At 69.2% G+C, this 219,507-nt stretch carries 220 protein-coding genes, 4 tRNA genes and 1 pseudogene (2 of these 225 only partly in view); 135 read left to right on the top strand and 90 right to left on the bottom strand.

Annotation, left to right across the window (positions count from 1 at the left end):
• The 5 genes from mce to ACSQ2B_RS05110 form a co-directional block, all read left to right on the top strand.
• Positions 1–82, top strand: the end of a protein-coding gene (gene mce, locus ACSQ2B_RS05130; protein ID WP_436047928.1) for a methylmalonyl-CoA epimerase. The gene continues 341 nt to the left of window position 1, outside the view; the window shows 82 of its 423 coding nt (coding positions 342–423); its start codon lies beyond the left edge, outside the window; the stop codon is at positions 80–82.
• Positions 82–339, top strand: a complete 258-nt coding sequence (locus ACSQ2B_RS05125) for a DUF1467 family protein (RefSeq protein ID WP_436047927.1) — start codon at positions 82–84, stop codon at positions 337–339. Before mce ends, ACSQ2B_RS05125 begins: the two co-directional genes overlap by 1 nt.
• 77 nt (positions 340–416) lie before the next feature.
• Positions 417–1,736 carry a proline--tRNA ligase gene (gene proS / locus ACSQ2B_RS05120; RefSeq protein WP_436047926.1) on the top strand — a complete coding sequence of 440 codons (1,320 nt, stop codon included), beginning with the start codon at positions 417–419 and terminating at the stop codon, positions 1,734–1,736.
• A gap of 71 nt (positions 1,737–1,807) precedes the next feature.
• Positions 1,808–3,043, top strand: a complete 1,236-nt coding sequence (locus ACSQ2B_RS05115; protein ID WP_436049588.1) for a lipoprotein-releasing ABC transporter permease subunit — start codon at positions 1,808–1,810, stop codon at positions 3,041–3,043.
• Positions 3,036–3,725, top strand: a complete 690-nt coding sequence (locus ACSQ2B_RS05110) for an ABC transporter ATP-binding protein (RefSeq protein ID WP_436047924.1) — start codon at positions 3,036–3,038, stop codon at positions 3,723–3,725. The genes ACSQ2B_RS05115 and ACSQ2B_RS05110 overlap by 8 nt, the downstream gene beginning before the upstream one ends.
• Positions 3,726–3,739: 14 nt before the next feature.
• On the opposite strand, the gene ACSQ2B_RS05105 is transcribed toward ACSQ2B_RS05110, so the two are convergent.
• Positions 3,740–4,759, bottom strand: a complete 1,020-nt coding sequence (locus ACSQ2B_RS05105) for a lysylphosphatidylglycerol synthase domain-containing protein (protein WP_436047922.1) — start codon at positions 4,757–4,759, stop codon at positions 3,740–3,742.
• Between the two features lie 213 nt (positions 4,760–4,972).
• Here ACSQ2B_RS05105 and ACSQ2B_RS05100 point away from each other — a divergent pair, with 213 nt between their 5' ends.
• The gene (locus tag ACSQ2B_RS05100) at positions 4,973–5,590 is read left to right on the top strand and encodes a BON domain-containing protein (RefSeq protein ID WP_436047920.1); all 618 of its coding nucleotides are present in this window, start codon (positions 4,973–4,975) and stop codon (positions 5,588–5,590) included.
• On the opposite strand, the gene ACSQ2B_RS05095 is transcribed toward ACSQ2B_RS05100, so the two are convergent.
• Positions 5,587–6,000 carry a hypothetical protein gene (locus ACSQ2B_RS05095; RefSeq protein ID WP_436047918.1) on the bottom strand — a complete coding sequence of 138 codons (414 nt, stop codon included), beginning with the start codon at positions 5,998–6,000 and terminating at the stop codon, positions 5,587–5,589. The genes ACSQ2B_RS05100 and ACSQ2B_RS05095 overlap by 4 nt on opposite strands.
• 53 nt (positions 6,001–6,053) lie before the next feature.
• Between ACSQ2B_RS05095 and ACSQ2B_RS05090 the strand changes: the two genes are divergently transcribed.
• Positions 6,054–6,371, top strand: coding sequence for a polyhydroxyalkanoic acid system family protein (locus ACSQ2B_RS05090; protein WP_436047917.1), 318 nt, complete (start codon positions 6,054–6,056; stop codon positions 6,369–6,371).
• A gap of 138 nt (positions 6,372–6,509) precedes the next feature.
• Complete coding sequence (locus ACSQ2B_RS05085; RefSeq protein WP_436047916.1) at positions 6,510–6,824, top strand: hypothetical protein; 315 nt, start codon at positions 6,510–6,512, stop codon at positions 6,822–6,824.
• Between the two features lie 8 nt (positions 6,825–6,832).
• Here ACSQ2B_RS05085 and rsmA read toward each other — a convergent pair whose 3' ends face one another.
• The 6 genes from rsmA to lptF form a co-directional block, all read right to left on the bottom strand.
• The gene (rsmA, locus tag ACSQ2B_RS05080; RefSeq protein ID WP_436047914.1) at positions 6,833–7,666 is read right to left on the bottom strand and encodes a 16S rRNA (adenine(1518)-N(6)/adenine(1519)-N(6))-dimethyltransferase RsmA; all 834 of its coding nucleotides are present in this window, start codon (positions 7,664–7,666) and stop codon (positions 6,833–6,835) included.
• Entirely contained in the window at positions 7,663–8,673 is a 1,011-nt protein-coding gene (gene pdxA / locus ACSQ2B_RS05075; RefSeq protein WP_436047913.1) for a 4-hydroxythreonine-4-phosphate dehydrogenase PdxA, read from the bottom strand. Before pdxA ends, rsmA begins: the two co-directional genes overlap by 4 nt.
• On the bottom strand, positions 8,670–10,052 hold the full coding sequence (locus tag ACSQ2B_RS05070; protein ID WP_436047911.1) for a peptidylprolyl isomerase: 1,383 nt from the start codon (positions 10,050–10,052) through the stop codon (positions 8,670–8,672). Before ACSQ2B_RS05070 ends, pdxA begins: the two co-directional genes overlap by 4 nt.
• Before the next feature lie 53 nt (positions 10,053–10,105).
• Positions 10,106–12,466, bottom strand: coding sequence for an LPS-assembly protein LptD (locus tag ACSQ2B_RS05065; protein ID WP_436047909.1), 2,361 nt, complete (start codon positions 12,464–12,466; stop codon positions 10,106–10,108).
• A 119-nt stretch (positions 12,467–12,585) separates the two neighbouring features.
• Positions 12,586–13,686, bottom strand: coding sequence for an LPS export ABC transporter permease LptG (gene lptG, locus ACSQ2B_RS05060; RefSeq protein WP_436047907.1), 1,101 nt, complete (start codon positions 13,684–13,686; stop codon positions 12,586–12,588).
• Positions 13,683–14,819 carry an LPS export ABC transporter permease LptF gene (gene lptF, locus ACSQ2B_RS05055; protein WP_436047905.1) on the bottom strand — a complete coding sequence of 379 codons (1,137 nt, stop codon included), beginning with the start codon at positions 14,817–14,819 and terminating at the stop codon, positions 13,683–13,685. The genes lptG and lptF overlap by 4 nt, the downstream gene beginning before the upstream one ends.
• A 155-nt stretch (positions 14,820–14,974) precedes the next feature.
• Here lptF and ACSQ2B_RS05050 point away from each other — a divergent pair, with 155 nt between their 5' ends.
• The 3 genes from ACSQ2B_RS05050 to ACSQ2B_RS05040 are packed head-to-tail and all read left to right on the top strand — an operon-like array spanning position 14,975 to position 17,584.
• Positions 14,975–16,426 (top strand): leucyl aminopeptidase, encoded by a 1,452-nt coding sequence (locus tag ACSQ2B_RS05050; RefSeq protein WP_436047903.1) that lies wholly within the window; start codon positions 14,975–14,977, stop codon positions 16,424–16,426.
• The gene (locus ACSQ2B_RS05045) at positions 16,426–17,136 is read left to right on the top strand and encodes an alpha/beta fold hydrolase (protein ID WP_436047902.1); all 711 of its coding nucleotides are present in this window, start codon (positions 16,426–16,428) and stop codon (positions 17,134–17,136) included. Before ACSQ2B_RS05050 ends, ACSQ2B_RS05045 begins: the two co-directional genes overlap by 1 nt.
• Entirely contained in the window at positions 17,129–17,584 is a 456-nt protein-coding gene (locus tag ACSQ2B_RS05040; RefSeq protein ID WP_436047900.1) for a DNA polymerase III subunit chi, read from the top strand. The genes ACSQ2B_RS05045 and ACSQ2B_RS05040 overlap by 8 nt, the downstream gene beginning before the upstream one ends.
• 113 nt (positions 17,585–17,697) lie before the next feature.
• Here the strand turns inward: ACSQ2B_RS05040 and ACSQ2B_RS05035 are convergent, their stop codons facing one another.
• Positions 17,698–18,936 carry a glycosyltransferase gene (locus ACSQ2B_RS05035; protein WP_436047899.1) on the bottom strand — a complete coding sequence of 413 codons (1,239 nt, stop codon included), beginning with the start codon at positions 18,934–18,936 and terminating at the stop codon, positions 17,698–17,700.
• A 31-nt stretch (positions 18,937–18,967) separates the two neighbouring features.
• Entirely contained in the window at positions 18,968–19,420 is a 453-nt protein-coding gene (locus ACSQ2B_RS05030) for a helix-turn-helix domain-containing protein (protein ID WP_436047898.1), read from the bottom strand.
• Positions 19,421–19,574: 154 nt separating this feature from the next.
• Between ACSQ2B_RS05030 and sidA the strand changes: the two genes are divergently transcribed.
• The 18 genes from sidA (at position 19,575) to lpxB (ending at position 39,299) form a co-directional block, all read left to right on the top strand.
• Positions 19,575–19,673: a cell division inhibitor SidA gene (gene sidA / locus ACSQ2B_RS05025; RefSeq protein WP_436047897.1), complete on the top strand. Its 99-nt coding sequence runs from the start codon at positions 19,575–19,577 to the stop codon at positions 19,671–19,673.
• 29 nt (positions 19,674–19,702) lie between these two features.
• A complete protein-coding gene (gene dnaE, locus ACSQ2B_RS05020) occupies positions 19,703–23,182 on the top strand; it encodes a DNA polymerase III subunit alpha (RefSeq protein WP_436047895.1) in 3,480 nt (1,159 codons plus the stop codon).
• Between the two features lie 106 nt (positions 23,183–23,288).
• Positions 23,289–24,005: a GNAT family N-acetyltransferase gene (locus ACSQ2B_RS05015; protein ID WP_436047893.1), complete on the top strand. Its 717-nt coding sequence runs from the start codon at positions 23,289–23,291 to the stop codon at positions 24,003–24,005.
• A gap of 211 nt (positions 24,006–24,216) precedes the next feature.
• Complete coding sequence (gene rpsB, locus ACSQ2B_RS05010) at positions 24,217–25,092, top strand: 30S ribosomal protein S2 (protein WP_436047892.1); 876 nt, start codon at positions 24,217–24,219, stop codon at positions 25,090–25,092.
• 93 nt (positions 25,093–25,185) lie between these two features.
• The gene (tsf, locus tag ACSQ2B_RS05005) at positions 25,186–26,130 is read left to right on the top strand and encodes a translation elongation factor Ts (RefSeq protein WP_436047889.1); all 945 of its coding nucleotides are present in this window, start codon (positions 25,186–25,188) and stop codon (positions 26,128–26,130) included.
• 243 nt (positions 26,131–26,373) lie between these two features.
• On the top strand, positions 26,374–27,093 hold the full coding sequence (gene pyrH, locus ACSQ2B_RS05000) for a UMP kinase (protein WP_436047887.1): 720 nt from the start codon (positions 26,374–26,376) through the stop codon (positions 27,091–27,093).
• Positions 27,094–27,131: 38 nt separating this feature from the next.
• Entirely contained in the window at positions 27,132–27,698 is a 567-nt protein-coding gene (frr, locus tag ACSQ2B_RS04995) for a ribosome recycling factor (protein ID WP_436047885.1), read from the top strand.
• Between the two features lie 41 nt (positions 27,699–27,739).
• Complete coding sequence (uppS, locus tag ACSQ2B_RS04990; RefSeq protein WP_436047883.1) at positions 27,740–28,555, top strand: polyprenyl diphosphate synthase; 816 nt, start codon at positions 27,740–27,742, stop codon at positions 28,553–28,555.
• Positions 28,533–29,399 (top strand): phosphatidate cytidylyltransferase, encoded by an 867-nt coding sequence (locus ACSQ2B_RS04985; RefSeq protein ID WP_436047882.1) that lies wholly within the window; start codon positions 28,533–28,535, stop codon positions 29,397–29,399. Before uppS ends, ACSQ2B_RS04985 begins: the two co-directional genes overlap by 23 nt.
• Positions 29,387–30,586 carry a 1-deoxy-D-xylulose-5-phosphate reductoisomerase gene (locus tag ACSQ2B_RS04980; protein ID WP_436047880.1) on the top strand — a complete coding sequence of 400 codons (1,200 nt, stop codon included), beginning with the start codon at positions 29,387–29,389 and terminating at the stop codon, positions 30,584–30,586. Before ACSQ2B_RS04985 ends, ACSQ2B_RS04980 begins: the two co-directional genes overlap by 13 nt.
• Positions 30,587–30,606: 20 nt before the next feature.
• Positions 30,607–31,821 (top strand): M50 family metallopeptidase, encoded by a 1,215-nt coding sequence (locus ACSQ2B_RS04975; RefSeq protein ID WP_436047878.1) that lies wholly within the window; start codon positions 30,607–30,609, stop codon positions 31,819–31,821.
• A 29-nt stretch (positions 31,822–31,850) separates the two neighbouring features.
• On the top strand, positions 31,851–34,301 hold the full coding sequence (bamA, locus tag ACSQ2B_RS04970; protein WP_436047876.1) for an outer membrane protein assembly factor BamA: 2,451 nt from the start codon (positions 31,851–31,853) through the stop codon (positions 34,299–34,301).
• 5 nt (positions 34,302–34,306) lie between these two features.
• The gene (locus tag ACSQ2B_RS04965) at positions 34,307–34,969 is read left to right on the top strand and encodes an OmpH family outer membrane protein (RefSeq protein WP_436047875.1); all 663 of its coding nucleotides are present in this window, start codon (positions 34,307–34,309) and stop codon (positions 34,967–34,969) included.
• Between the two features lie 35 nt (positions 34,970–35,004).
• Positions 35,005–36,021 carry a UDP-3-O-(3-hydroxymyristoyl)glucosamine N-acyltransferase gene (gene lpxD, locus ACSQ2B_RS04960; protein ID WP_436047874.1) on the top strand — a complete coding sequence of 339 codons (1,017 nt, stop codon included), beginning with the start codon at positions 35,005–35,007 and terminating at the stop codon, positions 36,019–36,021.
• Positions 36,018–36,497: a 3-hydroxyacyl-ACP dehydratase FabZ gene (gene fabZ / locus ACSQ2B_RS04955; RefSeq protein ID WP_436047872.1), complete on the top strand. Its 480-nt coding sequence runs from the start codon at positions 36,018–36,020 to the stop codon at positions 36,495–36,497. Before lpxD ends, fabZ begins: the two co-directional genes overlap by 4 nt.
• Positions 36,494–37,291, top strand: coding sequence for an acyl-ACP--UDP-N-acetylglucosamine O-acyltransferase (lpxA, locus tag ACSQ2B_RS04950; RefSeq protein WP_436047870.1), 798 nt, complete (start codon positions 36,494–36,496; stop codon positions 37,289–37,291). Before fabZ ends, lpxA begins: the two co-directional genes overlap by 4 nt.
• A complete protein-coding gene (lpxI, locus tag ACSQ2B_RS04945) occupies positions 37,291–38,130 on the top strand; it encodes a UDP-2,3-diacylglucosamine diphosphatase (protein ID WP_436047868.1) in 840 nt (279 codons plus the stop codon). The genes lpxA and lpxI overlap by 1 nt, the downstream gene beginning before the upstream one ends.
• Positions 38,127–39,299: a lipid-A-disaccharide synthase gene (lpxB, locus tag ACSQ2B_RS04940; protein ID WP_436047866.1), complete on the top strand. Its 1,173-nt coding sequence runs from the start codon at positions 38,127–38,129 to the stop codon at positions 39,297–39,299. Before lpxI ends, lpxB begins: the two co-directional genes overlap by 4 nt.
• 70 nt (positions 39,300–39,369) lie before the next feature.
• On the opposite strand, the gene ACSQ2B_RS04935 is transcribed toward lpxB, so the two are convergent.
• The 3 genes from ACSQ2B_RS04935 to gltX all read right to left on the bottom strand — a co-directional run bounded on the left by ACSQ2B_RS04935 (position 39,370) and on the right by gltX (position 43,766).
• Positions 39,370–40,824, bottom strand: coding sequence for a PAS domain S-box protein (locus ACSQ2B_RS04935; RefSeq protein WP_436047864.1), 1,455 nt, complete (start codon positions 40,822–40,824; stop codon positions 39,370–39,372).
• A 185-nt stretch (positions 40,825–41,009) separates the two neighbouring features.
• Positions 41,010–42,290: a citrate synthase gene (gltA, locus tag ACSQ2B_RS04930; RefSeq protein WP_436047862.1), complete on the bottom strand. Its 1,281-nt coding sequence runs from the start codon at positions 42,288–42,290 to the stop codon at positions 41,010–41,012.
• 54 nt (positions 42,291–42,344) lie between these two features.
• Positions 42,345–43,766, bottom strand: coding sequence for a glutamate--tRNA ligase (gltX, locus tag ACSQ2B_RS04925; protein WP_436047860.1), 1,422 nt, complete (start codon positions 43,764–43,766; stop codon positions 42,345–42,347).
• A 157-nt stretch (positions 43,767–43,923) separates the two neighbouring features.
• On the opposite strand from gltX, the gene ACSQ2B_RS04920 reads away from it, so the two are divergent.
• Positions 43,924–45,960: a ComEC/Rec2 family competence protein gene (locus ACSQ2B_RS04920; protein WP_436047858.1), complete on the top strand. Its 2,037-nt coding sequence runs from the start codon at positions 43,924–43,926 to the stop codon at positions 45,958–45,960.
• A 14-nt stretch (positions 45,961–45,974) separates the two neighbouring features.
• Here ACSQ2B_RS04920 and ACSQ2B_RS04915 read toward each other — a convergent pair whose 3' ends face one another.
• The 5 genes from ACSQ2B_RS04915 to ACSQ2B_RS04895 all read right to left on the bottom strand — a co-directional run bounded on the left by ACSQ2B_RS04915 (position 45,975) and on the right by ACSQ2B_RS04895 (position 49,635).
• A complete protein-coding gene (locus ACSQ2B_RS04915; protein ID WP_436047856.1) occupies positions 45,975–46,256 on the bottom strand; it encodes a hypothetical protein in 282 nt (93 codons plus the stop codon).
• Positions 46,257–46,337: 81 nt separating this feature from the next.
• Positions 46,338–47,027, bottom strand: coding sequence for a transcriptional repressor LexA (gene lexA / locus ACSQ2B_RS04910; RefSeq protein WP_436047854.1), 690 nt, complete (start codon positions 47,025–47,027; stop codon positions 46,338–46,340).
• A 175-nt stretch (positions 47,028–47,202) separates the two neighbouring features.
• A complete protein-coding gene (gene trpC, locus ACSQ2B_RS04905) occupies positions 47,203–48,012 on the bottom strand; it encodes an indole-3-glycerol phosphate synthase TrpC (RefSeq protein ID WP_436047852.1) in 810 nt (269 codons plus the stop codon).
• Positions 48,009–49,034, bottom strand: coding sequence for an anthranilate phosphoribosyltransferase (trpD, locus tag ACSQ2B_RS04900; protein WP_436047850.1), 1,026 nt, complete (start codon positions 49,032–49,034; stop codon positions 48,009–48,011). The genes trpC and trpD overlap by 4 nt, the downstream gene beginning before the upstream one ends.
• Before the next feature lie 10 nt (positions 49,035–49,044).
• Complete coding sequence (locus ACSQ2B_RS04895) at positions 49,045–49,635, bottom strand: anthranilate synthase component II (RefSeq protein WP_436047848.1); 591 nt, start codon at positions 49,633–49,635, stop codon at positions 49,045–49,047.
• A gap of 78 nt (positions 49,636–49,713) precedes the next feature.
• Here ACSQ2B_RS04895 and ACSQ2B_RS04890 point away from each other — a divergent pair, with 78 nt between their 5' ends.
• The 3 genes from ACSQ2B_RS04890 (at position 49,714) to ACSQ2B_RS04880 (ending at position 51,381) form a co-directional block, all read left to right on the top strand.
• On the top strand, positions 49,714–49,914 hold the full coding sequence (locus ACSQ2B_RS04890; protein ID WP_436047846.1) for a hypothetical protein: 201 nt from the start codon (positions 49,714–49,716) through the stop codon (positions 49,912–49,914).
• Positions 49,915–50,010: 96 nt separating this feature from the next.
• Positions 50,011–50,541 carry a nuclear transport factor 2 family protein gene (locus tag ACSQ2B_RS04885; protein ID WP_436047845.1) on the top strand — a complete coding sequence of 177 codons (531 nt, stop codon included), beginning with the start codon at positions 50,011–50,013 and terminating at the stop codon, positions 50,539–50,541.
• Between the two features lie 27 nt (positions 50,542–50,568).
• Positions 50,569–51,381 (top strand): SDR family oxidoreductase, encoded by an 813-nt coding sequence (locus ACSQ2B_RS04880; RefSeq protein ID WP_436047844.1) that lies wholly within the window; start codon positions 50,569–50,571, stop codon positions 51,379–51,381.
• A gap of 210 nt (positions 51,382–51,591) precedes the next feature.
• On the opposite strand, the gene ACSQ2B_RS04875 is transcribed toward ACSQ2B_RS04880, so the two are convergent.
• The 8 genes from ACSQ2B_RS04875 to ACSQ2B_RS04840 form a co-directional block, all read right to left on the bottom strand.
• Positions 51,592–52,257: a hypothetical protein gene (locus ACSQ2B_RS04875; protein WP_436047843.1), complete on the bottom strand. Its 666-nt coding sequence runs from the start codon at positions 52,255–52,257 to the stop codon at positions 51,592–51,594.
• Between the two features lie 575 nt (positions 52,258–52,832).
• A complete protein-coding gene (locus ACSQ2B_RS04870; RefSeq protein ID WP_436047841.1) occupies positions 52,833–53,162 on the bottom strand; it encodes a hypothetical protein in 330 nt (109 codons plus the stop codon).
• 417 nt (positions 53,163–53,579) lie between these two features.
• On the bottom strand, positions 53,580–54,362 hold the full coding sequence (locus ACSQ2B_RS04865; RefSeq protein WP_436047839.1) for a c-type cytochrome: 783 nt from the start codon (positions 54,360–54,362) through the stop codon (positions 53,580–53,582).
• Positions 54,363–54,456: 94 nt separating this feature from the next.
• Entirely contained in the window at positions 54,457–54,885 is a 429-nt protein-coding gene (locus ACSQ2B_RS04860; RefSeq protein WP_436047837.1) for a cytochrome C oxidase subunit IV family protein, read from the bottom strand.
• An 11-nt stretch (positions 54,886–54,896) separates the two neighbouring features.
• Positions 54,897–55,595: a heme-copper oxidase subunit III family protein gene (locus ACSQ2B_RS04855; protein ID WP_436047835.1), complete on the bottom strand. Its 699-nt coding sequence runs from the start codon at positions 55,593–55,595 to the stop codon at positions 54,897–54,899.
• On the bottom strand, positions 55,592–56,194 hold the full coding sequence (locus ACSQ2B_RS04850; RefSeq protein WP_436047833.1) for a cytochrome c oxidase subunit 3: 603 nt from the start codon (positions 56,192–56,194) through the stop codon (positions 55,592–55,594). Before ACSQ2B_RS04850 ends, ACSQ2B_RS04855 begins: the two co-directional genes overlap by 4 nt.
• Positions 56,195–56,245: 51 nt before the next feature.
• On the bottom strand, positions 56,246–58,006 hold the full coding sequence (locus ACSQ2B_RS04845; protein WP_436047831.1) for a cytochrome c oxidase subunit I: 1,761 nt from the start codon (positions 58,004–58,006) through the stop codon (positions 56,246–56,248).
• A gap of 13 nt (positions 58,007–58,019) precedes the next feature.
• On the bottom strand, positions 58,020–58,832 hold the full coding sequence (locus ACSQ2B_RS04840) for a cytochrome c oxidase subunit II (RefSeq protein WP_436047829.1): 813 nt from the start codon (positions 58,830–58,832) through the stop codon (positions 58,020–58,022).
• 353 nt (positions 58,833–59,185) lie between these two features.
• On the opposite strand from ACSQ2B_RS04840, the gene ACSQ2B_RS04835 reads away from it, so the two are divergent.
• A complete protein-coding gene (locus ACSQ2B_RS04835) occupies positions 59,186–59,419 on the top strand; it encodes a hypothetical protein (RefSeq protein WP_436047827.1) in 234 nt (77 codons plus the stop codon).
• Positions 59,420–59,478: 59 nt separating this feature from the next.
• Here ACSQ2B_RS04835 and ACSQ2B_RS04830 read toward each other — a convergent pair whose 3' ends face one another.
• Genes ACSQ2B_RS04830 through ACSQ2B_RS04820 form a run of 3 tightly spaced genes read right to left on the bottom strand, consistent with a single transcriptional unit; the run spans position 59,479 to position 63,339 of the window.
• Positions 59,479–59,808, bottom strand: coding sequence for a hypothetical protein (locus tag ACSQ2B_RS04830; RefSeq protein WP_436047826.1), 330 nt, complete (start codon positions 59,806–59,808; stop codon positions 59,479–59,481).
• Positions 59,809–59,866: 58 nt separating this feature from the next.
• The gene (trpE, locus tag ACSQ2B_RS04825) at positions 59,867–61,411 is read right to left on the bottom strand and encodes an anthranilate synthase component I (RefSeq protein WP_436047825.1); all 1,545 of its coding nucleotides are present in this window, start codon (positions 61,409–61,411) and stop codon (positions 59,867–59,869) included.
• The gene (locus ACSQ2B_RS04820) at positions 61,408–63,339 is read right to left on the bottom strand and encodes a SurA N-terminal domain-containing protein (RefSeq protein ID WP_436047824.1); all 1,932 of its coding nucleotides are present in this window, start codon (positions 63,337–63,339) and stop codon (positions 61,408–61,410) included. The genes trpE and ACSQ2B_RS04820 overlap by 4 nt, the downstream gene beginning before the upstream one ends.
• A 127-nt stretch (positions 63,340–63,466) precedes the next feature.
• On the opposite strand from ACSQ2B_RS04820, the gene tpiA reads away from it, so the two are divergent.
• Positions 63,467–64,210: a triose-phosphate isomerase gene (gene tpiA, locus ACSQ2B_RS04815; protein WP_436047823.1), complete on the top strand. Its 744-nt coding sequence runs from the start codon at positions 63,467–63,469 to the stop codon at positions 64,208–64,210.
• A gap of 71 nt (positions 64,211–64,281) precedes the next feature.
• Here tpiA and ACSQ2B_RS04810 read toward each other — a convergent pair whose 3' ends face one another.
• Positions 64,282–64,902 (bottom strand): TetR/AcrR family transcriptional regulator, encoded by a 621-nt coding sequence (locus ACSQ2B_RS04810; protein WP_436047821.1) that lies wholly within the window; start codon positions 64,900–64,902, stop codon positions 64,282–64,284.
• Between the two features lie 110 nt (positions 64,903–65,012).
• Between ACSQ2B_RS04810 and ACSQ2B_RS04805 the strand changes: the two genes are divergently transcribed.
• Genes ACSQ2B_RS04805 through ACSQ2B_RS04795 form a run of 3 tightly spaced genes read left to right on the top strand, consistent with a single transcriptional unit; the run spans position 65,013 to position 69,144 of the window.
• Positions 65,013–66,422 (top strand): efflux transporter outer membrane subunit, encoded by a 1,410-nt coding sequence (locus tag ACSQ2B_RS04805; RefSeq protein ID WP_436047819.1) that lies wholly within the window; start codon positions 65,013–65,015, stop codon positions 66,420–66,422.
• A gap of 26 nt (positions 66,423–66,448) precedes the next feature.
• Positions 66,449–67,612, top strand: a complete 1,164-nt coding sequence (locus ACSQ2B_RS04800) for an HlyD family efflux transporter periplasmic adaptor subunit (RefSeq protein WP_436047817.1) — start codon at positions 66,449–66,451, stop codon at positions 67,610–67,612.
• Positions 67,609–69,144 carry a DHA2 family efflux MFS transporter permease subunit gene (locus tag ACSQ2B_RS04795; protein WP_436047815.1) on the top strand — a complete coding sequence of 512 codons (1,536 nt, stop codon included), beginning with the start codon at positions 67,609–67,611 and terminating at the stop codon, positions 69,142–69,144. Before ACSQ2B_RS04800 ends, ACSQ2B_RS04795 begins: the two co-directional genes overlap by 4 nt.
• Here ACSQ2B_RS04795 and ACSQ2B_RS04790 read toward each other — a convergent pair.
• Positions 69,141–69,611, bottom strand: a complete 471-nt coding sequence (locus tag ACSQ2B_RS04790) for a VOC family protein (RefSeq protein ID WP_436047813.1) — start codon at positions 69,609–69,611, stop codon at positions 69,141–69,143. The two genes, ACSQ2B_RS04795 and ACSQ2B_RS04790, sit on opposite strands and share 4 nt — an antisense overlap.
• A 165-nt stretch (positions 69,612–69,776) precedes the next feature.
• Complete coding sequence (locus ACSQ2B_RS04785) at positions 69,777–70,316, bottom strand: GNAT family N-acetyltransferase (RefSeq protein ID WP_436047811.1); 540 nt, start codon at positions 70,314–70,316, stop codon at positions 69,777–69,779.
• Between the two features lie 117 nt (positions 70,317–70,433).
• Here ACSQ2B_RS04785 and secG point away from each other — a divergent pair, with 117 nt between their 5' ends.
• From secG to lpdA, 11 genes and pseudogenes are all read left to right on the top strand, one after another.
• Positions 70,434–70,874 (top strand): preprotein translocase subunit SecG, encoded by a 441-nt coding sequence (gene secG, locus ACSQ2B_RS04780; RefSeq protein WP_436047809.1) that lies wholly within the window; start codon positions 70,434–70,436, stop codon positions 70,872–70,874.
• A gap of 64 nt (positions 70,875–70,938) precedes the next feature.
• Positions 70,939–72,576 carry a CTP synthase gene (locus tag ACSQ2B_RS04775; RefSeq protein WP_436047807.1) on the top strand — a complete coding sequence of 546 codons (1,638 nt, stop codon included), beginning with the start codon at positions 70,939–70,941 and terminating at the stop codon, positions 72,574–72,576.
• 120 nt (positions 72,577–72,696) lie between these two features.
• A complete protein-coding gene (rpmF, locus tag ACSQ2B_RS04770) occupies positions 72,697–72,879 on the top strand; it encodes a 50S ribosomal protein L32 (RefSeq protein ID WP_257818058.1) in 183 nt (60 codons plus the stop codon).
• Between the two features lie 374 nt (positions 72,880–73,253).
• Entirely contained in the window at positions 73,254–74,537 is a 1,284-nt protein-coding gene (gene eno / locus ACSQ2B_RS04765) for a phosphopyruvate hydratase (RefSeq protein WP_436047805.1), read from the top strand.
• 126 nt (positions 74,538–74,663) lie between these two features.
• Positions 74,664–74,960, top strand: a complete 297-nt coding sequence (locus ACSQ2B_RS04760; protein WP_436047804.1) for an FtsB family cell division protein — start codon at positions 74,664–74,666, stop codon at positions 74,958–74,960.
• Positions 74,961–75,022: 62 nt separating this feature from the next.
• Positions 75,023–76,081: a pyruvate dehydrogenase (acetyl-transferring) E1 component subunit alpha gene (pdhA, locus tag ACSQ2B_RS04755; protein WP_436047802.1), complete on the top strand. Its 1,059-nt coding sequence runs from the start codon at positions 75,023–75,025 to the stop codon at positions 76,079–76,081.
• On the top strand, positions 76,078–77,487 hold the full coding sequence (locus ACSQ2B_RS04750) for a pyruvate dehydrogenase complex E1 component subunit beta (protein WP_436047800.1): 1,410 nt from the start codon (positions 76,078–76,080) through the stop codon (positions 77,485–77,487). Before pdhA ends, ACSQ2B_RS04750 begins: the two co-directional genes overlap by 4 nt.
• The gene (locus ACSQ2B_RS04745; RefSeq protein ID WP_436047798.1) at positions 77,484–77,891 is read left to right on the top strand and encodes a GFA family protein; all 408 of its coding nucleotides are present in this window, start codon (positions 77,484–77,486) and stop codon (positions 77,889–77,891) included. The genes ACSQ2B_RS04750 and ACSQ2B_RS04745 overlap by 4 nt, the downstream gene beginning before the upstream one ends.
• Positions 77,892–78,008: 117 nt before the next feature.
• A pseudogene (locus ACSQ2B_RS04740) lies at positions 78,009–78,227 on the top strand (biotin/lipoyl-containing protein); the annotation flags it as partial.
• A 234-nt stretch (positions 78,228–78,461) separates the two neighbouring features.
• Complete coding sequence (locus ACSQ2B_RS04735) at positions 78,462–79,316, top strand: 2-oxo acid dehydrogenase subunit E2 (RefSeq protein WP_436049586.1); 855 nt, start codon at positions 78,462–78,464, stop codon at positions 79,314–79,316.
• Between the two features lie 81 nt (positions 79,317–79,397).
• Positions 79,398–80,804, top strand: a complete 1,407-nt coding sequence (lpdA, locus tag ACSQ2B_RS04730; protein ID WP_436047796.1) for a dihydrolipoyl dehydrogenase — start codon at positions 79,398–79,400, stop codon at positions 80,802–80,804.
• Positions 80,805–80,947: 143 nt separating this feature from the next.
• Here lpdA and ACSQ2B_RS04725 read toward each other — a convergent pair whose 3' ends face one another.
• Both ACSQ2B_RS04725 and ACSQ2B_RS04720 read right to left on the bottom strand, forming a co-directional pair.
• On the bottom strand, positions 80,948–81,343 hold the full coding sequence (locus tag ACSQ2B_RS04725; protein ID WP_436047794.1) for a DoxX family protein: 396 nt from the start codon (positions 81,341–81,343) through the stop codon (positions 80,948–80,950).
• Positions 81,344–81,408: 65 nt separating this feature from the next.
• Positions 81,409–82,965: an AMP-binding protein gene (locus ACSQ2B_RS04720; RefSeq protein ID WP_436047792.1), complete on the bottom strand. Its 1,557-nt coding sequence runs from the start codon at positions 82,963–82,965 to the stop codon at positions 81,409–81,411.
• Between the two features lie 166 nt (positions 82,966–83,131).
• Between ACSQ2B_RS04720 and lipA the strand changes: the two genes are divergently transcribed.
• Together lipA and ACSQ2B_RS04710 are read left to right on the top strand one after the other, a co-directional pair.
• Complete coding sequence (gene lipA, locus ACSQ2B_RS04715) at positions 83,132–84,091, top strand: lipoyl synthase (protein ID WP_436049584.1); 960 nt, start codon at positions 83,132–83,134, stop codon at positions 84,089–84,091.
• A 10-nt stretch (positions 84,092–84,101) separates the two neighbouring features.
• Positions 84,102–84,596: a type II toxin-antitoxin system RatA family toxin gene (locus tag ACSQ2B_RS04710; protein WP_436047790.1), complete on the top strand. Its 495-nt coding sequence runs from the start codon at positions 84,102–84,104 to the stop codon at positions 84,594–84,596.
• Positions 84,597–84,744: 148 nt separating this feature from the next.
• On the opposite strand, the gene ACSQ2B_RS04705 is transcribed toward ACSQ2B_RS04710, so the two are convergent.
• Positions 84,745–85,236, bottom strand: coding sequence for a CinA family protein (locus tag ACSQ2B_RS04705; RefSeq protein ID WP_436047789.1), 492 nt, complete (start codon positions 85,234–85,236; stop codon positions 84,745–84,747).
• A 120-nt stretch (positions 85,237–85,356) separates the two neighbouring features.
• Positions 85,357–86,502, bottom strand: coding sequence for a bifunctional 2-C-methyl-D-erythritol 4-phosphate cytidylyltransferase/2-C-methyl-D-erythritol 2,4-cyclodiphosphate synthase (locus tag ACSQ2B_RS04700; RefSeq protein ID WP_436047787.1), 1,146 nt, complete (start codon positions 86,500–86,502; stop codon positions 85,357–85,359).
• Positions 86,503–86,591: 89 nt separating this feature from the next.
• Here ACSQ2B_RS04700 and dusB point away from each other — a divergent pair, with 89 nt between their 5' ends.
• From dusB to hflX, 8 genes are all read left to right on the top strand, one after another.
• Positions 86,592–87,599: a tRNA dihydrouridine synthase DusB gene (gene dusB, locus ACSQ2B_RS04695; RefSeq protein WP_436047785.1), complete on the top strand. Its 1,008-nt coding sequence runs from the start codon at positions 86,592–86,594 to the stop codon at positions 87,597–87,599.
• A complete protein-coding gene (locus ACSQ2B_RS04690; protein ID WP_436047783.1) occupies positions 87,596–88,714 on the top strand; it encodes a two-component system sensor histidine kinase NtrB in 1,119 nt (372 codons plus the stop codon). The genes dusB and ACSQ2B_RS04690 overlap by 4 nt, the downstream gene beginning before the upstream one ends.
• Complete coding sequence (ntrC, locus tag ACSQ2B_RS04685; protein ID WP_436047781.1) at positions 88,711–90,132, top strand: nitrogen regulation protein NR(I); 1,422 nt, start codon at positions 88,711–88,713, stop codon at positions 90,130–90,132. Before ACSQ2B_RS04690 ends, ntrC begins: the two co-directional genes overlap by 4 nt.
• 284 nt (positions 90,133–90,416) lie before the next feature.
• Positions 90,417–92,630, top strand: coding sequence for an ATP-binding protein (locus ACSQ2B_RS04680; protein ID WP_436049582.1), 2,214 nt, complete (start codon positions 90,417–90,419; stop codon positions 92,628–92,630).
• Between the two features lie 12 nt (positions 92,631–92,642).
• Entirely contained in the window at positions 92,643–94,034 is a 1,392-nt protein-coding gene (gene ntrX / locus ACSQ2B_RS04675; protein ID WP_436047779.1) for a nitrogen assimilation response regulator NtrX, read from the top strand.
• On the top strand, positions 94,034–94,894 hold the full coding sequence (locus ACSQ2B_RS04670; protein WP_436047778.1) for a D-amino-acid transaminase: 861 nt from the start codon (positions 94,034–94,036) through the stop codon (positions 94,892–94,894). Before ntrX ends, ACSQ2B_RS04670 begins: the two co-directional genes overlap by 1 nt.
• Before the next feature lie 102 nt (positions 94,895–94,996).
• Positions 94,997–95,242 carry an RNA chaperone Hfq gene (gene hfq, locus ACSQ2B_RS04665; RefSeq protein ID WP_436047777.1) on the top strand — a complete coding sequence of 82 codons (246 nt, stop codon included), beginning with the start codon at positions 94,997–94,999 and terminating at the stop codon, positions 95,240–95,242.
• The gene (gene hflX, locus ACSQ2B_RS04660) at positions 95,239–96,558 is read left to right on the top strand and encodes a GTPase HflX (protein ID WP_436047776.1); all 1,320 of its coding nucleotides are present in this window, start codon (positions 95,239–95,241) and stop codon (positions 96,556–96,558) included. Before hfq ends, hflX begins: the two co-directional genes overlap by 4 nt.
• Positions 96,559–97,097: 539 nt before the next feature.
• Here the strand turns inward: hflX and ACSQ2B_RS04655 are convergent.
• From ACSQ2B_RS04655 to ACSQ2B_RS04620, 8 genes are all read right to left on the bottom strand, one after another.
• Complete coding sequence (locus ACSQ2B_RS04655) at positions 97,098–98,129, bottom strand: bile acid:sodium symporter family protein (RefSeq protein ID WP_436047774.1); 1,032 nt, start codon at positions 98,127–98,129, stop codon at positions 97,098–97,100.
• Positions 98,126–99,616 (bottom strand): amidophosphoribosyltransferase, encoded by a 1,491-nt coding sequence (gene purF / locus ACSQ2B_RS04650; RefSeq protein WP_436047772.1) that lies wholly within the window; start codon positions 99,614–99,616, stop codon positions 98,126–98,128. The genes ACSQ2B_RS04655 and purF overlap by 4 nt, the downstream gene beginning before the upstream one ends.
• A complete protein-coding gene (locus tag ACSQ2B_RS04645; RefSeq protein ID WP_436047770.1) occupies positions 99,613–100,221 on the bottom strand; it encodes a CvpA family protein in 609 nt (202 codons plus the stop codon). Before ACSQ2B_RS04645 ends, purF begins: the two co-directional genes overlap by 4 nt.
• 6 nt (positions 100,222–100,227) lie before the next feature.
• Positions 100,228–101,598: a DNA repair protein RadA gene (gene radA / locus ACSQ2B_RS04640; RefSeq protein WP_436047768.1), complete on the bottom strand. Its 1,371-nt coding sequence runs from the start codon at positions 101,596–101,598 to the stop codon at positions 100,228–100,230.
• A gap of 217 nt (positions 101,599–101,815) precedes the next feature.
• Positions 101,816–102,910: an alanine racemase gene (gene alr, locus ACSQ2B_RS04635; RefSeq protein WP_436047766.1), complete on the bottom strand. Its 1,095-nt coding sequence runs from the start codon at positions 102,908–102,910 to the stop codon at positions 101,816–101,818.
• A gap of 7 nt (positions 102,911–102,917) precedes the next feature.
• Positions 102,918–104,417, bottom strand: a complete 1,500-nt coding sequence (locus tag ACSQ2B_RS04630) for a replicative DNA helicase (RefSeq protein ID WP_436047764.1) — start codon at positions 104,415–104,417, stop codon at positions 102,918–102,920.
• A gap of 139 nt (positions 104,418–104,556) precedes the next feature.
• Entirely contained in the window at positions 104,557–105,258 is a 702-nt protein-coding gene (locus ACSQ2B_RS04625) for a hypothetical protein (RefSeq protein ID WP_436047762.1), read from the bottom strand.
• A 79-nt stretch (positions 105,259–105,337) separates the two neighbouring features.
• Positions 105,338–105,577 carry a hypothetical protein gene (locus ACSQ2B_RS04620; RefSeq protein ID WP_436047760.1) on the bottom strand — a complete coding sequence of 80 codons (240 nt, stop codon included), beginning with the start codon at positions 105,575–105,577 and terminating at the stop codon, positions 105,338–105,340.
• 286 nt (positions 105,578–105,863) lie between these two features.
• Between ACSQ2B_RS04620 and ACSQ2B_RS04615 the strand changes: the two genes are divergently transcribed.
• From ACSQ2B_RS04615 to hemA, 3 genes are all read left to right on the top strand, one after another.
• Positions 105,864–106,217, top strand: coding sequence for a c-type cytochrome (locus ACSQ2B_RS04615; protein WP_436047758.1), 354 nt, complete (start codon positions 105,864–105,866; stop codon positions 106,215–106,217).
• A gap of 38 nt (positions 106,218–106,255) precedes the next feature.
• On the top strand, positions 106,256–106,726 hold the full coding sequence (locus tag ACSQ2B_RS04610; protein ID WP_436047756.1) for a group III truncated hemoglobin: 471 nt from the start codon (positions 106,256–106,258) through the stop codon (positions 106,724–106,726).
• Positions 106,727–106,808: 82 nt separating this feature from the next.
• On the top strand, positions 106,809–108,038 hold the full coding sequence (gene hemA, locus ACSQ2B_RS04605) for a 5-aminolevulinate synthase (protein ID WP_436047754.1): 1,230 nt from the start codon (positions 106,809–106,811) through the stop codon (positions 108,036–108,038).
• 30 nt (positions 108,039–108,068) lie between these two features.
• Here hemA and ACSQ2B_RS04600 read toward each other — a convergent pair whose 3' ends face one another.
• The gene (locus ACSQ2B_RS04600) at positions 108,069–108,314 is read right to left on the bottom strand and encodes a hypothetical protein (RefSeq protein WP_436047752.1); all 246 of its coding nucleotides are present in this window, start codon (positions 108,312–108,314) and stop codon (positions 108,069–108,071) included.
• Complete coding sequence (locus ACSQ2B_RS04595; RefSeq protein ID WP_436047750.1) at positions 108,314–108,745, bottom strand: MucR family transcriptional regulator; 432 nt, start codon at positions 108,743–108,745, stop codon at positions 108,314–108,316. Before ACSQ2B_RS04595 ends, ACSQ2B_RS04600 begins: the two co-directional genes overlap by 1 nt.
• A 212-nt stretch (positions 108,746–108,957) precedes the next feature.
• Here ACSQ2B_RS04595 and glyA point away from each other — a divergent pair, with 212 nt between their 5' ends.
• The 9 genes from glyA to ACSQ2B_RS04550 all read left to right on the top strand — a co-directional run bounded on the left by glyA (position 108,958) and on the right by ACSQ2B_RS04550 (position 115,497).
• Positions 108,958–110,247, top strand: a complete 1,290-nt coding sequence (gene glyA / locus ACSQ2B_RS04590) for a serine hydroxymethyltransferase (RefSeq protein WP_436049581.1) — start codon at positions 108,958–108,960, stop codon at positions 110,245–110,247.
• Positions 110,248–110,279: 32 nt separating this feature from the next.
• Positions 110,280–110,753: a transcriptional regulator NrdR gene (gene nrdR / locus ACSQ2B_RS04585; protein WP_436047748.1), complete on the top strand. Its 474-nt coding sequence runs from the start codon at positions 110,280–110,282 to the stop codon at positions 110,751–110,753.
• A 1-nt stretch (position 110,754) separates the two neighbouring features.
• Complete coding sequence (locus ACSQ2B_RS04580) at positions 110,755–111,408, top strand: RibD family protein (RefSeq protein WP_436047746.1); 654 nt, start codon at positions 110,755–110,757, stop codon at positions 111,406–111,408.
• Entirely contained in the window at positions 111,409–111,999 is a 591-nt protein-coding gene (locus ACSQ2B_RS04575; RefSeq protein WP_436047744.1) for a riboflavin synthase, read from the top strand. It abuts the gene before it with no gap.
• Positions 112,000–112,037: 38 nt separating this feature from the next.
• On the top strand, positions 112,038–112,505 hold the full coding sequence (gene ribH, locus ACSQ2B_RS04570) for a 6,7-dimethyl-8-ribityllumazine synthase (protein WP_436047742.1): 468 nt from the start codon (positions 112,038–112,040) through the stop codon (positions 112,503–112,505).
• Positions 112,502–112,951 (top strand): transcription antitermination factor NusB, encoded by a 450-nt coding sequence (nusB, locus tag ACSQ2B_RS04565; protein WP_436047740.1) that lies wholly within the window; start codon positions 112,502–112,504, stop codon positions 112,949–112,951. The genes ribH and nusB overlap by 4 nt, the downstream gene beginning before the upstream one ends.
• Positions 112,938–113,885: a thiamine-phosphate kinase gene (gene thiL, locus ACSQ2B_RS04560; protein ID WP_436047738.1), complete on the top strand. Its 948-nt coding sequence runs from the start codon at positions 112,938–112,940 to the stop codon at positions 113,883–113,885. Before nusB ends, thiL begins: the two co-directional genes overlap by 14 nt.
• Positions 113,886–113,947: 62 nt before the next feature.
• Positions 113,948–114,997: a type III polyketide synthase gene (locus tag ACSQ2B_RS04555; protein WP_436047737.1), complete on the top strand. Its 1,050-nt coding sequence runs from the start codon at positions 113,948–113,950 to the stop codon at positions 114,995–114,997.
• On the top strand, positions 114,994–115,497 hold the full coding sequence (locus ACSQ2B_RS04550; protein ID WP_436047736.1) for an isoprenylcysteine carboxyl methyltransferase family protein: 504 nt from the start codon (positions 114,994–114,996) through the stop codon (positions 115,495–115,497). The genes ACSQ2B_RS04555 and ACSQ2B_RS04550 overlap by 4 nt, the downstream gene beginning before the upstream one ends.
• 4 nt (positions 115,498–115,501) lie before the next feature.
• Here ACSQ2B_RS04550 and ACSQ2B_RS04545 read toward each other — a convergent pair whose 3' ends face one another.
• The gene (locus ACSQ2B_RS04545) at positions 115,502–116,353 is read right to left on the bottom strand and encodes a retroviral-like aspartic protease family protein (RefSeq protein ID WP_436047735.1); all 852 of its coding nucleotides are present in this window, start codon (positions 116,351–116,353) and stop codon (positions 115,502–115,504) included.
• A 229-nt stretch (positions 116,354–116,582) separates the two neighbouring features.
• Between ACSQ2B_RS04545 and ACSQ2B_RS04540 the strand changes: the two genes are divergently transcribed.
• Complete coding sequence (locus tag ACSQ2B_RS04540) at positions 116,583–117,008, top strand: hypothetical protein (RefSeq protein ID WP_436047733.1); 426 nt, start codon at positions 116,583–116,585, stop codon at positions 117,006–117,008.
• A gap of 216 nt (positions 117,009–117,224) precedes the next feature.
• A complete protein-coding gene (locus ACSQ2B_RS04535) occupies positions 117,225–119,351 on the top strand; it encodes a sodium-translocating pyrophosphatase (protein ID WP_436047731.1) in 2,127 nt (708 codons plus the stop codon).
• Positions 119,352–119,446: 95 nt separating this feature from the next.
• On the opposite strand, the gene ACSQ2B_RS04530 is transcribed toward ACSQ2B_RS04535, so the two are convergent.
• Positions 119,447–119,935: an outer membrane protein assembly factor BamE gene (locus tag ACSQ2B_RS04530; protein ID WP_436047729.1), complete on the bottom strand. Its 489-nt coding sequence runs from the start codon at positions 119,933–119,935 to the stop codon at positions 119,447–119,449.
• A gap of 103 nt (positions 119,936–120,038) precedes the next feature.
• Here ACSQ2B_RS04530 and ACSQ2B_RS04525 point away from each other — a divergent pair, with 103 nt between their 5' ends.
• The 8 genes from ACSQ2B_RS04525 to ACSQ2B_RS04490 all read left to right on the top strand — a co-directional run bounded on the left by ACSQ2B_RS04525 (position 120,039) and on the right by ACSQ2B_RS04490 (position 125,420).
• Positions 120,039–120,566, top strand: a complete 528-nt coding sequence (locus ACSQ2B_RS04525; RefSeq protein ID WP_436047727.1) for a ubiquinol-cytochrome C chaperone family protein — start codon at positions 120,039–120,041, stop codon at positions 120,564–120,566.
• Positions 120,563–121,096 (top strand): YceD family protein, encoded by a 534-nt coding sequence (locus ACSQ2B_RS04520; protein ID WP_436047725.1) that lies wholly within the window; start codon positions 120,563–120,565, stop codon positions 121,094–121,096. Before ACSQ2B_RS04525 ends, ACSQ2B_RS04520 begins: the two co-directional genes overlap by 4 nt.
• A 145-nt stretch (positions 121,097–121,241) precedes the next feature.
• Positions 121,242–122,297 (top strand): phosphate acyltransferase PlsX, encoded by a 1,056-nt coding sequence (gene plsX / locus ACSQ2B_RS04515; protein ID WP_436047723.1) that lies wholly within the window; start codon positions 121,242–121,244, stop codon positions 122,295–122,297.
• 6 nt (positions 122,298–122,303) lie between these two features.
• Complete coding sequence (locus ACSQ2B_RS04510; protein WP_436049580.1) at positions 122,304–123,278, top strand: beta-ketoacyl-ACP synthase III; 975 nt, start codon at positions 122,304–122,306, stop codon at positions 123,276–123,278.
• 101 nt (positions 123,279–123,379) lie between these two features.
• Positions 123,380–123,682: an integration host factor subunit alpha gene (locus ACSQ2B_RS04505; RefSeq protein ID WP_436047721.1), complete on the top strand. Its 303-nt coding sequence runs from the start codon at positions 123,380–123,382 to the stop codon at positions 123,680–123,682.
• Between the two features lie 31 nt (positions 123,683–123,713).
• Entirely contained in the window at positions 123,714–124,121 is a 408-nt protein-coding gene (locus ACSQ2B_RS04500) for a MerR family transcriptional regulator (RefSeq protein ID WP_436047719.1), read from the top strand.
• A gap of 19 nt (positions 124,122–124,140) precedes the next feature.
• Positions 124,141–124,737 (top strand): NAD(P)H-dependent oxidoreductase, encoded by a 597-nt coding sequence (locus ACSQ2B_RS04495; RefSeq protein ID WP_436047717.1) that lies wholly within the window; start codon positions 124,141–124,143, stop codon positions 124,735–124,737.
• 149 nt (positions 124,738–124,886) lie between these two features.
• Positions 124,887–125,420 carry a nuclear transport factor 2 family protein gene (locus ACSQ2B_RS04490; protein ID WP_436047715.1) on the top strand — a complete coding sequence of 178 codons (534 nt, stop codon included), beginning with the start codon at positions 124,887–124,889 and terminating at the stop codon, positions 125,418–125,420.
• Positions 125,421–125,454: 34 nt separating this feature from the next.
• On the opposite strand, the gene ACSQ2B_RS04485 is transcribed toward ACSQ2B_RS04490, so the two are convergent.
• The 3 genes from ACSQ2B_RS04485 to ACSQ2B_RS04475 all read right to left on the bottom strand — a co-directional run bounded on the left by ACSQ2B_RS04485 (position 125,455) and on the right by ACSQ2B_RS04475 (position 126,465).
• Positions 125,455–125,697, bottom strand: coding sequence for a hypothetical protein (locus tag ACSQ2B_RS04485; protein ID WP_436047713.1), 243 nt, complete (start codon positions 125,695–125,697; stop codon positions 125,455–125,457).
• Positions 125,698–125,964: 267 nt separating this feature from the next.
• Positions 125,965–126,041 (bottom strand) — tRNA-Pro (locus tag ACSQ2B_RS04480).
• A gap of 226 nt (positions 126,042–126,267) precedes the next feature.
• Positions 126,268–126,465 carry a DUF2842 domain-containing protein gene (locus ACSQ2B_RS04475; protein ID WP_436047711.1) on the bottom strand — a complete coding sequence of 66 codons (198 nt, stop codon included), beginning with the start codon at positions 126,463–126,465 and terminating at the stop codon, positions 126,268–126,270.
• Between the two features lie 124 nt (positions 126,466–126,589).
• Between ACSQ2B_RS04475 and ACSQ2B_RS04470 the strand changes: the two genes are divergently transcribed.
• The 6 genes from ACSQ2B_RS04470 (at position 126,590) to msrB (ending at position 131,523) form a co-directional block, all read left to right on the top strand.
• On the top strand, positions 126,590–127,621 hold the full coding sequence (locus ACSQ2B_RS04470) for a COX15/CtaA family protein (protein WP_436047709.1): 1,032 nt from the start codon (positions 126,590–126,592) through the stop codon (positions 127,619–127,621).
• 169 nt (positions 127,622–127,790) lie between these two features.
• Positions 127,791–128,264: a 50S ribosomal protein L13 gene (gene rplM, locus ACSQ2B_RS04465; RefSeq protein WP_436047707.1), complete on the top strand. Its 474-nt coding sequence runs from the start codon at positions 127,791–127,793 to the stop codon at positions 128,262–128,264.
• 2 nt (positions 128,265–128,266) lie between these two features.
• Positions 128,267–128,755: a 30S ribosomal protein S9 gene (rpsI, locus tag ACSQ2B_RS04460; protein ID WP_436047706.1), complete on the top strand. Its 489-nt coding sequence runs from the start codon at positions 128,267–128,269 to the stop codon at positions 128,753–128,755.
• Between the two features lie 92 nt (positions 128,756–128,847).
• A complete protein-coding gene (gene argC / locus ACSQ2B_RS04455) occupies positions 128,848–129,828 on the top strand; it encodes an N-acetyl-gamma-glutamyl-phosphate reductase (RefSeq protein WP_436047705.1) in 981 nt (326 codons plus the stop codon).
• Positions 129,829–129,937: 109 nt separating this feature from the next.
• Positions 129,938–130,912 (top strand): surface-adhesin E family protein, encoded by a 975-nt coding sequence (locus tag ACSQ2B_RS04450; RefSeq protein WP_436047703.1) that lies wholly within the window; start codon positions 129,938–129,940, stop codon positions 130,910–130,912.
• A 113-nt stretch (positions 130,913–131,025) separates the two neighbouring features.
• Positions 131,026–131,523, top strand: coding sequence for a peptide-methionine (R)-S-oxide reductase MsrB (gene msrB, locus ACSQ2B_RS04445; RefSeq protein ID WP_436047702.1), 498 nt, complete (start codon positions 131,026–131,028; stop codon positions 131,521–131,523).
• A 10-nt stretch (positions 131,524–131,533) separates the two neighbouring features.
• Here msrB and ACSQ2B_RS04440 read toward each other — a convergent pair whose 3' ends face one another.
• From ACSQ2B_RS04440 to phaC, 4 genes are all read right to left on the bottom strand, one after another.
• Entirely contained in the window at positions 131,534–132,322 is a 789-nt protein-coding gene (locus tag ACSQ2B_RS04440; protein WP_436047700.1) for a GIN domain-containing protein, read from the bottom strand.
• Positions 132,319–132,900, bottom strand: coding sequence for a DUF1700 domain-containing protein (locus ACSQ2B_RS04435; RefSeq protein ID WP_436047698.1), 582 nt, complete (start codon positions 132,898–132,900; stop codon positions 132,319–132,321). Before ACSQ2B_RS04435 ends, ACSQ2B_RS04440 begins: the two co-directional genes overlap by 4 nt.
• On the bottom strand, positions 132,897–133,223 hold the full coding sequence (locus ACSQ2B_RS04430) for a PadR family transcriptional regulator (protein WP_436047697.1): 327 nt from the start codon (positions 133,221–133,223) through the stop codon (positions 132,897–132,899). The genes ACSQ2B_RS04435 and ACSQ2B_RS04430 overlap by 4 nt, the downstream gene beginning before the upstream one ends.
• A gap of 237 nt (positions 133,224–133,460) precedes the next feature.
• Positions 133,461–135,542, bottom strand: a complete 2,082-nt coding sequence (gene phaC / locus ACSQ2B_RS04425) for a class I poly(R)-hydroxyalkanoic acid synthase (protein WP_436047696.1) — start codon at positions 135,540–135,542, stop codon at positions 133,461–133,463.
• 74 nt (positions 135,543–135,616) lie between these two features.
• On the opposite strand from phaC, the gene ACSQ2B_RS04420 reads away from it, so the two are divergent.
• The 11 genes from ACSQ2B_RS04420 (at position 135,617) to ACSQ2B_RS04370 (ending at position 143,682) form a co-directional block, all read left to right on the top strand.
• On the top strand, positions 135,617–136,072 hold the full coding sequence (locus tag ACSQ2B_RS04420; protein WP_436047694.1) for a hypothetical protein: 456 nt from the start codon (positions 135,617–135,619) through the stop codon (positions 136,070–136,072).
• 123 nt (positions 136,073–136,195) lie between these two features.
• The gene (locus tag ACSQ2B_RS04415) at positions 136,196–137,416 is read left to right on the top strand and encodes an LL-diaminopimelate aminotransferase (protein WP_436047693.1); all 1,221 of its coding nucleotides are present in this window, start codon (positions 136,196–136,198) and stop codon (positions 137,414–137,416) included.
• Positions 137,413–138,702: a homoserine dehydrogenase gene (locus ACSQ2B_RS04410; protein ID WP_436047692.1), complete on the top strand. Its 1,290-nt coding sequence runs from the start codon at positions 137,413–137,415 to the stop codon at positions 138,700–138,702. The genes ACSQ2B_RS04415 and ACSQ2B_RS04410 overlap by 4 nt, the downstream gene beginning before the upstream one ends.
• A 57-nt stretch (positions 138,703–138,759) precedes the next feature.
• Complete coding sequence (glpX, locus tag ACSQ2B_RS04405; RefSeq protein ID WP_436047690.1) at positions 138,760–139,713, top strand: class II fructose-bisphosphatase; 954 nt, start codon at positions 138,760–138,762, stop codon at positions 139,711–139,713.
• A 1-nt stretch (position 139,714) separates the two neighbouring features.
• Positions 139,715–141,514 carry a single-stranded-DNA-specific exonuclease RecJ gene (recJ, locus tag ACSQ2B_RS04400; RefSeq protein ID WP_436047689.1) on the top strand — a complete coding sequence of 600 codons (1,800 nt, stop codon included), beginning with the start codon at positions 139,715–139,717 and terminating at the stop codon, positions 141,512–141,514.
• A 62-nt stretch (positions 141,515–141,576) separates the two neighbouring features.
• A tRNA-Glu gene (locus tag ACSQ2B_RS04395) sits at positions 141,577–141,651 on the top strand.
• Between the two features lie 144 nt (positions 141,652–141,795).
• Complete coding sequence (locus ACSQ2B_RS04390; protein WP_436047687.1) at positions 141,796–142,395, top strand: cold-shock protein; 600 nt, start codon at positions 141,796–141,798, stop codon at positions 142,393–142,395.
• 101 nt (positions 142,396–142,496) lie between these two features.
• Complete coding sequence (locus tag ACSQ2B_RS04385; RefSeq protein ID WP_436047686.1) at positions 142,497–143,012, top strand: DUF192 domain-containing protein; 516 nt, start codon at positions 142,497–142,499, stop codon at positions 143,010–143,012.
• Between the two features lie 133 nt (positions 143,013–143,145).
• Positions 143,146–143,222, top strand: a tRNA-Pro gene (locus ACSQ2B_RS04380).
• Positions 143,223–143,284: 62 nt separating this feature from the next.
• A complete protein-coding gene (locus ACSQ2B_RS04375) occupies positions 143,285–143,593 on the top strand; it encodes an ETC complex I subunit (protein ID WP_436047684.1) in 309 nt (102 codons plus the stop codon).
• 12 nt (positions 143,594–143,605) lie between these two features.
• Positions 143,606–143,682, top strand: a tRNA-Arg gene (locus ACSQ2B_RS04370).
• A gap of 10 nt (positions 143,683–143,692) precedes the next feature.
• On the opposite strand, the gene ACSQ2B_RS04365 is transcribed toward ACSQ2B_RS04370, so the two are convergent.
• From ACSQ2B_RS04365 to ACSQ2B_RS04340, 6 genes are all read right to left on the bottom strand, one after another.
• The gene (locus ACSQ2B_RS04365) at positions 143,693–143,911 is read right to left on the bottom strand and encodes a hypothetical protein (protein ID WP_436047682.1); all 219 of its coding nucleotides are present in this window, start codon (positions 143,909–143,911) and stop codon (positions 143,693–143,695) included.
• 96 nt (positions 143,912–144,007) lie between these two features.
• A complete protein-coding gene (locus ACSQ2B_RS04360) occupies positions 144,008–144,871 on the bottom strand; it encodes a kinase (RefSeq protein ID WP_436047681.1) in 864 nt (287 codons plus the stop codon).
• Positions 144,872–144,989: 118 nt separating this feature from the next.
• The gene (gene metC, locus ACSQ2B_RS04355) at positions 144,990–146,150 is read right to left on the bottom strand and encodes a cystathionine beta-lyase (RefSeq protein ID WP_436047679.1); all 1,161 of its coding nucleotides are present in this window, start codon (positions 146,148–146,150) and stop codon (positions 144,990–144,992) included.
• A gap of 33 nt (positions 146,151–146,183) precedes the next feature.
• Positions 146,184–147,131, bottom strand: a complete 948-nt coding sequence (locus ACSQ2B_RS04350) for a hypothetical protein (protein ID WP_436047677.1) — start codon at positions 147,129–147,131, stop codon at positions 146,184–146,186.
• Positions 147,132–147,136: 5 nt separating this feature from the next.
• Positions 147,137–147,979, bottom strand: a complete 843-nt coding sequence (sseA, locus tag ACSQ2B_RS04345) for a 3-mercaptopyruvate sulfurtransferase (RefSeq protein WP_436047675.1) — start codon at positions 147,977–147,979, stop codon at positions 147,137–147,139.
• 11 nt (positions 147,980–147,990) lie between these two features.
• On the bottom strand, positions 147,991–148,995 hold the full coding sequence (locus ACSQ2B_RS04340; RefSeq protein ID WP_436047673.1) for a cysteine synthase A: 1,005 nt from the start codon (positions 148,993–148,995) through the stop codon (positions 147,991–147,993).
• Positions 148,996–149,229: 234 nt separating this feature from the next.
• On the opposite strand from ACSQ2B_RS04340, the gene kdsA reads away from it, so the two are divergent.
• The 4 genes from kdsA to ACSQ2B_RS04320 are packed head-to-tail and all read left to right on the top strand — an operon-like array spanning position 149,230 to position 153,762.
• Positions 149,230–150,087 carry a 3-deoxy-8-phosphooctulonate synthase gene (kdsA, locus tag ACSQ2B_RS04335; RefSeq protein ID WP_436047671.1) on the top strand — a complete coding sequence of 286 codons (858 nt, stop codon included), beginning with the start codon at positions 149,230–149,232 and terminating at the stop codon, positions 150,085–150,087.
• Positions 150,088–150,121: 34 nt separating this feature from the next.
• Positions 150,122–151,618, top strand: coding sequence for a D-glycero-beta-D-manno-heptose 1-phosphate adenylyltransferase (rfaE2, locus tag ACSQ2B_RS04330; RefSeq protein WP_436047669.1), 1,497 nt, complete (start codon positions 150,122–150,124; stop codon positions 151,616–151,618).
• Complete coding sequence (gene rfaD / locus ACSQ2B_RS04325; protein WP_436047667.1) at positions 151,615–152,616, top strand: ADP-glyceromanno-heptose 6-epimerase; 1,002 nt, start codon at positions 151,615–151,617, stop codon at positions 152,614–152,616. The genes rfaE2 and rfaD overlap by 4 nt, the downstream gene beginning before the upstream one ends.
• Before the next feature lie 3 nt (positions 152,617–152,619).
• Positions 152,620–153,762: a DUF3089 domain-containing protein gene (locus ACSQ2B_RS04320; RefSeq protein ID WP_436047665.1), complete on the top strand. Its 1,143-nt coding sequence runs from the start codon at positions 152,620–152,622 to the stop codon at positions 153,760–153,762.
• Positions 153,763–153,818: 56 nt separating this feature from the next.
• Here ACSQ2B_RS04320 and recG read toward each other — a convergent pair whose 3' ends face one another.
• Positions 153,819–155,894, bottom strand: a complete 2,076-nt coding sequence (recG, locus tag ACSQ2B_RS04315; protein ID WP_436047664.1) for an ATP-dependent DNA helicase RecG — start codon at positions 155,892–155,894, stop codon at positions 153,819–153,821.
• An 84-nt stretch (positions 155,895–155,978) separates the two neighbouring features.
• On the opposite strand from recG, the gene ACSQ2B_RS04310 reads away from it, so the two are divergent.
• Together ACSQ2B_RS04310 and mfd are read left to right on the top strand one after the other, a co-directional pair.
• The gene (locus tag ACSQ2B_RS04310; RefSeq protein ID WP_436047662.1) at positions 155,979–156,269 is read left to right on the top strand and encodes a succinate dehydrogenase assembly factor 2; all 291 of its coding nucleotides are present in this window, start codon (positions 155,979–155,981) and stop codon (positions 156,267–156,269) included.
• Entirely contained in the window at positions 156,259–159,750 is a 3,492-nt protein-coding gene (gene mfd / locus ACSQ2B_RS04305) for a transcription-repair coupling factor (RefSeq protein WP_436047660.1), read from the top strand. Before ACSQ2B_RS04310 ends, mfd begins: the two co-directional genes overlap by 11 nt.
• A 4-nt stretch (positions 159,751–159,754) precedes the next feature.
• On the opposite strand, the gene ACSQ2B_RS04300 is transcribed toward mfd, so the two are convergent.
• The 5 genes from ACSQ2B_RS04300 to ACSQ2B_RS04280 form a co-directional block, all read right to left on the bottom strand.
• Positions 159,755–162,283, bottom strand: coding sequence for an Ig-like domain-containing protein (locus ACSQ2B_RS04300; protein WP_436047658.1), 2,529 nt, complete (start codon positions 162,281–162,283; stop codon positions 159,755–159,757).
• A 405-nt stretch (positions 162,284–162,688) separates the two neighbouring features.
• On the bottom strand, positions 162,689–164,017 hold the full coding sequence (locus tag ACSQ2B_RS04295; RefSeq protein WP_436047656.1) for a diguanylate cyclase domain-containing protein: 1,329 nt from the start codon (positions 164,015–164,017) through the stop codon (positions 162,689–162,691).
• A 160-nt stretch (positions 164,018–164,177) separates the two neighbouring features.
• A complete protein-coding gene (locus ACSQ2B_RS04290) occupies positions 164,178–164,663 on the bottom strand; it encodes a helix-turn-helix domain-containing protein (RefSeq protein ID WP_436047654.1) in 486 nt (161 codons plus the stop codon).
• A gap of 325 nt (positions 164,664–164,988) precedes the next feature.
• Positions 164,989–165,954: a hypothetical protein gene (locus ACSQ2B_RS04285; RefSeq protein ID WP_436047652.1), complete on the bottom strand. Its 966-nt coding sequence runs from the start codon at positions 165,952–165,954 to the stop codon at positions 164,989–164,991.
• A gap of 14 nt (positions 165,955–165,968) precedes the next feature.
• On the bottom strand, positions 165,969–166,274 hold the full coding sequence (locus tag ACSQ2B_RS04280; protein WP_436047650.1) for a UBP-type zinc finger domain-containing protein: 306 nt from the start codon (positions 166,272–166,274) through the stop codon (positions 165,969–165,971).
• Between the two features lie 308 nt (positions 166,275–166,582).
• On the opposite strand from ACSQ2B_RS04280, the gene ACSQ2B_RS04275 reads away from it, so the two are divergent.
• Positions 166,583–167,539, top strand: a complete 957-nt coding sequence (locus ACSQ2B_RS04275; protein ID WP_436047648.1) for a YihY/virulence factor BrkB family protein — start codon at positions 166,583–166,585, stop codon at positions 167,537–167,539.
• Here ACSQ2B_RS04275 and ACSQ2B_RS04270 read toward each other — a convergent pair.
• On the bottom strand, positions 167,508–167,756 hold the full coding sequence (locus ACSQ2B_RS04270) for a sulfurtransferase TusA family protein (RefSeq protein ID WP_436047646.1): 249 nt from the start codon (positions 167,754–167,756) through the stop codon (positions 167,508–167,510). The two genes, ACSQ2B_RS04275 and ACSQ2B_RS04270, sit on opposite strands and share 32 nt — an antisense overlap.
• An 89-nt stretch (positions 167,757–167,845) precedes the next feature.
• Here ACSQ2B_RS04270 and ACSQ2B_RS04265 point away from each other — a divergent pair, with 89 nt between their 5' ends.
• The 8 genes from ACSQ2B_RS04265 (at position 167,846) to ACSQ2B_RS04230 (ending at position 179,563) form a co-directional block, all read left to right on the top strand.
• Positions 167,846–169,300 (top strand): MFS transporter, encoded by a 1,455-nt coding sequence (locus tag ACSQ2B_RS04265; RefSeq protein WP_436047645.1) that lies wholly within the window; start codon positions 167,846–167,848, stop codon positions 169,298–169,300.
• Positions 169,301–169,645: 345 nt separating this feature from the next.
• The gene (locus ACSQ2B_RS04260; protein ID WP_436047643.1) at positions 169,646–170,743 is read left to right on the top strand and encodes a glycosyltransferase family 2 protein; all 1,098 of its coding nucleotides are present in this window, start codon (positions 169,646–169,648) and stop codon (positions 170,741–170,743) included.
• Positions 170,744–170,745: 2 nt separating this feature from the next.
• On the top strand, positions 170,746–173,157 hold the full coding sequence (locus tag ACSQ2B_RS04255) for a glycosyltransferase family 2 protein (protein WP_436047641.1): 2,412 nt from the start codon (positions 170,746–170,748) through the stop codon (positions 173,155–173,157).
• Positions 173,147–173,914 carry an ABC transporter permease gene (locus ACSQ2B_RS04250; protein ID WP_436047639.1) on the top strand — a complete coding sequence of 256 codons (768 nt, stop codon included), beginning with the start codon at positions 173,147–173,149 and terminating at the stop codon, positions 173,912–173,914. Before ACSQ2B_RS04255 ends, ACSQ2B_RS04250 begins: the two co-directional genes overlap by 11 nt.
• Positions 173,915–173,928: 14 nt before the next feature.
• Entirely contained in the window at positions 173,929–175,155 is a 1,227-nt protein-coding gene (locus ACSQ2B_RS04245) for an ABC transporter ATP-binding protein (protein WP_436047637.1), read from the top strand.
• The gene (locus ACSQ2B_RS04240) at positions 175,152–177,314 is read left to right on the top strand and encodes a glycosyltransferase (RefSeq protein WP_436047635.1); all 2,163 of its coding nucleotides are present in this window, start codon (positions 175,152–175,154) and stop codon (positions 177,312–177,314) included. Before ACSQ2B_RS04245 ends, ACSQ2B_RS04240 begins: the two co-directional genes overlap by 4 nt.
• Positions 177,311–178,396, top strand: coding sequence for a glycosyltransferase family 2 protein (locus ACSQ2B_RS04235; protein WP_436047634.1), 1,086 nt, complete (start codon positions 177,311–177,313; stop codon positions 178,394–178,396). The genes ACSQ2B_RS04240 and ACSQ2B_RS04235 overlap by 4 nt, the downstream gene beginning before the upstream one ends.
• Before the next feature lie 105 nt (positions 178,397–178,501).
• Positions 178,502–179,563 carry an NAD-dependent epimerase/dehydratase family protein gene (locus ACSQ2B_RS04230; protein ID WP_436047632.1) on the top strand — a complete coding sequence of 354 codons (1,062 nt, stop codon included), beginning with the start codon at positions 178,502–178,504 and terminating at the stop codon, positions 179,561–179,563.
• Positions 179,564–179,577: 14 nt separating this feature from the next.
• Here the strand turns inward: ACSQ2B_RS04230 and ACSQ2B_RS04225 are convergent, their stop codons facing one another.
• A complete protein-coding gene (locus ACSQ2B_RS04225) occupies positions 179,578–179,835 on the bottom strand; it encodes a hypothetical protein (RefSeq protein WP_436047630.1) in 258 nt (85 codons plus the stop codon).
• A 121-nt stretch (positions 179,836–179,956) separates the two neighbouring features.
• Here ACSQ2B_RS04225 and ACSQ2B_RS04220 point away from each other — a divergent pair, with 121 nt between their 5' ends.
• Both ACSQ2B_RS04220 and fghA read left to right on the top strand, forming a co-directional pair.
• Positions 179,957–181,066: an S-(hydroxymethyl)glutathione dehydrogenase/class III alcohol dehydrogenase gene (locus tag ACSQ2B_RS04220; RefSeq protein ID WP_436047628.1), complete on the top strand. Its 1,110-nt coding sequence runs from the start codon at positions 179,957–179,959 to the stop codon at positions 181,064–181,066.
• 1 nt (position 181,067) lies between these two features.
• A complete protein-coding gene (fghA, locus tag ACSQ2B_RS04215) occupies positions 181,068–181,913 on the top strand; it encodes an S-formylglutathione hydrolase (RefSeq protein ID WP_436047626.1) in 846 nt (281 codons plus the stop codon).
• A 15-nt stretch (positions 181,914–181,928) separates the two neighbouring features.
• Here the strand turns inward: fghA and ACSQ2B_RS04210 are convergent, their stop codons facing one another.
• Both ACSQ2B_RS04210 and ACSQ2B_RS04205 read right to left on the bottom strand, forming a co-directional pair.
• Positions 181,929–182,642: an MgtC/SapB family protein gene (locus tag ACSQ2B_RS04210; RefSeq protein ID WP_436047624.1), complete on the bottom strand. Its 714-nt coding sequence runs from the start codon at positions 182,640–182,642 to the stop codon at positions 181,929–181,931.
• A gap of 23 nt (positions 182,643–182,665) precedes the next feature.
• Positions 182,666–183,121 carry a host attachment protein gene (locus ACSQ2B_RS04205; protein WP_436047622.1) on the bottom strand — a complete coding sequence of 152 codons (456 nt, stop codon included), beginning with the start codon at positions 183,119–183,121 and terminating at the stop codon, positions 182,666–182,668.
• A 288-nt stretch (positions 183,122–183,409) separates the two neighbouring features.
• Here ACSQ2B_RS04205 and ACSQ2B_RS04200 point away from each other — a divergent pair, with 288 nt between their 5' ends.
• Entirely contained in the window at positions 183,410–183,661 is a 252-nt protein-coding gene (locus ACSQ2B_RS04200; protein WP_436047620.1) for a helix-turn-helix domain-containing protein, read from the top strand.
• On the opposite strand, the gene ACSQ2B_RS04195 is transcribed toward ACSQ2B_RS04200, so the two are convergent.
• The 5 genes from ACSQ2B_RS04195 to ACSQ2B_RS04175 all read right to left on the bottom strand — a co-directional run bounded on the left by ACSQ2B_RS04195 (position 183,652) and on the right by ACSQ2B_RS04175 (position 188,738).
• Positions 183,652–184,386, bottom strand: a complete 735-nt coding sequence (locus tag ACSQ2B_RS04195; RefSeq protein WP_436047618.1) for a peptidase — start codon at positions 184,384–184,386, stop codon at positions 183,652–183,654. The genes ACSQ2B_RS04200 and ACSQ2B_RS04195 overlap by 10 nt on opposite strands.
• Positions 184,387–184,398: 12 nt before the next feature.
• Positions 184,399–185,214: a transglutaminase family protein gene (locus tag ACSQ2B_RS04190; RefSeq protein ID WP_436047616.1), complete on the bottom strand. Its 816-nt coding sequence runs from the start codon at positions 185,212–185,214 to the stop codon at positions 184,399–184,401.
• Positions 185,215–185,216: 2 nt separating this feature from the next.
• On the bottom strand, positions 185,217–186,158 hold the full coding sequence (locus ACSQ2B_RS04185) for an alpha-E domain-containing protein (protein WP_436047614.1): 942 nt from the start codon (positions 186,156–186,158) through the stop codon (positions 185,217–185,219).
• A gap of 3 nt (positions 186,159–186,161) precedes the next feature.
• Positions 186,162–187,583, bottom strand: a complete 1,422-nt coding sequence (locus tag ACSQ2B_RS04180) for a circularly permuted type 2 ATP-grasp protein (RefSeq protein WP_436047612.1) — start codon at positions 187,581–187,583, stop codon at positions 186,162–186,164.
• 135 nt (positions 187,584–187,718) lie between these two features.
• A complete protein-coding gene (locus ACSQ2B_RS04175) occupies positions 187,719–188,738 on the bottom strand; it encodes a fatty acid desaturase (RefSeq protein WP_436047610.1) in 1,020 nt (339 codons plus the stop codon).
• A 187-nt stretch (positions 188,739–188,925) separates the two neighbouring features.
• Here ACSQ2B_RS04175 and ACSQ2B_RS04170 point away from each other — a divergent pair, with 187 nt between their 5' ends.
• From ACSQ2B_RS04170 to ACSQ2B_RS04150, 5 genes are all read left to right on the top strand, one after another.
• The gene (locus ACSQ2B_RS04170; protein WP_436047608.1) at positions 188,926–189,480 is read left to right on the top strand and encodes a glutathione peroxidase; all 555 of its coding nucleotides are present in this window, start codon (positions 188,926–188,928) and stop codon (positions 189,478–189,480) included.
• 100 nt (positions 189,481–189,580) lie between these two features.
• Positions 189,581–189,925, top strand: coding sequence for a hypothetical protein (locus ACSQ2B_RS04165; protein ID WP_436047606.1), 345 nt, complete (start codon positions 189,581–189,583; stop codon positions 189,923–189,925).
• A 100-nt stretch (positions 189,926–190,025) separates the two neighbouring features.
• Positions 190,026–190,331: a hypothetical protein gene (locus ACSQ2B_RS04160; protein ID WP_436047605.1), complete on the top strand. Its 306-nt coding sequence runs from the start codon at positions 190,026–190,028 to the stop codon at positions 190,329–190,331.
• A 69-nt stretch (positions 190,332–190,400) separates the two neighbouring features.
• Positions 190,401–191,207 carry an FkbM family methyltransferase gene (locus ACSQ2B_RS04155; protein ID WP_436047603.1) on the top strand — a complete coding sequence of 269 codons (807 nt, stop codon included), beginning with the start codon at positions 190,401–190,403 and terminating at the stop codon, positions 191,205–191,207.
• Between the two features lie 57 nt (positions 191,208–191,264).
• A complete protein-coding gene (locus ACSQ2B_RS04150; protein WP_436047601.1) occupies positions 191,265–192,101 on the top strand; it encodes an acid phosphatase in 837 nt (278 codons plus the stop codon).
• 205 nt (positions 192,102–192,306) lie between these two features.
• Here ACSQ2B_RS04150 and ACSQ2B_RS04145 read toward each other — a convergent pair whose 3' ends face one another.
• From ACSQ2B_RS04145 to ACSQ2B_RS04100, 10 genes are all read right to left on the bottom strand, one after another.
• Positions 192,307–194,361, bottom strand: a complete 2,055-nt coding sequence (locus ACSQ2B_RS04145) for an ATP-binding protein (protein WP_436047599.1) — start codon at positions 194,359–194,361, stop codon at positions 192,307–192,309.
• Positions 194,358–195,083, bottom strand: a complete 726-nt coding sequence (locus ACSQ2B_RS04140) for a response regulator (protein ID WP_436047597.1) — start codon at positions 195,081–195,083, stop codon at positions 194,358–194,360. Before ACSQ2B_RS04140 ends, ACSQ2B_RS04145 begins: the two co-directional genes overlap by 4 nt.
• Positions 195,084–195,199: 116 nt before the next feature.
• The gene (gene virB11, locus ACSQ2B_RS04135) at positions 195,200–196,180 is read right to left on the bottom strand and encodes a P-type DNA transfer ATPase VirB11 (RefSeq protein WP_436047595.1); all 981 of its coding nucleotides are present in this window, start codon (positions 196,178–196,180) and stop codon (positions 195,200–195,202) included.
• 1 nt (position 196,181) lies between these two features.
• Positions 196,182–197,234: a TrbI/VirB10 family protein gene (locus tag ACSQ2B_RS04130; RefSeq protein WP_436047593.1), complete on the bottom strand. Its 1,053-nt coding sequence runs from the start codon at positions 197,232–197,234 to the stop codon at positions 196,182–196,184.
• Positions 197,231–198,064: a TrbG/VirB9 family P-type conjugative transfer protein gene (locus ACSQ2B_RS04125; RefSeq protein WP_436047591.1), complete on the bottom strand. Its 834-nt coding sequence runs from the start codon at positions 198,062–198,064 to the stop codon at positions 197,231–197,233. The genes ACSQ2B_RS04130 and ACSQ2B_RS04125 overlap by 4 nt, the downstream gene beginning before the upstream one ends.
• Positions 198,061–199,209: a type IV secretion system protein gene (locus ACSQ2B_RS04120; protein WP_436047589.1), complete on the bottom strand. Its 1,149-nt coding sequence runs from the start codon at positions 199,207–199,209 to the stop codon at positions 198,061–198,063. The genes ACSQ2B_RS04125 and ACSQ2B_RS04120 overlap by 4 nt, the downstream gene beginning before the upstream one ends.
• Positions 199,206–201,617 carry a VirB4 family type IV secretion/conjugal transfer ATPase gene (locus tag ACSQ2B_RS04115; protein WP_436047587.1) on the bottom strand — a complete coding sequence of 804 codons (2,412 nt, stop codon included), beginning with the start codon at positions 201,615–201,617 and terminating at the stop codon, positions 199,206–199,208. The genes ACSQ2B_RS04120 and ACSQ2B_RS04115 overlap by 4 nt, the downstream gene beginning before the upstream one ends.
• Before the next feature lie 7 nt (positions 201,618–201,624).
• Positions 201,625–201,909: a type IV secretion system protein VirB3 gene (locus ACSQ2B_RS04110; RefSeq protein ID WP_436047585.1), complete on the bottom strand. Its 285-nt coding sequence runs from the start codon at positions 201,907–201,909 to the stop codon at positions 201,625–201,627.
• Between the two features lies 1 nt (position 201,910).
• Positions 201,911–202,141, bottom strand: a complete 231-nt coding sequence (locus tag ACSQ2B_RS04105) for a TrbC/VirB2 family protein (protein WP_436047584.1) — start codon at positions 202,139–202,141, stop codon at positions 201,911–201,913.
• The gene (locus tag ACSQ2B_RS04100) at positions 202,138–202,740 is read right to left on the bottom strand and encodes a lytic transglycosylase domain-containing protein (protein ID WP_436047582.1); all 603 of its coding nucleotides are present in this window, start codon (positions 202,738–202,740) and stop codon (positions 202,138–202,140) included. The genes ACSQ2B_RS04105 and ACSQ2B_RS04100 overlap by 4 nt, the downstream gene beginning before the upstream one ends.
• 230 nt (positions 202,741–202,970) lie before the next feature.
• On the opposite strand from ACSQ2B_RS04100, the gene ACSQ2B_RS04095 reads away from it, so the two are divergent.
• The 3 genes from ACSQ2B_RS04095 to ACSQ2B_RS04085 are packed head-to-tail and all read left to right on the top strand — an operon-like array spanning position 202,971 to position 204,557.
• Positions 202,971–203,888, top strand: a complete 918-nt coding sequence (locus ACSQ2B_RS04095; RefSeq protein WP_436047580.1) for an intradiol ring-cleavage dioxygenase — start codon at positions 202,971–202,973, stop codon at positions 203,886–203,888.
• Positions 203,889–203,921: 33 nt separating this feature from the next.
• The gene (locus ACSQ2B_RS04090; protein WP_436047578.1) at positions 203,922–204,365 is read left to right on the top strand and encodes a response regulator; all 444 of its coding nucleotides are present in this window, start codon (positions 203,922–203,924) and stop codon (positions 204,363–204,365) included.
• Between the two features lie 18 nt (positions 204,366–204,383).
• Entirely contained in the window at positions 204,384–204,557 is a 174-nt protein-coding gene (locus tag ACSQ2B_RS04085) for a twin-arginine translocase TatA/TatE family subunit (protein WP_436047576.1), read from the top strand.
• 41 nt (positions 204,558–204,598) lie between these two features.
• Here ACSQ2B_RS04085 and ACSQ2B_RS04080 read toward each other — a convergent pair whose 3' ends face one another.
• Positions 204,599–205,336 (bottom strand): EF-hand domain-containing protein, encoded by a 738-nt coding sequence (locus ACSQ2B_RS04080; protein WP_436047574.1) that lies wholly within the window; start codon positions 205,334–205,336, stop codon positions 204,599–204,601.
• Positions 205,337–205,549: 213 nt separating this feature from the next.
• On the opposite strand from ACSQ2B_RS04080, the gene ACSQ2B_RS04075 reads away from it, so the two are divergent.
• The 6 genes from ACSQ2B_RS04075 to spt all read left to right on the top strand — a co-directional run bounded on the left by ACSQ2B_RS04075 (position 205,550) and on the right by spt (position 212,179).
• Positions 205,550–206,614, top strand: coding sequence for a fatty acid desaturase family protein (locus ACSQ2B_RS04075; RefSeq protein ID WP_436047573.1), 1,065 nt, complete (start codon positions 205,550–205,552; stop codon positions 206,612–206,614).
• Entirely contained in the window at positions 206,611–207,939 is a 1,329-nt protein-coding gene (locus tag ACSQ2B_RS04070; RefSeq protein ID WP_436047571.1) for a lipopolysaccharide biosynthesis protein, read from the top strand. Before ACSQ2B_RS04075 ends, ACSQ2B_RS04070 begins: the two co-directional genes overlap by 4 nt.
• Before the next feature lie 30 nt (positions 207,940–207,969).
• The gene (locus ACSQ2B_RS04065) at positions 207,970–209,673 is read left to right on the top strand and encodes a fatty acyl-AMP ligase (RefSeq protein ID WP_436047569.1); all 1,704 of its coding nucleotides are present in this window, start codon (positions 207,970–207,972) and stop codon (positions 209,671–209,673) included.
• Between the two features lie 6 nt (positions 209,674–209,679).
• On the top strand, positions 209,680–210,612 hold the full coding sequence (locus tag ACSQ2B_RS04060; protein WP_436047567.1) for an NAD-dependent epimerase/dehydratase family protein: 933 nt from the start codon (positions 209,680–209,682) through the stop codon (positions 210,610–210,612).
• A gap of 91 nt (positions 210,613–210,703) precedes the next feature.
• Positions 210,704–210,958 (top strand): acyl carrier protein, encoded by a 255-nt coding sequence (locus ACSQ2B_RS04055; RefSeq protein ID WP_436047565.1) that lies wholly within the window; start codon positions 210,704–210,706, stop codon positions 210,956–210,958.
• Positions 210,959–210,961: 3 nt separating this feature from the next.
• Positions 210,962–212,179, top strand: a complete 1,218-nt coding sequence (spt, locus tag ACSQ2B_RS04050; RefSeq protein WP_436047563.1) for a serine palmitoyltransferase — start codon at positions 210,962–210,964, stop codon at positions 212,177–212,179.
• 10 nt (positions 212,180–212,189) lie between these two features.
• Here spt and ACSQ2B_RS04045 read toward each other — a convergent pair whose 3' ends face one another.
• The 3 genes from ACSQ2B_RS04045 to ACSQ2B_RS04035 are packed head-to-tail and all read right to left on the bottom strand — an operon-like array spanning position 212,190 to position 215,136.
• The gene (locus ACSQ2B_RS04045; protein ID WP_436047561.1) at positions 212,190–213,104 is read right to left on the bottom strand and encodes a hypothetical protein; all 915 of its coding nucleotides are present in this window, start codon (positions 213,102–213,104) and stop codon (positions 212,190–212,192) included.
• Positions 213,101–214,015, bottom strand: a complete 915-nt coding sequence (locus ACSQ2B_RS04040; RefSeq protein WP_436047559.1) for a diacylglycerol/lipid kinase family protein — start codon at positions 214,013–214,015, stop codon at positions 213,101–213,103. Before ACSQ2B_RS04040 ends, ACSQ2B_RS04045 begins: the two co-directional genes overlap by 4 nt.
• On the bottom strand, positions 214,012–215,136 hold the full coding sequence (locus ACSQ2B_RS04035) for a CDP-alcohol phosphatidyltransferase family protein (RefSeq protein WP_436047558.1): 1,125 nt from the start codon (positions 215,134–215,136) through the stop codon (positions 214,012–214,014). Before ACSQ2B_RS04035 ends, ACSQ2B_RS04040 begins: the two co-directional genes overlap by 4 nt.
• 74 nt (positions 215,137–215,210) lie before the next feature.
• Between ACSQ2B_RS04035 and ACSQ2B_RS04030 the strand changes: the two genes are divergently transcribed.
• The 5 genes from ACSQ2B_RS04030 to ACSQ2B_RS04010 form a co-directional block, all read left to right on the top strand.
• The gene (locus ACSQ2B_RS04030) at positions 215,211–216,101 is read left to right on the top strand and encodes a metallophosphoesterase family protein (RefSeq protein WP_436047556.1); all 891 of its coding nucleotides are present in this window, start codon (positions 215,211–215,213) and stop codon (positions 216,099–216,101) included.
• Positions 216,102–216,207: 106 nt separating this feature from the next.
• Entirely contained in the window at positions 216,208–216,645 is a 438-nt protein-coding gene (locus tag ACSQ2B_RS04025; protein ID WP_436047554.1) for an HIT family protein, read from the top strand.
• Between the two features lie 16 nt (positions 216,646–216,661).
• On the top strand, positions 216,662–217,849 hold the full coding sequence (locus tag ACSQ2B_RS04020) for an LptF/LptG family permease (RefSeq protein WP_436047552.1): 1,188 nt from the start codon (positions 216,662–216,664) through the stop codon (positions 217,847–217,849).
• Positions 217,846–218,904, top strand: coding sequence for an LptF/LptG family permease (locus ACSQ2B_RS04015; protein WP_436047550.1), 1,059 nt, complete (start codon positions 217,846–217,848; stop codon positions 218,902–218,904). The genes ACSQ2B_RS04020 and ACSQ2B_RS04015 overlap by 4 nt, the downstream gene beginning before the upstream one ends.
• A protein-coding gene (locus ACSQ2B_RS04010; protein ID WP_436047548.1) for a dATP pyrophosphohydrolase crosses the window boundary here: on the top strand, positions 218,904–219,507 show its 5' portion. The gene runs 554 nt beyond the window's last position; the window shows 604 of its 1,158 coding nt (coding positions 1–604); it begins with the start codon at positions 218,904–218,906; its stop codon lies off the right edge, out of view. The genes ACSQ2B_RS04015 and ACSQ2B_RS04010 overlap by 1 nt, the downstream gene beginning before the upstream one ends.

Genomic DNA, 219,507 nt, shown 5'->3' with positions numbered 1-219,507 from the left:
CGTTCCCGTGATCTTCGTCCACCCGAAGAACATGGGCGGCGTCCTGGTCGAGCTGATGGAGACCACGAAGGGCGCGCACTGATGGGCATCGCCACAGGCATCGCCATCTACCTGACCATCTGGTGGACGATCCTGTTCGCCGTCCTGCCGCTCGGCGTGAAGAGCTACGCCGAATCCGGGATCGATCCGCAGGGCGGGGACCCCGGCGCGCCGGTCAACCCGAACCTGAAGCGCAAGTTCATCACCACCACCTGGGTCTCGGCGCTCATCATGCTCGTGCTGGTGGCCGTGATCCACTTCCACCTGGTCGACCTCAGCCGCATTCCCTGGCGCACCTGACGCTCGCGCGTTGCCAAGGCGGGCACGCCGAGGCTATCTGACCGGCTCTTCGCTGCAGCCAGGGACGCCCGACCACCATGCGCCTTTCGCGTTACTTCATGCCGACCCTGCGCGAGGCGCCGTCCGACGCCCAGATCGTCTCGCACCAGCTGATGCTCCGCGCCGGGATGATCCGGCAAGAAGCCGCCGGCATCTACGCCTGGCTGCCGCTGGGCCTGAAGGTGCTGCGCAAGATCGAGCAGATCGTCCGCGAGGAGATGGACCGCGCCGGCGCCGTCGAGGTGCTGATGCCCACCCTGCAGCTCGCCGACCTGTGGCGCGAGAGCGGCCGCTACGACGACTACGGCGAGGAGATGCTGCGCATCAAGGATCGCCACGATCGCGATCTGCTGTACGGGCCGACCGCCGAAGAGGTGATCACCGACATCTTCCGCAGCTACGTGAAGTCGTACCGCGACCTGCCGAAGAACCTCTACAACATCCAGTGGAAGTTCCGCGACGAGCGGCGTCCCCGCTTCGGCGTGATGCGCGGCCGCGAGTTCCTGATGAAGGACGCCTATTCCTTCGACGTCGACGAGGCGGCGGCCCGGCGGTCCTACAACCGCATGTTCCTGGCCTATCTCAACGTCTATGCGCGGCTGGGCCTGCAGGCGATTCCGGTGCGGGCCGACACCGGCCCGATCGGCGGCGACCTGAGCCACGAATTCATCATCCTGGCCGAGACCGGCGAGAGCGAGGTCTTCGCCCACCGCGACCTCGTCGAGATGGGCGCGCCGGGACCGGACATCGACTGGGACGGCGACCTGCAGCCGCTGGTCGAGCAGCGCACCCGCCTCTATGCGGCGAGCGACGAGATGCACGACCAGGCCCGCTTCGAGGCCGAGGCGCCCGAGGACAAGCGGATGTCGGCGCGCGGCATCGAGGTCGGCCACATCTTCTATTTCGGCGAGAAGTATTCCAAGCCGATGAAGGCCGTGGTCGCCGGTCCGGACGGGGTCGAGCGGCCGGTGCAGATGGGCTCCTACGGCGTCGGCGTCTCGCGCCTGGTCGCCGCCATCATCGAGGCCAGCCATGACGGCGCCGGCATCATCTGGCCCGACAGCGTGGCCCCGTTCGGCGCGGCCGTGGTCAACCTGCGGGTCGGCGACGCGGCGGTCGACGCCGTGGCCGAGCAGGCCTACCAGGCGCTGCTCGCCGCCGGCAAGGAGCCGCTGCTGGACGATCGCGACGACCGGCCGGGCGCGAAGTTCGCCTCGCTCGACCTGGTCGGCGTGCCCTGGCAGCTGATCGTCGGGCCGAAGGGCGTCGCTGACGGCGTGGTCGAGATCAAGCGCCGGGCGACGGGCGAGCGCCAGAGCCTGCCGCTGGACGCCGCGCTGAAGGTGATCTGCGGGTGAGCGAGCCCACGGCGGCGCCAGCCTCGGGTTCGTTCGGCGGCCGCGCGCCGCCCTTTGGCTACTGGGAGCGGATGCTGGCCGGCCGGTATCTGCGCGCCAAGCGCAGTCAGGGCGGGGTGGCCCTGATCTCGGCCATCTCCTTCATCGGCATCATGCTAGCCGTGGCGGTGCTGATCATCGTCATGTCGGTGATGAACGGCTTCCGGACCGAGCTGCTCAGCCGCATCCTCGGTTTCAACGGCCACCTGTTCGTCAGCGGCGCGGTGCTGGACCGGCCCGACCGCGACCAGATCACGGCCAAGATCGCCAAGGTTCCGGGCGTGATCCAGGCCGCGCCGATCATCGAGGCCCAGGCGATCGCCATGGGCCCGGCCCAGATCTCCGGTGCGATCGTGCGGGGGATCCGGCCCCAGGACCTGGCCGCCACGCGGCTGGTCTCCGGCAACCTGACCAAGGGGACGCTGAAGGACTTCGGCGCCGGCGACTACGGCGGCGAGACGATCGTCGTCGGCGAGCGGCTGGCCCAGTCGCTGGGCGTGCAGCCGGGCGATCCCCTGACCCTGATCTCGCCGGCGGGCGGGGCCACCGCCTTCGGCGGCACGCCGCTGCAGAAGACCTATACGGTGGGGGCGACCTTCACCGTCGGCATGAGCCAGTACGATCAGGCCTACATCTACATGCCGCTGGCCCAGGCCCAGCTGTTCTTCGGCCGCGACAGCAGCGTCGACGCCATCGAGATCAAGATCAAGGATCCGGACAAGGTCGGCGCGATGAAGGCGGGCGTCGCACGGGCGGCGGGGCCCGGCGCCATGGTCACCGACTGGACCCAGCGCGACAGCTCCTTCTGGGGCGCGCTGAAGGTCGAGCGCAACGTCATGCGCCTGATCCTGATGCTGCTGGTCGCGATCGCGGCGATGAACATCATCTCCGGCCTGGTCATGCTGGTGAAGAACAAGGGCCGCGACATCGCCATCCTGCGCACCATGGGCGCGAGCGGGGGCTCGATCCTGCGGATCTTCTTCATGTCGGGCGCCATGGTGGGGGTGCTGGGCACCGCCGCGGGCCTCGCGCTCGGCGTGCTGGTGTCGGTCTACATCGACCCGATCCAGTCCTTCGTGGAATGGGCGACCGGGCAGGCGGTCTTCTCCTCCGACGTCTATTTCCTCTCGCGCCTGCCGGCCCGGGTCGACTGGGCGGAGGTCGGACTGATCACCTTCTGGGCCCTGGCCATGTCCTTCGTCGCCACCCTGCCGCCGGCGTGGCGGGCCTCGCGCCTCGATCCGGTGGAGGCGCTTCGCTATGAGTGAGCCGGTTCTCTCCATTCGTGGCCTGGAGCGCCGCTACAACACCGGCGCCGGTCCCCTGACCGTGCTGCGCGGCGTGGACCTGGACGTCCGCCCGGGCGAGATCGTCGGCCTGATAGGGCCTTCGGGCTCGGGCAAGTCGTCGCTGCTGCACGCCGCAGGCCTGCTGGAACATCCTGAGGCCGGCCGGATTTCCGTGCTCGGCCGCGACTGTTCGGATCTTGGCGAGCGGGCGCGAACGCGGGTCCGGCTGGCCAATGTCGGCTTCGTCTACCAGTTCCACCACCTGCTGCCGGAGTTCTCGGCACTCGACAACGTGGCCCTGCCGCAGATGATCGCCGGCCTGTCCCGCCGCGCCGCGCGGGAGCGGGCGAAGGGGCTTCTGGACGAGCTGGGCCTAGCCGCCCGCACCGAACACCAGCCGGCCCAGATGTCCGGCGGCGAGCAGCAGCGGGTGGCCATCGCCCGGGCCATGGCCAATGCGCCCAAGCTGCTGCTGGCGGACGAACCCACCGGCAACCTGGACCCGGCGACCTCGGGGACGGTGTTCGACGCCCTCTACAAGCTGGTGCGGAGCCAGGGCGTGGCGGGGCTGATCGCCACCCACAACCTCGAGCTCGCCCGCCACATGGACCGGGTGTTCGCGCTGAAGGACGGGCGTCTTGAGGAACAGCCCAAGGGCTGAGGGGGCTCGAAGGCTCAGCGTCCGCGACGACGAATGGTGTCGCCCGCCAGCGCCAGGCAGGCGACGAGCAGCGGCAGCAGATAATAGACCAGCCGGTAGCCCAGGAAGGCGGCGGCCAGCGGCGCCGGGCTGGCGTTCGGCAGCAGGGCGGAGATCGAGCCCTCGAAGACCCCTGCGCCGCCGGGCACGGTCGAGACCAGCCCCGCCACCGCCGACACCGCATAGGCGCCGACGAAGGTCTGGTAGTGGACAGCCTCGGACGTCATCAGCAGCCAGATGATCGCCGCGGCCACGCCATTGTCGACGATCCCGATGACGAGCTGGGCCATGGCGTCGCCGGCGGAGGGCAGGGTGAGGCTGCGGCCGTAGGCGCGCAACGGCGCCTTGCGGACCCCGCACAGGATCACATAGGCCGCGACCGCGACCATCAGCGCCCAGCCCAGGGAGCGGGCGACCTCCAGCGGGATGGCGGTCGCGGCGATCTGGCGCGCCGGCGAAAGCGCCAGGCCGGCGCCGCCCAGGGCGGCGACGCCTACCGCGAACGACATGCCGCTGAACAGGGTGGTGGCCGCGACCTGGGCCAGGGTCACCCCGTAGCGGTCATAGAGCCTGGCGCGCAGGGCGCCGGACACCAGCAGGTTGGCGCCGACCGAATGGGCGATGGCGTTGGCCACGAAGGATCCCGCCAACACCGGCCCCCAGGGCATGCTGGCGCCGGACCAGCGCACGCCCAGCCACTCGACCACGCCCATCAGGAAGAAGCTGAAGGCTGACAGCGCGATCGCCAGCAGGATGCGGCCGTGGCCCCAGGCGTTCATCGACTGGACGACAGCCGCCAGGCTGAGCTGGTGGAACTCCCGCCAAAGGACGACGGCCGCCATGGTAAGCAGGACGACCGACGCCAGCCGCAGCGCCCAGCGGCGGGCGAGCGCGGCGAGGCCTGCCCCGCCTTCCGGAATCGCTTCGGCAAGTTCGTCGGTCAGCGGCTCCGGCGGACCGGAGCCATGGCGTGAGGGGTCGTGGGAATTGAGCACAACGAGGGTCTCTCCCGAGTCGCAGCCTCGGTCACGGTCTGCCCGTTGTTTGCGGCAGGTTCCTGACGGCGCGCCGACTGGCCTCTAGCAGAATTGTCTCCGCCGGAGCCCGGTCAAACGCCGCAGACATGCGCCGCCCGCGGGCAGACGATTCGGAACCGAAAGTCACGGCGCAGGTTTTTCGCCCTGAGCCGTTACGCAAGGAGAAGCACCATGCCTCGGGATTGGATGCGCGATGAGCGCGGACGCAGGGATTTCGGCCAGGCCGACTACTCGCGCGACTACGCCTATGACCCGGAACGGCGGACCGGGTATCGCACCGCCGACGAGACCGTTCGCGACGACGACTACGGCCAGGCCGACTACTCCACCGACTACGCCTTCGACGCGGAGCGCGGCCGCGCCTATCGGCGGTTCTCCGACAAAGATCCTGGTCGCCCCGCGCCGACGGAGCCGGATCGGGCCTACGGCCGGCGGATGGACGAGGGCGACTACCGCCGCGGCCCGGACGTTGGCGAGCGCGGCCGATCCTGGACCGAGCGCGCCGGCGCCTTCTTCAGCGGCCACGACGCCAGCCCGGCGGTGCGCCGTCGGCGCGGCCCGTCGGACCGGGTGCTCTGGGCGATCATTGTCGAGCGCCTGGAGGACGCGCACAACCTCGACCTGCGCGACGTCGAGGTGCTGGTCGATGACGCCGAAGTGACCCTCAACGGCACCGTTCGGCGCAAGGAGGACAAGCGCCGGATCGAGGATATCGCCGACCTGGACGATGTCCGCCACGTGCAGAACAACCTGCGGGTTCGCGACTCCGGTCGGCGCTGGTTCGGCTAGGACGCTGCGGGCCTGGGAAAGCGGCGGCGGAAGCGTTCGATGACGATCGGGACGACCGCCGCGCTCACGCCGCCCAGGTCTGCGACCCAGTTGCGCATCAGGGGTACGAAGGGCGCGCCTGCCGGAAGATGGCTGGCTTCCAGCAGGGTGGCGAAGATCACCAGGCCGGTCGCCACGCGGCGCAGTCGGGCGCGCTGCATGGCGGCCAGGGCCGAGAGCATCAAGACGTAAAAGGCCGCGAAATGCTCCAGGTAGTTGGAGCGGGTGAACTGCGGCACCATCTCCGGCGGCAGGAAGACGGCGACCACGACCGCGATGACAGCGATCACGCAGCACAGACGGGCCAGGACGGCGAGCGGCCCGGCGTCGGGATAGCGGCCGGATCCGAAGAGAGTGGGGTCCTCGTGCATCGCGCCGTGTTACCTTGCCGGTTCGGAACCCCCAAGCCCGGTTGAGCCGTTCTATGTCCATGACGAAGGCCATCACCCTGACCATCCCGCACGAACTCGGCCGCGCCGAGGCGCGCAAGCGGATCGACGAGGGCTTCGCCAGCTTTTCGCAGCACATGGGCGCGGTGGCTGGGGCTCTGTCGAAGACCTGGACCGGCGACCGGCTGGACTTCGGCTTCGCCGCCCTCGGCCAGAAGATCAGCGGCACGATCGACGTGGACGATGCGGCCATCCGGCTGGAGGTGCTGCTGCCGAACCTGCTGGCGATGATGGCCAATAAGATGAAGCGGCGCCTGAAGACCGAAGGCCAGGTCCTGCTCGAGAAGAAGTAGCCCGCGGCTGCCTCGATTCGAGACAATACACGACCCATCCCCAGCGCAGCGCGATATTTCCACAGGCTTGGGCGGCGCGCAGTTGCATGACCGGCGAACTAGGCGGTTAGCTGGCTAGGCAACCTGGAGTGCGTCGCCGTGGACCTCGACCGCCTTTCGCCTCCCAACAGGGAACTGTTGATGCAGGCGCTGCCCGACGGCCGCCTGGTCAATGTGCTCTATGACGGCGGCGCCCGGATCGAGGGCGGTTACGCCCGCGAGCGTCGTTGCTTTGCTCTGGGCGAGCGCGGCTGGCTTGATTTCATCGGCTGGGAAGGTCGCCCGAAGGCGGGGGCCCGCTGTCTCAGCCGCTGGGCGCTGACAGATGAAGCCCAGGCGCTGCTGAAGCCGGCCCGGGCGCGGCAGCGTCGCGGGGAGGCCGACGATCGCGTCGTCGTCGCCCCAGGTCTCTGACCGGAGGGTTAGGCCGCAGGCCGTCGCAGGACCTCAGCCAGCCGCAGGAAGCCGGCGAGATCGACCGTCTCGGCCCGCACCTGTGGGTCCAGGCCGGCGGCGACGACGAAGGCTTCGCCGCCCAGCACCTTGAGACTGGAGCGCAGCATCTTGCGACGCTGGCCGAAGGCGGCGGCTGTGACCCGTTCGAGCGCCTTCAGCAGGTCAGGCTCGGGCCGGTCCGGCCGTGGGACCAGCCGTACGACGGCGGATTCCACCTTCGGCGGCGGGGTGAAGGCGCGGGCGGGGACGTCCATCACCCGCTGGGCCTGGCAGGTCGCCTGAACGACGACCGCCAGCCGGCCGTAGGCCTCGTCGCCGACGGTGGCGACGATCCGGTCGGCCACCTCCCTCTGGAACATCAGGGTCAACGAGGCCGGGGTCCAGGGACCGGTCAGCCAGTTGATCAACAGCGGCGTGCCGACGTTGTAGGGCAGGTTGGACACGACGTGCGCCGGCGCGCCCTGGGCCAGGGCGGCTTCGTCGACCTGCAGGGCGTCGCCGAACACCAGGCTAAGCGCCGGACAGAGCGTGGCCAGCTCCTCGAGCAGCGGCCGAAAGCGCTCGTCCTTCTCGATGGTGGTCACCCGGGCGCCGGTCTCGAGCAGGGCGCGCGTGAGGCCGCCCGGACCGGGGCCGACCTCGATCACGTGGTCGTCGGCGCCGACCGCGGCGAGCCGGGCGATCTTACGGGTGATGTTGAGGTCCAGCAGGAAGTGCTGGCCGAAGGACTTCTTGGCCAGCAGGCCGTGGGCGGCGAGGCTGTCGCGCAGCGGCGGCAGGCCGGCGAGGGCTTCGCTCATGCCGCGCGCCTGTGCTTGACGATCTGCTCGGCGAGGCGGATGGCCGCCAGCAGGCTGTCGGCGCGCGCCAGGCCGCGGCCGGCGATGTCGAAGGCGGTGCCGTGATCGGGGGAGGTGCGCACGATCGGCAGGCCGAGGGTCACGTTCACCCCACCCCAGAAGTCCAGCATCTTCACCGGGATCAGGGCCTGGTCGTGATAGAGGCAGACCGCAGCGTCGTAGCGGCTGCGCATCTCCGCCGGGAACAGGCTGTCGGCCGGATAAGGGCCCGTGGCGTCGACGCCCAGGTCGCGCAGTGCGCGCACGGCAGGCTCCACCAGCTCGATCTCCTCACGGCCGATGCCGCCCGATTCGCCCGCATGGGGATTGAGACCCGCCACGGCCACCCGGGGCGCGGCGACGCCGAAGTCCCGGCGCAGCGCCTGGTCAGTCACCAGGCCGGCGTTGACGATGGCCTCGATGCTGAGCAGCGACGGCACGCGCGCCAGCGGCGTATGGACGGTCACCAGGGTGACGCGCAAGTCCTGGGCCGTGAGCATCATGATCGGCCCGCGGGCGCCGTCGTAGCTGGCGGCGGAGGTGAGGTCGCCGAGGAACTCCGTATGGCCCGGGAACTTGAAACCGGCCTCGTAGAGCGGCGCCTTGGCGATCGGCGCGGTCACTACGCCGGAGACGTCGCCGCGCAGCGCCAGCCCGACCGCGGTCTCGATCCACTGGATCACCGAGGGCGCGGCGGAGGCCGACGGCTGGCCGGCGATCACCGGCGTGCGCAGCGGAATGTCGAGCACCGGCAACGCGTCGCGGAAGATCCGCGGGGCCTCCTGAGGCGAGGTGATCCGCCGGAGGATCGAGGCGCCTGCGGCCGAGGCCGAGGCGAGCGCCTGGAAGTCGCCGACCACCAGGAAGCTCAGCGGCTCGTTGCGCAGCGCCTGCCAGGCCTTGATCGTGATCTCCGGACCGACGCCGGCCGGATCCCCCAGCGTCAGCGCGAGCGGCCGGGATTTCACCGCGTCTCGATGGTGGCGGAATTGCGCAGGTCGCGCATGTAGCGCCGCGCGACCATCGAGAGTTGCTGGCCGAACAGCCGGTTCTCGATCTGGTCATGGGAGAGCTGGGCGGCGCCGGAGGCGTGCTTGCCGCAGACCGCCACCAGGTGGAGGCCCACCTTGGTGCGGATCGGCTCGGAGACCTGACCCGGCGCGAGAGACTGGGCCGCGTCGCGGAATTCCGGCGCGAGGTCGGCGATCTCCGCCTCGCCCAGGTCGCCGGCGACAACGCCCGGCGACTTGGCCGCGACGCTTTCGAGGTCGTCGCAGCCCTTGGTCGCCGCGCGGACGCCCATCAGGGTGGCGCGCGCCGCCGCGACGTCGGCGCTCGAGGCGGTCTCCGGCAGCGACACGGCCGCCTGCTTCAGGTTCACCAGGGTCGCGCCGGCGCCGGCGCGCTTGTTGCGCAGGTAGACGATGTAGACTCCGTCCTTCACCGGGATCGGGGCCGACAGCTGGCCGGGGCGCAGCTGATCGAGGGCGGCGTCGACTTCCGGCGGCATTTCGCCGGGGCTGACCCAGCCGGCGTCTCCGCCCGAGGCCGCGGTGGGGGCGGCCGAAAACTGCCGGGCGACGGCGGGGAAGGGCGCGCCCTGCTGGATCTGGCTGACCAGCTGCTGGGCGCCCTGCAGCGCCTGCGGCATGCCGCCTGCGCGGTTGGCGTCGATCAGCACTTCGCTGACCTGGTACTGCGGCTTGGAGGCGACGGACTCGAGATGGGCTTGGGTCGCCTTGATCTGGTCCTCGCCGACCCGCAGGCGGCTGCCGTAACGGCCCTGGATCCACCGCTGCCAGCTCATCGAGGCGCGGACCTGCTGATAGAGGGTTTCGGAGCCGATGCCCTGGGCCTTCAGCACGCCCAGGAACTGGTCGACCGACATGTTGTTCTCGCTCGCCATGCTGGAGATCTCTTCGCGGACCTCGTCATCGGTGGCGATAATGGACATCTTCTGCTGCTTCTCGACGCGCTTCAGCTCGTGCAGCTGCAGGTGCTCGTCGACCAGCGAGACCAGCGCCTGGCGCTGGAATTGCGGCAGGGTTTCCTGGGACGGCTGGATGCCGGAGGTGGCGATCAGCAGGCGCATCCGCTGCGCCAGGTCATAGGTCGAGATGATCTCGTCATTGACGATCGCGGCGACGGATTCCGAAAGCGGGCGCGGCGCGGTCGACGCGGACGGCGCGGCGGAAGCCGGAGCCGCGGGCGCGGCTGCGGCCGGACCGGCCTTGGCGGCGCGGGCTGGGGCGGCTTGCACGTCGAGGGGCAGGGCTGCAGACACAAGAAGCGCGAGCAGAGTCGCGCCGCGCGCCAACTGGCCCGGGACGTCACCGGCGTGCATCATGGATAGGATCATTCCTTCGAGCGGCCGCACCGGCCCGCATTGTCTATCTGTCATCAATGTGTCCCGCCCAATGTGGCGAGCGTTAGGCGCACGACGATCTGCTCGTTGCGGCCCAGCTGCCGCAGCTGCGTGTTGTCGAGCAGATAGAAGACGGCGTCTTCCTTGCGATAGATGACATCCACCCGGATACAGTCGTCGCGATAGAAGACGCCGACGTCGCGCACGGCCCAGGCGTTGGAGACCATGTCGCGGCTGCCGTAGAGCGAGGCGCCCCAGTTCTTGCCGAAATAGGTCTCGCCGCCGACGTCGAGGTTTTCCTGCTTGCCGCCAGACAGGCTGTTGGACGACGCGCCGGTGATCTCGGCGTCGTTGCTCAGATAGCGGACGAAGCCCGAGGCCCACTTCGTCTGGGCGTTGGCCCCCGCCTCGATGCGATGGACCTTCAGGGTGTCGGCGTCGAGCCGCGTGCGCGCGAACAGCGACAGGCCCTTCATCGGCTGGGCGTCGCCGGCGACGATCCAGTCCGAGGCCGTTTCACGCAGCCCCGAGCCGTTGCGGAAGATGGTGTTGCGCTGCGAACGGAAGCTGCGGCCGACGAGGAGGCTCGCGCGCCGTCCATCGTCCCAGAGCACCGAGCCGCGGGCGGCGACGTTCAGCCGCGCGCCGTCCTCATAGAGGTCGTAGCCGGGGAATTTGTCGGTCTTGAAGAGGTTGGTCTCATCGAACTCAAAGGTGGCGCTGTCCTCGTTGAGGTAGATCGGATTGCCCGACGCGTCGTGGCCGACGACGATCTGTTTGGCGTTGGGCGACACGGCGAGCTGGGCCAGCGGCTCCAGGACCACGGTGGCGTCGCGCCAGCGGCGATAGACCGGATAGGAGATGTCCGCCCCGGCGGTCGCCAGCCCGCGCCCGACGGCCGTCGAGTGGACGCCGACGCCGGACGCGCGCGGCACGTCGCCCAGGCTGTAGGCGTCGCCCCGGATGCTGACGAAGGGGTCGACCCGTAGGCCGGCCGCGGAGGTGAAGCTGCGGCGCCAGTCCGCCTGGGCTGTGACGCGGCGGCTGTCGATGCCGGGCAGGGTGGGATCGGCCGGGGACTGGTCGCGGGTCAGGGCCACGGCGCTGCCGGTCAGACGCAGCCGGCCGCCGAGCACGGTCGTGTTCGGCGAATAGCGCTGCTCGATCAGCGGCGCGATCACCGGGATGGCGCCATTGTCCTCGATCGTGCCGGCGACGGAGCCGGCGCGCAGGCTCTGGATGCTGATCGCCGCGGCCGAGAAGTAGGACTGGCTGTCCTCGCGGATCGCATAGAGCTGGGAGATCAGCCGCCGGTCGTCGGCGACATAGGGGCCACGGCTCTCGTAGACCTTGCCGACGTCGTACTTGTCGAAGATCAGCGGATCCGAGGCGCGTTCGGCGGTGAAGCCGAGCAGCCAGTTGTCGTCGATGTGGAAGGCGCCGCGGGCGAGGACGTAGCTGCGGTTGGTGCTCTCGCCGAAGCGGTCGCCGCTGCCGTCGACGTTCTTCTCGTGGGTGTAGCCGAACCGCAGATCGACATCGCCGGAATAGAAGCGCTTGCGAACCTGTGCGTTGAGGAAGGGGTTGACCTTCGTGTTGAGCTGCGGGCTCACGATGACGTCGGTCGAAGGCGAAGCCGCCCACAGATAGGGCTGCTCGTAGGAGAAGCCGCGCCGGTCCGATTCGCCCAGGCTGGGCGTAAGGAAGCCCGAGGCCCGGTTCGCCGTCGGATCGGCGTGCCAGAACACCGGCAGATAGAGCACCGAGACGCCCAGCACGCGCACGCGGGCGTTCCTGTAGAAGATGAGGCGCTTCTTCTTGTCCTGCACGACGCGCGTGGCGCGGATCGACCAGGTCGGTTGCTTGGCTTTTCCGTTGGCGGCGCAGATGGCGCAGGGGGTGTAGATCGCCCGGTTGAGCTCCTGGATGACCTCGGAGCGGCGCACCACGGAGGTCGCGGCGAGCTTGCCGTTGTCCGGCAGCCGGGCGGCGAAGCCGCGGCCGACGCCGGCGCTCATCTTGTCGTCGAGCGTCAGCTCGTCGGCGAACTCGACGGAGCCGTCGGAGCCGATCATCTGCACGTGGCCGAAGGCGCGAATCACGCCGGTCTGACCGTCTGCGCCCTGGTCGTAGACGAGGCGGTCCGCGCGCAGGGTGCGGCCCTGGTAGCGGATCTCGACCGAACCTTCGGCGGTCGTGCGGTTGGCCTTGTCGTCCCGCGTGAGGACGTCGGCCTCCATGTAGAGTTCGTCCGGCGCGAGACCGTCGGGCGTGGCGGCGGGCGCGGCCTTGGCCGCCTTGGCCGGCTTCTCCTCGGCGGGCAGCTGGTCGCGCCGCGTCTGGGCGTGAGCAGGCGACTGCGCGAGAATGGCGGCGAGCGCGACACCCATAAGCATGGCGCGCTTAGCTGCGGAAGGCGTCAGCCGACCCGGACTCATCGTTGCTATGATCCCCTCTGGCGTCCGCGCCGCGCTTTTGCGCCGTTCGCGGATGCATAGACCCGCCGGCGAACGATTCAACCGTCTTCGGTGTAGCAGAGCAGAGTCAAACCCGACAGCAGGGCCACGATGGGCGGCGCCCAGGCCGCGGCGTAGAGCGGGATGATGTCGCCCTTGGCGAGGGCGCCAGCGAACTGGTTGAAGAAGAAAACCACGAATCCGAGCGCCACGCCGGCGCCTGCGAGGCCCGCCAGTCCGCCCAGCCGGGCCAGACGCAGCGAAAAGGCCGCCGCCAGCACCGCCATGGCCGAAAACAGGATCGGCGTGGCCAGCAGCTGATGGAAGCGCAGCTTGTAGCCCGAGGCGGAGAATCCCGCCGCTTCGGTCAGCCGGATCGCGGCCGGCAACCGCCAGAAGGCGATCGCGTCGGGCGCGGCGAACCGCTCCATCGCCGACTCCGCGTCCAGCGTCGAGCGAATCGACAGGCTGTCGGAATGCACCGAATTCTCGCCGGCGGTGGCCTCGCGGACGTCCCGCAGCTGCCAGAAGCCCGGCATCAGCCGCGCGTCGGCGGCTTCCAGCCGGCGCTTGAACTGCGGCCGTCCCGCCTGGTCCTTCTGGTAGACGAAGAGCGAAACGCCGTGCAGGTGGACCACGCCTTCGGCCATGTCGCGCGACCGGGCGTGGATGACGATCTGGTTGGTCTCGTCGCCCTGGCGCAGCCAGACGTCCTTGGGTGCGCCCGGCAGGTAGTTCTCCATCATCCGCGCGCGATCGAGCTCGAAGCGCGAGTTGAGCGTCGCGGCCAGGGGATTGATCACGGCGACCGTCAGCACCCCGGCGATGAAGGCCGCCAGGGCGGAGGGCAGGATAAAGCGCCAGGCCGAGACGCCCGCGGCGCGCATCGCCACCAGCTCGCTCTTGCGATTGAGGCCGACGTAGGCGGCGATCACGCCGAACAGGAAGACGAACGGCAGCAGGATCTGGATCACGGAAGGCGCGCGCAGCAGTGTCAGGCCAAACAGCTCTCCAGGCCCGACGTCGGCCCGCACGCCGACCTGCCGCGACAGGTCGACGAATTGGACGAGCACGATCACCGCGGTGATCACCGCCAGCGCCGAGCCCACGCCGCCCAGGGTGCGCGCGAGCATGTAGCGTTCGAGGCGTCCCACTCTCATGCCGCCGCCCTCGAGAGGCCGGCGGGGCGACGCTCGCGGGCGCCGGACCGGCTGGTCCGTTGCCGGAAGATGCTGCGCAGGGCGAATCCGAGCGCGATCAGCGGCACCGCGTACTGCAGCAGGTTGAGCCAGACGTCGTCGTCGCAGGCGGCCTGGACGACGAAGCCGATGATCCGGGTCAGGGTGGCGAGCCCCGCCATGACGGCGATACGCCGGCCATAGCCCAGGCGCGAGAAGCCGCCGCCGATGATGGCGGCCAGGGCCATGGCCATGAAGGCGATGTTGTAGAGCGGGGTGGCGAGGCGCGCGTGTCCCTCGGCGAGCAGGCTCTTGCGATTCCGCCGCTCCCAGTCCTGTTCCAGGTCGGGAAAGAACAGCTCGTGCATGTAGCGGTCCGAGGGCTTGTAGTGGACCAGGCCCGAGCTGTCGGTGAGCGGCGACAGGTCGAATATGTACTCGTCGAAGGTCAGGAAGTTCAGCACGCCGGTACGTGAAAATTCCTGCGTCGAGCCTTCGTGCATGATCAGCACGGGCCGCCCCAGGCGCTTGGCGAGCCGGCCCTGGTCGGCCGTATAGGTGGTGGCCGCGTCGTCGCCCTTCGTCTGATGAATGAAGAGGTTGCGAAGATTGCCTTGTCCATCAATGCTTTGTGTATAGACGGTGAGTCCGGGCGTCGGCTCGGTGAACTCACCCTCGCGCACGAGGGTGGAGGCGAGGTCGGTGCGCACCGCGAAGAGCTCCTCGCGCAGCGCTCGGAAGGCCGCCGGCTGCACGAAGAGGTTCATGACCAGGGCGAAGAAGGCGATGGCGCCCGCCAGCCGCATGGCCGGCGAGATCACCCGCCAGCGACTCATCCCGCCGGCGAAGCAGACGACGATCTCCTGCTCGGTGTGCAGCCGGTTGAAGGACACCAGCGCGGCGACGAACACCGCGATCGGCAGGATCATGTTGATGAGCTGCGGCATGTAGAGCAGCGTGACCTTCAGGAAGACCACGGCGCTCTGCCGCTGGTTCACGATCAGGTCGAGGCCGGCTAGGCTCTGACTGAGCAAGGCGACGCCGGTCAGGGCGCCGGTCGCAAGCAGCGTCGGGCCTAGCATTTGGCGCAGCAGGTAGCGGTCGATCAGGCGCATCGGTTAAGAAAACGGCTTGCCCGGAGATTTCGCCGCGCCGCGGCTGCGGAGCTGTTCTAAACCATGCGTTGCCCCGTCGCACAACAGCGTCGGGGCGGGCCCACAGCAGCGCGGCGTGCGTTGCAGGGCATTGAGGCGGAGCTGAGAGAGTTCGTATGGAGATCGAGTTCGTCGCGGCCGCAGCCGCGCTGCAGCCGAAAACGGCGGTAGCCCAGATCGTGTTCGAGGGCGAGGCGCCGAAAGGCAAGCTCGACCAGGCGGTGGCCGCCAGCCGGTTCACCGGGGCCAAGGGCCAGACGCTCGATCTGGTCACGCCGGCCGGGCTCGACGTCGCGCGCCTGGTCCTGATCGGGACCGGCAAGCGCGAGGGCTTCGACGCCCTGGCGGCGGAGCATGCGGCGGCCAACGCCTACGCGGCGCTGAAGGCCACGGGCTTCGAGATCCTGCGTCTGGAGATTCCCGAAGCTGACGCCGAGACCGCGGCGCACGCCGCGCTCGGCCTGCGCCTCGCCGCCTACCGCTTCGACAAGTACCGGACCAAGGAGCCGGCGGATAAGAAGCCGTCGCTGCTGAGCGCGCAGATCGTCACGGCCGACCCGGACGCCGCGCGCACCGCCTTCCCGCCGCTGGCCGCGGTGGCCGACGCGGTGAGCTTCACCCGCGACCTGGTCTCCGAGCCCGCCAACATCCTCTATCCGGTCGAATTCGCCCGGCGGGTGAAGGAGCTGGGGAGCCTGGGCCTCGAGGTCGAGATCCTCGGCGAGCCGGAGATGACCAAGCTCGGCATGGGCAGCCTGCTGGGCGTCGGCCAGGGCAGCGTGCGCGAGAGCCAGCTGGTGGTGATCCGCTGGAACGGAGCGGCGGACAAGGCCGCCCAGCCGATCGCCTTCGTCGGCAAGGGCGTCTGCTTCGACTCGGGCGGCATCTCCATCAAGCCCGCCGAGGGCATGGAGGACATGAAGTGGGACATGGGCGGCGCCGGCGCCGTCGCCGGCCTGATGCACGTGCTCGCCGCGCGCAAGGCGAAGGTCAACGTGGTGGGCATCCTCGGCCTCGTCGAGAACATGCCCGACGCCAACGCCCAGCGTCCGGGCGACGTGGTGACCTCGATGTCCGGCCAGACCATCGAGGTGATCAACACCGACGCCGAAGGCCGCCTCGTGCTCGCCGACGCCATCTGGTACTGCCAGGACCGTTTCAAGCCGAAGCTGATCGTCGATCTGGCGACGCTGACCGGCGCAATCATCACGGCCCTGGGCAACGAGTACGCCGGCCTGTTCTCGAACAACGACGAACTGGCCGCCAACCTGCTGGACGCCTCCCAGAAGGAGGGCGAGCTGCTCTGGCGCATGCCGCTGCCGGACGCCTACAATAAGCAGATCGACTCGGTGATCGCCGATGTGAAGAACACCGGTGGCCGGGCCGGCGGTTCGATCACCGCGGCCCTGTTCATCCAGAAATTCATCAACGGCGTGCCCTGGGCCCATCTCGACATCGCCTCGACCGCCTGGAAGAAGCCGTCGAGCACCCCCACCATTCCCGACGGCGCCACCGGCTACGGCGTGCGCCTGCTGAACCGGATGGTGCAGGAGAAGTACGAAGGTTGATGAACGGTCAGAGGCTAATCCTGCTGCACAGCCCGCTGCTGGGGCCCTACAGCCTCAGGAGCACGGCGGCGGAGCTCACGGCGATGGAGTTCCGGGCCGACGCCCCGGTCTGGCCGAAGCTATCAAGCATCAGCGGGAGCTATTACGAGACGCTCGCCCAGGCGATGGCCGCGACCATCGACGGCGCCGGGGAGGATCCGGTCGTGCTGGTCCCGCACAGCGGGGCGGGCGCACTCATGCCGGCGCTTGCGACGCATCTGCGGGCCCCAGTGAGCGGCGTGATCTTCGTCGATTCCATCCTGCCGCATCCCGGCCGCAGCTGGCTCGACACGGCGCCGGCCGATACCCGCGAGGCGCTGCGGGCCGGCGCGCCGATGGGCCAGCTGCCGCCCTGGGACGACTGGTGGCCGCCGGGCGCTCTGGCCAAGCTGTTGCCGGAGGCCGACGTTCTGGACGCCCTCGTGGCGGAACTCGAGCCGCTGCCGCTGGCCTATTTCGAAGAGGCGGCGCCTCAGGTCGAGCTGACGACGCCGGGGGCCTATCTGCAGCTCAGCGGCAGTTACGGCGACGAGATCCGGTTGGCCGGGCGTTTCGGCTGGTCGTCGATCAGCCTGCCGCTCAATCACCTCGGGCCGCTGTCCCATCCCAAGGCGGTGGCCGCCGTGATCCGGTCCCTGGCGGCGAATTTTGCGGCGAAGCCGCATGGCTGAGGGCTGCGAGGTCTGGTTCTACCACCTGGAGCGGACCGGCCTCGATCAGGCCCTGCCTGAGCTGCTCGAAAAGACCCTGGGGCGTGGCTGGAAGGCGATCGTCCGCGCCCGCCAGGCCGAACGCATCGAGCATCTGGACGGCTGGCTGTGGACCTATCGCGACGAGAGCTTCCTGCCGCACGCACCGGCCGCCGAGCCGGGCGCGGCGCGCCAGCCGATCCTGCTGACCACGGACTTCGAGAATCCAAATCAGGCCGACGCCCTCTTCCTGATCGACGGGGCGGAGCCGGGCGAGCTCGGCGGCTACAGCCGCTGCCTGGTCCTGTTCGACGGCGCCGACGACGCGCAGGTGGCCACGGCCCGGGGCCAATGGAAGACCATCAAGGCAAGCGGCTTCGCCGTCTCCTACTGGAAGCAGCAGGGCCGCGGCTGGGCGAAGGTCGGCTAGACCCTTCCCGGTTCAGGTGGAATCACCTGAACCGGGAAGGGTCTATCTTCAAGAGTTTAGAGCGTGACGGCCGCCGCAACCGGCATCCATTTGCGGCTGTCACGCTCTAGACTCTAGATGGCTGGAATCTGCAGGCCGAGCTGAGCCATGAGGTCGAACCAGGCCGCGCGTCCGCCGGCGCGGCTGAATTTCGCCACCGCCGTCTCCCGCGCGGCGGCGCGCAGCGGGGCGGACGCCTCAGGCGCGCGACAGGCGGCGATCAGCGCGTCGGAGAGCGCGTCGACATCGAAGAAGGGCAGCAGCCGTCCGTTCACCCCGTCCACGATCGCGTCGCGCACCGGCGCGGTGTCTGAGCCGATGACGTAACAGCCGCTGGCCATGGCCTCGACGATCGACCAGGAGAGGACGAAGGGGTAGCTGTAGTAGACGTGGGCCGTGGAGAGGCGGAGCGCCGCCAGCATCCGCGCGTGCGGCACCTTGCCCAGGAAGTGGACGCGGGCGAGGTCGAGCTGCGGCTCGAGCGGGGCGAAGATGGCCTGTTTCCAGGTTTGGCCGCCGGGCGCGTCGGCCCCGTAGCCGCGGGTCTTCTCCTCGCCGATGATCACCACCTGCGCGTCGGGGACTTTGGCCAGCAGCCGGGGCAGGGCGCGGGCGAAAGAGTGGAGCCCGCGCATCGGCTCCATGTTGTTGTTGATATGGGTGATCACCGGCGCGCCTGGCGTCAGCACCCGGCCGTCGGCGAGCTGGAAGGGTTCGGCCGGCCCTGGCCGGATGGCCTCCACGTCGATGCCCTCGTGGATCACCCGGGTGCGGGCGTGGAAGGCCGGCGGCAGGCGCGAAGCCTGGAACGCGGTCGGGGCGACGATCACCTCGGCCTCGGCGAGCGCCATGGCCATGACCGCGTTCTTGGCCTTGCCGCGGATCAGCGCCTCGTCGTCGCCGTTCCAGAACTCCGGGTCGAAGTCGATGTCCGAGTCGCGTCCGTGGTAATAGAATTCCGAGAAAAGCACTTGTTTTGCTTGCGGAAACACGTGCGACAGCAGCGAGGTCTCCCCCCACCCCGGGTGGCCGACGATGAGCTGGGGATCGTGGCCCTGCTCCTTCAGCCAGCGCGCGCCGTCGAGGGCGGAGCGCCCGCGCAGCAGGTCGGCCTCGGCGCGAATCGCCAGCGGGAAGACGTCCTTGCCGGTGCCGCGCGGCAGGCGGTAGCGCACCAGGCTGACGCCGGGGACGCCCGGCGAATGTTCGAAGCCGATGGCGAAGCAGGGAACGCCCCGGGCGACCAGGCCCTCGGAGAGGTCCCGGAACTGGGCGGGGAAGTTATTGTGGACGAAGAGGACGCCGGCGGCCATGGCGCACTTCTGCCCGTGCGGCTCCGGGCTGTCACCTCCCTTGGTCCAGTTCCTGCTCCAGAGCAGCGACGGTCTGGTGGTGACGCAGCGCCAGGTGGAAAACCTGTTCGCGGAAGTCGGTGAGCATGCGCGAGGCGTGCGGCGCAAGCGACAGACTATGGTCCACTCGACGGATCCAGCCTTCCTCGACCAGGGCCGTCACCTTGCGCCGGACGCTTTCCTTCGGGATGCCGGTGGATTCGGCGATCGAGCGGACATTGGTCGACAGGCTCGGATGGACCTTGAGCACGCCCTCGGGATCGATGTCGAGCGCACGCCTGTCCTCGGCGGTGCGCAGGGCGACCACCAGGATGATCAACAGCTTGTCGAGGTCCCCCCCACAGATCGCGCGCCCGATGTTGAGGGTGTCGAGCATCGGCGAAAGCAGGTCTTTGGCGATGTCGGGATAGTGCTGCCGTAGCAGCGGCATGAGCGGGGAGGGCATGTCTCCTCCATTGCGAAAGAACGGCGAAGCGGCGCCGTTGTTCCGCTGCGGATGTGTCCCGCCAGCCGGGGCGGCTTGACGAGGAGAACAAAAGGGGAATAAGAACGAACTGAGAACAACGCGGCGGTTGTCCACAGACCGCCCACAGCAAGGTATGCGACAGATGGTTCGTCTCGCGCGAGAATCGCTGGCCTTTGTCTCCGTGGCCAGCTTTGTCTGGATGATGTGTACGGTGGCCGGCTACGTGGGCTGACCGCCATGCGGATGGGGGAGGCGGCGGAGGTGAGCGCGGAAGGCGAAAACCCAGGCGCCGCTCCAGGCTCCCAAGGTCCGGCGCCTCAGGGCTTCGTGCACCTGCGGACGCGTTCGGCCTATTCCCTGCTCGAAGGGGCCATCAAGGCCGACAAGATCGGCGTGCTGGCCAAGGGCTGCGACATGCCGGCGGTGGCGATCGCCGATCGGGCCAACCTGTTCGGCGCCCTGGAATTCTCTGTCGCCACCAAGGACGCCGGCGTCCAGCCGATCATCGCTTGCGCCCTGCCGGTCAGCGGCCTCGGTGAGCGCCCGCCCGAACGCTGGGCGCGCACCCCGACCGTCGTGCTGCTGGCCCAGAGTGAGCAGGGCTATCTGAACCTCGCCGAGCTGTCCTCGATCGCCTACGTCGAGTGCGAGGCGACGGACGAGCCGCATGTGCCCTGGGCCCGGGTGACGGCGCTCGCCGAGGGCCTGATCCTGCTGTCCGGCGGACCCGACGGGCCGGTCGACTCCCTGTTCGCCGCCGGGAAGGTCAAGGAGGGCCGCGCGGCGCTGGCCGAGATGCACCGGGTCTTCGGCGACCGCTTCTACGTCGAGCTGCAGCGGCACGGGCTGCCGGGCGAGGCGGCGGCCGAGGGCGAGCTGGTGGCCTTCGCCTACGAGGCCGACGTGCCCCTGGTGGCGACCAACGACGTCTATTTCGCCAAGTCGGCCATGTATCCGGCGCACGACGCGTTGATGTGCATCGCCGACGGCGCCTTCGTCGGCCAGGACGAGCGCCGGCGGGTGACGCCGGAGCACTGGTTCAAGCCGGCCGCAGAGATGCGAACCCTGTTCGCCGACCTGCCGGAGGCCTGCGACAACACCCTGGACATCGCCCGACGCTGCGCCTTCACGGTCGCCAAGCGCGGGCCGCTGCTGCCGAGCTTCCCGACCGAGGGCGGCCGCTCCGAGGCTGAGGAACTGGCGCACCAGGCTCGCGAGGGCCTGAAGATGCGCATGGGCCTCGGCCAGGCGAACACCGCGCCGGCGGAGGAGTACGAGGCGCGACTGGAGCGGGAGATCGGGATCATCACCCAGATGGGGTTCCCGGGCTACTTCCTGATCGTTTCGGACTTCATCAAGTGGGCGAAGGCGCATGACATCCCGGTGGGGCCGGGGCGGGGCTCGGGCGCGGGCTCGCTGGTGGCCTACGCCCTGACCATCACCAACCTCGACCCGCTGCGTTACGGCCTGCTGTTCGAGCGCTTCCTGAATCCTGAGCGGGTCTCCATGCCCGACTTCGACATCGACTTCTGCCAGGAGCGGCGGCAGGAGGTGATCGACTATGTCCAGCAGCGCTACGGCCGTGACCGCGTGGCGCAGATCATCACCTTCGGCACCCTGCAGGCGCGCGCCGTGCTGCGCGACGTCGGCCGGGTGATGCAGATGCCGCTGGGCCAGGTCGACCGCCTGGCCAAGATGGTGCCGGCCAACCCCGCCAATCCGGTGACGCTGAGCCAGGCGATCGACGTCGAGCCGCGGCTGCGCCAGGCCCGGGACGAGGACGAGGCGGTGGCCCGGCTGCTGGACGTCTCCCTGCAGCTGGAGGGGCTCTACCGCAACGCCTCGACCCACGCCGCCGGCGTGGTGATCGGCGACCGGCCGCTGACCCAGCTCACCCCGCTCTACCGCGATCCGCGCTCGGACCTGCCCGCCACCCAGTTCAACATGAAATGGGTCGAGAGCGCCGGCCTGGTGAAGTTCGACTTCCTCGGCCTGAAGACCCTGACGGTGATTGACCGGGCGCTGAAGCACCTGGAGAAGCGCGGCGCCGGGGTCGACATGGACACCCTGCCGCTCGACGATGTGAAGACCTACGAGCTGATGGGCGCGGCCCAGACGGTGGGGGTCTTCCAGTTTGAAGGCCAGGGGATGCGCGACACCCTGCGCCAGCTGCGGCCCAACTGCATCGAGGACGTCACCGCTATCGGCGCCCTCTACCGGCCGGGCCCGATGGACAACATCCCGGCCTTCATCGACTGCAAGTTCGGCCGCAAGCCGATCGACACCCTGCACCCGACGCTGGCCCCGGTGCTGAACGAGACCTACGGCATCATCGTCTACCAGGAGCAGGTGATGCAGATCGCCCAGATCCTGGCGGGCTACAGCCTGGGCGAAGCCGACCTTCTGCGTCGCGCCATGGGCAAGAAGAAGAAGGAGGAGATGGACCAGCAGCGCGCCCGGTTCATCTCCGGCGCCGAGGCGAACGGCATCCCGGCCGAGCAGTCGGGCGGCATCTTCGACCTGGTCGACAAGTTCGCCGGCTACGGCTTCAACAAGTCCCACGCCGCCGCCTACGCGGTGGTCAGCTACCAGACCGCCTGGCTGAAGGCGAACGCGCCCGTCGAGTTCTTCGCCGCCTCGATGAGCCTCGACATCGCCAACACCGACAAGCTTTCGGTCTTCTACCAGGACGCCAAGCGCCTGGGGGTGAAGATCCTGGCGCCGGACGTGAACCGTTCGGCGGCCGACTTCGAGGTGGCGGACGGCGAGGTGCTCTATGCGCTGGGCGCCATCCGCAACGTCGGCCTGCAGGCGATGGAGCACGTGGTCCAGGTCCGCCGCGAAGGCGGACCGTTCCGCGACATCTTCGACTTCGTCGAGCGGGTCGATCCGCGGCAGGTCAACAAGCGCACCTTCGAGACCCTGGCCCGCGCCGGCGCCTTCGATTCCATCCACCCCAACCGCGCCCAGCTGATGGACGCCGCCGACCTCTTGCTGAGCTTCAGCCAGAGCGTGGCCGCCCAGCGGGCCTCCGAGCAGGCCGGCCTGTTTGGCGACGGCAACAGCGAGTTCGTCGAGGCCCAGAAGCGCAAGATGCCCCGGGTCGAGCCGTGGACGCCGACGGACCGGCTGGACCACGAGCTGGCGGCGGTCGGCTTCTACCTCTCCGGCCACCCGCTGGACGACATGGTCGAGCCGCTGCGCCGCAAGCGCACCGACCTCTACGCCGACGCGCTGGCCAAGGCGGTGGGCGGGGCCGAGGCCTTGCGCATGGCCGGCGTCGTGCGACGCAAGCTGGAGAAGCCCGGGCGCACCGGCGAGAAGTTCGCCTTCGTGACCCTTTCCGACCCCACCGGCGAATACGAGGTGCTGTTCCCGCCGGAGACCCTGCGCCGCTGTCGCGACTTCCTGGAGCCCGGCAAGGCGGTGTCGATCAAGGTCCGCGCCAAGGCCACCGAGGGCGAGGTCCGCTTCTTCGGCGACGACGCCCAGCCGGTCGAGAAGCTGCTGGAGAACTCCGTGGCGGGGCTGCGCGTGCATGTCGCCCCGCGCAGCGCCGAGATCGAGGCGCTGAAGACGCGGCTGCAGGTTTCCGAGCGCGGCGGCGAGATCCTGCTGGTCGCCGGCCTGGGCGACGGCAAGGAGGTCGAGCTGAAGCTGCCCGGCCGATTCAAGCTCGACATGGCCGTGCGCGGCGCACTGAAGACCTCGCCTGGCGTGGTGTTCGTCGAAGACATGTAGGCGCGGGTCAGGCGACGGCCGCGGCCTGGGCGGACGATCGTCGGCGGGCTATGTTCGGGCCGAAACCGCGAGACATTCGTATGCCCGGGCGAGCATCGTTTCGGCCATGACCCCTCCTTCCCGCACCCCTCCTTCCCGGCCTGGGGCGGATCACCCGCTGGACCGCGCCGTCTGGGCTGCGCTGACCACCCGTCAGGCCGATCTGACACTGGGGGAGGGGAGGGCGCGCCGGCTGGCTCCGGATTACGGCCTTTTCACCGCCGCCGCCGACGGCTCGGACGAAAGCCTCGGGGCCCTGGCTTCACTTATCCGCGCGCATGGCGAAGCAGCCCTGTTCGAGGCCGATCCGCCGCGCGAGCTGGCCGGCGTGGCCATCACGCCGGGCGACCCGGTCTCGCAGATGATCGCCGAGGCGCCGGTCCTGCAAAGCCCGGACTTCGAGGTCCTTGCGCTGGGCGACGCCGACGCCGCCGAGATGTTGGCTCTGGCGACCCTGACCAAGCCCGGCCCCTTCTTCCGACGCACCCACCGGCTCGGCGATTTCGTGGGGGTGCGGGTCGACGGGCGGCTGGCGGCGATGGCCGGCGAGCGTCTGCGCCTGCCCGGATACACCGAGGTCAGCGCGGTCTGCACCCACCCGGACTTTCGCGGGCGTGGCTACGCCGCCGGCCTGATGGCCGTGGTCACCGAGGCGATCGTCGCGCGGGGGGAAACCGCCTTCCTGCACGTCTACGACCACAATGAGAGCGCGATCCGGCTCTATGAGACCCTGGGGTGGCGTCGCCGCGGCGCGATGACGGTGAGCTTCGTCCAGGCGGCCTGAGGTGGTAAGACCTCGTCGCAGGGCCGCGGCGCAGGGGACTGATCTTGCGCTAAAGCTTGCATTTTGGCGGCCATGCCCCTATGTGCCCGCCTCATTCCACACGCAGGTGTTTGGGACGTGGCGGGGAGACATCCCGTCCGCTCCATTCCGGTCCTCGGGTCTCCGGGGGTTTGCCTGCGGAGGTTAACCGGAAAAAGGACCAAAGACGCCCATGGCTCTTCCTGACTTCTCTATGCGCCAGCTCCTGGAAGCCGGCGCCCACTTCGGCCACCAGACGCACCGCTGGAATCCGAAGATGGAGCGCTTCATCTTCGGCAGCCGCTCCAACATCCACATCATCGATCTGTCGCAGTCGATTCCGCTGCTTCACCAGGCCCTGGTGAAGGTGCGTGAAGTCGCCGCCGGCGGCGGCCGCATCCTGTTCGTCGGCACCAAGCGCCAGGCGTCCGAGCCGATCGCCACCGCCGCCAAGCGCTGCGCCCAGTATTATGTGAACCACCGCTGGCTGGGCGGCACGCTCACCAACTGGCGCACCGTGTCCGGCTCGATCGCGCGTCTGCGCGAGCTGGAAGGCGTGCTCGACGGCGACAGCGGCCGCACCAAGAAGGAGCTGCTGCAGCTCACCCGCGAGCGCGACAAGCTCGAGCTGTCCCTGGGCGGGATCAAGGACATGGGCGGCATCCCCGACCTGATGTTCGTGATCGACACCAACAAGGAAGCGATCGCCATCCAGGAAGCGCGCAAGCTCAACATCCCGGTGATCGCCATCCTCGACACCAACTGCAACCCGGACGGCATCACCTATCCGATCCCGGGCAACGATGACGCCGCGCGCGCCATCCAGCTCTACTGCGACCTGATGGCCGACTCGATCCTGGACGGCCTGGCGGCTGGCCAGGCGGCCTCGGGCGTCGACCTGGGCGCCTCGGAAGCGCCGATGGAGCCGGCCCTGGCCCGCGCCGACGCGCAGGCCCCGGCCGAAGCTCCGGTCGAAGCCGCTCCGATCGCCAGCGGTTCGGTTGAAGCTGCTCTGGTCGAAGCCGCCGAGACCCCGGCTGAAGCTCCCAGCGAGCCCGCGGCCGGCTAAGTCCCTCTCGGGGGACCGCTACAATCAACTGACTGTCACGGCGGGCCCGTAAATCCGGGCCCGCCGGTTACATAAACCTGAAGGAGCTGACCCATGGCGGAAATCACCGCTGCGCTGGTCAAGGACCTGCGCGAGAAGTCTGGCGCAGGCATGATGGACTGCAAGAAGGCGCTGCAAGAGAACAATGGCGACGTCAGCGCGTCGATGGACTGGCTGCGCACCAAAGGCCTGGCCAAGGCCGCCAAGAAGGCCGACCGCGCCGCCGCCGAAGGCCTTGTGGCCGGCAAGATCTCGGCTGACGCCAAGACCGGCGTCGTGGTCGAGTTCAACGCCGAGACCGATTTCGTCGCGAAGAACGAGGGCTTCCAGGCCGCCGCGCGTGAGTTCGCGGACGTGGCGCTGAAGACTGACGGCGACGTCGACGCCATCCTCGCGGCGAAGACCTCGAAGGGCGAGCTGGTCAGCGACGTGGTCACCAACATGATCGCGACCATCGGCGAGAACATGCGTCTGCGCCGCACGGCCAAGCTGTCGGTCGGACAGGGCGCCGTGGCCCTCTACCTGCACAACAAGCAGGGCGACGACGTCGCCCGCCTGGCGGTGCTGGTGGCTCTGGAAGGCGCCGGCGACCAGGCCCAGCTGGCCGAGGTCGCGCGCCGCATCGCCCTGCACGTGGCCGGTACGCCGACCCCGCCGCTGGCGCTGACGCCTGACGAGCTCGATCCCGCCATCGTGGCGAAGGAACGCGAGATCCAGACCCAGACCGCGATCGAGTCCGGCAAGCCGCGCGAAATCGCCGAGAAGATGGTCGAAGGCCGCATCCGCAAGTGGCAGGAGGAGGTCGTCCTCCTGAAGCAGCCCTTCGTGATGAACCCGGACCAGACGGTCGAACAGCTGGTCGCCGAAACCGCCAAGGAGCTCGGCTCGCCGGTGACCCTGAAGGGGTTCGTGCGCTTCGCCCTCGGCGAAGGCGTCGACAAGGGCCCGGCAGGGCCGGACTTCGCCGCGGAAGTGGCGCAGCTCTCCGGGCAGAGCTAAGGGTAAAACGATCCGGCGTCGCGCACGCGCGCGGCGCCGGACGGCCCTGAGCATTCTGCGGTTTCGAACGAACCGTCGAAGGCTCATCAGGTTCTAAAGTTAGTCCATTCGCGACGCCGAGCCGGCCTCCACTTCGGCGGCGAATGGTCTGGACCGGACGATTTGCGGCTGCGGTGCGGCTTCCGCTTGGCGGAAAATTGTCCTGGTCTATGTTCCCAGTACTCCAGCGACCCGGACCCAGCGATGCCTGACGCCCCCCTGCGCTACCAGAAGATCCTCCTGAAGGTCTCCGGTGAGGTTTTGATGGGGGAACAGGGTTTCGGGATCGACACCGCCACGATCGAGCGCACAGCCGAGGACATCGCCGAAGTCGTCAAGACCGGCGTCGAGCTCTGCCTGGTGATCGGCGGAGGCAACATCTTCCGCGGCGTCTCGCTCGCCGGGCGCGGCATGGAGCGGGCCAGCGCCGACTATATGGGCATGCTGGCGACGGTGATGAACGCGCTCGCCCTGCAGGGGGCGCTGGAAAAGATCGGCGTCTACACCCGCGTCCAGTCGGCCATCCCGATGGAAGCCGTCTGCGAGCCCTATATCCGCCGCCGCGCGCTGCGGCACCTGGAGAAGGGCCGGGTGGTGATCTTCGCCGCCGGCATCGGCAATCCCTTCTTCACCACCGACACCACCGGCGCCCTGCGCGCGGCCGAGATGGGCTGCGACGCGCTGTTCAAGGGCACCAGCGTCGACGGGGTCTACACCGCCGACCCGAAGAAGGACGCCAGCGCCCAGCGCTACGAAGAGCTCAGCTACCAGGAGGTCCTCGCCAAGGACCTGCGGGTGATGGACGCCTCGGCGATCAGCCTGATGCGCGACAACCAGATCCCGATTGTGGTGTTCTCCATCCGCGAACGCGGCAATTTCCTGAAGGTCCTGAAGGGCCAGGGCGTCTTCACCACCATCGCCTGAGCCTCACGAACCAACGAAACAGATAAGGGAGAACTCCCATGGCCACCGCCGAAAAACCGGTGCTTTCCCGGTACAAGGACCGCATGGACAAGGCGGTCTCCGCGCTGAAGGAGGAATTCGCCTCGCTTCGGACCGGCCGCGCCTCGGCCAACCTGCTCGACCAGATTCACGTCGACGCCTACGGCTCCAGCGTGCCGATCACCCAGGTCGGCGCCGTCAACGTGCCCGAGCCGCGGATGATCAGCGTCAACGTCTGGGACCGCGCCCTGGTGATCGCGGTGGACAAGGCGATCCGCAACTCCGGCCTGGGCCTCAACCCCATCGTCGACGGCCAGAACCTGCGCATCCCGATCCCGCCGCTCACCGAGGAGCGGCGCAAGGACATCGCCAAGATCGCCAGCAAGTACGCAGAACAGCAACGCATCGCCATCCGCAACATCCGCCGTGACGCCAACGACGACCTGAAGAAGGCCGAGAAGGACGGGGCCATCAGCCAGGACGAGCAGAAGCGGATGGAGACCGAGGTTCAGAAGCTCACCGACGAGGCGATCAAGCGCGTCGACGAAGCCTTGAAAACCAAAGAACAAGAGATCATGCACGTTTAGTCGTGCGAGCGCCGTCGCGCCGTTAAGGAACTCCGACGCCCATGGCCGCCCAAAAAGACAGTCCGCCCACGCCCGTCTCGTCCTCAGGCGCCGCTTCCGCGAACGCCGGCGCAACGGGCCGGGGCGAGCAGCCGCAACGGCCGCTGCATGTCGCCGTCGTCATGGACGGCAACGGCCGCTGGGCGAAGCGTCGCGGCCTGCCGCGGACGCTCGGCCATCGCGCCGGGGTCGAGGCGCTTAAGCGCACGGTCGCCGCCGCGCCGGACCTGAATATCGGCTGGCTGACCGTCTACGGCTTCTCCACCGAGAACTGGAGCCGTCCGGCCGCCGAGGTGGCTGAGCTGATGGCCCTGCCCAAACGCTACTTCGAAAGCGACATCGTCCGCCTGGAGCGCGACGGGGTCCGGGTGCGGGTGCTCGGCCAGCGGCAGGGGCTCTCGCCCGAGCTTGTGCGGATGATTGAGGACGCCCAGGCGCGGACGGCGAAGAACGAGCGCTTCAATCTCAACATCGCCTTCAACTACGGCGGCCAGGCCGACATCGTCGAAGCCGCGCGTGCGTTCGCCGCGGAGGTCGCCGCCGGCCGCGCCCGTCCGGAAGACCTGACCGCGGCAGGGTTCGCCGGCCGCCTCGCGACCGCCGGTTCGCCGCCGCCGGATCTGGTCATCCGTCCCTCGGGCGAGCAGCGGCTCTCCAACTTCCTTCTCTGGGAATCGGCCTATGCAGAGTTCGTCTTCCAGGACGTGCTCTGGCCCGACTATGGCGCCGAGCACCTCAAGGCCGCGCTGGAGGTCTTCGCCGGGCGCGAACGCCGCTACGGCGCCGTCCTTCCCGATGATGTCCTTGCCGCAGGCTAGACGCTTCGACTGGACAAACCTGGGCCTTCGCTTCGCCTCGGCCCTGGTGCTCGTTCCCGCCGTCGTCGCCGCGGTGATGATCGAGGCGAACTGGCCCTATCTGGTGCTGGTCTCGATGGGCGTGGCCCTGCTCGCCATCGAATGGGGCGGGATGAGCGCGCCGCGGGCGCCGCTCAGGGTGTCGGCCGCCGTCGCCGCCGCGGTGCTGGCGGCGCTGTTCCTGACGCACCTGCAGCATCCGGTCTGGGCCTGGCTCTCGATCCTGGTGGGCGCCGCCGCCGCCGCGCTCGTCGCGCGCGGCGTGGCCGAGCGTCCAGCCGATGCGGCGTTCGGCGTGATATATCTGGCGCCGGCCGCCGTCTGCCTCGCCTGGCTGCGGCTGACCAACCAGGGGCAATGGTGGACGCTGATGCTGTTCCTGGTCACATGGTCCGCCGACATCGGCGCCTTCGCCGTCGGCAGCCTGCTCAAGGGGCCGAAGCTCTGGCCGCGGTTCTCGCCGAACAAGACCTGGTCCGGCTTCTTCGGCGGCTTGGCCTGCGCCAGCCTGGTGGGGGCGCTGATCGCCGCGCCGTCGGCTCTGCACATCACCTTGCCGAACGTCGTCATGCCGGCCTTTCAGCTCAACCTCTGGGCAGCGGCCCTGATCGGCCTGGCGGTCGGCCTGGCGACCATGGCGGGCGATCTCTGGGAATCAGCGCTGAAGCGGCGTTTCGGCGTGAAGGATTCGGGTGATCTGATCCCCGGCCACGGCGGTCTGCTCGACAGGGTGGACGGGCTGATGTTCGCGGTCGTCGTGATGGCGCTGGCGCGTCTCGCCAATCATTGGGGATGGGGCCATTGAACCTGCCGCGTAAGGTGACCGTACTGGGCTCGACGGGGTCGGTGGGGGTCTCCACCCTGGACCTGTTCGAGCAGGCCGGGGCCGAGGTCGAGATCGTCGCCCTGGTGGCCGGCCGCAACGCCGACCTGCTGGCCGAGCAGGCGCTGCGTTGGCGCCCCGAGATCGCCGTGGTCGAGGACGAGCGCGCCCTGCCGCGGTTGCGCGAGCTGCTGGCCGGCAGCGGCGTCGCGACCGCCGCCGGCGTCGCGGCGGTGACCGAGGCCGCCACACGCGAGACGCAGTGGGTGATGTCGGCGATCGTCGGCTTCGCCGGCCTGGCGCCGACGCTGGCCGCCGCGCGGAGCGGCGCGATCATCGCGCTCGCCAACAAGGAAAGCCTGATCTGCGCCGGCCCGGAGCTGCTGCGCGCCGCCAAGCGGGCGGGCGGGGCGGTGATCCCGGTGGATTCCGAGCATTCGGCCATCTTCCAGGTGTTCGAGCCGCAGAACGCCGGCCAGGTCAGCCGACTGATTCTCACCGCCTCGGGCGGGCCGTTCCGCGGCTGGAGCCGCGAGCAGATGGCGGTCGCCACGCCCGAACAGGCGCTGGCCCACCCCAACTGGAGCATGGGCGCCAAGATTTCGGTGGATTCCGCGACCATGATGAACAAGGGCCTGGAGGTGATCGAGGCCGCCTATCTGTTCGCCATGCCGCCGGAGCGCGTCGACGTCTTGATCCACCCGCAGTCGATCGTTCACAGCCTGGTGGAGTACGCCGACGGTTCGACCCTGGCCCAGCTTGGTCCGCCGGACATGCGCACGCCGATCGCCTGCGCCTACGCCTGGCCGGACCGGCTGCCTTGGCCGAGCGAGCGGCTGGATTTGGCGCGGATCGGCCAGCTGACCTTCGAGGCGCCCGACGTCGAGCGGTTCCCGGCGCTGGCGATCGCCAAGGCCGCGCTCGAGACCGGCGGGGCCGCGCCGGCGGTGATGAACGCCGCCGACGAGATCGCCGTGGCCGCCTTTCTCGATCGGCGGATCGGCTTCCTGGACATCGCCCGCGTGGTCGAGGAGACTCTCGACCGAATGACCGCCGAAGGCTGGGGTCGACGCAACGAAGGCGATGTGCTGGAGGCGGCCCGCGCCGCCGATGCGACGGCCCGCCGCGTGGCGGAAGAGGTCGCCAGCGGCCTTATGGCTTCGGCCTGACCCAGACGGAGTAAGCGGCCATGTCCGTCGTCCAGAATATTCTGCTCTACATCCTGCCTTTCATCCTGGTGATCGGGGTGGTGGTGACGGTGCACGAACTCGGCCACTTCCTGGCCGCGCGCTGGCTCGGCACCTCGATCGACCGCTTCTCTATCGGCTTTGGCCGCGCGATCGCCTCGTGGCGGGACAAGCACGGCGTCGAATGGCGGATCGGCTGGTTGCCGCTCGGCGGCTATGTGAAGTTCGCCGGCGACGAGAACGTCTCCAGCCTCCCCGACGCCGACGACCTGGCGACCCTGAGACAGGAGATCGTCGCGCGGGAAGGGGCGGGGGCGCTGGACCGCTACTTCCACTTCAAGCCGCTCTGGCAGCGGGCGATCATCGTCGCCGGCGGGCCGCTGGCGAACTTCCTGCTGGCGATCAGCATCTTCGCCATCCTGCTGATGACCCTGGGCAAGCCTGTCTCGCCGGCGCGGATCGACGTCATCCAGACGGGCAGCCCCGCCGAGCGCGCCGGCTTCCAGGTGGGCGACGTGGTGCTGAAGGCCGACGGCAAGACCATCGAAGATTTCCGCGATATCCGGCTGGTGGTGGCGCTGCGCTCCGACACGCCCACCGACTTCGTGGTGCAGCGCGCAGGTCGGCAGCTGACGCTGACGGCGACGCCGGTGCGCACCGCCGTCGTCGACCAGTTCGGCCATGTCCAGCGCTACGGCGCCCTTGGCGTTCGGCAAGACCTGCGGCCCGACGAGGTCTCGATGCGTCGCTATCCGCCGATCGAAGCGGTGGGCGAGGGCGCGAAACAGGCCTGGAGCCAGGTCGTGACGACAGTGAAATACCTCGGCCGCCTGGTGACCGGCCGGGAGACCGCCGACCAGCTCTCCGGGCCGCTGGGGATCGCTCAGCTCTCCGGCGACATCGCCAAGAAGACCGCCGAGGTTTCTCCCAACGTACCGACGCTGCTGGCCAATTGGGGAATCACCCTGCTTGAGCTGGTCGCCAGCATCTCGGTGGGAATCGGCTTCCTGAACCTGCTGCCCGTGCCCGTCCTCGACGGCGGCCACCTGCTCTTCTACGCCTTCGAAGCGGTCGCAAGACGCCCTCTTACCGCCAAGGTTCAGGCGGCAGGGTACCGGCTGGGACTTGCACTGGTGCTCGGATTGATGTTGTTCGCGACCTGGAACGATCTGCAGCGCCTGAATGTGTTCAAATTCTTCGGCGCGCTATTCTCCTAGCGACCGGCATTTCCGAAACGGCTGATTCGATGCACAGACTCCGCGCCCGCAGCGCTGCGCTATCCTCCGGCCTTGGCCTGTTGCTGGGGAGCACCGCACTGGCGACCCCAGTTCTCGCCCTGGCCCAGGCGGCGGAAGCCCCGCCGGCGGCGGCCGCAGCGCCCGCGGCTCAAGCGGCTCCCGCCCCAGCGCCGGCGGTGCGCGAAGGCATGGTCCGTCGCATCGACGTGCGAGGCAATGAGCGGATCGAGCCGGCGACGGTGATCTCCTACCTGCCGATCCAGGTCGGCGAGACGATCGATCCGGCCAAGATCGACCTGGCGCTGAAATCCCTCTTCCGCACCGACCTGTTCGCCGACGTCAGGATCGACCTGCAGGCGGACGGCACGCTTCTCGTCACCGTCGAGGAAAACCCGATCATCAATCGGGTGCTCTTCGAGGGGAACAAGAGCATGAAGGAAGACAAGCTGAAGGACGAGGTCAGCGTTCGTCCGCGCGGCATCTTCACCCGGTCCAAGGTCCAGACGGACGTCGCGCGGATCGTCGAACTCTACCGCCGTTCGGGCCGCATCTCGGCCAACGTCACGCCGCAGATCGTGCAGCTGCCGCAGAAGCGCGTCGACCTGATCTTCAAGATCGACGAGGGTCCGAAGAGCGGAATCCTGCGGGTCAACTTCCTGGGCAACAAGGCCTACTCGGACAACGACCTGCGTGACGTCGTCGTCACCGAGCAGTCGCGTTGGTACAAATTCTTCTCCTCGAACGCCAACTACGATCCCGACCGGCTCGAGTACGACCGCGAGCAGCTGCGCAAATATTACCGAAACCGCGGCTATTACGATTTCCGGGTCTCCTCGGCCGTGGCCGAGTTCGCGCCGGACAAGAACGGCTTCGCGATCACCTACACGATCGACGAAGGCCGCGCGTTCAAGTTCGGCAAGGTCAATGTCGAGACCGACCTGAAGAAGCTCAATCCGGACGTCCTGAAGGCCCTGATCCCGTTCCGTTCAGGCCAGGTCTACGAAGACCAGAAGATCGAACAGGCGACCGACGCCCTGACCTTCGCGGCCGGCGCCGCGGGCTTCGCCTTCGTCGACGTCCGCCCGCGCTACACGCCGAACCGCGAGACCGGGCTCGTCGACGTCACCTTCGAGGTGAAGGAAGGTCCGCGCGTCTACGTCGACCGGATCGACATCGTCGGCAACACCCAGACGCTGGACTATGTGATCCGGCGCGAGATGAACCTGGTCGAAGGCGACCCCTACAACCGCGCCCTCGTCGACCGATCGAAGAACCAGGTGAAGGCGCTCGGCTTCTTCAAGGACGTCGACATCACCGAGACCCCGGGCTCGGCGCCGGACCGCACCAACCTGCAGGTGAAGGTCACCGAGCAGCCGACCGGCGAGTTCTCGTTCAGCGCCGGCTATTCCTCGGTGGACCAGGTGGTCGTCGACCTGGGCGTGACCCAGCGCAACTTCCGAGGCCGCGGCCAGGATGTGCGCGCGCGCCTGTCGCTGGGCTCGGTCCGTCAGCAGCTGGATCTCGGCTTCACCGAGCCGCGGTTCCTCGGCCGCGATCTCGCCGCCGGCGTCGACGTCTACTTCTACAAGTACGATCTGACATCGTATTCAACCGCGCCGTACCAGACCACCAGCGTCGGCACGAACCTGCGGCTGAACTTCCCGATGAGCCTCAATTCCCGCGGCTCGCTGATCTACACCCTGCGCAACGACGACGTGACGGTCGGCGACTCCCTGTGCACCGCGGCCTACCAGGCCTCGTCGCTCTGCTCGCAGCGCGGCTCGTTCCTGACGTCCCTGGTGGGCTACGGCTATCGGCTCGACCACCGGAACGATCCGATCAACCCGACCCGCGGCTACTACCTGCAGTTCAACCAGGATTTCGCCGGCGTCGGCGGTGCGGTGAAATACATCCGCACCGAAGGCGAGACCGGCTGGTACCACGGCTTCACCAAGAGCCTGATCCTGAGCGCGGTCGGCTCGGCCGGCTATGTGAACGGCTGGGGCGGCGACGCCATCCGGATCAACGACCGCTTCTTCAAGGGCGGCAACAACTTCCGCGGCTTTGAGACCGCCGGCATCGGTCCGCGCGACATCACCGGCGGCCGCAGCGACGCGCTCGGCGGCAAGGGTTACGCGATCGGCTCGGTGGAGCTGACCGTGCCGACCTTCCTGCCGGAGCAGTACGGCATCAAGGCCGCGCTCTTCAGCGACTTCGGCGTGCTCGGCGGGCTGGATTCGGAGTACAAGGCGCAGAATGGACAGCTCATCGATCCGACCGATCCGACCCTGGGGCGTGTCGACATCCGCGACAGCTACGCGCCCCGCGCCTCGGCGGGCCTGAGCGTCTTCTGGCGCTCGCCGATGGGTCCGATCCGCTTCGACTTCAGCCAAGTTCTGGCGAAGGAAGACTACGACAAGACGGAACTTTTCCGTTTCTCCACAGGAACCAGGTTCTAGACCCCATGACCTTCAAGACACTGGCGCTCGCCGCCTGCGCCGGCGCCGCTGCGCTGGCTTCCGGCTCCGCCGCCCTGGCGCAAGCCGCCGCCGCGCCTGCCGCCGCGCCCGCCATCACCTATGGCCCGCCGATCGCCGGCCTGTGCACCCTGTCGATCGACGGCGTGATCGCCGGCTCGACCGTCGGCAAGTACGTCGAAGGCCGCCTGCAGCAGATCGGCGCCCAGGTGCAGGCCGAACTGACCGGGGAGAAGACCGCCATCGACACCGAGGCGCGGACCCTGGAGAGCCAGCGGGCCACCCTGGACCAGAACAGTTTCGAGCAGCGCGTCGCGGCCCTGCAGGTCCGCCAGAACGCGCTCGAGCGCAAGGCGCAGCAGCGTGACCGTGAGATGCAGGCCACCCAACAGCAGGCCGTCGGCCGCGTGCTCAACGAGATGAAGCCGCTGATCGCCACCGCCGCTCAAGCTCAGAAGTGCGCCATCGTCGCGGACCGCAGCACGGTGATCATGGTCAATCCGGCCATGGATCTGTCCCCGGCCGTGGTGACCGCGCTGAATGGCAAGCTGACCACGTTCGCCTTCGAGCGCACGCGCCTCGACCAGCCGCAAGGCGCGGCGCCGCCGGTTACCCAGACCCCGGCGCAGCGCCCGGCGACCAAGAAGTAAACCCTGACGGACCGGCGGATCGCCGTACGCACACCATGCCCGATCCGCGATTCTTCGAAGACCTGGGACCAGCCCCGCTCGGCGAGCTCGCAGAGCTCGTCGGTGCGGCGCTTTCCGATCCCGCCGCGGCCAGCCGACCGATCCGGGCGGTGGCGATCCTGAGCCGCGCCGGCCCGGAGACCGTCACCTTCCTGACCGACCGGCGGCGGCTGGACGGTCCGGTCGCGACGGCGGCTGCGGCCTGCTTCGTCGCGACGGAGGACGCCCAGGCCCTGCCGGCAGGCTGCGTCGCCCTGGTGACCTCCCGGCCTCAAGCCGCCTATGCGCTCGCGGCCCAGCGGCTGCATCGCGCCCGCGCCTTCGCCGAGGTCGCGATCGCCCCCGACGTGCGGCTGGAGCCGGATGTCCGGCTTGGGCCGGGCGTCGTGCTGGGCCCTGGCGTGCATATCGGCGCCGGCACCGAGATCGGGGCCAATGCGGTGATCGGGGCCGGCGTGGCGATCGGCCGCGACTGCCAGATATCCGCCAACGTCACCATCGGCTTCGCCCTCATCGGCGACCGGGTGAAGATCCTGGCGGGGGCGGTGATCGGCGAGCCGGGCTTCGGAGCCACGGCGGGACCGACCGGGCTGATCGACATTCCGCAGCTCGGCCGGGTCATTCTACAGGACGGGGTGACAGTCGGAGCCGGCAGCTGTATCGACCGCGGCGCCTTCGACGACACGGTGATCGGCGAAAACACCAAGATCGACAATCTCGTGCAGATCGCCCACAACGTGCGCGTCGGACGCAATTGCGTGATGGCGGCGCATACCGGGATCGCCGGGAGCGTCACGATCGGCGACGGCGCCCAGTTTGGTGGGCGCGCCGGGATCGCTGATCACCTGGTCATCGGCGACGGTGCGCGCATTGCGGGCGGCGCAGGGCTTATGCACAACGTGCCGGCGGGCGAGACCTGGGGCGGCGTTCCGGCCCGGCCGATCAGACAATGGATGCGGGAGACGGCGTGGCTCGGCAAGCACGCCGCCCGCCGCGAAGGGGGAACTGAATGAGCTCGAAGTCGCCGGCAGGCGAGGGGGCCGCCGAGATCGACATCATCGAGATCCTGGCGCGCATTCCGCACCGCTATCCGTTCCTGCTTGTCGATCGCGCCGAAGAGTACCGGCCGCACGAATCGATCGTGGGCATCAAGTGCGTGACCGTGAACGAGCCCTTCTTCCAGGGCCATTTCCCAGGCTATCCGGTGATGCCGGGCGTGCTGATCGTCGAGGCCATGGCCCAGACCGGCGCGGTGCTGATGTCGAAGTCGCTGAACGTCGATGTGGCCGGCAAGACCATTCTCTTCATTTCGGTCGACAACTGCCGTTTCCGCCAGCCGGTGCGGCCGGGCGACGTGGTCCGCATGCATGTCGAGGTGGTGCGCGCCCGCGGCGACGTCTTCAAATTCCGCGGCCGCGCCCTAGTGGGCGAGAAGGTGGCGGCCGAGGCGGACTTCGCGGCCATGGTGGTGGAGACTCCCGTAAAGTGAGCGTCGAGATCCATCCGACGGCGATCGTCGCCAAGGGCGCCGAGCTGGCGGAAGGGGTCAGCGTCGGCCCCTTCTGCGTCATCGGCGAGCGGGTCCGGCTGGGCGCGGGAACGCGGCTGCTCTCCCACGTGGTGATCGAGGGGCGAACGGAACTCGGCGCGGGCAACACGGTGCATTCGTTCTCCGTCTTGGGCGGACCGCCCCAGCACACCGCCTACGCCGGCGAGGACACCCAGCTCGTCATCGGCGACGAAAACGTCATCCGCGAGCACGTGACCATGAACCTGGGCACGGTGCGCGGCGGGGGGGTGACCAAGGTCGGCTCCAACGGCTTCTTCATGATCGAGAGCCACGTCGGCCACGACTGCATCGTCGGCGACCATGTGATCCTGACCAAGCAGGCCACGCTCGGCGGCCACTGCCTGATCGGCGACTATGTGATCGTCGGCGGGCTCGCGGCCGTGCATCAGTTCACCCGGGTCGGGCGGCACGCCATGATCGGCGGGCTGGCGGCCGTGGTGAAGGACGTCATCCCCTACGGCTCGGTGTGGGGAAACCACGCCCATCTCGAGGGGCTGAATCTGGTCGGCCTGAAGCGCCGTGGCTTCAGCCGCGAAAGCATCAACACCCTGCGCGCGGCCTACCGGCTGCTGTTCGCCGACGAGGGCACCTTCCAGGAGCGGCTCGCCGATACGGTGGACACCTATGCGTCGTCGCCCGAGGTGATGGAGATCATCGACTTCATCCGCGCCGACGCCAACCGCCCGCTCTGCCTGCCTGAACGCGAGGTCTGATGCCCAAGCTCGGCCTGATCGCTGGGGGCGGAAGGCTGCCCCTCGAGATCGCCGAGCATTGCCGGCGCGTCGGGCGGCCGCTGTTCGTAGTGCGCCTGAAGGGTATCGCCGAACCCGCGCTGTCCGGTTTCGAGGGCGCCGATGTCGGCCTCGCCGAGCTCGGCAAATGCATCCGGACCCTCAAGCGCTCCGCCTGCCGCGCAATCTGCCTCGCCGGTCAGGTCAGTCGGCCGGACTTCACCCAGCTCACCCCGGATCTTCGCGGCCTCGCCGCCCTGCCGGCGGTGATCGCCGCCGCCCGCAAGGGCGACGACGCCCTGCTGCGCTTCCTGCTCGGCGAGTTCGAGAAGGAAGGCTTCGCGATCGAGGGCGCCGAGGCGGTGATGGGGGGCCTCAGCCTGCCGCGCGGTCCGCTCGGCCGCCATGCGCCGACGCCCGAACAGTTGGCCGACGCCGAGAAGGCGATGCAGGTCGCCCGCGCCATCGGCGGTCTCGACATCGGTCAGGGCGCCGTGGTCTGCGACGGCCTGGTGCTGGCGGTGGAGGCCCAGGAAGGCACCGACGCCATGCTGGCCAGGGTCGCGACCCTGGCGGCCCATCTGCACGGCCATGAGGGCGATCGCCGCGGGGTGCTGGCCAAGGTTCCCAAGCCGATCCAGGAGACGCGCGTTGACCTGCCGACCATGGGGCTGGCGACGGTGCGGGCCGCAGCCACGGCGGGCCTGGTCGGCATCGTCGGCGAAGCCGGCCGCCTGCTGGTCCTCGACCGGCCCGAGGCCGTGGCCCTGGCCGACGAACTGGGCCTTTTCGTCCTCGGCGTGGAGCCGCAGGGCGGATGAGCGCGCGCGCGCTGACGGTGATGCTGGTGGCGGCCGAGCCCTCCGGCGACGAGCGCGGCGCGGGCCTGGCGCGGGCCCTCAAGCGTCGGCTGGGGGAGGGAGTGCGCTTCGTCGGCGTCGGCGGCGAGCGGATGGCCGCGGAGGGCGTCGAGAGCCCTTTCGACATCACCCAGCTGTCGGTCCTGGGCCTGGTCGAGGGGCTGATGGCATATCCCCGCGTGGTGGCGTGCGCGGACGCCACTGCGGCCCTGGCGGCGCGGGAAAGGCCGGACGTGGCGATCCTCGTCGACTCCTGGGGCTTCACCCTGCGCGTCGCCCAGCGGCTGCGGCGCCTCGACCCGGCCCTGCCGCTGATCAAATACGTCGGGCCGCAGGTCTGGGCGACGCGGCCGGGACGGGCCAAGACCCTGGCCGCGAGCGTCGATCACCTGCTGTCGATCCACGCCTTCGACGCGCCCTATTTCGAAGCTGAGGGCCTGCCGACCACCTTCGTCGGCAATTCGGCGCTCTCGCTCGACTTCTCCCGGGCGGATCCCGAGCGGCTTCGCGCCCAGATCGGCGCCCCGGCCGGCGCGCCGATCCTGCTGGTTCTGCCGGGCAGCCGGCCGGCGGAGATCGAACGCGTCCTGCCGGCGTTCGGGGAGGCCGTCGCCCTCCTGAAGGCTGAGCGGCCCGAGCTGCAGGTGGTGATCCCCGCTGCGCCCACTGTCGCCGAGGCGGTGAAGGCCCGCGTCGCCGGCTGGAGCTGTCGCGCCCACGTGGTCGAAGGCGAGGCCGCCAAGCTCGACGCCATGAAGGCCGCCACGGTGGCGCTCGCCTGTTCCGGGACGGTGACCACCCAGCTGGCGCTGGCCGGGACGCCCATGGTCGTGGGCTACCGGATCGGGCCGGTGACCTACGCCATCCTCAAGCGGCTGGTGCGCACCCGCTACGTCACCCTCTTCAACATCGCCGCCGAGACCGAGGTCGCTCCGGAGCTGATCCAGGACGCCTGCAACGGACTGGCGTTGGCGGCCGAGGTCGGTCGGCGGCTGGACGACGAGACCCTGCGCCGCGCCCAGGTCCGCGAGCAGTACGCCGCTCTCGACAAGATGGGCCGCGGCGGCCCGGATCCTGACGATGCGGCCGCAGACGCGGTGCTGGAGGTGCTGGCGGCGCGCAAGGCCTAGACCTCCCGCACGCAGCGGCGGGGCGCCGCATGGCGGAAGGCGGCGCGAATGTCGGACGAGTCCGTCGCGCCTAGTTGGTCAGTCGATCTCGCCGCACCGACAACCGTATGACCAAGCCTTCTGGCCGCCAGTCCCTGGAGAGTTCGCCGCCCAGTTGGCTGGTCACCGTCAGACGCGCCAGCAGGCTGCCGAAGCCCTCGCTTGTCGATTGGCCTCCGATAGGCGGACCGCCCCGCTCGGTCCATTCCAGACAGAACACGTCCGGCTGCTCGGAGCATGCGACGTCGACGCGACCTGTGGGCGTCGAGAGCGCGCCATACTTTGCGGCGTTGGTTGCAAACTCATGCAGCAGCAGGGCGAGGCCGGTCATCGCTCGGCCGGTGATCGGCACATCGGGCCCGGTGACTGCGATCCGCGCGCCGACATCCTCCGGACCGTCGTCGTAGGGCGCTCCAATCGCGCTGATCAAGGCATGAAGCGTCGTCGATCGCTGGGCGGCGGGCTCGAGGTCGGAGGCGGGGGAAAGGGTCAAGGCGTGCGCGCGCGCCAGTGCGGACAACCGCCCTTGCACCGCTGAAGTAAGGTCGCTGACCGTGCCGGCCGAGCGGGCGCTCAGGGCGACCACGCTGCTGGCGACGGTGAAGAGGTTCTTCACCCGGTGATCCATCTCGCGCAGCAGCAGCTGCTGCTGTTCCTGCGCCTGCCGGCGCTCGGTGATGTCGCGCGCGATCTTCGAGGCGCCGACGATCCGTCCCTGGGCGTTGCGGATCGGCGAGATGGTGAGGCTGATCTCGACGAGGCTTCCATCCTTGCGGCGGCGGATCGTATCGAAATGTTCGACGCGCTCGCCCGCGCGGATGCGGCGGAGGATTTCGGGCTCCTCGTCGAGCCGGTCGGCGGGAATGAGCAAGGTGATCGGCCTGCCGATGGCCTCGTCGGGCGTGTAGCCGAACAGCCGCTCGGCGCCGCTGTTCCAGCTGGTGATGACGCCGTCGAGATCCTTGGCCAGGATGGCGTCCTCGGCGGACTCGACGATGGCGCTGAGCTGCTGCGCCGCCCGTTCGGCGTCCCGGCGGTCGCTGATGTCGATCAGCATGTTGACGGCGCCGACGAGGCGTCCGGACGCGTCATGCAAGGGCGTCGGGTACGGGACGAACGGCACCCGGGTTCCGTCAGGGCGTTCTGCGATCGCCTCCAGCCCGCGAGCGGGGCGCCCCTCTCTGAGCGTCACCGCCATCGGACACTGATCGTGGGGGAGAGGGCGACCGTCAGGCCAAAAGAGTCTCCAGGATCCACACCACTGGGCCTGCCCCAGGGCCGGCCGATGTCCCCACAGCGCCGCGGCCGCCTCGTTGTAATAGGTGATCCGACCCGCGGCGTCCGTGACGTAGACAGCGGCGGCCAGGGCGTCCAACACTTGGCGGTCACCCAGTTCACTTTGGAACAAGGCCGCGTCCGTGGGGTGAAAAGCGGCGTGTTCGAGCCGTGTGGACCCGAGTCCTGCCTGATCGGTCGTGCCATCCATGGCGGGGCTATCCAGTCAAGGCGACGCCGGTCTACGCCGACGACTTAGCTTTGACCCTGAATGTGGCGATAGTGAAGTCGGTCTGATGACGACATGGCTGACACGCCTGGCGACTTCGCCGGACAGGTAGAAACAAAAAAGGCCCGCAGTCGCCTGCGGGCCCTTGTCTTGTCGGCTGAAGAGGATCAGCGCCGGTCGATCGAGGTGTAATCCCGCACCGGCGCGCCCGTGTAGAGCTGGCGCGGACGGCCGATCTTCTGCGACGGATCCTCGATCATTTCCTTCCACTGGGCGATCCAGCCGACCGTCCGCGCGAGCGCGAAGAGGACGGTGAACATTTCCGCCGGGAAGCCGAGGGCCCGCAGGGTGATGCCCGAGTAGAAGTCGACGTTCGGATAGAGCTTGCGCTCGACGAAGTAAGGGTCGTTGAGCGCGATCTTCTCGAGCTCCATGGCGACCTTCAGCAGCGGGTCGTCGGCGTGGCCGACTTCCGCCAGGACTTCGTGGCAGGTCTTCTGCATGACCTTGGCGCGCGGATCGTAGTTCTTATAGACCCGGTGGCCGAAGCCCATCAGGCGATACTTCCGGTCCTTCACGCCCTGGACGTACTCGGGGATGCGGTCGACCGAGCCGATCTCGATCAGCATGTTCAGCGCTTCTTCGTTCGCGCCGCCGTGGCTCGGGCCCCAGAGGCAGGCGATGCCGGCGGCGATGCAGGCGAACGGATTGGCGCCCGACGAGCCAGCCAGGCGCACCGTCGAGGTCGAGGCGTTCTGTTCGTGGTCGGCGTGCAGGATGAAGATGCGGTCCATCGCCCGGGTCAGGACGGGGTTCGGCTTCCAGTCCTCGGCCGGGACCGAGAAGCACATGCGCAGGAAGTTCTCGGCGTAGGAGAGCTCGTTGCGCGGATGGACGAAGGGCTGGCCGCGGAAATATTTGAACGCGCGGGCGGCGATCGTCGGCATCTTGGCGATCAGCCGGTGCGACGAGATCATCCGCTGCTCGGGATCTTCGACGTTGGTGCTGTCGTGGTAGAAGGCCGAGAGGGCGCCGACCGCGCCGACCATGATCGCCATCGGGTGCGCGTCGCGCCGGAACCCGCTGAAGAACTTGTCGAACTGGTCGTGCAACATCGTGTGGTAGGTGATGTTGTGTTCGAACTCGGTGAATTGGGCCGCGTTCGGCAGCTCGCCGTGCAGCAGCAGGTAGCAGACCTCGAGGAAGCTGGACTGTTCGGCCAGCTGATCGATCGGGTAGCCGCGGTGCAGCAGGACGCCCTTGTCACCGTCGATGAAGGTGATCTTGCTCTCGCAGCTGGCGGTCGAGGTGAAGCCCGGGTCAAAGGTGAAGACGTCGGTCTCGCCATAGAGCTTGCGGATATCGACCACGTCCGGGCCCGCGGTGCCCTTCAGGACCGGTAGCTCGACCGTCTTGTCGCCGATGCCGAACTTCGCCGTATCGCCCATGCCAACCCCTTTCATCGGAAACGTAACGCTCGTTTGAGCGGGCCTTATACTCGTTTACGGAGCGGGCGAAAGCACATCGTCAAGTCGGCCGAGGCTTTCGTGTTTCCCCAGTGAAACCAGAGCTCCAGCCAGGTCCGGCGCCGGCGAGCCGCCGGCAAGGACCGCGCGCAAGGCGGGACCGAACTTGCCGATGCCAACCCCTTCCGATTCCGCAAAGGCGCGGATCTGAGTCTCCAGCTCGGCGACCTGCCAAGCTTGGGTTTCAGTCAAGACATGTCGGAGGCGTGAAAGACGGGCCCGTGTCTCTTCGGTGAGCAGGGCCTGCGCCTTTTCGGGCAGTTCCAGCGGGCGCTGCCGGAGCACGAAGACGGTGGCGTCGGCCAGCTCCAGCGTGGTCTTGGCCCCGTCCCGCACCAGCGGAACGGTCCGCTCCAGCACGGGCAGGTCGGCCTCGCGCAGTTTCCAGTCCCGGCTTTTGTGAATTTCGGCGACCAGGGCGGTCAGCCGGCTCACGTCCGCCTGACGGATATAGTGGTTGTTCAGGTGGTTCAGCTTGGCCCAGTCGAGTCGGGCCGGGGCGCCCACCACGTCCTTGATGTCGAACCAGGCGACGGCCTGCTCGTCGGCGAAGATCTCGTCGTCGCCGTGGCCCCAGCCGAGCTTGGCCAGGTAGTTGCGCATCGCCTCGGGCAGATAGCCCATGTCGGCGAACTCGCCGACCGCCTGGGCGCCGTGGCGCTTGGAGAGCTTGGCGCCGTCGGGCCCGTGAATCAGCGGCAGATGCGCCCAGACCGGCGTCTCCCAGCCCAGGCCCTCATAGATAAGCGTCTGGCGCGCGGCGTTGTTCAGGTGGTCGTCACCGCGGATCACGTGGGTCACGCCCATCTCATGGTCGTCCACCACGACCGCCAGATTGTAGGTCGGCGTGCCGTCAGTGCGCAGCAGGATCAGGTCGTCGAGATCCTTGTTCTGGAAGGTCACGCGGCCCTTCACCTGATCGTCGATCAGGGTCTCGCCCTCGATAGGCGCCTTCAGGCGAACCACGAACGGGCGGTCGGGAGCGTCGTTCGGCGAAAGGTTGCGCCAAGGCGAGCGCACGACGCGGCCTTCCGCGCGCGCCAGCGTCCGTTCCGCCTCGAGCTCTTCCGGCGTCATGTAGTCGCGATAGGCCGAGCCTCGCGCCAGCATCTCGTCGACGGCCTTCACGTGGCGGTCGGCGCGGCTCGCCTGGAACACGGGGGTCTCGTCCGCCTCGAGGCCCAGCCACGCCAGCCCGTCGAAAATCACCTGCACGGCGTCCTTGGTGGAGCGCTCGCGGTCGGTGTCTTCGATGCGAAGCAGGAACTTGCCGCCCGTGTGGCGAGCGTAAAGCCAGTTGAAAAGCGCCGTGCGGGCCGTGCCAATATGCATCGAGCCGGTGGGCGAGGGGGCGATCCGGGTGACGACGGGGCGGTCAGACAGCGAGGGGGCGGACATCGATGAGGCTGATTTTGATGAGGTTGCGCCCGCCGGCGGCGGCCGGGCCGCGCCTCTTAGCACGGGGATTCGCCCGCCTCCTAGCCCGGCCGCCGTCCGGGCCTGGATCGCTGAGCAGGTTGCGCGGCAGGGCGGGCGCTGGAAGCTCTGGGCGCCGGTGGCGTTCGGCGCAGGGTCAGGGATCTATTTCATCCTTCTGCGCGAGCCGCAGGCCTGGGTCGCCTGGCTCATGCTGGCCGTCGCCGGCCTCCTTCTGGCGGGCGCACGCCGAACCTCGGCGCCCGTCGCCGCCAGCCTGGCGCTGATCGCCTGCGGGCTGGCCGGCTTTTCGGCGGCCAAGATCCGCATCGAGCGCGTCAAGGCGCCCGTCGCCGCCGAAACGGCGGCGCCCCAGCGGCTAGAAGGCTGGGTGCTCGACGTGGCCTCGCCTGGCCAGGGCGGCCAGAGGCTGCTGATCGCCCCCTATCGACTGGGCGAGCTGGTCCCGGAGGCGACCCCGATCCGGGTGCGGGTCACCCTGCGCGGCGGCGCGCCGATCCCCGCCCCGGGCGACGCCGTCAGCCTGACCGCGGTGATCAACGCCCCGCCGCCGCCGGCCAGCCCGGGCGCCTACGACTTCGCCCGTGACGCCTTTTTCGACAGCGTGGGCGGGGTCGGCTTCGCGCTCAGTCCGCCGCGGCCCTGGTCGGCGCACGGCGAGCCGCCCTGGCGGCTGCGGATGGCCATGAAGATCAACCGCCTGCGCTGGACGATGACCGAGCGGATCGTCGGTATTCTGGGCCCGGAGACCGGCGGCCTGGCCGCCGCCATGACCACCGGCCAGTCGGCCTATATCCCGCAGAGGCAGGTCGACAATCTGCGGGCGTCCGGTCTGGCGCACATCATCTCCATCTCCGGCGTGCACATGGCGATCGTCGGGGGCTTCACCTTCGCAGGGCTGCGCCTGCTGATCGCCGCCTGGCCCTGGTTGGCGCTGCGGATCAACGGCAAGAAGGCCGCCGCGGCCGTGGGCCTGGCGGCGGTTCTGGCCTATCTGGTGCTGTCCGGCGCGCCGCCGCCGGCCGTCCGCGCCGCGGTGACCGCGTCCATCGCCTTTTGCGCCGTCCTCGCGGACCGCCAGGCGATCAGCCTGCATTCGCTCGCCGTCGCGGCCTTCGTCGTGCTTCTGCTGCAGCCGGAGGCGGTGACCCAGCCCGGGTTCCAGATGTCGTTCGCCGCGACCGCCGCCCTGGTGGCGCTGGCCGGCGTGTGGCCGCGGCCGGTCAAGGAGATCAACACGCCCTGGCCGATCCGCCTGGTGCAGGGCGCGGGGACCTGGATCCTCGCCGGCGCCGCGATCAGCCTGGTCGCCGGCCTCGCCACCGCGCCGTTCGCCATTCAGCATTTCAACCGGGTCTCGACCTGGGGCCTGATCTCCAACCTGCTGGTCGAGCCGATCTCCTCGCTGCTGATGATGCCTGCGCTCGCCGTCGGGGCGGTGCTGATGCCCTTCGGACTGGAGGTCGGGCCATTGCGGCTGGCGGGCTTCGCCATCGGCCTGATCAACCGGATCGCCGAAGCCGCGGCGAACGCCCCCTACGCCCAGGTGATCATCGCCAGCGGGCCGGCCTGGACCCTGCCGGCCACCTTCCTGGGGCTCTTATGGATCTGTCTCTGCCGCGGGCCGCTGCGCTGGCTCGGCCTGCCCCTCGCCCTGGCGGTAAGCCTGGTTCCCAAGCCCGCGGCGCCGGACGCCTGGGTCAGCGCTGACGGGGCGGCGGTGGCGGTGCGGGCAGGGCGCGAGGCGCTGCTGTTCCGCCCGGACGTGAAGCTGTTCGGCGCCGAGCTCTGGTCGCGGCGGCGCGGCCTGGCGCCCGTCGCGAGCCAGCCGGCGCGGGACGCGGCCTACGATTGCGACCGCCAGAGCTGCGCCCCGCGACCTTCGGCGCCGGTGCGGCTGGCGGCGACCTGGAACCTCAAACGCCCCTTGCCCCCGGGCCGGTTGAACGCTCTCTGCTCAGCGGCCGAGGTGGCGGTGCTGCGCAACGACGTCCGTCCCGAGGGCTGCGCCGCGCCGCTCGTCCTCACCGGCGCGGACTTCCGCCGCGGCGGTTCAGCTGAGCTCTATCGCGCCCCCGACGGCCGCTGGCGGGTGGTCTGGGCCCAGCCGTCGCGCGGACGCAGACCCTGGACCTGGGGACTCGATCTGCGCTGAGCGCGGGATGGATGCTAGTAGCGAGCGGCGTCCTTGGCGGCGTCGTTGGCCGCGCCGGCGGCTTCCTTGGCGGCGTCCGCAGCCTTGTCGGCGTGATCGGTCGCCGCCTCGGCGCTGGCGTTGGCCACCTCCGGCATCGAGGTCGCCTGGCTGGCGTCGGCCGCAGCGTTGGCGGCGGCGGCTTCCTGGCTGGCGGTGCTGGCGCTGTCCTCGGCCTTCACGGCCTCGGTCTTCTTGCTGCAGGCGGCGCCGGTCAGGGCGATGGCGGCGATGGCCGCGACGGTGATGATCCGCATTCGAGATGTCCCTTGGTACGGCCGGACCTAAGCCGTCCGGCCCGCCGCTAACGCATCGCGACGCTCAAGGTTCGCCCCCGGTCAGTGATATCGGCGGATCAGGCCGACGAGCTTGCCCTGCACGGCCACCTGGTCGGGGCCGAAGATGCGGGTCTCGTAGGCCGGGTTGGCGGCTTCCAGCGCGATCGAGGCGCCCTTGCGACGAAGCCGCTTCAGGGTGGCTTCCTCGCCCATCACCAGGGCCACGACGATGTCCCCGGAATTGGCCGCGTCGGTCCGCCGGATCACCACATAGTCGCCGTCGAGAATGCCGGCGTTGATCATCGAGTCGCCCTGCACCTCGAGGACGAAATGCTCGCCCGCGCCCAGCAGGGTCTCCGGAACCGGGAGGCGGTCGCGCTCCTGCTGGATGGCCTCGATCGGCGTGCCGGCGGCGATGCGGCCCAGCACCGGCAGGTCGCGGCTGTCGTTCGCCGCCAGCGGCGCGCCCGGGGGGGATTCCACCAGTTGCGGCTTGAACGGGGCGCGGCCCTTGGGCGGCGCGGCGGCGGTGGCCTGCTGCGGCAGCTTCACCACCTCGAGCGCCCGCGCCCGGTGCGGCAGCCGGCGAAGGAAGCCGCGCTCCTCGAGCGCCGTGATCAGCCGGTGGATGCCCGACTTCGACGCCAGGTCCAACGCTTCCTTCATCTCGTCGAAGGAGGGCGAGACGCCGGTCTCCTTGATCCGCTCATGGATGAACATGAGCAACTCGTGCTGCTTGCGGGTGAGCATGACGGCGACACCTTAAGACCTGGCGCTTCAAGGAACAAAGCGCAAACGCTTCAAATGTTCTCTAGGTGTTCCGGGTTAATGTCAAGTTACTGGCGACCGCGCTGAAATTGCGAAGCTTTCCGCTGGCGAAGGACTTCTGCTGCGGGCTGTTGATTCGAGGTTTCGGCGTCGCTGCCTACGCCGCCGGCGCTTGCACCCCAGCGAGCAGGGCGCGGGTGGCGGCGGTGACGTCGGCCTGGCGCATCAGGCTCTCGCCGACCAGCATGGCGCGGGCGCCGCAGCGCTCCAGCCGGGCCGCGTCTTCGGCGGTGAACAGCCCGCTTTCGGTGACCAGCAGGGCGTCCTTCGGCGCGAGCGCCGCGAGCCGTTCGGTGACGCCCAAGTCGGTGACGAAGGTGCGCAGGTCGCGGTTGTTGACGCCCACCAGGTCCGCGCCCAGGGCGCCGGCGCGGGCCATCTCGGCCTCGTCGTGCACCTCGACCAGGGCGTCCATCTCGAAGCGCCGGGCCTCGGCCATCAGGGCGGCGGCGACGGCGTCGTCGACCATGGCCAGGATCACCAAAATGGCGTCCGCCCCCAAGGCGCGGGATTCCGCGACCTGCCACGGGTCGACCAGGAAGTCCTTGCGGATGCAGGGCAGGGCGACGGCGTCGCGGGCGGCGGTCAGGTATTCATCCGCGCCCTGGAAGCTCGGGCCGTCGGTCAGCACCGACAGGCAGGCCGCGCCGCCTGCCTCATAGGCCTTGGCGAGCTTCGGCGGATCGAAGTCGGCGCGGATCAGGCCCTTGGACGGCGAGGCCTTCTTGATCTCGGCGATCAGCGCCAGGCGGCCAGGCCCATGGGCCCGCTCCAGCGCGGCGCGGAAGCCGCGCGGCGGGCTAGCCTTGCGGGCGGCGGCCTCCACGTGAGCGGTCGCGCGCTCGGCCTTGCGGGCGGCGACCTCCTCCAGCTTGTAGGCGGCGATCTTGGCGAGGATGTCGCTCATACGGGCTCCGGAGCCTTGGTGACGGCGATCAGGCGCGCCAGCGCGCCGGCGGCGCGGCCGTCGTCGATCACGGCGGCCGCCAGCTCGACGCCCTCGCGCAGGGTCTCGACCTTGTCGGCCACCAGGAAGGCGGCGGCGGCGTTGAGCAGGACGATGTCGCGATAGGCGCCCTTGGCGCCGTCGAGCAGCGCGCTCAGAGCCGTAGCGTTGTGCGCCGGCGGTCCGCCGGTCAGGTCGGCGAGCGCCGCGCGCGGCAGGCCGACGGCTTCCGGCGTGACGCGGAACAGGCGCACCTGGCCGTCGCGCCATTCGGCGACCTGGGTCTCGCCCGTGGTGGTGATCTCGTCCATGCCCTGACCGTGGACGGTCCAGGCCCGCTCGGCGCCCAGAGCCCCCAGCACGCGGGCGAGCGGCTCGACCCAGCGGGTGTCGTAGACGCCGAGCAGCTGGCGCTTGGCGCCGGCCGGATTGGTCAGCGGCCCCAAGAGGTTGAAGATGGTGCGGAAGCCCAGCTCGGCGCGGATCGGCGTCACGTGGCGCATCGCTCCGTGATGGGCCGGGGCGAACATGAAGCAGATGCCGGCTTCCTCCAGCGCCTTCACCTGCTGGTCGGGCGTGGCGGCGATGTTGACGCCGAGCGCGGCCAGCACGTCCGCCGCGCCGGACTTCGACGACAGCGCCCGGTTGCCGTGCTTGGCGACCTTCAGGCCCCCGCCGGCGGCGACGAAGGCCACGGCGGTGGAGACGTTGAGGGTGTGCAGGCCGTCGCCCCCGGTGCCGCAGACGTCGATCGTCTCGAACGGGTGGTCGAGCATGACCGCGGCCCGGCGCATGGCGCGCGCCGAGGCGGTGATCTCGCCGACGGTCTCGCCGCGCAGCCGCATCGCCGTCACGGCGGCGGCGACCTGGGCCGGGGTCGGCTCGCCGCGCAGGCAGGCGGCGAAGAACTCGCCGGCGTCCTCTTCGGAGAGGGTCGCGCCGTCGGCGAGGCGGTTCAGCAGCGGTTTGAAGGCGTCGGACATGGCGCGGGGCTCAGACCTCGGCGAGGCGCCTCACGCCGGCGATGTCGAGGAAGTTGGCCAAGAGCTCGTGGCCGCATTCCGTGGCGATGGATTCCGGGTGGAACTGCACGCCGTGGATCGGCCGGGTCTTGTGCTGCACGCCCATGATCTCGCCGTCGTCGGTCCAGGCGGTGATTTCCAGCACCTCCGGCGCGGTCTCTTTCTCGATGGTCAGGCTGTGGTAGCGGGTGGCGGTGAAGGGGTTCTTCAGCCCCGCGAAGACGCCCTTGCCGGTGTGGTGGATCGGGCTGGTCTTGCCGTGCATCAGCTGGCGCGCGCGGATCACCTTGCCGCCGAAGGCCTGGCCCATGGCCTGGTGGCCGAGGCAGACGCCGAAGATCGGCAGGTCCTCGGGCGCCGCCGCCAGCAGGCCCAGGCAGATGCCGGCCTCGTTCGGCGTGCAGGGGCCGGGCGACAGCAGGACGCCCTGCGGCTTCAGGCCCAGCGCCTCCTCGACCGAGAGGGCGTCATTGCGCTTGACGAGCGTGTCCGCCCCCAACTCGTTCAGATAGTGGACGAGGTTGTAGGTGAAGCTGTCGTAGTTATCGATCACCAGGATCATGCGCCCTCTCTAAGCTCTGGTCGCGCCCGAGCCAAGGGCGCCATGGCGCCTCGCCACGGATCACGCGATCCTCTCCAGATGGCGATGAACGATTCGGCCCTCAACCCCGAAGAGACGGCGCGCATCCGCGCCCTCCTGAAGCCGCGGAAGAAGACGGAGCGGATGTGGCCCCTGCTGGGCGCCGCCTTCCTCGCGGCCGTCTCGGCGCTCGCCTTTGCCGCCGCCATGATCGTCGCCCCGCCGGTCGTCAGCCAGCACGTGGTGCAGAGCGCGCCCTGAAGGGGCTGGCGACAGACCGCTCCAGCGTGGCACGATCGCGCCGCCGGCCCGCTGAACGCCCCGAGAGGCGCCAGCGCCGGCTTGGAGGACGGACAGATGAGAGGCGACCACGCGGACGTCCAGGAGCTGATCGACCGGCAACGCATCTGGGAATGTCTGCTGCGCTACACGCGCGGCATGGACCGGCTCGACCGGGACCTGGTGCTGTCGGCCTATCATTCCGGCGGGATGGAGGACCACGGCGTCTTCATCGCGCCGTTCGAGGTCTTCACCGACCAGGCGCTCGGCTTTCACCGGGACGCCGAGGTGCGGACCCAGCACATCATGAACAACCACTGGTGCGAGATCGACGGGGATGTGGCGCATGCGGAGACCTACGTCGCCTGCTACGCCGTCACGTCCGCGGGCAAGGAGAGCTATTCGCTCGGCCGGTTCATCGACCGGCTGGAGAAGCGGGGCGGGCGCTGGGGCATCGTCGATCGCGTCTGCGTACGGGAAGGCTCGACCGACCTCCCGAGCAACGGAGCCCTGGAAAATTTCGCGCCGGAGCCCCGGTCGTTCGCCCGCCCGACCCGCGACCGCAACGATCCGTCCTATCTGCGGCCGCTGAAGGTCTGGCAAGCCTAGGATCCTTCCGCCAGCGAGGGCGAAGCTTTGGAAGACGAAGCACAGACCGAAGGCCGCGGGCCGCTGGCTGGACGGGTCGCCCTGGTCACCGGCGCCTCCTCGGGAATAGGCGAGGGCGCGGCGCTGGCCCTGGCGGCGGCGGGCGCCGCGGTGGCGGTCACCGCCCGGCGGGCGGATCGGCTGGTGGATCTGGCGCGGCGGATCACCGAGGCGGGCGGGACGGCCCTCGCCCTGCCGGGGGACGCCGGCGACGAGGCGGTGGCCGCCGGCGTCGTGGCGCAGACGCTGGAGCGCTTCGGGCGGCTGGACATCCTGGTGAACTCGGCCGGGATCATCCGGGAAGGCGGGGTCGAGGGGGCGGACACCGCCGAGTGGCGACAGGTCCTCGAGGTGAACCTGCTGGCCTGCCTCTACTTCTGTAAGGCGGCTCTCGGGCCGATGAAGGCGCAAGGGCGCGGCGACATCATCAACATCACCTCGCTGGCGGCCCGGCAGGCCGGCGGGCCGTTCGGCTCCTATGGGGTCAGCAAGTTCGGCCTCGCGGCGATCACCGAAGGATTGCGTCAGGAGGTCGGGGGCTCTGGAATCCGCGTCTGCGCCATCGAGCCGGGCGCCACGGCCACCGAGGTGGCGGAGGGGGTCAAGGATCCGAACCTGCGGCAGTTCCTGCGCGACTACGTCGCCCGCGACGGCGGGATGAAACCTGAGGACGTCGCCGACGCCATCGTCTTCGTCGTTTCCCTGCCGCCGCGCGCCAATGTCTCGCGCCTGCGCATCCGCCCGACGATCGACACCGTGGCGCATCCGGCGATGGCGACCAACGAGGGGTTCATTCCCTAGGTGCGGCGGCCATGGCGTATGCCGCAAACGCCCCCTCCGTCGGCTTCGCCGACACCTCCCCCGTTTCACGGTGGAGAATCTGGGCCGCGATGCTCCACCGTGAAACGGGGGAGCTCCCGCGAAGCGGGTGAGGGGGCGTTCGGCGCCGCGTCGAGGGAACGCGAACTTTCGGTGATGGTGTGGACGGCCCTCACGGGCCGGCCGCCGGGTTCACGGCGATGCGGCCTGGGGCGCCCTCGGCGACGGATCGGCGGGGGTGGTCTCCGGTTCCGGCGGGTCCAGCCATCGCAGCGCCATGAGCGGCGATCCCGCAGCCCCGCCGTCGATCTCTTCCTGGGCCCAGGCCTCCTCAGCCAGCCGGCCCCAGTCGGGCGCCAACCCTAAGTCCCGGCAGACCATCGCTATGATCTCGCTGACCGGCTTGGCCGAGAGGTCGCCGTAGATGTCGTCGTGGTCGAGGCGCTCATAGGCCTCGTCGGCCAGCCGGTCGACCTCGGCCTCGTCGCCGACCTCGGTCCGGATCATCCGCTCGACGATGCGCTCCACGCGCGCCTTGCGCGCGGCTTCGCGCTGCTGGCGCTCCCGGCCGGCGTCGGCCGCTTCGCCGGCCCGCTTGCGGGCTGCGGCCGCGTCGATCTCCTGGAGGTCCTTCACCAGCCTGGACTGCAGGGCGACCGTCAGGCGCACGGCCCGAGACACCCGCCCGTAGGCCAGGGCGAGGCCCTGCACCACCTGAACCGCCTCAGGCGTACCCGCCTCTGGAGAGCCCGCTTCGGCCGCCATCACCTGCCGCTCGACGGCGAGCGCAATGTTGAGCCCCGCCTCGGCCAGCCGGCCCAGGAGCCCGAGCTGACGCTCGATCAGCGCGCGCGCCATGCCCTCGGCCCCGGCGGGCGCCGGGCCGTCGCCTTGGCCTGGGAGGGTTGAGACTGTCGCGGGTTCGGGCATGTGAGAACAAAGAGTGAACAAATGGAGCTGATTTGTCAAGTTGCTCGCCGCGGAATCCGGCGGCGGGGGCCGGCCGTATGCGATCCAGGGATTTCAATTCTGGGACGGTGAGGCGCGCTGGGGATAGGCATCCTGTCCCCGGGATCTCCTATTCGCGGACGAGGCCGGGCGGTTCTCGGAATCGCTCAGGCAGCTCAGGCAGATGGCCCCTCGTCTGCGCGCTCCACTGCTCCGCAGAGTCTCCCAGCTGGATCGTGATCACGAACGCCAGATAGGCGAGTTCCTGCGCCCACAGCGTCGCTCTGTAGGCATCCCGGCAACATCCAAAGGGTGTGCGACCTCCATGGCACCGCCGATCTGTATTCATTTCCTCGTTCAGCACGTGGCTCGAGGGATGTCGCATCGTATTGGTCGTCACAGCCACGAAATCGCGGATTTCCTACTGGCTCCGCTCAAGGGGGGGCGGGGCGACAGACGTCTCTGTTGTCATCCGTTGGGCGGCCTCAGCCGCCTGTCGCATCCAGGACAATGGCGACGGTCTTGCCCCGGGACAGCGGATCCCATCCCGCCACGATGGCCGAGGCGATGGCCTTGGCCACGACGTGGGGCGGGATCTGCGCCGGCTGCAGCAGCGGCGTCCCGCGTCGCGGCGCCGGCGCCGGCGGAAATTCGAGCACGGCTTCGCGCTGCCCTTCCTGGTGACGCACGGCGATCGCCATGCCGCGCCAACCGGCGGCGTCGCTGGACCACTGGGGCTGGCGTTGAACGCGCCAGACGTAGGGCTCGCCATCGACTTCGATGTCGAGCTCAAGGGTTCGCTTTTTGTGCGACATGCCAGGGCGTTATCCCGGCAGCCGCCCACACGCCACCCCAACTCGTGCGAAATCGGAGGCGCGGGGACAATCGGAGCTACGGGGGAATATGGGGGCAGCATACTCATCCCTCGGGTGTGAATGGGGAGGCGCGAGATGCGTCCCCGCCTTCAATCTCACGGTAGATGCGAGACCGGCGGGCATCATGGCCGCCATGAGATCTATGGCTCCTGGTGTTCTGGGGAACGCCTGACCTATCTCGCCTGTGATCTCGGTGTGCATGTCCAGCCATCGGCCACAGGCGGCTCCCTGCCGGCCGCTCGCCCCCTCCACCATGGGCTCTTCGCTGCGCTCGGCCCGTGGTCCCCCGCCCCCGCTTCGCAGGGGAGGAGCGGTCTTTACGCGAACCGCCGGCTGGGACTTGTGGAGGGCCGTCGCCTACCGCTTCTGCGGTTCTCCCGCCTGGGACTCGCTCTTGGCGTTCGACGCCAAGTCCTGTTCGGCGACGGCGGCCAGTCCCGCCGCCGAGGGCTGGGGCGGGGTCTCGACAGTCTTTGGCGTCTCCGGCTTGGGGAAGGGGACTGGGCTGGCGCTCAATGTGCTCAAGAACGCGATAAGGTTTGCGCGGTCCTGCGCCTTGCGGAGGCCGGCGAAAGCCATCTTGTTGCCGGGAACATCCTTGGCCGGATTGAGCAAATAGTGGTCGAGCCGCTCATATGTCCAGCTGCCGGTCTGCGCCGCCAAGGCGCTGGAATATGTGAAAGTCCCGCGAGAGGCGACGGGACGCCCCACGACGCCCCAGAGACCCGGACCGATGCGGTCCTGGCCGCCTTGATCGAAGGTGTGACAGGACGAGCAGACAAGCGCGGTCTGTCGGCCTTTTTTCACGTCCGCAGCCGCGAGCAATGTCCCCAGATCGACCTGCGGCGCCGGCGCTGCGAGAGCTGGCGGCCTTTCGGCGCTCGAGGGAACCGCGACTTTCTCAATATTGCTCATGTAGCCGCGAAGCTTCGCGCGGCCCGGCTGGCTCAAGCCGCCCGGCCAGCTCTTCTGGAGGGAGGCGAGATCGACAGCGGGTTCGTTCACACCGGGAACCTTGTAGGCCGGTTCGGTGACGTAGGTCTCGGGGAATACGAGGTCGGTCGTCCAGCGAAGGACAGAAATCAACAGAACGACGCCCGCGATTGCGGCGCCAAACTTGAATTTCTCCCAGCCATCCATCACGCGCACCCGCTGTCGTCAGGCGCGATCTCCTGTGCGCCTGGACCGGGCCGACGCTCCGGTATTTGATCCGGGTCCATTCGATCCAAATCCGTCAAGGAGCTTTGCCGAAGAAGATGATCCGCGTCCAGAACGTGTAGTCAGATTCAATGGCCATGAGGAGAACAAGAGTCCCCAAGCAGAGGGGAGGGACGAGAATGGCGTACACCAAGGCGAGGCGTTCCCAGGCCATGTGCATGAAGATGGCGACGATCAACCCCGCCTTCAAAAGCATGAATGTAAGGATGAGCACCGTCCTTAGAACGCCCTCGACCTGAAAATAGTCGACGAGGTAGGACATCGCGCTGAGGACGAACAGGTAACCCCAGACCTTCAGATAGAGTCCGATGGGATGTTGCCCCGGCGCGTGAGCCGTCTGCGATATCCTGGCCGGCGCCGTTTCGTGCAATGAAGCAGGTTGGGGGGCGACTTGGGCCGCCTGTTGAATGACGCGTGGCGCGACGTCGTCGCTGTCGGCCGTCATCTTTTTCATCCTTACCAAAGATAAAATAGCGCGAAGATGAAAACCCAGACGAGATCGACGAAATGCCAATAGAGCCCGGCGATTTCGACGGCCTCGTAATTGCCCTTCCGCTCGTAACGTCCGCGCGCAACCTTGGATGCGATGACCGAAAGGTAGATCACGCCGCCCGACACATGCAGGCCATGGAAGCCGGTGATCATGAAGAAGCAGGCGCCGAATTGCGCGGCCCCCATGGGGTTTCCCCAAGGACGCACGCCCTCTTCGACAATCAACTTGGTCCATTCGAACGCCTGCATGCCGACAAAGGTCGCGCCGAACGCTGCGGTCGCGAGCATCAGGAGCGTCGTCTTCAGGCGATCGCGGCGATAGGCGAAGTTGACCGCCATCGCCATCGTTCCGCTGCTGCTGATCAGGACGAAGGTCATGATGGCGATCAGGATGAGCGGGATCGGGCGGCCGCCAATGGTCAGGGCGAAGACTTCGCTCGGGTTTGGCCACGGCGCCGTGGTCGACGCGCGCATCGTCATGTAGGAGGTCAGGAAGCAGGAGAACACGAAGGTGTCGCTCAGCAGGAAGATCCACATCATGGCCTTGCCCCAGTGGACCTGCTTGAACACCTCCTGGTCCGACGACCAGTCGGCGGCAAGGCTCCGCAAGCCCTGCGCGGGCGCAACGCTGTCTGCGGTCTCAGTCAATGGGGTCGGCGTCATCTTCGATTCAACAATAAAAGCCCAAACATCACGAGCCAGACCAGCAACAGGAAGTGCCAATAGATCGCACAAAGGCCGACGCTCTGCCTGACCTCGGCCACCTCGGCTCTCCGCAATACTTTGACGGTCGTTCGCCCCCACACCGCCAGGCCGCCCAGCAGGTGCAGACCGTGCAGCGCGGTCATGAGGTAGAAGAAGGCGCTCATGGTCGTGGCCGTCATGCCGCAACCGGCGTCTTCGAGTTGCCGCCATACGGTCAGTTGGCCCGCCAGGAAGACAAGGGCGAGGACGCCGCCGGCGATGAGGCCTGCCCGCAAGTTCTCCATCTGTCCCCGGCGCCCGGCGACGTGGGCCCATTGCCAGGCCGCACTGCTGAGGATCAGAACGCCAGTGTTGAACCACAGGAGCGGCGGCCAAAACATCGGCTTCCAATCCGGTTGTTGGCCCGTACTCGGTCCATGCCCGCCCATGCGCATGACGAAGGTCACGGCGATCAGCAGGAACATGACCGTCGCAACGCCGAAGTAAACGCGAAGACCAACCGCGGCCGCAGGCAAGGACGCCAGGCTTCCCGCATCCGGCTCGGTCAATGGATCCACGCCCGGCGCCAGCCAGGGCTTCTCGGTCAGTCTACCTAAAAGGCCCACATCTCATTCTCCGGCAGGATTTGGTGTCGCGTGATCACGGATCACGCCGTCATGCGGAACATTTTGTGGAATGAAATCCTGTGGCGCGTCTGGCACGCTGTAGTCGTAAGCCCAGCGATAGACCACAGGGAGCTTGGGCCCCCAATTGCCATGAGCCGGCGGCGTCTGAGGCGTCTGCCACTCCAGCGTCGTGGCGCCCCAGGGGTTGGGGTCGGCCTTGGGGCCTTTGAACAGGCTCCAGATCATATTGTAGAAGAAGAGGATCTGCGCGACGCCGACAACCAGGGCGGCGATCGTGATGAACTCATTCGCCAGATGGGCCGAGGGCGGAATGAACGCCGTCTCGCCCAGAGCATAGTATCGCCGCGGCACGCCGAGGAAGCCCAGGTAATGCATGGGCAGGAAGATTGCATAGGCCCCGAGGAAGGTGACCCAGAAGTGGATGTGGGCCAATGTCGCGTTCCACATGCGCCCGGTTATCTTGGGGTACCAGTGATAGATCGCCCCGAAGATCACCAGGACGGGCGACACGCCCATCACCATATGGAAATGGCCGACGACGAAAAAGGTGTCGGACAGGGGCACATCCACACTGACATTGCCGAGAAACAGGCCGCTCAATCCACCGTGTATGAAGGTGAAGATGAAACCGATGGCGAATAGCATCGGGACTCTGAGGTGAATGTCGCCACGCCAGAGAGTCAAAATCCAGTTGTAGACCTTGATGGCGGTCGGGACTGCGATGACCAGAGTCGATGTCGCGAAAAAGAACCCAAAATAGGGGTTCATCCCGCTGATATACATGTGGTGCGCCCACACGAACATGCTGAGGGCGCCGATCACGACAATCGCCCACACCATCATTCTATAGCCGAAGAGATTCTTCCGCGCATGGGTGCTGATGAGATCGGAGACGATGCCGAAGGCCGGCAAGGCGACGATATAGACCTCGGGATGCCCGAAGAACCAGAACAGGTGCTGGAACAGCAGGGGGCTGCCGCCGTTGAAGTTCGTCTGCTGGCCCATCGACACCAGCGACGGCATGAAGAAGCTCGTGCCGACCACGCGGTCCAGCATCATCATGACGGCGCCGACAAACAGGGCCGGAAACGCCAACAGCCCGAGGATGGCCGCGACGAAGATGCCCCAGACCGTGCACGGCATGCGCATCAAGGTCATGCCGCGCGTGCGGGCCTGCAGCACGGTGGTGACATAGTTCAATCCGCCCATGGTGAAGGCGACGACGAAGATCGCCAGGGAGGCCAGCATGAGAATGATCCCCCAGTGCTGCCCTGGGGTTCCCTCGAGAATGGCTTGCGGCGGATAGAGCGTCCAACCGGCCCCGGTCGGACCGCCGGGCGCAAAGATGCTCGCCACCAGCACGAGCACGGCAAGCAAGTAAATCCAATAGCTTAGCATGTTCACAAACGGGAAAACCATGTCCCGCGCGCCAATCATCAGCGGGATCAGGTAATTCCCGAATCCGCCGAGCAGCAACGCGGTCAACAGATAGACCACCATGATCATGCCATGCATGGTCATAAACTGAAGATAGGCGCTGGGCGTAATGAACTTGAACGCGTCCGGAAATCCAAGCTGCAGCCGCATGAGATCGGACAACACCAGGGCGACCACGCCGACCGCGATGGCCGTCACCGAATATTGTATGGCGATGACCTTGTGATCCTGACTCCAAATATATTTCCCCACCCACGTCTTTGGATGGTGAAGCACCCCGGTGTCGTCTGCGATGGTGTAGGCCATTGCGCTCCTCAATTCACGGATTGGGTCGGCCAGCTTCCGCCCTCAATTGCGCGAAGGTCGGTTGCTGAAGGAGCCACGCATCAAAGGCGGGCTCTTCGTCTACAACCATGGCGCCTCGCATCGTGTAATGGCTGACTCCACAAAGCTCAGCGCACAGGATTTCGAACGTTCCTGTACGCGTCGGCGTGAACCAGAAATAGGTGATCATCCCCGGCACCAGATCCATTCTGGCGCGGATCTGCGGCACAAAGAAATCGTGCAGGACGTCTTTGGATCGAAGAACGACCTTGACTGGCCGGCCGCGCGGAAGGTGCACTTCACTGCTTTCCACGAGAATGTCGTCCCGTCCGAAAGGGTCGTCGGGACTGAGGCCGAAGGGATTGTCGGCGCTAATCTGTTGCGAGTTGACCGTCCCCAATACGCCGTCTTTTCCAGGAAACCGAAAGCTCCACTGCCATTGCTGGCCCACGGCTTCGACGACCGAGGCGTCCTTCGGCACCGTGACGAATTCTTTCCAGGCGATCAGGCCAGGCGCCAGGAGGGCGGCGATGCCGACCGCCGTCCAAACGGTCAGCCGCCGCTCGAGGGCCACGCTTTCGGGGTCGTAGTGGGCCCGATGACCTCGGCCATGCCGGTAACGGAAGATCGAAAAGGCCAGGAACAGATTCAGCACGACAAAGAAGAAGCCGCAGACCCACATCGTGACGTGGAGGGCGGTATCGATCGATTTCCAATTGGACGCCAACGGCGTCAGCCACCAGGGCGACAGCAGTTGAAACGCAATCGAGAGCAAGACCAGCACAGCTATTGCGATTGCTATGGCCATGACTGGTCCCGCCTAACAGCTGATCTTCAGCCGTCGTGCGTCTTGGCCTCGGAGCTCCTTAAGAGGTCGGAGATATGTTCGATCGACGCCGGGCCTGGCGTCGCCAAGAAGACCAGCGCCGATGCGGCGCTGCTGTACCTTCGCTTGTGTCAGTGCCGCCCGGGTCATCATCGACACCCTCGAACACCCACGCGGCGGAAGCCTCACATCCCGCGGCCATTGTTGGCTTGCGGCAGGGTGCGGGAACCACCTCGTTCATCACCGACTATATAGTTTTATGGCGCCAAGAGGAAGCTGCGCCAAAGCGCGCTCAGCCCGCACCCCTTGCCGCCAGAGCTTAAGGGGAGACGCCCATGTTGCTGATCTCGCTCGGGGCGCTTTGCATCATCGTCGGCATCGTTCTCGCGACCGTGCGGACGCTGCGAGGCGGCCGCCTTAGCCAGCCTCACCGCCTCACGACCGACGAAGCCTCTGATACGCTGGAGCCCAGCGGGCGCGGTGACCGACTGAACCTGGCGGCCGACCTGCCGGGCATCGGCCTCGCACTCGTCGGCGCAGTCCTGATCTTTGTCGGCGCCTTTATCTAGCTGCAAGCCGCCAGGCGCGGGATCTTTGGGGTAGGAGTCGTGTCCCCAGATCCCTGGCGTCAGCCGCCTGTCGCATCCAGGACAATGGCGACGGTCTTGCCCCGGGACAGCGGATCCCATCCCGCCACGATGGCCGAGGCGATGGCCTTGGCCACGACGTGGGGCGGGATTTGCGCCGGCTGCAGCAGCGGCGTCCCGCGTCGCGGCGCCGGCGCCGGCGGAAATTCGAGCACGGCTTCGCGCTGCCCGTCCTGGTGACGCACGGCGATCGCCATGCCGCGCCAACCGGCGGCGTCGCTGGACCACTGGGGCTGGCGCTGAACGCGCCAGACGTAGGGCTCGCCATCGACTTCGATGTCGAGCTCAAGGCTTCGCTTCTTGTGCGCCATGCAAGGGAGTTATCCCGGCAGCCGCCCACACGCCACCCCAACTCGTCGCGTGGGGGGCCTACTCGAACCGCCAGCTTTCCTCGGCGGCGCGGCGCAGGGCGCGGGATTTGTGGAGGGTCTCGTCGTACTCGGCGTCGGGATCGGAGTCGGCGACCACCCCGCCGCCGGCCTGGACGTACATGGTCCCGTCCTTCACCAGGGCGGTGCGCAGGACGATGCAGGTGTCGACCGAGCCGTCGGCGCCGAAATAGCCGACGCCGCCGGCGTAGCCGAGGCCTCGCTTCTCGATCTCCAGCTCGTCGATGATCTCCATCGCCCGCACCTTGGGCGCGCCCGACAGCGTGCCGGCGGGGAGGGCGGCCATCACCACGTCGACCGGATCCAGGCCGTCGGGGGCGTCGCCCTCGACGTTGGAGACCAGGTGCATGACGTGGCTGTAGCGCTCGATGAAGAAGCTGTCGGTGACCCGCACCCGCGGCGGCCGGCGCCGGCCGGATTCGGCGGGCGGGGCGTTGGCGCCGCCGTCCTTCAGCATCGCCACGCGTCCGACGTCGTTGCGGCCAAGGTCCAGCAGCATCAGGTGCTCGGCCCGCTCCTTGGGATCGGCCAGCAGCTCCTGTTCGAGCGCCAGGTCTTCTTCGGGGGTCGCCCCGCGGGGGCGGGTGCCGGCGATCGGCCGGATGGTGATCTTGCCGTCGCGCAGCCGCACCAGGATCTCCGGCGAGGAGCCGACCAGCTGGAAGTCGCCGAAGTTCAGGTAGAACAGGAAGGGCGAGGGGTTCATTCGCCTGAGAGAGCGGTAGAGGGCGAACGGATCGCGGCGGAAGGGCGTGCGGAACCGGTGGCTCGGCACCACCTGGAAGATGTCGCCGGCGCGGATGTATTCCTTCGCCCGCTCGACGATCGCCTTGTAGTCGTCGCGCGAGATCGGCGTGGTGAAGCCGTCCGGCTCGGGCTGGCCGTCGCCCTTGAGCTGGGGCGTCGGACGGCGCAGGTCGGCCAGGACCGTCTCGATCCTCGCGCGGGCGGCGGCGAAGGCCTCCGTCGCCGAGCCCTCGCCAGGCCGTACCTGGGTCACCAGGATGATCTCCTGGGCGATGGCGTCGAAGATGGCGACGATCGAGGGGCGCGTCATCACCCCGTCGGGCAGGCCCAAGGTGTCGGGATTGACGTTCGGCAGGCGCTCGACCAGCCGGATCATGTCGTAGCCGATCGCCCCGAACACGCCGGCGGAGGGCGGCGGCAGGCCGGCCGGCAGCTCGATGCGCGAGGCGGCCACCAGGTCCTTCAAGGATTCCAGCGCGCCGCCGGGCTGGGCCACGAAGCGGCCGGCGGCGATCGCCTCGGCGCCCTGGGCGATCTCGGCCTGGTCGCCGCGGCAGCGCCAGACGAGGTCCGGGTTGAGGGTGATGATCGAATAGCGGCCGCGCCAGGCGCCGCCCTCGACGGATTCGAAGAGGAAGGCGTAGGGCCGGCCGTGGCCGATCTTCAGATAGGCGGAGACCGGCGTCTCCAGGTCGTCGATCAGCCGGGTCCAGACCAGCTGGGGCGCGCCGGCGTCATAGGTGGTCTGGAAGGCCGCGAACTCGGGCTCAAGCTTCACTTCGCCGGCTCCGTCTTGCCCTTCGCGGTCGTGTCCTTCGTGGTGAGGGGCTCCAGGCCGATGGCGGTGCGGGCGAGGTTGTAGTCGACCTTGGTCTTGAGCGTCTGGCGGGCCGCGCCCTGGGCGCTCTGGCCAATTTCCCGGAAGATGGTCTGGGTCATCTGCGGGCGGGCCTGTTCGGTCAGCTGGGCGAGCTGGGCGGGATCGCCGACGTGGGTCGCCTCGACCTTGCCGACCGCCATGTCGAAGCCGCGGCCGCGGGCGGTGAACACCTCGCCCGGCTTGCCGCCGAACACCGCGCCGAGGATCTCCTGCGACATCAGCGGGTTCTGCGGGCCGGTCCGGCGATCGACGCCGGGAACGCGGGTCAGCTTGGCGCCGGAGCTGGCGGCCACCGCCTCCAGGCTCTCGCCCTTACGGACCCGGGCGGCGAGCGCCTCGGCCTTGGCCTGCATGGCCTTGCCGACCTCGCGCATCATCCAGGCCTGGGTCAGCTGAGGCTTGATCGCCGCCAGCGGCGGCATGGCCGGCGGGACGACCTTCTCCACCCGGACGGCGAAGTACTCGCCGTTCCCGGCCTCGACCACCTCGCTCTCGCCGCCGCTGGGCAGGCTAAACGCGGTGTCCATCAGCTTCTGGGTGAGGCCGCCGACCGGCTGGCCCTGCTGGTCGCGGCCGTCCTTCGATACCGGTCCGATGGTGGTCGCCGCGACCCCGGCCTTCTCGGCGGCCTCGGTGAGGTTGGCGCCCTTCTGATGGGCGTCGCTATAGGCCTCGGTCAGGGCGTAGACCTTCTCGGAGGCGGCGTCCTTGCGCAGCTCGGCCTCCAGGGCTGGGCGCGCCTCTTCGAAGCTCACCGTCTTGCCGGGCGTGACGCCGGTGATCTTCACCACCGCAAGGCCCAGGTCGCCCTGGACCATGCTGACCTGGCCGGGCTGCAGCTTGAAGGCGGCGGCCGCGACCTTGTGGTCGGCGATCGCGCTCTGCGGCTTGCCCTCGTAGGCGATGGCGTCGACGCCGACGGCCTTGGCCACGGCGGCGGGATCCTCGCCGCGCTGCAGGCGCGCGCTGATGGCCTGGGCGGCGGGGGCGTCCTTCGCCGGGATCTGCACGAGACTGCGGGTCTCCGGCGTGGAGAGGGTGTCCTTGCGGAAGTCGTAGCGCTTCTTCAGCTCGGCCTCGTCGACGGCGAGGTTCGCGCCGACCATCAGCGGGCTGAAGCGCACCAGGGTGAGAACCCGGAACTCCGGCAGGGTGAGCTGGGCCGCGTTCTCCTTCATGAAGGCGGTCAGCTGGGCGTCCGTCGGCGCGGCCGGCTGGGGCACGCTGGCCGGACCGACGGTCAGATAGGCGACGTCGCGGTTCTCCAGCGCATAGATGGCCGCCATGGCCGAATAGGCGCGCGGGATCTGCAGCGAATTGGTCAGGGCCGCGACCAGGTGCTGCTGGGCCATCTCATCGCGCAGCATGCCTTCGAACCCTGCGACGGTCATGTCGTTCTGCGCCAGCCGCTGCTCATACTGCTCCTTGTCGAAGCGGCCGGAGACGGAATCGAAGAAGGCCGGGATCTTGGCGATCTGCTCGACGACTTCCTTGTCCGAGGGCCGCACGCCGATCTTGTGCAGCAGCTCGGCGAAGGCTTCGCGGGTGGCGACGCCCTGCAGCACCTGACGGTCCAGGCCGTTGGCGGCGGCGACCTCGGCGGTGATGGGCTGGCCCATCTCCTGCTCGGCGCGCTTGCGCATCTGGTCGAATTCGCGCCGGAAGTCGGTGGGCGAGACCTTTCGCGAGCCGGCGACCACGACCGAATTGCTGACGTTCTTTTCGAAGATGTCGTCGAGGCCGAAGACCGCGAAAGCGACAACCAGCAGTCCGATCAGCACAGCGGCGACCCAGGATTTCGCAAAGGTGCGGAAGGCGGTGAGCATTTAATCCCTTTCAGGGGCGCAAGAAGCGTCGTCGGTATAGTGGAGGCCGCTTGCCCGCGGCAAGCGCGTGACAGACGCGGCCGCTTGGCTTAACCGCCCGGCTGACCGCAGATATTCGTGAGGGCCAATGACCACGCCGACGCCGCTGATCGCCGGAAACTGGAAGATGAACGGGCTGGCGAGCTCGCTCGCCGAAGCCAAGGCTGTGGCCGAGGGGGTCGGAACCACCTCGGTCCGGGTGGGAATTTGCCCGCCGTCCCTGCTGATCCATCGGATGACCGAGGCGCTGGCGGGCACGAAGGTGCTGGTCGGCGGCCAGGACGCCCACACCGACGACACGGGGGCCTTCACTGGCGACATCTCCGCCGAGATGCTGGCGGACGCCGGCGCGAAGCTGGTGATCCTCGGCCACTCCGAGCGGCGCGACGCCTATCGCGAGAGCGACGCGCTGGTGGCGAAGAAGGTGCTGGCCGCCCTGCGGCACGGCCTCGAACCGATCATCTGCGTCGGCGAATCGCTGGAGCAGCGCAAGGCCGGCCAGGCGCTCGAGGTGGTGACCGCGCAGGTGAGGGGGTCGTTGCCCGCGGAACTGAAGGGCAAGGCCTTCGCCGTCGCCTACGAGCCGATCTGGGCGATCGGCACGGGGCTCACCCCGAACAATCCGCAGATCGAAGAGATCCACGGCGCCATCCGCGAGACGCTGACCGCGATGTTCGGCGAGGACGCCGACAAGGCGCCGATCCTCTACGGCGGCTCGGTGAAGCCCAGCAACGCCGCCGAGATCCTGCACGCCCGCGAAGTCGGCGGCGCCCTGGTCGGCGGGGCTTCGCTCAAGGCCGAGGACTTCCTGGCGATCATCCGGGCGGTGTAATCCGACCCGAACTGTCATCCCGGTCTTCGCTTCGCGAAACCGGGATGACAGCTGGGGGAGGGGCGACCGCCCTAAGCGTCCGGAGCGTAGGCGCGCAGGAAGGTGTCCACCGCGGTCTCCGCGCGCGCCTGTCGCTCCGCCGGGCTGGGATCCGGGATCACGCCCCAGAGCCTCAGGTGGTAGACTCCCGACAGCGACAGGTCCTTGAGCTGGTGGGCGGCGAGCGTCGGATCCGCGCGACGCAGCTTGCCCTCGGTCATCAGCTTTTCGAACATGGCCGCGGCGCGGGCGATGCCGGTGCGGGGCCCGGCCTCGTAGAACAGCCGCGCGAGCTCGGGGAAACGTTCGCCCTCGCCGACGACCAGCCGGTGGATGGCGATGGCCTCCGGCGAGAGCAGGTGGTCGAGGAATGCGCGGGCCATCTGCACGAGGCGGGGGCGCAGCTCGCCGTCCTTCGGCAAGGACTCCAGGTCCAGATGCAGGCTCGCACAGCGGCGCCGCACGAAGGCGTCGAACAGCTCCTCCTTCGATTTGAAGTAGTTGTAGAGCGTGCCCTTCGAGCCGCCGAGGCGCGCGGCGATGGTCGACATCGAGGTCGACCCATAGCCCTCCGCCACGAAACATTCGTAGGCGACATCCAGAATGGCGTCCCGGCGATCCTCCCGCCGTGCCTCGCGCGCTGGCGTGCCCATTTCAATCCTGCAACCGTTTCCAACTTGACCAAGCCATTCTAGCACGCGTAAAGCTGACCGTACAGTACGGTCATAATTGGTCGCCTCGATCTGCGTTCCCCTGAGGCTTCATGCAAAAATTCCTCGTCGTCCTGACGGCCGCTGGCGCGCTGAGCGCCTGCGCCGCAGTTCCGCATCTGGGGTCTGAGCCTCAGGCGAAGCCTGCGTCCGCCTACGCCAGCGCCCAGAGCTTCCAGGCCCCGGAGACGGCCTGGCCGCAGGACGGCTGGTGGCGCCGCTACGACGACCCGCAGCTCGACGCCCTGATGGCCGAGGCGTTGAAGGCCTCGCCGAGCCTCGCCCAAGCTGAAGCGCGGGTGCGCCGCGCCCAGGCGCTGGCCGAACAGCAGCGGGCGGCGGGCCGACCCAGCCTCGCGGCGAACGCAGAGGCCGCCGAGAGCCGGCAGAGCTACAACATGGGCATCCCGCCCGAGTTCGTGCCCCGCGGCTACAATGACACCGGCCGGCTCAGCCTCGACCTCGACTGGGACCTGGACCTGTTCGGCCGGAACCGGGCGGCCCTGGCCGCCGCCACCTCTGAGGCGGAGGCGGCGCGGATGGACGCCGCCGAAAGCCGGCTGATGCTGACGACCAGCGTGGCGGCCGCCTACGCCGACTTCGCCCGGCTGTTCGGCGAGCACGACGCGGCGGCTCGCTCCCTGGTGAACCGGCAGGCCAGCGCCAGGCTGGTCGCCCAGCGGGTGCAGGCCGGTTCGGCCAACCAGGGCGAGGCGCGTCAGGCCGAATCCAACGCCGCGGCCGCGGCCCAGGATCTCGCCAGCCTCGACGAGCAGCTCGGCCTGGCCCGCAACCGTCTCGCCGCCCTGGCGGGGCAGGGGCCGGACCGCGGCCTGGCGCTGGCGCGCCCCGCCGGCCCGATCGCGGCGGGCTTCGGCCTGCCGCCGAACGTGGCGGTCGATCTGGTCGGCCGCCGCCCGGACGTCCAGGCCGCCCGGCTCCGCGCGGAAGCCGCCGCCCGGCGGATCAAGGTCGCCCGCGCGGGCTTCTATCCGAACATCAATCTCGCCGCCTTCTTCGGCCGCCAGGCCCTGGGGCTGGACCTGCTCAAGTCGCCGAGTTCGCAGATCGGCCAGGCGGGGCTGGCGCTCAGCCTGCCGATCTTCTCGGGCGGACGGCTGGAGGGCGCCTATCGCGGCGCCCGCGCCGACTATGACGCCGCCGTCGCCGCCTACGACCAGACGCTGGTGCAGGCGCTGCAGGATGTCGCCGACGCGGCGGTCTCCGCCCGTCAACTGCAGGCGCGCCTGACCGAGTCGCGGACGGCGCTCGCCGCCGCCGAGGACGCCTACCGGATCGCCGGCCTCCGCTACCAGGCCGGTCTCACCAACTATCTCCTGGTGCTTTCGACGGAGGATGGGGTGATCGCCCAGCGGCGCTCCGTCGCCGATCTCGAGAGCCGAACGCTCGCCGTCGACGCCGCGCTCGCCAAGGCGCTGGGCGGCGGCTTCCACAGCAGCTGACGACCCGCGCCGGACGAGGGACCACCATGAACCAAGAGACCAAGATCGAGGCGGCGGCGCCCCTGTCCAGCACGAATGGGGCCAACGCGAATGGGGCCAGCGCAAATGCGGGGCGTCGCAAGCGGCTCTTCACCCTCTTGGGCGCGGCGATCCTGGCAATCGCCGTGCTCTGGCTGCTCTACTGGGTGCTGATCGGCTCCCGGAGCATCTCGACGGACGACGCCTATGTCCAGGCCGACACCGCCCAGGTGACCGCCCTGGTCGCCGGACCGATCGTCGCCGACCCCACGGGCGAGACTCAGGTCGTCCGCAGGGGCGATGTGGTGGCGGTCATCGATCCGGCCGACTACCGGCTGGCTGTGGCGCGCGCCGAGGCCCAACTCGGCCAGGCCGAGCGGAAGGTGCAGGGCTATTACGCCAACGAGGACCTGGCCGCGGCCCAGAGCGAGGCGCGGACCGCAGACCTGAACCGCGCCCAGGCGCAGCTCCTCTCCGCCCGCTCCGATCTCGTCCGCGCCGAGGCGGAGTACGCCCGCCGGAAGAACCTGGCCGGCAGCGGCGCGGTCTCGGCCGACGAGATGAACGAGGTGCAGAACCGCCGGCAGACGGCCGCAGCGGCGGTGACCGCCGCGGAGGCTGCGCTCGGCCAGGCGCGCGCCAACGTCAGCGCCGCCGGAGCCACGCGGCAGGCCGCCGCCGTCCTGGTGCAGGGCGCCGACCTGAAGTCCAACCCCGAGGTCGCCGCCGCCCGCGCCCAGCTGAACCAGGCGCAGCTGGATCTGCAGCGCACCGTGGTGCGCGCGCCGGTCGACGGCATCGTCGCCAAGAAGAACATCGAGATCGGCCAGCGGGTGCCGGCCGGCGCCGAGCTGATGACCGTGGTGCCGATCCAGACCGCCTATGTCGACGCCAACTTCAAGGAAGTGCAGCTGCGCAAGGTCGGCGTCGGCTCGCCGGTCGTGCTGACCAGCGATCTCTATGGCGGCCGGGTGAAGTTCCACGGCCGGGTGGTCGGCATCGCCGGCGGCTCGGGGGCCGCCTTCGCCCTGATCCCGGCGCAGAACGCCACCGGCAACTGGATCAAGGTGGTGCAGCGCGTGCCGGTGCGGATCGCGCTCGATCCGAAGGAATTGGCGGATCATCCGCTGCGCGTCGGTCTGTCGATGAAGGCGGAGGTCGAGGTGCGATGAGCGCTCAGGGCGCGACGCCTCAACCTCTTACAGGCGCGGCCCTGCTGGGCGCGGCCGTGCTGCTCAGCCTGGCCAACTTCATGGTGGTGCTGGACACCACCATCGCCAACGTCTCGGTGCCGCACATCGCCGGCGGCCTGGCGGTCTCGCCCTCGCAGGGCACCTGGGTGATCACCTCCTACAGCGTGGCCGAGGCGATCACCGTGCCGCTCACCGGGTGGCTGGTGCAGCGCTTCGGCGGGGTGAAGGTGTTCGTGGTCGCCCTGCTGGGCTTCGGCCTCTTTTCGATGGCCTGCGGCCTGGCGCCGAGCTTCAGCCTGCTCGTGGCCTTCCGGGTGCTGCAGGGGCTCTGCGGCGGTCCGATCATGCCGACGTCGCAAACCCTGCTGCTCTATATCTTCCCCAAGCACCGCAGCGCCCAGGCGCTAGGGATCTGGTCGATGACGGTGGTGGTCGGTCCGATCGCCGGGCCGCTGCTGGGCGGGATCATCTCCGACACCATCGGCTGGAGCTGGATCTTCTTCATCAACATCCCGGTGGCCATCGCGGTGGCCATCGGCGCCTGGACCGTCCTGCGCTCGCGCGAGACCCAGACCCGGCGCGTGCCGGTGGACTATGTGGGGCTCGCCCTGCTGGTCGTCTGGGTGGGCTCGCTGCAGATCATGCTCGACAAGGGCAAGGAGCTGGAGTGGTTCGCCTCAACGACCATCATCGGCCTTGCGGTGGTGGCCGCGATCGGCTTCGCCTCCTTCCTGATCTGGGAGCTGACAGCCGAGAATCCGATCGTCGATCTCAAGGTCTTCCGGCACCGCGGCTTCGTGGTCGGGGTGATCACCCTGAGCCTGACCTTCGGCTCCTTCTTCGCGACGGTTGTGCTGATCCCGCTCTGGCTGCAGACCAGCATCGGCTACACGGCGACCTGGGCCGGCTATGCAAGCGCGATGAACGGCGTGCTGGCGGTGGTGATGTCGCCGATCGTCGCCCGCCTGATGGGAAAGGTGGATCCGCGCGCGCTGATCTCGTTCGGCATCGCGGGGCTCGCCATGATCGGCCTGTGGCGCTCGCAATTCACGACGGACCTGACGTTCTGGGGCATTGCGATCACCTTCCTGGCCCAGGGCTTCTTCGTGCCCTTCTTCTTCGTGCCCACGACGGGCCTGACCCTCTCGTCCGTGCGGCCTGAGGAGACGGCGTCCGCCGCCGGGCTGTCCAACTTTCTGCGCACCTGTGCAGCGGCCTTCGCCACCTCGATCATGACCACGATCTGGGACAACACGGCGACGGCCAAACGCAGCCTGCTGGTCGGCCATCTCAACGACGTGCCGGCCACCATCGGGACGCTGGGGGGGCGGGGCTTCTCGCCGGATCAGGCCTTGGGGCAGATCGACCGGTTGGTGCAGGTCCAGTCGACCATGCTCGCAACCAACCACCTGTTCCTGATCGGCGCCACGCTGTTCGCGACGGCGGCCAGCGTCGTCTGGTTGGCGCCGAAACCGCGGCGCGGCGGCGCGCCCATGGGCGGCGGCCATTAGGTCGAGGGCGGCGCCTTGAGTTCGACCGTATTGCCCTCCGGGTCGCGGACATAGAGCGAGGGGCCGTCGCCCTGGGCGCCGTAGCGCGCGCCGGACTCGACGACTTCGACCCGATGCCGGGCCAGGTGGGCGCGGATCGCCGCCTCGTCGAAGGGCGCGACCTGCAGGCAGAAGTGATCGAGGTTGCGGCCCTCCGCGCCTGGACCTGCGCCGCCCAGCCGGCCCAGCGGCCCGTCGAGGGTGACCAGGTCGATCAGCTCGCGCCCGGCGCGGATGTGGGTCAGCCCCAGGTCCGGCCGGTCCCAGTCCACCGAACAGCCCAGCGCCTCTGTGTAGAAGGCGACCATCCCCGCCTTGTCGCGGATCCGCAGCACGATGTGGTCGAGGCCCTGGATGGCGATGGGATGGGTCATGGGGAAGAGATAGGCGCGGGGGAGGGCGCGCTCCAGCGGCAGCGGCGATTGCAAGCGCGTCGCCGGCTAGGGTTCAAACCCCTACCGTCATCGCCGGGCTTGTCCCGGCGACCCATGAACACGTCGGGTCAGAGCAATCCCACCAGACTCCGAACGCATGGGTTCCCGGCACAAGGCCGGGAATGACGGAGTGAGAGGGGACGGGATGACAGCTCAAAGCTACAGCAGCAGGCCGAACAGGTGGCAGTCGCGGCGTTCGCCGTCGCGCAGGATGTGGCCGCGCAGCAGGCCCTCCTCCTTGAAGCCCAGGGTCTCCAGCAGGATCTCCGAGCGGCGGTTGCCCAGGTGGGTGCGGGCGGAGAGGCGGCGGATGCCGGCGGCGGCGGCGTAGGCCACGACCCCGCGCATGGCCTCCAGCGCATAGCCCTGGCCCCAGGCTTCGCGGTGCAGGAAGAAGCCGATCTCGCCGCGCTTATGCCAGCGGTCGATCTCCGAAAGGCTGCAGCAGCCGACGAAGGCGTCGTCGGCGAGGCTGCGGATCGCCCAGTGGATCGCCTGGCCGGCCACGGTGGCGGCGACCCGAGCCTCGACGATCGCCGTCACCAGGTCCGGATCGTCGATCGCCGGGACGTCCCAGTAGGCCATCACATCCGGGTCATTCATCAGCGGAAAGAGCAGGGGCGCGTCGGAGCCCGCGAGCGGCTGCAGGCGCAGCCGCTCGGTCTCGAGGATCGGCGGGTGTCGTGCGTCAGGAATCATCGCTCTTGGGGGAGGCTGCGACGTCCTAGGTATGGCGCTGGTCCGCGTGCGGTGATAGAGCGCGCGCTTCATTTCGGTGCGGCATGACCGCCCGAGCGCACTGGATGCTGGCCTCGTATGCTCCTCAACCTTCTGCTTGTCCTCGAGATCATCATCAGCCTCGCGCTGGTGGTCGTCGTGCTGCTGCAGCGCTCGGAAGGCGGGGCGCTCGGCATGGGCGGCAGCCCGGGCGGCTTCATGACCGCGCGGGGCGCCGGCGACCTGCTCACCCGCACCACCTGGGTGCTCGGAGCGGCCTTCTTCATCCTGGCGCTGCTGCTCACCATCCTGTCGGGCCGCGAGCGCGGGGCTTCCTCGGTCGTCGACCGGCTGAAGGTGGACGCGATCGATCCCACCACCCTCAACCAACCCGCGCCCCAACCGCCCGCCGGCACGGCCCAGCCGGGCGCTCCGAGCGCCGCGCCGGCGCCGTTGCAGGCCCCGACCCCGACGGTCAACAACCCGTTCCTCGGTCAGGACGCCGCACCCGCGGCGCCCGCGCCGACGCCAGCGCGATAAAGTCGTGGACGAAGACGTTCGAAGCCCGCCATTTGGCGGCGAATCACGGCTAATCTGAACGCCCATGGCCCGGTACATATTCATCACCGGCGGCGTGGTCTCTTCCCTTGGCAAAGGTCTCGCGTCCGCCGCTCTCGGCGCGCTTTTGCAGGCGCGAGGCTACAAGGTCCGCCTGCGTAAGCTCGATCCGTATCTGAACGTCGATCCGGGGACGATGAGTCCCTATCAGCACGGCGAGGTCTTCGTGACCGACGACGGCGCTGAGACCGACCTCGACCTCGGCCACTACGAGCGGTTCACCGGCGTCAACGCGACCCGCAACGACAACATCACCACGGGTCAGATCTACAAGACCATCATCGAGAAGGAGCGCCGCGGCGACTATCTCGGCGCGACGGTCCAGGTGATCCCGCACGTCACCGGCGAGATCAAAGACTTCGTCCTGTCCGATCCGGGCGAGGGCGTGGACTTCGTGCTGGTCGAAGTGGGCGGCACGGTGGGCGACATCGAGGGCCTGCCCTTCTTCGAGGCGATCCGCCAGCTCGGCCAGGAGCTGCCGCGCGGCCACGCCTGCTACATCCACCTGACCCTGCTGCCGTACATCAAGACGGCCGGCGAGATGAAGACCAAGCCGACCCAGCACTCGGTCAAGGAGCTGCGGTCGATCGGCATCCAGCCGGACATCCTGCTGTGCCGTGCGGAACAGGAAATCCCGGAGAGCGAGCGGCGCAAGATCGCCCAGTTCTGCAACGTGCGGCCGAGCGCCGTCATCCAGGCGCTGGACAGCGCCAACATCTATACGGTGCCGCTCGACTACCATGCCGAGGGGCTGGACGCCGAGGTGCTGGAGGTCTTCGGCCTGCACGACGCCCCGAAGCCGGACCTCGGCCGCTGGCAGGGGATCGCGCACACGCTGAGCCATCCGGACGGCGAGGTGAACATCGCCATCGTCGGCAAGTACACCGGCCTGACCGACGCCTATAAGTCGCTGGTCGAGGCGCTGATCCACGGCGGCCTGGCCAATGACGTCCGCGTGCGGTTCGAATGGATCGAGGGCGAGGCCTTCGAGAACGACGAGCAGCTGATCGGCATGCGCCTGGCCGCGGTCCACGGCGTCCTGGTGCCAGGCGCCTTCGGGGAACGCGGTTCGGAAGGCATGATCCGCGCGGTGCGCTTCGCCCGGGAGCACGGCATCCCCTATTTCGGCATCTGTTTCGGCATGCAGATGGCGATGATCGAGGCGGCGCGGAATCTGGCGGGCATCCACGACGCCTCCTCGACGGAATTCGGCCCGACCTCCGAGCCGATCGTCGGCCTGATGACGGAATGGGTCCGCGGCAACGAGAAGGAAGTCCGCGCGGCGGGCGGCGAGCTCGGCGGCACCATGCGCTGCGGCTCCTACGACGCCGTGCTGCTGCCGGGGTCGAAGGTGGCGGAGATCTACGGCGGCGAGGCGATCGCCGAACGCCACCGGCACCGCTACGAGGTCAACATCAGCTATCGTGAGCGGATCGAGAACACCGGCCTGAAGTTCACCGGCCTGTCGCCCGACGGCCTGCTGCCGGAGATCTGCGAGCGCCAGGACCACCCGTGGTTCGTCGGCGTCCAGTTCCACCCGGAGCTGAAGAGCCGGCCCTTCGATCCGCACCCGCTGTTCGCCAGCTTCGTCGGCGCGGCCAAGGTGAGAAGCCGTCTGGTCTAAACTTCCCTCCCTTGATGGGGAGGGAGGTTGATCCGGTTCGACTCTTCAGGCATAAGCCGCGCCTCACGTCGGCGGCCCGTTCGGCCGCCGTCCTAGTTTCCACGCCTGCCGAGATTTCCCATGGCCGTTCCTAAGCGCAAAACCTCGCCGTCGCGGCGCAACATGCGTCGTTCGCACCACGCGCTCGGCCCGAACTCCTTCGTCGAGGACAAGGAAACCGGTGAGCTGAAGCGTCCGCACCACGTCGACCTGAAGACCGGCATGTACAAGGGCCGCCAGGTCCTGACGCCGAAGGAAGACTAAGGCTTTCACGGCTTCGGCCCTGACGGACTTTCGACGCCGGTCGCTCATGCGGCCGGCGTTTTGATTCGGGGCGAAGCTCCTCCGCTCCCCACCCCATTCCTCCGTCATGGCCGGGCCTCGTCCCGGCCACCCATGAACGTCGAAGGCGCAGGACCATCTCGGTCTCTCCGTGCGCATGGGTTCCCGGCACAAGGCCGGGAATGACGGTGGGGGAGGGAAGGGGCCTAGCGCCCAATCTCCGAGCGGTTTGCTCGCGATAGAGCGTCGCCATGGCGATCTCCGGGCCCGCAACGGCCCCTGTCGAGCGCTCCAGGGTTGTTTGCGCGGCGTCTGATCGCTAAGCCTCGCGCGCCCCATTCGCATACGAGGACCCGATGACCGAGATCGTCGACATCAACGCCCGCGAGATCCTGGACAGCCGCGGCAATCCCACGGTCGAGGTCGACGTGGTCCTGGAAGACGGCTCGATGGGCCGCGCGGCGGTCCCCTCGGGCGCCTCCACCGGCGCCCACGAAGCGGTCGAAAAGCGCGACGGCGACAAGAGCCGCTACCTCGGCAAGGGCGTTCGCCTGGCCGTGGATGCGGTGAACGGCGAAATCTACGACGCCCTGGCCGGGGTCGACGCCGAGGACCAGCGCCGCGTCGACAAGCTGCTGATCGAGCTCGACGGCACGCCGAACAAGAGCCGGCTAGGCGCCAACGCCATCCTGGGCGTCAGCCTGGCCGTCGCCAAGGCCGCCGCCAGCTCCGCGGCCCTGCCGCTCTACAAATACGTCGGCGGGGTCTCGGCCCGTGTCCTGCCGGTGCCGATGATGAACATTATCAACGGCGGCGCGCACGCCGACAATCCGATCGACATCCAGGAGTTCATGATCCTGCCGACCGGCGCGGCCACCTTCGCCGAAGGCCTGCGGATGGGCGCGGAGATCTTCCACGGCCTGAAGAAGGCGCTGCACGGCGCCGGCCTCAACACCAACGTCGGCGACGAGGGCGGCTTCGCCCCGAACCTGTCGAGCGCCGAAGACGCGCTGGCCTTCATCGTCAAGGCGGGCGAGGCGGCGGGCTACAAGGCCGGCGACGACTTCGTCCTGGGCCTGGACGTCGCCTCCACCGAGTTCTTCAAGGGCGGCAAGTACGTCCTCGAGGGCGAGGGCAAGACCTTCGACGCCGGCGGCATGGTCGACTACCTTGCCGGCCTGGTGGCCAAGTTCCCGATCGTCACCATCGAGGACGGCTGCGCCGAAGACGACTTCGCGGGCTGGAAGCTGCTCACCGAGCAGCTCGGCTCCAAGGTCCAGCTGGTCGGCGACGACCTCTTCGTGACCAATCCCGTGCGCCTGGCCGAGGGCGTCGAGCAGGGCCTGGCCAACTCCATCCTGGTGAAGGTCAACCAGATCGGCAGCCTGTCGGAGACGCTGGACGCCGTCGACATGGCCCACCGCGCCGCCTACACCGCGGTGATGAGCCACCGCTCGGGCGAGACCGAGGATTCGACCATCGCCGACCTGGCGGTCGCCACCAACTGCGGTCAGATCAAGACCGGCTCGCTGGCGCGTTCGGACCGCACCGCCAAGTACAACCAGCTGCTGCGCATCGAGGAGGAACTGGGCGACCAGGCCATCTACCTCGGCAAGAAGGCGCTGAAGCAGACGTTCTGATCCCCACTCGGTGTCATCCCGGTTTTCGCGCAGCGAAAGACCGGGATGACACGGTGGGAGTGGGGATCTTAGCGGCCCCTTAACCACGGCCGCAGCATCTAGCCGAGGTCCTCTTAGGGATTCGCCGTGCTCGCCCGCCTACGTCCTTATCTGCCGACCGCCGCGCTGGCGTTCCTGATCTTCTACTTCGCTTTCCACGCCTTCACCGGCGATCAGGGCATTTTGAGCTCCGGTCAACGCAGCGAGACCCTCACCGCCAAGACTCGCGAGCTCGCCTCCCTGCGCGCCCAGCGCCAGGATCTGGAGGTCCGGGCAAAACTGCTGCGCGACACCAGTCTTTCAGCCGATCTGCTGGAGGAAAGGGCGCGCTCCCTGCTAGGCTTCGCGGACCCGAGGGACTATGTGATCCGCATGAACCCCTAAACCCGCCTCGCGGGTTTCAGGACGTCCCCGTCGAGGGTGGTCAGTCGAGAGTGGAGAAACGCATGGCGCGTGGGCAAGCCGGCCCAGCTGGTCGGCGGAAGGTCAACGGCGCGACGACGCGGAAGACGTCGTCCACACGCGCGGAGGCCTCGGCCGGCAAGGACGAGCTCCTCAAGCTTTATCGGGACATGTTGTTGATCCGCCGGTTCGAGGAACGGGCGGGCCAGCTTTACGGCATGGGCCTGATCGGCGGCTTCTGCCACCTGTACATCGGCCAGGAAGCCGTGGCGGTTGGCGTCCAGTCGGTGAAACGGGCCGGCGACCAGGTCATCACCGGCTATCGCGACCACGGCCACATGCTGGCCTGCGGCATGGACCCGCGTGAGGTGATGGCCGAGCTCACCGGCCGGTCCGGCGGCTCCTCCCGCGGCAAGGGCGGGTCGATGCACATGTTCTCGATGGAGGCCGACTTCTACGGCGGCCACGGGATCGTCGGCGCCCAGGTGCCGCTCGGCACGGGCCTCGCCTTCGCCAACCGCTACCGCCAGAACGGCAATGTTAGCTTCACCTACTTCGGCGACGGCGCCGCCAACCAGGGCCAGGTCTACGAGAGCTTCAACATGGCGGAGCTCTGGAGCCTGCCGATCGTCTACCTGATCGAGAACAACCAGTACGCGATGGGCACCTCCATCGAGCGCTCGTCCTCGGAGACCCATCTGTACAAGCGCGGCGCCTCGTTCCGGATTCCGGGCGAGGAGGTCGACGGCATGGACGTGCTGGCGGTCCAGGCCGCGGCGCGCAAGGCCGCCGAGCATGCGCGCTCGGGCAAGGGGCCCTACATCCTCGAGATGAAGACCTACCGCTACCGGGGTCACTCGATGAGCGACCCGGCGAAGTACCGCACGCGCGAGGAGGTGGACGAGATCCGCAAGACCCGCGACCCGATCGACCATGTCGAGGACATGCTCGAGGAGAAGGGCTGGGCCGACGAGGCGACGCTCAAGGCCATCGACGCCGAGGTGAAGCGGATCGTCGCCGACGCCGCGGAATTCGCCCGCACCTCGCCGGAACCGGACGCCTCCGAACTCTACACCAACGTCTACACGGAGGCGCGCGCGTGACTGAGGTATTGATGCCCGCGCTCTCGCCGACCATGCAGGAAGGCACGCTCGCCAAGTGGCATGTGAAGGTGGGCGATACGGTGAAGTCCGGCGACGTCATCGCCGAGATCGAGACGGACAAGGCGACCATGGAGGTCGAAGCGGTGGATGAAGGCGTGATCGAAGCCATTCTCGTCCCGGAAGGCTCCTTGGAGGTGAAGGTCAATACGCCGATCGCCCGCCTCGCCGGCGAAGACGGGGCCGCGCCCGCCATAGACGCCAAGCCGATCGACGCCGTCGCCGAGGCGCCTGTCGCCAAGGAGCCGTCCGGCGACGCGGAGAAGACGAGCCCGTCCGAGGCCAAGGGCCGACCGGAGGGCGAGGGCGCTGCGGCGGTCACCCCGCCGCAGCCGCTGACCGATCCCAACCTGCCCGAAGGCGCCAAGCTGGTGCGCCAGACCGTGCGCGACGCCCTGCGCGACGCCATGGCCGAGGAGATGCGCCGCGACGGCGACGTCTTCCTGATGGGCGAGGAAGTCGCCCAGTACCAGGGCGCCTACAAGGTCAGCCGCGACCTGCTGCAGGAGTTCGGCGAGCGTCGCGTGATCGACACGCCGATCACCGAACATGGCTTCGCAGGCTTGGCTGTCGGCGCGGGGATGGCGGGCTTGAAGCCGATCGTCGAGTTCATGACTTGGAACTTCGCCATGCAGGCGATCGACCACATCATCAATTCCGCGGCCAAGACCCTCTACATGTCAGGCGGCCAGCTGAAGACGTCGATCGTCTTCCGCGGACCCAACGGCGCGGCCTCCCGCGTGGGGGCCCAGCACAGCCAGGACTACGCCGCCTGGTACGGCAACGTCCCGGGCCTGAAGGTCATCGCGCCTTATGACGCGGCCGACGCCAAGGGCCTGCTGAAGGCCGCCATCCGCGACCCGAACCCGGTGGTCTTCCTGGAGCACGAGATGCTCTACGGCCAGGAGTTCGACGTGCCGGACGGCATCGACTGGGTGCTGCCGATCGGCAAGGCCAAGGTCCGTCGTGAAGGGACCGGCGTCACCATCGTCGCCTATTCGCGGATGGTCGGCTTCGCCCTGGAAGCCGCCGAGCTGCTGGCCAAGGACGGGATCGAGGCGGAGGTCATCGACCTGCGCACTATCCGGCCGATGGACCACGAGACCATCGTCGAGAGCGTCAAGAAGACCAACCGCCTGGTGACGGTCGAGGAAGGCTGGAGCCCGATGGGCATCGGCGCCGAGATCGCCGCGCGGGTGGTCGAGCAGGCCTTCGACTATCTGGACGCCCCGCCGGCGCGGGTCACTCAGGTCGACGTGCCCTTGCCCTATGCGGCCAACCTCGAAGCGCTGTCGCTGCCCTCGGTCGAGCGGATCGTGCAGGCGGCCAAGGCGGTCAGCTACAAGTGAGCGACGAGCTCTTCACCTGGCGGTCGGGCGGCTGTCATTGCGGCGGCGTCCGCTTTGAGGTCGCCCTGCCGGCCGAGGTGGAGGCGCAGACCTGCAACTGCTCGATTTGCGCCAAGACCGGCTTCGTGCACGTCATCGTGCCCGAAAGCCGCTTCCGCATGACCCGGGGAGCTGAGCGGCTCGTCGAATACAGCTTCAACACCCGGGTGGCGAAGCACCTGTTCTGCGCCGAATGCGGCGTGAAGAGCTTCTACCGGCCGAGGTCCAATCCCGAGGGCTGGAGCGTCAACGCCCGCTGCCTGGACGACCTGGAAGGCGTCACCCTGCAGATCGAGGCCTTCGACGGCCGCAACTGGGAAGCCAACGCCGCGGGCCTCGCCCACCTCTCCCGGGAGCCGGGATGAGCGAGATAAGCTGTCGGGCGACGGCCTTGACCTTTGACGACCGGCCGCGCTTGGCGCAAGACGCGCTGGGCCGCCTCGTCCGTGTCCACGACCAGACCAAAGCCTGAGAAAGAATCCATGACGATCGACGTCCTGATGCCCGCGCTGTCACCGACGATGCAGGAAGGCACGCTCGCCAAATGGCACGTGAAGGTCGGCGATACGGTGAAGTCCGGCGACGTGATCGCCGAAATCGAAACCGACAAGGCCACCATGGAGGTCGAGGCTGTGGATGAGGGCAAGATCGACGCCATCCTGGTGGAGGAAGGCTCGCAGAACGTGAAGGTCAACACGCCGATCGCTCGCCTGGCGGAAGAGGGCGAGGCGCCCGCGCCGGCCCCGAAGGCCGCAGCGCCCGCTCCGGTCGCCGCGCCTGCGCCCGCCGCCGCCCCGCCGGCGGCCAAGCCCGCGGCCGCCGCTGCGCCGACCGCCGCCGCCGCTGTTGCGGGCGACCGCGCTGGCCTCGCCGCCGCCGCCGGGTCGCCGAGCAGAAGGGCGTGGAGCTGTCCGCCGTCCAGGGCTCGGGCCCGCATGGCCGCATCGTCATGGCCGACGTCGAGGGCGAAGCTTCGGCGGCGCTGGCTGCAGGCCGCTGCGCCGGCCGCCGCGCCGAAGCCCGCCGCTGCGGCTCCCGCCGCGCCCGCGGCCGCCGCCAAGCCGGGCGTCTCCTCGATCGAGCAGATGGGCATTCCGGCCGGCAGCTACGATCTCAAGCCGCTCAACATGATGCGCAAGACGGTCGCGCGCCGGCTGTCGGAATCCTTCCGGGACATCCCGCACTTCCCGCTGACGGTCGATCTCGAGATCGACGCCCTGCTGGCCGCCCGGACCAAGATCAACAAGGCGCTGGAGAAGCAGGGGATCAAGGTCAGCGTCAACGACCTGGTGCTGAAGGCCGTGGGCCTGGCGCTGAAGGCCGTGCCGGACGCCAACGCCTCGTTCAGCCCGGAAGGCATCGCCTACCACCACCACGCCGACATCTCGATGGCCGTGGCCATCGACGGCGGCCTGATCACCCCGATCATCCGTCAGGCCGAGCTGAAGAGCCTGGCCCAGATCGCTGTGGAGGCGAAGGACCTGGCCGAGCGGGCGCGGACCATGAAGCTGAAGCCCGAGGAATTCATGGGCGGCACCTTCTCGGTCTCCAACCTCGGCATGTTCGGCATCAAGTCGTTCGGCTCGATCATCAACCCGCCGCAGGGCTGCATCCTGTCGGTCGGCGCCGGCGAGAAGCGGCCGGTGGTGCGCGGCGACCAGCTGGCGGTGGCGACGGTCATGACCGTCACCCTGACCTGCGACCACCGCGTGGTCGACGGCGCGGTGGGCGCGCGCTGGATCCAGGTGTTCAAGGGCCTGATCGAAGACCCCATCACCATGATCGTCTGATCCGGCCCAAGGTCCGGGCTCGGGTTTCCAGGAAGCAATCAGCATGGCTCCCGGCCGCCGTCGGGAGGAGCGGAGTATATTATGGCCGTTGACTTCGACGTTCTGGTGATCGGCTCCGGCCCCGGCGGCTATGTGGCGGCCATTCGCGCGGCCCAGCTGGGGCTGAAGACCGCGATCGTCGAGCGCGAAGCGCTCGGCGGGGTCTGCCTGAACTGGGGGTGCATTCCCACCAAGGCGCTGCTGAAGTCCGGCGAGGTCTACGAGTCCCTGGACCATCTGGCCGACTACGGCCTGTCGGTGGAGAAGCGCGGCTTTGACTTCGCCAAAGTGGTGGAGCGCTCGCGCAAGGTGGCCGCCCAGCTGAACGGCGGCGTCGGCTACCTGATGAAGAAGAACAAGATCGAGGTGATCGAAGGGACCGCCCGGCTGGAGAAGGGCGAGGGCGCGCCCAAGGCGATCGTCGCCCTGAAGGCCGGCGGCGAGCGCACCGTCCAGGCGAAGAACGTCATCCTCGCCACCGGCGCACGGGCCCGCACCATCCCGGCCGTCGGCCTCGAGCCGGACGGCGAGCGGGTCTGGACCTACCGCGAGGCGATGACGCCGAAGGCGACTCCGAAGTCGCTGATCGTTATCGGTTCGGGCGCCATCGGCATCGAGTTCGCCAGCTTCTATCGGGCCCTGGGCTCGGACGTGACCGTGGTCGAGGCCCTGCCGCGCATCCTGCCGGTCGAGGACGAGGAGGTCTCCGCCGCGGCGAAGAAGGCCTTCGAACGGCGTGGTCTGAAGTTCCGCGTGCCGGCCAACGTCAAGAAGCTGACCAAGTCGAAGACCGGCGTCGCCATCGAGATCGAGGTCGGCGACAAGGCCGAGACCCTCGAAGCCGAGGTGGCCATCGTCGCCGTCGGCATCGTCGGCAATGTCGAGAACCTGGGCCTCGAAGCCCTGGGCGTGAAGATCGAGAAGACCCACGTGGTGACCGACGGCCACGGCGGCACGGGCGTGCCCGGCCTCTACGCCATCGGCGACCTCGCCGGCCCGCCGTGGCTGGCGCACAAGGCGAGCCACGAAGGCGTCCACTGCGTCGAGCACATCGCCGGCCTGAAGCCGGTGAACGTCAACTCGCCGATCCCGGGCTGCACCTACGCCAATCCGCAGGTCGCCTCGGTCGGCGTGACCGAAGCCCAGGCCAAGGAAGCCGGCCGCGAGATCAAGGTCGGCCGCTTCCCGTTCAAGGTGAACGGCAAGGCCATCGCGGCGGGCGAGATGGAAGGCTTCGTGAAGACCATTTTCGACGGCAAGACCGGCGCCCTGATCGGGGCGCACATGATCGGCCACGAGGTCACCGAAATGATCCAGGGGTATGTGCTGGCGATGACCCTGGAGGCGACGGAGGCCGAGCTGCAGGCGACGGTGTTCGCGCACCCGACCATGAGCGAGGCCATGCACGAGGCGTCGCTCGACGCCTACGGGAAGGTGATCCACCTTTAGGGGCTGGACGACCGCCCCAACGCCCCCTCAGTCGCTTCGCGACAGCTCCCCCGCAAGCGGTGGAGCATCTTCGGCCCAGATCCTCCACCGCAACGCGGGGGAGGTGGCTCGCGCAGCGAGACGGAGGGGGCGTTTAGCGCCCGCTACGCCGCCTTCCTGATCGCCCGGTCCAGGCTCCAGGGGCCGCCGCCGGCGAAGGCCAGGTAGAGGAAGACGAAGCAGAACAGGATGGCCGCGTCGCCCTGGTTGATCGCGGGCCAGAAGCTCCTGGGCGCGTGGGCCATGAAATAGGCGACCGCCATCTGGCCCGAACAGACGAAGGCGACGATGCGGGTGAAGAGGCCGAGCGCGATCAGGCCGCCGCCGACGATCTCGATCAAGGCCGCGGCCAGCATGATGGGCGGCAACGGGTCCGGGGCGCCCGGCTGGGGCGCCGGGAAGTGCGCCAGCTTCATCAGGCCGTGTTCCATGAAGAGCAGGGCGGTGATGATCCGCAGAAGACTCAGCACGCGCGGCGACCAGGCGGTCAGGTTCGGCATCGATTGCTCCTGTAGCGGGCCGGCGTCGACCGGCCCGCTTCCAAGGTAAGGCTTGAGTCCGGTCTTCAGACCACCCTGCTCAGCTCCGCATCGACGATCCGGCCCAGGGCCACGTAGTCGGTCTTGCCGGTGCCCAGCACCGGGATCTCCGGCACGCGGATGATGCGCTTTGGCACGACCAGCTCGGTCGCCCCGACGTGCTGGGCATGGCTGAGCAAGGGGGCGGTCTCGGCGTCTTGCTTGTCGGTGACCAGGATCAGGCGCTCGCCCTTCTTCGGATCGGGCACGGCGACCACGGCGTGGCGACTGTCCGGCCAGACGGCGGCGGCGAGGTCTTCGGCGGCGGTCAGCGACACCATCTCGCCGCCGATCTTGGCGAACCGTTTCACCCGCCCCAGGATCTTGATCCAGTTGTCGTCGGAGAGCGAGACCACGTCGCCGGTGTCATGCCAGCCGTCTTCAGGCGGCTCCATTCCGCCGCTGGCGTTCAGGTAGCCGGCCATGATGTTGGGCCCGCGGACAAAGAGCCGCCCGCCGAGCGGAATGCCCTCCACCGGCTCTAGGCGGGCCTCGAGGCCGGGAACCAGGCCGCCGACGGTGCCCCGGCGGTTGTCGGTCGGCTTGTTCACGGCGATCACCGGCGAAGCCTCCGTCGCGCCATAGCCTTCGAGCACCGGGATCGGGCCGAACCGCTCGGCGATCAGGTTGTGGGTCTCCTCGCGCACCTTCTCGGCGCCGCAGACGATGAACTTCAGGCCGGACAGCTCGCCGGCGCTGGCGGCGCGGGCGTACTGGTTGACGAAGGTGTCGGTCGCCAGCAGCACGGCGGCGCCGGAGTCCTTGATCAGCGCCGGAATCTGCTTGCTGTGCAGCGGCGAGGGGTACTGGAAGGCCTTCAGGCCGTTCAGCAGCGGCAGCAGCACGCCTCCGGTGAGGCCGAAGCAGTGGAAGACGGGCAGGGGATTGAAGAAGACCCAGTCCGGATCGAGCGCGATGTGAGCCGCCACCTGCATGGCGTTGGCGATCAGGTTGGCCTGGGTCAGCACCACCGCGCGCGGCGCGCCGAAGCTGCCGGAGGTGAAGAGGATGACGCCGGGGGCGTCGGGCCGCGTGCGGGCGGCGAAACGCTTCGGAAAGGTCGCGGCGACGACGGCGAACGCCTTGTCGGCCGTTCCCACCGTGCGACGGACATCTTCCAGGTAGGTGATGGTCGCCAGCGGCTCCAGGGCGTCGATCAGGTCGTGCAGCTTGCCCTGTTCGACGAACCGATGGGAGGTCAGCACCCGCTTGACCCCGGCAAGTTCGCACGCCGCCCGGAGATTTCGAAGACCGGCGGTGAAGTTGAGCATGGTCGGCGTGCGGCCGAAGGCGTGCAGGGCGAAGAAGGTCACCACCGCCGCCGAGCTCGACGGCAGCATGACGCCGACCCGCTCGCCAGGCTGGGTGAGGCTCGCCAGCTTGCGGCCGAGCGCGAAGGCCGCCCGCATCAGGTCGAGGTAGGAGAGGGGGCTCCGCTCCTGGTCCTCCAGGATGGATTTGTTGCGGCCATGCCGGCGGCTCGCGTCGGCAAGGGCGTCGAACAGCGAGATCTGCGCTTTTCGGGGGTCGAACCTGGGCGTCAAAGGACGAATACCTCCCCGGACCGGTCCGGACGTCTTTGCGCAGGACCCTACAGAGACGTTCCAACGTTGAAAAGAATGGACACGTTGCGTGATCAGCCGGGACCTAACCGCAGGCTGGGGCAAATCGCGGCTTGATCCCGAGCCCTTGACCGACGATCTAGGGACCATGGCCGTGGTCATCGACACAGTGGGCGGCAAGCGCCCCCGTCACCCTGAAAAGCAGAACCGTCCCGACACGCCGCTTCTGAAGAAGCCGGACTGGTTGCGCGTGCGCGCGCCGGGCTCCAAGGGCTATCGCGAGACCGAGGCGATCGTGAAGGACCACAAGCTGGTCACGGTCTGCCAGGAAGCGGCCTGTCCCAACATCGGCGAGTGCTGGGAGAAGAGCCACGCCACCATGATGATCATGGGCGAGGTCTGCACCCGGGCCTGCGCCTTCTGCAATGTCACGACCGGAAAGCCCGAGGCGCTCGACGCCGACGAGCCGGCGCGCGTCGGCGAGGCGGTGGCCAAGATGGGCCTGGCGCATGTGGTCATCACCTCCGTCGACCGCGACGACCTGGCGGACGGCGGGGCGGCCCACTTCGCCGCCGTGGTGCGGGCGATCCGTCTGGCTTCGCCCTCGACGACGATCGAGATCCTGACCCCGGACTTCCTGCGCAAGCCCGTCAGCGCCGCCGAGCTGGTGATCGACGCCAAGCCCGACGTCTTCAACCACAATCTGGAGACCGTGCCGCGGCTCTATCTCTCGATCCGGCCGGGTGCGCGCTACTACCACTCGCTGCGCCTGCTGGAGCGGGTGAAGGAGCGCGATCCCACCCAGTTCACCAAGTCGGGGATCATGGTCGGCCTTGGCGAGACCAAGGAAGAGATCATGCAGGTGATGGACGACATGCGCTCGGCGGGCATCGACTTCATCACCATCGGCCAGTACCTCCAGCCGACGCGCAAGCACGCCGCCATCGACCGCTTCGTCCATCCCGACGAGTTCCGCGCCCTCGAAGAGATCGCGCGCGCCAAGGGCTTCCTGATGGTCTCGGCCAGCCCCCTGACCCGCTCGTCGCACCACGCCGGCGAAGATTTCGCGCGCCTCAAGGCCGCCCGGCTCGCCCACCAAGCGCGCTAGAGGCCCGACCGTGCGCCACCACGTCTCCAAGGTTCTGCCCTACGCCCCCGACCAGCTGTTCCAGCTGGTCGGGGGCGTGGCCGCCTATCCGGACTTCGTTCCCTGGATCACCGCCATGCGGACCTGGAACGCACGGCGGCTGAGCGACGGCGTCGACGCCGTCGACGCCGAGGCCGGCGTCGGCTTCTCCTTCCTCAGGGAGAAGTTCGCCACCCGGGTGCGGCGCGACATGCACAATCGCCAGATCGACGTCAGCCTGCTCTCCGGGCCGTTCAAGAAGCTGGAGAACCGCTGGCGCTTCCTCGACGCGGGCCACGGCTGCACGCGGATCGAGTTCGACATCGACTTCGTCTTCAAGTCGCGCCTGCTGGAGACGCTGCTGCGGGCGAACTTCGGCCAGGCCGTGGACAAGCTGATCAGCTGTTTCGAAGACCGCGCGAGAGTCCTCTATGGCGCGGCGGCTGCGCCGGCGCCGGAAGCTGTGGCGACTGCGGACGCGGGCTAGTCGTCCGGCAGCGCCGCAACGCCCCCTCAGTCAGCTTCACTGACAGCTCCCCCGCGTTGCGGTGGAGCATCTTCGGCCCCGATCCTCCACCGCAACGCGGGGGAGGTGGCTCGCGCAGCGAGACGGAGGGGGCGTTCGGCGCCGGCCTTCAGCTCACCCGGTCTCGCAGGGCCTGAAGCGCCGCCTGGACGGCGGCCAGCTGGACGCCTTCGCGGGTGGGCTCATCGAAGAACTCCTCGCGGTGCATCAGCGCCGAGTTGGAGCGGGCCGTGGCGATGTGGACGGTGCCGACAGGTTTCATCCGCGTCCCGCCGCCGGGTCCCGCCACGCCGGTGATGGCCACGGAGATATGGGCGTTGGACGCCTCCAGCGCGCCTTCGGCCATCATCCGCGCCACCGGCTCGGACACCGCGCCCATGTCGGCGATCAGATCGCCGGGGACGCCCAGCAGCTCCTGTTTGGCGCGGTTGGAATAGGTGATGAAGCCGCGCTCGAAGACCTCCGAGGCGCCGGGGACCGCGCAGATGGCGGCCGCCACCAGGCCGCCGGTGCAGCTTTCGGCGGTGACGATCCGCAGCGATCGTTGGCCCGCCTCATCGACCAGCAGCCGGGCCAGCGTCTCGATCTCGAGCGGGAACATGCGGGCGATACTCCGAAACGACAGCCGGCGCATGGCCGGGGCCAGACCACATCATCGGACCTGCGCGGCTTCAAGCGGTTTGGCCGTCGCGGGCGTCGCTTCGCGCGCGTCCGGACGGGTTTAGAGCGGGGTCTCGACCGCCACGACCGCCTGGGCCATCAGGCCTTCCTCGCGGCCGGTGAAGCCCATGCCCTCGGTGGTGGTGGCCTTCACGCTCACCCGGTGGATCGGCAGGCCGAGCAGGTCGGCGATCCGCTGGCGCATGGCGTCGCGGTGCGGCTTGATCTTCGGACGCTCGCAGATCAGCGTCACGTCGGCGTTGAGGATCCGCCCGCCCTGGGCGGCGACGCGGCCAACCGCATGGGTCAGGAACTGATCCGACGAGGCGCCCTTCCAGCGCGGATCGGTGGGCGGGAAATGGTCGCCGATGTCGCCGTCGGCGATCGCGCCCAGCACCGCGTCGGTCAGGGCGTGCAGGCCGCAGTCTGCGTCGGAATGGCCGATCAGGCCCATGCCGTGCTCGATCCGGACGCCGCAGAGCCAGACCACGTCGCCAGGCCCGAAGCGATGGGCGTCGATGCCCTGGCCCATGCGCACGATGCGGCGCGAGCCCGCCAGCTGCTCAGCCATCATGAAGTCCTCGGGATAGGTCAGCTTCATCAACATCGGGTCGCCGGGCGTCATGGCGACGTGGCCGCCGGCGCGCTCCATCACCGAGGCGTCGTCGGTCGGCTCCTCGGACGCGGGCCACCGCCGATAGGCCGCCTTCAGCCGGCCGAAGCGAAAGGCCTGCGGCGTCTGGGCGCGCCAGAGGCCGTCGCGCGAGACAGTCTCCTCCACCAGCCCGTCGCCACGCTTCAGGGTGTCGGGGACGGGGAGGGCCGGGACCGCGCCGTCGGCCAGCTCCAGGGCCGCCAGCAGCCGGTCGACATGGGTGCGGGCGACAAAGGGGCGGGCCGCGTCGTGCACCAGCACCGCCTCGTTGCGGCCGCAGGTCAGCGCCGCGAGGCCCGCCTGCACCGACTCCGCCCGGGTGCGCCCGCCGGTCACCGCCCGCCAGCCGACGAGGCCCTCGAGCGCATCGTCCACCTGGGACAGGCGGTCGCGCGCGACCACCACCACGACCTCGCCGGCGCCCGCCGAAAGCAGGCCTTCGACCGACCACCGGACAAGCGGCCGCGAACCCAGCATCCGCCACGCTTTGGGCTCGCCCGGACCGGCCCGCAGGCCAGAGCCCGCCGCCACCACAACTGCAGAAAACGCCATGCGCCTCTTTAGGGCGGAGGCCCCTTACGATCCAGCTTTACGCAGCTTAGGAAATTGCCTAAAAACAGAGCGGAGAGGGTGACTACATAATGAGCAGTACCCTAGGGGTCGGCGCCGTCGAGGTCCACGGCCGGGCCTGGATTGCGCCCATGACGGGGGTCTCGGACCTGCCGTTCCGACGCGCCGCAAGCCGTCTCGGCGCGGCCTATGTGGCGACCGAAATGGTCGCCTGTGCAGAGCTTTCCCGTGGCCGGCCGGATGTTGTGCGTCGGGCGGCGGTGGGTGAGGGGCTGCCGCTGATGGTGGTCCAGCTGGTCGGCCGCGACCCCGCCCATATCGCCGAGGGAGCCCGGATGGCGGCCCGCGCCGGCGCCCAGATCATCGACCTCAACTTCGGATGCCCGGCCAAGGAAGTGACCGGCGCGCTCTGCGGCTCGGCCCTGATGCGCGACCCGGAGCTGTCCGCCCGGCTGATCTCCGCCGCAGTCGAGGCGGTGGACGTGCCGGTGACCGTCAAGATGCGCCTCGGCTGGGACCAGGCGTCGAAGAACGCGCCCGAGTTCGCCGCCCAGGCTGAGCGGCTGGGCGTCGCCGCGGTGACCGTGCATGGCCGCACCCGCAGCCAGTTCTACAAGGACAAGGCCGACTGGGCCGCGGTGGCCGATGTGAAGGCCGCAGTGTCGATCCCGGTGATCGTCAACGGCGACGTGACCGACGGCGCCAGCGCGCGCGCCGCGCTGCAGGCCTCCGGCGCCGACGCCGTGATGGTCGGCCGCGCGGTCTATGGCCGGCCCTGGATCGCCGCCCAGATCGAGTCCGAGCTGGCCGGACGCGCCTATGAGGCGCCGCCGCTCGAGACGCGGCTGGACATCGCTCTCGACCATTTCCGGGACAGCCTCGCCTTCTACGGCGATCGGCTGGGCCTGAAAATCTTCCGCAAGCACCTGGCGGCCTATATCGAGCAGGCCCCCTGGCCAATGAGTGCGGAAGCCCGGCGCGAGGCGCGCAGTCGTCTCTGCCGGCTGGAGGAAGCCCCCGCCGTCGAACGCGGCTTGGAAGAGCTCTGGACCCGCCAACAACCCAGGCTCGCCGCATGACAACTCAGACGAAACGAAAACCTCCGGGGGTCGGCGTGGATGCGCTCAAGGCTGCTGCCTTTGACCTCAGTCCGGACCCCGCCCTGGTGGTCAACGCAGACGGCGCCCTCGTCGCCGTGAACGAGGCCGCCGAGGCGCTGTTCGGACAGGGGCTGGGCCTTCTGGCCCGCGGCCGTTTCCGTGCGGCCCTGCCGCCGGGCTCGGCCCTGGTCTCCCTGCTCAACCGGGCGATCGAGCAGGACTCCCGGGTCCGCGAACGGGGCTTGCAGATCAGCCTGTTCGGCCTGGCGACGTTCGAGGCGGACGGCGCCGCCGCGCCGCTCGGCGACGGCTCGGTGCTCCTGACCCTCTCGGTCAAGACGGGGCTCGGGCCGGACCGGGGCGGGGCGGAAGCCGCGGGCCTGCGCTCGGTCGTCGGCCTGGGCCGCATGCTCGCCCACGAGATCAAGAACCCGCTGGCCGGCATTCGCGGCGCGGCCCAGCTGCTCAAGAGCGGGGCCAAGGCCGAGGATGCGCCGCTCGCCCAGCTGATCGTCGACGAGACCGACCGGGTGCGCCGCCTGGTGGAGCGGATGGAGGCCTTCTCCGACGACCACCTGCCGGAGCGCCAGCCGATCAACATCCACCGGGTGCTCGACCGGGTCCGCGCGCTCGCCGCCAATGGCGTCGCCGACGGCCTGGGGCTGAAGGAAAGCTACGATCCCTCGCTGCCGCCGGCCTTGGGCGACGAGGATCAGCTGATCCAGATCTTCCTGAACCTGGTGAAGAACGCCGCCGAAGCCGCTCATTCGCGGGGTGACGGCCGCGGCGAGATCAGCATCTCCACCGCCTACCGTCACGGCGTGCGGGTGAGGGCGGCCAAGGGCCAGTCCCTGCGCGGCGCGCCGCTCGAGGTGCGGGTGCAGGACAATGGTCCGGGCGTGCCGGTCCACCTGCGCGATCACCTCTTCCAGCCCTTCGTGACCTCCAAGGCCAACGGCGCAGGCCTCGGTCTCGCCCTGGTCGCCAAGCTGGTCGCCGGACATGGCGGCCTCATCGACTTTGAATCGGAGCCCGGCCGGACAGTGTTCCGCGTGCTTCTGCCGATCGCTTCCGAAGGAGACCTGCCCGCATGAACGCCGCTCAGAAGAAGATCCTGATCGCCGACGACGACTCCTCGATCCGGTTGGTTCTGAGCCAGGCGTTCACCCGGCTGGGCTATCAGGTTCGGGCGACCGGCAACGCCACCACCCTCCTGAAATGGGTGTCGGACGGCGACGGCGACCTGGTGGTGACCGACGTGGTCATGCCTGACGAGAACGTCTTCGACGTGCTGCCACGCATCCGCAAGGAGCGCCCCAAGCTGCCGATCATCGTCATGAGCGCGCAGAACAACCTGGTGACGGCGGTCAACGCCGCCGAGGTCGGCGCGTTCGACTATGTGCCCAAGCCCTTCGACCTGGACGACATGACCTCGGCGGCCAAGCGGGCGCTGTCGCGTCCCGCCGACGCCGAGGCGGCCAAGGCCCAGGCCCGGGCGGTGCGCGACGACCGGCTGCCGCTGATCGGCCGCTCGGCGCCGATGCAGGACGTCTATCGCACCATCGCGAGACTTGTCGGCGCGGACCTGACGGTCCTGATCACCGGCGAGTCCGGCACCGGCAAGGAGCTGGTGGCCCGCGCCCTGCACGACATGGGTCGGCGTCGGGACGGCAAGTTCGTGGTCATCAACCTCGCCGCCACCCCGCGCGAGCGGGTCGAGACCGAGCTGTTCGGCAAGGAGGACGGCGACTACGGCAAGCTGGTCGAGGCCGACGGCGGCACCCTGTTTCTGGACGAGATCGGCGACATGCCGCTCGACGCCCAGACTCGGCTGCTGCGGGTCATCGACGGCTCCGAGCCGGCGCTGAATCCCAAGACCAACCGCCGGCCGAACGTGCGGATCATCGCGGCGACCAACCGGGACCTGCGCGGCCTGATCCAGCAGGGCCTGTTCCGCGAGGACCTGTTCTTCCGGCTGAACGTCGCCCCGCTGCGCCTGCCGCCGCTGCGCGACCGGGCCGAGGACATCCCGGACCTGGCGCGCGCCTTCCTGCTGCGGGCCAACCGCGAGGGGCTGCCGGCCAAGACCATCGACGCGGCGGCCCTCGACCGGATGAAGCTGCACCGCTGGCCAGGCAACGTCCGCGAGCTGGAGAATTTGATCCGCCGGGTCTGCGCCCTCTACGGCGAGGACCTGATCACGGCGCGGATCGTCGAGCGCGAACTCGCCGATCACCAGCCGACGGTGGAAGGCCAGCAGGGACCCGAGACCCTGTCCCAGCTGGTCGAGCGCAAGCTCGCCACCTATTTCGCCGACGAGCCCGACGGCCTGCCGCCGGCCGGTCTCTACGACCGGGTGCTGGAGGAGGTCGAGCGGCCGCTGATCCAGCTCACCCTCGCGGCGACGCGAGGCAATCAACTCCGCGCCGCCGAGATCCTGGGCCTGAACCGCAACACCCTGCGCAAGAAGATCCAGGACCTGGGCGTCGAGATGGCCCGCGGACGGCGCTGATTTCGGGGAGGCGGAGAAGCGGCTCCGCCGAACGCCCCCTCAGTCGAGTTTACCCCGGAGCGGACCTGCCAAGGGCCGGATCCGGGGCGACAGCTCCCCCGCAAGCGGTGGAGCATCTAAGGCCCAGATCCTCCACCGCGACGCGGGGGAGGTGGCTCGCGTAGCGAGACGGAGGGGGCGTTGCGGCATATGCGATAGCCCTCCCCCAAGAGGGGAGGATCAAGATGCCGTCCGGCAACATCGCTGTTGAATTTGGGGCACAGTGCCTTAGGCTCCCCGGCTTGATGTCGTGGCTTGCCAATCGCATCCGTAACAGCCCGGGCGTCCAGCGTGTCTGGCGCATGCTGCAGGCGCGCGTCGTCCTGGGCGCCGGCTACGGGATCGCCATCGCGCTGACGGCGGTCAGCATCATGCTCGCCGCCTCGCCGCCGGAGAGCGGGCCGATCGGTCCGGCGAGCCGGCTGATCCTGACGGTTCTCGGCTTCAACCTGGTGCTGATCCTGGCCCTGGCGACCGTGGTCGCCCTCCAGTTCGTCGGCCTGGTCCATGCGCGCGAGAGCGACGCGGGCGCCCGGCTGCACCTTCGCTTCGTCACCCTGTTCGCCTTCGCCGCCGTGGCGCCCGCCGTGGTCGTGGCGTTGTTCATGGGGGTGCTGGTCAACCAGGGCGTCGACCGCTGGCTGGGCGGGCGGGTGCAGACCGTGGTCGAGAACTCCGCCACGGTCTTCCGCTCCTATGTCGACGACCAGAAGCGCTACATCGGCGACCACGTGACCACGATGGGCGGCGACCTGAACCGCGAAGCGCCGCATCTGCGCTCCAGCCCGATCAGCTTCAGCCACTATCTGGCGGTGCTGGCCTCCTACCACGCCTTCCCGGCCGCCTATCTGGTCGACCATGAGGGCCGGGTGCTCGCCCGGGCCGAGAGCGGCGACGCGCCCGGCTACGTCGTCCCTCCGGTCTCGAGCTTCAAGGCCGCGGACGAGGGCGATATCTCGGTGCGCCCGGTCGAGCAGGCGGACCTCATGCGCGCCGTCTATCGGCTCAGCGCCTATCCGGACGCCTACCTCTATGTGGTCCGGCCGGTGGAGAAGGGCATCCTCAACCACCTGCGCGAGGCCGAGGGCTCGCTCGTCGCCTATCGCGAAGCGGCGGTCAGCCGGGCCCGCATCCAGGCCATCTTCGCCCTGAGCTACGCCGAGACGGCGCTGCTGATGGTGCTGGGCGCCGTCTGGCTCGGCATGGCCGCGGCGAGCAACATCTCCGCCCCGGTCGCGCGCCTGGTGCAGGCGGCCGGCCGCGTGGCCAGCGGCGATCTCAGCGCCCGGGTCGATGCTGAAGCAGATCCTGAAGAGATCGCCGTCTTGTCCCGTGCTTTCAATAGTATGACCCATGATCTTCAGGATCAGCAGGAAGCGCTTCGCCGCGCCCGCGAAGAGGCCGAGAGCGACCGTCAGTTCATCGAGACCGTGCTCGCGGGCGTCAGCGCCGGCGTCATCGGCCTGGATGCGCGGCGCCGCATCTCGGCCGCCAACAGCCAGGCGGCGGCCTTGCTCGGCCTGCCGGGCGATCCGCGCGGACGGCCGCTGAACGAGGTCGCGCCGGAGTTCGTCGCCGTGCTGGAGGCCGCCGGATCCGGCGCGGCCGAGGAGGAGGTCGACGTGGTTCGCGGCCGCGAGACCCGCCGGCTGAGGGTCCGGGCGAGCCGGTCGGAGGACGGCCTGGTGCTGACCTTCGACGACATCACCCGGTTGGTCACAGCCCAGCGCAACGCCGCCTGGCGCGACGTCGCCCGCCGCATCGCCCACGAGATCAAAAACCCGCTGACGCCGATCCAGCTTTCGGCCGAGCGGCTGCGCAAGAAGTACCGCAAGGATATCCAGCCGGCCGAGCTCGAGACCTTCGACCGCTGCACCGACACCATCGTGCGCCAGGTCGGCGACATCGGCCGGATGGTCGACGAATTCTCCGCCTTCGCGCGGATGCCGACGCCGAAGTTCGCCGAACAGGACGCCGCCGAACTGCTGCGCGAGGCGGTCTTCGCCCAGCGGGTGGCGAGTCCGGAGATCGACGTCGACCTGGACGAGCCGCCGGCGGTGACCCTGCTCGCGGACGGGCGGATGCTGGCCCAGGCCCTGACCAATGTCCTGAAGAACGCCGTCGAGGCCGTCGAGGCCCGCCGCGCCGGCCAGCCCAAGGCGCCGGGACGCGTTCACGCCCGGCTGATCGCCGACGAGCACGGCGTCGCCTTCGAGGTCGAGGACAATGGCGTGGGCCTGCCCGCCAAGGATCGCGACCGGCTGACCGAGCCCTATGTGACCACTCGCGAGAAGGGCACCGGCCTCGGCCTCGCAATTGTAAAGCGAATCCTGGAAGACCACGGCGGCGAGCTGGAGCTGACGGACGCGTCCGCCGGCGACGGCGCGCTCGCCATTCTGAGATTGCCCGCCAGCGCGCGGGTGCGACCGCAATCCGCGGCCCGAACCGTGACCGCTTAAAGGACTTGTTGCATGGCGTCTGACGTACTCGTGGTCGACGACGAGGCCGACATCCGAGACCTGGTGGCGGGGATCCTCGCCGACGAGGGCTATTCGGTGCGCACTGCGGCCAGTTCCGAGGAGGCCCTGGCGGCGTTTCGGGCGCGCAAGCCGGCGCTGCTGATCCTCGACATCTGGATGACCGGCGGCGGGATGGACGGGCTGGAGCTGCTGGACATGGTCAAGGCGCTCGACGCCGACCTGCCGGTGATCATGATCTCCGGCCACGGCAACATCGAGACGGCGGTCTCGGCGATAAAGCGCGGGGCCTACGAGTTCCTGGAGAAGCCGTTCAAGTCCGACCGGCTGCTGCTGGTGGTGGAGCGCGCGCTCGAGACCACCAATCTGCGCCGTGAAAACCGCCGGCTGCGCACCCAGGCGATCACGCCCGAGGGGCTGATGGGCCGTTCGATGGCCTCGCAGCAGCTGCGCCAGACGATCGCCAAGCTGGCGCCGGCCAACAGCCGGGTGCTGATCTCGGGCCCGCCGGGGGCCGGCAAGGAGACGGTGGCGCGGCTGATCCACACCGGCTCGCCGCGCGCCCGCGGCGAGTTTGTCGCCATCAGCGCCGCCGGCATGACGCCCGAGCGCATGGACGTCGAACTGTTCGGCGAAGAGGGCGAGAACGGCCGGCCCGCCAAGATCGGCGTCTTCGAGCGGGCCCACGCCGGCACCCTCTACCTCGACGAGGTCGCCGACATGCCGCGCGAGACCCAGAGCCGGATCCTGCGGGTGCTGGTCGAGCAGCGTTTCCGGCGCGTGGGCGGCGACAGCGACGTGCAGGTCGACGTGCGCGTGGTCTCCTCGACCTCTCGCGACCTGCGCGAGGAGATCGCCGCGGGGCGATTCCGCGAGGACCTGTTCCACCGCCTGAACGTGGTGCCGGTGAACGTCCCGGGCCTGGCCGAGCGGCGCGAGGACATCCCCGAGCTGGTGGACTATTTCATCAACCGCATCTGCGAGGCGACCGGCATGCCCCGGCGGCTGCTGGCCGACGACGCCCTGGCGGCGCTGCAGGTCCGCGCCTGGCCGGGCAACCTGCGCCAGCTGCGCAACAACATCGAGCGGATGCTGATCCTGGCCTCGGGCGCGCCGTCGGAGCCGATCACCGCCGACATGCTGCCGGCCGAGGCCGCGGTGAACCAGGCGAACGCCTCGCTCGGCGCCGAACGCATCATCGCCCTGCCGCTGCGCGAGGCGCGCGAGGTGTTCGAGCGCGAATATCTCAACGCCCAGATGCTGCGCTTCTCCGGCAACATCTCGCGCACCGCCGCCTTCATCGGCATGGAGCGCTCGGCCCTGCACCGGAAGCTGAAATCGCTAGGCCTCACCAGCGGTCGCGCCCTGGAAGAAGAGGTCGGCTGATGGGGCGGATCGCCTATGTGAACGGCCGCTTCCTTCCGCATGGCCAGGCCGTCGTCCACATCGAGGACCGCGGCTACCAGCTGGCCGACGCGATCTACGAGGTCTGGTCGCTGTTCGACGGCAAGCTCGCCGACGCCGAAGGGCATTTCGCCCGGCTGGAGCGCAGCCTGTCGGAGCTGCGGATCGCCATGCCGATGAGCCGCCGGGCCCTGACGCTGGTGCTGCGCGAGGCGGTGCGGCGCAACCGCATCCGCGACGGCCTCGTCTATCTGCAGGTCAGTCGCGGCGTCGCCCCGCGCGACCACGCCTTTCCGACGGACGTGCGTCCGGCCGTCGTGATCACCGTCAAGGCCGTCGACCGCGCCGCGGCCGAGGCCAAGGCCGCCAAGGGCGTCTCCGTGGTGACGACGCCGGAGAACCGCTGGGGACGTTGCGACATCAAGACGGTGGGTCTGCTGCCCAACGCGCTGGCCAAGCAGAAGGCCAAGGAGGCGGGCGCGGCGGAGGCCTGGTTCGTCGACGACCTGGGCTTCGTCACCGAAGGCGCCTCGTCGAACGCCTGGATCGTCGACGCCGACGGGCGGCTGCGCACCCGCGACACCAACGCCAACATCCTGCGCGGCGTCACCCGCCTGACGCTGATGGACGTGATCGCCGAGGAAGGCCTGCAGCTCGACGAGCGGCCCTTCACGCCCGCCGAAGCGGTCGCGGCGAAGGAGGCCTTCATCACCGGCGCCGGCGCCCTGGTGCTGCCCGTCGTGGCCGTCGACGGCAAGCCAGTCGGAAATGGTTCGCCAGGGCCGCTGGCGACAAGGCTCCGTCGCCTCTATATCGAGCGTGTGCGGGCAGGGGCCGTCTGATCCAAGCGAGCGGTTGCGCGCGGAATGGATAGTTGCTTAGCCTAACTTTGCGTGTGTGGGCGGCGCTTGGCCGCTCGTCTAAAAAAAGAGGCGGAAAAGCCGATGAGCGAGAAGAAACAGAACCTTCAGGACACCTTCCTCAACAGCGTGCGCAAGTCGAAGACGCCGCTGACCATCTTCCTGGTAAATGGGGTCAAGCTGCAGGGGGTCGTGAGCTGGTTCGATAACTTCTGCGTTCTGCTGCGCAGGGACGGACAATCCCAACTGGTCTACAAGCACGCCATCTCCACCATCATGCCGGCCCAGCCCGTGCAGCTGTACGAGCCGTCTGAAGACGACGCCGATTGAGCTCATCCAAATTCGTTGACCGCGAGGCGCCCGTCCAAGGCGCCGTCGTCATCCATCCCGACAGAGAAGGCCGCGGTACTTCGCGAGGCGCATTAGCGCGCCTCGAGGAGGCCTGCGGCCTGGCCCTCGCGCTCGATCTCGAGATCCGCGAGAGCATGGTCGTGACCCTGCGCAAGCTCACGCCGGCCACCCTGTTCGGCAAGGGTAAGGTCGAGGAGATCGGCCACCTGGTCGAGGACCGCGAGGCCGATGTCGTCATCGTCGACGACGCCCTGACCCCGGTGCAGCAGCGCAACCTGGAAAAGGCCTGGCAGGCCAAGGTCATCGACCGCACCGGCCTGATCCTGGAGATCTTCGCCCGCAGGGCCCGCACCCGCGAGGGCCGGCTTCAGGTCGAGCTCGCGCGGCTGTCCTATGAGCGCTCGCGGCTGGTGCGCACCTGGACCCACCTGGAGCGCCAGCGCGGCGGCTTCGGCGTCATGGGCGGTCCCGGCGAAACCCAGATCGAGACCGACCGGCGGCTGCTGGCCGAGAAGATCGGCAAGCTCAAGCGCGACCTCGTGGAGGTGCGGCGCACCCGCACCCTGCAGCGCTCGGCGCGCAAGCGCGTGCCCTATCCGGTCGTGGCCCTGGTCGGCTACACCAACGCCGGCAAGTCGACCCTGTTCAACCGGCTGACCCAGTCGGAGGTGGTGGCCGAGGACATGCTGTTCGCCACCCTGGATCCGACGCTGCGGTCGCTGAAGCTGCCGGACGGACGGCCCGCCATCCTGTCGGACACGGTGGGCTTCATCTCCGACCTGCCGCACGAGCTGGTCGAGGCCTTCCGCGCCACGCTCGAGGAGGTGCGCGAGGCCGACGTGGTCCTGCATGTGCGCGACATCGCCTCGGAGGAGAGCGACGCCCAGGCCGAAGACGTCCGCGCCGTCCTCAGACGGCTGGAGGTCGACATGGAGGCGCGCCGCATCCTCGAAGTCTGGAACAAGTTCGACCTGGTCCCGGAGGACCAGCGCGAGGGCCTGCGCGGCGACGCCCGCCGCGCCCACCCGCCGGCCATCGTGGTCTCGGCCGTGACCGGCGAAGGCTGCGCCGAGCTGCTGCAGGCGATCGCCGGCCTGGTCGACGAGGCGCCGCCCGTCGAGGTCGTCCTCGCCGACGGCGACGGCGCGGCCGTCGCCTGGCTCTACCGCAGCGGCCGGGTGCTGGAGCGGCAGGACTTCAAGGACGGCGGCGTGCGCCTGGAGGTCAGCCTGTCGGCCCAGGCGCTGGGACAGTTCGAACAGCTGTATCCGAAAGCGGAGGTTCGGCTGCACTAGGGTTCAGGTGGAGGGCCACGCGCGACAGCAGACGTCCGTTGGCTCGCGGGATCCGGACCTTGAGCCAAGGTTGTCTCCTGCATTCATCGAATGCTGGAAGCCCTTAAGGTCCATGGCGAGATTGGAGCTCTGGTTTTCGCGCCCGTCAAGGAGCGCGCCTCCGGCGCGCCCGCTTCGCGGCGACCCTTCGGGTCGTCCTTGACGGGCGCGAAAGCCAGAGCAGACTTGCCGCCGTGAACTTAGGGGCCGCTCTGTCGCGGGGAGTCGGCCTGATCGACGAGGCCCCGCCGATAGAGATCAGCACGGACGACGGCGATGGGGCGGCTGCCAACGGGTGTTGCACTTCGTTGGAGAACTTCGGGACCCGTTTGCCTGATCCTCCCCTTCTCAACGTCATTCCCGGCCTTGTGCCGGGAACCTATGCACACCGAGTGGGGGAATCCTGCACCTTCGACGTTCATGGGTGGCCGGGACGGAGCCCGGCCATGACGGAAAGATTGGGAATGGGGCCTTGGGGGAAGAGCGGATCTGAAAGGCCCCTAAGCCGCTGACTTCGCCGGCTCCTGCTTCTGCGCCTCTTCCGCCCGCCGCGCGTAGGACTGGGCGATGATGGCGCAGGCCATCAGCTGGATCTGGTGGAACAGCATCAATGGGAGCAAGGCGACGCCTGCCGTCGCCGGTGGAAAGAGCACGCCGGCCATCGGCGCGCCGCTCGCCAGGCTCTTCTTCGAGCCGCAGAAGACGATGGCGATCTCGTCTTCCTTGGAGAATTTGAGCGCGCGGGCGGCGAAGGCGGTGACCGCCAGCACCACGGCGAGCAGCACGCTGCAGAGGATCAGCAGGCGCACGAGGTCGAGGGCGCCGATGCGCGACCAGACGCCTTCCACCACCGCCCCGGAGAAGGCGGTGTAGACCACCAGCAGGATCGAGCCGCGGTCGATGTAGCCGAGGATCTTGCCGCGGGCCTTCACCCAGTCGCCGATCCAGCGGCGCAGCGCCTGGCCGGCGATGAAGGGCGCGAGCAGCTGCAGGACGATGGCCCAGACCTGGCCGGCGGAGACGCCGCCCTGGGCGTGCAGCAGCAGGCTGACCAGCAGCGGCGTGAGGAACATGCCGAGCAGGTTGGAGGCCGAGGCCGAGGCCACGGCGGCCGGCACGTCGCCGCGGGCGATCACGGTGAAGCCGATCGAGCTCTGGATGGTCGAGGGCAGGCAGCCCAGAAAGATGATGCCCGAGGCCAGGGCCGGCGGGGTGATCCAGCCGGGCAGGGCCGCGGCGCCCAGGCAGAGCAGGGGGAACAGCACGAAGGTGCAGGCCAGCACCACCAGGTGCAGCCGCCAGTGGGTGATGCCGCCGATCACCGCCTCGCGCGACAGGCGCGCGCCGTGCAGGAAGAAGACCAGGCCGATGGCGACCTTGGTGATCCATTCGAAGGCCTGCGCCGCGGTCCCGCGCGCCGGCGCGAGCGAGGCCGCGACCACCATGAGGACGATCAGAACGAGATAGCGGTCGATCTTCAGCCGACCCACGAGCCGGCTGAGGCCCGGTTTCCGCGCCGCTTCTGGACTCACGCGTCGACCAGGAAGGAGAGCTGGCGTTCCACCGCGTCGTTGCGGCCGAGCGCGATTTCGCGGTCGAGGAGGCGGGTGGGATAGTCGCCGGTGAAATAGTGGTCGGTGAACTGCGGACTGGCGGCGTCGCGGACGCCGGCCTCCATGGCCCAGTAGAGGCCGTCGACCGACAGATAGCCCATCGAGTCGACGTTCAGGATCTTGGCGATCTCTTCGACCGAATGGTTGGCGGCGAGCAGGTTCTCGCGGTCCGGCATGTCGATGCCGTAGTAGTCCGGCCACTGGATCGGCGGCGAGGCCGAGCGCAGGTGGACTTCCTTGGCGCCGGCCTCGCGGACCATGCGCACCACGCGCACCGAATTGGTGCCGCGGACGATGGAGTCGTCGATCAGCATCACCCGCTTGCCCGCCAGCACCGAGCGGTTCGGGGCGAGCTTCATGCGCACCCCCATCTCGCGCTGGCCCTGGGTCGGCTGGATGAAGGTGCGGCCCACATAGTGGTTGCGGATGATGCCCATCTCGAAGGGCAGGTTCGCCTCCTGGGCGAAGCCGAGCGCGGCCGGCACGCCGGAGTCCGGCACCGGCACGACCACGTCGACCTCGGCCGGGGTCTCCTGGGCCAGCCGGCGGCCCATGCGCTTGCGCACCTCATAGACCGAGCGGCCGTTCACCACCGAGTCCGGCCGGGCGAAGTAGACGTATTCGAAGATGCAGGGGCGGGCCTGCTGGGCCGGGAAGGGGCGGATGCTCTCGATTCCGGTGTGGTCGATCACCACCATCTCGCCGTGCTCGATGTCGCGCACGAACTGGGCGCCGATCATGTCTAAGGCGCAGGTTTCGGACGCCAGCACCGGCTTGCCGTCCAGCTGTCCCAGCACCAGCGGGCGGATGCCCAGCGGGTCGCGCACGCCGATCAGCTTCTTGTTGGTCAGGGCGACCAGGGCGTAGCCGCCCTCGATCTGCATCAGGGCGTCGATGAAGCGCTCGATCAGCCGGGCTTTCCGCGATCGGGCGAGCAGGTGGAGAATGACCTCTGAATCCGAGGTGGACTGGAAGATGGCGCCGGCGGCGACCAGCTGCTCGCGCAGGGTCAGAAAATTGGTCAGGTTGCCGTTGTGGGCGAGCGCCACGCCGCCGCTCTCGAGATCGGCGAACATCGGCTGGACGTTGCGGATGAAGGAGCCGCCCGCGGTGGAGTAGCGGGTGTGGCCGATGGCGAAGCGGCCCGGCAGGCGTTCACCGAGGCCGCCGCCGCCGAAGGCGTCGCCGACCTGGCCCATGTGCCGTTCGGTGGTGAACTTTTGACCGTCGAAGGCGGCGATGCCGCAGGCTTCCTGGCCGCGGTGCTGCAGGGCGTGCAGGCCCAGCGCGGTCAATCCCGCCGCCTCTTCAGCGTCGTAGATGCCAAAAACGCCGCATTCGAGCCGGGGCGTGTCGTCGTCCGGATCGCGCTGAGGTGCAGAATATCGCTCAAACACCTGAGTCATCGGGATTTCTCCACCAGGTCATCCACCTCGCCGCGCTGGCGGGCGTCGTACCCTTCCGTCGTGCTTCTGTCACGCGGCGGTTCACGCACCGCGCGTTCGAACGCCGGCTTCAGCCGTCCCGCGACGTCCAGCCCCTTGGGGACCAGGGTCTGCAGCAGCCTGCCCATATTGGCCGCGAGCGGCCAGGTTCGGGCGCCGGTGATCCACTTCGGCTGCAGATCGGCAGGCGTTGCGGCGATGAACATCAGATAGAGGGCGCCCAGGACGACGAGCCCCCGCACCAGGCCGATCAGCAGTCCGACCGTCCTGTCCAGGGCGCCCAGCACATTGGTTCCGTGCACGCGCCGCACAAGGCCTGCGCCGACGAGTCGCACGACGACGTAGACGGCGACGAAGACGACGATGAGGGTGGCCGCCACGGCCAGCCAGTGCGGATGGATCAGCCGGTCGGCGATCGGGGCGGCCGGGCGAAGGCCGAACACCGCCGCCGCCGCCCCGCCCAGGAGGGCGGCCACCGCCACGATCTCGCGCGCGGCGCCACGGCTGAAGCCCACCAGGCCGGACAGCAGGAGCAGCGCCAGGACGATGTAGTCGAACTTGGTCACGTCAGCTCAACCCCAGTCCGCTTCGCCGATGCGGCGGATGGCGTCGGAGAGGCGCGAGGCCCCGGTGACGTGCAAGGCCGCGGCGGCGTTCCCGGCGTCGGTCGGGCCAAGGGCGCGGCGGAAACCCAGCTTGGCGGCCTCTTTCAGGCGCGAGTCCATGCGGCTCACCGCCCGGACCTCGCCCGACAGGCTGATCTCGCCGAAGACCACGCAGTCCTGCGGCAGGGCCTGGTCGAGGGCGGAGGAGGCGAGCGCGGCGGCGGCGGCCAGGTCCGCGGCCGGCTCGGTGATGCGCAGGCCGCCGGCGACGTTGAGGTAGACGTCGCGATCGCCGAAGGCCAGGCCGCAGCGGGCTTCCAGCACCGCCAGCACCATGGCCAGGCGTCCTGAGTCCCAGCCGACCACGGCGCGCCGTGGCGTGCCATAGGCCGAGGGCGCGACCAGGGCTTGGAACTCGACCAGCACGGGCCGGGAGCCTTCGATGCCGGCGAAGACGGCGGCGCCGGCCGCCCGCTCGCCGGAGGTGTTGAGGAAGAGGGCTGAGGGGTTCTTCACCTCCGCCAGGCCGGCGTCGCCCATTTCGAACACGCCGATCTCGTCGGTGGCGCCGAAGCGGTTCTTGGCGCCGCGAAGGATGCGGAACGGATAGCCGCGCTCGCCCTCGAAGGCGAAGACGGCGTCGACCATGTGCTCGATCACCCGCGGACCGGCGATCGCGCCCTCCTTGGTGACGTGGCCGACCAGGATCATCGCCACGCCGTGCTTCTTGGCCAGGCGCACCAGCTCGCCGGCGGCGGCCCGCACCTGGGTCACCGAACCCGGGCCCGCCTCGTGAGCGTCGCTCCACATGGTCTGGATGGAGTCGATCACCACCAGGTCGAACTTCTCGCGCTTGAGGCCCTCGGAGATCGCCCGCAGCGAGGTCTCGGCGGCCAGCTTCACGGGCGCGTCGCCCAGGCCCATCCGCTGGGCGCGGCCGCGGACCTGCTCGACGGCCTCCTCGCCGGAGATGTAGGCGCAGGCTACGCCCCGGCGCGCCGCGTGGCTGGCCACCTGCAGCAGCAGGGTGGACTTGCCGACGCCGGGATCGCCGCCCAGCAGGATGGCCGAGCCGGGCACCACGCCGCCGCCGCAAACCCGGTCGAACTCATCGACGCCCGTGGCGATCCGCGGCGGGGGAAGGGTCTCGTCCTCCAGCCCCTCGAAGGTGAGGCCGCGGGCGCGCGAGCCCTTGGCCGGGGCCATGGCGCCGGGCGGACGGCTCTGCGCCTCCTCGACCAGGGAGTTCCACGCCCCACAGCCGGCGCACTGGCCGGCCCATTTGGTCTGGGCGGACCCGCAGGACTGGCAGACGTAGACGGCGCCGTCGCGGGCCAAGGCGTTCTCCTGATTCGGACGGGTGAGTGTAGCCGACGGCAGGGGTAAGCCGCGTGATGATCCTTGGTCGAGGTCACGGGGGTGGAGACTCCGGACGCCCCCTCAGTCGCTTCGCGACAGCTCCCCCGTTTCACGGTGGAGCATCTTCGGCCCAGATCCTCCGGCGCGCAGCGGCGGAGGTGGCTCGCGTAGCGAGACGGAGGGGGCGTTCGGCGCCTCAGATCTCGCCGACGTACGTCCGTTCGCCCCGGCGTCCCAGCCGCACCAGCACTTCGTGGGCCACGGTTCCGGCCGCGGCGGCGAGGTCGTCGAGATGGACGTTGTCGCCGAGCAGTTCGACCATCTCGCCGGCCTGGGCCTCGGCGTCGCCCAGGTCGATCGCCAGGAGGTCCATGTTGACGAACAAGAGCGCGCGACGGGCGCCGGCGAACCAGGCGTAGCCCCCGCCGCCCGCCGCCCGGATCATGCCGTCGGCGTAGCCCGCGCCGACCATCGCCACGCGGGTGGTCCGCTCGAGCACGACCTTGGCGCCGTAGCCCAGGCGCTCGCCGGGACGGACGGTGCGGATGTCGAGGATGGGCGCGGTCAGCCGCGCCACTGCCTTCAGCCTCGGGTCGGGCCGCTCCTGCGGGCCGCCGCCGTAGAGGCTGACCCCCGGCCGCACCAGGTCGAAGCGATAGTCGGGCCCGAGGAAGATCCCCGCCGAGGCCGCCAGGCTGGCGCGCGCCTCGGGAAACAGCGCCCGGACCGCGGCGAAGCGTTCGAGCTGCCGGCCGTTGTGGGGATCGGCAGGATCGGTTCCCGCGCCCAGGTGGCTGATCACCAGGCCGAGGTCGAGGCCGCGCAGCCGATCGATCGACTGGGCGAGCGCGCGGGCCTCGTCGGGCGTGACGCCCTGGCGGTTCATGCCGGTGTCGACGTGCAGGCCGGCGGTGAGGGGCCGGCCCAGCTGGCGGGCGAAGGCCGTCGCCGCGCTGACCTGGGGCAGGCTGGACAGCACGGGCGTCAGGCCGGCGGCGACCAGGCGCGGACCGCTTCCCGTCGTCAGGCCGTCGAACACATGGATGGCGGCCGGCCGTTCCGGACCCAGGCCTTCGCGCAGGGCCTCGCCTTCCGCCAGCCGGGCGACGAAGAAGCTGCGCGCGCCCTCGGCCCAGAGCCGGCGGCCGATGGCGACCGCGCCGAGGCCGTAGCCGTCGGCCTTGACCACCGGCGCCACCGCCGCGCCGGCCGCCTCCGACGCCAGGACCCGATAGTTGTGGGCGAGGGCGTCGAGGTCAATGCTGAGCTGCGCGACGGCCTCGCTGGGCAAGGGAGCCTTACTCTTCGCTCTGGTGGAAGCGGGCGTGGTGGTCGCGGGCGAGGTTGCCGAACTTGGTGATGTCCTCATTGAACGCCAGCTTCACGGTCCCGATCGGACCGTGCCGCTGCTTGCCGATGATGATCTCGGCCAAGCCCTTCACCTGGTCCAACTGTTCCTGCCACTTGAAGTGCTCTTCCGTATTTTCGCGCGGCTCCAGACGGCTCAGATAGTAGCTTTCGCGATAGACGAACATGACCATGTCGGCGTCCTGCTCGATCGAGCCGGATTCCCGCAGGTCGGACAGCTGGGGCTTCTTGTCCTCGCGGTTCTCGACCTGGCGGGAGAGCTGCGACAGGGCGATGACCGGCACCGCCAGCTCCTTGGCCAGGGCCTTAAGGGACTGGGTGATCATCGAGACTTCCTGCACCCGGTTGTCGGACCCGGAGCCGCCGCCGGTGATCAGCTGCAGATAGTCGACGATGACCAGGTCGAGGCCGACCATCCGCTTCAGGCGCCGCGCCCGGGCGGTCAGCTTGGCGATCGAGAGGCCGCCGGTGGCGTCGATGTAGAGCGGCGCTTCCTGGATCTCGAGGGCCGCGTCGCGGATGCGGCCGAACTCCATGGCGTCGATCTCGCCCTTGCGCAGCCGGTCGCCCGAGACGCCGGAGACTTCGGCGAGCAGGCGCATCGCCAGCTGCTCGGCGCTCATTTCCAGCGAATAGAAGGCGACGACTCCGCCGCGGACGGTCTTGCGCGTTCCGTCGGGCTGCGGCTCCCAGGCGTAGTTGCGGGCGACGTCGAAGGCGATGTTACAGGCCAGCGAGGTCTTCCCCATCGAGGGGCGCGCGGCCAGGATCACCAGGTCGGACGGGTGCAGGCCGCCGATCTTCTGGTCGAGGTCGATCAGGCCGGTCGAGACGCCGGCCAGGCCGCCGTCGCGGCCATGCGCCTCAGCCGCCATGGCCACGGCGCCGTGCAGGGCGTCGGCGAAGGTGACGAAGCCCTGTGAGACGCCGCCGGTCTCGGCGAGGCTGAACAGCTTCTGTTCAGCCTGTTCGATCTGGTCGCGGGCGGTGAGGTCCGCGTCACCCTTCTGCGCCATCGCGGCGATGTCGCCGCCGATGCGGATCAGCTCCCGGCGCAGCGCCAGGTCATAGACGGCGCGGGCGTAGTCCGGGGCGTTGGCGGCCGGCGGCGCCCGGTCCACCAGGTCGGCCAGGTAGCGCACCCCGCCGAGCTCTTCGAAACCCGGATCCCGGGCGAACTGTTCGGCGAACAGGATGGGCTCGGCCAGCTGGCCCTTGCGGATGTTGGTTTCGATCGCGGTGAACAGCCGCTGGTGGAACGGCTCGTAGAAATGCTGCTCGTTGAGGAAGTCGCCGATCCGCTCGAAGGCGCCGTTGTCATAGAGGATGGCGCCCAGCAGCGCCTGCTCGGCCTCGACGTTGGCGGGGACGTGCTGGATCGTGATGTCGTTGGAGACGGAGCGGAGGTCGAGCGCCGGGACGATTGCCATATGTTACCGTTAGCCTAACGGCCGGCGTGTGTTCACTGCGGCATCCCGGCCTGGGGCCACCTGTCCACATACTTCACCCCAGGCTGTGGACAAGCGGCCGGCCGGGCGTCGTGACGGAAGATGCAATCAGAACGGGTGGTCAGGCGAGCGGGACGCCGGCGGCGCCTGCGGGGTCGTCGAGGCCGACTTCACCCGGGGCGAGGATGGAAATGTGTCGCGCAGCGGAGGTCGCCATATAGATCACCAGGGCGCAGCCGATCGGGAACATCAATTCGTTGACCACGGCGCCGGCGAGCGCCGGAAACTTCGCCTTGGCGAGGTGGGCGGTGATCCAGATGTTGACGCCGCCGAAGACGACGCCGACGGCGAGCCCGGCCAGAGCGAAGCCTCGGGCGCTGGCCTGCGGCCGGCTGAGAAGCCAGCCGAGCACGGCGCCAAGGCAGGCATATTCCACCGTCTTCACCGAGCAGAGCGCGTAGACGGCCGGGGTGATCTTGTCCACCGGCGCCTCCATCAGACTCTGCAGACCGCGCTGCAGGCCCTTGGCCGCGCTGAACCCCAGGGGCGCCGAGATCAGACCGAGCGCGCCCATGGCGGCGCTGCGAGCGCGCGCGGCGACGGAGCCCAGCACCACGCCGGCGCAGACGAAGACCGCCCAGGTGACCCCGTTCAGCAGGTCCGGCAGCCATTTCAACCCGGGCCACGGCGCGCCTGCGGCGGTGCGGGTCGCAAGCACCAGGACCTGCAAGGCGACGCCGAGGGCGATCGCCATCCAGACCGTCGTGAGCAGGCGGGAGATCGCCTGCTGCGAGGTAACGCTCGGGCGGGCAGGCTCCGTCATCACCACCTCCGATCGACAGGAAGGTAGCTTAACTTAACGGGCCGATAAGGGAAAATATCCGCCGCAGGGCGGCGGAAGTCTATTGCGCCGCGAGCGCCAGGGCTTCGGACTGGATCTTGCGGCAGCGCGACAGCGGAGCGAGCTGATCGGCTCCGTTCTGCACGTTGCGCACCCAGGCCATGTCGCCGTGCACGGCGATCACCTCGAAGTGCGGGAACAGGTTCGTTCCCGAACGGACGAGGTCGCCGGCGAGGATCTCTTCGTCATACTCGCGCTCGTGGCGGATCGAGAAGACGTCGGAGTAGCTGGAGAGGGACATGGCGCCCTTTCGAGAAAAATACGGTCGAAGGCCTTAGGCCTTGGGTGGTTTGCGGCCGGGCCGGGCCCAGAGGCTCGTCGCCAGGAGGCTGACGGCGAACAGGGCGAAGGCTGCGATCACCAGACCGAGATAAATCGTTTGGGCGAACATGTGAGGGCTCCATTTCGTCGCACTCAGCCTCCGCCAGACGCCGCTTGCCGGGAATTCCGGGCGTCTCCCTAGGTAGTGGTCCGGAGGCGACAGGGCGTACACCTGCGGCGCAGCCTCGAATCTGCAGGAGATTCCGATGCGTCGTTTTGTCCTGGTCCTGGTGCTCGCGACGCTCTCTGCCGGTTGCGCGAGCGTCGGCGGGGCGCAGGACTGGCGCCCCTGGCGCAGCCGGGCCGAGGCGGGCCACATCTTCGTCCGTCGCGCCTGCGCCGGCTGCCATGCGGTCGGCGTCCGGGGACTGAGCCCTAATCCGCTGTCGCCGCCGTTCCGCACGCTCGCCGAGCGGCTGCCGGGCGCGGCGCTGAAGGCGGACCTGTCCGCCATCGCGTCGCGCGGGCATGCGCAGATGCCGCCCATCTATATGACGCCTGGGGAAATTCGCGCGGTGGCGGCCTATATCCGCTCGGTGGCGCCGCGCAGCGTGACCTGAGCGGCAGGCCTTGCGATCTTCGGCGGCGATGCGATCTCATGCCGATGACCGAAACGCCCACAACCCCATCCCGCCGCATCGGGCCCGGCCTCGCCGCAGGCGTCGACGAAGCGATGATCCAGCGGCTGGTGCACGCCTTCTACGCCAAGGTCCGGCAGGACCCGACGCTCGGGCCGATCTTCAACCGTGAGGTCGCCGACTGGGACGAGCACCTGGCCAAGCTGTGCGACTTCTGGTCCTCGGTCCTGCTGATGAGCGGCCGCTTCAAGGGCCAGCCCATGGCGGCCCACGCCCGGCTGTCGGACGTCACCCCGGCCCACTTCGTCCCCTGGCTCCGGCTCTTCCACGAGACCGCGGGCGAGGTCTGCCCGCCGGAGGCGGCGGCGCTGTTCCGCGCCAAGGCCGACCAGATCGGCGAGAGCCTGCAACTGGGGATTTCGGTCGGTCGCGGCGAGCCGCCGTCGCCGCGCGCGCGGCGCATGCTCACGCTCCCGCGGAAGCCTACGTAACGGTCCCGAGGTGTCGCCAAGGACGAGACACCCTATCTGCAACACACATCCCGGTCCGAACCAGGACCTCAAGGTCAGTGAGATGGATTACAGAGACGCCTTCCGGGTTGCTTTGGACAAGGTCCGGGGCGAGGGCCGCTATCGTGTGTTTGCGGACCTGAAGCGCCACCGCGGGGATTTCCCGCGGGCGACCTGGACGCGTGGCGACGGGACGACGGCGGAGGTCGTGGTCTGGTGCTCGAACGACTATCTCGGCCAGGGCCAGAATCCGGTGGTGCTGGACGCCATGCAGCGGGCTTTGGAAGAGGCCGGCGCGGGCTCCGGGGGCACGCGGAACATCTCGGGCACCACCCACTATCACGTGGAGCTTGAGCGCGAGCTGGCGGACCTGCACGGCAAGGAAGCCGCGCTGCTGTTCACCTCGGGCTACGTCTCCAACGAGGCGACGCTGTCGACCCTGTTCAAGATCCTGCCGGGTCTGATCGTCTTCTCCGACGCGCTGAACCACAATTCGATGATCAGCGGCATCCGGCTGGGCCCGAAGGCGCAGCGGCGGGTGTTCCGCCACAACGACCTTGAGCATCTCGAGGAGCTGCTGCGCGAAGCCCCGGCCGACGCGCCCAAGCTGATCGCCTTCGAGAGCGTCTATTCGATGGACGGCGACATCGCCGACCTGCCGGCCACGGTGGCGCTGGCCAAAAAATACGGCGCGATGACCTACCTCGACGAGGTGCATGCGGTGGGCATGTACGGCCCCCGCGGCGCGGGCGTGGCCGAGCGCGACGGGGTGATGGGCGAGATCGACATCGTCGAAGGCACCCTGGGCAAGGCGTTCGGGGTGATGGGCGGCTATATCGCCGCCGACGCGGTGATCGTCGACGCCATCCGCAGCTACGCCGACGGCTTCATCTTCACCACCTCGCTGCCGCCGGCGCTGGCGGCCGGGGCGGCGGCCTCGATCCGCTGGCTGAAGGACCACAATGAGGTGCGCGTGGCGCACCAGGCGCGGGCCGCGACGCTGAAGGCGCGGTTCGCCCAGGCGGGCCTGCCGGTGATGGCCTCGGCCAGCCACATCGTCCCGGTGCTGGTGGGCGATGCGCATCACTGCAAGCTGATCTCGGACATCCTGCTGTCGGACCACGGGGTCTACGTCCAGCCGATCAACTATCCGACGGTGCCGAAGGGGACCGAGCGGCTGCGCTTCACGCCGTCGCCCGGCCACACCGACGCGATGATGGACGACCTGGTCGCGGCCATGGAAGCCCTCTGGGTCCGCTGCAACGTCGCCCGCATGGGCGGGATCGCCGCCTAGCCGCGGCGTCCTGCGAGGGAAGAGACGCCCTCAGCCGGCGATCAGGCCGTAAAGCTTGCAGCGCGCGCTCCAGCCGCCCTTGAAGGTGGTGAGCACCTCGACCTGGACCTCGTGCATCGCGCCATGGCTCTCCAGGGTGAAGGTCGCGCCGATATCCGGGGGCAGGGGGTCGACCGACCAGATCACCACCTCGCCGGTGGTCAGCAGGTCGTGATCGAGGATTTCGTAACCGCTTTCGTTGAACGGCCTGAGGCCTGGCGCGCGCAGGGAGGACATTATTTGCGTCTCCGTACGCCGCGGCCCAGGCCGATCTGTTTGGCGAAGTCCGATCGACGCGCCGCGTAGGCGGGCGCGACCATCGGATAGTCTGCGGGGAGGCCCCAGCGACGCCGGTAGTCGTCCGGGCTCAGGTCGTAACGCGACCGCAGGTAGCGCTTCAGCATCTTGAGCTTCTTACCGTCCTCGAGGCAGACGATGAAGTCGTGCTGGACGGATTTCGAGATCGGCACGGCGGCCTTGGGCCGCTCCTCGATCGGCGGCGGCGCGACGCGGGAAAGCCCCTCAAGGGCGTGATGCACGGTGCGGATGATATCCGGAACGGCTTCGGCGGAGACAGCATTGCGGCTCACGTAGGCCGCCACAATCTCGGCCCCGAGGCGCAGTATCTCTTCCGGAGAGCGGCCGTCGGGGTCGGGTCCAACGCTCATTCAGTCCCCCTTTTCCACACATTCATGGAACCGGGCCGCGTGCGTGGCGACGCCCCGGATTACAACCGCAACGCGGTTGCTTCGGCGTTGGTTCCTCGCGAAGCGGTGCGGCCGATGCGCTCAGGCGTTGGAACCGCGGCCGCAACCGGTTAAAGAGCGGCTTCCGCCCGTCCTGTTCCCTAAAATGCCCTCGGAAAGGCGCCGCCTTGACCCTGCACGTGCAAGCCCAGTCCTCCGCCGACGAATTCTTCACCCGCGGCGTCGGCGAGACCGATCCGGACCTCGCCAAGGTTCTGCAGGGTGAAATGAAGCGTCAGCAGGACCAGATCGAGCTGATCGCCTCCGAGAATATCGTCTCGAAGGCGGTGCTGGAGGTCCAGGGCTCGGTGCTCACCAACAAGTACGCCGAAGGCTATCCGGGCAAGCGCTACTACGGCGGCTGCGAAGTGGTCGACGAGGCCGAGCGCCTGGCCATCGAGCGCGCCAAGCAGCTGTTCGGCTGCGACTACGCCAACGTCCAGCCGCACTCCGGCAGCCAGGCGAACCAGGCGGTGTTCATGGCCACCATGGCGCCGGGCGACACCTTCATGGGCATGGACCTGGCCTCGGGCGGCCACCTGACCCACGGCAAGAACGTCAACCAATCCGGCAAGTGGTTCCGGCCGGTCCACTACGGCGTCCGCGCCCAGGATCACCTGATCGACTACGACCAGGCCGAGGAGGTCGCCCTGGCCGAGAAGCCGAAGGTGATCATCTGCGGCGGCTCGGCCTATTCGCGGCATATCGACTTCGCCCGCTTCCGCGAGATCGCCGACAAGGTCGAGGCTGTCCTGATGGCCGACGTCGCCCACTATGCGGGGCTGATCGTCGGGGGCGAATATCCCAATCCGTTCCCGCACGCCCATGTCGTGACCACCACCACCCACAAGACCCTGCGCGGTCCGCGCGGCGGCATGGTGATGACCAACGACAAGAAGCTGGCCAGGAAGATCGACAGCGCCGTCTTCCCCGGCCTGCAGGGCGGACCGCTGATGCACGTCGTGGCGGCCAAGGCCGCGGCCTTCGGCGAAGCCCTGCGGCCGGAGTTCAAGCTCTACGCCCGCCAAGTGGTGGAGAACGCCCGCGCGCTCGCCGACAGCCTGCAGGCGGCCGGCTTCAAGATCGTCTCCAACGGCACCGACAGCCACCTCATGCTGGTCGACCTGACGCCGAAAGGCGTGAACGGGGCCGACGCCGAGATCGCCCTGGAACGCGCCGGCATCACCACCAACAAGAACGGCATTCCCTTCGACCCGCTGCCGCCGATGCAGACCTCGGGCCTGCGCGTCGGCTCGCCGGCGGGCACCACCCGCGGCTTCGGCGTCGGCGAATTCCGCCAGATCGGCAAGTGGATCGGCGAGGTGCTGGACGGGGTTGCGGCCGGCGGCGACAACTCGGCGGTCGAGGCCAAGGTCCGCTCGGAGGTTCTGGCGCTGACGAAACGGTTCCCCATCTACAGCTAATAGCGGTATGGGAACCGCGGGAGGGCCAGATCATGCGTTGCCCGTTCTGCGGCAGTGAAGACAGCCAGGTAAAGGATTCGCGCTCGTCGGAAGACGGCGCGGCGATCCGGCGTCGGCGGCTTTGTCCCGATTGCGGGGGCCGCTTCACGACCTTCGAGCGGGTGCAGCTGCGCGAGCTGACCATCCTGAAGCGGTCGGGTCGGCGCACGCCGTTTGAACGCGATAAATTGGCGCGTTCGATCGCGATCGCCACCCGCAAGCGGCCGGTGGATCCCGAGCGGATCGAGCGGATGATCTCGACCATCGTGCGCCAGCTGGAGAGCATGGGCGAGACCGAGCTGCCGTCCTCGGCGGTCGGCGAGCTGGTGATGAAGCAGCTGAAGCAGCTCGATGACGTGGCCTATGTCCGCTACGCCTCGGTCTATCGTGACTTCCGCGAGACCCAGGACTTCGCCCGGTTCCTCGGCGAAGAAGGCCTGAGCGAGACCGAGCAGACCGAGACCTAGGGTGTCGGGCGCTTGCGTCACCCTGAAGCTGGCCTCGTCGCTGGACGGCCGCATCGCCACCGCGTCCGGCGAGAGCAGGTGGATCACCTCCGAGGCCTCGCGCGAGGCCGTCCACCGCCTGCGGGCCGAGTACGACGCGGTGCTGGTGGGGGCGGAGACCGCGCTCGCCGACGATCCCGAGCTCACCGTGCGTCTGCCCGGCTACAACGGCCGCCAGCCCGCCCGGGTGGTGCTGGACAGCCGCCAGCGGCTTTCGCCCGTCTGCAAGCTGGTCGCCACCGCGCGCGAGATTCCCACCTATGTGGTTTCGACCACCCCGCCTGAGCCGCTGCTGGTCGACGCCGGCGTCAGGGTCCTGCAGGTCCGCGCAGTCGGAGAGGACCGACCGGAGCTGAAGGCCGTGATGGAGAGGCTAGCGGCGGAGGGCCTGCATCGGCTGTTCGTCGAGGGCGGCGGCCAGGTGGCGGCGAGCTTCCTGCGCTGCGGCCTGGTGGACCGGATCGAATGGTTTCGTGCGCCGATCGTCATCGGCGGAGAAGGCCGGCCGGCGGTGGGCGCTCTGGCGCTCGCCGGCCTCGCCGACGCCCCGCAGTTTCGCCGCAGCGAGGTCCGCGACGTGGGCGTCGATCTCTGGGAACGCTACGAGAGGGTCTGAATGTTCACCGGCATCGTCACCGACGTCGGCCGCGTCCGCGCGGTCCGCGACACCAACCGCGACCGCAGGTTCGAGATCGAGACCGCCTATGACGTGGCGACGATCGAGATCGGCGCCTCCATCGCCCACGCCGGCTGCTGCCTGACCGTGGTGGAGAAGGGCGAGGGCTGGTTCGCCGTCGAGGTTTCCGGCGAGACCCTGGAGGTGACGACGCTCTGCGACTGGACCGAAGGGCGCCGGGTCAACCTGGAGCGCGCCGCGCGGGTGGGCGACGAGCTCGGCGGCCATATCGTCTCGGGCCATGTCGACGGCATAGGCGAGGTGATCTCGGTGGAGGCGGAGGGCGGCTCCCACCGGGTCCGGATCCGCGCGCCGCGGCCGCTGCATCGCTTCATCGCGCCCAAGGGCTCGATCACGGTCGAGGGCGTCTCGCTGACGGTGAACGAGGTGGAGGACGACGTCTTCGGCCTCAATCTCATCCCGCACACCTGGGAGGTTACGACGCTCGGCGCGCTCGCGCCGGGGGCGCGGGTCAATCTCGAGATCGATATGCTCGCGCGCTATCTCGCCCGCTGGCGCGAAACGGCCTAAAGCGTCGGCGACATTCGTTTCAAGGACGGCCCCTGAAGATGAGCGACACCAAGATCCGCGTCCTGATCGTCGAGGCCAGGTTCTATTCGGACCTGGCGGACGAGCTGCTGCGCGGGGCGGTCGACGCCCTGGAGTCCTTCGGCGCGGCCTATGACGTGGTCACCGTCCCGGGCGCGCTGGAGATTCCCGGCGCGATCGCCGTGGCCGAGGAGGGCGCGCGCCGTCCGACGGGCAGCGACCCCTACGACGGCTATGTCGCGCTGGGCGCGGTGATCCGTGGCGAGACCTACCATTTCGAGATCGTCTCCAACGAATCCGCCCGGGGCATCATGGACCTGACGGTCCGCGAGGGGCTGTCGATCGGCAATGGCGTGCTCACCGTCGAAGACGAGGACCAGGCCTGGGCGCGTGCGCGGGTGAGCGAAGGCGACAAGGGGGGCGGGGCGGCGCGCGCGGCGCTGACCATGATCGCCCTGAAGCAGCAGTTCCAGGGCGCTCGCTCATGACCGGCCCCGCGCGGCAGGCGCGTTCGGTGGCCCGGCTGGCCGCCGTCCAGGCGCTCTATCAGATGGAAGTCTCCAGCGTCGGCGCCGAGGCGGTCATCCGCGAGTTCGGCGAGCACCGCTTCGATCGCGGCGTCGACGACATGACCCTGGCCGGCGCCGACGAGCCCTTCTTCGCCGATCTGGTGCGCGGCGTGGTCGCCCACCAGGGCGAGGTCGACAAGGCGGTGTCCAAACGGCTCGCTCAGAACTGGCGGCTGGAACGGATCGACGCCACGGTGCGCGCCATCCTGCGGGCCGGCGCCTACGAGCTCACCCACCGGGCCGACGTGCCCACCGAGGTGGTGATCGACGAGTATGTCGAGCTCGCTAAATCCTTCTTCGAGGGCCCGGAGCCCGGCTTCGTCAATGGGGCGCTCGACGGTGTGGCACAGGATGTCCGGCGCTGATGAATTCGACGAGATCGAACGCCTCTTCCGGCCGCTGACCCGGGGGGCGCCGGGCGCGTTCGACCTTTTGGACGACGCGGCCGTGATCCCCTCGCGCCCCGGCTACGATCTCGTCGTAACCAAGGACGCCCTCGTCGAGGGCGTGCACTTTCCGCGTGGCGAGGCGCCGGATCTGATCGCCCGCAAGCTGCTGCGGGTCAATCTCTCGGACCTCGCCGCAAAGGCGGCCGAGCCGTTCGGCTGTTTTCTCGCCGTGGCTTGGCCGAGCCATTTCGACGTCCGCCAGCGCGAACGCTTCGCCATGGGCCTGGCCGCCGACCTGGAAAGCTACGACCTGCACCTGCTGGGCGGCGATACGGTCGTCACCGACGGGCCGTTCACCGCCAGCCTGACCGCCATGGGCTGGGTCCCGCACGGGCGGATGGTGCGGCGCGCCGGCGCCCGGCCGGGCGATCAGCTGCTGGTGAGCGGCACCATCGGCGACGGCGCCCTGGGGCTCGCCGCCGTCCAGGGGGCGATCGCCGACGCCGAGGGCTTCCTGGCCTTCCGCTATCGCTTGCCGCAGCCGAGGCTGGACCTGCGCAAGCCGCTGCGCGCCTGGGCGACCGCCTCGGCGGACGTCTCGGACGGACTGGTCGCCGACGCCGGCCATATCGCCAAGGCCAGCGGCGTAGGCTTGATCCTCGACCTCGACCAGCTGCCGCTGTCGCGCGCCGCCGCCACCTGGCTCGAACAGCAGCCAGACCCGCAGGAGGCGCTGATCCGCCTCGGCACCGGCGGCGACGACTATGAGGTGGTCTGCACCATCCGCGCCGGCCAGGCCAAGCCCGCGGGCTTTGCGGTGATCGGCGAGGTGATCGCCGGCGACGGGGTCGAGGTGCGCGCCGCCGGTCGGCTGGTGGACGCGGGCCAGGGCGGCTGGCGGCATATTTGAACCGAATCGCACGGCACAGGCATTCACCCATGAGCGCTGTGGAGCGGCGCCAGGAGACATAGATGGCCTCGCCTGTCGGACTGCTGTCGCTGGCGACGGCGTCGCCGCCGCACGAACTGCCGCAGAAGGACGCCCTTGCGGCCGCGCGGATCCTCTTCGGAGACCGGTTTCCGCAGTTCGAGCGCATGGCCCCGGTGTTCGACGCGGTGGGCATCCGCACCCGTCAGATGGCGATGCCGCTCGAATGGTATTTCGAGCCTCACGACTGGGCCGAGCGGAATGCGGCCTATGTCGAAGCGGCGACGGCCCTGTACGAGGCGGTCGTGCGCCGCGCCCTTGACGAGGCGGGATTGACGGGCGGCGATGTCGACATCCTGGTCACGGTCTCCACCTCGGGCATCGCCACGCCGAGCCTGGAGGCCCGTTGCGCCGGCGCGCTCGGCTTTCGCACCGATGCCTTGCGGATACCCGTCTTCGGCCTGGGCTGCGCGGGCGGGGTGACGGGCCTGGCGCTGGCGGCCAGGCTGGCGGCCGCCGAGCCCGGCGCCCGGGCGCTGGTGGTGTGCCTCGAGCTCTGCAGCGTGTCCTTCCGGCTGGAGCATCCGTCGAAAGCGGACATCGTCGCCACGGCCCTGTTCGGCGACGGCGCGGCGGCCTGCGTGCTGCAGGCCGGGGAGGGCGGCTTCGCCCAGATCACCAGCGCGGCGGAGCATACCTGGCGCGATACCCTCGACATCATGGGCTGGCGGGTCGACCCGCATGGCCTGGGCGTGATCTTCGCCCAGTCGATCCCGCCGTTTGTTCGTACGAAGCTGCGGCCGGCGATGGCGCAGATGCTGGCCCGGCAGGACGTGGCCTTCGGGGAGGTCGACCGCTTCCTCTGCCATCCCGGCGGAACCAAGGTGATCGAAGCGCTCGAGGCCGCGTTGGACCTCGGCCAGGGGGCGCTGGATCACGAGCGTGCGGTGCTGGCCGACCACGGCAATATGTCGTCGCCGACGGCGCTCTATGTGCTGGACCGCGCCCGCCGCGCGGGCCTGCCGCCCCGCTCGGTGCTGACGGCGCTTGGGCCGGGCTTCACCGCCAGCACGGCCACCCTGCAGGCGGCATGATCGCCTCGATCCTGATCCTCGCCTTCGTCACCGCCCAGCGGCTGGGCGAGCTGGCGCTCGCCCGGCGCAACACCCGCAGGTTGCTGGCGCGCGGCGCCAAGGAGACCGGCGCGGAGCACTATCCGCTGATCGTCGGTCTGCACGCCGCCTGGCTCGGCGGCCTCTGGGCGCTCGCCTGGGACCGTCCCGCCAACCTCGGCTGGCTGGCGGTCTACGCCGTCCTGCAGATCCTGCGCGTTTGGACCATCGCGGTGCTCGCCGAGCGCTGGACGACCCGGATCCTGACCGTTCCCGGCGAGACCTTGGTCCGCCGCGGCCCCTACCGGCTGGTCTCGCATCCCAATTACCTGGTGGTGGTCGGCGAGATCGCGGTCTTGCCGCTGACCTTCGCCATGCCGCTCTACGCCCTGGTGTTTTCGCTGCTCAACGCCTCGGTCCTCTGGGTGCGGATCTCGGCGGAGAACGCCGCGCTGCGCTCCGCCCAGGCGCATGAGGGGTGAACCGCTAGGCGGGGTGCAGGTCGAATCGCACCTGGGAGCGGCCGTAGTCCAGCGAGACGGCGCGGAACTGGCGCAACAGGTCCATGCCGAGCAGCACCGCCGGGATCTCCGCCACGCCCCAGATCCGGAAGGCGTGGGTGTCGGCGTGCACCACCGGCACGTTTCCGAGCTCGAGCCCGCCGAGGCGCAGGAAGGGCAGGTAGAGCAGTTCGCCAGCGAACGGCTCGCCCAGGATCGAGACCATCTGCACCATCTGGCGAGGATCGCGCGAGCTGCGGCGGCGCTCGATCATCCGGCGCAGCGGGGCGTTGCACAGGCTGGCCTCGGAGCCCGAGTCGATCAGGCAGCTGATCCGCTTCTCGCCGAGCTCGGCGTCGACAATGGTCAGCTGGCCGAGCCGGCGGCGCGCCTGGACGATGACGCGTCCGGGACGGGTGAAGTCGTGTCGGGAGTCCGCCAGCTCCAGGCTGTTGCGCGTGAAGTCGAGGGTCAGCCGCAGGTTCTGCAGCCAGTCCACGGCCAGGACGCCGCCGAGCCGCGGGTCGTCGAGCTCCAGGGCGAGCGCGGCCATGCCGCGGCGCGTCTGGCGACCGACCGTCAGTTCATCGATGAAGGCCAGCGGCTGCGACCGCACGCCGACCATGGTGTGTACGGGACGCGACGGCCGGACCGGCAGGGCCAGGGCGTCGGCCAGCCGCCGGGCGACGCAGGAGATGTTCGCGCCGGTGTCGACCATGAAGGGGTAGGGGCCGTGGCCGTTCAGCGTCACCGGGACGGTGAGACGATCGAAGGGGTCGCTGGCGCCGTCCACCAGGCCGTCCGCCAATGGCGCGGAATCAGCCGGGCGCGGCGTCATGGCCTGCGCGACGGGGCCTGTCGTTTCCGGCCTGAGCGGCGTGGCGGTGGACCAGGCCGGGGGCGCGGCCAAGCCAGCTGCGGATGCAAGCAGCATCTCAATCGCGTGACGGCGTGACGGCGACATGCGCCAGCCTCCTCCCAGGGCGGCGAAGGATACCACGGTTCGCCTGTCTGCGCTCGCGCGCGGCCTCAACGCGACGGAAACCTGTCCGGGCTAGGGTTGCGCCATGCTTCGCCGCCTCCTGAGCTTCGCCCTGCCGCTTCTGCTGCTCGCCGCCGCGCCGGCGGCGGCCGAAGAGGGCGCTGCGGCCAGCAAGCAGGTGGGCCAGTACGTCGACCTGCAGCCGATGGCCCTGCCGATCATCGTCGACGGCCAGCTGGCGAACTATGTCTTCGTCTCGGTGCGGTTGAACCTCGCCAGCGGCGCCGACACCAATCGCTGGCGCGCCAAGGAGCCTTTTCTCCGCGACGCCGTGGTGCGCGCGGCCCACGCCACCCCGTTCACCGTGCCGAGCGACCTCCAGAAGATCGACGTGGCCAGGCTGACCGCTTCGCTGATGCGATCCTCGGCGGTGATCTTCGGTCCCAACGTGGTCCGCTCGGTGACGGTGACGTCTCAGGTCTCCAGCCGGCGGGCGCGCCCCAAGGCCTGACCAAGCTTGGTCCGCGCGCAGACCACGGCTTGCCGAGCAATGATGCGCCAACCATTGCGTGCGTCGGCGATCCTTGGCACCCTCCGGCCCGTTAATAAGCGGGCGCGCCAACAAGAAGAGCGCCGGCACTAGGGAAACCGGGGCGGGAAATCTAGGATTCGGCCGCTTTCGACTGCGGCAGGACCCGCCCCCGCGAAACGCAAAAGGGGCGCTTTTATGAGTTCAACTCTGTTGCTGGTGATCGTCGCCGGCCTGTTGGCCGTGCTGTACGGCGCCGTACAGACGGGCGTGCTGTTGAAGGCTCCGGCCGGCAATGCGCGCATGCAGGAGATCGCCGCCGCCATCCAGGAAGGCGCGACAGCCTATCTGCGGCGGCAATACACCACCATCGCCATCGTCGGCGTGGTCATCCTCGTGGCGGTGGCCTTGCTGATCGGCCCGCTCTCGGCGATCGGCTTCGCGATCGGCTCGGTGCTGTCGGGCCTGGCGGGCTTCGCCGGCATGCTGATCTCGGTGCGGGCCAATGTGCGCACCGCCCAGGCGGCGTCCGAAGGGCTGGAGAAGGGCCTCAGCCTGGCCTTCCGCTCGGGCGCCGTCACCGGCATGCTCGTCGCCGGCTTCGCGCTCCTCGGCGTCAGCGTCTACTTCTGGATCCTGACCGGGCCGCTCGCCCTCGATCCGACCAGCCGTGACGTCGTCGACAGCCTGGTCTCCCTGGGCTTCGGCGCCAGCCTGATCTCCATCTTCGCCCGTCTCGGCGGCGGCATCTTCACCAAGGGCGCCGACGTCGGCGGCGACATGGTCGGCAAGGTCGAGGCCGGCATCCCGGAGGACGACCCCCGCAACGCCGCGACCATCGCCGACAATGTGGGCGACAACGTCGGCGACTGCGCCGGCATGGCCGCCGACCTGTTCGAAACCTATGCGGTGACCACGGTCGCCACCATGGTGCTGGCGGCGATCTTCTTCCGCGGGACCGCCGAGGTGGGGACCATGATGCTCCTGCCGCTGGCGATCTGCGGCGTCTGCATCATCACCTCGATCATCGGCACCTTCTTCGTCCGCCTGGGCAAGAGCCGCAACATCATGGGCGCCCTCTACCAGGGGTTGATCGTCACCGGCGTCCTGTCGCTGATCGCCATCTGGTGGGTGATCACCAATATGGTTCCCGGCGTGCTCACCGTCGGCGCCAAGAGCTTCGACGGCATGAGCCTGTTCTGGTGCGGCGTCGTCGGCCTCGCCGTGACCGCCGCCATCGTGGTGGTCACCGAGTTCTACACCGGCACGAACTTCCGGCCGGTGAAGTCGATCGCCAAGGCTTCGGTCTCCGGCCATGGCACCAACGTCATCCAGGGCCTGGCGATGTCGCTGGAAGCGACGGCGCTTCCGGCGCTGTCGATCATCATCGGCATCATCGTCGCCTACAATCTGGCGGGCCTGTTCGGCATCGCCATCGCCACCACCTCGATGCTGTCGCTGGCGGGCTTCATCGTCGCCCTCGACGCCTTCGGCCCGGTGACCGACAACGCCGGCGGCATCGCCGAAATGGCCGGCCTGCCGCCCGAGGTGCGCGTCTCGACCGACGCGCTCGACGCCGTGGGCAACACCACCAAGGCGGTGACCAAGGGCTATGCGATCGGCTCGGCCGGCCTGGGCGCCCTGGTGCTGTTCGCCGCCTATACCGAGGACCTGAAGTTCTTCGTCGCCAACGCGACGCCCGGCTCCTTCTACTACGGAGTGGGCGAGGTCGCCTTCGACCTGTCCAACCCCTATGTGGTGGTCGGCCTGCTGTTCGGCGGGCTGCTGCCCTTCCTATTCGGCGGCCTGTCGATGACCGCCGTCGGCCGGGCCGCCGAAGCCGTGGTCACCGAGGTTCGCCGCCAGTTCAAGGAGAACCCGGGAATCATGACCGGCGAGGTGAAGCCGGAATACGGCCGCGCCGTCGACATCCTGACGAAGGCCGCCATCCGCGAGATGATCGTGCCGTCCCTGCTGCCGGTCGCCTCGCCGATCGTGCTGTTCTTCGTGATCCGCGCCATCGCCGGCAAGGCCGAGGCCTTCTCCTGCCTGGGCGCCATGCTGATGGGGGTGATCGTCACCGGCCTCTTCGTCGCCATCTCGATGACCTCGGGCGGCGGCGCGTGGGACAACGCCAAGAAGCTGATCGAAGAGGGCCACTACGGCGGCAAGGGGTCGGACGCGCACAAGGCGGCGGTGACCGGCGACACCGTCGGCGACCCCTACAAGGACACGGCCGGCCCCGCCGTGAACCCGATGATCAAGATCACCAACATCGTGGCCCTGCTGCTGCTCGCCGTCCTGGCCCACGGCGTGGTCGGCTGATCGCCTTCAACGGCTGAAAAGAGAAACGCCCCGGAGAGCGATCTCCGGGGCGTTTTTCTTTGGGGCGCCGGTCCGGGGCCGGCTGGCCGGAGCGCCTAGCGGCGGTCGCCCGGACGTTGGCCGGGGACGCCCTCGTCGTCGTTCGGCAGCATGCTGCCGCGACCGACGGTGCCCAGGACCTGTTCGAGGATCGACAGCTGCCGGCCGAGGGTCGGCGTCTCGCGTTCGTTGAAGGCGATCACCCGCCCATCCTTGAGGGTGTAGTTGTTGACCGCCGTGACCTGCTCGCTCTCCTTGTCGAAGGCGATGGCCGTGACATGGCGGGCGACGACCCTGGGCCGCTGGAAGGCGACGCGCTCCTTCACCTGGTTCATGTAGAACCAGACATTGGGATCGAAGGTCGAGGTGGCCGAGGGCGAGCCCAGCTTGCCGCGTACGGTGGACTTGGTGTCGCCGCCGACCTTCACGTCCTTGGCGGGATCGGCGTCGATCGCCTGGAAGCCGGAATAGCTGGAGATCGGCGCGCAGGCGCCTGTGGAGAGCAGGCCTAAGGCGCAGGCTGCAATGAGTGCGCGGCGAAACATGTGCTGAAAGGGCCCGTTCTTACTGGAGGCTTTGACCTATCGCTCGTCGCCCCTTAGTTCAATGCCGCCTTTAGTCCGCTGATCGGGCGAAATCGAGGCCCTGATGCTGAAACGCCTGTTCCGACCCAATCCGGCCCGCGATATCGGCCGCGCGCTCTATGCCGCCGCGGTGGAACAAGCGCGCGCGCCCGCCCTCTACGCGACGTTCGCCGCGCCGGACACGGTGGAGGGTCGCTTCGAGATCTACACCCTGCACGTCGTCCTGCTGCTCGACCGGCTGAATCAGCCCGGCGACAGGGTGAAGGCGACCTCCCAGGGGCTGTTCGACGCCTATGTCGGGGCGCTGGATCACGCCCTGCGCGAAATGGGCGTGGGCGACCTCTCGGTCGGCAAGAAGATGCGCAAGCTGGGCGAGGCCTTCTATGGCCGGGTGAAGTCCTACCACGCAGCCTTCGCCGCCCTGCCGGAGCGCGGGGCCCTGCACGATCTCCTGGCGCGCACGGTCTACGCCGAAGGCGACGCCGGCCGCGCCCCGGCGCTGGCCGACTATGTCGCCGCCCAGCGCGACCATCTGGCCGCCCAGCCGCTCGACCAGCTGCTGGATGGCCGCGTCGATTGGAGACTGCCGTGAGCGGGGCCACGAAAGGCGAATGGAACCGGCCAGTTCGGCTGCATGAGATCGGCCGCGGCGAATTCAAGCTTCGCCTGGAGCCTGACGCCGCCGAGCGGGCGCGAATCGCCCGTGAGCTCGACCTGGAAAGCCTGCCGGCCCTGACCGCCGACATCACCGTGCGTCCGTGGCTCGACGGGGCGGAGATCATCGGCCGCTTCAAGGCGACGGTCGGCCAGCTCTGCTCGGTCTCGGCCGAACCCTTCGAACAGCCGCTGCAGGGCGAGATCGAGATCAGGGTTGTCCCGGCCGGCAGTCCGAATGCGCCGGGTGAGAGCGTGCACGAAGTCGAGCTGGAGCTCGACGCGCCGGATCCGCCGGACGTCCTGGAGGGCGACGCCATCGACCTTGCGGCCTATGTCGTCGAACACCTGGCGCTGGAGATCGACCCCTTCGCGCGCAAGCCCGGGGCCGAGTTCACCTACGAGCCGCCGACCCAGGAAGAATCGCCTTTCGCTGTGCTGAAGGGCCTGAAGACGCCAAAGCCATGAGGCGGCGGAGTTTTCTTCGCGTATAGCCGGGCGTATCGTCGCCCCGATTCCTCGGACGCGGCGTGATCGCGAATTAATTTGTCAGGAGGGAGCATTCCCGGCCGCGCGCCGAACGCTCCAGCCTTGAAGGACGATATAGGCCGCTTTGAACGAACCTCTGGTGATCTCGATCGACGCCATGGGCGGAGACCACGGGCCGTCCGTGGTGATTCCGGCCGTCGCCCTGGCGCTCTCCGCGCTGCCGCCGAACGTCCGCGTGCTGCTGCACGGCGACGAAGCCGTGCTGACCCCGGAGGTCGCGCGTCGCCCAAGCCTGGCCGCACGGGCGGAGGTGCGCCACGCCGAGCGCGTCATCGGCAATGACGAGAAGCCCGCCCAGGCCCTGCGCCGCGGGAAGGGCACCTCCATGTGGAACGCCATCGAGGCGATCCGCGACGGCAGGGCGACCGCAGCGCTGTCGGCCGGCAACACCGGCGCGCTGATGGCGATTTCCAAGCTGCTGCTGCGGATGAGCGCGGACCTCGAGCGGCCGGCCCTGGTGGCCAGCCTGCCCAATCCGCGCGGCTTCACGACCTTCCTCGACGTGGGCGCCAATGTCGATTGCGACGCCGCGCGGCTGATCGAGTTCGCCATCATGGGCGAGGCCTTCCACCGCGCCGCCCACGGCGTGGCGCGGCCGACCGTCGGCCTGCTCAACGTCGGTTCCGAGGAGATGAAGGGCCACGAGGAGGTGCGCGAGGCGCACCGCGTCCTGCGCGAGGGCGGCCTGTCGCTGAACTACAAGGGCTTCGTCGAAGGCGACGACCTGACCGGCGGCGCGGTCGACGTGGTGGTCACCGACGGCTTCACCGGCAATGTCGCCCTGAAGGCCATGGAGGGTGCGGCCCGTTTCATCACCAACGAGCTGAAGACGGCGCTGACGGCCAATCTGACCGGCACCATCGGCGCGGCCCTGGCGCGACCGTCGCTGCGACGCTTCCGCGACCGGCTGAGCCCGCCGCCGGCGGCGCCGCTTCTGGGCTTGAACGGCATGGTGCTGAAATGCCATGGCGGCGCCGGCGAAAGCGATTATGCGCATGCGGTGCGCGTGGCGGTGGATCTGGCCCGAAGCGACTTCTCGGGCGAGATCGAACAGAATATGCGGCGTCTACCCTCGGCCATGGCCGAGCAGGTCCAAAGGCCCGTCGAAGGAGGGGTTTAAGTGTCCATCGTCCAGCGTAGCGTCGTAACGGGGGTGGGCGGCTACCTGCCGGACCGGATCGTCACCAACGACGAGTTGGCCAAGGTGGTGGACACCTCCGACGTCTGGATCACCGAACGCACGGGCATTCGCCAGCGCCATCGGGCCGCCGACGACCAGCCGACCTCCGACCTCGCCGTGGCGGCCGCGCGCCGCGCGCTGGAGTCCGCCGGCCGGACGACCGACGACGTCGACCTGATCGTGGTGGCCACCACCACCGGCGACCAGACCTTTCCCGCCACCGCCACCATCGTCCAGCGCAAGCTCGGCTGTCCCGTGGGTCCGGCCTTCGACGTCCAAGCGGTCTGCTCGGGCTTTGTCTATGCGCTCTCGGTGGCGGACGGCTTCGTCGCCCGCGGCCGATCGAAGTGCGCCCTGGTCATCGGCGCCGAGGAAATGACCCGGCTGATGGACTGGACCGACCGCGGCACCTGCGTGCTGTTCGGCGACGGCGCCGGCGCAGTGGTGCTCGAGGCCGGACGCGGGGAGGGGACCAAGGCCGACCGCGGCGTGCTGGGCTTCGCGCTGATGGCCGATGGCACCAAGCAGGACCTGCTCTATGTCGACGGCGGGGTCTCGACCAACGGCCAGATCGGTTACCTGCGGATGCAGGGCAACCAGGTGTTCCGCCACGCGGTGGTGAACATCTCCGAGGCCATCCTCTCCGCGGCGGCCGACGCCGGGGTGGAGGTGTCCGAGGTCGACTGGTTCATCCCCCACCAGGCCAATCTGCGGATTCTTGAAGGCGTCGCCCGCCGGCTCGGCATCGACGAGGCCAAGGTCATCACCACCGTGGCCGAGCACGCGAACACGTCAGCGGCCTCGATTCCTCTAGCATTGGATGCGGCCGTGCGCGACGGACGGATCAAAAAGGGCGATCTTCTGCTGATGGAGGCTATGGGCGGCGGCCTGACATGGGGCGCCTGCGTCGTGCGCTTCTGAGAGGCGCCCTAACCAGGAATACGAAACGGGGCCTTGAAGTCTTTGACCTAATAGGACAATCAAGGGACATGAACAGCATCGCTGCAGAAAACGGGCAAAGGATGAAGGGCGAGACCGTCACCCGCGCCGACCTTTGCGAAGCGGTCCACGAGGAAGTGGGCCTGACACGCCAGGATTGTGGCGAATTGGTGGAACGTGTCCTGGAGCTGATGGCCCAGGCGCTCGAGCGTGGGGAGCAGGTCAAGCTCTCCGGTTTCGGCGTCTTCCAGGTGCGCGCCAAGAACGCCCGCATGGGACGCAATCCCAAGACCGGCGAGCCCGCTCCCATCGATCCCCGCCGGGTGATCGGATTTCGCGCCTCGCAGGTGATGAAGGCGCGGGTCGATCGCGCCCTCTCCCGGTGAGGACCGCCGCGGTGAGGATCCGCTGAGCGCCGTGACGAAGGGCCCCGAAGCCTTTCGGACGATCTCAGAAGCAGCCGACGAGCTGAGCGTGCCGCAGCATGTGTTGCGGTTCTGGGAGACCAAGTTCGCCTTCATACGTCCGATGAAGCGGGCGGGGGGCCGTCGTTTCTACCGGCCGCAGGACATCGCCGTGCTGCAAGGCGTGCGCCGGCTGCTGCACGAAGAAGGCTACACCATCAAGGGCGTCCAGCGGCTCCACCGCGAGGCGGGGGTGGGCCGGCTGGTCGCCGCCGGCCAGGGCGAGTCGCCGCCGCCGGAAGCCGCCTTCACCGAGCTGTTGGGCGGAGACCTCGACGAAGACGTCCGCGACCGGCTGAGCGAGACGCTTGCGGACCTGGAAGACGCCAAGACCCGGCTCGACGCCCTCCTCAAGCGATGATCGGCGGCCGGGACCTGTCATGAAGGTTCTCGTCGTCTTCTGCCATCCCGTCCGCGAGAGCTTCTCCCGGGCGATTCTCGACCGCTGCGTCGCCGACCTCAGCCGCGCGGGACACGAGGTGACCGTCAAGGACCTCTACGCCGAAGGCTTCGAGCCGGCGCTCTCCACCGAGGAACGCCGCGCCTACGAGGACGTGGGCGCCGACCGCCACGCGATCGCCGGCGAGATCGCGGCGTTGAAGGCGGCGCGCGGCCTGCTCCTGATCTATCCGACCTGGTGGTACGGCCTGCCGGCCATGCTGAAGGGCTGGTTCGACCGGGTCTGGCTGCCAGGCGTCGCCTTCGACCTGGATGACAAGCGGGGAATCTCCACCCACCTCCTGAGCGGAATCGACCGGCTGATGGTGGTCACCACCTATGGCGCGCCGCGCTGGTACATCCGGCTGTGGATGGGCGATCCCGGCCGCAAGCTCATGCTGCGCGGCTTCCGGCCGCTCCTGGCGCCGGGTTGCAGGACGTCCTGGTCGGCGCTCTACGCCATGGACCAGGCCACGCCGGCCAAGCGCGCCCGCTACCTCGAGACGGTGAGCCGCAAGCTGGCGCTCTTCCGTCCCTGATGGCCGTTCCAGGCAACCGGGCCTGTCGTCGACAGACCAGCGGACCGCACGCGGCGAATTGAACGCTGCGCCCGCCGGCGGCAGGGTTGGACTTGGAGGGCGTCTTGGCGCGCAGCCATAGGCGCGCGGGCCGTCCAGGGAGAGAGCGCGTGATCCGGACCCTATCTCAGATCAAGGACGAGCTCGCCGACCGCGAGGCCATCCGCGACTGCCTCTATCGCTATTCCCGCGGGACCGACCGCTGCGACGAGGAGATGCTGCGCAGCGCCTACTGGCCGGACGCCATCGACGACCACCTGGTCTTTTCAGGCGACCGCGAGGCGCTGATCGCCTGGATGCTGCCGATCATGAAGGGCGGCATGGACCAGACCATGCACCTGATCGGCAATATCCTGATCCAGCTGAACGGGGCGGAGGCCCATGTGGAGTCCTACTTCTACGGCTTCCACCGGATCCGCGGCCAGGACGGCAAGCCGCACGACACCATCGGCTCCGGCCGATACCTCGACCGCTTCGAGCGCCGCAACGACGAATGGCGCATCGCCAAGCGGGTCGTCATGACCGACTGGTTCCGCGACTATCCCGACTCCGCCGACTGGGAGACCGGCCCCTTCGGCATGAAGGTCCCGCCCGGCGGCCGCTATCCGGACGATCCGAGCTACGGGTTTTTCAGGGGCGAGTAGGGCCGCTGCGGGTCGCCGCCGTCTCGGCGACGTTTCACCAGGGCGCGCAGCTGGCGCGTTCGCTCCGGAACGCCTGCCAGTGACGATCGAACTGCGTCACCGCTTCGGCGCTCCAAAGCGTCACCGACTTGCGCTGCACCGCGCCGTAGACCTCGGTGCGGACCGCGACCAGTTCGTCGTGACGCTTGGAGGTGTGCGTCTCGAGGAAGCGATAGACGGCGGTGTCGAACAGCCCCTCCAGCGCGTCGTCTTGGATATCAAACGAGTAAACGTACATCGGTTCCCGTCCAAACATTGGACAATGGGTAATGGGCTAAGCAATGGGCGTGCCATTGCGTGGGGTGGCGCCAATTAGACTGGAATCATTACCGGTAGGCTTAATTCATCAGCTGGATGGAGATTGGCGCCGGGCAGATTGCCGCATGGGTGATTTGGCGTGTTCAGCCAAATCAGCCGCGGCTCTTCAATCTGCTGATCTCGTCTCTGCTCTAAGGATTGATCGATCGGCCGACCCGCAAAATCCGCCAAGTGCTTGATTTTGCGATGGTCGGAGCGACAGGATTTGAACCTGCGACCCCTTGACCCCCAGTCAAGTGCGCTACCAGACTGCGCTACGCTCCGACGCCTCGCGGCGAGGCGGTTCTTCTAACCGCTCGGCGGGGGAGGGCAAGCGCAAACTGTGGGCCTCCTCTCCCCGTTTGCGGGGAGTAGGGTGAGGGGTGGCGCTGTGCAACCGCTCCCACCGTTCGCGCAGCCTACGGGCGCTTCTGGCTGAACCTTGGTGCGGATGGCGGCTCTGAGCCGCCCGTCACCCAACCCTCTCCCCGACGGGGAGAGGGCTTTTTGCTCACCGACCGCTGTTCATCCAGCGGAGCAGCGGCAGGATGGGCAGGCCCCAGGCCATGCCGACGACGACGTAGAAGGCCAGTTGCACGGCGATGTTGTTGGGCAGGTGGTCGGCGATCTTCGAGGCCGCCAGGGCATAGGCCGCCACGAAGATCAGGATGCCGATAAGGCCGATGAATTTGCGGACACGCGCGGACATGTTCCGCTCATAGCCGGCCCCGCCCGGCGGCGGAAGCGCGCTCGTCGGCGCCGACATGGACGTGGGCGCGATTTCCGGGTAGCGAGCGCCCCAGTTCAGACGGAAAGGGCGCGGCATTCGCCCCATGACCTCGTTCCTGCGTTCCGACCGCTCGCGCGCCGTCGCAATCTGGCTGTTCGCCGTGGCCGTCCTGGTGATGGCCATGGTCGTGGTCGGAGGGTCCACCCGGCTCACCGGCTCGGGCCTTTCGATCACCCAGTGGCGGCCCGTCACGGGCGCGGTTCCTCCGCTCAGCCTGGCCGAATGGCAGGCGGAGTTCGCCCGCTACAAGACCATCCCGCAGTACCAGCTGGTCAACCGCGGCATGACGCTCGACCAGTTCAAGGGGATCTACTGGTGGGAGTGGACCCATCGGCTGCTCGGGCGGCTGGTCGGCTTCGCCTTCTTCGCGCCCTTCGTGATCTTCGCGTGGCGCAAGGAGATCCCGCAGCGCCTGCTGCTCAGGCTGGGCGGCCTCTTCATACTCGGCGGCCTGCAGGGCCTGGTCGGCTGGTGGATGGTGGCCAGCGGCCTGGCCCACCGGGTCTCTGTCGCCCCTGAGCGGCTGATGATCCACCTGGGCCTGGCCTTCGCTCTTCTCGGGGCCCTGGTCTGGACCGCGCTCGACGCCTGGGCGGGCGGGGCGCGGCAGACGCTTCCCGGCCCCTGGGGACGCCGGGCGCTGGGCCTGGTCGGCCTGATCTTCCTGCAGGTGCTGCTGGGGGCGCTGGTCGCCGGCAACCACGCCGGCCTAGTCTACAACGACTGGCCGCTGATGAACGGCCAGGTCTTTCCCGCCGATTACGCCGGCCCCGGGATCTGGGCGACCCTGGCGCACAGCCAGGGCGCGGTGCAGCTGCACCATCGGCTGGTCGCCTATCTGCTGACCGGGGTCGCCATCGCCTGCGGGATCGGCGCCTGGCGCTCGACCTATCTGGCGGACGACGCCAAGCGGCTGGCGCTGGCGGTGACCGCCGCGGTGCTGCTGCAGGCCGGCCTGGGCGTGGTCACCCTGATCGCCGTGGCGCCGGTCGGCCTGAGCCTGGCTCACCAGGTGATGGCGGCCGTCACCCTCTGCCTCGCCGTGGCCTTCGCCTGGCGGGTTCGCCGGGTTTGATGCAAAAAGGCGCGGTATTATGTTACCGCAATATATAAGCGGAGGATTTTAAACGGGTTTTCGGGTTTGTTGGAATTTTCCCGGCCTTGACTTCGCGGCCGGTACTGGGCATATGCCCGCCTCCAACTCGGGGCGCGTATCCGTCCCGATAATCTAACGGATCGCACCCATGATGAAGACCACGGCTTCGCTGAAGCCCGCCGAGGTCGAGAAGAAGTGGATCGTGATCGACGCCCAGGACGCCGTCGTCGGCCGCCTCGCGTCGTTCATCGCCAATCGTCTTCGCGGCAAGCATCGGCCCGACTACACCCCGCACGTCGACTGCGGCGACTTCGTTGTCGTCGTCAACGCCGACAAGGTGCGGTTCACCGGCCGCAAGCTGCAGAACAAGATCTACTACTGGCACACCGGGCACCCGGGCGGCGTCAAGGAACGCACCGCGGACAAGATCCTCGGCGGCCGCTTCCCCGAGCGCGTGCTCGAGAAGGCCGTTGAGCGCATGCTGCCCAAGGAAAGCCCGCTCGCCCGCAAGCAGCTGACGCACCTGCGCATCTACGCCGCCGGAGAACATCCGCATGCGGCGCAGAACCCCGAGACCATCGCGTTCGCCGAGCTGAACGCCAAGAACGTGCGGAGCGCGTAATCATGTCGGAATCCCCCACCACCACGGGCGAGGGCTTCGATGCTCTGCGCGGTCTGGGCACGGCGGCGGCTGAGGCCGTTGTGCGCGAGCCCAAGATCGACGCTCAAGGCCGCGCCTACGCGACCGGCAAGCGGAAGAACGCCGTCGCCCGCGTCTGGATCAAGCCGGGCAAGGGTCAGATCACGATCAACGGCCGCGACCAGGAAATCTATTTCGCGCGTCCTGTGCTGCGGATGATGCTCGCCCAGCCGCTGGAGATCGCCGATCGCCTCGGCCAGTTCGACGTCATCGTCTCGGTCGAAGGCTCGGGCCTCTCGGGCCAGGCCGGCGCCATCCGTCACGGCATCTCCAAGGCCCTGACCTACTACGAGCCGGGCCTGCGCGCGGTGCTGAAGCCGCACGGCTTCCTGACCCGCGACTCGCGCGTCGTCGAGCGGAAGAAGTACGGCAAGGCCAAGGCCCGCCGTAGCTTCCAGTTCTCGAAGCGCTAAAGCCGCACGCGAGAGATCGCGTATTTCGGAAAGGGCGCTTTGGGCAACCGAAGCGCCCTTTTCTTTGTCTGTCTTGTCTGTGAGGCGAGCCCATGGCCCACACGGTTTTCATTGACGGCGAAGCCGGCACCACCGGCCTGCAGATCCGCGAGCGCCTGGAAGGCCGCGAGGACCTGGAGCTGGTCTCCATCGATCCGGCGCGGCGCAAGGATCCGGCCGCCCGGGCGGAGCTGCTGAACGGCGTCGACGCCGTGGTGCTCTGCCTGCCGGACGACGCCGCGCGCGAGGCCGTGGCGATGATCACCAACGAGCGGGTGCGCGTCATCGACGCCTCGACCGCCCACCGGGTCGCGCCAGGCTGGGTCTATGGCTTCGCCGAGATGTCCAAGAGCCAGCGGGGCGACCTGCGCGCGGCGACGCGCGTGGCCAACCCCGGCTGCTATCCGACCGGCTTCATCGGCCTGATGCGCCCGCTGGTGAGCGCGGGGCTGATCCCGGCCGACTTCCCGATCACCGTCAATGCGGTCTCCGGCTACTCCGGCGGCGGTCGCGGGCTGATCGAGGAGTTCGAGACCAAGGCCGCGCCTGAAGGGACCCGCGACGCCTTCCGCGCCTATGGCCTCAACCTCGCCCACAAGCACCTGGGCGAGATGCAGACCTATGCGGGGCTGGGCCACGCACCGCTGTTCGCGCCCTCGGTCGGCCGTTTCGCCCAGGGGATGATCGTCGATGTTCCGCTGCAGCTCTGGGCCATGCCCGGCAAGCCGGCGCCTGCCGATCTGCACGTCGAACTCACCGCGGCCTACGCCGGCGAGACCTTCGTCGAGGTGGCGAGCGGCTCGGAATGCGCCGAGCTGCAGACGACCCGCGCCGGCGCCGGCGGCTATGTGGCGGCGCTCGATCCCGAGACGCTGAACGGGACGAACCGCATGAAACTGTTCGTCTTCGCAAGCGCGGCGGGCGACCAGGCGCGGCTGGTGGCGGTGCTCGACAACCTGGGGAAGGGCGCGTCCGGGGCGGCGGTGCAGAACCTCAACCTCATGCTGGACCTGCCAGAAGGGGCCGGGCTTTAGGTCGGTTGACCGCGGCAGCGGTCACCCGCCAAAGTTGCCAAATTAGAGAACCCTTAGCTCAGCAGGGGTAAGGCTGGCTCCAGAGTTTGACTTTGGAGGTCGCGGAGCCATGCGAAAGGCGCTCGCGTTTCTGGCGATGTTCGTGGGCGTGTTTGCGACCGCGCCAGCCCTTGCCGCCCCGTCTCCGGGGCTGGAACTCGCCGCCTGGGTGAGCCAGAACACCGACCTTCCGGTGTCACAGATCGCCATCGCAGGGCGAGAGAACGTCTACAGCCTCGAACCGTTGGGGCCCCGGGTCTCGACGGGAGAGGTGCTCGCCCTGGTGCGGACCGAAGCGGTGGCCGCTGAGTGGAGCGCCGCCCACGACCTGCAATCCTGGGACGCGCACATCCTGTTCGACTGCAGCAACGGACGCCTCCGCGTCCTGCGGAGCGCGAGTTACGCCGAACCGCACTGGCAGGGACTGGCCAGGTCCAACGATGTCGGCGAGGCGTGGTTTTCACCCGAGGTGAATACGCCCGCCGCGACCCTGCTGTCGGCAGCCTGCGATCCGGCCTTCGCCTGGCCGCTCCGCGAAAGCGCGGCGCCGTCGAAACCGGCGCCCAAGGCCGAGCCGGCCCTGATTCAAGCTGCGTCGCCGGATGCGCCCGCGCCGGCTCTGCAGGTCGCGCAGATATCAGCTCCTGAGGAGGCGCGGCCCAGCCAAGGCGAAAAGGCCGTCGACGTCGCGGCCACGCGCGAAACGCCGCCCGCTGTGGAGCGGGTCCGGCTGGCTGAGGCCGCGCCGCTCCGGCCGGTGCTGCAAGCCTCCGTGGCGGTCGAGCCGCAGCTCAGCGGATCCGTTCAGAAGGCCAGCTATATTTCGCGGCCGACCGTGCGCGAACCCGCCACCGTCGAGGAGACCGTCGCCGCGCCCCGACGCGCCGGCGTTCTTGCAACCACCGCCGCGGCCGTGAGAAAGAGCCTGCGCTGGGCGTGCGGCGGGCCCGGCTGGCTGGCGCGGCGTGTCGAGGTCGCCTTCCGCCGAGGTCCGCAGCCGCCACGCTCGGTTCCGGGAACGATCAGGCAGGCTCAGGCCTACTAGATTATGTTTATTGAATATCTATCAGAAATTACATTGGATTTGTTGAATCAAATAAGCCATCGCGCGAAGGCGTTTGGAGCGCTGGTCCCCGCGCCTTGCATCCGGAGCGAGGCGTGGCGCGTATTTCCGGCATGAGCCCTGATCGCCGAACCTTTCTCCTCACCGCGGCTGTCGCCGCCCTGCTGCCCGGCGCGGCCCTCGCCGCCGACCGGTTCGCGGCCTCGTCCTGGCGCAAGCTGACGGACGCCCAGTGGAAGTCGCGGCTGTCGCCGGACGCCTATGCGGTGCTGCGCCATGAAGGCACGGAGCGGCCGGGGACGTCCGCCCTCCTGAAGGAGCATCGCAAGGGGACGTTCGTTTGCGGCGGCTGCGGGCTGCCGCTCTTCAAGTCGGACTGGAAGTACGACAGCGGCACCGGCTGGCCGAGCTTCTACACCGCCATCCCCGGCGCGCTCGGGACCAAGATCGACACCGCCTTCTTCATGCGGCGCACCGAGTACCACTGCGCCCAGTGCCTGGGTCACCACGGCCACATCTTCAACGACGGGCCGCGGCCGACGGGGCTGCGCTACTGCAGCAATGGCGTCGCGCTCCGGTTCCTGCCGGCCTAGCTCGCCCGGTTCAGGTGGTGCGCTCCGGCCCGCGGTCGTCGTCATCGTCGTCCCCGGCGGTGACGCTGTCCTGGCCGGGCTGGCGGATGTGGCCGGCGCCGGAGACGTGGCTTTCGAGCGTCTTCGGACGGGTCAGCAGGTTGACGTCGCCCATGCCGGAAATCTCCACGCGCGCCCAGTCTGTCGGCCCGACGGTGGCGGCGCCCGCGCCGCTGATGTCGATGTCGGCGCCTGCGGTCTTCAGCTGGGCGAGATCGGCGTCGCCGGCGCCGGAGACGCTGAGCTTCACAGACTTGGTCTCGCCCTGGGCGCGGATCTCCGCATGTCCGCTGGCGCTCAGGGTCAGCTGGTCGTGCTTGTAGCCGGTGATGTTCAGGCTGTTGGCGCCGTTCAGCTCGAAGCGCGTCACGTCCGGGGCGGTGAGGGTGATCTGGAGGTCGCTCCAGCGCATCGCGCCGGTCAGACTGATGCGGCCGCCTTCGACCCGCACCCGATCCAGCGCCGCGGCGGGACCCTTGATGGTCAGCTTGGCCGGGCCCGCGGCCTGGACATAGTCGATCGTGGCCGGGGCGTTGACCTCCAGCCGGTCGCCGCCGCCCCAGGGGAAGTCGCGTTGGGTCTGCGGGCCGGACGCCTCGCGCATGTGGCGCCAGCCGTGCGAGCGGTCTTTCCAGTCCCAATCCCAGGACCAGGCGCTGCGCGCGATGGCTTCCGGGCCGCCGATGGCGACAGCTGCGGAGATGCAGGCCAGCGACATCAGGAAACCGCCGACGGCGATGATGACGAGGGCGCGGATCATTGGACGGCTCCTTGGCTCTCGGGGCCCAGCGCCGGCTTCAGCAGGCGGTAGTGAAGCCGGCCATACCAGACCAGCGCGTTGACGAGACCGATGGTGACCAGGGCGATGACGGCGCCGAGCGCGGTCGCCCCCGACATCACGCCCAGGCCGCCGAGGATGGCGGCGGGCGGGCCGCCAGGAAAGTCGGCGAAGGGGCCGGCGGCGAACATCGCCCCTCCGGCGAACAGGCCGCCGATCGCGGCGATCGCGCCGCCGAACAGCACCCCGCCCAGGGTCATCAGCACCGGCAGCAGGATGAAGAGGTCGAGCGCGCCCAGGCCCAGCACGGCGAAGATGGCGGCGGCCGCGCCCGAGGGGCTGCGTTCCTCTTCCCAGCGCTTCAGGCCGATCTCGGCGCGCAACTCGCGCGCCAGCCGGCCGGGATCGCCGAGCGCGTCGGCCACCTCGGCCTCGGTGCGGCCGGCGGCTTCGCCGTCGGCGAAATGGGTCTCATAGTCAGCCACGATCTCGGCGATGGTCTGCGGCGGCAGGCCGCGCAGTCCGTCGCGCAGTCGGGCGATGAACGCCTGACGGGTCATTGCGCCCCTCCAAGAATGTTTTGCATGGCCTGGGAGAAAGAGGCCCAGGCGGCTTTCTGCGAGCCGAAGCTCGACTTCCCGGTCTCGGTGAGCCGGTAGTATTTGCGCGGCGGGCCGGAGGAGGACTCCACCAGATAGGTGTCCACCAGGCCGTCGTTCTGCAGTCGCCGCATCAGCGGGTAGATGGTGCCTTCGCCCATGCCGATGGACTCGGCCAGGCGGCTGGCGATCTCGTAGGCGTAGCTGTCGTGCTGCGAGAGCAGCGCGAGGACGCAAAGCTCCAGCGCGCCCTTCTTCAGCTGGATGTCGATGGCTTCCGGCACGACGTGCTCCTTCCAGGCCCTAGGTACCGATAGGTACTGGGCGACGCAAGGTAGCAATCATTAAAAGATAGTAAGGCGCGAGCGTGCCGACGTGATCGGCAGTGGAGGCGTCCGCGCAACATCCCGGACGGCCCGCAAGGCCGATCCGGGACCCAGGGTACGCACGGCCCTGGGTCCCGGCTCTACGCTGCGCTTCGGCCGGGATGACGGGCTGAAGTTGATCTCGAAGTCAGCTTCCTAGGAGCGGACCTTCACATAGTCGCCCGGCGCATCGCCCAGGGCCGGCAGGGGGCCGGCGGCGGGGTCGCGGGCGGGGACCAGCGGGCCGGAGCGGGCCTGCAGCCATTCCATCCAGTTCGGCCACCAGGAGCCCGGCTGCGGGATCGCGCCGGCCTGCCATTCCTCCAGGGTGTCGGGGAGGGCGCCGCCCAGGGCGTCGTTGCTCCAGTGCTGGTATTTGTTGGCGGCCGGAGCGTTGATCACGCCGGCGATATGGCCGGAGCCCGCCATCATGAAGGTCACCGGCCCGCCGAACAGCTTGGCGCTCTTGTAGACCGAGCGGGCCGGCGCGATGTGGTCGTCCTTCGACGACTGCATATAGACGGGAATGGTGACCTTCTTCAGGTCGAGGGTCTCATTGCCGATGACCAGCTCGCCCTTGGCGAAGGCGTTTTCGGCGTAGAACTTGCGCAGGTAGAAGAGGTGCAGGGTCTTGGGCATGCGCGTCTGGTCGGAATTCCAGTACAGCATGTCGAAGGGCTTCGGCGCCTTGCCCAGCAGGTAGTTGTCGACGAAGAACGACCAGATCATGTCGTTCGAGCGCAGGACGTTGAAGGTCTCGGCGAGCGCCTGGCCGTCGAGCACCCCGCCGCCGGCGTCCATCCGGCGCTCCAGCTCCTTCAGCCAGGATTCGTTGGTGAACAGGCGCAGATCCCCCGCTTCGGAGAAGTCCTGCTGGGCGGCGAAGAAGGTCGCCGACGCGATCGGCGAGACGCCCTTGGCGGCCATGTGCGCCAGGCTGACGCCCAGCAGGGTGCCGCCGATGCAGTAGCCGACCGCGTTCACCTGGCCGACGCCGCATTGCTTCATCGCCGCGGCGGAGCCTTCGTAGACGCCCTGGCGCATGTAGTCTTCGAAGGTCTTGGTCGACAGCTGGGCGTCGGGATTGACCCAAGAGGCCAGGAAGACGGTGATCCCCTGGGCGGTCAGCCAACGGATCAGGGAATTCTCGGGCCGCAGATCCAGGACGTAGAATTTGTTGATCCACGGCGGGAAGATCACCAACGGGATCTGGCGCACCTGCTCGGTGGCGGGCGAGAACTGCAGGAGCTCGATAAGCTCGTTCTTGAACACCACCTTGCCGGGCGCGGTGGCGACGTTCTTGCCGATCTCGAACTTCTGGTAGTCCGTCTGGCTGATGGCGAGGTCGCCGTTGCCGCGCTTCATGTCGGCGGCGAAATTCTCCATGCCCTGCGCCAGGCTCTCGCCGCCGGTCTCCATGAGAGCCTTCAAGGCGACGGGATTGGACGCCAGGAAGTTGGTCGGGGAAAAGGCGTCGGTCAGCATCTTGGTGAAGAACTCGACGCGCCGCTTCTCCAGCGGATCGACGCCTTCGACGCCGGCGACCAGCTCGTTCATCCAGTTCGACGAGAGCAGATAGGACTGCTTGATCACGTCGAAGACCGGATTGTCCTGCCACTCGGGCGCGGCGAAGCGCTTGTCGCCCTTGGCCGGAGCGACCACGGGCTCCACGGTCTCGCCGGCCATCTTGCGGGTGGCCGACTGCCAGAGGTCCATGTAGCTGTCGAAGAGGTTGGCCTGCGCCCGCATCAGCCGTTCGGGCTGGGCGGCGAGCCGGCCCATCACGTCGGTCAGGGCAGGGCCGACGTTGAACGGGTCGGGGCTCATGGCCGCCGGCCGGTCGGCGTGCTTCCTCGCCACCTCGGCGATCGCGCCCTGGGCGGCGACCGCCGCGCGCGCCAGGTTCATCGACAGCTTCTCGAGCTGCGCGCGCTGGTCGGCGGTGAAGGCGGCCATGTCGAAGGCGGGGGCCTCGCCGGGGACGGCCGCCTCGGCCGAGAGGGGCGGTTCTGGCGACGGGGGAGGGGCGACCGTCGCTTCGGGCTCGGCCGCGGCGCCTGGCTCCATTGTGGCGGGCACGGAGATCTGCGCGATTATGAACTCCGCCGATTCGGGCAGCGGCGGCTTGGGCGAACCCTCGGGCGTCACCGGAATGATGGCGTCCTCGACCAGCGCTCCTGAGGCCTCTGAGCCGGCGCGCGGCGAAACAGGTTCGGAGCCAACTGTCAGTTCGTTCATCGACGTCTCCTCCGGGGACGAAAGCACGCGTGCTCTTTCGTCTTCAACGATCATCGCATAAGACCAATAAGGACATGAACGCGCTCGACCGCAAAATTATGAACGCCGGCAACAGCACGATAGCTGCACGGGTTTTGGGCGTCGCCTCCGTGGCGGCCCTGGCGGCCGGCTGCGTGGGGTCGATCGCGAGCACGAAGGTCGACCCCCGTTCGCCGATCGCGGGCGATGTCGCCAGGCTTGCGACCGCCGACAAGGACTATCCGAAGTTCAGCGAGATCCCGCCGAAGCCGACAGATGTGCGGCCGGCCCGGGTCTACGGCGAACGCGCCGAGGCGGTCCTGGCCGCGGGCGCCGACCTGGACGCGGCCACCGCGCCGAACACTTGGACGCTCAACGCGACGTCGAGCTTCGCCGCCAAGGCGCGCACGGACGCGGGGCCCGCGCTCGGGGCGCCCACCAACGCGGACACCGAGGCCTTCGCCAACAGCGTCCGCAAGCGAGCTACCCCGCCTCCGCCGGCCAAGCGTTAGGCCCCGCGGAGGCGTAAAATTCCTCATCATTGGCTTGGCTGACTCCTGCCCGGAGTCTATCCATGCCGAGGCTTCAGCTCCCTTCAGCCGCACTGGGCAGCTCGCGGCGCAAGAGCTTTTCAAATGACCCCCGAATTTCACCGCATCCGTCGCCTCCCGCCTTACGTTTTCGAGGAGGTCAACAAGATCAAGGCCCGCCTGCGCGCGCAGGGCGTGGACATCATCGACTTCGGCATGGGCAACCCCGACATGCCGACGCCGAAACATATCGTCGACAAGCTGGTCGAGACCGCCCGCGATCCCAAGGCCGGCCGCTACTCGGTCTCCAAGGGCGTGTCAGGCCTGCGCAAGGCGATGGCCGGCTATTATGACCGCCGCTTCGGCGTGAAGCTCAATCCCGACACCGAGGTGATCGCCACCCTGGGATCGAAGGAGGGCTTCGCCAACCTCGCCCAGGCGCTGACCGCGCCCGGCGACGTGATCATCTGTCCGAACCCGGCCTACCCGATCCACGCCTACGGATTCATCATGGCCGGCGGCGTCATCCGCCACGTCCCGGCGCCCTCGCCGGAGGAGTACCTTTCCGGGATCAGCAAGGCGATCAAACACTCCGCGCCGCCGCCCAGCGTGCTGATCGTCAGCTATCCGTCCAACCCGACGGCCCAGTGGGTCGACCTCGACTTCTACCGCGACGTCATCGCGCTGGCGAAGAAGCACGACATGCTCGTGCTCTCGGACATCGCCTATTCGGAGATCTACTTCGACGACAACCCGCCGCCCTCGATCCTGCAGGTCGAAGGCGCCAAGGACATCGCCGTCGAGGTCAACTCGCTGTCGAAGACCTTCGCCATGGCCGGCTGGCGCGTCGGCATGGTGGTCGGCAACGAGCGGATGTGCTCGGCCCTGGCGCGGGTGAAGTCCTACCTCGACTACGGCGCCTACACGCCTATTCAGGTCGCAGCGGCGGCCGCCCTCAACGGTCCGACCGACTGCATCGACGAGATCCGCTCCATCTATAAGAAGCGTCGCGACGTCCTCGTGGAATCGATGGGGCGCGCCGGCTGGGACGTTCCCTCGCCGCCGGCCTCGATGTTCGCCTGGGCCCCCTTGCCGGAGCAGTACCGCGAGGCCGGCTCCATGCTGTTCGCCAAGCTGCTGATCGAGGAGGCCGGCGTCGCCGTCGCCCCGGGCATCGCCTTCGGCGAATATGGCGAGGGCTATGTGCGGATCGGTCTGGTCGAGAACGAGCACCGCATCCGCCAGGCTGCGCGCAACGTGAAAAAATTCCTGTCGCAGAGCGAAGAGATCCTCGCCCGCGCCCACAACAACATGGCGGCCCAATGAGCAAACGGGATTGGCGCCTCGGCGTCGCAGGCCTGGGCACCGTCGGAACGGGCCTGCTTAAATTCCTCGACGAACGGCCCGAGTTCGCGCCGGCCGGCGGCCGGGCGATCGTCACCGGCGTGTCCGCGCGCTCGCGCTCGCGGCCGCGGTCGTTCGACATCTCGCACCTGACCTGGTTCGACGATCCCGTGGCCCTGGCGACCTCGCCGGACGTCGACGTCTTCGTCGAGCTGATCGGCGGCTCGGACGGGCCGGCGAAGGCCGCGGTCGAGGCGGCGCTGGGCGCCGGCAAGCCGGTGGTGACGGCCAACAAGGCGCTGATCGCCGAACATGGCGCCGAACTGGCCGCCCTGGCCGAGGCCAAGGGCGCGCCGCTGCTGTTCGAAGCCGCGGTGATGGGCGGCACGCCGGCGGTGAAGATGCTCCGCGAGGCCCTGGTCGGCGACGACGTGAAGTCGGTGGCCGGCATCCTGAACGGCACCTGCAACTACATCCTGACCGAGATGGAGGCCGCCGGGCGGACCTTCGCCGACGTCCTCGGCGAGGCCCAGCGCCTGGGCTACGCCGAAGCCGATCCGACGATGGACGTCGGCGGCTTCGACGCGGCGCACAAGATCTCCATCCTGGCGGCCCTGGCCTTCGGCTGCGCACCCAACTACGCGGCCGCCGAGATCGAGGGCATCGAACAGGTTGAGCTGCTCGACATCCAGATGGCCAAGGACCTGGGCTACCGGATCAAGCTGGTGGCCTCCGCCGACCGTTCGCCGGACGGCGTCCTGGTGCGGGTGCATCCATCGCTCGCTCCGCTGGCCCATCCGCTCGCCCAGGCGGGCGGCGCGCTGAACGCCCTCTTCATCGAGGGCGAGCGCATCGGGCGGATCTTCATCCAGGGTCCCGGCGCAGGCTCCGGGCCGACCGCCGCGGCGGTCGCCGCCGACGTCGCGGACGTCATGACCGGGGCGGTGCGCCCGGTGTTCCAGCGCCCGGCCGGTTCGCTGGAGCCCTTCACCCCGGTCGACCCGTCGAAGAGCCTGAGCCGCGCCTATCTGCGGTTCCTGGTGAAGGACGAGCCCGGCGTCATCGCCGCGGTGTCCGAGACCCTCGCGGAAGCCGGCGTCTCCATCGAAAGCTTCCTGCAGAAGCCGGTGGAGAAGGCCGAAGGCGTGCCGATCGTGCTCACCACCCATTCGGTGGCCGAGTCGGTGCTGAAGGCGGCGATCGAGAGGATCGCCGACCTGCCGGCGGTTCTTGAGCGTCCTCGCCTGTTGCGTATCGCGCGGATTTGAGAATCCAGCCAAGGTTGCGTGTTGCACCGCCTTCGCCTGCGGGAGAACAGTAGGAATATGAGCGAGATGGTTCTCGACCGCAGCCTGATCCTCGCCGCGGTGCGAGTGACCGAGATCGCCGCGATCGCCGCCTCCAGCCTGGTCGGCCGTGGCGACGAGATGGCCGCCGACCAGGCGGCCGTCGACGCCATGCGCACGGCGCTGAACGAGATCGAGATCGACGGCGAGATCGTCATCGGCGAGGGCGAGCGCGACCAGGCGCCGATGCTCTACATCGGCGAGAAGGTCGGCCTGGGCGGCAAGCACAAGATCGACATCGCGCTCGATCCGCTGGAGGGCACGACGCTCACCGCCAAGGCCAAGGGCAATGCGCTGGCCGTCATGGCCTGGGCGCCGCGCGGCACCCTGCTGAACGCGCCCGACACCTATATGGACAAGATCGCCTGTGGGCCGGGCGTTCCCCCGGGTTTGATCGACCTCGACAAGACGCCGGCCGAGAACGTCGCAGCCCTGGCCAAGGCCAAGGGGGTGGCGACCTCGGAGATCACCGTCTGCATCCTCGACCGGCCCCGCCACGCCGAGATCATCGCCGCGGTGCGCGCCGCGGGCGCCCGGGTGGCCCTGATCGGCGACGGCGATGTGGCCGGCGTCATCAACACGGCCGACCCGGACACCGGGATCGACCTCTACCTGGGGCAGGGCGGGGCGCCGGAGGGCGTGCTGGCCTGCGCGGCGCTGAAGTGCGTCGGCGGCCAGTTCCAGGGCCGGCTGGTGTTCCGCAACGCCGACGAGCGGGCCCGCGCCCGCAAGGTCGGCATCGTGGACTTCGACAAGAAGTACGACCTGCACGAGATGGTCCGCGCCGACGCCATCTTCGCCGCCACCGGCGTCACCAAGGGCGCGATCCTCGACGGCGTCAGGCTGAAGGACGGCTTCGTCCACACCCATTCGCTGGTGATGAACTCCGCCACGCACACCGTGCGCGAAGTCCGGATGCGGCGGCCCGCCTAGGATGGCCGACGGCGCCGTCCCCTCCGCCTACCTCGGCGTCCATCGCTCGCTCACCGGTCGCGCCTGGCGCGAGCGGGCCCATGACCTGGAGCTGGTGCGGCGCCATCAGCTGAACCTGGGCCTCTCCGAGCCGCTGGCCCGCGCCCTGGCCGCGCGCGGGGTCGGCCTGGACGAGGGCCGCGACTACCTCAACCCGACGCTGAAGGCGCTGTTTCCGGACCCGTCCTGCTTCACCGACATGGACAAGGCTGCGGCCGTCCTGGTCGACGCCCTGGAGCGCAGGCGGCCGGTAGCGGTGTTCGCCGACTACGACGTCGACGGCGCCTCGTCCGCCGCCCAGCTGGTGCGCTGGTTCCGGGTGATGGGCCATGAGATCTCGATCTACGTCCCGGACCGTGTCGCCGAGGGCTACGGGCCGTCGCCGGCGGCCTTCCGCCAGTTGCAGGCGGACGGGGCCGAGCTGGTCGTCACCGTCGACTGCGGGGCCGCGGCGCACGACGCCCTGGCCTGCGCCGCCGAGATCGGCCTGGACGTGGTCGTCATCGACCACCACCTGATGCGCGGCGACGAGATCCCCAAGGTCGCGGCCCTGGTGAACCCCAACCGGCCCGACTGCCTCTCCGGCCAGGGACATCTGGCGGCGGCCGGCGTCACCTTCGTGCTGCTGGCCGCCCTGAACCGCGAGGCGCGGCGGCGCGGCCTGTTCGGCGACCGTCCCGAGCCGGACCTGCGCCAGTGGCTCGATCTCGCCGCCATGGGCGCCATCTGCGACGTGACCCAGCTGGTGGGCTTCAATCGCGCGCTGGCGGCCCAGGGGCTGAAGGTGATGTCCGGCTGGCGCAACCCGGGCCTGAAGGCCCTCCTGGAGGTCGCCAAGAGCCAGGGGCCGGCCTCGGTCTTCCATGTCGGCTTCGTGCTCGGCCCGCGAATCAACGCCGGCGGGCGGATCGGCCGCTCCGACCTTGGGACGCGCCTCCTGTCCACCGACGATCCGGAGGAGGCGAAGGCGCTGGCCGAGGAGCTCGACGCGCTGAACGCCTCGCGCAAGGAGGTCGAGCGCGAGGTCGTCGAGGCCGCCGTGCTGATGATCGACCGCCAAAGCAACCAGGCGGACGCCCCGGTCCTGGTGGTCGCCGCCGACGGCTGGCACCCGGGCGTCATCGGCATCGTCGCCGGCCGGCTGCGCGAGCGCTACCGCAAGCCGACCCTGGTGATCGGCGTCGATCGCGCGGCCAATGTCGGCAAGGGCTCGGGCCGCTCGCAGCCGGGGGTCAATCTTGGACGCGCTGTCCAGGCGGCCTACGAGGAGGGCCTGCTGCTGGCCGGCGGCGGCCACGCCATGGCCGCGGGCCTGTCGGTGCGGCCGGACACCATCCCCGAGCTTCGTGAGTTCCTCTGCGAGCGGCTGGCGGGCGAGACCGAGGCCGCCACCGCGGCCGACGGCCTGGAGATCGACGCCGTGGTCACCACCGCCGGCTGCGATCGCGGCCTGTGGCAGGATTTCCAGCAACTGGCGCCCTTCGGCCCCGGCAATCCCGAACCGCTGTTCGCCATCGCCGACGTGCGGGTCGAGCGGCCGATGGCGCTGCGCGGCGGCCATGTCCGCTGCACCCTGGTGGACCGCACCGGCGGCAAGCTGAAGGCGGTCGCCTGGCGAGTCGAGGATTCGGAGATGGGCCGGCGGCTGCTGCAGGAAGGCGGGGCGATTCATGTCTCCGGCCGTCTGAAGCCGGACGATTGGCAGGGCCGGGAAGGCGTACAATTCGAGATCGAAGACGTCGCAGACCCGCGTCGTGTCTAATGTTTGATCGGGGGGCTTGTGGCCTCCGCACAAGCTGGCTATAGAGCCGCCCTCCGCGCCGCGGTCCCTTCGTCTATCGGTTAGGACGCCAGGTTTTCAACCTGGAGAGAGGGGTTCGACTCCCCTAGGGACTGCCACGCGATCCTCCCCAAACTGCCCGCCAAAGCGGCGGCGGCCGTGCGCCGCCGCGCAAAACCCCATTGACGGCCGTCCGTTTCCACGAACACTGTTATAGTTGGCCTTTTCCGATGGTGATCGGGGGGTAACGGGCCGAGGGGCACATGGCTGGGTACGAAGTCGAGCAGGTCGAGCAGGTCGATACGTCGGCGCCGAGCGTGCGGATCACCGGCCGCATCAAGTGGTTCGATGCGGCGAAGGGGTATGGCTTCATCGTGCCGGACGAACCGGACCGGACCGACCTGAAGGACGTCCTCCTGCACGTCACCTGCCTGCGCAGTTCGGGCCGCGAGAACGCGCTGGAAGGCTCCACCATCATCTGTGACGCGGTTCGCCGCGCCAAGGGCTGGCAGGTCGCCGAGGTGGTCGACCTGGACGAAACCTCCGCCGCGCCGCCAGGAGAGCGCCGGGTGCGCGAGGACAATCCCCGCCGGGAGCGGGAGAGCTTCAGCAGCATGCCGCCGCGGCCGCGGCGGCTGATCCAGCCCAGCGGGCCGCTGGAGCCCGCCAAGGTGAAATGGTTCAACCGCACCAAGGGCTACGGATTCGTCGTCCGCGACGGCCAGCCCGGCGACATCTTCATCCACATCGAAACGCTTCGCCGGTCGGGCATGGAGGACCTCCAGCCGGGCGAGGACGTCCTGGTCCGGTTCGCCGAGGGCCCGAAGGGGCTGGTGGTCGCCGAGATCGAGGTGTCCGCCTAGATCCCGTTCCAACTGCCCAGAAGAGAACGCGTCTGGTCGGCCTTGATGATTCCATCCGAACCTAAAGGGCTCTAGACTCGAGGCCGGTTCGGAGACTGCGATTGTTCAACCTCCTATTCGGCCGGCGCGCCCTCATCGCTGGGGCCGTCGTTCTTGTGAGCGCCGGGGGCGCCTTCGCGGCGCCGCTAGCCATTCCGCCCGCCTGCACGGCCGGTGCAGGCCAGGCCGAGCTCAAGCCGCTGCAGCCCCTGACCCTGGTGACGGACAAGGGCCGGTTCGCCTTCAGGGTCGAGGACGCCGACACCTACGCCCGACGCGAGACCGGCCTGATGTGCCGCAAGGCCGTAGCCGCAGACCGCGGCATGCTGTTCGACTTCCGCAAGCCGACCGACAACGTCGCCTTCTGGATGCGCAACACCCTCATCCCGCTGGACATCATCTACATCCGGCCGAACGGACGGGTGCTGTCGATCGCGCGCAACGCCCGGCCGCTCGACGAGACCCCGCTGCCGGCCGGCGGGCAGATTCGCGGCGTGCTGGAGCTGGCGGGCGGACGCGCCGCCCAGATCGGCCTCATGCCCGGCGATCAGGTCATCCACCGGATCTTCCCGCAATAGGGGCCAAAGCGGCGGCGACGCCTGCCCATGTCACACGGCCGGTTGGCGATTGGTGCAGATGCGGCTATCACCCGAACCGTCGCGGAGCGCCTGGCCGGCGTGCTCGCGGGACGTGTTGGAAAAGTTGTGGAATCGGGGCGTAGCGCAGCCTGGTAGCGCATCTGGTTTGGGACCAGAGGGTCGCAGGTTCGAATCCTGCCGCCCCGACCACGACTTGGCTGACCACGATTGGGCCGACCACGGCGCCGGCTGACGGGTTTTGAGGGGGTTTCATGCTCGCGCGCATCTTTCGGCCGTCCAAGACCGCCATGCAGTCCGGCAAGGCGAAGACCAAGGACTGGGTGCTCGAATTCGAGCCCAGCGCCGCGCGCCGTTCGGACCCGCTGATGGGCTGGACCCAGACCAGCGACACCGAATCCAGCCAGGTCCGGCTGTCGTTCGAGACCAAGGACGAGGCGGTGCGTTACGCCGATCAGCACGGAATCCCCTTCCAGCTGTTCGAGGAGAAGCCCGCCAAGCGGATCATCAAGGCCTATGCCGACAACTTCGCCTTCGGCCGCAAGGTCCCCTGGACACACTGAGCGACCCGATGCGGCCCCTTAGCTCAACCGGATAGAGCGCCGACCTTCTAAGTCGGATGTTGCAGGTTCGAGTCCTGCAGGGGTCGCCACCCTCCGCCATCAGTCCTCTTCGTCCAAGGCGAGCTCGGAGGGGTACTCGCCGTTCAGAAGATGGGCGACCTCATCCTGGGCGCCCGCCACCATGAGCGGCTCGCCAGTCGTGAAATACAGGCAGGTCTCCGGTGTGCTGGCGCTGCTCGCCTCAGTGCGAATGACGAGGTCAGCATTGACGTAGCTGTACTCGCCATTGGGCAGGAGCAGCTTCTTGAAGTTGGCCATGGCCTCAAGTCTCCGATCGCCGTGAGGCGAGGAGTATGACCCCAACCGAGGCAAGCGGACGTAGCATCGGATACCCGCGTGCGCGGAGAGCTTCCGTCAGTCGTCGGGGGCGATCGGGGTCCGATCTTCGGCGAGCGGAAACACCAGGCGCGCGCGCTCGGGCAGTTCGGCGAGCATCCAGCGGGTCAGCCGCTCGTAGTGGGCGACGAAGCGGGCGACCTCGGCGTCCGTCATGCCCGCGCCGGCGCGGGCGACCAGCTTGCGCTCCTGCTCCTGGCGCCAGCCCAGCACCACCTCGAAGCTCGGCGGCTGCAGGTAGACCAGCTCGTGCATCTTGGTGAACAGCTCCTGGTAGGGACCGTCGAGCTGGGCGTTGACGTAGCCGCGCCAGCGGCCGTCCGGGTCCTCTTCCGTTTCCAGGGCGTTGACCGGCTGGGCGAGGGCGGCGGCGCCCTGGGCGCGGGAGCCGACGCACCAGCCCTCGAAGATCACCGCGTCGACGGGGGTGGCGACCGTGCGCCAGGCGGCGCGAGGCGCGCGCTCGTCGGCGGCCTTGTCGAAGGCGGGCAGGGCGACCCGCCCTGGCCGCCGCAGCTGCTCCAGAACCGCGCCGGCCAGGGCGATGTCGTGGGTGCCTGGCGGACCGCGGGTGGCGAGCAGCGGATGGACGTCCTGCGCCAACCGCTCGCGGGCCGACTTGGACAGGTAGAAGTCGTCGAGCGACACCGCCACGGCGGTGAGGCCGCGCTCCTCCAGGAGCTGTACGGTCGCCGCGGCGATCGTCGACTTGCCGGAGCCCTGCGGTCCGGCCAGCCCGACCACGATGACCTTCTTGCGGGCCTGGCGCAGGCGCGCGAGGCGCGCGGCCAGCGGCTCGCAGATCGTCTGGACGGTGGCGCGGAAGCTCTTCGGGAGGCCCTCCTTGGCGATGTATTTCGAGATCCAGTCTTTGGCCAACACGGCCCCTTTCATTCGCTCGCCGCAGATCGGCGAAGGTTCAACCCGTCTTATCCACGAACCACACGAACCACACGAACACCTTGTGGTCGCGCACCCCAAGGGAAGCGGGCCGAATGCGCTAGCCGATCGCCGCTCGGTAGGCGTCCAGCGCCCGCCGCAGGTCGTCGATCAGGTCGTCCGGAGCCTCCAGCCCCACGTGCAGCCGCACCAATGGCCCGGGATAGGCGCGCTTGACGCGCCGCTGGGTCAGCTGAGGGTCGACGGAGATCGCCAGGCTTTCGAAACCGCCCCAGGAGAAGCCCAGGCCGAACAGCTCGAGCGCATCGAGGAAGGCGTTCACCGCCGCCTGGGGGCCGGGCTGCAATGCAAAGGTGAAGAGGCTGGCCGCGCCGCTGAAATCACGTTTCCAGAGGTCGTGGTCGGGGGCGCCAGGAAGCGCCGGATGGTAGAGGGCCGCGACCTCGGGCTGGACGCCCAGCCAGTCGGCGATGCGCAGACCGTTCGCGCCCTGGCGTTCGAGCCGCGCCGGCAGGGTGCGCAGGCCGCGCAGCATCAGGTAGGCGTCGTCCGGCGAGACCGCCCAGCCGAGATGCAGGATCCCGTCGTTGAGCTTGCGCACCAGGGCCGGATCGCTGGCCGCGGCCGAGCCCATGAAGACGTCGGAATGGCCGCCAACGTATTTGGTCAGGGCCTGGATCGACAGATCGATCCCGTGTTGCAGCGGCTTGAAGAGATAGCCCGCGCCCCAGGTGTTGTCGCAGGCGGTCAGGATTCCGCGCGCCCGGGCGAGCTCGGCGACGCGGGTCATGTCCTGCATCTCGAGGGTCAGCGACCCGGGGCTCTCCATGAGGATGAGCCGGGTCGCCGGCGGCGCCTTGCCGACCAGGGTCTCCGGCGGCGCGTGCGGATCGAAGTAGCTGACCGTCACCCCGAAGCGCTTCAGGACGTGGTCGCAGAAGCGGCGGGTGGGCGCGTAGATGGTGTCGACCAACATCAGGTGGTCCCCGGCCTTCAGCACGGCCAGCAGGGCGCCGGTGAGCGCCGCCAGTCCCGAGGGGTAGAGGGCGACGCCGACGGCGTGCTCCATCGCCGCCAGGGCGTCCTGCAGGGCGGCCTGGGCTGCCAGGCCCTGCCGGCCATAGGTCACCTGGTCCCAGTCGTAGAGCGAGGCGGCGTTGGGCATCAGCACGGTCGAGCCGCGCTGGATCGGCGGCCCCACGGTCTTGGCGAGCGTTTGCGGGACCGCGCCGGCGCGGATCAGTCGGGTCTTGTCGTCCATGCGCCTGCAGTTAGAGGCGGAGGCGCCGCCGGATCAAGCGTGCTCGGCGGCCAGCGCCGCCTGGACCGCTGCGACGACCGGCGCCCAGTCGCCTGGCCTGCTCTGGCGGAACAGCCGCATCGATGGATACCAGGGGCTGTCCTCGCGACCGGCCTGCCAGCGCCAGCAGCAGTTTTCGCCCGCCAGCAGCAGCCAGGTCGGCTTGCCCATGGCGCCGGCGAGATGGGCGATGCTGGTGTCGACGGTGATCACCCGCGCAAGGCCCCGGATCATCTCGGCGGTCTCGGCGAAGTCGCCGGCCCGGGTGTCCTCGGGCAACAGGCTGACGGCGCCGGGCAGGGCCTGGAGGGCGGCGCGGTGCTCGGGCGTCAGCGAGCGCGCGGGATTGGTCGGATGTCGCGGATCGCCGCGCCAGGCGACGCCGTGGCCCGATCCGCCCGAGGCGCCGGGCAGGTAGGCGTCGCGCGGCAGGCTGGCTTCGGTGACGCCGAGGCGGCCGGGGATCGAGCCTGCGGCGATCCAGTAGTCGTGGCGTGGAAGGCTTACCTGGCCCGACGCCTCGATCAGCCGCGCCGGCAGGCTCGCGAACAGCCGGGTCAGCGGCGGCGGCGTCAGCAGGCTCACCTCGGCCCCCATCGCCGCCAGCACCGGGACGAAGCGCGCGAACATGATCTGGTCGCCGAAGCCTTGCTCAATCCAGATCAGGATCGAACGCCCGGCCAGCGGCTCGCCCTGCCATTCCGGAAACGAGAGCGTGGGCTTCGGCACGCGGCCCACGGCGCGGGTGAAGCGGATGTCGTAGCGGCGAAAGCCCTCGCCCAGGTCACCGGCGCCCAGCAGGGCGAGGCAGAGGTTCTCCTCGGCCATCTCCAGGCCCGGCGACCGGCCCAGGACCTCGCGGTAAAGCTCGACGGCCTCGCCATAGCGGCCCAGCCGGTGCGCCTCGGCGGCGCAGCGAAATAGGGCTTCGATGGCGTCCATGGCGCTCAGGCGCCAGTGACCACGGCGGTGTCGCTGCGGCCGCCCCATTCGCTCCAGGAGCCGTCGTAGACCGCGACGTCCTCGCGGCCGAGCCGGGCCAGGCCAAGCGCCAGCAGGGCGGCGGTGACGCCCGATCCGCAGGTTGTGACGATGGGCTGGGCGAGATCCACGCCGCCGGCGGCGAACACCGACTGCAGCTGGTCGCGGGTCTTCAGCAGGCCGTCCTCGCCGACGAGCGCGTTCCAGGGCACGTTGCGGGCGCCCGGCATGTGGCCGGAGCGCAGGTCGGCGCGGGGTTCCGGGGTCTCGCCGCGGAAGCGGCCGGCGGAGCGGGCGTCGACCAGCTGGGCGCTGTGCCGGGCGAGATGGCCCTCCACCGCCGCGAGATCGCGCACCAGGGCGGGGTCGAAGGCGGGGGCGAGCCGGGTCGCGCCGGGCGACGGCGTCGTCGTCTCCAGCGGCCGGCCCTCGGCGCGCCAGACCTTCAGCCCGCCGTCGAGCACGAAGACCTTGGAAAAGCCCATGGCCCGGAGCGTCCACCAGACCCGCGGCGCCGAGAAGATCCCGCGCGCGTCATAGACGACGATCGTCGCCTCGCGCCGCAGCCCCAGCGCGCCTGCGGCCGCAGCGAAGGCCTCGGGCGAGGGCAGCATGTGCGGCAGGTCGACGGCGTGGTCGGCGATCTGGTCGATGTCGAAAAAGACCGCGCCCGGGACGTGGCCGGCGGCGTAGTCGGCGCGGCCGGAGCCGTCCTCGTTCGGCATGTACCAGGTGGCGTCGATCACCTGAACGTCGGGGTCGCCAAGATGCTTCGCCAGCCAGGCGGTGGTGACCAGCGGATCGCTCATGCCGGGGTCGCTCATTCTGGGAACCAGGGCGGCGTCGGCAGGCCGCGCGCCTTGAGAAACTGCGGGTTGAAGATCTTCGACTGGTAGCGCTGGCCGTGGTCGCAGAGGATGGTCACCACGGTGTGGCCGGGTCCGAGATCCTTGGCCATGCGGATGGCGCCGGCGAGGTTGATCCCGGTCGAGCCGCCCATCACCAGGCCTTCGTGCTCGACGAGGTCGTAGATCGCCAGCAGCATCTCCTCGTCGGAAATCCGGTAGGCGCGGTCGACCGTCAGGCCTTCGAGGTTGGCGGTGATCCGACCTTGGCCGATGCCCTCGCTGATCGAGGTCCCCTCCGCGTGCAACTCGCCGCTCGTGTAGTAGCTGTAGAGCGCCGCGCCATAGGGGTCGGCGAGGCCGATCTGCACGCCCGGGCGGCGGTCGCGCAGCGCCTGGGCGACGCCGGCCAGCGTGCCGCCGGAGCCGACGGCGCAAATGAAGCCGTCTACCTTGCCCTCGGTCTGGGCCCAGATCTCCGGGCCGGTGCTCTGAACGTGGGCCTCGCGGTTGGCGACGTTGTCGAACTGGTTCGCCCAGACCGCTCCGGCGGGCTCGGTTTCATTGAGCTCCTCGGCCAGGCGCCCGGAATAGCGGACATAGTTCATCGGATTGGCGTAGGGGACGGCGTCGACCTCGACCAGCTCCGCGCCGTAGAGCCGGATGGCGTCCTTTTTTTCCTGGCTCTGGGTGCGCGGGATGACGATCACCGACCGGTAGCCGAGGGCCTTGCCGACCATGGCCAGGCCGATGCCGGTGTTGCCCGCCGTACCCTCGACGATCACGCCGCCGGGACGTAGCAGGCCGCGCGCCTCGGCGTCGCGGATGATGTGCAGGGCGGCGCGGTCCTTCACGGACTGGCCGGGGTTCATGAACTCGGCCTTGGCGAGGATCTCGCAACCGGTCAGCTCACTGGCCCGGCGCAGGCGGATCAGCGGCGTATTCCCGATGGCGTCAATGAGGCTCTGTGCGATCGTCATGGTCCGCTACTTAAGATGCTGAGGGCGATCGGAATAGAGGGGGGAGGGCGCGCACCGCCTCCAAACCCTCCCGTCATCCCGGACGGCCGAAGGCCGAGCCGGGACCCAGGGGCCAATGCACTGCAGAACCCCCTGGGTCCCGGCTCTTCGCTTCGCTACGGCCGGGATGACGGGAGGATTTGCAAACCGCCTCGGCGCAGGCCACTTACCCCACGAGCCCTCAGGACTTTACCCGTGACCCAGCCCAACGCCGTCATCGAGATCAAGACCGCCGAGCGCACCGTGCGCATCGGCCAGGCCGAGCAGCTGGCGGTGATCGCCGGCCCCTGCCAGCTGGAAAGCCGCCAGCACGCGCTGGAGACCGCGCACGCGCTGAAGGAGATCGCCGACCGCCTGGGGATCGGGCTGATCTACAAGACGTCCTTCGACAAGGCCAACCGCACCTCGGTGAACACCGCCCGCGGCATCGGCCTGCGCGAGGCCCTGCCGATCTTCGCCGAAATCCGCGAAGCCACCGGCCTGCCGACGCTCACCGACGTCCACGAGATCGACCAGTGCGCCGAGGCCGCCCAGGCGGTCGACGTGCTGCAGATCCCCGCCTTCCTCTGTCGCCAGACCGACCTGCTGCTGGCGGCCGGCCGCACCGGCAAGGCCGTGAACGTCAAGAAGGGTCAGTTCCTCGCCCCCTGGGACATGAAGAACGTGGTGGCCAAGGTGCTGGCCGCCGGCAATCCCAACGTCATGGCCTGCGAGCGCGGCGTCTCCTTCGGCTACAACACCCTGGTGTCCGACATGCGGGCCCTGCCGATCATGGCCGATATCGGCTGCCCGATCGTGTTCGACGCCACCCACTCGGTGCAGCAGCCGGGCGGGCAGGGGACCACCTCCGGCGGCCAGCGCGAATTCGTGCCGGTGCTGGCGCGCGCGGCGGTCGCCGTCGGCGTGGCGGCGGTCTTCATGGAGACCCACCCGGACCCCGACAACGCCCCTTCGGATGGGCCGAACATGGTGCCGATGAGCCAGTTCGAGGGGCTGATGGCCGAGCTTCTCGCCTTCGACGCGCTCGCCAAGCGCCGCCGCGCAGCGGCTTGACCCGGCGCCCGACCCGCCGCACAGGCTAGGACAAATGGACCTTTCCGCCCTCCAGCACCTCCTGGGCCTGGTTCCCGGCCGCCGCGTAGCCTGCGTCGGCGACCTGATGGTCGACCGTTTCGTCTATGGCGACGTCACCCGCGTCTCGCCGGAAGCGCCGATCCCGGTGCTCGCCCGCACCCGCGAGCTGGTGATGCTGGGCGCCGCCGGCAATGTCGCGCGCAACGTCGCCGCCCTCGGCGGGGCGGTGGCGCTCGCCGGCCTGATCGGCGACGACGCGGAAGGCCGCGAAGCCCAGCGGCTGGTCGGCGGGGCGGCCGGGGTGGAAGGCTATCTGGTCTCTGACGGCGGGCGGCCGACGACCCTCAAGACCCGGTTCATTTCCGGCGGCCAGCAGCTGCTGCGCGTCGACCTCGAGGAGAGCCGCCCCGTAGCGGGCGATGTCGAGCAGCGGGTGGTGGACGCGGTTCGCCGGCTCGCGGGCGGCTGCGGCGTCATCCTCCTCTCCGACTACGGCAAGGGCGTCGTCACCGACGCCGTGATCGCCGCCTGCCTTCAAGCCGCCAAGGCGGCGGGGGCGAAGGTGGTGGTCGATTCCAAGGCGCGCTCCTTCGCCCGCTATGGCGCGGTCGACCTGATCAAGCCCAACGCCTCGGAACTGGCGCACGCCACCGACCTGCCCACCGGAGACGACGCCGAGGTCGAGGCCGCGCTCGCCCGGGCGCTGGAGCTCTGGCAGGCCAAGGCGATCCTGGTGACCCGCGCCGGCAAGGGAATGTCGCTGGCTGTTCGCGGCCGTTCGGTGCGCCACTTCCCGACCCAGCCGCGCGAGGTGTTCGACGTTTCAGGGGCCGGCGACACGACGCTGGCGGCGCTGGGCCTGGCGCTCGCCGCCGAGGCGCCGATCGAAGACGCCATCGCCTTCGCCCAGCTGGCGGCGGGCGTGGCGGTCTCGAAAGTCGGCACCGCCACCGTCTCGCCCGAGGAGATGGTCGAGGCGGTCATCACCGCCCACATGGCCCCGGCGGAGGCCAAGGTCGCCACCGCCCAGCGGCTGGCCGACGAGGTCGCCCGCTGGCGCGTCAAAGGCCTGCGGGTGGGCTTCACCAACGGCTGTTTCGACATCCTGCATAAGGGTCACGTGGCCTACCTGGCCCAGGCGCGCAGCTGGTGCGACCGGCTGGTCGTCGGTCTCAACTCCGACGACTCGGTGCGGGCGCTGAAGGGCGAGGGCCGCCCGGTGAACGACCTGGAATCCCGCGCCCTGGTGCTGGCGGGCCTGGGTTCGGTGGACCTGGTGGTTCCGTTCGAGGAAGCCACGCCGATCAAGTTGATCGAAGCCGCCCGGCCGGACGTTCTGATCAAGGGCGCCGACTATGCGGAAGATCAGGTGGTCGGCGGCGACCTGGTGAAATCCTGGGGCGGCGAGGTGAGGCTCGCCCAGCTCGTCGACGGCTATTCGACCACGGCCGCCATCGCCCGGATGACCAAGGGCAAGGCGGACAACAAGACCGATAAGGAGCAGGCATGACCCGCAAGATCGCCTTCATCACCGGCGGCGCGGGCTTCATCGGCTCGAACATCGCCGCCCGCCTCGCCGAGGACCGCGACCTCGACGTGGTGGTCTGCGACCGGCTGCGTGAGGCCGACCGCGGCAAATGGCGCAATATCGCCAAGCATCCGATCGGCGATTTCGTGGCGCCGGAGGAGATGTTCGACTGGCTGGAGAAGCGCTGGCGCGACGTCGAGGTGGTGATCCACATGGCCGCGGTCTCCTCCACGACCGAGCCGGATGCCGACAAGATCATCCATTCCAACTTCACGCTCAGCCGCGACCTCTTCCGCTGGTGCGCCGACCGGCAGCGCCGGCTGATCTACGCCTCGTCCGGCGCGACCTATGGCGCGGGCGAAGGCGGCTTCGACGACGACAACGACTTCGAGGCGCTGGCGAGCCTTCGGCCGCTCAACACCTATGGCTGGTCGAAGGCCCTGTTCGACCTGTTCGCCGTGCGTCAGGCGGCCCGCGATTACGCGCCGCCGCAGTGGGTGGGGCTGAAGTTCTTCAATGTCTACGGGCCGAACGAAGAGCATAAGAATTCGATGAAGTCGGTGGCGGCGCAGATCTGGCCGCACGTGCACAGCGGCCACAGCGTTCAGCTCTTCAAGAGCTACCGCGCCGACGTGCCGGACGGCGGGCAGAAGCGCGACTTCGTCTATGTCCGGGACGTGGCCGACGTGACCCAGTGGCTGATGGCCAATCCACAGGTGAACGGCGTCTTCAACCTGGGCAGCGGGACGGCGCGCAGTTTCGCCGACATGGCTGATGCGGTCTTCAAGGCGGCGGGCCGGGAGCCGGCGATCGAGTACACGCCGATGCCGCCGGCGATCCGCGACAAGTACCAGTATTTCACCGAGGCCAAGATGGACCGGCTGCAGGCCGCCGGTTATGCGAAGCCGATGACTCCTTTGGAAGAGGGGATCGACGACTACGTCTCGCGCTACCTCAGCCAGCCCGACCCCTATCGCTGAACCATGCCCGAGGGCCGAAGGCATCCGATCCGCTGGCTCGCCCTGCTGATCCTGAGCCTGGCGCTGGTGCTGGGCTTGGCGACGGGCGTGTTTTTCGACGATCTGATGAAGACGGCGCTCGACCCCAAGACGCCGTTTCAGACCTATAAGCCGCCGCCTGCGCCCGACTATGCGCGGCAGGACGCCTGGGCGCTGTTGCCGGCCCATCCCGCTGCGCCGGCGCCAGGCGACGGCGCGGCCGACATCTTCTTCATCTCGCCCACCACCTTCGACGGCGGCCGCCATTGGAACGGGCCGATCAACGACGCCAAGGCCGAGCGGGTGTTCAAGCGCGTGATGGCGCCCAACTACGCCGGGCCCTTCCTGCAGGTCGGCCGGGTGTTCGCGCCGCGCTACCGCCAGGCCAGCCTCTACAGCCTGCTCACCCTGCGCGAGGACGCCCGCGCCGCCCGCGCCTTCGCCTATGGCGATGTCGAGCGCGCCTTCAGGACCTATCTGGCCCGCTTCAACCACGGCCGGCCGATCGTCATCGTCGCCGTGGAGCAGGGGGGCGTGCTGGCCGAGCGTCTGCTGGCCGAGGCGGTGACGGCGGACCCGGCGGTGCGCGAGCGGCTCGCCGTCGCCTATCTGATCGAGACCGCCGCCCCGGCGGACGATCCGCCGATCCCGCCCTGTCGGCGTCGCGGCGAACCCGGCTGCCTGGCCGCCTGGATCAGCGTGCCGGAAGGCCAGGCGCAGCGTGCGTCCACACTCATCGACCGGACCCTGGTCTGGGGGCCGGACGGCGAGCTGGTCAATCTGGATGACCGCCCGGCGCTCTGCTTCAACCCGATCCTCGGCCGGGTGACCGACGACCCCGCGCCGGCCCGGCTGGCCCTGGGCGCCGCCAACGCCACCGGTCTGGAGTGGGGGGCGCGGCCCGGCTTTCTGGCCCGCCAGGTGTCGGCGCGATGCCAGAGGGGCGTGCTCTATGTGAGCCGCCCGAAGTCCGCCTCGCTGGAGCGCCAGGGCGACTGGGCGGACCGCCGCAGGGTGCCGGGGCTGAACCTCTTCTACGCGGATCTCGAAGCCGACGCCCTGGCCCGCGTAGCGGCGCTGGCGGCGCGGCCGCCGGCCGTGAGCGAAGCGCCGCAAGCCACACCCTGAGCCTCTTTCCCGTTTTGCGGAGCGAAGACCGGGATGAACGCGTGGAGATCGCAGCGCTAACCCGCGTCCTTCAGCGCCAGGCCGGCCTTCCAGTCGAACAGCTCCTGCAGGATCTGCAGGGCCTTGCCGCGCTCGGAGGTGAGCTCCGGATCCCGCGCGACGATCAGGCGGGCGTCGTCGCCGGCGGCGGCGATCAGGTCGCGGTGCGCGAAGGGGTCGGCGAAGACGTAGGCGGGCAGGCCGGACTGGCGCAGGCCCAGAGGATCGCCGCCGCCGCGCAGCTCCAGGTCGGTCTCGGCGATCTGGAAGCCGTCGTCGGTGCGCCGCAGGATGTCGAGCCGCTTCTGGGCGATCTCGGAGAGCGGCGGGTCGTAGAGCAGGACGCAGGAGCTCTCCCGCCGGCCCCGGCCGACGCGGCCGCGCAGCTGGTGCAGCTGGGCCAGGCCGAAGCGTTCGGCCTGTTCGATGATCATGATGGTGGCGTTGGGCACGTTGACGCCGACTTCGACGACGGTGGTGGCGACCAGAACCGAGAGCCGGCCCTCGGCGAACTCGGCCATCACCGCGTCCTTGGCCGCCGGCGGCATCTTGCCGTGCACCAGGCCGACGCTGGCGCCCAGCCGGGCCTTCAGCTCGGCCGCCCGGGTTTCGGCGGCGGCCAGGTCGGTCAGTTCGGATTCCGACACCAGCGGGCAGATCCAGAAGGCCTGGGCGCCGGCGGCCGTCGCCTCGCGCAGCCGGGCCTCGACCTCCGGCAACCGGGCCATGGGCGAGGCGCGGGTGACCACCGGGGTGCGGCCGGGGGGCTTTTCGTCGATGCGCGAGACGTCGAGGTCGCCGTAGAGGGTCAGCTCCAGGGTGCGGGGAATGGGCGTGGCCGACATGGCCATGACGTGCACCGCCTCGCCCTTGGCGAGCAGCCGCTGGCGCTCGGCCACCCCGAAGCGGTGCTGTTCGTCGATCACCGCCAGCTGCAGGCGGTGGAAGACCACGTCGTCCTGAAACAGCGCGTGGGTGCCGACGACGATCTCCACCTTGCCGGACTCGAGGCCGGCCAGCTTCTCTCTGCGGGCGGCGCCCTTGTCGCGGCCGGTCAGCAGCATCGCCTCGACGCCATGGGCGGCCAGCGGCGCGGCGATGGTCTCGTAGTGCTGGCGCGCGAGGATCTCGGTCGGCGCCATGAAGGCGGTCTGGGCGCCCGCCCCGGCGACGTCGGCCATGGCGCACATGGCCACCACGGTCTTGCCGGAGCCCACGTCGCCCTGAATGAGCCGGCTCATCCGCTCGCCGGAGGCGAAGTCGGCGCGGATGTCGGCGAGCGCCCGGTCCTGGGCGCCGGTGAAGGCGAAGGGCAGGTCGGCGCGGATCGCCTCGGCCAGTCCGCTGGCTGCAATTGTCGGGGCTGGAAGACGCCGGCGCTCGGCCTTGCGCTGGGCCATGGCCAGCTGCTGGGCGAGCAGTTCGTCATAGGCCAGCCGCTTGATGTGCAGGGCCTGGGGCGACAGGTCGGCCTCGCTCGACGGCTCGTGGAGCCGGCCCATCGCCTCGCGCCAGCTGGGGAATCCCTCGCGGGCGAGCCAGGCGGGATCCTGCCATTCCGGCAACTCAGGGGCCCGGGCCAGGGCCTCGACCACGAAGCGGCGGACGGTGCGGGCGGGAAGCCCGGCCGTTGCGGGATAGACCGGCTCCAGCTCCGGGACCTCGGCGGCCTTGTCCGGCGCGACCATGTAGTCGGGATGGACCATCTGCCAGCCGTAGCCCTGGTCCTCCACCTTGCCGGAGATGATGCGGCGCGAATTGACCGGATGGCGCTGTTCGAGCTGGCCGCCGAAACTGCCGAAGAAGACCAGGGTCATGAAGCCGGTGTCGTCGAACACCCGCATCCGCCACGGCTGCTGGCCGCCGCGCGGACGCTGGAAGCTCTCCACCGTCACCTGGAAGGTCATGACCTCGCCGTCGAGGGCCTGGGCGATCTGCGCCTGGGTGCGGCGGACGACCGAATGCGGCTTGAGGAACAGCACGTCGCGGACGATCGGCCCCGCCAGCTTCTGCAGCAGGGGCGCAATGCGCGGCCCCACGCCTTTCAGCGTGCTTATGGGCGAAAACAGCGGGAACAGAATCTCGGGCCGCATCTTTGATCTATAGCCCGTCTAGCGTCCCAAGCGATCCAGCGCACTGGCGCTCGGACCGCGCGCGCTCTATATCGCGTCCCTCTCATGAGCATAGATGAAGCACGGCTGAAAAAGCTGAAGTTCCGCGCCTGGCGGCGGGGCTTCCGGGAAGCGGACCTCATCCTGGGTCCGTTTGCGGATAAGCATGTCGCGGGGTTCACCCCCGACCAACTGGACGAGTTCGAGCGGCTGCTCGAAGTCCCCGACGTCGACCTCTACGCCTGGATCTCCGACCGAACGCCCATCCCGTCGGAATGGGATAGCGATTTGATGCGTCAGATCAAAGCATTCCGATTCGAAGTTCATGAAGTGCGTGGGGATGAAAATGGCGGCTGACGGCTCGCGCCCACCCAGTCAGGCGCAGCTTCGGCGAGTCGCCGAGGATCCTGGACGCCTCGATCTGGTGGGTGCGCCGGAGGGCTTCGACGCCCTGGTCATGGCCGACGTGGTGCGGGCGCGAAAGGGGCTGTCGGTCTTCGTCGCCCGCGACGCAGGGAGGCTCTCGGCCTTCGCCGACGCCTTCCGATTCTTCGCCACCAACGTCGATCTGCTCTTCTTTCCAGGCTGGGACTGTCTGCCGTACGACCGGATCGGTCCCTCGGCCGCCGTCGCCGCCCAGCGGATGTCGACCCTCTCGACCCTGGCGAACGGCCTGGACGAGAAGACGCCCCGCCTGCTGGTGACCACGGTCCCGGCGCTGATCCAGCGCCTGCCGCCGGTCAAGTCGGTGCAGCGCGCGAGCTATTCCGCCCGCGCCGGCAACAGCGTCGAGATCGCCGACCTCGAGGCCTATTTCGCCGTCAACGGCTACCAGCGCGCCTCCACCGTCTCGGAGCGCGGCGAATTCGCCATCCGCGGCGGCGTCATCGACGTCTTTCCGCCGACCGCCGAGGAGCCGGTTCGCCTCGACCTGTTCGGCGACACCCTGGAATCCATCCGCGCCTTCGATCCCGAGACCCAGCGCTCGACCAAGCAGCTGAAGGAGGTCAGCCTCCTGCCGGTGAGCGAGGCCCTGGTCGACGCGGACTCCATCTCCCGCTTCCGCACCGGCTACCTGGAAGCCTTCGGCGCCCCGGGCGATGATCCGCTCTACGCCAGCGTCTCCGAGGGCGGCCGTCGCGCCGGCATGGAGCACTGGCTGCCGTTCTTCTATCCCTCCATGGCGACCCTCTTCGACTATCTGCCGAAGAACGCACTGATCGCGCTGGACCATCTCAGCCGCGAGTCCCGTGACGAACGGCTGGCGATGATCCGCGACGCCTACGAGGCGCGCGCCCAGACCGAGCGCAAGCTGCACTACCACCCCCTGGAACCCACCAGGCTTTACCTCGATGAGGAGGAATGGCGCGAAGCCCTGGCGGTTCGTCCGACGCGCCGCTTCTCCGCCTTCAACGAGGCGGAAGGCGAGGTGGTCCTCGACATGGGCGCGCGCCAGGGCAGGAGCTTCTCGGCTGAGCGCAAGCTCGACAGCGTCAACCTCTTTCAGGCGACAGCCGATCACGCCACGGCGCTGTCGGGCGCCGGCAAGCGGGTGCTGTTCGCGTCGTGGTCGGAAGGCTCCTCCGAGCGGCTGGGGACGATGCTGGCCGACCACGGCCTGACGCGCGTGCCCTACGCGGCCTATTGGGACGCGGCCAAGGCGGCGGATCCGAAGACGCCGCAGCGCGTAGTGCTGCCGCTGGAGCAGGGCTTCGAGACCGACACCCTGGCGGTGGTCTCCGAGACCGACATCCTGGGCGACCGGCTCAGCCGGCCCAAGCGCAAGCGCCGCGCCTCCAACTTCCTGGCGGAAGCCTCCTCGCTGACGCCCGGCGACCTGGTCGTCCACATCGACCACGGGATCGGCCGCTACGACGGCCTGAAGACCCTCGACGTCCAGGGCGCGCCGCACGACACCCTGGAGCTGCAATACGGCGGCGAGTCCAAGCTCTACCTGCCGGTCGAAAACATCGACCTTCTGACCCGCTACGGCTCGGACAGCGAAGGCGTTGTGCTCGACCGCCTCGGCGGAGCGGCCTGGCAGGCGCGCAAGGCCCGGGCGAAGGAGCGGCTGCGCGAGATGGCCGACGGCCTGATCCGGATCGCCGCCGAGCGGGCGATGAAGCAGACCGACGCGGTCGATCCGCCGCATGGGGTCTTCGACGAGTTCTGCGCCCGCTTCCCCTACGACGAGACCGACGACCAGCTGGCGGCGATCGCCGATGTGCTCGGCGACCTGGGCTCCGGCAAGCCGATGGACCGGCTGATCTGCGGCGACGTCGGGTTCGGCAAGACCGAGGTGGCGCTGCGCGCGGCCTTCGTGGTGGCGATGAGCGGCCAGCAGGTGGCTGTGGTGGCGCCCACGACGCTGCTGGCGCGCCAGCACTACAAGACCTTCGTCGAGCGGTTCGAGGGCTGGCCGGTGCGCGTGCGCCGGCTGTCGCGCCTGGTCACCGCCAAGGAGGCGGCCGAGACCCGCGAAGAGCTGAAGAACGGCGAGGTCGAGATCGTCGTCGGCACCCATGCCATCCTCGGCAAGCAGGTCGGCTTCCGGAACCTCGGAATGGTGATCGTCGACGAGGAGCAGCACTTCGGGGTCAAGCACAAGGAGAAGCTCAAGGAGCTTCGCGCCGACGTGCATATGCTGACCCTGACCGCGACGCCGATCCCCCGAACCCTACAGATGTCGCTCAGCGGCATCCGGGAAATGTCGATCATCGCCACGCCGCCGGTCGACCGGCTGGCGGTGCGGACCTACATCACCCCCTACGACCCGGTGGTGATCCGCGAGGCGCTGCTGCGCGAGAAGTACCGCGGCGGCCAGGCCTATTACGTCGCCCCGCGGGTCAACGACCTGCCGGCCCTGGAGCGCTTCCTGCGCGAGCAGGTGCCGGAGGTAAAGTTCGTGGTCGGCCACGGCCAGATGGCGCCGACCCAGCTCGAGGAGGTGATGAGCGCCTTCTACGACGGCCAGTACGATGTGCTCCTGGCGACCAGCATTGTCGAAAGCGGGCTGGACATCCCGACCGCCAACACCCTGGTGATCCACCGCGCCGACATGTTCGGCCTGGCCCAGCTCTACCAGATCCGCGGCCGGGTCGGGCGCTCCAAGGCCCGCGCCTACGCCTATCTGACGACGCCGGCGGAGAAGCCGATCACGCTCTCGGCCGAGAAACGGCTGAAGGTGCTGCAGTCGCTGGACAGCCTGGGGGCCGGCTTCCAGCTGGCCAGCCACGATCTCGACATCCGCGGCGGCGGCAATCTGCTGGGCGAGGAACAGTCCGGCCACATCCGCGAGATCGGCGTCGAGCTCTATCAGCAGATGCTGGAGGACGCGGTCGCCGAGATCCGCGAGCGGGCCGGGGCCGAGGCCCTGCACGCCGACCGGGGCTGGTCGCCGCAGATCAACACCGGCGCGGCGGTGCTGATCCCCGAGGACTATGTGCCGGACCTCAACGTCCGCCTGTCGCTCTACCGCCGGCTGTCGGACGCCGAGAAGGCGCAGGATCGGGAAGCCCTGGCCGCCGAACTCATCGACCGCTTCGGCCCGCTGCCGCCGGAAGCCGACCAGCTGCTCAAGGTGGTGGCGATCAAGGGGCTGTGCCGCGAGGCCAATGTCGCCAAGATCGACGTCGGCCCGAAGGGCGCCGTCGTCAGCTTCCGCAACGACGACTTCAAGAACCCGCTGGGGCTCGTCCAGTTCGTCGGCAAGAACCAGGTCGCCTGGCGGATCCGGCCGGACAACAAGGTGGTGGTGAAGGGCGAATGGGAGACGCCGGCCCAGCGGCTGGCGGCCGCCGAGCGGGTGCTGGCCGAGCTGGCCAAGCTGGCGGCGTAGGGCGCTAAGCTAGCCCAATCCAATCGGGGGGCAGGGTGGAGAGCTGGACGCCGGCCAGGACCATCTGTCCGCCGCCGTCCATGTTGACGACCGTATCCGAGCCCACCTGCGCCAGGGTGTAGGTCGTGCCGGCGTCCAGGATCACCCGGTCGCCTTCGGCCAGGTTGAAGTCCACGACGTAGTCGAGGCCCGCGCCGCCGAAGGTGTGGAACAGGTCGGCGCCGAGACCGCCGGTCACGGTGTCCGCGCCCCTGTCGCCGGACACGAAGTCGTCGCCGGCGCCGCCGAGAACCTGGTCGTTTCCCTGACCGCCTCGGACTATGTCGTCGCCCAGGTCGCCGGCGACATAGTCATCGTCCTCGCCGCCCTGGACGATGTCGTCGGCCTGTCCGCCGTGCACGGTGTCAGCGCCCTTGTCGCCGAAGACATTGTCGGCCCCGGTGTTGCCCTGGACATGGTCGCTGCCCTGTCCGCCGCGTACGACGTCGGCCCCAATCCCGCCGAAGACATCGTCGTTCCCGGCGTTGCCCTGCAGGACGTCGTCGCCGTCGTCCCCGGCGATGCTGTCGCTTCCGAGCCCGCCGCTCGCCGTATCATCGCCCGCTCCCGCCGCGACGGTGTTGTCCAAGTCGTTGCCGACGACGACGTCGGCGAGCCCGGAGCCCGGCAGGTCCGTCGGGGGCGGCGTGGTCGTATCGATCGCATAGCTGTTGGAATCCGTCGTGCCCGTCCCGGCGTTGCCGGCGGCGTCCGCGACGCCGGTGTTGTCGAGGGTGATGAGGTTGGTGGCGTCGGTGATCGCCGCGGTCGGGGTCAGGGTCGCGGTCCAGGTGATCCCGCCGTCGCTGGACGACACGGCCGAGAGCGTACCGTTGGCGATCGTCAGGTCGGCGTTGGTGAAGCCGGTGACGGCTTCGGAGAAGGTGAGGGTCACCAACGCGGTCTCGCCGACGGCCAACGCGGTGTCGGCGACCACGATGGCGGCGGTCGGTCGGGCCGTATCGATGGCGTAGTTGTTGGAATCCGTCGTGCCGGTCCCGGCGTTGCCGGCGGCGTTCGCGACGCCGGTGTTGGCGAGCGTGATCAGGTTGGTGGCGTCGGTGATCGCCGTGGTCGGCGTCAGGGTCGCGGTCCAGGTGATCCCGCCGTCGCTGGAGGACACGGCCGAGAGGGCGCCGTTGGCGATCGTCAGGTCCGCGTTGGTGAAGCCGGTGACGGCTTCCGAGAAGGTGACGGTGACCAGCGAGGTCTCGCCGACCCTCAGCGCGGCGTCGGCGATCACGATGGCGGCGGTCGGCCGCACCGTAGAGACCGCGTAGTTGTTGGAATCGGTCGTGCCCGAACCAGCGTTGCCGGCGGCGTCGGCGACGCCGGTGTTGGCGAGGGTGATGAGGTTGGTGGCGTCGGTGATCGCCGCGGTCGGCGTCAGGGTTGCGGTCCAGGTGATTCCGCCGTCGCTGGACGACACGGCCGAGAGGGCGCCGTTGGCGATCGTCAGGTCGGCGTTGGTGAAACCGGTCACGGCCTCCGAGAAGGTGACGGTGACCAGCGAGGTCTCGCCGGCCAAGAGCACCGTGTCGGCGACCGCGATGGCGGCGGTCGGGCGGGCCGTATCGATGGCGTAGTTGTTGGAATCCGTCGTGCCCGACCCGGCGTTGCCGGCAAGATCCGCGACGCCGGTGTTGTTGAGGGTGATGAGGTTGGTGGCGTCGGTGGTTGACGCGGTCGGCGTCAGGGTGGCTGTCCAGGTGATCCCGCCGTCGCTGGACGACACGGCCGACAGCGTGCCATTGGCGATCGTCAAGTCGGCGTTGGTGAAGCCGCTGACGGCCTCGGAGAAGGTGACGGTGACCAGCGAGGTCTCGCCGGCCAAGAGCGCCGTGTCGGCGACCACCAGGGCGGCGGTCGGGCGGACCGTGTCGATGGCGTAGTTGTTGGAATCCGTCGTGCCTGTCCCGGCATTGCCGGCGGCGTCAACGACGCCGGTGTTGTCGAGGGTGATGATGTTGGTCGTGTCGGTGATCGCCGCCGTCGGGGTGAAGGTCGCCGTCCAGGTGATCCCGCCGTCGCCGGACGACACGGCGGTGAGCGTGCCGTTGGCGATCGTCAGGTCGGCGTTCGTGAAGCCGCTGACGGCCTCTGAAAAGGTGAGGGTGACCAGCGAGGTCTCGCCGATCCTCAGCGCCGTGTCGGCGACCACGATGGTGGCGGTCGGGCGCACCGTATCGATCGCATAGTTGTTGGAGTTGGTGATGCCCGAGCCGAACGTCACCGTGGCCAAATCGGCAACGCCGCTCATGTCGACCGCGATGACGTTCGTCGCGTCCGTGATCCCGGCGCTCGGCGTGAAGGTCGCCGTCCAGGTGGTCCCGCCGTCGCTGGAGGACACGGCCGTCAGCGTGCCGTTGGCGATGGTGAGGTCGGTGTTGTTGAAGTCGATCACGCTTTCCGAGAACGTAAAGGTGACGCCGCCCGCCTGGCCGATGGCGAGACTGGTGTCGTCGATGAAGACGGTGACGGTGGGAGCTGCCATGGGAATGCGCCTGATTGTGCGCGGTGGCCGGCCTCACCGGTTCCGCGGGAGCTGCGCCGGAATCTCGGCGTCGAGAGATCTGGGCGCGCAGACGTCAGTCTGCGGACGCCAACATCAAATGTCGGATCGCGGAGGTCTTGGTGACGGCCGGATCGCTGCCAGCATTCGGCGGCGGCGATATTCAGCCGGTCTCTAAGTCTGTAGTTTCAACTATGACACGCTGTTTCTGGGCGCACAACTATCACGTGTACACACGGCCAGGCTACAAACTCTGATCGAGCTCTACTGTAGTTCTGGCGACCGGCGACCGGCGACCGGCGACTGGCGAGAGACCATCATGGTGACGGCGATGGCCGGGCCCAGCGGCGCTTGGCTTCCCAGCCGCCCATGGCGGCTCGCCGTCGGCTAGCTCGCCTTAAGGGCCTGGGCCTGGGAGGCGGCGATTTCGAGCGCGTGGCCGACGGTCTCGGGCGAGGTGACCTCGGCGGCGCCGATGTCGAATTCGACGACGAAGGGCGGCTTGCCGTCGCCGGCCTCGAAGGCGGTGCAGCCGATCACCGCGGCGATCCGCTCGCCGGCCGCCTGGCCCGCGGCGAGGTTGGTCGCCGGCAGCGCCAGGGCGAAGACCTCCGGCGCCAGGCGTGCGGCGGTGTCCTCCACCCGCACCAGCCGGCCGATCATCGAGCCGATCTGCGGAATGGCGCGGGCCATCCAGCCGCCGGCGCGGGCCGCCGCCAGCTCGGGCTTCTCGGCCACCCGCAGGACGCAGACGCTGAGCGGCCGGTTGCGCACGCGCGAGGCCTGGGCGATCCGCGCCAGGTGGGCGGCGAACAGGTCGCGGGTGAAGAGGCCCGTGGCGGCGTCCATCAGGCCCGAGCCGCGCGCGCCGTCGAGCGCATGGCGCACGGCGCTCAGCCGGCGATGGTTGCGCGCCAGCTCGAGGACCCGGCGGGCGGTCTCGTCTTCCGGGGTTTCCGGCGAAGCCACGTCCGACACGCCGCGGTGATAGGCCTCGGCGGTGGTGATGTAGGAGCCGTGGCGCATGTAGAGCAGGGCAGGCGTGTGATAGAGGCGGGTGTTGCGGCGCAGGCCCGCGGCGATCGACAGCGCCTCCTGCGGATTGTCGCCCGCCCACAGCACGACCCCGTCGAACGGCCGCTCGTGCAGATAGTCGAAGGCGGTGTAGGCGGTGAAGGCGCCGACCACCTCGGCGCCGTCGCGGGTGAGCGCGTTGGACAGCGCCAGAAACTGCGGCGCAGGCTCGCCGATCGCCAGGATCCGCAAGGGGCTGATGTCGGGCTCGGGCAGGGTCAGCGACCGGCTGCGCACCGCGAAGGTCTCGATGCGGAGCTCGAACTCCTCCTCGGCGACCGCCAGCCGCACCAGGCTCTCGAGCCGCATCGCCGCCTGGGACGGGTGCAGCGGCGCGGCCATGGTCAGGTCGAAGCCGTAGGTGGCGAGCGCGGGATCGGGGTCGCCGATCGCCAGCAGCGGCAGGCGCCTGGGCGCGCAGCCGGCCTTCAGCCGCTTGGCCAGCTCCAGGACCGTGTCGCCCGAGGCGAGGTCGAGAATGGCGGCTTCGATCTGCAGGTCGGCGATGCAGGCCATCGCCGCCTGGGCCGTGCGCGCCGTGACCGTGCGCCAGCCAAGCCGGTCCAGCCCTTCGGCCAGCGGGCCGGCGAGTTCATCGTCACGCGCGACGATCAGCACTCTCGCCTGGACGCTTGTGGCCATGTTCCCCCGAACCTCTCGCGAACCTCCCGTAAAGCACGGAATCGAGCCCCGGCGAATAGGCAGAAACGTCCCACCTGGGTCGCGCGCGTCCGCCGCTCGCGCTCAAGAGGCCGGATCGGCGGGGCTCGCCCCCTGGGGGCGGACACTAAAAACCCGGAGCCTATGCCTGGCCCTCGACGTCGCCCGTCGCGGCGAGCTCAGCGTGGAAGGCGGCGCCCAGTCGGTAGCCTTCGCCGCGGACGTTCTCGATCGCGTCGGGGCCCAGGACCTTGCGAACGTGGGCCACCTTGCAGCCGACGAGGCTGGCGACGCGCTCGTCGACCTGATCGCGCCCTGGCAGCGCCTCCAGAATGTCGTAGCGATGCAGGACGTTCGGATAGGCCGAGAAGAGGATGCCCACCAGAGCGGCCTCTTGCGGCTTCAACTTCGCCAGCAGGGGATGACGCGCCGGGGTGAAGGGCAAGCCCGCCGCGCAGAGCGCTTCCTTCAGGGTGGCGCAATAGGCGGTCAGGTCTGCGACTTCGCGCTTCAGATAGGCGAGCAGTTCCGAGGGGCGTGCATGGTTGAGATCCGCCAGCGTCATCGGCGTTGGCCGTCGAATGCGCGCGCCAGGAGACTCGAGTTCGATGGCAAGGGAAGTGCTCATGGGTTCAATCCCGAGTTACACGTTGACCGACTATTGCATGCAAACAAACGCAACCCATGCGACCTGTTGTCCGTGTCGGATTTAGAGTTCCTTTAGATGCGACATTCTGTCGGAACCAAAATGGATCAATGTGATTGATATTCGTGAGTCGATTTAAGGTATAGATGAAATCTAATATTGTTAAGATTGCAGCAGTATTTGCAATTGACGTGCGACCAGATTGCGCAGCGCACGCCATCGTTGAGTTGGTAGGTAAATTCTATTCCAGACGTTTGCTGGTTGCGGCCGGCGGATGTAAGTGGCTGAGGGCTGTATTACAGGTTTGTCACGCAACCGCCGGTGGATCGCTGGCCGGGAAACTCTCGGCCAAGGCTTCGTCGAGCGCGACGTCCTGCGCGATGCGCTCGGCCGGCAGCAAGATTCCCGCCGTCCAGAGGGCCACATTGGCCGCATATTGACGAACGTGTCGCAGGGCCTCCGGCGAGGCGGCGAGCCCATGGCCGGGCGGTTCGCTGACAAAGCTCGGCGCCCCCATCGCCGGATTCCAGTTGTAGTCGGCGAAATGATGGAAGGTGGACTGGGCGATCGCGCGACCGCCGGCCTCGGAACGCTCGAAGGCGACGGCGATGTTGAAGGTCGCGCCGGTGGCCTTGCTGCGGCCGACGGCGATCACGCGGGCGCTCGCATCGTCCGGCGGCGCCCCGACGGCGCCCTCATGCGGATGGGCGGGGAGGAAGCGCAGGCGGCCGCCCGGGCTGTCCGGATCGCTCAACACCGGGTGCAGGGCGCCGACGGGCTCGATCTCCTGGGGGTCGCCGTTCGCGCCGGAGTGGTAGTTCGGCCAGAGGATGTAGGACGTCTCGGTGTCGTCGATCACCCGGCGGCTCTCGTCCGGGTCGGGATTGCGGCTGTGGAAGAAGTGCGCGGCGCCGACCCCGCCCAGGGTGCAGACCGAGGACCCGAGGTCCATGTGGTCGCGGGTGACCATCAGGCCGCGGCCGTTGCGCCGAAATCGGCTGATGGCCGCGCATTCCTCCGCATTCAGGCCGTCGCCGGTGTCGACGGCGAACAGCCACAGCGCATCGAAGTCGCTCTCGTCGAGATGGGAAAGGACCGGATCGGAACCTTCCGTCGTCGCTCGATCGCGGGCCGTCACCGCGAAGACTGGATCGCCATTCTCGTCCTTCAGGTCGCGCAGCAGCTGGGCGAGCAGGCTGAAACGGGCGATCGACCAGTCGTCGTTGACCGGCGTGATGGTGGTCTGAAGCAGAATCCGGGCGGGGGCGGTCATGCGGGATCTCCCTCTCAGACGAAGCGTGGAATGGGGCCGAGCTGCGGAGTCGCCTCGTCGCCCAGCTCAAATATGAGTTCGTCGACGTAGCACCAGGCCCAGCCCTCAGGCGGGTCGTAGCCTTCGATGATCGGATGCTTGGTCGCGTGGAAATGGCGGGTCGCGTGGCGGTTCGGCGAGTCGTCGCAACATCCGACATGGCCGCAGGTCCGGCAGAGCCGCAGGTGCACCCACGGATCACCTGTCTTCAGGCAGTCCTCGCAGCCGCGCGCGCTGGGCGTGACCTTCTGGATCTTGGCGATGTGGGAACAGGTGGTCATCTCGGCTCGATCTCCGCCGCGTGGTCTGACGAGTGTCTTCCAGGGCGGCCGCGGCGTCGAGGGCCGGCGGCGTGACGGCGCGGCCGGGACAAATGCAAGGTTTCCTGACGCGCGCGTTCAGCCTGGGTTCAGCCGGCGGGGCGCAAAACCTCACTCAGGTTGGCCGTCGCGCTCTCCCGTCCCTCGAAGCGGCGGCCGACCTGATGGAACGACACGCCCATCGGCGGCGCGCCACCTTCCCGGGTGGCGCGCCGTTTCCATAACCAGCCCTTGCCATCGGTAGTCCCGTTGACGCACCTTCCGCGCCGATGATCCGATCGAGTCTCAGGCGACTGCGCCAGGTGGACTGGGATCCGCTTCACGCCCTCAGGGTCGTCGTTCGGATCCTGCTGCGTGCGCTGGTGCGGCTCTGGGGCCGCGACGTGATGCTGTTCACGGGCGGCGTCTCCTTCTTCATCATGCTGGCGATCTTCCCGGCGCTGGCCATCCTGGTCGGGCTGTACGGCCTGCTGGCCGATCCGGCGCAGGCGGCGCGCGAGGGCGAGGCGCTGTCGCGCCTGATGCCCGTCGGGGCGCGCGACATCTTCCGCAGTGAACTGCTGCGCCTGACCACCACCCCCCATGGGGCGGTCTCGACCCAGAGCGGCATCGCCCTGATGATCGGCGTCTACGCCGCGCACCGCGGCTTCAAGGCCTTGCTCGCCGGCCTCTCCTTCATCCACGACGAGGACAAGCCGCGCGGCTTCGTCGGCTTCAACCTCCTGGCCCTGGCGGTGCTGGTCATCACCTTCTCGGCCCTGGGCGTGGTCTCGGCCGCCTTCTTCGGCCTCAGGGTGATGGGCTCGGCGTTCGAGCTGCGGCCGCTGCGCGGGGTCTCCTGGCTCTACAGCGAGTGGACCTGGGCGAGCGCGGCGCTCAGCCTGGGCCTCGCCGCGATCTACCGCTTCGCCATGTCGAGCCGGTCGGTGGACTGGCGGGCCTCGCTGATCGGCGGCGTCGTCGCGGCGGCGCTCTGCCTGGGGGCGTCCTGGGCGATCGCCTTCTACGTCGAGGGGGTGGCGCACCTGGGCGCAACCTACGGCTCGATCGCCACCGTCGTCGTCTTCCTGATCTGGCTGTCCTGGAACGTGAACGCCATCTTCTTCGGCGGCGCGCTGGCCACCGAGGTCGAGCAGGCGTTGGACGAGATGGAGGTTCACCGGCGTCCGACGCTGCTGAACGACCTGCGCGGGTCTAAGCCGCTGATCTGGCCACCAGAAAACTGAGCACGCCATCGGTCTCGCCGCGCTCGATCACCTCGGCGCCGGCCTGAGCCGCGAAGTGCGGCACGTCGATCCGGGCCAGCGGATCGTCGGCCAGCAGCCGCACCCGGGCGCCTGGCGCCGCCGCCTCCAGGGCGCGCCGCAGCCTGAGCGTCGGCACCGGACAGCGGTGGCCGCGCGCATCCACCAGGATCTCGTCGGAAACGTCGGAAGCCGCCATGAGCCCGCCCATACACCGGCGAAGGGACGGAACCCAAGCTTCGCCCTTTCGGTTCCGCCAACCGGGCTTCAATAAAAAGCGGAACGACCATGCGCCGGACGGGGGAGACGTTCGAGACCGACGTGCCGGCCAGATTGGACCGGCTGCCGTTCGCACGCTTTCACTGGCTGGTGGTGACGGCGCTCGGCGTCACCTGGATCCTCGACGGGCTGGAAGTGACCCTGGTGGGCTCGCTCTCGCCGGCCATCGCCAGCCCCGCGGCGCTCGGCCTGACCAGTCGCGAGGTCGGGCTGACCGGCAGCGCCTACATCCTGGGCGCAGTGCTCGGGGCGATCCTCTTCGGCCGGCTCACCGACAAGTTCGGCCGGCGCAGGCTCTTCACCATCACCGTGGGCCTCTACATGGCGGCGACCATCGCCACCGGCCTGAGCTGGGATTTCTGGTCCTTCATGCTGTTCCGTTTCCTCACCGGAGCGGGCATCGGCGGCGAGTACGGGGCGGTCAACTCGGCCATTCAGGAGCTGATCCCGGCGCGTCTGCGCGGCTACACCGACCTGGCGATCAACGGCAGCTTCTGGATGGGAGCGGCCCTTGGGGCGGCGGGCTCGCTGGTGGTGCTGGACCCCGCTGCGGTTCCCCAGGCCTGGGGCTGGCGGCTGGCCTTCGTGATCGGCGGCCTGCTCGCGACCGCGGTCATCTTCGTCCGCCGATTCATCCCGGAAAGTCCGCGTTGGCTGCTCACCCATGGCCGGCCGGAGGAGGCCGAGGCCATCGTGCGCGACATCGAGCGCCGGGTGGAGGCCCAGCGCGGCGCGCCCGCCTCGTCGGGTCCGCACCCGAAGCTGCGCCTGACGCACCGCGAGCGGACAAGCTGGCGCGAGATCGGCGTAACCCTGCTGCGGCGGCGCCCGAGGCGGACGGCGCTGGGCCTGATCCTGATGGCCACCCAGGCCTTCTGTTACAACGCCATCTTCTTCACCTATGCACTGATCCTGACGAAGTTCTACGGCGTCGCCCCCGCCCATATCGGCTGGTTCATGCTGCCGTTCGCACTCGGCAATTTCACCGGCCCGCTGCTGCTTGGGCGGCTGTTCGACAGCGTCGGTCGCAAGACCATGATTTCTGCAACCTATGCGATTGCGGGCGCGCTGCTCGCACTGACCGGCTGGATGTTCGCGCAAGGCATGCTGACGGCGGTGACCCAGACCCTCGCCTGGACCGGGATCTTCTTCTTCGCCTCCGCGGCCGCCAGCGCGGCCTATCTGACGGTCGGCGAGCTCTTCCCGCTGGAGACCCGCGCGGTCTGCATCTCGCTCTTCTACGCCTTCGGCACGCTGCTGGGCGGAGTGGCTGGGCCTGTGGTGTTCGGGGCGCTCATCGACACCGGCGAGCGCGGGCAGATCCTGGCGGGTTATCTGCTGGGCGGCGGGCTGATGCTGTCGGCCGCGGTGGCGGAGCTCCTCCTGGGGGTGAACGCCGAACGGATGCCGCTGGAGGCGGTGGCGCCGCCGCTGTCGCTCGCCGAGGACGAAGTCCCTAGGTAAAGACCAATTGCCGCAGGCGGATCTCTGTATTCGGTGAGGAAGTCCAGGGTTATCACATCGAATATTTGAGCGAGACCATTGCATCTTTCCGCAGATGCTCAAGCCCGTCGCCTTGGTTTCATGGAAAACGGCAGGTTAATATACTTATGCGTGCATGAGCTCATGTGTCGCGGCCTCAGATAGTACAATTTCTCAACATATTTCGCCTATTGTCTGACGTGATCTTGGCCGTTTGGGGCCGCCATCGTTGTCGGGGCTGATGTGGCGACGGACATCGTAGAAGTTTCCGCCGACGGGCCGCTCGCAGCGCCGGACGGCGCGTCGGGCGCTGGATCGACCCTGTGCTTGGTCAGGTCCGCCGGGGCGGTCGTCGGCAAGGTCGAGCTGCCGCATGTCGCGCGGGCCATCGACGCGCGGGAGCTTTCGGCGCGGATCGCGCGCGATCTCTACAGGGATGTGGAGTATGCGCGCCATCGCGACCTCATCGCCCGCCTGAACCCGGTCAAGCCGCCGCCGGTCACCGCCACCGTGGCGATCTGCACGCGCGAACGGCCGGAGCTGCTCGCGGCCTGCCTGGAGGGGCTGACCGCGGCCAACCTGCCTTGCCTCGAAATCCTGGCGGTCGACAACCGGCCGACGACCGAACGTACGGCCCAGGTGGTCGCGAGGTTCCCCTCCGTCCGATATGTGCGGGAGGATCGCCCGGGCCTGAACTCCGCCCGCAACTGCGCCTTCGCGCACGCCTCCGGGGACGTCATCGCCTTTGTCGACGATGACGCGGTGGTCGATCCGGACTGGCTGCATCACCTGCTGGCCCCGTTCGAGGATCCGGAAGTCTTCTGCGTCACGGGACTGACCCTGCCGCTGGAGCTGCGGACGACGTCGCAGGAGCATTTCGAACGGTTCTCGGGCTTCACGCGCCGAGGGTTCCGCCGGCGCGCCTTCCGCTGGCCGTCGCACAATCCGATTTCGACCGGCATGGTCGGGGCTGGGGTCAACATGGCGATCCGCCGGAGCGCGGCGACCCGGCTGGGCGGCTTCGATCCCGCCCTCGACGCCGGCACCCCGACGCGCAGCGGCGGCGACCACGAGTATTTCGCCCGGATTCTGCGCGCCGGGTACAAGATCGTCTACGAGCCGCGCGCCATAAACCGGCACTCCCATCGCCAGACCTGGGACGATCTGGCGGACGTCTTTCTCGCCTATGGCGTGGGGACCTACGCCTATTGGACGCGACTGCTGGTCGTCGAGAAGGAATTCGGGGTCTTTCAGCTCGCCTGGAAATGGCTTTCCCGGGACCAGGGCCCGCGGCTTGTGCGAACCCTGCTGAACCGGGGGCGGGGCGTCGAGCGCCGCCTGCTGCTGGCGGAGCTGTGGGGCTGCCTGCTGGGGCCGTGGCGCTATCTGAGCACCCGTCGACGCCTGCAACGGGCGGGCGTGTGACCATGCGGGTCAGCATCGTCATTCCGTCGCGCAATCGCTGCAGCCAGCTGGTGCGCACCGTCGAACGTCTGCGCGACGCCGTCGGCGACGACCCCGGCGTGGAGATCATCGTCGCGCTCAACGGATGCCGCGACGACAGCGCCGCGGCGATGGGCCGCCTGGGCCCCGGGATCGCGGTTCGTACCGTCGATCTCGCCGTCGGCAACGCGGCCTCGGCGCGAAACGCCGGCGCGCGGGCCGCCCGCGGCGCGCTGATCGTCTTTCTCGACGACGACATGGACGTCGCGCCGGGCTTCGTGGCCGCCCACGAGGCGGCCCAGGCCGCTCGTCCGGGGGCCGTTGTGCTGGGCCATGCGCAGCCCTGCATCGAGGGGCTCGGCTGGTACGACCAGGGAAAGCGGGCCTGGTGGAACGACCATTTCACCCGGCTGGCCCAGCCCTCCTGCCGGTTCACCTATCGCGAACTGCTGTCGGGCAATTTCTCGATCGGACGGGAGCTGTTCCTGGGTCTTGGCGGCTTCGACGAGGCCTTCGCCTGCCGGGAGGACTATGAGCTCGGCTATCGACTGCTGGAGCAGGGCGTTCCGTTCGTCTTCGAGCCGCGTGCGCTGAGCCTGCATCACGACGAACGCACCCACGGCCAGGGCTTTGACCGCGCGAGGCGGGAAGGCGAGGCCGACGTCCAGCTGGCGATCAAGCATCCGGCCCTGTTCTCGCTCTCGCGCCTTGGACCGCAGTCGCGGAAGTTCGAGCGCGCCTGCGCGCTCCTGGGCGAACGGCGGCTGTGGGCGACGCTTTCCGCAGTCCTCGGCCTCCTGAACCGGTTGCGGGCGAGATCGCTATGGCTGCGGCTCGACGCCGCCGCCCGCGCCTACGCCTATGCGCGTGGCCAGACCGCCTCGCTCGACCCCGTGGCGATCGCCGCGACGCCGCGGCACGACGCCTTCCCAGTCTATGACCTGGCCTGCGGCTACGAGACCGTCCAGGCGCGTCTCGATCGCGAACGACCGAGCGCCGCGGAATTCCGCATGGGATGGCGAGAGGTCTTCTCGATCGCCCCGCAGCCCGGCGCCGAACCGCTGGCGGGGCGGCACCTGCCGCGCCTGTTGACCGAACATCTCAACGCCGTCGTTCGGGCGGACGCCGCGAGCCGGCTTCCGCCGATGCTGGCGCCGGCGCCGCCCCCGGGCGCCGATACGGCGGCGACGGTGCTCGGAGAGCTGGATCTCGAAGATCCGCGGCCTGAGATGCTGGGCGTCTCGGCCGCCAGCCCGTCACGGTGGCTCGTTCGCTGCGGCGCCCGGCCGCTGGGCTGGGTCAGGCACCAGGCCCGTGAAGGCGAGGTCACCGACGTGCGCAGCCTCGTGGCGGGCCAGCTCGCCGCCGCCCTGGTGCAGGAGCAACTGGCCCAGCGGCTCGAGGGACCTTCGTCGGTCCGCCTGCCGCCGATCTCGGTGGTGATCTGTACGCGCGATCGCCTGAGCACCCTGCGCCGCTGTCTCTCCGCGGTGCGGGCGCTGGACTACCCGAACTATGAGATCATCGTTGTCGATAACGCCCCCTCGACCGAGGAGACGGCGGAGCATGTGCGCAGCCTTCGCGGCGTGCGCTATGTGCGCGAGCCGACGCCAGGCCTCGACTGGGCGCGCAACCGCGGGGCCGCGGCGGCCCGCTACGCGATCGTCGCCTACACGGACGACGACACCCGCGTCGATCGCGGCTGGCTGAAGGGCCTGGCCGAGGCCTTCGCGCAGGACGAGGTCGACGTCGTGACCGGCCTCGTCGCGCCGATGAAGCTGGATACGCCGGCCCAGCTCTACTTCGAGGACGTCTATGGCGGCATGGGCAAGGGGATGTCCCCGCGCTGGTTCCGTGGCCGCGAGATGTCGCCCGCCGCCCTGCTCTGGGCGAGCGCCTGCGGCGTCGGCGCGAACATGGCCGTGCGCAAGCGGACGATCGCCAAGGTCGGGCCATTCGATCCCGCGCTCGACGTCGGGACCGCCACGCGTGGCGGCGGCGACATCGAATTCTTCCACCGCGTGCTGGCGGCCGGCGGAACCCTGGCCTACGCGCCCTCGGCCCTGGTCTGGCACGAGCATCGGGACGACTTCACCCGCCTGCAAGGACAGTTGCGCGACAACGGCTCGGGCTTCGTCGGCTACCTGCTGACCTGCATCGAGCGCAAGAGCGTCAGCCGCGCCGCGGTCCTGCGGTTCATCCTGGTGAACTGGGGCTGGCGCTGGCTGCTCCGGAACCTCGTCAGGCCCGGGGGGCACAGCCGCGGGCTGGTTCTCGCAGAAATTCACGGCGCCTTCCTCGGCTTGAGCCGCTACCGGGTCGCCCGGCGGGAAGCCGCGCGCCTGGCGTGGACGCGCGTCGAAGCCGCGCCGGCGGAGCTGGCCCATGCGAGCTAGGGCGCTGCACTTCTGGGACGTGATCCTCACCCTCGTCCGGCGCGACTTCCTGGGTCGCTATCGCAACACGGCGATCGGCATGCTCTGGGCGCTGGTCAGCCCGCTGATGTACCTGGCCGTCTTCTATGTGCTCTTCGGCCACGTCCTGAAGCTGGGCATAGACCGCTACGCCTCCTTCGTGCTGATCGGCGTGCTGTCCTGGGGACTGACGCAACAGGCCATCCTGCAGGCCGTGACGGCGATCACCGGCAACGGCAACATGTTGTCCCAGCCCGGCTTTCCCGTGGCGGCCCTGCCCATCGTGGCGGTCGCCTCGAACCTGGTCACCTTCGTCATCACCCTGCCGCTCCTGCTGATCGTGATGATGGCGGAGGGCGTCCGTCCGAGCCTGTTCGCCGTGCTCGTTCTGCCGATCATGGTCGTGCAGTTCGTGCTCACCCTGGGGGTCTGCTACCTCGTCGCCGGATTCAACGTCGTCGCGCGCGACGTCCAGTTCATCGTGCCGGTGGTGATGCAGGTCGGCTACTACGTGACGCCGATCTTCTACAGCCTGGACAAGGTCCCCGAGAGGTTCAGGACGATCCTGAGCCTCAATCCGATGGCGATCGTGGTCGACAGCTACCGGGCCGTTCTCCTGGAAGGCCACGCCCCGAACTGGCTCTACCTCGCCGGCGCGCTCGCCGCCGGGCTGGTGACGCTTGGCCTGGCCGTGAAATACTTTCGGCACGCCAGCCGCAGCTTCCTGGAGGACGTCTAGTGGGCGCTGGAAGCATGACGGCCGTCGACGTGGGCAAGCGGTTCCTCTGGCGTTCCGGGGGGCCGCGCGCGCGCACCCTGAAGCAGATGGCGCTTCGCGGCTTCCGCAGCGCGCCGATGCAGGAGCATTGGGCGGTGCGCGGGGTCAGCCTTGACGTCAAGGCCGGCGAGGCGGTCGGGGTCCTGGGCCACAACGGCTCGGGCAAGTCGACACTGCTGCGGATGCTGGGCGGCGTCATGCAGCCGGACGAGGGGGCCATCACCCGCGTCGGCAAGGTGCGCGGTCTGCTCGAGCTGACCACGGGCATCCACGGGGACCTTTCCGGTCGCGAGAACATCTACATCAACGGCGTCATCGCCGGTCTGACGCGGCGTGAGATCACCGCCCGCATCGACGAGATCATCGCGTTTTCCGAGCTCGGCGAGGCGATCGATACGCCGGTCAGGACCTACAGCTCGGGCATGAAGCTGCGGCTCGGGTTCTCGGTCGCCGCCCATGCGGATCCGGACGTCCTGCTGATCGACGAAGTGCTGAGCGTCGGCGATCTGGCCTTCCAGAAGAAATGCCTCGATCGGATCCACGCCATCCGCGACGGCGGCTGCGCGATCGTCCTGATCACCCATGAACTCGACCAGATCGAACACATCTGCGAGCGGGCGATCTGGATGAGCCAGGGCCGCTGCATCGCCCAGGGCGCCCCTGGCATGCTGGTCGGCGAATACCGCGTCGCCATGGATGTCGAGACGAGCCTGCGCGCGCCCAAGGACGTGGAGGCCCTGGTGCTGCCGAGCGGCGTGCGGCTGGTCATGGGCGAGAACCGCTTCGGAAGTCTCGACGCGGAGATCGTCGATGTGCGGATCCTTAACGCCCAAGGCCGGCCCGTCCGCGAGATCGCGCCGGGGGCCGGACTGTCGGTCGAGCTCGACATCCGCGCCCACAAGCCCATCCACGGCGCGCGGGCCTGTCTCTCGATCGGCCGCGGCGAGCTCGACGACGTGCTCGACCTCAACTCCGAGCGTGACGGCTTCAAGGTCGGCGACCTCAACGGCGACGCGCGTGTCCGCATCGACATCGAGCGTCTGGATCTGGCGCCGGGGCCGTTCGAGATGAGCGTCGGTCTTTACGAGGCCGAATGGCGCTACAGCTACGACTATCACTGGCGGGCCCATCCGCTCGTCGTGGAGGGCGACAAGCCGGACCGGGGCTGGCTCGGGCCGCCGCGGACGTGGCGGCGGCTATGACGGCGTCTTCGACCCTCGCGGCGCCGCGCATCAGCGTGATCATTCCGGCGCACAACAGCGCCGCGACCCTGGCCGGCGCCCTGGACAGTCTCATCCGTCAAACCGAGACGGAGTGGGAGGCGATCATCGTCGACGACGGTTCGACCGATCGAACCCACGCGCTCGCGTCCGGCTTCGCCGAGCGTGACCCGCGCCTGCGCGCCCTGCGCCGGGACCGCGGCGGCGTCAGTGCGGCGCGCAACGCCGGCCTGTCCGAGGCCCGGGCGGACTGGGTGCTGTTCCTGGACGCCGACGACAGGTTGGATCCTTCGCATCTCGCCCATCAGCTCGACGCACAGACCCGCCATCCGCAGGCCGACGTGATCTGCGGCGACTGGCGGCTGGCGCGGCCGCAGGGGCTGGGGCCGGTGCAGCCGCCGATCGATCTCGCCGAGGTGTTCGGCGTGGCCGCCAGGCGCCCGCCGTTCGTGATCCACGCCGCCCTGACCCGCCGCAGCCGATTGCAGCAATGCGGCGGCTTCGACGAAGGCCTGGCGTCCGCGGAGGACTGGGACCTCTGGCAGAGGATCGGCCGGACCGGGGCGAATTTCGCACCCGCGCGTACGGTCGCCCGCTACAGCTTCCGCGCGGACTCGCTCTCGAGCGATCTGGCCCTGCGGCTGAGAAGCGGGCTAGCGGTGATCGAGCGCGGGCATGGCCCGGACCCGCGCGTCGTCGACCCCGCGCCGGCCTATGCCCAGGGCGCCCCGCGACAGGGCCTGCCGCATGCGAAAGCCATCTTCGGCCTCGGCGTCGCCGGCGCGGCGATTGGCGCCGGACAGGAACATGTTCTCCCGGAGGTGCTGGCCGTCTGCGGCGGCGGGCTGCTCGACCCGGATGAGGTTGCGACCGCACTCGTGGAGGGGCTGGCGCGCGCCACAGAGGCGGAGCAGGGAACCTGGATGTCGGTCTGGCCGACCGTGGCCCCGCGCGTCGAGTCCTTCCTCGGACAGCTGGAGGCTGACCAGTTCGCGCCTCGGCTGACGCGCCGGGTGCTCCGACGCATCGAGCTCAGGCTGGCGAACAGCCTGTGGCCCGACGAACACGGCGTCATCGGGGCCCTTCAGGTCGTCGCCTGTGATCGCTCGCCAAGGAACGACCTGCGACCCGCGCGAGGCGCCGAGCGCGTGCGGCTCGTCGTGCGTGAGCGGGACGGAATCCTGGGCCGGCTGGACCTGGTCTCGGCGGAGACCTTCGAGCGCCCTCAGCTGAACGCCCTCATCGTCGGGGAATTTGGCGGTCCTGCGACGCCGGCCCGGCGGCCGAGGCCTGCGCGCCGGATCCGCAGCCTGCTGGCGAAGGCCTCATCGCTCCCGACGTCCGCAAAGATCCGACAGACGGTTCGCGCCCGCGTCCTGGCGGAGCGATCGAGGCTCGCCAAGCGGGTCCTGCGCGCGCCGGCCACGCCGGCTGACGCCGAGCAGCCTTGGGTGACGCTCGCCTACCATCGGGTCGCCGACGAGGGCCCCGCGGGACTGGAAGACTTCCGGGTGTCGCCAGAGCGCTTCGCCGAGCACATGCGCTGGCTGGCGGAGCAGGGCTACGTCGCCCTGTCGCTCGAGCAACTCGACGCGCACGTGTGGAGCGGAGCTCAGCTGCCGCGCCGCGCTGTCCTGATCACCTTTGACGACGGTTACCTCGATGTGCTGACCCAAGCCGCGCCGGCGATGGAGCGCTACGGCTTCGTCGGCACAGTGTTTCTGGTGACGGAGGAGATGGGCGGGACGGCCCGCTGGGACGCCGCCTATGGACCGCCGGCCCGCCTGATGGACTGGGCCCAGGCCGAGGCGCTTCGCGCCCGGGGGTGGAGCTTCGGCGCGCACAGCGCGCGTCACCTGCCCTTGACGGGGCTCTCGCCCGACGAGCTTCGGCGCGAGCTGACGGAATCGCGGGAGGCGATCGCCGGCCGCCTGGGCACGTGCAGCGGCCTGGCCTATCCCTATGGCGACGTCGACGAGGCGGTCGCGCGGGAGGCTTTTGCGGCCGGCTATCGGCTGGCCTTCACCTGCGTGCCGAGCCTCTGGCGCCGCGGCTCGCCGATCATGATGCTGCCGCGGCTGACGGCGCTTGGCGGCTGGTCCTCGGACGAGCTCGCGGCCGCGATCGGACGCCTCGCATGAAGACCTGGCCGAAGATCGAGACCCCGGTCGTCACCGTCGTGATCCCGGCCTACAACGCCCAAGCCACCCTGGCCGAAACGCTGGAGTCGGCGCTCGCCCAGAACTGCCGCGACATCGAAGTGATTGTGGTCGACGACGGCTCCTCGGACCAGACCGTGTCGATCGCCGAGGCCTATGCCGCGCGCGATCGGCGGGTCCGCCTGGTCGGCCAGGCGAACGGCGGGGTGGCGCGGGCGCGCAACCGGGGCGTCGCCGAAGCCCGGGCCGCCTATGTCGCGCCGTTGGACGCCGACGACCTGTGGCATCCCGCCAAGCTGGAGCGGCAGCTTCGCACGCTTCAGGCGGCGGGACCGAATGTCGGGCTCGTCTACAGCTGGACGCGGCTGATCGACGCCGAGGGCCGGGTGACCGGCGCGCAGCCGCCGTCCTACGCCGAAGGCTACGTCCTGCATCGGCATCTCGCCTGGAACTTCGTCGGCAACGGCAGCACGCCGCTCATCCCGACCGAACTGCTGCGCCGTCACCCCTATGACCCGGCGCTGCGAGATGCGCACCGCGGGGGCGGGGAAGATTATCTGCTGCAGCTTCTTCTGGCCCAGCGACACATTTTCGCCTGCGCGCCGGGCTTTCTAACTGGCTATCGGAAGACCGCCAGGACGATGTCGAGCGATACGATTTCCATGGTTCGCTCGGTCAGCATGGTCTTCGCCCTGCTGGACAAGCAGTTGAGCGGATTCGCCCGACATGTCGCTCGCAGGCGCCGGGCCGATTACCTGCTTTGGGAGGCCGGCCACCACCTCGGCGCCCGCGACTGGCCGCAGGCAGCGCACACGCTTCTGGATGCAGGGCGGTGCGCTCCGTCGGTGACAATGCGATGGCTGGTGAACCGTGGTCTGAAGCGATCTTTGCGACGCGTTGAGCAGAGTGGGGCGGCTGATCTAGGGAATTTTCACGACCAGGATCCGGATGTCCTTGATCAGAGACAAGATCAGCAACTAAGTATCAAGGTTAACCAGAGGTTGTCCAGGGCGGATCTCGGATATGGTAGATATGTCGGGTGTTCGACTGAGTGTATCGGGTAGGTAATTACTGTTTTCCGTACGATTTGTTAGCAATCGATCAGATATACTTGGGTCAAATCAAAGCCGCGCGTGATGCGTGTGGACCAAGATGTTGGGGCGTTTACATTGAAGAAAGTTCTTGTGGCCGGTGGCGCCGGCTTTCTCGGCTCACACCTTGTCGACCGCTTGCTGCGCCGGTCCGATCTTGAGCGCCTCGTCGTCATCGACAACCTTTGGACCGGAACGCTCGACAACCTGGCGCACATCCGTGACCCGCGTCTGCAGGTGGAAGTCGGCGCCGCCGAGGACCTGGTCACCGACATGCGCTTCGACGAGATCCTGCATCTCGCCAGCCCAGCCTCGCCGCCGTGGTACATGCGAGATCCGGTGCGAACGATCAAAGCCAACGTCGTGGCGACCATGCACCTGCTCAACTTCCTGGCTCCGGGCGGGCGCTTCAGCTTCACCTCGACCTCGGAAGTCTACGGGGACCCGCTGATTTCGCCGCAGCCGGAAAGCTATCGCGGTTCCGTCGATTGCACTGGCCCGCGTTCGTCGTACGATGAGAGCAAGCGGTGCGCGGAGGCGCTGCTGTTCGAATCCCAGCGTGTCCACGGAATCGATGTGCGGGTGGTCCGACTGTTCAACGTCTACGGCCCGCGCACCCGTCTCGACGACGGCCGCGCCGTCTCCAACTTCCTGTCCCAGGCCCTGACCACCGGTGAGCTGACGGTCTACGGCGACGGCCTGCAGACCCGCAGCTGGGGCTATGTGGATGACATCGTCGAAGGCCTGGAGCGGTTCTTCTGGCGCGACAAGATCAGCTACAAGGGCCCGCTCAACGTCGGAAACGACCGGGAAATCTCGGTGCTGGACGTCGCCCGCTACATCACCACCCTGGCGCCCGGCTCGCGGATCGTTTTTGCGCCGCCCATCCCGCAGGATCCCACCAATCGCCGGCCCGATCTGACGGTGATGCGCGGCGTGCTGCCGGGCTGGGAGGCCGCCACGCCCTATGAGGAGGGCGTCGCTAAGACGCTGCAGTGGTTCCGCGAGCAGATGGAGCATGAGCTGACGGCGCCCGTTGCGCCGGGGCCGGTTCGTCTGCAGGCCTCCGTCAAGCGGCCGGGACCCGGGTCCGCAAGCGTCCTGGCCATGCGGAAGCGGCGCCGGAGCCAGCTGGCCTAGAGCCGCACCCGCGCTCAGCCCGTTTGCCGCATCGGCTTGATCCGTCGCTCCGCCTTCAGGAGCGCCCAGCCCTCACGGGTGAGCACGAAGGCGTGCGGCGAGCCGCCCCATCCGTTGGCCTGGGCGACGGAGCCGGCGCGCTGCAGGAGCCTGCGGCCGCACAGGCGCAGACAAAGCCCCACCTGCGCAGGATCTCCGTCAAGCAACGGGCCGCACAGCGCCGCCTTCAAGAGGTCGCGTTCTTCCTGGGGTAGCGGGTGGGGGTCGATCATAAGCGTCAAACGCCAAGCGACGCCGTCTGTTGCGGACAGAATGAGCGTCGAGCGCGATCTGCCCCTTCACTTCCTCGCAACCGGTTGAGAGAAGAGGCGCAACCTCGTTCAGGAAGCCGCCATGAAGACCCGCGCCGCCGTCGCTTTCGAAGCCAAGAAGCCTCTGGAGATCGTTGAAGTCGACCTCGAAGGCCCCCGCGCCGGCGAGGTGCTGGTGGAGATCAAGGCGACCGGGATCTGCCACACCGACGCCTACACCCTCGACGGCTTCGACTCCGAGGGCGTCTTCCCTTCGATCCTGGGCCACGAAGGGGCCGGGGTGGTGGTCGAGGTCGGCCCCGGGGTGATCAGCGTGCAGCCCGGCGACCACGTCATCCCGCTCTACACGCCGGAATGCCGGCAGTGCAAAAGCTGCCTTTCGCGCAAGACCAACCTCTGCACCGCGATCCGCGCCACGCAAGGCAAGGGGCTGATGCCCGACGGGACCAGCCGGTTCTCCTACAAGGGCCAGACGATCCACCACTACATGGGCTGTTCGACCTTCTCGAACTACACGGTGCTGCCGGAGATCGCGGTGGCCAAGATCCGCAAGGACGCCCCTTTCGACACCGCCTGCTACATCGGCTGCGGCGTGACCACCGGGGTGGGCGCGGTGGTCAACACCGCCAAGGTCGAGCCCGGCGCCAACTGCGTGGTCTTCGGCCTGGGCGGGATCGGCCTCAACGTCATCCAGGGGCTGAAGATGGCGGGCGCCTCGATGATCGTCGGGGTCGACATCAATCCGGATCGCGAGGAATGGGGCCGCCGCTTCGGCATGACCCATTTCGTCAATCCGAAGGCGATCTCGGGCGACGTCGTCCCGCATCTGGTCGAGCTGACCGACGGCGGGGCGGACTACACCTTCGACGCCACCGGCAACACCGTGGTCATGCGCCAGGCGCTCGAGGCCTGTCACCGCGGCTGGGGCGAGAGCATCGTCATCGGCGTCGCCGAGGCGGGCAAGGAGATCTCCACCCGCCCGTTCCAGCTGGTCACCGGCCGGGTCTGGAAGGGCACCGCCTTCGGCGGCGCGCGCGGCCGCACCGACACGCCGAAGATCGTCGACTGGTATATGGACGGCCAGATCCAGATCGACCCGATGATCACCCATCGCTTCCCGCTGGAACGGATCAACGAGGCCTTCGACCTGATGCACCGCGGCGCGAGCATCCGCAGCGTGGTGGTCTACTGAGATGGCGCTGGAGACCGTCTCCACCACCCGTTCGTTCGGCGGAACCCAAGGCGTCTACCGCCATCAGAGCCGCGAGACGGGGACGGAGATGGTCTTCTCCGCTTACCTGCCGCCGCAGGCGGAGCAGGGGCCCTGTCCAGTGGTCTGGTACCTGTCCGGCCTGACCTGCACCCACGCCAATGTCACCGAGAAGGGCCAGTTCCAGCGGGTCTGCGCCGAGCTCGGCCTGATCTTCATCGCTCCGGACACCAGCCCGCGTGGTCCCGGCGTGCCGGACGACCCGCACGGGGCCTGGGACTTCGGCCTGGGCGCCGGCTTCTACGTCGACGCGGTCCAGGACCCCTGGGCCGCCAACTACCGGATGGAGAGCTATGTCGCGGCCGAGCTGCCAGAGCTGGTCGCCGCCGAGCTGCCGGCGGACCTGAGCCGCCAGGGGATTTTCGGCCATTCGATGGGCGGACACGGCGCGCTGACGCTCGCCCTCAAGAACCCCGGCCGCTGGGGCAGCGTCTCGGCCTTCGCCCCGATCAGCTCGCCGATGCGCTGCGGTTGGGGCGAGAAGGCGCTGTCGGGCTATCTCGGCGCTGACCGGGCGGCCTGGCGCCGCTACGACGCCACGGCCCTGCTCGAGGACGGCGCGCGGCTTGCCGACCTGCTGGTGGATCAGGGGGAGGCCGATCCCTTCCTGGACCAGCTGCGGCCGGATCTGCTGGAGGCGGCCTGCGCCCAGGCCGCCGTCCCGCTGACGCTCCGCCGCCAGCCCGGCTACGACCACAGCTACTTCTTCATCGCCACCTTCATGGAAGACCATCTGCGCTGGCATGCGGAGCGGCTCACCCAGCTGTAGGCCTGGAAGCCGCCTTCAGACGGAGATCGCCTGGGGCGACCAGTCGACCTGGCGCACGCCCGGGCGTTTGACGAGACCGACCAGGAAGTCCGGCGGACGGGCGCGGTCGCCGATTTGGCCGTACCATTCCAGTTCGGCGCGGGCCTCGTAGCTGTCGCCGCCGTCGCGGTAGGTGATCGCCCAGGCGACGACGCCGTGGCCGCAGTCGCGCAGAATGTCACGCAGCTCGCTTTCCGGCAGATGCGCCGGCTCGGCGCATACGGTCAGGCCGGCGCGGAACCGGCGGCGGATGGCGTGGTCGACGCGCTCCAGGCCCGACAGCACGACGAGGCCCGCCGCGGTGACCGCGCTTCCCAGCCCCAGCTGTCCTGCGCCGAAGGTCAGGCCGACGAGGGTCATGAACCAGAGGGTGGCGGCAGTCGCTACTCCCATCACCGAGTCGCCGCGCCGGACGATCGCGCCCGCGCCGATGAAGCCGATGCCGGTGAGCACGCCGAGCGGCAGCCGCATCACGTCCAGCCGCAGGAAGTCCCTGGGCTCGGGGCCTTCGGTTTTCAGCATCAGGTTGGCGAGCACCATGGACAGGCAGGCGGCCACGCAGACGAGGGTGGTGGTGCGCAGGCCCGCCACCTGGCTGTGGGCTTCGCGATTGTAGCCCACCAGCACGCCTGCGAGGGTCGCCAGCCCCAGGCGCAGGGCGATGTCGAGCCAGGTGGGATCCGTCAGCATCCGGAATTTCTATCGCAGTGTGGTCAGCCTGCGGCCGGGGTGATCGGGCGGATCGGCAGCCATCTGGAGAGCTGGGCGTCCACGGTCTTGGTCAGGTCGCGGTTGAGCTCGCCGGTGATCGTCGCCCTGGCTGCGAGACCCCGCCGGAGCGCCGCGATCAGCCGGGCCGGCGCGGCGAGGAAGACGCCCTGGTAGGCGCCCTTTTCGACCAGTTTCGCGGCCTTCTCGGCGACCTCGGCGGCGAACGCCTCCTTGGCGGAGCGCAGGAAGTCCTGGCGGTTGAGGGAATGACCGCCGGGGTAGCTCTGATGGACGGTCCGCGCCGCGGGGCTCTGGCGCAACTCGTTGCGCAGCGCACGAAGCCGGGGTTGGCCGTCGATCTCCTCGATGGTCACATAGTGGCCGGTCTCGCGCGAGCGCTCAACGAAGCGGGCGCGGGCGCCGTCGGCCAGGAGGAAGAGCACTTTCGGGCTGGGCATGGATGGCCTCCGATCGGTAGGCCCTGCGCCGCCTGACGCGAGGCAGGGCCGGGGGAATGGGGTCGCCTCTGGTGGTGATAGCCCTTTGCGGCCGCCGCGCTGCATCAAAGAGGCGTGGAAAGGCCTCTAAAGCCGGTCGATCTGCAGCCTGGCCGGGCAGGCGGGGTTGATGCGGCTCAAACGCCGAATGAGTCCGCGCGACGTCTCGAAAAGCTGGAGGATTTCCGCTAACAGGTTCGCGGCGGCGCCCGGGCGGGGCGGCTGCAGGCTATTGGAGACTCTGGTTTCGTGATCAAAACCGGTCCGCATCTGAAGCAGGCGCGGGAAGCGCTGGGCTGGACGCCCGTGCAGCTGGCCCGCGCGCTGAGGCTCGCCGGCGGCGACAAGCAGGGCGAGAAGCGAGTCCTGGAGATGGAGTCGGGGCGGCGCGACATCTCCGGCCCGGTCACCGTCGCCGTGGAGTCCTTCCTGCACGGCTACCTGCCCGTCGGCTTCAAGCCTGACGGCGAGATGGTCGCGGCCGAAGAGGCTCAGCGATAGGGCGGTCTGGGGATCGAGGTCTGGGCCGCGCGGAGCGCCGCCGACCAGCGGTCGTTCAGGTCCCGATAGTATTCGTCATGGTCGTCGATGCGATGCACCAGCCGCGCCCGGCTTTCGCCTGAACGGGCGATCATCAGGTCGATCGGCAGCCCGACGGCGAGGTTGGACCGCATCGTCGAGCTGAACGAGATCAGCCCGATCTTCACCGCCTCGTCGAGTTCGGTGTCATAGGTCATCGCCCGGTCGAGGATCGGCTTGCCGTACTTGGTCTCGCCGATCTGCAGATAGGGGGTGTCGGGGCCGCATTCGATGAAGTTGCCGGCACTGTAGACCAGGAACAGCCGGGTGGGTTCGCCGCCGACGCTGCCGCCCACCAGCAGGGTGGCGTCGAAGTTGATGTCGCCCTGTTTCAAGCCCTCCATCTCGTCTCGCGTAAACCGCACGGCCTGGCCCACCAGATAGGCCGCGCGGTGGATGGAGGCGACGCTGTCGAGGGATTCCAGCTCGCCGCTGTCGGGGGCGACGAAGCCAAGGCTCACCCGCTCCATCGCCTGCTGGGTCGTCGATAGGCTGCCGGCCGAGGCGACCGTGATCAGGCGGCGGCCGTCGTTCCCGTAGATCCGCAGCTTGCGATAGGTCGAGACGCTGTCGACGCCGGCGTTGGTCCGGGTGTCGGCGAGCATGGCGAGGCCCTGCCTCACCAACAAGCCCACGCAATAGGTCACGTCGCCTCCCGATCAGTCCTGGCGCTGGCGCACCGACTGGCGCGCGAGCACGGCGACGGTGAGGTGCTCCTGTCCCCCGCCGCGGCGCGCCCCTCGAAGGGGCGCAGCATCCAGATAGTCGAGTCCCGTGGCGACGCGAAGATAGGTTTGATCGGGACAGACGGCGTTGACGGGATCAAAGCCCGTCCAGCCGAGCTCCGGGATATAGGCTTCGGCCCAGGCGTGGGCGGCTTCCTGCTCGCCGCCCTCGGTGCGGCAGAGGTGGCCGGAGACATAGCGGGCGGGCAGGCCCATTCGGCGCGCGGCGGCGACGAAGATGTGGGCGTAGTCCTGGCAGACCCCGTGACCCTGGCCGAAGGCCTCGGCCGCGGAGGTCTCGACCCCCGTCGCGCCGGTGTCGAACCGCATGCGGCTGCTGAGCTCCTCCATCAGCCGGTGCAGGCGGGTGAGATGATCGCCGCTCGGCAAGCCCGCCACCCAATCGGCTAGGGCTGCGCTGGGCTCGGTCAAGGGCGTCTTTCGCAGGAAGACGCTGGGCGGGAAGGGCTCAAGGGCGCCGCGCACCACGCCGGCGGTCTCGCGCACCTCGACCTCGCCGGTCACCCGCACGGTGATCCGGTTCACCGCGCCTTCGGCGTAGAAGATGTGCAGGACGTTGCCGAAGGCGTCGCGACCCTCGCGCAGGAAGCCGTCGACGTCGACGTCCACCCGCCAGTTGAGGACCAGCTGGCCCTCGTGATCGCTGGGCGTGACCCTCAGCGCCTGGATGACGCCGTAGGCCGGCGAGTCATAGGTGTAGCTTGTGGCATGGCGAACGCGGATGCGCATGGTCAGAACGCGAATTGCTCGGCGATGGCGACGCCGAGACGGTTGTTGTCGACGATGAAACGCTCGATGAACTCGTGAAGGCCAGAGGCGAACACAGTCTTGATGTCGCCCTCGCGCAGCTGAAGCTGGATCTGCGAGGCCTGACGGTGCGCCGGTCCGCGGCGGCCGCTCCCCGAACCGAGATAGTCGAGCAGCTCGACGACGGTGTCGTAGCAGCAGGCGAGCGAGCGCGGCATGCGGTCGTTGAAGATCAGCAGGTCCGCGACCAGCAATGGCTTCACCACGTCGCGATAGACCCAGCGGTAGGCCGTGAGGGCTGAGACGGTGCGCAGGATGGTCGACCACTGGAAGTAGTCGAGGCTGCCGCCCACCGGCTCGTCCCGCGGCAGCAGCAGGTGGTATTTCACGTCCAGCAGGCGGGCGGTGTTGTCGGCGCGCTCGACCGCCGCGCCGAGCTGCAGGAACCAGTAGGCGTCATCGCGCAGCATGGTCCGTTGGGCCGAGCCGTCGAAGACGGCGACGGAGCGCTGCACGGCCTCGGTGAACTCGCGCACGTCGGTCTTCGAGAGATCCTGGACGCGCAGCCGCTGCACCTCGTGCCAGGCGGCGTTGAGCGCCTCCCAGGCCTCGCGGGTGAGACCGGTGCGGACCGCCCGCGCATTGCTCCGCGCATGCTCGATGCAGGTGCAGATCGCCGACGGGTTTCCCGTGTCGACGGTCAGGAAGTGGATGACGTCGGCCTCGGTCGGCTCGCCATGGGTCAAGGCGAAGGCGTCGGCCGCGCCGGCCGCGGCGAGCGCCCCCGACCAGGCCGTGGGATCGCCCCCATAGGTGGTCGGCAGGCTGGACAGCCGGGCGGTCGCGTCCAGCAGGCGGGCGAGGAAGTCCGCCCGCTCCATGTAGCGGCCGGTCCAGTAGAGGTTGGCGGCGGTTCTCGAAAGCATTCGTCAGCAGCCCGCCACCCAGGTGTCCTTGGTTCCGCCGCCCTGGCTGGAGTTCACCACCAGCGAGCCGGGGGTGAGCGCCACCCGCGTCAGCCCTCCTGGGGTGACCTTCACACCGTCTGCGCCGGTCAGGACGAAGGGGCGCAGGTCGACGTGGCGGGGCTCGAGCCGGCCCTCGTGCAGGGTGGGGCAGGTGGACAGCGCCAGCGTCGGCTGGGCGATGAAGCCCTGGGGGTCGGCGCGCAGCTTGGCGGCGAACTCGTCGATCTGGGCCCGACTGGCGTGCGGGCCGACCAGCATGCCGTAGCCGCCGGAGCCGTTGACCTCCTTGACCACCAGCTCGGGGAGGTGGTCCAGCACATAGGCGAGGTGCTCCGGTTCGCGGCAGCGCCACGTCGGCACATTGTGGAGGATCGGCTCCTTGCCCGAGTAGAAGCGGATGACCTCGGGCATGTAGCTGTACATCGCCTTGTCGTCGGCCACGCCGGTGCCGACCGCATTGGCCAGGGCGACGTTGCCGGCGAGGTAGGCCGAGAGCAGGCCCGGCACGCCCAGGGTCGAGTCCGGGCGGAAGAACAGCGGGTCCAGGAAGGCGTCGTCGATCCGCCGGTAGATGACGTGCACCCGGCGGGGCCCCTCGGTGGTGCGCATGTAGACCAGGTTGTCGCGCACGAAGAGGTCGGCGCCTTCGACCAGCTCGACCCCCATCTTGTCGGCCAGGAAGCTGTGTTCGTAGAAGGCCGAATTGTAGGGGCCGGGCGTCAGCACGACGATGGTCGGCTCCGCCTCGGGGCCGTCCGGCGCGACTGAGCGCAGGGTCTCCAGCAGCAGGTCCGGATAGGTCTCCACCGGCGCCACATTGGCGCGGGCCACCAGGTCCGGGAACAGCCGCATCATCATCTCCCGGTTCTCCAGCATGTAGGAGACGCCGGACGGGGTGCGGGCGTTGTCCTCCAGCACGAAGAAGTCGTCGGGGCCGGTGCGCACCAGGTCGACGCCGGCGACATGGACGAAGACGCCCTTGCTGGGCCGGTGGCCCATGACGGCCAGCTGGTGCTCCGGATTGAGCCGCACCAGCTCTTCGGGGATTACGCCGGCCTTGAGGATCTCCTGAGCGCCGTAGAGGTCGGCGAGCAGGGCGTTCAGCGCCTCGACCCGCTGCACCAAGCCCAGTTCGATCCGCCTCCATTCGCCGGCGGTCAGCACCCGCGGCACCAGGTCGAACGGGATCAACCGCTCCGAGCCGCCGGGATCGCCATAGACATTGAACGTCACCCCGGTGCGCCGGAACAAGAGCTCCGCCTGGGCGCGCCGGGTCTGCAACAGCTCGCTGGGAGCCGCGTCCAGCCAAGCCCGGACCTGGGCGTAAGCATCCCTGGTCCCGTCCCCTGGCCATCCGTCCATTTCGTCGAAGGCCGTCGACATCTACACCGCCGTAAGCTGCACCCCGTCAGCCAAGGCGAAAGCGGAGGCGGCGCACAGGTTCCGCCGCATCGGTCGCCGCCGGCGAGGCCGGGCGCCGACAATACGCGCAAACACCAGGGGTGGCGCGCCTGGAATTCAGGCGCCCTGGACTGCGGAGACGCTCCGCCGGGCCTCGCGGAAGGAGATCAGCCGGCCGGCGGCCTCGTCCCACAGGCTCAGCCGCATGGCCCGGAAGCTGTCGATCAGGGAGATTCGGCTCATCGTCTTCAGCTGTGGGTGGTCGTTCATCACCTGGGGCAGGCGATAGAATGGGATCCGACTGCCGACGTGGTGGACATGGTGCGCGCCGATGTTGGCCGTCAGCCAGCGCAGGGGCGCCGGCAGGTGCAGGTAGGAGGAGCCGTGCAGCGCCGCCTCGTGCAGGCTCCAGCGCTCGTTCCGGGTCCAATAGGCGCCTTCGAACTGGTGCTGGACGTAGAACAGCCACACCCCGATCGAGGCGGCGAGCACGACGATCGGCAGGTGCACGGCCAGGAAGGCGGTGGGGCCGGCCAGCAAAATCTGGGGGACGATCAGGAGCGCCAGTCCCAGGTTGTTGCCGGCGACGCTGAGCCAGGCGCGGCGCTCGCGCATCAGGCCGATCGGCGCGCGGTGCTGCAGCACGAACATGTAGCAGGGGCCCAGCCCGAACATGATCAGCGGATGGCGATAGAGCCGATAGGCCGCGCGCATCAGCCAGGGCCGGGCGCGGTATTCCTCGACGGTCAGGGTGTCGACGGCGCCCAGGCTGCGCCGGTCGAGGTTGCCGGAGGTGGCGTGGTGGATGGCGTGGGTCCGCCGCCAGTAGTCATAGGGGGTCGCCGTCAGCACCCCGATGATCCGGCCGGTCCAGGCGTTGGCCTTCGGCGAACGGAAGAAGGCGGCGTGGCCGCAATCGTGCTGGATCATGAACATCCGCACCAGGAAGGCGGCCGCCGGCAGGGTCAAGGCCACGCCCCACCACCAGCCATGGCTCACCGCAAACAAGGCCAGCCCCCAGAGGACGACGAGCGGGATCGCGGTGATCAGGATCTCGAAGGCGCTGCGCCGATGGCTCGGCCGCTGGTAGGGGGCGAGCGCCGCTCTCAGGGCGGCGGGGTCGGTGGGGAGATTCATTGAGGCTCGCTAGGGACTGGGGCCGAGCGCTTATCGGGCTAATGCGACGGATTGTGGGTGGTCTTTCAGGACTCCAGGAAAAAAGCCAGTCGACGGCGCGGCGGTCGCGGCGGACTTGAACCCGTCGTGCGGGGGCAATATCGCTGCTGTCCGATAAGGCTGATCACCCGCCACAGGAGGAAGACACATGCCCAACGCAATTCAGGACGTGCCGCTGAAGACCATCACCGGCGACGACGCCAAGCTGGCCGACTACGCCGGTAAGGTGCTGCTGGTGGTGAACGTCGCGTCCAAGTGCGGGCTGACGCCGCAGTATGACGCGCTGGAGAAGCTCTACGCCGACAAGCGCGACGAGGGCCTGGTGGTGCTTGGCTTCCCGGCCAACGACTTCGGCGCCCAGGAGCCGGGCACCAACGAAGAGATCCAGGACTTCTGCCGCTCGACCTTCGGCGTCGATTTCCCGATGTTCTCGAAGATCGCGGTGACCGGACCGGAGATCCACCCGCTCTACAAGGCCCTGACCGAGACCTTCCCCGAGGCGGTCTCGACGAGCGACACCGACTTCCGCGCCAAGCTGAAGGGCTACGGCATGACGCCCAATCCCGAGCCCGGCATCCTGTGGAATTTCGAGAAGTTCGTCATCGGCCGCAATGGCGAGGTGGTCGCCCGCTTCGCGCCCGATACGGCCCCCAACGACCCGGTCGTGCTGGAAGCTCTCGACAAGGCGCTCGCCTCCGCTTGATTCACCCGCGTTTACCGAGACTAAACCTCGGTGACGGAACAGTGTGACCTGGGGAAACCGGGGGGCGATGAGCATGACGGGCACTGCTGGACAGGCGGCCATGACGGACGTGCTCTCTGCGGTTGCGGGGGAGCTGGTGCTCGCCCAAACCACCTGCGCTCGCCTCGACGGCGCCCTGGGTCAATTGTTGCACGGCGCGCCCGCCGAACAGCGCGGCGCGGTGATGCGTGAGCTGCACGTCGTCGATCTGCTGAATCAGCAGATCGCGGCGGTGGCCGGCTTCGTCGATCGGATCTCCTCCGGGCTCGGCCACGGCGTCACCGTGGAGGTGGGCGAGGCCTTGAGCGGCATTACGCTGGGCGAGGTGGCGCAGCGGATCGGCCAGGGCGTCGGCCATGTCGCGAGGGCGACCGAAGCGGTCAGCGAGGACGTCGATTTCTTCTGACGACGGATGAGGGCTGCGACGCAACCAATGGCGTAGCTTTTGCTTTTTACCTCCAGACGATGCGTGGCGTCGGTCCGCGCCATCCTGGAGACCCATGCACATGATCACCGACGAAGCCTCATTCGAAGCCGCACTCGTGCAGGTCGCGGCGTTCCTGGAAAATCCGCCGCGTCAAGGCACCGCTCAGGACTTCGAGTTCGCGGGCCTCCTCGAAGAGGTCGCCCAGTACGAGACCCAGCTGCAGTCGCTGCCGACGACGTCGGCCCTGGAGGCCGTGGTCGCCCGCGCCCACGAGCTGATGCGCGACGCCGCCGCCTTGCGACAGGCCCGCGAGGCCGCTCAGCGTCCGCGCTGGAGCAGCTTCCCAGAGGACGGCGAAGGGATCGGTCCGACAACGGGCGTCTGACGGCGCGCCAAAGCCAGTTTCCAGCTCCGGCGAGCCCGGCTAAAGCTCCTGCCCGACATGGGGGGCGCCGTGACCGAACCGACCGTTCTTACCTATCAGACCCGTTCCGGCCCCATGCTGGCGCTGCGGACGGACTACTACATGACGCGAGCGCTCGAGCTCTACGGGGAGTACTGCCCCGACGAATGGCGCCTGCTGCGCCAGTTGATCCGGCCCGGGATGACGGTGGTCGAGGTCGGCGCCAACATGGGCACCCACAGCGTCGACATCGCCCGCGCCTGCGCGCCAGGGCCGTTTTACGCCTTTGAGCCGCAGCCGCGGATCTTCCAGATCCTCTGCGGCAACCTCGCCCTGAACGACGTCGGCAACGCCTTCGTCTACCCCGAAGGCTGCGGCGAGGCGGAAGGAGAGGCGGTCGTCCCGCCGCTGGACTACGGGCGCGTCGGCAATTTCGGCGGGGTCGCGCTGCAGCCGCAGAGCGCCGTCGGGACCAAGGTGCGGATCCGGCCGCTCGACAGCCTGGAGCTCGCCAGCTGCGGCCTGATCAAGATCGATGTCGAAGGGTTCGAGCCGCAGGTGCTGCGGGGCGCGCGGCAGACGATCGCGCGCTGCCGGCCGGTCCTCTACGTCGAGAATGACCGCGCCGGCCAGCAGCAGGAGGTGATCTCCCTGGTGGCGGAGCTGGGCTACCGCCTGTTCTGGCACCTGCCGCCGCTCTTCAGCGCGGACAACTTCAAGGGCGTGCAGGAAAACATCTTTCCGGGCATCGCCTCGGTCAACATGCTCTGCATTCCGACCGAACGTAACGCCAAGCTCGACGGCTTCCAGGAAATCGATCCGACCAACTGGACGTCGCCGGTCGATCTGACACGCTGACCGGCCCAGTCGAGGCGCGGTGCGGTGCGTCCGGCGCTTCCGATCACGGAGACTCATGTGAAGCCAAGTCGCGGAACGGGCGTGTTCGGCCTGACCGTGTTGATCGCAGCCGGCGTGTTCGTCGGCGCGCCGCACGCCCAGGCGCCTCAGCCGCCGCAGGCCCAACCGCGGGCGGACGCCTGGGTCCCCGTCGCCGGCTATCTGCCAGAGGCGGAGCGAATCGACAGCCTGGCGCTCGCGCCGCCGCCTCCGGCGGCGGGGTCGGCGGCTCTGTCGCGCGACGAGGCCGCTGCAAAGGCCGCCGTCGCCCTGCAGGGCGAGCCCCGGTGGGGTCTGGCCGCCCGCGACGCCGAGCTGAAGCTTCCGCGGGCGGCGCAGACCTTTTCCTGCGCGCTCGGCGTCAAGCTCGATCCGGAGCAGGCGCCGCGGCTCTTCACCCTCCTGGCGCGCACCATCGCGGACCTGGGCCTCTCCACCTACGCCGCCAAGACCCACTATATGCGGCCGCGGCCGTTCACCGTCGACGGCGCGCCCAGCTGCACCCCGGACAATGAGGCGGGTCTACGCCGCGACGGTTCCTACCCTTCCGGCCATAGCTCCATCGGCTGGGGCTGGGGCCTGATTCTCGCCGAGCTGGCGCCCGACCGGGCGGACGCGCTCCTGGCGCGTGGGCGGGCCTTTGGCCAGAGCCGGGTGTTCTGCAACGTCCATTGGCAGAGCGACGTCGACGAAGGCCGGGTGGTCGCCGCCGGAGTGGTCGCCAAGCTGCACGGGGACCCACAGTTCCGTGCGGACCTGGAGGCGGCGCGCGCTGAGGTCGCAGCCCTGCGCAAGGGCGAGGCGGCGCCCGAGGGCGATTGCGCGGCGGAAGCTGCGACCCTCGCCGCCGGCTGAGGCCGGTGGCGGCGCTGGCCCGGGGGGGGCGGCCCCCCGCAGACCGGAGGGGCAGAGGGAGGCCGCCGTTCGGAGGGAGCTGGTGCGCAGCTGGGGCGCATTCCGTCCGAGTCAGGGCCACGGTTTGGGTGGCGGGGCCCTGCTGAGGGAAGCTGCAGTGTGAGCCGGGCGGCAGTTGGGCGCTTCGGTATCTCGATTGTATCGGTCAGGCCGCGCGCATGACCGCGGCGACGCCCGGCAGGCGGGCGCGGGCGATCAGGCCCTGCTCGGCCGAGACGAGGACCAGGTCGCCGCCGTGCGAACGCAGGACCGAGCGCGACACGGCCAGGCCCAGGCCGACGCCCGGGGCGCCCGAGGTGCGGGCGTCGGAGCCGCGATAGAAGGGCTTGAAGACCTCCGCCAGCTCCTCGGGCGGCAGACCGGGACCTTCGTCCGCCACCTCGATCACCACGTCCCCGCCGTCGCTGAACAGGCTGACCCGCGCGCGGCGGCCGTATTTGATGGCGTTGTCGACCAGGTTCTCGAACACCCGCTGGATGGCCAGGAGGTCGACCTGCACCGGGATGGACGCGCCGGGCTCCAGCTCCGCCGCGTCGCCGGCGTCGTCGACGACGCATTCGAGGATCGAGCGCAGGTCGGCCGTCTCGCGCACGCTGCCGCTGAGCTCGTCGCGCATGAAGGCCAGCACCGAGGAGATCATCGCCTCCATCTGGTCTACGTCGCGCGCCAGCGAGGCGCGCACGGCGGGCGAGGCCCGTTCGAGCTTGAAGCGCATCCGGGCCAGCGGGGTGCGCAGGTCGTGGGTGATGGCGCTGATCATCCCCGTGCGGTCCTCGACATAGCGCCTGAGGCGCAGTCGCATGGTGTTGAAGGCGCTGGCGGCGCGGCCGATCTCGGCGGGCCCGGTCAGCGGCGGCAGGTCCGCTGTGGGCTCCCGGCCGAGCCGCTCGGCGGTGTCGGCGAACTGCTGCAGCGGCGTCACCAGCCGGCGGGCGAGCAGATAGGCGGGGGGGACGACGAGCGCCAGCGAGAGGGCGAACCACAGGAGCACCCGCCGCTGCCAGCTGTTCGGAAAACCCTCCGGCCGGGGTCGGACGGTGACCCAGCCGGCCGGGGTCTTCAGCGCGGCGACGAACTCGCCTTCGACATAGGCGCTGGGACGCGAGATGCCGAAGACGGAGCTGGCGACCGGCGCCTCGAGGCGGATATCCGCCGGCGGCCGCAATGCGGCGGCGACCACAGGCGCGGCCAGGTTCGGCGTCGGCGCCACGGCCGGCGGCGCGACGGGCATGGCCCGTTCGATCTGCGTGGGCGCGGAGGGGGGCCTTTGTTCGAACGGTGGGAGCGGCGCAACCGTCCTGACGGGGGCGGAGGCGGCCGGCGGCGACACGGGTAGGGTGGTGACGACACGGGTGTCGAACACCGCCGCGTCGAGCGGAGAGCGGATGATCGGGCGAGTCCCCTGCGGACGATCGCCGAACGCGCCCTCAGGCCCGGGCGCCGCCGCCGTCCCGCCGGCCGGGCCAGGAGGAGACCCGAGGCGACGATCGGTCCCCGGCGCGCCGGGCGCGCGGGAAGGGCCGGCGCCCGCGGCTGGGCCGCTCGTTCCGCGCCAGGGTCGCGTCGTCTTCCTCTGGGGAGCCTCCGGCCAGCCGCCAGGCGGATTGACGCCGTTCGGCCGCCACCCGGCGCCAGCGCCCGGGCCGCCGGGCGCCATATCGCCGCGCATCGGCGGCGGCGCGCCGCCTGGGGGCGGGGGCGGCGCCTGGGCGAGCTGGAACGGTTCGGCGTCGGAGCTGGGGGCCGTGTCGCTCAGCGGAACGAACCCGGCCACCAGGACCCGCCGTCCTGACGACAGGGCCAGGGGCCGCGGTCCGCGCGGCGGCGGACCGGCCGTGCCGGCCAGCGGCGGGGGCGCGTAGAAGAGGATGCGGACGTCGCTCTCCTGGGCGTTAAGCAGGCTGGCGAGCTCGCGGGTCGTGCGCGCGGACACCACCCAGCCGGGGCTCTCCAGGCTGGGGGCGGCCTGCTCCACCGTGCGGATCAGGGGTCGGCCGTCGCCGGAATCGGCGGGGGCGCCGCGCAGCGCCTCGGCGATCTCGCCCAGCGAATGCTGCTGCGGCGGGGCGGGGGGCAGCAACAGGGTCAGGGCCAGGGTGACCACCTGCGCCACGACGAGGCCGCCGACCACCAGGGCGATGATCTGCAGCCAGATCGGCGGGCTGGGAAGCCTTCGGAAGAGGGCCGGTCGATCGCTCATTCGCTGGCGACCTTCACATCCAGCATATAGCCCACGCCGCGATAGGTGCGGATGATCTCGCCGTCGGCCTGGTCCTGGATCTTGCGCCGCAGCCGGCTGATGTGCAGGTCGATCGAACGACCGGAGACGTCCGGCTCGTCGCCCTTGAGCAGCACGGTGAGCTCGTCGCGCGAGACTACCTTCTGCGCCTTGTTGAGCAGGGCGGTCAGCAGGGCGAGTTCGCTGCGGGTGAGCAGCAGGGTCATGCCGTTCGGCGCCTGGAGCTTGTGCGCGGCGAGGTCCAGCAGGAAGCCGGCGAACCGATAGCTGGTGCGCTTCTGGTTCGACGCCCCGGGCGTGCGCCGGCGCAGCAGCGCCTTCACCCGCGCCAGCAGCTCCCGCGGCAGGATCGGCTTGACCACATAGTCGTCGGCGCCGAGCTCCAGGCCGAGAATCCGGTCGATCGGCTCGCCCTGGGCGGTGAGCATCAGGATCGCCGGGCCGCCGGCGTCGGCGAGCGCGCGGCACAGGCTCAGGCCGTCCTCGCCCGGCAAGTTGATGTCGAGCACCGCCACCTGGATCGGACGCGACTGCAGCACGCGGCGCGCCTCGGGCACGCTCGCAGCCTGCGAGATCGCATAGCCGTTGTCCTGCAGATAGGCCGCCATCTCGGCCCGCAACTCCTCGTCGTCCTCGACGAGCAGCACTTCCGCCACCGAATCTATCGCCGCACCCGTTCCCATCACGGCGATACTAAAGCACGAGGCCGGGGCGCGTGTCACAGACCGGCGTTCCAGGCGGCGCGCCGGAGTCGGCTGCGGCGCAGGCCTGGCTGACGGCGGGCGGGCGTGAGACGCGGTCATGCCGTTCCGCAATCCAGCACCCGGATGTCGACAATACGGCGTTCGCCCTCGACGCGGGCGAGCTGCACGACCACGTCGACGACGCTGCGCACATAGGCGAGGGTCTCGAGCCGGGGCAGGGCGAGGCCGGCCTGCATCACCATCAGCGCGATCTGCTCGAGCGCGCCCTCCGGCGTGTTGGCGTGCACGGTGGTGAAGGAGCCGGGATGTCCGGTGTTGATGGCGCGTAGAAAGGTCGCGGCCTCGCGCCCACGGATCTCGCCGACGATGATCCGATCCGGTCGAAGCCGCAGGGCCGCCTGCAACAGATCGTCCACCGTGACCCGTGCCTCGCCCAGGTCTCCCTTCACCGCGGTCAGGCCGAGGAGGTTCGGCTGGCGCGCGGCGATTTCCGGCGTGTCCTCGACCAGCAGGATGCGTTCCTCGGCCGGAACGATCTTCAGCAGGCTGTTGAGGAATGTGGTCTTGCCCGACGAGGTGCCGCCCGAGATCAGAATGGTCCGGCGGGCTTGGGCGGCGCAGCGCAGGAAGCCCACCGGATCGGCCAGGGCCTCGGCCTGGCTGAGCCGGCTCGCGGCGTCGCGGCCTGGCGTCAGCGGGCCGCGCTCGTAGTCGGCCAGCTCAAGATCCGTCATCTGGTGGCGGCGGATCGCCAGCGCCCAATGCCGGGCGGCGGGCGGTCCCACCATCTGCACCCGCTCGCCGCCGGGCAGGGTGGCCGCCAGCAGCGGGCTCTCGCGGTTCACCGCCTGATGGCCGACGCGGGCGATCTGGGCGGCGAGCCGTCCTAGCAGTTCGTCGCTCACTTCGGGCGCGCTGATCCGCCGCATCCGCGGTTCGCCCGCCCGCTCGACCCAGAGCTCGCCGGGACGATTGACCAGGATCTCGCTGACATCCGGCCGCTCCAGCCAGGCTACGAACGGCCGCAGGTAGCTGCGGAGATAGACCCCGGCGATGGGCGTCGCCGCCTCGGCCATCTCAGCGGCCCCCGAAGTCGAGATCGCGCGCGACGAACACCTGGATGGGCGTTCCGAGCGGCACCCGGATGGTCGGCGCGATCTTGCCGTCGGCCTGCAGCGCCTGGGCCGCGGCGCTGGTCGAATCCGAGCTGGCGTTGATCACCAGGGCGGTCGAGCTTCCGCCGGCGAGCGCGCTGGGCAGGGCGCTCACCACCGAGAGCAGCATGGCCCCGCCGAACCGTTGCAGGAAATGACGGTCGACCTTGCCGGCGAGCCCGGTCTGGCCCGCCGCGTCCATCACCGGGGAGCCCAGTTGGATCGAGACGCCGTCCGGGCGGATCAACCGGGACCAGACGATGAAGGCGCGGCTCTGACCGCTGGAAAGCCCGCTCTTGTACTGGCCGATCAGCCGGCTGCCGCGCGGAATGGCCACCTTCGTTCCGTCGAAGCTGCGGACGTCGCGGCTGACGATCGCCCGGGCGTACCCGGGGAGGTCGGAGTTGAGGGCCGTCTCCAGCACCGCAGGGATCAGCGACCCCTGCACCACGGTCGCGCTCGGGTCGCCGATGTCCTGGGCCTGGGCGCGGGCGCTGTCGCCGCCGATGCGCAGCGAGAACTGTTCGTCGGCGTTGAGCGCCTGGGCGGCCTGGCCGCCCCCCGCCGCACCGACCGCGCCCGCAGGCTTCGCCGATCCGGCCGCGCCGGCGTCGGTGTTGTCGACGATCAGCGGGCTTGCCCGGGATTGGTTTGGATCGACCTGAACCGCCGCCGGCGCGGCCGGGGCCGGGGTCGGTGTCGAGGCGACGCTCGTCGACGCCTTGATCACCTGCGCAACGGGTGCCGCCGGAGGGGGCGCCTGCGTCGAGGCCGTGGCCGGCTCGCCGCCCGACAGCGCCAGCAGGGTCACGGCGCCCAGCGCCAGGGCGCCGACGCCGCCGAGGACCAGGCCCAGATCGAGGCCGCGCGCCGGCCGGCCCACCTGGGGCGCGGCGCAGACCGACGCGAGCCCAAGCTCGTCCTTGTCGAGTTCTAGGCGCGGATCGCGTCCGGCGCTGTTGAGGAGGGGGGTCATCGGGACTTGCTCCCGCGGCCGAAGGGGCTCCGGCGCTCGGTCTGGGCCACCGCGTCCGGCCGCGGCTGCGGCGACCCGGCGTCCAGCGCCGGCGTCTGGTAGGCGTCGTTGTAGAGCACCGCCACGGCGTTGCCGCGGCGCAGGACGAAGGCCGGCGCGACCTGATCGACCACCAGGTAGTCGCCCTTGCCGGTGAAGCTCACCGGGGTTTCGGTCTTGTCCGCGGCCAGAGCGTAAACCGCCGGGGTCGACATCCCCTCGGTCCAGCGGAAGAAGGTCGCCCTGCCGTTGTCGAACACCCGGACGGGAACATTGTCGCGGGCGCCGGTGAAGCTGTAGGTCGCATTGCGCTGATCCGGCGGCGGGACAGCGGGTTCGGCCGGCGCCTGCGGCAGGTCCGCAGGCGATCCGAGCGCCGGCGCCGGCGCCGGATCGCGCGGATAGGCGAAGCGGAGGCTGTAGGCCACCGCGCCGCGCCGGCAGGCCGGGGTGTCGCGGGCGACCAGTTCAAAGGCGTACACCCGACGGTCGGTGGCCACGGTCATGTTGGAGTGGCTGGTTCGGTAAGCCGGCTTCACGAAAAGCATGTTCGCGCGCTTGTTGGGCGACACGAGCCATTGGGAGGCTTCGCCCAGGCCGACGTTCTCGATGTGCTCGTCAGGTCCGAACTGGACCATGGTCTGAAAGCCGAAGCAGCCTTCCAGCCGGACGACCGCGTCAGGGTCGTAGGCGATCCGGCGCATGCGGCCGTCGGCCTGGGCGGTGTTGGCTGTCAGCACCAGGGCCGCCGTCGCCAGCGACAGGGTCCTGAGGGGCGGAAAAAGGCTCATGGTCCGATGGTTCCAGAAAGGGGCCGGCGACTCGCGCCCGGACGAAAGGTCTGGCCGAGCCCCTCGACCCGGCGGCGGCCGCCGCGGATGTCGGAGGTCGGCAGGGAGAGCGCCTCGACCATGGCGGCCGAGCGTTGCTCGGACGCCCGCCCGGTTTCGCGCAGCACGGCCGTGGCGAGGCCGGAGACCCGGTCGTTCGAGTGGGCCGTCGTCTCGCGAAGCTCGCGCGTGGCGTCGGATAGGGCGGGAGCCGCCGCCGGGGCGGACGCCGCGTCCGGCGCGGGTCCTGAGGCGCGGATTCGCCAGCCGCGGGTGAGGGCGGCGGCGGTCGCCGCCAGCGTCGCCACCAGGCCGGCGTAGATCACGCAGGCGAGGAACAGAGTCACGATCGGCCGCAGCGCGCTCACCGCGGCGTTCGGATCGTCGGCGACGGCGGAAATCAGCGGACCGATCACCGCCAGCAGGCCGGATCCGCCCAGCACCACCAGGGTGGGGGCGATGGCGAAGGCGACGGCGGTCCGAAGCCAGCCCTCGAACAGGCCGCGGGTGGCGTCGAACAGGCTGAACACCAGGAAGACCGGCCCCAGCGCCAGCAGCACCGCCAGCACGATGCGGGCGATCACCAGGAGGCCGAGGGTGGCGAGCAGCAGCAGGATCGCGCTGGCCCAGACCAGTTTGCTGGCCAGCTCCAGGTTCGGCGCCTTGGGCATGGCGGCGAGGCTGCGGCCGATCTCCAGCACCGCGTCGAACAGGACGTCCAGCCGCGCGGCGAAGGCCCGGGTAGCGCCGGCCTTCGCGCCCAGGAAGGCCGAGGCGACCTGATCCGGCCCGCCGGTGAGCAGGCCGTAGACCACCGTCTGATAGGCCGGCCAGGCGGTCGCGAAAGTGAGCACGAAGCCGAGCGTCAGCACCTTGGGGCCGAGGGCGCCGAGGGTCAGCCGGGTGTGGCCGGTGAGCAGGCCCAGGGCGATCACCGTCAGATAGATCGTCAGCCCGGCGCTGAGCGCCAGGCCGAGCGCGCCGCCGGCGCCGAACAGGTGGCCGTAGCCCGAGGCCACGGCGTCGTTCACCTGGCAGTCGAGCGCGCCGAGCGTCGCCGTCAGCGTGGCGTCGCCGTCGATCGGGAGCGGCAGGCAGGCGGTCATGAGGCGCTCCGCAGCGGCAGGGCCGCGACGTCCGGCAGGGGCGCCGGATAGGCGCCGCCCACCAGTTCCGGCCACCAGAAGGCGGGATGGTCGCCGACCCGCCGCCGGATCTCGTCGAGCTTGCGCACGCTCGCCTCGCGCCCGGACAGCACGGTGAGGAGATCGGGCATGCTGGAGAGGTCGAGGCGCGCCACCACGCTGTGGGCGCCGTGCTTGACCAGGAAGCAGCGCGACCGGGGCGGCAGCCCCTGGACCAGGGACAGCTCGTGCTCCGTCAGCCCGAAGCCGCCGCAATAGTCTGCGGCCTGGGCGCGCGGGTTGGGCATGAAGATCTGGGTCGCGGCCTGTTCGAGGATCGCCGAGGAGATCCGGCTGTCCAGCGCGTCGCGTGCGCTCTGCGAACCGAATCCCAGGACGGCGTTGCGTTTGCGAAGCGTCTTCATCCAGTCGCGGATGCGTGCGGCGAACACCTCGTCGTCCAGCGCCTTCCAGCCCTCGTCGATGAGGATCAGGGTCGGCGAGCCGTCCAGCCGTTCCTCGACGCGGTGGAACAGGTACATCATCGCCGGCGTCCGAAGCGTCGGGTCCTCCAACAGCTCGGTCATGTCGAAGCCGAGCGTGGCCTGGCCAAGGTCCAGCCGGTCGTAGGCGTTGTCGAACAGCCAGGCGTGTTGCCCCTCGCCGCACCAGGGCGCGATGCGCGAGGCGAGATCGCCGGGCTCGGGCCGGCGGAAGCCGCCCAGCAGTTCGCGGAAGTAGCGCAGGCGTCGGTAGAGGGGCTCCTGCTCGAAGTTGGCGTCGACGGCCTGGGCGACGAGCTGCTCCTCGTCGGGGGTCAAGGCCTGTTCCGCGCGGCAGGCCAGGCGGGCGACCCAGCTGCGCAGGAAGGCGCGTGACGAGGGGCTGTCGGGCAGCTGCAGCGGGTTGAAGCCGGTCGGCTGGCCCGGCCTCAGATTGGCGTAATGGCCGCCGATGCTGCGCAGGAAGATCTCCGCGCCGCGGTCCTTGTCGAAGAAGATGGTGCGCGGCCGGATCTTCTGGGCCTGGGCGGCCAGGAAGTTCAGCACCACCGTCTTGCCCGAGCCGGACGGCCCGATGATCGTGAAATTGCCGAGATCGCCGTCGTGGAGGTTGAAGAAATAGGGGGTGGCCGACGTCGTCTCGAGGACGGTGATCGCCGGACCCCAGTGGTTGTCCGAAGCCCGGCCGATGGGAAAGCCGTGCAGCGAGGCGAGGCTGGCGAAGGCGCCCGTGGAGATCTGCGCCTTGCGTGCGGCGTAGGCCTCGTTGCCGGGAAACTGCGCCCAGAAGGCCGGCTCCAGCGCCAGGTCCTCGCGCACCGCGATGGCGCCGAGGTCGGCGAAGGTGGCGGCGCATTCGGCCACGGCGCCGTCGAGCTGGTCGAGCGAGGCGGCGCGCACCAGGATCGAAAGCTGATGCTCGCCGAGCGCCGAACGGCCGGAGGTGAGGTCGTCCTTGGCCTCGACCAGGCCGCGCCTGAGGCTCTGGGAATCGTCGTCCGCCGCGCGGAAGCGACGCAGCGCCAGAGAGACCCGCTCGACCCCGATCTGCCGGTCGACGAAGGCGAAGGCTTCCGAGAGGGTCATCTCGTAGGGGAGCCGCAGGAGGGCGTCGAGCACGCCGGGGGCGGCGGAGGGCGGATACTCCTTCAGCGACAGGATCGCCGAGAAGTCCTTGGCCGCGGCGGCGCCTTTCCGCTCGATCGCCTCATGCCCGAAGGTGATCCGGCGGTAGGGCAGGTGATGGCCGACGTCGCCAGCCGGCGCAAGCACCGGCCGCATCTCGCCGTTGTAGAGCGCCGAGAGGAATTCCAACGGCTCGGAGCATCGACCGTTGGGCGTGTCGTAGCCGCCCAGCAGCCGCGGGCCGTAGGGCTGCAGGGCCGCCTGCAGGGCCTCGCGCACGCCGTCCAGCTCGCGCAGGTCGCGCGCCAGGGCCGCCGACCGGGTCTGGGCGTCGAGGCCGCGAGAGAGAAGTCCGGCCAAGCGGTCGGCCACGCCGATCTTGCCCTTGGGTGCGCGCCGCAGGAGGGTGACGAAGAGGTCGTTGACGAACAGCCTGCGCTCGGTGAGCCGAGCCTGCCAGTGCGCGTCGATCTCGGCGCACACCGGGTCGGCGAATTCGCCATCGAGCGCCACCTCGACCCGCCGGCGCAGGATGTGGTGGTGGACCACGTAGCGAGAGTTTCCGACGGCGCGCAGGGCTGCGTCGCGGATCGCCTGCTTCTGGTTCAGGTCGCCGGTATCGGCGGTCTCGAAGGCGAAGCCCTCGAGGTGCAGCACCTGCAGGATCGACCCGTCGCGGAGGACGACGGCGTGATCGCCGAGGAGCCGGGCGTAGGGCAGGCGATCACCCGCCCTGGGCTCTTTGCGCGGACGCAGATTCATTGAACCCTCACGGCGCGTAGCTGTTGCAGCGCCAGCGCGGCCAGGTGGCGGTTCGCGGGCAGCGGCTGACGCGCGCGAGCCAGAGGTCGAAGATCCGCGGTTCGCGCAGGCAGGCCAGATAGCCGACCGCGTGCGCGACGAGCGCCGCGCCCAGCGCCCAGAACGACCGGGTGATCAGAAAGGCCTCTGTGGTGACGACGCCGTTGATGATGAAGAAAGAATAGGTGACGCCCGCGAACATCTGCGGCTGCGTCAGCGCGCGGAAGATGGGGGCGCGGGCGAGCTCGGCCATGTCAGCCCGCCGCCGCCTGAATGCCGGCGACGATGGTGGTCGCGCCGAACAGGACGAAGCATCCGAGCACGACGGTCGCGCCCATCCGCCAGTTGATCCGGCCGGTCAGCATCATGAAGCCGATCATGGCGACGGCGATCACCGCGACGGAGGTGGCGACGTGGCCGAGCAGGGTGCCCTGCACCCAGCCCAGGGCGGCGAGAATCGGGCCGGAGCCCGCGGGATCGGTCATGGCAGTTCACCTTTCGGCTCGGCCTCGGCGACCTGCGCCAGGCGAGCGAGATTGCGGCCGACATAGGCCTGGGTTTCCGTGAAGGGGGGCACGCCGCCGTAGCGGACCACGCGGCCGGGGCCGGCGTTATAGGCGGCGAGCGCCAGGTCGATGGCGCCGTCGAAGCGGTCGAGTTGCGCCCGCAGGTAGCGGGCGCCGCCGAGGATGTTCTGGGCGGGGTCGTGCGGATCGACGCCCAGCTCCGCCGCGGTCTTCGGCATCAGCTGCATCACGCCGATGGCGCCGGCCGGCGAGCGGGCGTTTGGGTTCAGCCCGGATTCGGTGCGGGCCACCGCTTCGAGGAAATCGGGATCGAGCTCCGTTGCGGCCGCCGCCGCCTCGATCTGGCCGCGGAGCGTCGCGGAAGATCGGAGCGTGGAGGCCGCCGGGCCAGGTGCACGGGAGGAGGGCCAGCCAGGCCCGACGCGTGCGGCGACGCCGTTGTCGTCGATCTCCAGCACTTGGGCGTGCAGCGCCGTGGGGCCGGCAAGGACGACGAAGGCGACAGTCGCCGCGCAGCCGATGCGCGAGGCATTCTGATGATCCTCCGCCTTTCCCAAGTCCTTCTCCCCGATACACCAGAAGCGGCGCGACAAGGGGCAGGAAATCGGATGATTGTGGAGACAGTCAGGCCGCTTTGTATCGGCCCATTATCAGCGGATGCTTATCGATACGAAGCCAATACGTTGAAGCCCTATTTATAGCCAATGTCTCCCCTTTTCTGTCCCTAGGGCCGCCCAGGCAGGGGTGCGCCGCGGAGCCGCCTGCGCGGCCGGGAGACAGGAAAACGATGCACGACCCCAAGACACCGGATCATCAGGACGGCGGCCTGCAGCAGGACCTGCAGCTGATCGCGAACCGCATGATGCAGCGCCGCCGGCTGCTTGGCCTGTTCGCCGCTGGCGGCGCGACGGCCCTGGTTGCGGCCTGCGGCGGCGGCGGATCCGACGACGGCTCGACCACAACCACCACCACCACCGACACCAGTAATACGACGACCACGAGCGGCAACACGACCACCACCACGACCACGACGTCGAGCAGCAGCTGCGTCGCCGACCCGACCGAGACGAACGGCCCTTATCCGGGCGACGGCTCCAATTCGGTCAACGGCAGCATCGTCAACGTGCTGGCCCTGAGCGGAATCGTCCGCAGCGACATCCGCTCCAGCTTCGGAACCAGCACCACGACAGCGCCTGGCGTGCCGCTGACCCTGACCATCAAGGTGGTGAACGTGAATTCCGGCTGCGCTGCGCTGTCGGGCTACGCCGTCTACATCTGGCACTGCACCCGCGACGGAAACTACTCCCTCTATTCCAGCGGCATACAGAACGAGAACTACCTGCGCGGCGTGCAGGTCACCGACTCGAACGGCGAACTCACCTTCACGACCATCTTCCCGGGCTGTTACTCGGGCCGCTGGCCGCATATCCACTTCGAGGTCTACCCGAGCCTCGCCGTGGCGACGGCCCAGACCAACGCCAAGCTCACCTCGCAGTTCGCCTTGCCGTCGGCGGCCTGCTCCACGGTCTACAACTCGGCGACCGGCTATACGGCGAGCATCTCGAACCTCTCCCAGATCACCATCGCCAGCGACAATGTGTTCGGGGACAACACCGCAGCCCAGATCGCAGCCATGACCCCAACCCTCAGCGGCAGCGTCTCGGCGGGCTACACCGGCACAGTCACTGTCGGTGTCGCCGTCTAATCGACGCGTGCGGCGGGCCGCGGAGCGTTTTCAATGAGCGCTGGCGGCTCAACTGGCCGCGGTCAGAACAGGGCCGCTTCGCCGGGCGGCGAGGCGGCCGCCGTACTTCTGGTCGAAGCCGATTCGGCCGGGCGCCAGGCCATGCGGGAGCTCCTGGTCCGCGAAGGCTACTACGCGCTGGAGGCCAGCTCGACCGACGCGGCCAGCGAGATCCTCGCCCATCGGGACGATATCGTCGTCGTGATCGCCGACCTCGACCTGCCGGGGCGGATCACCGGGGCCGAACTGGTCCGGCTGCTGGTGCGTCAGGCGCCTTGGCTCACGGTCGTGGCGACCTCGGCCGACGCCACGGCCGCGCGGCCTGGCGTCGGCTTCCTCTCAAGACCCTATTCCCCAGAGGGCATGGTCGAGGCCGTGCGTGCGGCCCTGTCCACCCTCCATCACCGTCGCGCGCGGCGTTCCCCCGACGCGCGTTAAATCATCAAGGACATCAACATGGGCGCCTTCAGCATCTGGCACATCCTCATCGCGATCGGCGTGGCGTCGCTGCTGTTGGGCGGCGGCGGCCGCCTCTCGGGCATGATGGGCGACGTCGCGCAAGGCGTTCGCGACTTTCGCAATGGCCTCAAGGAGGATCCGCCCGTCGAGCCGCCGGCCGCCGAGGGCTGATCTGGCGGCCGACGTCTGTGGGACGCCGGCCGCCGCCGACCTTAGGCGCTCACGGTGGATTGTGAGGCGCTGGACTTCCCTTGCGCAGCCTTGAAGGCGCTGAGCGCCGTCGAAAGCTCGCTGGCGCTCAGCTTGCCGTCGCCGTCGGAATCCAGCGTCCCGAAGGCTTCGGTCGAGCTGCTCGAGCTGGACCTGTCGGTCTTCAGGATCGAGTTCACCTCGTCGAGGCTGAGCGAGCCGTCGCCATCGCTGTCGGTGTCGCTGATCAGCCTGGCCGCGACGTCGTCGGACGAGGGCGCCGCGTGCGCGCGACCGCCACGTCCGGCGCGTTCGGCGTGCTTCGCCTCCAGGCCCGCCGAGAGCTCGGCGCTCGAGAGCTTGCCGTCGCCGTCGGCATCCAGCTTGGAGACGGCGGCCGAAAGCTCGTCCGAGCTGTCGACGCCCATCGACTTCTGGATTTCTTCCAGGCTCAGCGATCCGTCTCCGTCGGTGTCGCCCTCCTCGATCAGCTTGTCGGCGATATTCGAGGAACTGGACTCCTCCTGGACCGAGAGCAGGCTCGCCAGGGTGTTCGAGGCGAAGCTGCGCGCGCCGCCGCCGGGCGGGGGGCCGGGAGGCGGTCCGGGCGGAGGACCGTTCGCTGAAGCGGCGCCGGATGCCGAGCCGGCGTCGCCGCTCGGCGAGTTTTGCCCAGTCTTGCTGGTCTGCTGGAGCAGGGAGGCTAGCAGGCGTTCCGCCTGACCTCCCCCGTAAGCCCCGGAAGTCGTTGAGATATTCACGATATCACCTCTTAGGTGGTTGCGTTCGCTCCCTCACAGCGCCTCCGGTTCGCCGTGGGAGCGCGTCCTCCGTTGCAACAAGTGTGCGAGTTCGCCCGGTGTGACTTTGAGGGGGCGGCCTGGAATTCCGCAGGCGGAGCGTTGCGCCGCTTGGACCGAAGCGGTCTGAGCATTAGATACGGCCGACGGCAGTTGCGGGCGGGTGGTGGACGCGTGGGGGCGAAGACGCAGGAGGAGCTGCCGCGAGCGGTGGAGCTGGTGGCCGAGGCTCAGCGGCTCACCGCGGATCTGACGCGTCCGAACGCCAGGATCTATTGGACCGACCTGCTGCTGACGGCGGCGGTTCTCTATTCAGGATTCGCCCTGGCGGTTCTCGCGCACGGGCCGCTGGCCTGGGCGGGCGGCGTCGTTTGCGCGCTCGCCCTCTATCGCGGCGTCAGCTTCATCCACGAACTGACCCATCTGCGGTCGGACCAGACGCCCGGCTTCCGGGCGGGCTGGAACGTCCTGATCGGCGTTCCCTTCCTGGCCCCGTCGCTGCTCTACGAGGGCGTGCACAACCTGCATCATCTGCGGCAGCTCTACGGCACGCCGGAGGATCCGGAGTACCTGCCGCTGTCGCGCCGACGGCCGATCGTCCTGGCGGGCTTCCTGGCCACGGCGGCGCTGGCCCCGCTCGGCGCCTTCCTGCGCTTTGCGGTCCTGGCCCCGCTGTCCTTCGTGATCCCCAGCCTTCGCTCGGCCGTGATCGGGCGGTTCTCGGCGATGAGCATCAACCCGGCGTTCCGGCGCCAGGACGTCGCGGCGGCGCGGCGGCCGGCCTGGCGCGCGCAGGAGATCGCCTGCTGGCTGTGGAGTTGGGCGCTGATCGGACTCGTGGCCTGGGGCGGTCTCGCGGCGCGCGTCGTGCTGACCGGGGTCGCGATCATGGCGCTGATGGCCGTGGTCAACCAGCTCCGCACCCTGGTGGCGCATAGCTGGACCAGCGACGGCAAGCCGATGAGCGTCACCGACCAGTTCCTCGATTCCGTCAATGTGCCGCCGCCGGGCTGGCTGCCGCTGCTCTGGGCGCCGGTCGGGCTGCGCTATCACGCGCTGCACCATCTGCTGCCGGGCGTTCCCTATCATGGCCTCGCGGAGGCGCATCGACGGCTCGTCCAGGCGCTCCCCGAGACCTCCGCCTACCATCGCCCCCAGCATCGCAGCCTGTTCGCGCCGCTGCGCGCCTTGATCGCCCGGTCGTCGGCCTACGCCGGCGGTCCTGAGGGGCGGGCGTGAACCTGGCCGCCGAGGCGCGGCCGCAGGCCAGCGCCGGCGTGATCTTTCGACGCATTCTCGCCAACGCCAGCAAGCTGCTCGGCGGGCGGGCGGTGAACGCGGTTCTCAGCCTGGCCTACACCGCCGTCGCCGCCCGGGCGCTCGGCGTCGCCGGGCTGGGCGTGCTGGTGATGATCCACGCCTTCGCCCAGCTGCTGGGCGACGTGGTCAAGTTCCAATCCTGGCAGACGGTGCTGCAGTACGGGGCCGAGCCGCTCGCCGAGGGCCGGACGGACGAGCTGCAACGGGTGGTCCGCTTCACCGTGCTGCTGGATCTGGTCAGCGGCCTGATCGGCATCGCCATCGGCGTCGTCGCGGCGCTGGCGTTCGGATCCAAGCTGGGCTGGGGCGCCGCCCAGGCGCCGATGGCGGCGGCCTATGCGCTCTCGGTGATGTTCATCACTGCCGCAGCCCCGCTCGGCGTGCTCCGGCTGCTCGACCGGTTCGACGTGCTGGCGGGACAGGCCGCGGTGACCTCATTGGTCCGCCTGGTCGGCTGCGCTCTGGGCTACGTCCTGCACGCCGACCTCGGCTTCTTCCTGGTGGTCTGGGCGCTGGGCACGGTCGCGGGCTTTGTGCTGCTGGCCCTGGCCGCCTGGCGGGAGCTGGGGCGTCGCGGGCTGCTGCAAGGCTTCAGCTGGCGCGGATCGGCGCGCATCGAGGCGCCCGGCGTCTGGCGGTTCGCCTGGGCGACCAACCTCAACGCCACCCTGGGGGTGGCTTTCACCCATCTGGTGACGCTGATGGTGGGCGGCCTGCTGGGCCCCGCCGACGCGGCCCTTTGGCGTATCGGCCGTCAGGTGGCCGACGCCATCGCCAAGCCGGTGCGGCTGTTGATCCCCGCCCTCTATCCCGAGCTGGTCCGGCTGCGGGCGGAGAAGCGTGAAAAGACCATGTGGCGGCTGACGGGCCGCATCACCCTGGCCGCCAGCGGCGTGGGCCTGCTGCTGCTGGTGATCTCGAGCTTCGCCGGCGCGCCCTTGCTGCGGCTGGTGATGGGCGCAGGCTTCGCCGCCGCCGCCGGCATCATGACGTGGCAGGTGGCCGCAGCCGTGGTCAATCTGGTCAGCCTGCCGCTGGAGCCGATGGTGATCTCGCTGGGCCATGCGGGCGCCACGGTGCGGGTGCGGGTCGTGGTCGCAGTCGCCTATGCGGCGGCGCTGCCCTGGCTGGTGGGGCGCTTCGGCCTGGAGGCCGCCGGCGCGGCCCTGGTGGCCGCCTCCGTAGCCATTGCGCTCGGCATGCTGGGATTGCTCCTACGCAGCCGTCCGCAGAAAGCGGCTTGATCATTGTCCGACAGCCGGTGAAACAGGCGCGTGAACGTTACCCCTACAGCCCCGCACCGCGCGCTCAGATGCGCTGACTTCGCGACTTTGACGGAGGCTCTCGACTACGCCGCGAGCGGCGAGACGGGACTCAACTTCCACGATCTGCGCGGCAAGCTGGTGCTCGCCCTGCCTTACAGCGAGCTGCGCGCCCAGGCGCAGGAGATCGCCCGCGGCCTGCTGGCCGCCGGCCTGGCGGCGGGCGACCGTGTCGGGCTGCTCGCCGACACCACGGCCGACTTCGTGCGCGCCTTCTTCGCCTGCCAGTACGCAGGCCTGGCCCCGGTCCCGATGCCGCTGCCGACCCCGCTCGGGGGTCGCGAGGCCTATATCGCCCAGATCGCGCGCATGCTGTCGGCCGCGGCGGCCAACGCCGTCGTCGCCCCGCCTGAGTTCGAGAGCTGGGTCGCCGAGGCGGCCGCGGCGGCGAGCGTCGCCCGGACCCTGCGGCTGGCGGACCTGCCCGCGGCCGAGGGGCAGGCCCTGCCGCAGATCACGCCCGAGGCCACCTCCTACCTGCAGTTCTCGTCCGGCAGCACCCGCTCGCCCACCGGCGTGGTGGTGTCGCACCGGGCGCTGATGGCCAATGCGGTGGCGATCACCCGTGACGGCCTGCAGGTGAGGGCCGCGGACCGCGCCGTCTCCTGGCTGCCGCTCTATCACGACATGGGGCTGATCGGCTTCCTGCTGAGCCCGATCGCCAGCCAGATGACCGTCGACCTGCTGCCGACCGCGGCCTTCGTGCGCCGGCCGCTGCTGTGGCTCGACATCATCGCCCGCCACGGCGGGACGATCTCCTACAGCCCGACCTTCGGCTACGACCTTTGCGCCCGGCGCGCCGATGCGGCCAGCGAGGTCGACCTCTCCAGCTGGCGAATCGCCGGGGTCGGCGGCGACATGGTGCGGCCCGGGCCGCTTGAAGGCTTCGCCGAGCGCTTCGCGGGCGCGGGTTTTCGTCGCACGGCCTTCGTCGCCAGCTACGGCATGGCCGAGGCCACCCTGGCGCTCACCATGGCGCCGCTCGGGCAGGGCCTGCGGACCGACACGGTGGATGTCGACCTCATGGAGCGCGACGGCCGGGTGGCGTCGGGCGAGGCGTCGACGCGCCGGCGCAGCTTCGTCCGCTGCGGTCCGATCCTGCCTGGGCACGAGATCGAGGTCCGCAGCGAGGCCGGGACGGCCCTGCCGGAGCGGCAGGTGGGCCGGATCTTCGTCCGCGGCCCCAGCCTGATGCGCGAATATTTCCGCGAGCCGCAGGCGACCGCCGCGGTGCTCTCGGCGGACGGCTGGCTGAACACCGGCGACCTCGGCTACCTGGCGGATGGCGAGATCACCCCCACCGGACGGTCGAAGGATCTGATCCTGCTGAACGGCCGCAACGTCTGGCCGCAGGACCTGGAGTGGACGGCGGAGTCCGGGGTGGAGGGCCTGCGCAGCGGCGACGTGGCGGCCATTTCGCTCGGGGAGGACGCCGAGCAGGTCGTCCTGCTCGTGCAGTGCCGGAGCAGCGATGCCGCCATCCGCAATCGGATCCGTGAGGATGTCGCCGCCCTGATGCGGGCGCGGCATGGCGTCGACGCCCTGGTCCAGCTGGTGGGGCCGCGCGCTCTGCCGCAGACCTCTTCGGGCAAGCTCAGCCGGTCGAAGGCCCGCACGCTCTACGAAGGCGGAGCTTTCGACCTCGTGGAAAGCTGAGCCGCCATGCGCCTGGCCGCGGTCACCGGCGCCACAGGCTTCCTCGGGCGTCAGCTGGTCGCGGCCCTGGCCGCCGAAGGCTGGGCGGTCCGCGTCCTGGTGCGTCGCGACGCGGTGCTGGCCGCGCCGGCCGGCGTCGAACCCGAAATCGTCATCGGCGGCCTCTCTGATGCGGACGCCCTGCACAGGCTCTGCCGGGGGGCCGAAGTGCTGGTGCACGCAGCCGGGCTGATCAAGACGCGCAACCCTGCAGATTTTACCGCCGTGAACGTCGAGGGTGCGCGTCGCGCCGCCCAGGCGGCGCAGCGCGCGGGCACGGCGCGCATGGTCCTGGTCTCCAGCCTGGCGGCCCGCGAGCCGCAGCTCTCGGACTATGCGGCCAGCAAGCGGGCCGGAGAGGATGCGGCGGCCGAGGTCCTCGGCGCGCGCCTGACGGTGGTTCGGCCGCCGGCGATCTACGGACCGGGCGATGTCGAGACCCTGGCCGTCTTCGAGGCGGCCCGGCGGCTGCCGTTCACCCCGGTGTTCGATCCGCGTGCCCGGATCGCCATGATCCATGTCGATGACGCCGCACGTCAGATCGCCGCGGCGGCCGGTCGCACGTTCGAGCGACCCTTGGTCGCCTTGTCGGACGCGCGCCCCGAAGGCTACGGCTGGCGCGAGATCGCCGCGGCGGCTTCGACCGCGGTCGGACGATCGCCGAGACTGATTCGCCTCCCGTCGGCGGCGCTGGATTTTGCGGGTTTTCTAGGCGCCGTTCAGCGTCTCGGCGGGCAGAATCCGATCGTCGGCCCGGGGAAGGCGAGGGAGATGCGCCATCTCGACTGGAGCCTGCGTCCGGAGGAGCGCTGGACCGAGGCGCCGGCCGCCGGATTCGACCTAGCCGCCGGTTTCGTCCATACGGTCGATTCGTGGCGCTCCGTAGGGCGACTTCTTTAGTGAACCTTTTCTTGCGATTGGATCACAGAACTATGGCAATCCGGGCGAAGCATGATTAGCTGTGGCCCAGGGGCGCTGAATCGGGGGTGACATGGCCGAACTTGTCGTGGATCTGACCGTCCGCGAAATTGGTCGGGCGGCGGAAGAAGTCCTCGGAAAGCCGGTTGCCGTAACCGTAGAAACCGATATCGCCCGCGATCTCTCCGTCGACTCGCTGGCGCTGATGAACATCGTCATGGAGCTGGAGGACAAATTCGACCTCTCGATTCCCCTGGATCGGATGGCCGATATCCAGACAGTCGGCCAGTTGGCCGCACTGATCGACGAACTCCGGACGAAGGTCTGAACCTTGGGACTACTAGACAAGCATCTGCCGCAAATTCGCGCCTATTCCGGGATTCTGGAACACGGCGCGGACCCGTTCAACGTCAAGTTCGACGCCGTTCTGTCGCCGACAGAGGCTGAACTGAACGGCCAACGGGTCATCCTGCTCGGCACCAACAACTACCTCGGCCTGACCTTCGACCCCGAGTGTATCGAGGCTTCGGTCGATGCGGTGCGCCGTTGGGGCACCGGGACGACCGGCTCGCGGATCGCCAACGGCAGCTTCGGCGCCCACGTGGCCATGGAGCAGGCGCTCGCCCGCTTCTATGGCCGCAAGCATGCGATGGTCTTCACCACCGGCTACCAGGCGAACCTGGGCGTGTTGTCGGCCCTGGTCGGGCGTGGCGACCACCTGATCCTGGACGCCGACAGCCATGCGAGCATCTACGACGGGGCCCGCCTGGGCCACGCCGAGGTGATCCGCTTCCGGCACAATGATCCGGAAGACCTCTACAAGCGTCTGCGCCGGCTCGAGGGCGCGCCCGGCGACCGCCTGATCGTCGTCGAGGGCATCTACTCGATGATGGGCGACGCGGCCCCGCTCAAGGAGATCGTCGACGTCAAGCGCCAGACGGACGCCTACCTGCTGGTCGACGAGGCCCACTCCATGGGCGTCCTTGGCGAGCACGGACGCGGTCTGGCCGAGGCGGAGGGCGTCGAGGACGACGTCGACTTCGTGGTCGGCACCTTCTCCAAGAGCCTGGGCGCGATCGGCGGCTTCTGCGTCTCCAACGCCGAGGACTTCGACATCCTGCGCGTGGTCACCCGGCCCTACATGTTCACCGCCTCGCTGCCGCCGGGCATCGTCGCCTCGACCCTGAAGGCGCTGGAACTGGCCGAGGCGGACCGGACCCTGCGTCCGAAGCTGCAGGCCAACGCCGAGCGGCTGTTCCGCGGCCTCAACGCCCTGGGCTTCACGACCGGCCCGAAGCCCAGCCCGATCGTCGCCGTGGTCATGCCCGACCTGCCGACCGCTCTGGGCATGTGGAACGCCCTGCTGGCGGGCGGGGTCTATCTCAACCTCGCCCTGCCGCCGGCCACGCCGAACAATCGGCCGCTGCTGCGCACCAGCATCAGCGCCGCCCATACGCCGGAGCAGATCGACCAGGTGCTCGACATCTTCGAATGGGTGGGCCGCGAACTCGGCGTCCTGCCGGTCGAGGGTCAGCGGGCTTCCGGCTGACCCCGAGGGCTTAGCGCCGGCGCGCGCGCCAGATCCGCCACGCCGCGCCCGGCGCGGCCAGGATCGGGTGGCGCTCGCGCCAGGGCGTCAGCGGGACGACCACGCCGGTGTGGCGTTCGATCTTCCACGCCGCATAGCGGGCCGCGCCTTCGAAGGTGAAGGCCGCCTTGACCAGCCGCGCGACGTTCAGCGGCCGGCCGAACGCCTCGCGCCGCCGCCAGGCCGTGCTCAGACGGCGGGCTTCCGCCGCCGCCAGGCGCGGGCGCAGGACGCCATCCGACTCGGTGAACGCCACCCCGCCGCTCGCCCAGGCGAGCGGCAGCAGGTCGCCGTAGCGTTGCGGATCGAAGCCGATGATCTCACGCTCGCGGCCGGGCTTCTCCACGCGCAGCTCCGCGGCGTAGGTGCGGCGGAACAGCGCCTGCCAATAGTCCTCGGCGCGTCCGTCCGCCGGCCCGACGGCTGCGGCGTATCGCGCGGCCGTTTCGCAGGCCGCGGCGATCGCGTCGCCGACCGTCCCGGCTGTGGCTGGATCGGCCGCGACCACCAGCGCCGAGGGCTGCACGAAGCGGGTCCAGATGGTGGTGTCGAGAAAGCCGTCCGCCGCCGCCGCCGCGAAGGTCGAAAGCGGCATGGTCGCCACCTTGGCCTGCAGCATTCGACCGGCGACCTCGGCCTGGCGGAACGAGACGTCGGGCCAGAGCCGCCTGCCTGCCCATCCTCGCCAGCCCTTCGCGGGGCGATCCTCGGTGAGCAGGTAGAAGTCGAGAACGCCGTCGAGATCGCCGGTGCGCAGGACGGAGCCGTAGAAGAGCGCCGCGCAGGCTCCGGCCTCCCGCGCGAGCATCTCGGCGAAGGCGCGAGCCTCCGGCGGGCAGGGCGCGGCCAGCTGGCGATCGACGAAGGCCTGCAACTGCCGGCTCATGGGACCACGAACTCGACCGCATCGCCGACGCGCAGGCTGTATTCGCCGCCGGGATAGGTTTCTCCGTCCAGGACGAAGCCGCCCTCCGCGGCGACATCGATCCGCTCCACGGCGCGCCGGTGATAGCCCGCGGCTTCCAGCCAGGACGGCTCCTTGCCGGCCAGCAGCGGCGGCAGGGCGCGCAGCAGCTGCTTCGGCGGGGCCTCGACCGTCAGGGTGCGCAGGCCGTCGGGGACGTGCGCGCCGAAGGGGTGAACCCCAAGCGGCAGGCGTTCCAACGTCGAGACCAGCAGCAGCAGGATCTGGCCGTCGTGCAGGGGTTCGCTCTCGAAGCTCAGCCGCATCGGCTCGCCCGAACGCCAGCCGCTGCGCGGGCCGCCCAACAGGGTCCGCAGCGCGGCGGCGGCGAGCGTCAGGGCGACCGCCACGCTTTCGAAGGCGCCCAGCCGGTGGGCGCGCTGGGCGAGCTGGGTGGCGCGGACGAAGGCGCCGGCGCCGAAGATGAAGCCGCGGGCGAGCGGCGCCTCCGCGCCGGCGCGAAACACTTCCAGCTGCCGTCGCCTGTCGGTCCGGCCGCGCGCTGCGCTCTCCAGCAGCGCCTCCAGCGTCCATTCCCGGGGCGCGCCCAGATCGAACGCCAGGGCGTTGGTCTTGCCGGACGGGAGAACCGCCATCGTCGGCGTCCGGTCGGGAAAATGGTCCGGGGCCTGGGTCATCACGTCGCGCACAGTGCCGTCGCCGCCGTCCACCACCAGGAGGTCGACCTCCTCGGCGGCGAAATGCGCCAGGGCCGCGTCGAGCTCGTCGTGGCTGTTCGGCGTCGCCATCAGCACGCCGGCGGGCGGCGGCGCCGGCTCGGCGCCGCGATTGCGCCGACTCCGGATGTTATGGATGACGCCGACCCGGCTCACCGCGACAGCCAGGAGACGACGCCGCCCCGCGGCGCGGCGAAGCCCTGGACGAGCTGCACCACGTGCACGACGAAGGAGATGGCGGTCCAGAGCGCGACGGCTGCGAAGCCCACGTCCGGGCGGCCCAGCAGCGCCGCTCCGGTCAGCAGGATCAGGTTCGGATTGCGCCGCGCGGTGATCTGCCGGAACCAGCTGTCGAACGGCCGCCAGGCGTGTACGTGGATGCCGAAGCGGCGCATGAAGATGCCCTCGACGATCCGCTGGGCGACGTAGCCGACCAGCACCACCGCCAGCATCTCGTCGGCGTAGGGCAGGGGATGCGGACCCATCTGCACGCCTGCCCACCAGGCCCACCACCAGAAGGGCGGATGGATCAGGTCGATGCCGTGGTCGAAGACGTTGCCCCACTTCGACGACGTCAGGGTCACGCGCGCCAGCTTGCCGTCGACGGTGTCGAGGAAGGTCATGATCCAGCCGCAGAGCAGGCCGGCGGCGAACTGGCCGCGCCAGAACAGCACGAAGGCGGCGATCACCAGCAGAAGCCCGGCGAAGGTCACCTGGTTCGGCGTGATCCCGGCCACGGCGCACCAGCGGGTGACGATCCGCGCCGGCAGCGGCCAGAGGTGTTTGGTGACGAGGTCGGTGACGCCCTTGTAGGAGCCCTTGAAGAGACGGGCCTCCACGGCGCGCACCCGCTCCGGACTGAGCGGCTCCAGCACCGGCGACTCGCGTTTCCGCAGCGCCTCGTTGTAGGCCAGCGCAGCAGGATCCAGCCGTTCCAGACCGGCGAGCGCGGACGAATCGCCGCCGCCCTCCAGCGCCGCGGCGACCTCGACCGCCGCGGCGGCGTCGACGTGGGCGGCCAGCGGCTGGCCTTCGGGACCGATCAGCAGGGCGCCGCGGCGCTTGGCCAGGGCGGCGATCAGGCTCTGGTCGTACACCCAGTCGGCGCGGACCAGGACCACGCCGCCGGCTTCAGCTCCGAGCGATTCGCGCACGCCGGGGCGCAGGCCCACGCGGCGGAACATCCGCTGCAGCCGTTCCTCGCCGGTCATGCCCCAGATTCGCCCCTCGCCGGGCGCCAGAGTCACGCCCCATTCCAGCCCAGTCTCTCGCTCCAAGTCCCTGCCGCCCCTTATGCAAATTCGCCCGAGTTGATAACCAAGGCGCCGTGCCCCTGCCAGAGAGCTTTCGGTTGCCCGTCTTCCGCCTCGCGCACATCTCCGACCTGCACCTAACGCCGCCGCCGCGGCGTGGGATCGAGCTGGAGCCCAAACGGTGGCTGAGCCGCTTCGCCTGGCGACGCAAGCGCAGGCGGCACAGCGCCGAGGTCCTGGCCGCCCTGGTCGCCGACCTACAGGCGCAGGAACCCGACCACATAGCTATCACCGGCGATCTCACCAACTTTGCGACACGCGACGAATTCTCCGGCGCGCGCCGCTGGCTGGAGGCCCTGGCGCCGGCCGACCAGGTGACCGTCAGCCCCGGCAACCATGACGCCCTGGCCGGCCCCGGCGGTCATGAGCGATTCGCCGAATGGGGGCCCTGGCTGGGCGACGAGGCGGCGATCGCCTTTCCCCATGTGCGCCGGCGCGGCCTGGCGGCCCTGATCAACCTCTGCTCGGCGGCGCCCACCGCGCCGCATCTCGCCCAGGGCGTGCTCGACCCTGTCCAGCTGGCGCGCCTGCCCGGGATCCTGCGGGAACTGGGCGAGGCGGGGCTGTTCCGCGTCGTCCTGTTGCACCATCCGCCGGCCGCCGGCGCGGTCTCCCGGCGCAAGTCGCTGCGCCAGGCGCCGGAGCTCGCCGCCATCCTGCGGGCCGAAGGCGCCGAGCTGGTGCTGCACGGCCACGCTCACCAGGCGACGCTGGCGACCCTGCCGGGCCCTGTGGCGCCGATCCCGGTCCTGGGCGTCCCGCCGGCGTCAGGGGCCGGCGGCCATGGCGACGCCGCGCGCTGGCATTCGATCGAGGTCGATCCGGCCGCCGCGGGCTGGCGGGTGCGCCTGGTCGCCCGCGGGCTTGGTCCCGACGGCGAGATGACGGAGCTCGGGCGCTACCAGCTGGCGCCGGCCGGCGGGGGATAGCGCATGCCGAGGCCGGCTGCCAACGGCAGGCGTGTTCCTACTTTCATCGGCTGGACTGACTTCCTAATGTCGCGGCCGCGGCCGGTTCGGCCGCCGAGATGGTTTCATGACAAATCCCACGGCCCAGAAGTTCGGCTATCCCCACAGCCTCGTCGCCGAAACGGCGAGCTGGCTGGTGCTGGTCCGTCCCAGCCAGCCGACATTGGGGGCGCTGGTGCTGGTCTGCAAGGAGCCGGTCCTGGCCTTCTCGGAGCTGACGCCCGAGGCCTTCGCAGACCTGGCCGTGGTCACGCGGGGCGTGGAGCACACGCTCTCCGCCCTCGTAGGCTACGCGAGGATCAACTATCTGATGCTGATGATGGTCGATCGCGACGTGCACTTCCATGTCCTGCCCCGCTACGAGGGCGAGCGCAGTTTCGAGGGGCAGGCCTTCCCGGACCGTGGCTGGCCCGCCGCGCCGCAGCTCAGCCCTGCGGTGGAGCTTGCGCCCGCCGCGCTGGAGGCGCTGACCGCACGCCTGCGCGCGCTTTGGCCCGCCGGTTGAGCCGGGCCCGCCGCACGTGAAGCTCCTGGATCGCTATATTCTGAAGATGACGCTTGGCCCGCTGGGCGGGGCGCTGGGCGTGACCCTGGTCGCCCTCCTGCTGGAGCGGGTGTTGCGGCTGCTCGACGCCCTGTCGGAGAGCAGCGGCCGGTTCGGCTTCGTCGTCCAGCTCGCCGCCAACCTGGTGCCGCACTACCTGGGCCTGACGCTGCCCGCCGGCTTCTTCATCGCCCTGTTCGTCGTCATCACCCGGCTGAACGAGGGATCGGAGATCGACGCCCTCCTGGCCAGCGGGGTGTCCCTGACGCGCATCGTCGCGCCCTATATGGCGCTCGCCACCGTGCTGATGGTGGTGAGCCTGGTCCTGTTCGGCGTCCTTCAGCCCTACAGCCGCTACGCCTATCGCGCGGTCATGCACGCCGCACAGACCGCCGGCTGGAGCGGTCAGGCCGAGCCCCAGAGCTTCTTCGCGCCGGACGCCAACCTGACCATGACCGCCGACACCGTCGACGAGACCGGCGAGAGCCTCGGCCGGGTGTTCATCCGCCGGACACTGGCGGACGGCCGCGAGGAGGTGACGACCGCCAGCAGCGGCCAGTTGGTGCGCAAGGCGGATGGCGCGAGCGTGCGGCTCGAGTTGCGCGACGGACAGCAGTTCAGCACCGCGGCAAGCGGGGCCGCGCGGGTGCTCAGCTTCCGCAGCTTCGGCCTCGACCTGCCCCTGACCAGCGCCGAAAAACTGCTGCGCGGCCGCGGTCGCGACGCCCGGGAGCTCACGCTCGGAGAACTGGTGCGGCAGGCGAGGCGGCCGAATCCGTTGATCCCGCGCCAGGAGCTGCTGGCGGAGCTCTACGCCCGGCTCGCGCGGTCCTTCGCCCTGCCGCTGCTGCCGCTGCTGGCGCTTCCGTTGGGGCTGTCCACCAAGCGCGGCGGGCGCGCGCCGGGCGTCATCATCGCCGGCCTTCTGCTGATCGCCTTCCAGCACATGCTGCAGCTGGGCCAGAGCCTGGCGGCGAGCGGCCGGGCGGACGCCGCGCCGGCCATCCTGCTGCCGTTCGGCGGCTTCGCGGCGATCTGCATCCTGATGTTCGTGACCAGCCGCAAGCGGCCCGGCGAGACGCCGATCGGCCTGTTCGCGGAGCGCGTCGGCGAATTGTTCCGTCGGATTCCTAACCCCCGTCGAGACGCGAAGGCCGCCGCGTGACCCTGCCCAAGCATCTGCTGCGGATCGTCGGATTCCGCGTGCTGGCCTCCCTGCTCGTGCTGGTGTCGATCCTCCAGATCCTGGACCTTCTGGACGTCACGACCGACATCCTCGAGCGCAGGCTCGGGGTGGGCGGGGTGCTCTATTACGCCTTCCTGCGCCTGCCGACCCTGGTCCAGCAGGTGGCGCCGCTGAGCGTGCTGGCCGGATGCCTGTTCGCCTTCGCCGAGCTGGCGCGCCAGAACGCCGTGGTGGCGCTGCGTTCGACCGGCGTCTCGACCTACCAGCTGCTAGGGATGATGGCGCCGGCCGCCCTGGCGGTGGCCCTGCTGCATCTGGTCAGCGTCCAGTGGCTGACGCCGCGCGCCGACCAGGCGCTCGACGCCTGGTGGAGCCGCACCGCGCCCAAGTCCCAGCAGGCGCCGCAAGACCCGCGGAGCTTCCGCGTGGGCGAGGACATCGTCACCGCGACCATGGGCGCGCCCTCCGGGCGGCGGCTCACCGGCGTGAAGATCTATCGGCGGGACACCGCCGGGCGGCTGGTCGAGCGCCTGCGCGCCGACATGGCCATCTATCAGGGCGATGGCTGGCGCCTAGCCGCGCCCAGCTTCGAGACGCTCGGGCCGGGCGGCGTCCAGCGCGGCGCGGCGCAGGAGATCGTCTGGCGGCCGGGGCCGCAACCCCAGGACGTCCGCGCGATCTTCACCGGCGAGGAATCGCTCGCGCCGGGATCGGCGCGACGGGCGCTGAGGGGCGGGGTCTCGACCCGGCCTCCGGCCTTCTATGAAACCGCTGTCCAGCGCGCCTGGTCGGCGCCGTTCGCCGCCTTCGTCATGCTGTTGCTGACCGGGCCGGTCCTGCTCGTCAACTTCCGCAGCGGCGGGGCGCGGACCGTCGTCCTCTGCCTGGCCGCGGGCCTGCTGTTCCTGGTTATCGACGGCGTCTTTACGGCGCTCGGCGAGTCCGGAACGGTGCCCGCCCTGCTCGCCGCGTGGGCGGCGCCGGCGATCTTCGCCTCCCTCGGCGCCAGCGCACTGCTGTTCCAGGAGGGATGATGCACGGCCGGATCCAGGACACGGGCGAGCTGCGCATCGCGCCGGTCGCCTCGGCGGCCGAGCTCGACCGCTTCGTCCGCCTGCCCATGCGGCTCAACGCAGCCGACCCGAACTATATCGCGCCCCTGATGATGGAGCGGCGCGAGGCGCTCACGCCCAAGACCAATCCCTTCTTCGCCCATGCGGAGGTGCAGCTCTGGCTGGCGGTGCGCGACGGCCGCGACGTCGGCCGGATCAGCGCCCAGATCGATCATCTGGCGCCCTCGGACGGCGGTCCGCGGGCCGGCCATTTCGGCCTGATCGCCGCGGAAGATGATCCGACGGTGTTCGCAGCTCTCTTCGCCACAGCCGAGGCCTGGCTGACGAGCCGCGGCTGCGTGCGCGCCCTGGGGCCGTTCAACCTCTCGATCAACGAGGAGGTCGGCCTGCTGGTCGATGGCTTCGACACCCCGCCGATGGTGATGATGGGGCACGATCCGCCCTATGTCGCGGCTCACGTCGAGGCCTTGGGCTACCGCCAGATCAAGGACGTCCACGCCTACGCCAGCCGCCTGAGCGACGACCTGCCGCCGATGGTCCGCAAGATGGTCGATCGCGGGCCGC

This window comes from Phenylobacterium sp. LjRoot225, from assembly GCF_964252855.1.
Taxonomy (GTDB): Bacteria; Pseudomonadota; Alphaproteobacteria; order Caulobacterales; family Caulobacteraceae; genus Phenylobacterium.
The sequence above is the reverse complement of the archived record's forward strand: the minus strand, read 5'-3'. Positions and strand labels throughout refer to the sequence as shown.

Excerpts from the sequence above, each read along its gene's own strand:
- lpdA (WP_436047796.1), top strand. The coding sequence starts at position 79,398 with ATGGCCGTTGACTTCGACGTTCTGGTGATCGGCTCCGGCCCCGGCGGC.
- ACSQ2B_RS04800 (WP_436047817.1), top strand. The coding sequence starts at position 66,449 with ATGAACCAAGAGACCAAGATCGAGGCGGCGGCGCCCCTGTCCAGCACG.
- ACSQ2B_RS04545 (WP_436047735.1), bottom strand. The coding sequence starts at position 116,353 with ATGACGCCGCGCCCGGCTGATTCCGCGCCATTGGCGGACGGCCTGGTG.
- ACSQ2B_RS04290 (WP_436047654.1), bottom strand. The coding sequence starts at position 164,663 with ATGAGCACTTCCCTTGCCATCGAACTCGAGTCTCCTGGCGCGCGCATT.
- ACSQ2B_RS04060 (WP_436047567.1), top strand. The coding sequence starts at position 209,680 with ATGCGCCTGGCCGCGGTCACCGGCGCCACAGGCTTCCTCGGGCGTCAG.
- ACSQ2B_RS04130 (WP_436047593.1), bottom strand. The coding sequence starts at position 197,234 with ATGACCCCCCTCCTCAACAGCGCCGGACGCGATCCGCGCCTAGAACTC.
- ACSQ2B_RS04595 (WP_436047750.1), bottom strand. The coding sequence starts at position 108,745 with ATGAGCGTTGGACCCGACCCCGACGGCCGCTCTCCGGAAGAGATACTG.
- ACSQ2B_RS05090 (WP_436047917.1), top strand. The coding sequence starts at position 6,054 with ATGTCCATGACGAAGGCCATCACCCTGACCATCCCGCACGAACTCGGC.
- glpX (WP_436047690.1), top strand. The coding sequence starts at position 138,760 with ATGAGCGAGATGGTTCTCGACCGCAGCCTGATCCTCGCCGCGGTGCGA.
- ACSQ2B_RS04205 (WP_436047622.1), bottom strand. The coding sequence starts at position 183,121 with ATGCCCAGCCCGAAAGTGCTCTTCCTCCTGGCCGACGGCGCCCGCGCC.
- ACSQ2B_RS04410 (WP_436047692.1), top strand. The coding sequence starts at position 137,413 with ATGAGCAAACGGGATTGGCGCCTCGGCGTCGCAGGCCTGGGCACCGTC.
- rfaE2 (WP_436047669.1), top strand. The coding sequence starts at position 150,122 with ATGGACCTTTCCGCCCTCCAGCACCTCCTGGGCCTGGTTCCCGGCCGC.
- ACSQ2B_RS04340 (WP_436047673.1), bottom strand. The coding sequence starts at position 148,995 with ATGACGATCGCACAGAGCCTCATTGACGCCATCGGGAATACGCCGCTG.
- ACSQ2B_RS04285 (WP_436047652.1), bottom strand. The coding sequence starts at position 165,954 with ATGACCGCCCCCGCCCGGATTCTGCTTCAGACCACCATCACGCCGGTC.
- ACSQ2B_RS04975 (WP_436047878.1), top strand. The coding sequence starts at position 30,607 with ATGTCCGTCGTCCAGAATATTCTGCTCTACATCCTGCCTTTCATCCTG.
- metC (WP_436047679.1), bottom strand. The coding sequence starts at position 146,150 with ATGGACGACAAGACCCGACTGATCCGCGCCGGCGCGGTCCCGCAAACG.
- ACSQ2B_RS05095 (WP_436047918.1), bottom strand. The coding sequence starts at position 6,000 with ATGCACGAGGACCCCACTCTCTTCGGATCCGGCCGCTATCCCGACGCC.
- lpxI (WP_436047868.1), top strand. The coding sequence starts at position 37,291 with ATGCCCAAGCTCGGCCTGATCGCTGGGGGCGGAAGGCTGCCCCTCGAG.
- ACSQ2B_RS04855 (WP_436047835.1), bottom strand. The coding sequence starts at position 55,595 with ATGACGCCGACCCCATTGACTGAGACCGCAGACAGCGTTGCGCCCGCG.
- ACSQ2B_RS04185 (WP_436047614.1), bottom strand. The coding sequence starts at position 186,158 with ATGCTTTCGAGAACCGCCGCCAACCTCTACTGGACCGGCCGCTACATG.
- ACSQ2B_RS04235 (WP_436047634.1), top strand. The coding sequence starts at position 177,311 with ATGAAGACCTGGCCGAAGATCGAGACCCCGGTCGTCACCGTCGTGATC.
- rsmA (WP_436047914.1), bottom strand. The coding sequence starts at position 7,666 with ATGAGCGAAGCCCTCGCCGGCCTGCCGCCGCTGCGCGACAGCCTCGCC.
- ACSQ2B_RS04250 (WP_436047639.1), top strand. The coding sequence starts at position 173,147 with ATGCGAGCTAGGGCGCTGCACTTCTGGGACGTGATCCTCACCCTCGTC.
- ACSQ2B_RS04865 (WP_436047839.1), bottom strand. The coding sequence starts at position 54,362 with ATGGATGGCTGGGAGAAATTCAAGTTTGGCGCCGCAATCGCGGGCGTC.
- frr (WP_436047885.1), top strand. The coding sequence starts at position 27,132 with ATGGCCACCGCCGAAAAACCGGTGCTTTCCCGGTACAAGGACCGCATG.
- ACSQ2B_RS05035 (WP_436047899.1), bottom strand. The coding sequence starts at position 18,936 with ATGGCCGCCGGCGTCCTCTTCGTCCACAATAACTTCCCCGCCCAGTTC.
- ACSQ2B_RS04275 (WP_436047648.1), top strand. The coding sequence starts at position 166,583 with ATGATCCGATCGAGTCTCAGGCGACTGCGCCAGGTGGACTGGGATCCG.
- recJ (WP_436047689.1), top strand. The coding sequence starts at position 139,715 with ATGGCCGACGGCGCCGTCCCCTCCGCCTACCTCGGCGTCCATCGCTCG.
- ACSQ2B_RS04965 (WP_436047875.1), top strand. The coding sequence starts at position 34,307 with ATGACCTTCAAGACACTGGCGCTCGCCGCCTGCGCCGGCGCCGCTGCG.
- ACSQ2B_RS04220 (WP_436047628.1), top strand. The coding sequence starts at position 179,957 with ATGAAGACCCGCGCCGCCGTCGCTTTCGAAGCCAAGAAGCCTCTGGAG.
- ACSQ2B_RS04110 (WP_436047585.1), bottom strand. The coding sequence starts at position 201,909 with ATGGCCGAGCTCGCCCGCGCCCCCATCTTCCGCGCGCTGACGCAGCCG.
- ACSQ2B_RS04680 (WP_436049582.1), top strand. The coding sequence starts at position 90,417 with ATGTCGTGGCTTGCCAATCGCATCCGTAACAGCCCGGGCGTCCAGCGT.
- ACSQ2B_RS05115 (WP_436049588.1), top strand. The coding sequence starts at position 1,808 with ATGCTGGCCGGCCGGTATCTGCGCGCCAAGCGCAGTCAGGGCGGGGTG.
- trpC (WP_436047852.1), bottom strand. The coding sequence starts at position 48,012 with ATGAGCGACATCCTCGCCAAGATCGCCGCCTACAAGCTGGAGGAGGTC.
- ACSQ2B_RS04055 (WP_436047565.1), top strand. The coding sequence starts at position 210,704 with ATGGCCGAACTTGTCGTGGATCTGACCGTCCGCGAAATTGGTCGGGCG.
- ACSQ2B_RS04885 (WP_436047845.1), top strand. The coding sequence starts at position 50,011 with ATGAGAGGCGACCACGCGGACGTCCAGGAGCTGATCGACCGGCAACGC.
- ntrX (WP_436047779.1), top strand. The coding sequence starts at position 92,643 with ATGGCGTCTGACGTACTCGTGGTCGACGACGAGGCCGACATCCGAGAC.
- ACSQ2B_RS04875 (WP_436047843.1), bottom strand. The coding sequence starts at position 52,257 with ATGGCGCGCGCGCTGATCGAGCGTCAGCTCGGGCTCCTGGGCCGGCTG.
- lpxD (WP_436047874.1), top strand. The coding sequence starts at position 35,005 with ATGCCCGATCCGCGATTCTTCGAAGACCTGGGACCAGCCCCGCTCGGC.
- ACSQ2B_RS04535 (WP_436047731.1), top strand. The coding sequence starts at position 117,225 with ATGAGTTCAACTCTGTTGCTGGTGATCGTCGCCGGCCTGTTGGCCGTG.
- ACSQ2B_RS04725 (WP_436047794.1), bottom strand. The coding sequence starts at position 81,343 with ATGCCGAACCTGACCGCCTGGTCGCCGCGCGTGCTGAGTCTTCTGCGG.
- ACSQ2B_RS04115 (WP_436047587.1), bottom strand. The coding sequence starts at position 201,617 with ATGAATCTGCGTCCGCGCAAAGAGCCCAGGGCGGGTGATCGCCTGCCC.
- rfaD (WP_436047667.1), top strand. The coding sequence starts at position 151,615 with ATGACCCGCAAGATCGCCTTCATCACCGGCGGCGCGGGCTTCATCGGC.
- ACSQ2B_RS04170 (WP_436047608.1), top strand. The coding sequence starts at position 188,926 with ATGCCCAACGCAATTCAGGACGTGCCGCTGAAGACCATCACCGGCGAC.
- ACSQ2B_RS04450 (WP_436047703.1), top strand. The coding sequence starts at position 129,938 with ATGCGAAAGGCGCTCGCGTTTCTGGCGATGTTCGTGGGCGTGTTTGCG.
- purF (WP_436047772.1), bottom strand. The coding sequence starts at position 99,616 with ATGACTCAGGTGTTTGAGCGATATTCTGCACCTCAGCGCGATCCGGAC.
- ACSQ2B_RS04610 (WP_436047756.1), top strand. The coding sequence starts at position 106,256 with ATGCCGATGACCGAAACGCCCACAACCCCATCCCGCCGCATCGGGCCC.
- proS (WP_436047926.1), top strand. The coding sequence starts at position 417 with ATGCGCCTTTCGCGTTACTTCATGCCGACCCTGCGCGAGGCGCCGTCC.
- ACSQ2B_RS04105 (WP_436047584.1), bottom strand. The coding sequence starts at position 202,141 with ATGACCGATCCCGCGGGCTCCGGCCCGATTCTCGCCGCCCTGGGCTGG.
- ACSQ2B_RS04525 (WP_436047727.1), top strand. The coding sequence starts at position 120,039 with ATGCTGAAACGCCTGTTCCGACCCAATCCGGCCCGCGATATCGGCCGC.
- tsf (WP_436047889.1), top strand. The coding sequence starts at position 25,186 with ATGGCGGAAATCACCGCTGCGCTGGTCAAGGACCTGCGCGAGAAGTCT.
- ACSQ2B_RS04735 (WP_436049586.1), top strand. The coding sequence starts at position 78,462 with ATGGCCGCATCGTCATGGCCGACGTCGAGGGCGAAGCTTCGGCGGCGC.
- ACSQ2B_RS05040 (WP_436047900.1), top strand. The coding sequence starts at position 17,129 with ATGGCTGAGGGCTGCGAGGTCTGGTTCTACCACCTGGAGCGGACCGGC.
- ACSQ2B_RS05070 (WP_436047911.1), bottom strand. The coding sequence starts at position 10,052 with ATGATGCACGCCGGTGACGTCCCGGGCCAGTTGGCGCGCGGCGCGACT.
- ACSQ2B_RS04820 (WP_436047824.1), bottom strand. The coding sequence starts at position 63,339 with ATGCTCACCGCCTTCCGCACCTTTGCGAAATCCTGGGTCGCCGCTGTG.
- ACSQ2B_RS04125 (WP_436047591.1), bottom strand. The coding sequence starts at position 198,064 with ATGAGCCTTTTTCCGCCCCTCAGGACCCTGTCGCTGGCGACGGCGGCC.
- ACSQ2B_RS04860 (WP_436047837.1), bottom strand. The coding sequence starts at position 54,885 with ATGACGGCCGACAGCGACGACGTCGCGCCACGCGTCATTCAACAGGCG.
- ribH (WP_436047742.1), top strand. The coding sequence starts at position 112,038 with ATGAGCGACACCAAGATCCGCGTCCTGATCGTCGAGGCCAGGTTCTAT.
- ACSQ2B_RS04705 (WP_436047789.1), bottom strand. The coding sequence starts at position 85,236 with ATGTTCCCGCTCGAGATCGAGACGCTGGCCCGGCTGCTGGTCGATGAG.
- ACSQ2B_RS04495 (WP_436047717.1), top strand. The coding sequence starts at position 124,141 with ATGAAGGTTCTCGTCGTCTTCTGCCATCCCGTCCGCGAGAGCTTCTCC.
- trpD (WP_436047850.1), bottom strand. The coding sequence starts at position 49,034 with ATGTCCGACGCCTTCAAACCGCTGCTGAACCGCCTCGCCGACGGCGCG.
- ACSQ2B_RS04255 (WP_436047641.1), top strand. The coding sequence starts at position 170,746 with ATGCGGGTCAGCATCGTCATTCCGTCGCGCAATCGCTGCAGCCAGCTG.
- ACSQ2B_RS04365 (WP_436047682.1), bottom strand. The coding sequence starts at position 143,911 with ATGGCCAACTTCAAGAAGCTGCTCCTGCCCAATGGCGAGTACAGCTAC.
- ACSQ2B_RS04870 (WP_436047841.1), bottom strand. The coding sequence starts at position 53,162 with ATGTCGCACAAAAAGCGAACCCTTGAGCTCGACATCGAAGTCGATGGC.
- ACSQ2B_RS05015 (WP_436047893.1), top strand. The coding sequence starts at position 23,289 with ATGACCCCTCCTTCCCGCACCCCTCCTTCCCGGCCTGGGGCGGATCAC.
- rpmF (WP_257818058.1), top strand. The coding sequence starts at position 72,697 with ATGGCCGTTCCTAAGCGCAAAACCTCGCCGTCGCGGCGCAACATGCGT.
- nrdR (WP_436047748.1), top strand. The coding sequence starts at position 110,280 with ATGCGTTGCCCGTTCTGCGGCAGTGAAGACAGCCAGGTAAAGGATTCG.
- ACSQ2B_RS04700 (WP_436047787.1), bottom strand. The coding sequence starts at position 86,502 with ATGGCGTTTTCTGCAGTTGTGGTGGCGGCGGGCTCTGGCCTGCGGGCC.
- ACSQ2B_RS04320 (WP_436047665.1), top strand. The coding sequence starts at position 152,620 with ATGCCCGAGGGCCGAAGGCATCCGATCCGCTGGCTCGCCCTGCTGATC.
- uppS (WP_436047883.1), top strand. The coding sequence starts at position 27,740 with ATGGCCGCCCAAAAAGACAGTCCGCCCACGCCCGTCTCGTCCTCAGGC.
- ACSQ2B_RS04025 (WP_436047554.1), top strand. The coding sequence starts at position 216,208 with ATGACAAATCCCACGGCCCAGAAGTTCGGCTATCCCCACAGCCTCGTC.
- ACSQ2B_RS04280 (WP_436047650.1), bottom strand. The coding sequence starts at position 166,274 with ATGACCACCTGTTCCCACATCGCCAAGATCCAGAAGGTCACGCCCAGC.
- ACSQ2B_RS04985 (WP_436047882.1), top strand. The coding sequence starts at position 28,533 with ATGATGTCCTTGCCGCAGGCTAGACGCTTCGACTGGACAAACCTGGGC.
- ACSQ2B_RS05110 (WP_436047924.1), top strand. The coding sequence starts at position 3,036 with ATGAGTGAGCCGGTTCTCTCCATTCGTGGCCTGGAGCGCCGCTACAAC.
- ACSQ2B_RS04890 (WP_436047846.1), top strand. The coding sequence starts at position 49,714 with ATGGCGATGAACGATTCGGCCCTCAACCCCGAAGAGACGGCGCGCATC.
- dusB (WP_436047785.1), top strand. The coding sequence starts at position 86,592 with ATGAGCAGTACCCTAGGGGTCGGCGCCGTCGAGGTCCACGGCCGGGCC.
- sseA (WP_436047675.1), bottom strand. The coding sequence starts at position 147,979 with ATGAGCGATCCGCTGGTCACCACCGCCTGGCTGGCGAAGCATCTTGGC.
- lptF (WP_436047905.1), bottom strand. The coding sequence starts at position 14,819 with ATGCGCCTGATCGACCGCTACCTGCTGCGCCAAATGCTAGGCCCGACG.
- virB11 (WP_436047595.1), bottom strand. The coding sequence starts at position 196,180 with ATGGCCGAGGCGGCGACGCCCATCGCCGGGGTCTATCTCCGCAGCTAC.
- ACSQ2B_RS04295 (WP_436047656.1), bottom strand. The coding sequence starts at position 164,017 with ATGGCCACAAGCGTCCAGGCGAGAGTGCTGATCGTCGCGCGTGACGAT.
- ACSQ2B_RS04935 (WP_436047864.1), bottom strand. The coding sequence starts at position 40,824 with ATGGATGGCACGACCGATCAGGCAGGACTCGGGTCCACACGGCTCGAA.
- pyrH (WP_436047887.1), top strand. The coding sequence starts at position 26,374 with ATGCCTGACGCCCCCCTGCGCTACCAGAAGATCCTCCTGAAGGTCTCC.
- ACSQ2B_RS05125 (WP_436047927.1), top strand. The coding sequence starts at position 82 with ATGGGCATCGCCACAGGCATCGCCATCTACCTGACCATCTGGTGGACG.
- ACSQ2B_RS04190 (WP_436047616.1), bottom strand. The coding sequence starts at position 185,214 with ATGCGCATCCGCGTTCGCCATGCCACAAGCTACACCTATGACTCGCCG.
- ACSQ2B_RS04045 (WP_436047561.1), bottom strand. The coding sequence starts at position 213,104 with ATGAGCCGGCAGTTGCAGGCCTTCGTCGATCGCCAGCTGGCCGCGCCC.
- ACSQ2B_RS04160 (WP_436047605.1), top strand. The coding sequence starts at position 190,026 with ATGATCACCGACGAAGCCTCATTCGAAGCCGCACTCGTGCAGGTCGCG.
- ACSQ2B_RS04470 (WP_436047709.1), top strand. The coding sequence starts at position 126,590 with ATGACCTCGTTCCTGCGTTCCGACCGCTCGCGCGCCGTCGCAATCTGG.
- ACSQ2B_RS05045 (WP_436047902.1), top strand. The coding sequence starts at position 16,426 with ATGAACGGTCAGAGGCTAATCCTGCTGCACAGCCCGCTGCTGGGGCCC.
- lexA (WP_436047854.1), bottom strand. The coding sequence starts at position 47,027 with ATGCTCACCCGCAAGCAGCACGAGTTGCTCATGTTCATCCATGAGCGG.
- hemA (WP_436047754.1), top strand. The coding sequence starts at position 106,809 with ATGGATTACAGAGACGCCTTCCGGGTTGCTTTGGACAAGGTCCGGGGC.
- mfd (WP_436047660.1), top strand. The coding sequence starts at position 156,259 with ATGGCGGCTGACGGCTCGCGCCCACCCAGTCAGGCGCAGCTTCGGCGA.
- ACSQ2B_RS04615 (WP_436047758.1), top strand. The coding sequence starts at position 105,864 with ATGCGTCGTTTTGTCCTGGTCCTGGTGCTCGCGACGCTCTCTGCCGGT.
- hfq (WP_436047777.1), top strand. The coding sequence starts at position 94,997 with ATGAGCGAGAAGAAACAGAACCTTCAGGACACCTTCCTCAACAGCGTG.
- ACSQ2B_RS04830 (WP_436047826.1), bottom strand. The coding sequence starts at position 59,808 with ATGGCGCACAAGAAGCGAAGCCTTGAGCTCGACATCGAAGTCGATGGC.
- lpxB (WP_436047866.1), top strand. The coding sequence starts at position 38,127 with ATGAGCGCGCGCGCGCTGACGGTGATGCTGGTGGCGGCCGAGCCCTCC.
- ACSQ2B_RS04690 (WP_436047783.1), top strand. The coding sequence starts at position 87,596 with ATGACAACTCAGACGAAACGAAAACCTCCGGGGGTCGGCGTGGATGCG.
- ACSQ2B_RS04625 (WP_436047762.1), bottom strand. The coding sequence starts at position 105,258 with ATGACGGAGCCTGCCCGCCCGAGCGTTACCTCGCAGCAGGCGATCTCC.
- ACSQ2B_RS04270 (WP_436047646.1), bottom strand. The coding sequence starts at position 167,756 with ATGGCGGCTTCCGACGTTTCCGACGAGATCCTGGTGGATGCGCGCGGC.
- ACSQ2B_RS04090 (WP_436047578.1), top strand. The coding sequence starts at position 203,922 with ATGAGCGCTGGCGGCTCAACTGGCCGCGGTCAGAACAGGGCCGCTTCG.
- ACSQ2B_RS04145 (WP_436047599.1), bottom strand. The coding sequence starts at position 194,361 with ATGAGCGATCGACCGGCCCTCTTCCGAAGGCTTCCCAGCCCGCCGATC.
- ACSQ2B_RS04210 (WP_436047624.1), bottom strand. The coding sequence starts at position 182,642 with ATGCTGACGGATCCCACCTGGCTCGACATCGCCCTGCGCCTGGGGCTG.
- nusB (WP_436047740.1), top strand. The coding sequence starts at position 112,502 with ATGACCGGCCCCGCGCGGCAGGCGCGTTCGGTGGCCCGGCTGGCCGCC.
- ACSQ2B_RS04810 (WP_436047821.1), bottom strand. The coding sequence starts at position 64,902 with ATGGGCACGCCAGCGCGCGAGGCACGGCGGGAGGATCGCCGGGACGCC.
- ACSQ2B_RS04440 (WP_436047700.1), bottom strand. The coding sequence starts at position 132,322 with ATGATCCGCGCCCTCGTCATCATCGCCGTCGGCGGTTTCCTGATGTCG.
- ACSQ2B_RS04095 (WP_436047580.1), top strand. The coding sequence starts at position 202,971 with ATGCACGACCCCAAGACACCGGATCATCAGGACGGCGGCCTGCAGCAG.
- secG (WP_436047809.1), top strand. The coding sequence starts at position 70,434 with ATGCTCCTCAACCTTCTGCTTGTCCTCGAGATCATCATCAGCCTCGCG.
- ACSQ2B_RS05100 (WP_436047920.1), top strand. The coding sequence starts at position 4,973 with ATGCCTCGGGATTGGATGCGCGATGAGCGCGGACGCAGGGATTTCGGC.
- ACSQ2B_RS04350 (WP_436047677.1), bottom strand. The coding sequence starts at position 147,131 with ATGGACGCCATCGAAGCCCTATTTCGCTGCGCCGCCGAGGCGCACCGG.
- bamA (WP_436047876.1), top strand. The coding sequence starts at position 31,851 with ATGCACAGACTCCGCGCCCGCAGCGCTGCGCTATCCTCCGGCCTTGGC.
- rpsI (WP_436047706.1), top strand. The coding sequence starts at position 128,267 with ATGTCGGAATCCCCCACCACCACGGGCGAGGGCTTCGATGCTCTGCGC.
- ACSQ2B_RS04265 (WP_436047645.1), top strand. The coding sequence starts at position 167,846 with ATGCGCCGGACGGGGGAGACGTTCGAGACCGACGTGCCGGCCAGATTG.
- ACSQ2B_RS04415 (WP_436047693.1), top strand. The coding sequence starts at position 136,196 with ATGACCCCCGAATTTCACCGCATCCGTCGCCTCCCGCCTTACGTTTTC.
- argC (WP_436047705.1), top strand. The coding sequence starts at position 128,848 with ATGGCCCACACGGTTTTCATTGACGGCGAAGCCGGCACCACCGGCCTG.
- ACSQ2B_RS04240 (WP_436047635.1), top strand. The coding sequence starts at position 175,152 with ATGACGGCGTCTTCGACCCTCGCGGCGCCGCGCATCAGCGTGATCATT.
- ACSQ2B_RS04225 (WP_436047630.1), bottom strand. The coding sequence starts at position 179,835 with ATGATCGACCCCCACCCGCTACCCCAGGAAGAACGCGACCTCTTGAAG.
- sidA (WP_436047897.1), top strand. The coding sequence starts at position 19,575 with ATGCGACAGATGGTTCGTCTCGCGCGAGAATCGCTGGCCTTTGTCTCC.
- ACSQ2B_RS04420 (WP_436047694.1), top strand. The coding sequence starts at position 135,617 with ATGAACGCGCTCGACCGCAAAATTATGAACGCCGGCAACAGCACGATA.
- ACSQ2B_RS04775 (WP_436047807.1), top strand. The coding sequence starts at position 70,939 with ATGGCCCGGTACATATTCATCACCGGCGGCGTGGTCTCTTCCCTTGGC.
- ACSQ2B_RS04915 (WP_436047856.1), bottom strand. The coding sequence starts at position 46,256 with ATGCGGATCATCACCGTCGCGGCCATCGCCGCCATCGCCCTGACCGGC.
- ACSQ2B_RS04485 (WP_436047713.1), bottom strand. The coding sequence starts at position 125,697 with ATGTACGTTTACTCGTTTGATATCCAAGACGACGCGCTGGAGGGGCTG.
- tpiA (WP_436047823.1), top strand. The coding sequence starts at position 63,467 with ATGACCACGCCGACGCCGCTGATCGCCGGAAACTGGAAGATGAACGGG.
- ACSQ2B_RS04840 (WP_436047829.1), bottom strand. The coding sequence starts at position 58,832 with ATGGCCATAGCAATCGCAATAGCTGTGCTGGTCTTGCTCTCGATTGCG.
- ACSQ2B_RS04785 (WP_436047811.1), bottom strand. The coding sequence starts at position 70,316 with ATGATTCCTGACGCACGACACCCGCCGATCCTCGAGACCGAGCGGCTG.
- lptG (WP_436047907.1), bottom strand. The coding sequence starts at position 13,686 with ATGAGAGTGGGACGCCTCGAACGCTACATGCTCGCGCGCACCCTGGGC.
- gltX (WP_436047860.1), bottom strand. The coding sequence starts at position 43,766 with ATGTCCGCCCCCTCGCTGTCTGACCGCCCCGTCGTCACCCGGATCGCC.
- ACSQ2B_RS04245 (WP_436047637.1), top strand. The coding sequence starts at position 173,929 with ATGACGGCCGTCGACGTGGGCAAGCGGTTCCTCTGGCGTTCCGGGGGG.
- fghA (WP_436047626.1), top strand. The coding sequence starts at position 181,068 with ATGGCGCTGGAGACCGTCTCCACCACCCGTTCGTTCGGCGGAACCCAA.
- ACSQ2B_RS04895 (WP_436047848.1), bottom strand. The coding sequence starts at position 49,635 with ATGATCCTGGTGATCGATAACTACGACAGCTTCACCTACAACCTCGTC.
- ACSQ2B_RS04550 (WP_436047736.1), top strand. The coding sequence starts at position 114,994 with ATGATCGCCTCGATCCTGATCCTCGCCTTCGTCACCGCCCAGCGGCTG.
- phaC (WP_436047696.1), bottom strand. The coding sequence starts at position 135,542 with ATGAACGAACTGACAGTTGGCTCCGAACCTGTTTCGCCGCGCGCCGGC.
- ACSQ2B_RS04180 (WP_436047612.1), bottom strand. The coding sequence starts at position 187,583 with ATGTCGACGGCCTTCGACGAAATGGACGGATGGCCAGGGGACGGGACC.
- rpsB (WP_436047892.1), top strand. The coding sequence starts at position 24,217 with ATGGCTCTTCCTGACTTCTCTATGCGCCAGCTCCTGGAAGCCGGCGCC.
- thiL (WP_436047738.1), top strand. The coding sequence starts at position 112,938 with ATGTCCGGCGCTGATGAATTCGACGAGATCGAACGCCTCTTCCGGCCG.
- ACSQ2B_RS05050 (WP_436047903.1), top strand. The coding sequence starts at position 14,975 with ATGGAGATCGAGTTCGTCGCGGCCGCAGCCGCGCTGCAGCCGAAAACG.
- ACSQ2B_RS04620 (WP_436047760.1), bottom strand. The coding sequence starts at position 105,577 with ATGTCCCTCTCCAGCTACTCCGACGTCTTCTCGATCCGCCACGAGCGC.
- ACSQ2B_RS04390 (WP_436047687.1), top strand. The coding sequence starts at position 141,796 with ATGGCTGGGTACGAAGTCGAGCAGGTCGAGCAGGTCGATACGTCGGCG.
- fabZ (WP_436047872.1), top strand. The coding sequence starts at position 36,018 with ATGAGCTCGAAGTCGCCGGCAGGCGAGGGGGCCGCCGAGATCGACATC.
- ACSQ2B_RS04140 (WP_436047597.1), bottom strand. The coding sequence starts at position 195,083 with ATGGGAACGGGTGCGGCGATAGATTCGGTGGCGGAAGTGCTGCTCGTC.
- ACSQ2B_RS04575 (WP_436047744.1), top strand. The coding sequence starts at position 111,409 with ATGTTCACCGGCATCGTCACCGACGTCGGCCGCGTCCGCGCGGTCCGC.
- ACSQ2B_RS04530 (WP_436047729.1), bottom strand. The coding sequence starts at position 119,935 with ATGTTTCGCCGCGCACTCATTGCAGCCTGCGCCTTAGGCCTGCTCTCC.
- ACSQ2B_RS04805 (WP_436047819.1), top strand. The coding sequence starts at position 65,013 with ATGCAAAAATTCCTCGTCGTCCTGACGGCCGCTGGCGCGCTGAGCGCC.
- ntrC (WP_436047781.1), top strand. The coding sequence starts at position 88,711 with ATGAACGCCGCTCAGAAGAAGATCCTGATCGCCGACGACGACTCCTCG.
- pdhA (WP_436047802.1), top strand. The coding sequence starts at position 75,023 with ATGGCGCGTGGGCAAGCCGGCCCAGCTGGTCGGCGGAAGGTCAACGGC.
- ACSQ2B_RS04540 (WP_436047733.1), top strand. The coding sequence starts at position 116,583 with ATGCTTCGCCGCCTCCTGAGCTTCGCCCTGCCGCTTCTGCTGCTCGCC.
- gltA (WP_436047862.1), bottom strand. The coding sequence starts at position 42,290 with ATGGGCGATACGGCGAAGTTCGGCATCGGCGACAAGACGGTCGAGCTA.
- ACSQ2B_RS04085 (WP_436047576.1), top strand. The coding sequence starts at position 204,384 with ATGGGCGCCTTCAGCATCTGGCACATCCTCATCGCGATCGGCGTGGCG.
- ACSQ2B_RS04845 (WP_436047831.1), bottom strand. The coding sequence starts at position 58,006 with ATGGCCTACACCATCGCAGACGACACCGGGGTGCTTCACCATCCAAAG.
- ACSQ2B_RS04165 (WP_436047606.1), top strand. The coding sequence starts at position 189,581 with ATGACGGACGTGCTCTCTGCGGTTGCGGGGGAGCTGGTGCTCGCCCAA.
- ACSQ2B_RS04120 (WP_436047589.1), bottom strand. The coding sequence starts at position 199,209 with ATGACCGCCTGCCTGCCGCTCCCGATCGACGGCGACGCCACGCTGACG.
- ACSQ2B_RS04670 (WP_436047778.1), top strand. The coding sequence starts at position 94,034 with ATGGGGCGGATCGCCTATGTGAACGGCCGCTTCCTTCCGCATGGCCAG.
- ACSQ2B_RS04505 (WP_436047721.1), top strand. The coding sequence starts at position 123,380 with ATGAAGGGCGAGACCGTCACCCGCGCCGACCTTTGCGAAGCGGTCCAC.
- ACSQ2B_RS04300 (WP_436047658.1), bottom strand. The coding sequence starts at position 162,283 with ATGGCAGCTCCCACCGTCACCGTCTTCATCGACGACACCAGTCTCGCC.
- ACSQ2B_RS04435 (WP_436047698.1), bottom strand. The coding sequence starts at position 132,900 with ATGACCCGTCAGGCGTTCATCGCCCGACTGCGCGACGGACTGCGCGGC.
- ACSQ2B_RS04375 (WP_436047684.1), top strand. The coding sequence starts at position 143,285 with ATGCTCGCGCGCATCTTTCGGCCGTCCAAGACCGCCATGCAGTCCGGC.
- ACSQ2B_RS04980 (WP_436047880.1), top strand. The coding sequence starts at position 29,387 with ATGGGGCCATTGAACCTGCCGCGTAAGGTGACCGTACTGGGCTCGACG.
- eno (WP_436047805.1), top strand. The coding sequence starts at position 73,254 with ATGACCGAGATCGTCGACATCAACGCCCGCGAGATCCTGGACAGCCGC.
- ACSQ2B_RS04600 (WP_436047752.1), bottom strand. The coding sequence starts at position 108,314 with ATGTCCTCCCTGCGCGCGCCAGGCCTCAGGCCGTTCAACGAAAGCGGT.
- ACSQ2B_RS04795 (WP_436047815.1), top strand. The coding sequence starts at position 67,609 with ATGAGCGCTCAGGGCGCGACGCCTCAACCTCTTACAGGCGCGGCCCTG.
- ACSQ2B_RS04555 (WP_436047737.1), top strand. The coding sequence starts at position 113,948 with ATGGCCTCGCCTGTCGGACTGCTGTCGCTGGCGACGGCGTCGCCGCCG.
- ACSQ2B_RS04310 (WP_436047662.1), top strand. The coding sequence starts at position 155,979 with ATGAGCATAGATGAAGCACGGCTGAAAAAGCTGAAGTTCCGCGCCTGG.
- ACSQ2B_RS04175 (WP_436047610.1), bottom strand. The coding sequence starts at position 188,738 with ATGAATCTCCCCACCGACCCCGCCGCCCTGAGAGCGGCGCTCGCCCCC.
- ACSQ2B_RS04475 (WP_436047711.1), bottom strand. The coding sequence starts at position 126,465 with ATGTCCGCGCGTGTCCGCAAATTCATCGGCCTTATCGGCATCCTGATC.
- ACSQ2B_RS04630 (WP_436047764.1), bottom strand. The coding sequence starts at position 104,417 with ATGGCAATCGTCCCGGCGCTCGACCTCCGCTCCGTCTCCAACGACATC.
- lipA (WP_436049584.1), top strand. The coding sequence starts at position 83,132 with ATGGCCGTGGTCATCGACACAGTGGGCGGCAAGCGCCCCCGTCACCCT.
- recG (WP_436047664.1), bottom strand. The coding sequence starts at position 155,894 with ATGCGGCCCGAGATTCTGTTCCCGCTGTTTTCGCCCATAAGCACGCTG.
- rplM (WP_436047707.1), top strand. The coding sequence starts at position 127,791 with ATGATGAAGACCACGGCTTCGCTGAAGCCCGCCGAGGTCGAGAAGAAG.
- ACSQ2B_RS04835 (WP_436047827.1), top strand. The coding sequence starts at position 59,186 with ATGTTGCTGATCTCGCTCGGGGCGCTTTGCATCATCGTCGGCATCGTT.
- ACSQ2B_RS05030 (WP_436047898.1), bottom strand. The coding sequence starts at position 19,420 with ATGCCCTCCCCGCTCATGCCGCTGCTACGGCAGCACTATCCCGACATC.
- ACSQ2B_RS05065 (WP_436047909.1), bottom strand. The coding sequence starts at position 12,466 with ATGCTTATGGGTGTCGCGCTCGCCGCCATTCTCGCGCAGTCGCCTGCT.